Annotated in this window: 204 protein-coding genes, 2 pseudogenes, 3 riboswitches and 2 other annotated features (2 of these 211 cut by a window edge); of the genes and pseudogenes, 172 read left to right on the top strand and 34 right to left on the bottom strand. The window is 49.2% G+C overall.

Annotated features, from left to right (window positions below; genetic code table 11):
* Positions 1–1,540: the 3' portion of a [Fe-Fe] hydrogenase large subunit C-terminal domain-containing protein gene (locus SATMO3_RS24515; protein ID WP_371372600.1), read on the top strand. 368 nt of this gene lie to the left of the window's left edge; the window shows 1,540 of its 1,908 coding nt (coding positions 369–1,908); its start codon lies off the left edge, out of view; it ends in the stop codon at positions 1,538–1,540.
* A 110-nt stretch (positions 1,541–1,650) separates the two neighbouring features.
* Complete coding sequence (locus SATMO3_RS24510; protein ID WP_371372598.1) at positions 1,651–2,943, top strand: uracil-xanthine permease family protein; 1,293 nt, start codon at positions 1,651–1,653, stop codon at positions 2,941–2,943.
* 150 nt (positions 2,944–3,093) lie between these two features.
* Here SATMO3_RS24510 and SATMO3_RS24505 read toward each other — a convergent pair whose 3' ends face one another.
* Positions 3,094–4,260, bottom strand: coding sequence for an aminotransferase class I/II-fold pyridoxal phosphate-dependent enzyme (locus SATMO3_RS24505; RefSeq protein ID WP_371372596.1), 1,167 nt, complete (start codon positions 4,258–4,260; stop codon positions 3,094–3,096).
* Positions 4,257–4,736 (bottom strand): Lrp/AsnC family transcriptional regulator, encoded by a 480-nt coding sequence (locus tag SATMO3_RS24500; protein ID WP_371372594.1) that lies wholly within the window; start codon positions 4,734–4,736, stop codon positions 4,257–4,259. Before SATMO3_RS24500 ends, SATMO3_RS24505 begins: the two co-directional genes overlap by 4 nt.
* Positions 4,737–4,876: 140 nt before the next feature.
* Positions 4,877–5,088 (bottom strand) — a binding site (T-box leader).
* 193 nt (positions 5,089–5,281) lie between these two features.
* Between SATMO3_RS24500 and SATMO3_RS24495 the strand changes: the two genes are divergently transcribed.
* On the top strand, positions 5,282–6,649 hold the full coding sequence (locus tag SATMO3_RS24495; RefSeq protein ID WP_371372592.1) for a sodium-dependent transporter: 1,368 nt from the start codon (positions 5,282–5,284) through the stop codon (positions 6,647–6,649).
* Positions 6,650–6,901: 252 nt separating this feature from the next.
* Positions 6,902–7,534 (top strand): TetR/AcrR family transcriptional regulator, encoded by a 633-nt coding sequence (locus tag SATMO3_RS24490; protein ID WP_371372590.1) that lies wholly within the window; start codon positions 6,902–6,904, stop codon positions 7,532–7,534.
* On the opposite strand, the gene SATMO3_RS24485 is transcribed toward SATMO3_RS24490, so the two are convergent.
* Together SATMO3_RS24485 and SATMO3_RS24480 are read right to left on the bottom strand one after the other, a co-directional pair.
* Positions 7,518–8,396: an IS3 family transposase gene (locus SATMO3_RS24485; protein ID WP_371381789.1), complete on the bottom strand. Its 879-nt coding sequence runs from the start codon at positions 8,394–8,396 to the stop codon at positions 7,518–7,520. The two genes, SATMO3_RS24490 and SATMO3_RS24485, sit on opposite strands and share 17 nt — an antisense overlap.
* Complete coding sequence (locus tag SATMO3_RS24480) at positions 8,393–8,683, bottom strand: transposase (RefSeq protein WP_371372588.1); 291 nt, start codon at positions 8,681–8,683, stop codon at positions 8,393–8,395. The genes SATMO3_RS24485 and SATMO3_RS24480 overlap by 4 nt, the downstream gene beginning before the upstream one ends.
* A gap of 235 nt (positions 8,684–8,918) precedes the next feature.
* On the opposite strand from SATMO3_RS24480, the gene SATMO3_RS24475 reads away from it, so the two are divergent.
* The 9 genes from SATMO3_RS24475 to SATMO3_RS24435 all read left to right on the top strand — a co-directional run bounded on the left by SATMO3_RS24475 (position 8,919) and on the right by SATMO3_RS24435 (position 19,095).
* A complete protein-coding gene (locus tag SATMO3_RS24475) occupies positions 8,919–9,272 on the top strand; it encodes a response regulator (RefSeq protein ID WP_371372586.1) in 354 nt (117 codons plus the stop codon).
* 26 nt (positions 9,273–9,298) lie between these two features.
* A complete protein-coding gene (locus SATMO3_RS24470) occupies positions 9,299–11,371 on the top strand; it encodes a chemotaxis protein CheA (RefSeq protein ID WP_371372584.1) in 2,073 nt (690 codons plus the stop codon).
* A 36-nt stretch (positions 11,372–11,407) separates the two neighbouring features.
* Positions 11,408–11,896: a chemotaxis protein CheW gene (locus SATMO3_RS24465; RefSeq protein ID WP_371372582.1), complete on the top strand. Its 489-nt coding sequence runs from the start codon at positions 11,408–11,410 to the stop codon at positions 11,894–11,896.
* Positions 11,897–11,950: 54 nt separating this feature from the next.
* Positions 11,951–13,648, top strand: a complete 1,698-nt coding sequence (locus SATMO3_RS24460) for a methyl-accepting chemotaxis protein (RefSeq protein ID WP_371372580.1) — start codon at positions 11,951–11,953, stop codon at positions 13,646–13,648.
* Between the two features lie 4 nt (positions 13,649–13,652).
* Complete coding sequence (locus tag SATMO3_RS24455) at positions 13,653–14,486, top strand: protein-glutamate O-methyltransferase CheR (RefSeq protein ID WP_371372578.1); 834 nt, start codon at positions 13,653–13,655, stop codon at positions 14,484–14,486.
* Complete coding sequence (locus SATMO3_RS24450) at positions 14,483–15,517, top strand: chemotaxis response regulator protein-glutamate methylesterase (protein WP_371372576.1); 1,035 nt, start codon at positions 14,483–14,485, stop codon at positions 15,515–15,517. Before SATMO3_RS24455 ends, SATMO3_RS24450 begins: the two co-directional genes overlap by 4 nt.
* A gap of 23 nt (positions 15,518–15,540) precedes the next feature.
* Entirely contained in the window at positions 15,541–17,829 is a 2,289-nt protein-coding gene (locus SATMO3_RS24445) for an ATP-binding protein (RefSeq protein WP_371372574.1), read from the top strand.
* A 12-nt stretch (positions 17,830–17,841) separates the two neighbouring features.
* Entirely contained in the window at positions 17,842–18,234 is a 393-nt protein-coding gene (locus SATMO3_RS24440; protein WP_371372572.1) for a response regulator, read from the top strand.
* A gap of 132 nt (positions 18,235–18,366) precedes the next feature.
* On the top strand, positions 18,367–19,095 hold the full coding sequence (locus tag SATMO3_RS24435) for an HD domain-containing protein (RefSeq protein WP_371372570.1): 729 nt from the start codon (positions 18,367–18,369) through the stop codon (positions 19,093–19,095).
* A gap of 251 nt (positions 19,096–19,346) precedes the next feature.
* Here the strand turns inward: SATMO3_RS24435 and SATMO3_RS24430 are convergent, their stop codons facing one another.
* Positions 19,347–21,515, bottom strand: coding sequence for a UvrD-helicase domain-containing protein (locus SATMO3_RS24430; protein ID WP_371372568.1), 2,169 nt, complete (start codon positions 21,513–21,515; stop codon positions 19,347–19,349).
* Between the two features lie 227 nt (positions 21,516–21,742).
* On the opposite strand from SATMO3_RS24430, the gene SATMO3_RS24425 reads away from it, so the two are divergent.
* Positions 21,743–23,056 carry an ammonium transporter gene (locus SATMO3_RS24425; RefSeq protein WP_371372566.1) on the top strand — a complete coding sequence of 438 codons (1,314 nt, stop codon included), beginning with the start codon at positions 21,743–21,745 and terminating at the stop codon, positions 23,054–23,056.
* 158 nt (positions 23,057–23,214) lie between these two features.
* Here the strand turns inward: SATMO3_RS24425 and SATMO3_RS24420 are convergent, their stop codons facing one another.
* The 3 genes from SATMO3_RS24420 to SATMO3_RS24410 all read right to left on the bottom strand — a co-directional run bounded on the left by SATMO3_RS24420 (position 23,215) and on the right by SATMO3_RS24410 (position 25,870).
* Entirely contained in the window at positions 23,215–23,373 is a 159-nt protein-coding gene (locus SATMO3_RS24420) for a hypothetical protein (RefSeq protein WP_371372564.1), read from the bottom strand.
* 45 nt (positions 23,374–23,418) lie between these two features.
* Positions 23,419–24,651, bottom strand: coding sequence for an EAL and HDOD domain-containing protein (locus SATMO3_RS24415; protein WP_371372562.1), 1,233 nt, complete (start codon positions 24,649–24,651; stop codon positions 23,419–23,421).
* 226 nt (positions 24,652–24,877) lie between these two features.
* Complete coding sequence (locus tag SATMO3_RS24410) at positions 24,878–25,870, bottom strand: diguanylate cyclase domain-containing protein (protein ID WP_371372560.1); 993 nt, start codon at positions 25,868–25,870, stop codon at positions 24,878–24,880.
* Between the two features lie 507 nt (positions 25,871–26,377).
* Between SATMO3_RS24410 and SATMO3_RS24405 the strand changes: the two genes are divergently transcribed.
* From SATMO3_RS24405 to SATMO3_RS24310, 20 genes and pseudogenes are all read left to right on the top strand, one after another.
* On the top strand, positions 26,378–26,905 hold the full coding sequence (locus tag SATMO3_RS24405; RefSeq protein ID WP_371372558.1) for a V4R domain-containing protein: 528 nt from the start codon (positions 26,378–26,380) through the stop codon (positions 26,903–26,905).
* A gap of 41 nt (positions 26,906–26,946) precedes the next feature.
* Positions 26,947–28,560 (top strand): PAS domain S-box protein, encoded by a 1,614-nt coding sequence (locus tag SATMO3_RS24400; protein ID WP_371372557.1) that lies wholly within the window; start codon positions 26,947–26,949, stop codon positions 28,558–28,560.
* Positions 28,561–28,802: 242 nt separating this feature from the next.
* Positions 28,803–30,230, top strand: a complete 1,428-nt coding sequence (locus SATMO3_RS24395) for an MFS transporter (RefSeq protein WP_371372555.1) — start codon at positions 28,803–28,805, stop codon at positions 30,228–30,230.
* A gap of 125 nt (positions 30,231–30,355) precedes the next feature.
* A riboswitch (TPP riboswitch) is annotated at positions 30,356–30,466 on the top strand.
* 161 nt (positions 30,467–30,627) lie between these two features.
* Positions 30,628–31,854: a putative hydroxymethylpyrimidine transporter CytX gene (gene cytX / locus SATMO3_RS24390; protein WP_371372553.1), complete on the top strand. Its 1,227-nt coding sequence runs from the start codon at positions 30,628–30,630 to the stop codon at positions 31,852–31,854.
* On the top strand, positions 31,818–32,630 hold the full coding sequence (gene thiM, locus SATMO3_RS24385) for a hydroxyethylthiazole kinase (RefSeq protein WP_371372551.1): 813 nt from the start codon (positions 31,818–31,820) through the stop codon (positions 32,628–32,630). Before cytX ends, thiM begins: the two co-directional genes overlap by 37 nt.
* Positions 32,623–33,264 (top strand): thiamine phosphate synthase, encoded by a 642-nt coding sequence (gene thiE, locus SATMO3_RS24380; RefSeq protein WP_371372549.1) that lies wholly within the window; start codon positions 32,623–32,625, stop codon positions 33,262–33,264. The genes thiM and thiE overlap by 8 nt, the downstream gene beginning before the upstream one ends.
* Positions 33,265–33,355: 91 nt before the next feature.
* Positions 33,356–33,745, top strand: coding sequence for a YkvA family protein (locus SATMO3_RS24375; protein ID WP_371372547.1), 390 nt, complete (start codon positions 33,356–33,358; stop codon positions 33,743–33,745).
* 30 nt (positions 33,746–33,775) lie between these two features.
* Positions 33,776–34,687 carry a flagellin lysine-N-methylase gene (fliB, locus tag SATMO3_RS24370; RefSeq protein ID WP_371372545.1) on the top strand — a complete coding sequence of 304 codons (912 nt, stop codon included), beginning with the start codon at positions 33,776–33,778 and terminating at the stop codon, positions 34,685–34,687.
* 136 nt (positions 34,688–34,823) lie between these two features.
* On the top strand, positions 34,824–35,675 hold the full coding sequence (locus SATMO3_RS24365) for a transposase (protein WP_371372543.1): 852 nt from the start codon (positions 34,824–34,826) through the stop codon (positions 35,673–35,675).
* Between the two features lie 276 nt (positions 35,676–35,951).
* Positions 35,952–36,371: a nuclear transport factor 2 family protein gene (locus SATMO3_RS24360; protein ID WP_371372541.1), complete on the top strand. Its 420-nt coding sequence runs from the start codon at positions 35,952–35,954 to the stop codon at positions 36,369–36,371.
* Positions 36,372–37,113: 742 nt separating this feature from the next.
* Positions 37,114–38,283 carry a hypothetical protein gene (locus SATMO3_RS24355; RefSeq protein WP_371372539.1) on the top strand — a complete coding sequence of 390 codons (1,170 nt, stop codon included), beginning with the start codon at positions 37,114–37,116 and terminating at the stop codon, positions 38,281–38,283.
* A 1,516-nt stretch (positions 38,284–39,799) separates the two neighbouring features.
* A complete protein-coding gene (locus SATMO3_RS24350; protein WP_371372537.1) occupies positions 39,800–41,491 on the top strand; it encodes a ShlB/FhaC/HecB family hemolysin secretion/activation protein in 1,692 nt (563 codons plus the stop codon).
* Positions 41,492–41,504: 13 nt separating this feature from the next.
* The gene (locus SATMO3_RS24345) at positions 41,505–45,194 is read left to right on the top strand and encodes a beta strand repeat-containing protein (RefSeq protein WP_371372534.1); all 3,690 of its coding nucleotides are present in this window, start codon (positions 41,505–41,507) and stop codon (positions 45,192–45,194) included.
* The gene (locus tag SATMO3_RS24340) at positions 45,148–45,378 is read left to right on the top strand and encodes a hypothetical protein (RefSeq protein ID WP_371372532.1); all 231 of its coding nucleotides are present in this window, start codon (positions 45,148–45,150) and stop codon (positions 45,376–45,378) included. Before SATMO3_RS24345 ends, SATMO3_RS24340 begins: the two co-directional genes overlap by 47 nt.
* Positions 45,379–45,495: 117 nt before the next feature.
* A pseudogene (locus SATMO3_RS24335) lies at positions 45,496–45,585 on the top strand (GLUG motif-containing protein); the annotation flags it as partial.
* A gap of 112 nt (positions 45,586–45,697) precedes the next feature.
* The gene (locus SATMO3_RS24330) at positions 45,698–45,961 is read left to right on the top strand and encodes a hypothetical protein (protein WP_371372530.1); all 264 of its coding nucleotides are present in this window, start codon (positions 45,698–45,700) and stop codon (positions 45,959–45,961) included.
* 94 nt (positions 45,962–46,055) lie between these two features.
* Positions 46,056–46,496 carry a TonB-system energizer ExbB gene (gene exbB, locus SATMO3_RS24325; RefSeq protein ID WP_371372528.1) on the top strand — a complete coding sequence of 147 codons (441 nt, stop codon included), beginning with the start codon at positions 46,056–46,058 and terminating at the stop codon, positions 46,494–46,496.
* The gene (locus tag SATMO3_RS24320; RefSeq protein WP_371372525.1) at positions 46,477–46,857 is read left to right on the top strand and encodes an ExbD/TolR family protein; all 381 of its coding nucleotides are present in this window, start codon (positions 46,477–46,479) and stop codon (positions 46,855–46,857) included. Before exbB ends, SATMO3_RS24320 begins: the two co-directional genes overlap by 20 nt.
* 25 nt (positions 46,858–46,882) lie before the next feature.
* Positions 46,883–47,545 carry an energy transducer TonB gene (locus SATMO3_RS24315; RefSeq protein ID WP_371381788.1) on the top strand — a complete coding sequence of 221 codons (663 nt, stop codon included), beginning with the start codon at positions 46,883–46,885 and terminating at the stop codon, positions 47,543–47,545.
* Between the two features lie 92 nt (positions 47,546–47,637).
* Positions 47,638–47,892 carry a hypothetical protein gene (locus tag SATMO3_RS24310; RefSeq protein WP_371372523.1) on the top strand — a complete coding sequence of 85 codons (255 nt, stop codon included), beginning with the start codon at positions 47,638–47,640 and terminating at the stop codon, positions 47,890–47,892.
* Between the two features lie 295 nt (positions 47,893–48,187).
* On the opposite strand, the gene SATMO3_RS24305 is transcribed toward SATMO3_RS24310, so the two are convergent.
* Positions 48,188–49,081, bottom strand: a complete 894-nt coding sequence (locus tag SATMO3_RS24305) for a radical SAM/SPASM domain-containing protein (protein ID WP_371372521.1) — start codon at positions 49,079–49,081, stop codon at positions 48,188–48,190.
* A 527-nt stretch (positions 49,082–49,608) separates the two neighbouring features.
* On the opposite strand from SATMO3_RS24305, the gene nadD reads away from it, so the two are divergent.
* From nadD to SATMO3_RS24265, 8 genes are all read left to right on the top strand, one after another.
* Positions 49,609–50,211, top strand: coding sequence for a nicotinate (nicotinamide) nucleotide adenylyltransferase (nadD, locus tag SATMO3_RS24300; RefSeq protein WP_371372519.1), 603 nt, complete (start codon positions 49,609–49,611; stop codon positions 50,209–50,211).
* Between the two features lie 25 nt (positions 50,212–50,236).
* Positions 50,237–51,040 carry an ammonia-dependent NAD(+) synthetase gene (gene nadE / locus SATMO3_RS24295; protein WP_371372517.1) on the top strand — a complete coding sequence of 268 codons (804 nt, stop codon included), beginning with the start codon at positions 50,237–50,239 and terminating at the stop codon, positions 51,038–51,040.
* Positions 51,041–51,058: 18 nt separating this feature from the next.
* Entirely contained in the window at positions 51,059–51,949 is an 891-nt protein-coding gene (locus SATMO3_RS24290) for an NUDIX domain-containing protein (RefSeq protein WP_371372515.1), read from the top strand.
* A gap of 5 nt (positions 51,950–51,954) precedes the next feature.
* A complete protein-coding gene (locus SATMO3_RS24285; RefSeq protein ID WP_371372512.1) occupies positions 51,955–52,785 on the top strand; it encodes an NAD(+)/NADH kinase in 831 nt (276 codons plus the stop codon).
* A gap of 19 nt (positions 52,786–52,804) precedes the next feature.
* Positions 52,805–53,767: a hypothetical protein gene (locus SATMO3_RS24280; protein ID WP_371372510.1), complete on the top strand. Its 963-nt coding sequence runs from the start codon at positions 52,805–52,807 to the stop codon at positions 53,765–53,767.
* 215 nt (positions 53,768–53,982) lie between these two features.
* Positions 53,983–54,423 (top strand): CBS domain-containing protein, encoded by a 441-nt coding sequence (locus SATMO3_RS24275; RefSeq protein ID WP_371372508.1) that lies wholly within the window; start codon positions 53,983–53,985, stop codon positions 54,421–54,423.
* 341 nt (positions 54,424–54,764) lie between these two features.
* Positions 54,765–56,675 carry a TonB-dependent receptor plug domain-containing protein gene (locus SATMO3_RS24270; RefSeq protein ID WP_371372506.1) on the top strand — a complete coding sequence of 637 codons (1,911 nt, stop codon included), beginning with the start codon at positions 54,765–54,767 and terminating at the stop codon, positions 56,673–56,675.
* Between the two features lie 179 nt (positions 56,676–56,854).
* Positions 56,855–58,180, top strand: a complete 1,326-nt coding sequence (locus SATMO3_RS24265; protein WP_371372504.1) for a PepSY-associated TM helix domain-containing protein — start codon at positions 56,855–56,857, stop codon at positions 58,178–58,180.
* Between the two features lie 402 nt (positions 58,181–58,582).
* Here the strand turns inward: SATMO3_RS24265 and SATMO3_RS24260 are convergent, their stop codons facing one another.
* From SATMO3_RS24260 to SATMO3_RS24240, 5 genes are all read right to left on the bottom strand, one after another.
* On the bottom strand, positions 58,583–58,981 hold the full coding sequence (locus SATMO3_RS24260) for a thioesterase family protein (RefSeq protein WP_371372502.1): 399 nt from the start codon (positions 58,979–58,981) through the stop codon (positions 58,583–58,585).
* A gap of 275 nt (positions 58,982–59,256) precedes the next feature.
* Positions 59,257–60,621, bottom strand: a complete 1,365-nt coding sequence (dcuC, locus tag SATMO3_RS24255) for a C4-dicarboxylate transporter DcuC (protein ID WP_371372500.1) — start codon at positions 60,619–60,621, stop codon at positions 59,257–59,259.
* A 93-nt stretch (positions 60,622–60,714) separates the two neighbouring features.
* The gene (locus SATMO3_RS24250; RefSeq protein ID WP_371372498.1) at positions 60,715–61,806 is read right to left on the bottom strand and encodes a dipeptide epimerase; all 1,092 of its coding nucleotides are present in this window, start codon (positions 61,804–61,806) and stop codon (positions 60,715–60,717) included.
* Positions 61,807–61,971: 165 nt separating this feature from the next.
* A complete protein-coding gene (locus SATMO3_RS24245; RefSeq protein WP_371372496.1) occupies positions 61,972–62,316 on the bottom strand; it encodes a DUF3870 domain-containing protein in 345 nt (114 codons plus the stop codon).
* 249 nt (positions 62,317–62,565) lie between these two features.
* Complete coding sequence (locus SATMO3_RS24240) at positions 62,566–63,843, bottom strand: hypothetical protein (protein WP_371372494.1); 1,278 nt, start codon at positions 63,841–63,843, stop codon at positions 62,566–62,568.
* Between the two features lie 220 nt (positions 63,844–64,063).
* On the opposite strand from SATMO3_RS24240, the gene SATMO3_RS24235 reads away from it, so the two are divergent.
* Complete coding sequence (locus SATMO3_RS24235; RefSeq protein WP_371372492.1) at positions 64,064–64,648, top strand: peptide deformylase; 585 nt, start codon at positions 64,064–64,066, stop codon at positions 64,646–64,648.
* A gap of 44 nt (positions 64,649–64,692) precedes the next feature.
* On the opposite strand, the gene SATMO3_RS24230 is transcribed toward SATMO3_RS24235, so the two are convergent.
* The gene (locus SATMO3_RS24230; RefSeq protein WP_371372490.1) at positions 64,693–65,445 is read right to left on the bottom strand and encodes an AraC family transcriptional regulator; all 753 of its coding nucleotides are present in this window, start codon (positions 65,443–65,445) and stop codon (positions 64,693–64,695) included.
* Positions 65,446–65,914: 469 nt separating this feature from the next.
* Between SATMO3_RS24230 and SATMO3_RS24225 the strand changes: the two genes are divergently transcribed.
* From SATMO3_RS24225 to SATMO3_RS24175, 11 genes are all read left to right on the top strand, one after another.
* On the top strand, positions 65,915–67,675 hold the full coding sequence (locus SATMO3_RS24225; RefSeq protein ID WP_371372488.1) for a sigma 54-interacting transcriptional regulator: 1,761 nt from the start codon (positions 65,915–65,917) through the stop codon (positions 67,673–67,675).
* A 540-nt stretch (positions 67,676–68,215) separates the two neighbouring features.
* Positions 68,216–69,436 carry a diaminopropionate ammonia-lyase gene (gene dpaL / locus SATMO3_RS24220; RefSeq protein WP_371372486.1) on the top strand — a complete coding sequence of 407 codons (1,221 nt, stop codon included), beginning with the start codon at positions 68,216–68,218 and terminating at the stop codon, positions 69,434–69,436.
* Positions 69,437–69,594: 158 nt separating this feature from the next.
* The gene (locus SATMO3_RS24215) at positions 69,595–70,836 is read left to right on the top strand and encodes a YgeY family selenium metabolism-linked hydrolase (protein WP_371372484.1); all 1,242 of its coding nucleotides are present in this window, start codon (positions 69,595–69,597) and stop codon (positions 70,834–70,836) included.
* An 81-nt stretch (positions 70,837–70,917) separates the two neighbouring features.
* The gene (locus SATMO3_RS24210; RefSeq protein ID WP_371372482.1) at positions 70,918–71,922 is read left to right on the top strand and encodes an ornithine carbamoyltransferase; all 1,005 of its coding nucleotides are present in this window, start codon (positions 70,918–70,920) and stop codon (positions 71,920–71,922) included.
* 2 nt (positions 71,923–71,924) lie between these two features.
* Positions 71,925–72,875 carry a carbamate kinase gene (arcC, locus tag SATMO3_RS24205; protein ID WP_371372480.1) on the top strand — a complete coding sequence of 317 codons (951 nt, stop codon included), beginning with the start codon at positions 71,925–71,927 and terminating at the stop codon, positions 72,873–72,875.
* A gap of 246 nt (positions 72,876–73,121) precedes the next feature.
* Complete coding sequence (locus SATMO3_RS24200) at positions 73,122–74,435, top strand: nucleobase:cation symporter-2 family protein (protein WP_371381787.1); 1,314 nt, start codon at positions 73,122–73,124, stop codon at positions 74,433–74,435.
* 60 nt (positions 74,436–74,495) lie between these two features.
* The gene (xdh, locus tag SATMO3_RS24195) at positions 74,496–77,051 is read left to right on the top strand and encodes a selenium-dependent xanthine dehydrogenase (RefSeq protein ID WP_371372478.1); all 2,556 of its coding nucleotides are present in this window, start codon (positions 74,496–74,498) and stop codon (positions 77,049–77,051) included.
* Between the two features lie 55 nt (positions 77,052–77,106).
* A complete protein-coding gene (ygfK, locus tag SATMO3_RS24190) occupies positions 77,107–80,217 on the top strand; it encodes a putative selenate reductase subunit YgfK (protein ID WP_371372476.1) in 3,111 nt (1,036 codons plus the stop codon).
* A gap of 13 nt (positions 80,218–80,230) precedes the next feature.
* Complete coding sequence (gene ssnA, locus SATMO3_RS24185; protein ID WP_371372474.1) at positions 80,231–81,559, top strand: putative aminohydrolase SsnA; 1,329 nt, start codon at positions 80,231–80,233, stop codon at positions 81,557–81,559.
* 631 nt (positions 81,560–82,190) lie between these two features.
* Positions 82,191–82,508 (top strand): hypothetical protein, encoded by a 318-nt coding sequence (locus tag SATMO3_RS24180; protein ID WP_371372472.1) that lies wholly within the window; start codon positions 82,191–82,193, stop codon positions 82,506–82,508.
* 899 nt (positions 82,509–83,407) lie between these two features.
* Complete coding sequence (locus SATMO3_RS24175; RefSeq protein ID WP_371372470.1) at positions 83,408–85,072, top strand: methyl-accepting chemotaxis protein; 1,665 nt, start codon at positions 83,408–83,410, stop codon at positions 85,070–85,072.
* A gap of 157 nt (positions 85,073–85,229) precedes the next feature.
* Here the strand turns inward: SATMO3_RS24175 and SATMO3_RS24170 are convergent, their stop codons facing one another.
* Positions 85,230–85,817: a TIGR00730 family Rossman fold protein gene (locus tag SATMO3_RS24170; protein WP_371372467.1), complete on the bottom strand. Its 588-nt coding sequence runs from the start codon at positions 85,815–85,817 to the stop codon at positions 85,230–85,232.
* Positions 85,818–86,251: 434 nt separating this feature from the next.
* On the opposite strand from SATMO3_RS24170, the gene SATMO3_RS24165 reads away from it, so the two are divergent.
* From SATMO3_RS24165 to SATMO3_RS24145, 5 genes are all read left to right on the top strand, one after another.
* On the top strand, positions 86,252–87,064 hold the full coding sequence (locus tag SATMO3_RS24165; RefSeq protein ID WP_371372465.1) for a transporter substrate-binding domain-containing protein: 813 nt from the start codon (positions 86,252–86,254) through the stop codon (positions 87,062–87,064).
* Positions 87,051–87,728 (top strand): amino acid ABC transporter permease, encoded by a 678-nt coding sequence (locus tag SATMO3_RS24160; protein ID WP_371372463.1) that lies wholly within the window; start codon positions 87,051–87,053, stop codon positions 87,726–87,728. The genes SATMO3_RS24165 and SATMO3_RS24160 overlap by 14 nt, the downstream gene beginning before the upstream one ends.
* Entirely contained in the window at positions 87,725–88,474 is a 750-nt protein-coding gene (locus SATMO3_RS24155; RefSeq protein ID WP_371372461.1) for an amino acid ABC transporter ATP-binding protein, read from the top strand. The genes SATMO3_RS24160 and SATMO3_RS24155 overlap by 4 nt, the downstream gene beginning before the upstream one ends.
* A gap of 171 nt (positions 88,475–88,645) precedes the next feature.
* Positions 88,646–89,071, top strand: a complete 426-nt coding sequence (locus tag SATMO3_RS24150; RefSeq protein WP_371372459.1) for a hypothetical protein — start codon at positions 88,646–88,648, stop codon at positions 89,069–89,071.
* A gap of 133 nt (positions 89,072–89,204) precedes the next feature.
* Entirely contained in the window at positions 89,205–89,765 is a 561-nt protein-coding gene (locus SATMO3_RS24145) for a nitroreductase family protein (RefSeq protein ID WP_371372457.1), read from the top strand.
* Positions 89,766–90,111: 346 nt separating this feature from the next.
* On the opposite strand, the gene SATMO3_RS24140 is transcribed toward SATMO3_RS24145, so the two are convergent.
* From SATMO3_RS24140 to SATMO3_RS24125, 4 genes and pseudogenes are all read right to left on the bottom strand, one after another.
* Complete coding sequence (locus tag SATMO3_RS24140) at positions 90,112–91,461, bottom strand: nitrogenase component 1 (RefSeq protein ID WP_371372455.1); 1,350 nt, start codon at positions 91,459–91,461, stop codon at positions 90,112–90,114.
* A 2-nt stretch (positions 91,462–91,463) separates the two neighbouring features.
* On the bottom strand, positions 91,464–92,993 hold the full coding sequence (locus SATMO3_RS24135; RefSeq protein ID WP_371372453.1) for a nitrogenase component 1: 1,530 nt from the start codon (positions 92,991–92,993) through the stop codon (positions 91,464–91,466).
* A gap of 398 nt (positions 92,994–93,391) precedes the next feature.
* On the bottom strand, positions 93,392–93,688 hold the full coding sequence (locus tag SATMO3_RS24130; RefSeq protein WP_371381786.1) for a helix-turn-helix domain-containing protein: 297 nt from the start codon (positions 93,686–93,688) through the stop codon (positions 93,392–93,394).
* 48 nt (positions 93,689–93,736) lie between these two features.
* Positions 93,737–95,386 (bottom strand): annotated as a pseudogene (locus tag SATMO3_RS24125) (2-isopropylmalate synthase); the annotation flags it as partial.
* A 66-nt stretch (positions 95,387–95,452) separates the two neighbouring features.
* Positions 95,453–95,681 (bottom strand) — a binding site (T-box leader).
* A 918-nt stretch (positions 95,682–96,599) separates the two neighbouring features.
* Between SATMO3_RS24125 and SATMO3_RS24120 the strand changes: the two are divergent.
* The 11 genes from SATMO3_RS24120 to SATMO3_RS24070 all read left to right on the top strand — a co-directional run bounded on the left by SATMO3_RS24120 (position 96,600) and on the right by SATMO3_RS24070 (position 111,934).
* A complete protein-coding gene (locus tag SATMO3_RS24120; protein WP_371372451.1) occupies positions 96,600–97,922 on the top strand; it encodes an NCS2 family permease in 1,323 nt (440 codons plus the stop codon).
* Between the two features lie 21 nt (positions 97,923–97,943).
* A complete protein-coding gene (gene ade / locus SATMO3_RS24115) occupies positions 97,944–99,659 on the top strand; it encodes an adenine deaminase (protein WP_371372449.1) in 1,716 nt (571 codons plus the stop codon).
* A 132-nt stretch (positions 99,660–99,791) separates the two neighbouring features.
* Positions 99,792–101,111, top strand: coding sequence for a nucleobase:cation symporter-2 family protein (locus tag SATMO3_RS24110; protein ID WP_371381785.1), 1,320 nt, complete (start codon positions 99,792–99,794; stop codon positions 101,109–101,111).
* A 194-nt stretch (positions 101,112–101,305) separates the two neighbouring features.
* Positions 101,306–102,694 carry a dihydropyrimidinase gene (gene hydA, locus SATMO3_RS24105; RefSeq protein ID WP_371372447.1) on the top strand — a complete coding sequence of 463 codons (1,389 nt, stop codon included), beginning with the start codon at positions 101,306–101,308 and terminating at the stop codon, positions 102,692–102,694.
* 34 nt (positions 102,695–102,728) lie between these two features.
* Positions 102,729–103,670 (top strand): NTP transferase domain-containing protein, encoded by a 942-nt coding sequence (locus tag SATMO3_RS24100; RefSeq protein WP_371372445.1) that lies wholly within the window; start codon positions 102,729–102,731, stop codon positions 103,668–103,670.
* A 287-nt stretch (positions 103,671–103,957) separates the two neighbouring features.
* Entirely contained in the window at positions 103,958–105,364 is a 1,407-nt protein-coding gene (locus SATMO3_RS24095; protein ID WP_371372443.1) for an amino acid permease, read from the top strand.
* A gap of 286 nt (positions 105,365–105,650) precedes the next feature.
* Entirely contained in the window at positions 105,651–107,768 is a 2,118-nt protein-coding gene (locus SATMO3_RS24090; protein ID WP_371372441.1) for a xanthine dehydrogenase family protein molybdopterin-binding subunit, read from the top strand.
* A complete protein-coding gene (locus tag SATMO3_RS24085) occupies positions 107,765–108,232 on the top strand; it encodes a (2Fe-2S)-binding protein (protein ID WP_371372440.1) in 468 nt (155 codons plus the stop codon). Before SATMO3_RS24090 ends, SATMO3_RS24085 begins: the two co-directional genes overlap by 4 nt.
* Positions 108,226–109,047 (top strand): xanthine dehydrogenase family protein subunit M, encoded by an 822-nt coding sequence (locus SATMO3_RS24080; RefSeq protein WP_371372438.1) that lies wholly within the window; start codon positions 108,226–108,228, stop codon positions 109,045–109,047. Before SATMO3_RS24085 ends, SATMO3_RS24080 begins: the two co-directional genes overlap by 7 nt.
* Positions 109,048–109,102: 55 nt before the next feature.
* Positions 109,103–109,204: riboswitch (purine riboswitch) on the top strand.
* A gap of 233 nt (positions 109,205–109,437) precedes the next feature.
* Entirely contained in the window at positions 109,438–110,757 is a 1,320-nt protein-coding gene (locus SATMO3_RS24075; protein ID WP_371372436.1) for an amidohydrolase family protein, read from the top strand.
* A gap of 77 nt (positions 110,758–110,834) precedes the next feature.
* Positions 110,835–110,918: riboswitch (cyclic di-GMP riboswitch) on the top strand.
* 110 nt (positions 110,919–111,028) lie between these two features.
* Positions 111,029–111,934 carry a diguanylate cyclase gene (locus SATMO3_RS24070; RefSeq protein ID WP_371372434.1) on the top strand — a complete coding sequence of 302 codons (906 nt, stop codon included), beginning with the start codon at positions 111,029–111,031 and terminating at the stop codon, positions 111,932–111,934.
* A gap of 149 nt (positions 111,935–112,083) precedes the next feature.
* Here the strand turns inward: SATMO3_RS24070 and SATMO3_RS24065 are convergent, their stop codons facing one another.
* The 3 genes from SATMO3_RS24065 to SATMO3_RS24055 are packed head-to-tail and all read right to left on the bottom strand — an operon-like array spanning position 112,084 to position 116,216.
* Positions 112,084–113,625 carry a PepSY-associated TM helix domain-containing protein gene (locus SATMO3_RS24065; protein ID WP_371372432.1) on the bottom strand — a complete coding sequence of 514 codons (1,542 nt, stop codon included), beginning with the start codon at positions 113,623–113,625 and terminating at the stop codon, positions 112,084–112,086.
* A gap of 11 nt (positions 113,626–113,636) precedes the next feature.
* Positions 113,637–113,996 (bottom strand): hypothetical protein, encoded by a 360-nt coding sequence (locus SATMO3_RS24060; RefSeq protein ID WP_371372430.1) that lies wholly within the window; start codon positions 113,994–113,996, stop codon positions 113,637–113,639.
* Between the two features lie 15 nt (positions 113,997–114,011).
* On the bottom strand, positions 114,012–116,216 hold the full coding sequence (locus SATMO3_RS24055) for a TonB-dependent receptor (RefSeq protein ID WP_371372428.1): 2,205 nt from the start codon (positions 116,214–116,216) through the stop codon (positions 114,012–114,014).
* Between the two features lie 461 nt (positions 116,217–116,677).
* On the opposite strand from SATMO3_RS24055, the gene SATMO3_RS24050 reads away from it, so the two are divergent.
* Positions 116,678–117,505 (top strand): helix-turn-helix domain-containing protein, encoded by an 828-nt coding sequence (locus tag SATMO3_RS24050; protein ID WP_371372426.1) that lies wholly within the window; start codon positions 116,678–116,680, stop codon positions 117,503–117,505.
* Positions 117,506–117,553: 48 nt separating this feature from the next.
* Here SATMO3_RS24050 and SATMO3_RS24045 read toward each other — a convergent pair whose 3' ends face one another.
* Positions 117,554–118,321, bottom strand: a complete 768-nt coding sequence (locus SATMO3_RS24045) for a serine hydrolase (RefSeq protein ID WP_371372424.1) — start codon at positions 118,319–118,321, stop codon at positions 117,554–117,556.
* 127 nt (positions 118,322–118,448) lie between these two features.
* On the opposite strand from SATMO3_RS24045, the gene SATMO3_RS24040 reads away from it, so the two are divergent.
* The 15 genes from SATMO3_RS24040 (at position 118,449) to SATMO3_RS23970 (ending at position 130,801) form a co-directional block, all read left to right on the top strand.
* Positions 118,449–119,447, top strand: coding sequence for an aldo/keto reductase (locus SATMO3_RS24040; protein WP_371372422.1), 999 nt, complete (start codon positions 118,449–118,451; stop codon positions 119,445–119,447).
* 24 nt (positions 119,448–119,471) lie between these two features.
* Positions 119,472–120,554 (top strand): tRNA (N6-threonylcarbamoyladenosine(37)-N6)-methyltransferase TrmO, encoded by a 1,083-nt coding sequence (gene tsaA / locus SATMO3_RS24035; RefSeq protein ID WP_371372420.1) that lies wholly within the window; start codon positions 119,472–119,474, stop codon positions 120,552–120,554.
* A gap of 60 nt (positions 120,555–120,614) precedes the next feature.
* Entirely contained in the window at positions 120,615–120,977 is a 363-nt protein-coding gene (locus tag SATMO3_RS24030; protein WP_371372418.1) for an arsenate reductase family protein, read from the top strand.
* Between the two features lie 186 nt (positions 120,978–121,163).
* Positions 121,164–122,030 carry an MBL fold metallo-hydrolase gene (locus SATMO3_RS24025; RefSeq protein ID WP_371372416.1) on the top strand — a complete coding sequence of 289 codons (867 nt, stop codon included), beginning with the start codon at positions 121,164–121,166 and terminating at the stop codon, positions 122,028–122,030.
* Positions 122,031–122,054: 24 nt separating this feature from the next.
* Positions 122,055–122,894: a site-2 protease family protein gene (locus SATMO3_RS24020; protein ID WP_371372414.1), complete on the top strand. Its 840-nt coding sequence runs from the start codon at positions 122,055–122,057 to the stop codon at positions 122,892–122,894.
* Positions 122,895–122,995: 101 nt separating this feature from the next.
* Positions 122,996–123,427, top strand: a complete 432-nt coding sequence (locus tag SATMO3_RS24015; protein WP_371372412.1) for a hypothetical protein — start codon at positions 122,996–122,998, stop codon at positions 123,425–123,427.
* Between the two features lie 358 nt (positions 123,428–123,785).
* On the top strand, positions 123,786–124,175 hold the full coding sequence (locus tag SATMO3_RS24010) for a secondary thiamine-phosphate synthase enzyme YjbQ (RefSeq protein ID WP_371372410.1): 390 nt from the start codon (positions 123,786–123,788) through the stop codon (positions 124,173–124,175).
* Between the two features lies 1 nt (position 124,176).
* Entirely contained in the window at positions 124,177–124,458 is a 282-nt protein-coding gene (locus tag SATMO3_RS24005; RefSeq protein WP_371372408.1) for a DUF503 domain-containing protein, read from the top strand.
* 50 nt (positions 124,459–124,508) lie between these two features.
* On the top strand, positions 124,509–125,876 hold the full coding sequence (locus SATMO3_RS24000; RefSeq protein ID WP_371372406.1) for an amidohydrolase family protein: 1,368 nt from the start codon (positions 124,509–124,511) through the stop codon (positions 125,874–125,876).
* A gap of 124 nt (positions 125,877–126,000) precedes the next feature.
* A complete protein-coding gene (gene wrbA, locus SATMO3_RS23995) occupies positions 126,001–126,612 on the top strand; it encodes an NAD(P)H:quinone oxidoreductase (protein ID WP_371372404.1) in 612 nt (203 codons plus the stop codon).
* Positions 126,613–126,779: 167 nt separating this feature from the next.
* Positions 126,780–126,989 carry a hypothetical protein gene (locus SATMO3_RS23990; RefSeq protein ID WP_371372402.1) on the top strand — a complete coding sequence of 70 codons (210 nt, stop codon included), beginning with the start codon at positions 126,780–126,782 and terminating at the stop codon, positions 126,987–126,989.
* A 254-nt stretch (positions 126,990–127,243) separates the two neighbouring features.
* Positions 127,244–127,609, top strand: a complete 366-nt coding sequence (locus SATMO3_RS23985; RefSeq protein WP_371372400.1) for a PadR family transcriptional regulator — start codon at positions 127,244–127,246, stop codon at positions 127,607–127,609.
* 74 nt (positions 127,610–127,683) lie between these two features.
* The gene (locus SATMO3_RS23980) at positions 127,684–128,709 is read left to right on the top strand and encodes an HlyD family secretion protein (protein ID WP_371372398.1); all 1,026 of its coding nucleotides are present in this window, start codon (positions 127,684–127,686) and stop codon (positions 128,707–128,709) included.
* A gap of 49 nt (positions 128,710–128,758) precedes the next feature.
* A complete protein-coding gene (locus SATMO3_RS23975) occupies positions 128,759–130,342 on the top strand; it encodes a DHA2 family efflux MFS transporter permease subunit (protein ID WP_371372396.1) in 1,584 nt (527 codons plus the stop codon).
* 15 nt (positions 130,343–130,357) lie between these two features.
* Entirely contained in the window at positions 130,358–130,801 is a 444-nt protein-coding gene (locus SATMO3_RS23970) for a universal stress protein (protein ID WP_371372394.1), read from the top strand.
* 123 nt (positions 130,802–130,924) lie between these two features.
* On the opposite strand, the gene SATMO3_RS23965 is transcribed toward SATMO3_RS23970, so the two are convergent.
* Entirely contained in the window at positions 130,925–131,506 is a 582-nt protein-coding gene (locus tag SATMO3_RS23965) for a cyclase family protein (protein WP_371372392.1), read from the bottom strand.
* A gap of 290 nt (positions 131,507–131,796) precedes the next feature.
* On the opposite strand from SATMO3_RS23965, the gene SATMO3_RS23960 reads away from it, so the two are divergent.
* The 11 genes from SATMO3_RS23960 to SATMO3_RS23910 all read left to right on the top strand — a co-directional run bounded on the left by SATMO3_RS23960 (position 131,797) and on the right by SATMO3_RS23910 (position 144,361).
* Positions 131,797–132,309: a MarR family transcriptional regulator gene (locus SATMO3_RS23960; protein WP_371372390.1), complete on the top strand. Its 513-nt coding sequence runs from the start codon at positions 131,797–131,799 to the stop codon at positions 132,307–132,309.
* A gap of 107 nt (positions 132,310–132,416) precedes the next feature.
* The gene (locus SATMO3_RS23955) at positions 132,417–133,037 is read left to right on the top strand and encodes a glucosaminidase domain-containing protein (protein ID WP_371372388.1); all 621 of its coding nucleotides are present in this window, start codon (positions 132,417–132,419) and stop codon (positions 133,035–133,037) included.
* 99 nt (positions 133,038–133,136) lie between these two features.
* Entirely contained in the window at positions 133,137–134,402 is a 1,266-nt protein-coding gene (gene uraA, locus SATMO3_RS23950; RefSeq protein ID WP_371372386.1) for a uracil permease, read from the top strand.
* A 447-nt stretch (positions 134,403–134,849) separates the two neighbouring features.
* On the top strand, positions 134,850–135,707 hold the full coding sequence (locus SATMO3_RS23945) for a YitT family protein (RefSeq protein ID WP_371372384.1): 858 nt from the start codon (positions 134,850–134,852) through the stop codon (positions 135,705–135,707).
* 309 nt (positions 135,708–136,016) lie between these two features.
* Positions 136,017–138,011 carry an LTA synthase family protein gene (locus SATMO3_RS23940; protein WP_371372382.1) on the top strand — a complete coding sequence of 665 codons (1,995 nt, stop codon included), beginning with the start codon at positions 136,017–136,019 and terminating at the stop codon, positions 138,009–138,011.
* 117 nt (positions 138,012–138,128) lie between these two features.
* Positions 138,129–138,752 carry a peptidylprolyl isomerase gene (locus SATMO3_RS23935; RefSeq protein ID WP_371372380.1) on the top strand — a complete coding sequence of 208 codons (624 nt, stop codon included), beginning with the start codon at positions 138,129–138,131 and terminating at the stop codon, positions 138,750–138,752.
* 281 nt (positions 138,753–139,033) lie between these two features.
* On the top strand, positions 139,034–139,798 hold the full coding sequence (locus SATMO3_RS23930; protein WP_371372378.1) for an epoxyqueuosine reductase: 765 nt from the start codon (positions 139,034–139,036) through the stop codon (positions 139,796–139,798).
* 184 nt (positions 139,799–139,982) lie between these two features.
* A complete protein-coding gene (locus SATMO3_RS23925) occupies positions 139,983–140,747 on the top strand; it encodes an amino acid ABC transporter substrate-binding protein (RefSeq protein ID WP_371372376.1) in 765 nt (254 codons plus the stop codon).
* A gap of 11 nt (positions 140,748–140,758) precedes the next feature.
* Positions 140,759–141,412: an amino acid ABC transporter permease gene (locus tag SATMO3_RS23920; RefSeq protein ID WP_371372374.1), complete on the top strand. Its 654-nt coding sequence runs from the start codon at positions 140,759–140,761 to the stop codon at positions 141,410–141,412.
* Between the two features lie 16 nt (positions 141,413–141,428).
* A complete protein-coding gene (locus SATMO3_RS23915; protein WP_371381784.1) occupies positions 141,429–142,178 on the top strand; it encodes an amino acid ABC transporter ATP-binding protein in 750 nt (249 codons plus the stop codon).
* Between the two features lie 626 nt (positions 142,179–142,804).
* Positions 142,805–144,361 (top strand): ABC-F family ATP-binding cassette domain-containing protein, encoded by a 1,557-nt coding sequence (locus tag SATMO3_RS23910; protein ID WP_371372372.1) that lies wholly within the window; start codon positions 142,805–142,807, stop codon positions 144,359–144,361.
* A gap of 267 nt (positions 144,362–144,628) precedes the next feature.
* Here SATMO3_RS23910 and SATMO3_RS23905 read toward each other — a convergent pair whose 3' ends face one another.
* Both SATMO3_RS23905 and SATMO3_RS23900 read right to left on the bottom strand, forming a co-directional pair.
* Positions 144,629–144,808, bottom strand: a complete 180-nt coding sequence (locus tag SATMO3_RS23905) for a hypothetical protein (RefSeq protein ID WP_371372370.1) — start codon at positions 144,806–144,808, stop codon at positions 144,629–144,631.
* Between the two features lie 215 nt (positions 144,809–145,023).
* Complete coding sequence (locus tag SATMO3_RS23900; RefSeq protein ID WP_371372368.1) at positions 145,024–145,920, bottom strand: LysR family transcriptional regulator; 897 nt, start codon at positions 145,918–145,920, stop codon at positions 145,024–145,026.
* A gap of 373 nt (positions 145,921–146,293) precedes the next feature.
* On the opposite strand from SATMO3_RS23900, the gene ddlA reads away from it, so the two are divergent.
* The 30 genes from ddlA to ccsA all read left to right on the top strand — a co-directional run bounded on the left by ddlA (position 146,294) and on the right by ccsA (position 181,144).
* Entirely contained in the window at positions 146,294–147,388 is a 1,095-nt protein-coding gene (gene ddlA / locus SATMO3_RS23895; protein ID WP_371372366.1) for a D-alanine--D-alanine ligase, read from the top strand.
* A 369-nt stretch (positions 147,389–147,757) separates the two neighbouring features.
* Positions 147,758–148,531, top strand: coding sequence for a polysaccharide deacetylase family protein (locus SATMO3_RS23890; RefSeq protein ID WP_371372364.1), 774 nt, complete (start codon positions 147,758–147,760; stop codon positions 148,529–148,531).
* A 319-nt stretch (positions 148,532–148,850) separates the two neighbouring features.
* On the top strand, positions 148,851–149,648 hold the full coding sequence (locus SATMO3_RS23885) for a xanthine dehydrogenase family protein subunit M (protein WP_371372362.1): 798 nt from the start codon (positions 148,851–148,853) through the stop codon (positions 149,646–149,648).
* Positions 149,639–150,091 carry a (2Fe-2S)-binding protein gene (locus SATMO3_RS23880; protein ID WP_371372360.1) on the top strand — a complete coding sequence of 151 codons (453 nt, stop codon included), beginning with the start codon at positions 149,639–149,641 and terminating at the stop codon, positions 150,089–150,091. The genes SATMO3_RS23885 and SATMO3_RS23880 overlap by 10 nt, the downstream gene beginning before the upstream one ends.
* Positions 150,091–152,367 carry a xanthine dehydrogenase family protein molybdopterin-binding subunit gene (locus SATMO3_RS23875; protein ID WP_371372358.1) on the top strand — a complete coding sequence of 759 codons (2,277 nt, stop codon included), beginning with the start codon at positions 150,091–150,093 and terminating at the stop codon, positions 152,365–152,367. The genes SATMO3_RS23880 and SATMO3_RS23875 overlap by 1 nt, the downstream gene beginning before the upstream one ends.
* Positions 152,368–152,587: 220 nt before the next feature.
* Positions 152,588–153,892 carry a nucleobase:cation symporter-2 family protein gene (locus SATMO3_RS23870; protein WP_371381783.1) on the top strand — a complete coding sequence of 435 codons (1,305 nt, stop codon included), beginning with the start codon at positions 152,588–152,590 and terminating at the stop codon, positions 153,890–153,892.
* A gap of 686 nt (positions 153,893–154,578) precedes the next feature.
* Positions 154,579–155,370 carry a selenium-dependent molybdenum cofactor biosynthesis protein YqeB gene (gene yqeB, locus SATMO3_RS23865; protein ID WP_371372356.1) on the top strand — a complete coding sequence of 264 codons (792 nt, stop codon included), beginning with the start codon at positions 154,579–154,581 and terminating at the stop codon, positions 155,368–155,370.
* Complete coding sequence (locus tag SATMO3_RS23860; protein WP_371372354.1) at positions 155,367–156,140, top strand: XdhC family protein; 774 nt, start codon at positions 155,367–155,369, stop codon at positions 156,138–156,140. The genes yqeB and SATMO3_RS23860 overlap by 4 nt, the downstream gene beginning before the upstream one ends.
* Before the next feature lie 4 nt (positions 156,141–156,144).
* Positions 156,145–156,456 carry an XdhC family protein gene (locus SATMO3_RS23855; RefSeq protein WP_371372352.1) on the top strand — a complete coding sequence of 104 codons (312 nt, stop codon included), beginning with the start codon at positions 156,145–156,147 and terminating at the stop codon, positions 156,454–156,456.
* Positions 156,457–156,460: 4 nt separating this feature from the next.
* Positions 156,461–157,216, top strand: coding sequence for a selenium cofactor biosynthesis protein YqeC (gene yqeC, locus SATMO3_RS23850; protein WP_371372350.1), 756 nt, complete (start codon positions 156,461–156,463; stop codon positions 157,214–157,216).
* Positions 157,213–157,818 carry an NTP transferase domain-containing protein gene (locus SATMO3_RS23845; RefSeq protein WP_371372348.1) on the top strand — a complete coding sequence of 202 codons (606 nt, stop codon included), beginning with the start codon at positions 157,213–157,215 and terminating at the stop codon, positions 157,816–157,818. The genes yqeC and SATMO3_RS23845 overlap by 4 nt, the downstream gene beginning before the upstream one ends.
* Before the next feature lie 55 nt (positions 157,819–157,873).
* Complete coding sequence (gene asrA / locus SATMO3_RS23840; protein WP_371381782.1) at positions 157,874–158,953, top strand: anaerobic sulfite reductase subunit AsrA; 1,080 nt, start codon at positions 157,874–157,876, stop codon at positions 158,951–158,953.
* Positions 158,950–159,744, top strand: a complete 795-nt coding sequence (asrB, locus tag SATMO3_RS23835; RefSeq protein WP_371372346.1) for an anaerobic sulfite reductase subunit AsrB — start codon at positions 158,950–158,952, stop codon at positions 159,742–159,744. The genes asrA and asrB overlap by 4 nt, the downstream gene beginning before the upstream one ends.
* A gap of 13 nt (positions 159,745–159,757) precedes the next feature.
* Positions 159,758–160,711, top strand: a complete 954-nt coding sequence (gene asrC, locus SATMO3_RS23830; RefSeq protein WP_371372344.1) for a sulfite reductase subunit C — start codon at positions 159,758–159,760, stop codon at positions 160,709–160,711.
* 219 nt (positions 160,712–160,930) lie between these two features.
* Positions 160,931–162,214, top strand: coding sequence for an ATP-binding protein (locus SATMO3_RS23825; RefSeq protein WP_371372342.1), 1,284 nt, complete (start codon positions 160,931–160,933; stop codon positions 162,212–162,214).
* A 137-nt stretch (positions 162,215–162,351) separates the two neighbouring features.
* Positions 162,352–163,251, top strand: a complete 900-nt coding sequence (locus SATMO3_RS23820; RefSeq protein ID WP_371372340.1) for a radical SAM protein — start codon at positions 162,352–162,354, stop codon at positions 163,249–163,251.
* A gap of 566 nt (positions 163,252–163,817) precedes the next feature.
* A complete protein-coding gene (gene pflB, locus SATMO3_RS23815; protein WP_371372338.1) occupies positions 163,818–166,046 on the top strand; it encodes a formate C-acetyltransferase in 2,229 nt (742 codons plus the stop codon).
* Between the two features lie 24 nt (positions 166,047–166,070).
* Positions 166,071–166,817: a pyruvate formate-lyase-activating protein gene (gene pflA / locus SATMO3_RS23810; protein WP_371372336.1), complete on the top strand. Its 747-nt coding sequence runs from the start codon at positions 166,071–166,073 to the stop codon at positions 166,815–166,817.
* Between the two features lie 147 nt (positions 166,818–166,964).
* Positions 166,965–168,131 carry a beta-aspartyl-peptidase gene (iadA, locus tag SATMO3_RS23805; protein ID WP_371372334.1) on the top strand — a complete coding sequence of 389 codons (1,167 nt, stop codon included), beginning with the start codon at positions 166,965–166,967 and terminating at the stop codon, positions 168,129–168,131.
* Positions 168,132–168,242: 111 nt separating this feature from the next.
* Positions 168,243–169,184 (top strand): DMT family transporter, encoded by a 942-nt coding sequence (locus SATMO3_RS23800; protein ID WP_371372332.1) that lies wholly within the window; start codon positions 168,243–168,245, stop codon positions 169,182–169,184.
* Entirely contained in the window at positions 169,175–170,116 is a 942-nt protein-coding gene (gene gluQRS, locus SATMO3_RS23795; protein ID WP_371372330.1) for a tRNA glutamyl-Q(34) synthetase GluQRS, read from the top strand. The genes SATMO3_RS23800 and gluQRS overlap by 10 nt, the downstream gene beginning before the upstream one ends.
* Before the next feature lie 122 nt (positions 170,117–170,238).
* Positions 170,239–171,090, top strand: a complete 852-nt coding sequence (locus tag SATMO3_RS23790) for a methyl-accepting chemotaxis protein (protein WP_371372328.1) — start codon at positions 170,239–170,241, stop codon at positions 171,088–171,090.
* 266 nt (positions 171,091–171,356) lie between these two features.
* Positions 171,357–174,050 carry an ATP-binding protein gene (locus SATMO3_RS23785; protein WP_371372326.1) on the top strand — a complete coding sequence of 898 codons (2,694 nt, stop codon included), beginning with the start codon at positions 171,357–171,359 and terminating at the stop codon, positions 174,048–174,050.
* Positions 174,047–174,880: a protein-glutamate O-methyltransferase CheR gene (locus tag SATMO3_RS23780; RefSeq protein WP_371372325.1), complete on the top strand. Its 834-nt coding sequence runs from the start codon at positions 174,047–174,049 to the stop codon at positions 174,878–174,880. The genes SATMO3_RS23785 and SATMO3_RS23780 overlap by 4 nt, the downstream gene beginning before the upstream one ends.
* Positions 174,881–174,908: 28 nt before the next feature.
* Positions 174,909–176,420, top strand: a complete 1,512-nt coding sequence (locus SATMO3_RS23775; RefSeq protein WP_371372324.1) for a response regulator — start codon at positions 174,909–174,911, stop codon at positions 176,418–176,420.
* 189 nt (positions 176,421–176,609) lie between these two features.
* Positions 176,610–177,236, top strand: a complete 627-nt coding sequence (locus tag SATMO3_RS23770; protein WP_371372322.1) for an ATP-binding cassette domain-containing protein — start codon at positions 176,610–176,612, stop codon at positions 177,234–177,236.
* On the top strand, positions 177,211–177,888 hold the full coding sequence (locus SATMO3_RS23765; protein ID WP_371372320.1) for a heme exporter protein CcmB: 678 nt from the start codon (positions 177,211–177,213) through the stop codon (positions 177,886–177,888). The genes SATMO3_RS23770 and SATMO3_RS23765 overlap by 26 nt, the downstream gene beginning before the upstream one ends.
* A 30-nt stretch (positions 177,889–177,918) precedes the next feature.
* Positions 177,919–178,578 carry a cytochrome c biogenesis protein gene (locus tag SATMO3_RS23760; RefSeq protein ID WP_371372318.1) on the top strand — a complete coding sequence of 220 codons (660 nt, stop codon included), beginning with the start codon at positions 177,919–177,921 and terminating at the stop codon, positions 178,576–178,578.
* The gene (locus tag SATMO3_RS23755) at positions 178,575–178,946 is read left to right on the top strand and encodes a cytochrome c maturation protein CcmE (RefSeq protein WP_371372316.1); all 372 of its coding nucleotides are present in this window, start codon (positions 178,575–178,577) and stop codon (positions 178,944–178,946) included. The genes SATMO3_RS23760 and SATMO3_RS23755 overlap by 4 nt, the downstream gene beginning before the upstream one ends.
* Positions 178,943–181,144: a cytochrome c biogenesis protein CcsA gene (gene ccsA / locus SATMO3_RS23750; protein WP_371372314.1), complete on the top strand. Its 2,202-nt coding sequence runs from the start codon at positions 178,943–178,945 to the stop codon at positions 181,142–181,144. Before SATMO3_RS23755 ends, ccsA begins: the two co-directional genes overlap by 4 nt.
* Before the next feature lie 104 nt (positions 181,145–181,248).
* Here ccsA and SATMO3_RS23745 read toward each other — a convergent pair whose 3' ends face one another.
* Both SATMO3_RS23745 and glgA read right to left on the bottom strand, forming a co-directional pair.
* Positions 181,249–183,753 (bottom strand): glycogen/starch/alpha-glucan phosphorylase, encoded by a 2,505-nt coding sequence (locus tag SATMO3_RS23745; protein ID WP_371372313.1) that lies wholly within the window; start codon positions 183,751–183,753, stop codon positions 181,249–181,251.
* Positions 183,743–185,290 carry a glycogen synthase GlgA gene (glgA, locus tag SATMO3_RS23740; RefSeq protein WP_371372311.1) on the bottom strand — a complete coding sequence of 516 codons (1,548 nt, stop codon included), beginning with the start codon at positions 185,288–185,290 and terminating at the stop codon, positions 183,743–183,745. The genes SATMO3_RS23745 and glgA overlap by 11 nt, the downstream gene beginning before the upstream one ends.
* A gap of 340 nt (positions 185,291–185,630) precedes the next feature.
* Here glgA and SATMO3_RS23735 point away from each other — a divergent pair, with 340 nt between their 5' ends.
* Entirely contained in the window at positions 185,631–186,401 is a 771-nt protein-coding gene (locus SATMO3_RS23735) for a histidinol phosphate phosphatase (protein WP_371372309.1), read from the top strand.
* 5 nt (positions 186,402–186,406) lie between these two features.
* Entirely contained in the window at positions 186,407–186,814 is a 408-nt protein-coding gene (locus SATMO3_RS23730) for a VOC family protein (RefSeq protein WP_371372307.1), read from the top strand.
* A 176-nt stretch (positions 186,815–186,990) separates the two neighbouring features.
* Here the strand turns inward: SATMO3_RS23730 and SATMO3_RS23725 are convergent, their stop codons facing one another.
* Together SATMO3_RS23725 and SATMO3_RS23720 are read right to left on the bottom strand one after the other, a co-directional pair.
* On the bottom strand, positions 186,991–187,242 hold the full coding sequence (locus SATMO3_RS23725) for a hypothetical protein (protein ID WP_371372305.1): 252 nt from the start codon (positions 187,240–187,242) through the stop codon (positions 186,991–186,993).
* Between the two features lie 210 nt (positions 187,243–187,452).
* Positions 187,453–188,046: a UbiX family flavin prenyltransferase gene (locus SATMO3_RS23720; protein WP_371372303.1), complete on the bottom strand. Its 594-nt coding sequence runs from the start codon at positions 188,044–188,046 to the stop codon at positions 187,453–187,455.
* Between the two features lie 411 nt (positions 188,047–188,457).
* On the opposite strand from SATMO3_RS23720, the gene SATMO3_RS23715 reads away from it, so the two are divergent.
* Positions 188,458–191,391: an insulinase family protein gene (locus tag SATMO3_RS23715; RefSeq protein ID WP_371372301.1), complete on the top strand. Its 2,934-nt coding sequence runs from the start codon at positions 188,458–188,460 to the stop codon at positions 191,389–191,391.
* Positions 191,392–191,502: 111 nt separating this feature from the next.
* On the opposite strand, the gene SATMO3_RS23710 is transcribed toward SATMO3_RS23715, so the two are convergent.
* On the bottom strand, positions 191,503–191,796 hold the full coding sequence (locus SATMO3_RS23710) for a hypothetical protein (RefSeq protein WP_371372300.1): 294 nt from the start codon (positions 191,794–191,796) through the stop codon (positions 191,503–191,505).
* A 176-nt stretch (positions 191,797–191,972) separates the two neighbouring features.
* Between SATMO3_RS23710 and SATMO3_RS23705 the strand changes: the two genes are divergently transcribed.
* The 5 genes from SATMO3_RS23705 (at position 191,973) to SATMO3_RS23685 (ending at position 196,812) form a co-directional block, all read left to right on the top strand.
* Positions 191,973–193,169, top strand: a complete 1,197-nt coding sequence (locus SATMO3_RS23705) for a hypothetical protein (RefSeq protein ID WP_371372298.1) — start codon at positions 191,973–191,975, stop codon at positions 193,167–193,169.
* A complete protein-coding gene (locus SATMO3_RS23700) occupies positions 193,100–193,825 on the top strand; it encodes a hypothetical protein (protein ID WP_371372296.1) in 726 nt (241 codons plus the stop codon). The genes SATMO3_RS23705 and SATMO3_RS23700 overlap by 70 nt, the downstream gene beginning before the upstream one ends.
* Before the next feature lie 127 nt (positions 193,826–193,952).
* Positions 193,953–194,537, top strand: a complete 585-nt coding sequence (locus SATMO3_RS23695) for an RNA polymerase sigma factor (protein ID WP_371372294.1) — start codon at positions 193,953–193,955, stop codon at positions 194,535–194,537.
* A 150-nt stretch (positions 194,538–194,687) separates the two neighbouring features.
* A complete protein-coding gene (locus SATMO3_RS23690; protein WP_371372292.1) occupies positions 194,688–195,602 on the top strand; it encodes a hypothetical protein in 915 nt (304 codons plus the stop codon).
* Between the two features lie 157 nt (positions 195,603–195,759).
* A complete protein-coding gene (locus SATMO3_RS23685) occupies positions 195,760–196,812 on the top strand; it encodes a protease complex subunit PrcB family protein (protein ID WP_371372290.1) in 1,053 nt (350 codons plus the stop codon).
* A 193-nt stretch (positions 196,813–197,005) separates the two neighbouring features.
* Here SATMO3_RS23685 and SATMO3_RS23680 read toward each other — a convergent pair whose 3' ends face one another.
* Positions 197,006–198,220, bottom strand: coding sequence for a DHHA1 domain-containing protein (locus SATMO3_RS23680; protein ID WP_371372288.1), 1,215 nt, complete (start codon positions 198,218–198,220; stop codon positions 197,006–197,008).
* Between the two features lie 85 nt (positions 198,221–198,305).
* Positions 198,306–199,490: an HD-GYP domain-containing protein gene (locus SATMO3_RS23675; RefSeq protein WP_371372286.1), complete on the bottom strand. Its 1,185-nt coding sequence runs from the start codon at positions 199,488–199,490 to the stop codon at positions 198,306–198,308.
* 71 nt (positions 199,491–199,561) lie between these two features.
* Here SATMO3_RS23675 and SATMO3_RS23670 point away from each other — a divergent pair, with 71 nt between their 5' ends.
* The 37 genes from SATMO3_RS23670 to SATMO3_RS23490 all read left to right on the top strand — a co-directional run.
* Positions 199,562–200,383, top strand: a complete 822-nt coding sequence (locus SATMO3_RS23670; RefSeq protein ID WP_371372284.1) for a carbon-nitrogen hydrolase family protein — start codon at positions 199,562–199,564, stop codon at positions 200,381–200,383.
* Between the two features lie 113 nt (positions 200,384–200,496).
* Entirely contained in the window at positions 200,497–200,706 is a 210-nt protein-coding gene (rpmE, locus tag SATMO3_RS23665; RefSeq protein WP_371372282.1) for a 50S ribosomal protein L31, read from the top strand.
* 157 nt (positions 200,707–200,863) lie between these two features.
* Entirely contained in the window at positions 200,864–201,703 is an 840-nt protein-coding gene (locus SATMO3_RS23660) for a DUF1385 domain-containing protein (RefSeq protein ID WP_371381781.1), read from the top strand.
* Positions 201,693–202,760 (top strand): peptide chain release factor 1, encoded by a 1,068-nt coding sequence (gene prfA / locus SATMO3_RS23655; RefSeq protein WP_371372280.1) that lies wholly within the window; start codon positions 201,693–201,695, stop codon positions 202,758–202,760. The genes SATMO3_RS23660 and prfA overlap by 11 nt, the downstream gene beginning before the upstream one ends.
* Positions 202,761–203,621: a peptide chain release factor N(5)-glutamine methyltransferase gene (gene prmC, locus SATMO3_RS23650; protein ID WP_371372278.1), complete on the top strand. Its 861-nt coding sequence runs from the start codon at positions 202,761–202,763 to the stop codon at positions 203,619–203,621.
* Between the two features lie 5 nt (positions 203,622–203,626).
* Positions 203,627–204,676 carry an L-threonylcarbamoyladenylate synthase gene (locus tag SATMO3_RS23645; RefSeq protein WP_371372276.1) on the top strand — a complete coding sequence of 350 codons (1,050 nt, stop codon included), beginning with the start codon at positions 203,627–203,629 and terminating at the stop codon, positions 204,674–204,676.
* A 56-nt stretch (positions 204,677–204,732) separates the two neighbouring features.
* The gene (locus SATMO3_RS23640; protein WP_371372274.1) at positions 204,733–205,329 is read left to right on the top strand and encodes a manganese efflux pump MntP family protein; all 597 of its coding nucleotides are present in this window, start codon (positions 204,733–204,735) and stop codon (positions 205,327–205,329) included.
* Positions 205,330–205,385: 56 nt separating this feature from the next.
* Positions 205,386–205,850 carry a low molecular weight protein arginine phosphatase gene (locus SATMO3_RS23635; protein ID WP_371372272.1) on the top strand — a complete coding sequence of 155 codons (465 nt, stop codon included), beginning with the start codon at positions 205,386–205,388 and terminating at the stop codon, positions 205,848–205,850.
* A 53-nt stretch (positions 205,851–205,903) separates the two neighbouring features.
* Positions 205,904–206,344, top strand: a complete 441-nt coding sequence (rpiB, locus tag SATMO3_RS23630; protein WP_371372270.1) for a ribose 5-phosphate isomerase B — start codon at positions 205,904–205,906, stop codon at positions 206,342–206,344.
* Positions 206,345–206,358: 14 nt separating this feature from the next.
* Positions 206,359–206,913, top strand: a complete 555-nt coding sequence (locus SATMO3_RS23625; RefSeq protein WP_371372268.1) for a TIGR01440 family protein — start codon at positions 206,359–206,361, stop codon at positions 206,911–206,913.
* A 105-nt stretch (positions 206,914–207,018) separates the two neighbouring features.
* Positions 207,019–208,257, top strand: a complete 1,239-nt coding sequence (gene glyA, locus SATMO3_RS23620; protein WP_371372266.1) for a serine hydroxymethyltransferase — start codon at positions 207,019–207,021, stop codon at positions 208,255–208,257.
* A 37-nt stretch (positions 208,258–208,294) separates the two neighbouring features.
* Complete coding sequence (gene upp / locus SATMO3_RS23615; protein ID WP_371372264.1) at positions 208,295–208,921, top strand: uracil phosphoribosyltransferase; 627 nt, start codon at positions 208,295–208,297, stop codon at positions 208,919–208,921.
* 443 nt (positions 208,922–209,364) lie between these two features.
* Positions 209,365–209,829: a cytidine/deoxycytidylate deaminase family protein gene (locus tag SATMO3_RS23610; protein ID WP_371372262.1), complete on the top strand. Its 465-nt coding sequence runs from the start codon at positions 209,365–209,367 to the stop codon at positions 209,827–209,829.
* Positions 209,830–209,910: 81 nt separating this feature from the next.
* Complete coding sequence (locus tag SATMO3_RS23605; RefSeq protein WP_371372260.1) at positions 209,911–210,582, top strand: nucleotide pyrophosphohydrolase; 672 nt, start codon at positions 209,911–209,913, stop codon at positions 210,580–210,582.
* A 177-nt stretch (positions 210,583–210,759) separates the two neighbouring features.
* Positions 210,760–211,809 (top strand): glycosyltransferase family 4 protein, encoded by a 1,050-nt coding sequence (locus tag SATMO3_RS23600; RefSeq protein ID WP_371372258.1) that lies wholly within the window; start codon positions 210,760–210,762, stop codon positions 211,807–211,809.
* A 122-nt stretch (positions 211,810–211,931) separates the two neighbouring features.
* Positions 211,932–213,095, top strand: coding sequence for a non-hydrolyzing UDP-N-acetylglucosamine 2-epimerase (gene wecB, locus SATMO3_RS23595; protein ID WP_371372256.1), 1,164 nt, complete (start codon positions 211,932–211,934; stop codon positions 213,093–213,095).
* Between the two features lie 249 nt (positions 213,096–213,344).
* On the top strand, positions 213,345–213,554 hold the full coding sequence (locus SATMO3_RS23590) for an AtpZ/AtpI family protein (protein WP_371372254.1): 210 nt from the start codon (positions 213,345–213,347) through the stop codon (positions 213,552–213,554).
* A gap of 11 nt (positions 213,555–213,565) precedes the next feature.
* On the top strand, positions 213,566–213,982 hold the full coding sequence (locus tag SATMO3_RS23585; protein WP_371372253.1) for an ATP synthase subunit I: 417 nt from the start codon (positions 213,566–213,568) through the stop codon (positions 213,980–213,982).
* A gap of 25 nt (positions 213,983–214,007) precedes the next feature.
* Positions 214,008–214,691: a F0F1 ATP synthase subunit A gene (gene atpB, locus SATMO3_RS23580; RefSeq protein ID WP_371372251.1), complete on the top strand. Its 684-nt coding sequence runs from the start codon at positions 214,008–214,010 to the stop codon at positions 214,689–214,691.
* 61 nt (positions 214,692–214,752) lie between these two features.
* Complete coding sequence (gene atpE, locus SATMO3_RS23575; RefSeq protein WP_371372249.1) at positions 214,753–215,004, top strand: F0F1 ATP synthase subunit C; 252 nt, start codon at positions 214,753–214,755, stop codon at positions 215,002–215,004.
* 86 nt (positions 215,005–215,090) lie between these two features.
* Positions 215,091–215,594, top strand: coding sequence for a F0F1 ATP synthase subunit B (atpF, locus tag SATMO3_RS23570; protein WP_371372247.1), 504 nt, complete (start codon positions 215,091–215,093; stop codon positions 215,592–215,594).
* Positions 215,588–216,142: an ATP synthase F1 subunit delta gene (gene atpH / locus SATMO3_RS23565; protein WP_371372245.1), complete on the top strand. Its 555-nt coding sequence runs from the start codon at positions 215,588–215,590 to the stop codon at positions 216,140–216,142. The genes atpF and atpH overlap by 7 nt, the downstream gene beginning before the upstream one ends.
* 203 nt (positions 216,143–216,345) lie before the next feature.
* Positions 216,346–217,869: a F0F1 ATP synthase subunit alpha gene (gene atpA / locus SATMO3_RS23560; protein WP_371372243.1), complete on the top strand. Its 1,524-nt coding sequence runs from the start codon at positions 216,346–216,348 to the stop codon at positions 217,867–217,869.
* Between the two features lie 6 nt (positions 217,870–217,875).
* The gene (atpG, locus tag SATMO3_RS23555) at positions 217,876–218,727 is read left to right on the top strand and encodes an ATP synthase F1 subunit gamma (RefSeq protein ID WP_371372241.1); all 852 of its coding nucleotides are present in this window, start codon (positions 217,876–217,878) and stop codon (positions 218,725–218,727) included.
* A gap of 32 nt (positions 218,728–218,759) precedes the next feature.
* Entirely contained in the window at positions 218,760–220,169 is a 1,410-nt protein-coding gene (gene atpD / locus SATMO3_RS23550) for a F0F1 ATP synthase subunit beta (protein ID WP_371372239.1), read from the top strand.
* A gap of 3 nt (positions 220,170–220,172) precedes the next feature.
* The gene (locus tag SATMO3_RS23545; RefSeq protein ID WP_371372237.1) at positions 220,173–220,574 is read left to right on the top strand and encodes a F0F1 ATP synthase subunit epsilon; all 402 of its coding nucleotides are present in this window, start codon (positions 220,173–220,175) and stop codon (positions 220,572–220,574) included.
* 512 nt (positions 220,575–221,086) lie between these two features.
* Entirely contained in the window at positions 221,087–222,340 is a 1,254-nt protein-coding gene (gene murA, locus SATMO3_RS23540) for a UDP-N-acetylglucosamine 1-carboxyvinyltransferase (protein WP_371372235.1), read from the top strand.
* 268 nt (positions 222,341–222,608) lie between these two features.
* Positions 222,609–223,610: a stage II sporulation protein D gene (gene spoIID, locus SATMO3_RS23535; RefSeq protein ID WP_371372233.1), complete on the top strand. Its 1,002-nt coding sequence runs from the start codon at positions 222,609–222,611 to the stop codon at positions 223,608–223,610.
* A gap of 51 nt (positions 223,611–223,661) precedes the next feature.
* Positions 223,662–224,378, top strand: a complete 717-nt coding sequence (locus SATMO3_RS23530; protein WP_371372231.1) for a peptidoglycan DD-metalloendopeptidase family protein — start codon at positions 223,662–223,664, stop codon at positions 224,376–224,378.
* Positions 224,379–224,491: 113 nt separating this feature from the next.
* Positions 224,492–224,752: a sporulation transcriptional regulator SpoIIID gene (gene spoIIID, locus SATMO3_RS23525; protein ID WP_371372229.1), complete on the top strand. Its 261-nt coding sequence runs from the start codon at positions 224,492–224,494 to the stop codon at positions 224,750–224,752.
* Positions 224,753–224,934: 182 nt separating this feature from the next.
* Complete coding sequence (locus tag SATMO3_RS23520; protein WP_371372227.1) at positions 224,935–225,963, top strand: rod shape-determining protein; 1,029 nt, start codon at positions 224,935–224,937, stop codon at positions 225,961–225,963.
* A 62-nt stretch (positions 225,964–226,025) separates the two neighbouring features.
* A complete protein-coding gene (gene flgF / locus SATMO3_RS23515; RefSeq protein ID WP_371372225.1) occupies positions 226,026–226,763 on the top strand; it encodes a flagellar basal-body rod protein FlgF in 738 nt (245 codons plus the stop codon).
* Between the two features lie 142 nt (positions 226,764–226,905).
* Positions 226,906–227,688, top strand: a complete 783-nt coding sequence (flgG, locus tag SATMO3_RS23510; protein WP_371372223.1) for a flagellar basal-body rod protein FlgG — start codon at positions 226,906–226,908, stop codon at positions 227,686–227,688.
* 14 nt (positions 227,689–227,702) lie between these two features.
* Positions 227,703–228,677, top strand: a complete 975-nt coding sequence (gene flgA / locus SATMO3_RS23505) for a flagellar basal body P-ring formation chaperone FlgA (RefSeq protein ID WP_371372221.1) — start codon at positions 227,703–227,705, stop codon at positions 228,675–228,677.
* 20 nt (positions 228,678–228,697) lie between these two features.
* On the top strand, positions 228,698–229,282 hold the full coding sequence (locus tag SATMO3_RS23500) for a flagellar basal body L-ring protein FlgH (protein WP_371372219.1): 585 nt from the start codon (positions 228,698–228,700) through the stop codon (positions 229,280–229,282).
* Between the two features lie 57 nt (positions 229,283–229,339).
* Complete coding sequence (locus SATMO3_RS23495) at positions 229,340–230,461, top strand: flagellar basal body P-ring protein FlgI (RefSeq protein ID WP_371372217.1); 1,122 nt, start codon at positions 229,340–229,342, stop codon at positions 230,459–230,461.
* Positions 230,462–230,517: 56 nt separating this feature from the next.
* Positions 230,518–230,686, top strand: the start of a protein-coding gene (locus SATMO3_RS23490) for a rod-binding protein (protein WP_371372215.1). It continues 251 nt past the right edge of the window; only the first 169 of its 420 coding nucleotides appear in the window; the start codon lies at positions 230,518–230,520; its stop codon lies beyond the right edge, outside the window.

The raw sequence follows: 230,686 nt of genomic DNA, 5'->3' as shown, positions 1-230,686 counted from the left end.
ATATCTTAAAGCCATACAGGAACAGCAGCTTAACTCAGTCATTGCCCAACCCTGCCCGGCCATTGTCAACTATGTGCAAAAATTCCGGCCGGAACTCATAAATAACCTGGCGCCTATCCATAGTCCCCTGATGTGTACTGCCGTTTATCTGAGAAAATACGAGAATGTAAATGACAAACTGGCATTTTTATCACCCTGTATTGGTAAAATTGATGAAATCAACGAGCAGGATACTGCCGGGCTGGTGCATTATAATATTACCTACGCCAAACTGGCGCAATACCTACAGTCAAATGGGGTAAGTCTTGCCGGTTTCCCGGAGACCGACTTTGATGACGCCGGCTGCGGCTTGGGTTTGACCTTCAGCCGTCCGGGCGGCCTTAGGGAAAATGTTGAATTTCACACACAGAATGCCTGGATCCGTCAAATAGAGGGACCCGGACATGTGTATCACTATTTGGATGAGTATGCCAAACGGGTCCGGGCTGGCAAACCAATCCCGCTGCTAGTGGATATTCTAAACTGTCTGTGTGGCTGTAATATCGGCACAGGAACGAGCAAGGATGTAGCTATCGATGACATCGATTATCGAATGAATTCTTTAAAACAGGAGAAAATAAAAAAGCAGAGCAAGAAAAAGTTGTTTAAGCAAACCTATGCCTTATTCGAGCAGTTCGACAAGGAATTACGTCTTGATGACTTTGTGCGTCGCTATGAGGACAAGTCGGTAGCGGTGCAGAACACTTCCCAGCTTGAATTGGAATCGATTTTCGCCAAGTTACATAAGACCAGTGAAGCTTCCCGCAGTGTCAACTGTTTCGCCTGCGGGTTTGGCAACTGCCGGGACTTTGCCGCTGCGGTGGCGCAAGGCATTAATCATGTCGAAAACTGTATCGACTATAACCGTAAAGAGGTGGAGGCCGAAAAATCACTGCTGGCCAAATCCAATAACGAAGTGCAGGACATGCTTACCCAGGTTAGAACGCTTGCGGATGAACGGGAACAGACGGCTGAGATGTTGCATGCCCGGGTCAAGGATATTACCGAGGCCATCACTGAAGTATCGCTTGGCAGCGGTGAGAACGCCAAGAGTATTGAGAAAATAAGTGAGGAAGTTCATTATATATTAAAGACAGCTATTGAACTCAGGGAAAGTGTAGGGGAGGTCGAAGCAAAGCTGCGGGATTTCTCGCAAGCTTCCGACGAAATTGTCGGCATTGCCGGTCAAACTAATCTGTTGTCGCTCAACGCGACCATTGAAGCGGCCCGTGCCGGTGAACTGGGTAGAGGTTTTGCCGTAGTGGCCAACGAAGTGAGAATACTGGCGGACAGATCGAAAACGGCAGTGACGTCAACTAAAAATAGTGAGGCCGATATCAGAGGCCAGATCGCGAAAATTATTACTATTTCCGATGACCTGGAAACTAAAATGGATACTGTGAATAACGAAATTACCAGCATCTCCGCGACTGTCCAGGAGGTCACAGCCAAGTGCCAGGAAATTGCGGCGACGGCAGCCATGCTGGAGCAGCGGAAGTAATGTAAAGAACAGAAGGCGGAATGGGTTTTGCACTTATTTATATCTGATTAATTTTCAAGCGGCTGCCGGAATTACCGGCGGCCGCTTGTGCTCAAAGGAAGCGATGACACATGGAGAAGCTGCATTTTAAGTACTCACCCGAGCAAAAAGTGCCGATAACGGCTTTAGTGACTTATGGTCTCCAATGGCTTCTGGTCATAGTCCCCTTTGTCGTTATTCTCGGTACTGTGGTTGGCGTTCACGAGTATGCCGACTCGCCGGCCTTACAGTTAATGTATTTGCGAAAAGTATTTCTGGCCACAGGGCTGACGTTGGCAGTCCAGGTTGTCTGGGGGCACCGTTTGCCGATTATTGTTGGCCCGGCCGCTGTACTCCTGAGCGCTATCACGGCTAACCAGGGGGAGGCCGCCATTGGTTCAGCCTATTTTTCCATTGCCTTATGCGGGCTGCTGCTTGCCGGTTTGAGCGCATTAAAACTGCTCAGGCGGGTCAGTCTGCTTTTCACCACCCGGATTGTCGGTATCGTGTTACTACTCATTCCTTTTACCATGATACCTACCATTCTTAATCTGATTACGCGTGGAGCGGACCACCCGTTTACTCACCTGGTATTTGCATTCATTATGATTGCCTTATTGCTGTTAGGCCAGCGTGTACTGCCTGGAACTGCAAAATCCACCATGATTGTATGGGCCCTTGCTTTAGGCAGTCTGGCATACCATGGCCTGGTTGCGGGTGTGTGGCCGCAGACGGTTCAGCCTGTGCAGACGGCCGGCGAATGGCAATTGGCTGTTAGCGCGTTTCATTTTGACCCGGTTGTATTTATTTCTTTTTTATTATGCTTCCTGGCCCTGACCGCCAATGACTTAGGCTCCATCCAGAGTACCGGCGAACTGCTGCAGGTGGAAGACACCGAAAAACGCAGCAGCGCCGGATTGCTGCTTACCGGTTTGGGTAATGTCCTGGCTGGATGTCTGGGAGTTATCGGTCCGGTAAATTATTCCTTCAGCAGTGGAATTATTATTGCTACAGGCTGCGCCTCCCGCCTGCCGCTGGCCGTGGCGGCAGGCGGCATGCTGATTGTGGCGTTTATTCCGGGAATCATTGTCTTGTTTGCTTATATGCCGTCTGTTGTAACAGGCAGTCTTCTTTTCTATACAATGTGTTTACAGGCGGCCACCGGCCTGATGCTGTTAGGCAAATCACTGGATACCGGCGCTGCGTTTGAAACAGGGTTAATAGTCGGAGTAGCCCTGATGTTCGGCATCCTGGCCGCTTTTCTGCCAGGCAATCTGGCCGCCTCCCTGCCGCCGTTTTTGAAGCCTTTATTGACTAATGGTTTTGTTGTCGGTATCTCATCAGCCCTTATCCTGGAACACCTGGTGTACGCCAAGTCACGATAATCCAATAAAGTAGACTTAGCTTCAGGTGGGGTAACTTCATCTAAGCTAAGTCGTCGGCTAAAATATATAAAACAGGCTGCATTATACAGCCTGTTTTATATATTGAAAGATAAGGATAAGTTTTTTTAGTAGCAGGGCGAAAACACGGCTTTACAGGCGCTGTCTGACAAATTTCCCGATTCGTTCCAGTGCTTCGGTCAGATTGCTGATTGAGGACGCATAGGAACAGCGGATGAAGCCTTCGCCGCTCAGGCCGAACGCGTCACCTGGCACTACTGCCACTTTCTCAGCTTTTAAGAGTTCCTCGGCAAATTGGAGGGATGTCATGCCGGTTTCTTTAATGGACGGGAAGATGTAAAAAGCGCCTTTGGGTTCAAAACAGCTTACGCCGATGCTGCGCAGCCCGTCAAGCATGAGTTGGCGGCGGCAGTTATATTCGGCGACCATTTTTTCCATTTTGTCTTTGCCATGGCGCAGGGCTTCAATGGCTCCCAGTTGAGCGGTAATCGGCGCGCATAACATGGTGTACTGGTGGATTTTATTCATGGCGGCAATAAACTCAGGATTGGACAGGGCATAACCGATCCGCCAGCCGGTCATGGCATAGGCCTTGGAAAAGCCGTTGAGCAAAATGGTACGGTCCCGCATGCCGGGCAGACCGGCAAAACAGGTATGAGTGCCCTGGTAGGTCAAATCGGCGTAGATTTCATCAGAAATGACAATGAGGTCATGACGTTCGGCAAAGGCGGCTATTTCCGCCAGTTCTTTTTCGGGCATGATGGCCCCTGTTGGATTATTGGGATAACCGATCAGGAGGGCCTTGGTGCGGGGTGTCACTAATTTCTCCAGTTGCTCGACCGTCACGCGGAACTCATGCTCCATGGCAGTCAGGACAGGCACCGGCTTGCCGCCGGCCAGCATAACACATGCTTTATATGATACATAACATGGTTCGGGAATGAGAACTTCGTCGCCGGGACTTAAAATAGACCGTACCGCCAGATCAAGGGCTTCGCTGACGCCGACCGTAACAAGTACTTCTTTGCGGGGGTCATAGCTGACACTGTAGTTATTTAAAATATTCCGGGCAATTTCTTCTCTGAGTTCCAGCAACCCATAATTTGAGGTGTAAGCGGTATAGCCTTTGTGCAGGCCGTGAACACAACTTTCGCGGATATGCCAGGGTGTGATAAAGTCAGGCTCACCCACACCCAGGGATATTACCCCTTTCATCTCGGCGGCAATGTCGAAGAAGCGCCGGATGCCGGAAGGTGGGACAGCATTAACGGCCGGTGAGATACGCTCAGCCCAGTTCATGGTGATACCACCAGCCGGTGATCTTCTTCGCGGTCCTGGATAATGACGCCGGCATACTTGTAGCGTTTGAGCATGAAATGAGTTGTTGTGCTGATAACCCCGTCAATGGTGGATAGCTTGGTGGCAACAAACTGGGATACTTCTTTAAGTGTGTGGCCTTCGACCATGACGCTTAAATCATAAGCGCCTGACATCAGATACAGGCTGACAACTTCAGGAAAGCGGCAAATGCGTTCGGCAATGGCGTCAAAGCCTACTTCACGCTGGGGTGTGATTCTCACGTCAATAATGGCAGTCACTTTGTCTTCGCCTGCCTGCTCCCAGTCAATAATGGGCTGATACTTGACAATTATTTTGTCGTTCTCCAGACATTTAATCTGGGCTCTGACTTCTTCTTTAGTCTGTTTTAATATGGCAGCCAATTGCTCAACAGGCTGGGTGCAGTCCTTTTCCAACAACTCTAATAGTTCTTTCACGACGTGGTGTCCTCCCTTAGATTAATGAATTGGTCATATGAAAACATGGCTTGCGCCGGGCCCTGGCGCAAGCGGAAGTTAAAATGGCTGAGTCTGACAGCAAGTTATCTGGTCAACCAAATAAAAAATCCCGTCCTTAATAAAAGGACGAGATTATTGTTCCCGCGGTACCACCTAAATTAGCCGAAAATGGCTCACTTGATCCTGTTAACGCCAGGTACGGGTAAGGCCTACTGGTTTCAGCCCCCAGCTCCAGGGTGGCTTTCGCGAAATATCTTTCCGCCGGCTTTCACCATATGCCGGCTCTCTGCAGAAAATCATATTCCGGTACTTTCCCTGTCATCGCAGTATACAATATATTTTGTTACTTATCGTATCATAAAATTTGCCCAATGACAATTACATAGTTACAGAAATTTAACAAAAAAATAAATGTACTTAGCCGGCAGCCGACAGGCAGGCTACTGGCAAGGAATTTCATTGACAGTAGCTTTTGTCTTACTGTAAACTACATTATGTATTAATGTATACTGGAGGAGCATATCATGCAAGATCTGCAGCAAAAACGGGAAGGGTTTTCGTCCGGCCTGGCAGTATTTTTTGCGACCCTGGGCAGCGCGGTTGGTTTAGGGAATATTTGGAAATTTCCTTATCTTACCGGCCAATTTGGCGGCGGCGCCTTTCTGCTGATTTATTTTTTATGTATTATTTTGGTTGGTTTGCCGATTATGCTGGGCGAATTCTACCTGGGGCGAAGCACGCGCAAAAATGTTGTCGGCGCTTATGAACAGATAAAGCCGGGGCAGGGCTGGGGTTATACAGGAATTATGGCTGTCCTGGGCGTGTACTTTATCATGTTTTTTTACAGCTGTGTAGCCGGTTGGGTATATCTTTACCTGTTTAAAGCCATTTCCGGCGATTTTGCCGGCATTACCGCCGCCGTTGCCAAGGCGCAGTTTGGCGGTGTGGTAGTCGGACCCTGGAGCCCGATAATCTGGCAGGTTATTGTTATGGCAACCGTTTCAGCTATTCTCATCATGGGCGTTAAACAAGGCATTGAACGCATCACAAAAACACTAATGCCGCTATTATTTATTCTTATTATATTGTGTGATATTCGAGCTTTAACCCTGCCGGGAGCTGGCGCCGGCGTAGATTTTATGTTTAACGTCGATTTCAGCAAAATTACCGCGCCGGTTATTCTGACAGCTCTGGGATTGTCGTTTTTTAAACTGTCGCTGGGTATTGGCACAATGGTGACCTACAGCAGCTATTTTACTCATGACAATAACTTATTCGGCACGGCGGCCAAAGTGGCGGTGTCTGATACGCTGGTGTCCATGCTGGCCGGCTTGGCTATATTTCCGGCCGTGTTCTCTTTCGGGATGGAGCCCGGCGCCGGTCCGGGGCTCTTATTTATGACCATTCCTTTAGTTTTTTCGCAAATGCCGTTAGGCAGCATCCTGCTTATTGCTTTCTTCTTTTTGTCTTCCATTGCTGCAACCACTGCCATGCTTTCGCTGGTAGAGGTGCCTGTCGCTTATTTCGTTGAGGAAAAAGGCTATGGCCGGAAAAAGGCGGTAATGGTTAATGCTCTCATAATTTTAGGCTTTGGCGTACTGGCCGCCCTTTCGGCCGACAGTTCCGCCTTGCTGGGACAAGTCACGGTTTTCGGCAAAAGCTTTTTTGACCTGTTTGACTATTTATCATCTAATGTAATCCTGCCGCTCGGCGGGCTGATCGTCGCCATATTTGTCGGCTATGTGGTGAAACCGGCCGAGCTGCGCCGGGAACTGACCAATGACGGCGCCATACCGGTAGTGCTGTTCGATGCTTTTGTTTTCATCCTCCGGTATATTACGCCGGTGCTTTTAGTGCTGGTTTTCTTAAGTTCCATTGGCGTGATAAAGTAGACTTAGCTTAAGGTGGGGTTTTAACCTCATCTGAAGGTTAGTAGTCGAATAAAATTGTAAATCTTATTGGCTGTTATCTGAGCCAGGTAATAAAACCGGGGAGTATCTCCCGGTTTTATTTTTTTACATGAATTTAATAATATTTTAAGCAGAAAACTGTCAACAGTAAATATATGACATTGACGCTAATGTTTACCTAAAATATAATAAAAATAATAAGTTAGTGTGCGTTCACTAACGTGGGAGGAAATAATGAAGAAATTGGTATTACCGCGCAAAGATGCAATTATTCTTACTGCTATTGAGATTATTGATGAACTGGGCTTGCAGGCCTTATCCACCAAGGAGCTGGCAGCACGTCAAAACATTGCTGAATCGGCGTTATACCGGCATTTTAAAAGCAAAGATGCCATAATTATTGCTATGTTGCACTATTTTGCCAAATTTGACAAAGCGATTATTAACTCGGCCAGAAAGCTGGATGTTTCAGCCAAAGACCGTATTTTGTTCTGTGTTACAGGTTTCGTTGAGTACTACGAGAATTTTCCGTCGATTACGGCACTGCTGTTCTTTTATGAAGTGCTGCGTCGATACAATAAAGAAATTCAGGCAGAAGTGGAAGGGATATTTTATGATCGATTCCAGTCCATTGCCGATATTGTGGCGACAGGGCAAAAGAACGGCGAATTAAGCACTGATTACGCGCCTGACGAGTATGCAGACATTATTCTGGGGACCTGCCGGGAGACTATTTTGCGGTGGCGACTGGGCGGCTATAATTTTGCCTTAAAGAACAAAGTTCTCAGTGTTTTGGAGCGATGGCTTACTGCTGTTGAGCTAGATAAAGTAGACTTTGAACCATATTGGCTTACGCGGACAGATTAAATGGCGAGTTTCTTCTGATCTCGTAGCATAGCGGCGAAATGCCCCCTAAGGAACTATGCCTTCTGCGGGTATTGTAATAGCTGATCCAGGCCTCGATACTGGCCGCAGCCTGTCCAATCGTAGCAAAGGACCGTTTTTTTACATGCTCCACTTTTAAAAGCCGGAAGAAGGATTCCATCGGGGCGTTATCATAGGGATTGCCTTTCCGGCTCATGCTGCCAAGGATGTTATGTTCTTTCAGCAAGTCTTTATGCTTATTCGATGTGTATTGACTGCCCCTGTCGGAGTGATGGATGAGACCTTCAGCAGGTTTTTCTTTTACAATGGCCATCCTAAGCGCTTTACAAGCAAGGTCTGCTGTAGGGCGACTGCCCAGAGCCCAGCCAACTATTTTGCGTCTGGCTAAATCTAAGACACAAGCTAAATAACACCACTGGCCGCCCACCCGGATATAGGTGATGTCAGCCAGCCACACTCTGTTTATTTCTTGCACCTCAAAGTTTTGCTTTAACAGGTTGTCAAAGGCTTGTTCATTCGGGTTTGCTTTGGTGGTTTGCGGTTTGTATTTGCTTTTGATCTGGGCTTTGATGCCATGAACATGCATGATTCGCTGTACTTTGCTGCGCCCGATGATAATCCCTTTGTCGTTTAGTTCTTCATAGACCTTTTGAACGCCGTAATTGTGATCATGCTCTCGTTCAATCTGACGAATATGAGCCACTACTACATCATCCCGGTCACCGGCTTTCGGGCAACCGGCTTTTACCCAGGCGTAATATCCGCTTCTGGATACCTTTAAAATGCGGCATAAATCGCTAACAGCATAGTGGGTGCGGTAATGGTAGATAAACGGATATCTTATTTGCTGTTTTTGGCGAAGTATACCGCTGCTTGCTTTAAAATAGCGACTTCGCTCTCTAGTTCCTTAATGCGTCGTTGTGCTTTACGGATTTCATCCTCATCGGGCTTGAGATTTCCTGATCCGGGAAAAGCATGTTCTGGATCACTTTTATATTGTTGAATCCATTTATAGACCGTATTTTCGTGAATTCCTAGTTCCGCTGCCAAACTGGGGCAGGTTCGAGTTCCACTTAGATAGAGTTTCACGATATCTTTTTTGAACTCTGCATCAAATCGCTGACCTTTCATGTTGGACACCTCCTGGCTTTATTGTACCAGCCATTCTTGATGTCCGCAAAAGGCATTACGGTTCACTTAGCTTCAGATGGGGTTTCCACCCCATCTGAAGGCTAGTCGCTTTTATCCAGAGACTTAGCCGCTCGCCTGTGCCCGTAAGGGTAACTCCCACTTGTAGAAGCGGGAGTCTTAAAGCAGGTCAGCCGTCGGATAAAAAATTTAGAGAGAGCAATGAGGAGAGGGAATTATGAAAAAAGTACTAATTGTTGATGACGCAGCTTTTATTAGGCTGACACTGAAGATGATGCTGGAAAAAAACGGCTATACAGTAATTGGTGTCGCCGAAGATGGCAGCGATGCCATAAAAAAGTACACTGAATTGCGGCCTGATATTGTAACCATGGATATTACCATGCCGGAGATGGATGGTATAACCGCAGTAAAAGAAATTATGAAAATTGATCCCGAGGCTACTATTGTTATGGTTTCTGCTATGGGGCAGGAGGAAATGGTTAAAGACGCCATTATGGCCGGCGCCAGGAATTTTATAGTCAAACCGTTTTCGCAAGAACGTGTATTAAGAGCATTAAGCGCCTTTTAGCATGTTCCTTACAGGAGGGTATACTGTTGGCAGAGAATGAACGTGAACCTATGCTCGAGATGTATGTCTTTGAGACATTGCAGCAAGTTGAGCAATTGGAGCAGGCGGTGCTTAATAGTGAGAAGGCCGGATCTTTCGGCATTGATGATGTAAACAGGATTTTTCGCATTATGCATACTATTAAAAGCTCTGCAGCCATGATGCTGTTTAATGATGTTTCCACGTTAGCCCATTCACTGGAAGACCTCTTTTATTTTATCCGGGAAAAAGGTGTTCAGAGCGTGGATTACTCACGGCTGACAGATATTATCCTTGCGGGCATGGATTTTATTAAGACCGAAACCGGCAAAGCAGACAAAGGCTTGCCCTGTGACGGTAATGCCAGCCGGATTACCGTCAGGATCGGGGAGTACCTGGCCGAATTAAAAATAGCCGCCGGCGCCGGGCGGGCAACTGCGGAGGCTCTGCAACCAGATCCTAAACCGCAGAAATATTATATCAGCAGCGCCGGTAAAACAGGCGCCGACGCTGCAGGGGCATATCAGGCCGTTTTGTTTTTTGAAGAAGGCTGCGAAATGGAAAACATCCGCGCCTTTGCCATTATACATAACCTGAAGGGGCTGGCTGACGAGATTATTTATGAGCCGGCCGATATTATCGAAAATAATCAAAGTGCCGAGATGATCAGACAACACGGCTTTGTTATTTATTTTAAGTCGGAACAGCCGCTAAAAGTAATTGAGGACTTTTTCGCCGGCGTCGCCTTTGTAAAGTCACTGGCAGTACGCCAGGCTATGCCGGAGAAATCCCTGACCAAGCCTGTCCGGCCTAAGCAAATCATTCTGGAAGATGTTTTGCCGCAAATGCCGGAAAAATATACGGCTAGATCCGGTTGTGAGGATAAAAACTGGCAGGAAGCCGCAGGCGCGGGTGTGCGGCAATCCATGATCAGCGTTCAGGTGAACAAGCTGGATAAACTTATGGATATTGTCGGCGAACTGGTTATTGCCGAGGCTATGGTTACACAAAACCCGGATCTTGCCGGTCTTAAACTGGATAACTTTTTTAAAGCGGCCCGGCAGTTCAGGAAGATTACCGGCGAACTGCAGGATGTGGTCATGTCCATCCGGATGATGCCGCTTACGGCAACCTTTCAAAAGATGAACAGAATCGTGCGTGATGCCGGGAAGAAGCTGGACAAGCAACTGACCCTCAACCTAATCGGAGAAGATACCGAAGTAGATAAAAACGTAATTGAAAAAATATCCGATCCGCTGATGCACCTGATCCGCAATGCAGCCGATCACGGTATTGAATCTGTAGCCGAACGCCGGCAGGCCGGGAAGAGTGAAACCGGAACCATCACTTTGGAAGCCTTAAATTCCGGTAATGACGTCTGGATTACCGTTCGTGATGACGGGCGCGGCTTAAACCGGGAAAAAATTTTGGCTAAGGCCTGTTCCTCAGGACTGGTGCAGGCAGCCGAGCGCGAACTGACCGACAAGGAAGTATTTTCCTTCATATTTCTACCGGGCTTCTCGACAAAGGACGGCGTTACCGAGCTATCCGGGCGGGGCGTCGGTATGGATGTTGTTACCAAAAATATCGAAGAAATTGGCGGTTCTATCCTTATAGACAGCAGTCCGGGTAAAGGCACGGCCGTTTCGCTTAAAATTCCGCTGACGCTGGCCATTATTGACGGTATGACGGTTAAGGTGGGGCAAGCCCGGTATACCATCCCGACAATCGCTATTAGAGAATCCTTCCGTCCGAAAGCGGGCAATATTATTTATGACCCGGACGGTCGCGAAATGCTCTGGCTGCGGGGAGAATGCCTGCCGGTTATAAAACTGAATGAGCAATATAACTGCCCGACGGAGATTGTTTCCCTGGAAGCCGGTATTATTGTTGTGGTTGAAAGTGACGGACGCAGTTTGTGCTTATTTGCCGATGAACTGCTGGGTCAACAGCAGGTGGTAGTTAAGCCGCTGCCGGTCTACATAAAGAAAAGCAAAGAATTAGCAGGTTGCACCTTGCTGGGGGATGGCAGCATCAGTCTGATTCTGGATGTTCCGGCTGTATTCGCCGGCCTCCGGTAGTTTTGGTTTGCAAGATAAGAACTGAGGAGGAAGAACATGGCAGAGGCTTTTGCAGAAACGGAAATGGAAGAGACACAGCAGGACAAATATTTGACATTTGCGCTGGATGGAGAGTTTTACGGTATTGAAATTACCTATGTTACAGAAATTATTGGCGGGATTCAGGCTATTACCCCGGTTCCGGAATTACCCGGTTATGTGAAGGGTATCATCAATTTGCGCGGCAGGATTATTCCTGTAATGGATGTGCGCCTGCGCTTTAGGAAAGAGGCCAGGGAATATACCGACCGGACGTGTATTATTGTAATAGAGCTGCAGCAAGTGACGGTTGGTTTAATTGTAGATACCGTGGCCGAAGTAACGGTTATTCCGTCCGTAGATATAGTTCCACCGCCGGAAGGCGCTAAAGGCGGCAATAACCGGTATATTAAAGGAATTGGCAAGGTCGGCGACGAGGTTCGCCTGCTATTGGACTGTTACCGGCTCATCAGTCAGGACGATATGGAGAAGTTGGCGTTGGATTAAGTTAAGGATAACCGCAGGTTCTGAGCGGAGAGATATTTTGAGGGGGACGATTGAATGCAATGGTTCTACAATCTTAAGATTAAAAATAAGCTGCTTGCCGCTTTTATTACGGTCTCGCTGCTGGCAGGAGTTGTCGGTATTGTTGGCATTGTCAATATCAAAGAAGTCAAGGAACAGTATGTGATATTGTATGAGGACTATGGCGTAGCCGCTGCAAATATTGGCCAGATGCAAGTGGCGCTGGAACAATCCCGCAGTCTGCTGAGAAATGCGCTGATTGAAAGAGGCTCCGGCGACAGAGGGAAATATGCAGTTGCTATCAAGGAGCGGGATAAAGAAGTTGACGAATTGATGGCGGATTTTGAAAAATCCATCAAAGGTGCCCAGGTACGGGATGAATATAAACGGTTAAAAGAAAATATTGAGCAGTTCAAGGTCGTCCGGGATAAGGTATTGACGATGGCGTTAGCCAATCAGGAGGATCAGGCGGCTATGGTCATGCGCAACGAAGGGGCTGCCATTGTCGCTGCCATTGATGCTTCCGTAAATAAACTGTATGAAGATAAAGTTTCTTTAGGCCGTCAGGTCAGCAACGATCTCATCGCCCAGACCGAACGGACTGTTATTTCCATGATCGTTATTATTGCTGTTGCGGTTGCGCTGGCGGTGGGGCTGGGTTTGACCATTGCGCTTACCGTCAGCCGGCCGCTGCAGAAACTGGCTGGGGAAATGCACAAAATGGCGGAAGGCGATCTGAATGTGGCTGTTAATATTACCACCAGGGATGAAGCCGGTATGGTGGCCCGGTCCTTTATGACCATGGCTGCCAGTATGAATGAGGTCATTAATAATATTAACATGTCGTCTACCCAGGTTTCCGCCGGCTCAAAGCAGGTATCGGCGTCCAGCCTGGCCTTATCGCAGGGGGCGACTGAGCAGGCCAGCTCCATTGAAGAAGTAACTGCTTCCATGGAACAGATAGCCGCTCAAACCACACAGAACGCGGGGAATGCCAACCAGGCCAACGAATTGGCCATTACCGCCCAGGATAGCGCTATGACAGGCAACAATGAAATGCAAAATATGTTAAAAGCTATGGAGGACATTAATCAGGCCTCGTCAAACATTTATAAGATTATTAAGGTAATCGACGAAATTGCTTTCCAAACAAATATTTTAGCGCTAAATGCTGCGGTTGAGGCCGCCCGCGCCGGCCAGCACGGCAAGGGATTCGCCGTAGTCGCTGAGGAAGTGCGCAATCTGGCGGCCCGCAGCGCCAATGCCGCCAAAGAGACCACTGCCATGATTGAAGGGTCTATGCAAAAAGTGAATTTCGGGACCAAGATTGCCCAGGAAACAGCCGTATCATTAGAAAAAATGGTTAATGACATTGCCCAGGTAGCTACTTTAGTCGGTCAGATCGCGGCGGCTTCCAATGAGCAGGCCAGCGGCATAGCCCAGGTGAATCAGGCTATTAACCAGGTATCCCTGGTGGTGCAGAGTAATTCGGCTACTGCCGAGGAAAGCGCGGCGGCCAGTGAGGAATTGTCGGCGCAGGCCAGCATTTTAAAAGACTTGGTGGGAAAGTTTAAGGTGAAAAAGACTGCTGTAACCGGTACGGGAACTGTAGACCCGGCCATGCTTAAAATGCTGGAAGATATGCTGGAAAAGAATAAGACTGCCGGCGAGGCTGATATGCCGAAAAATAAAATTAAGATTGCGTTAAGCGATAGCGAATTCGGCAAATATTGAATGTATGCTGGGAATAGATGAGGCGGAATTCAGACAGCTGGCGGAATTCATTCATAGTAATTACGGAATTAAGTTAGGCAAGGAAAAAAAACAACTGGTGCTGGGCCGTTTGCACGGTGTTTTAATGCAAAAAAACATCGGGAGCTTTGCGGAATATTATCACCGGTTGGTTGCCGACAAAACAGGTTCTGAAGTTAGCACGCTGCTTGACCGTATTACCACTAATCATACCTTCTTTATGAGAGAAAGCCAGCATTTTCAATACTTCCGTGAACAAGTGCTGCCCTACCTGGCCTTAACAGTGCAGGATAAGGATCTTAGGATATGGAGCGCCGGCTGCGCCAGCGGACAGGAGGCATATACCCTGGCCATGATTCTGGCCGACGTCTTTGGCGGCAAAACGGAGTGGAACAGAGCTGTTCTGGCGACAGACATAGCAAGTAATGTACTTAACAAAGCGGTCTGCGGTATCTATCAGGACAGTGAACTGGCCGGGCTGCCGGCAGTCTGGCGGCGGGATTACTTTCAAAAGGTAAATAATTCCGAATGGGCAGTGCGGGATAACCTCAAAAAAGAAGTTATCTTCCGCCGGTTTAATTTGATGGAACCGGTGTTTCCATTTAAAAAGCAGTTTCAGGTTATTTTTTGCCGCAATGTCATGATATATTTTGACGGACCGACCAAGCGTAAACTAATTAATAAATTCTACAATAAGACCGTACCGGGCGGGTATCTGTTTATTGGTCATGCTGAGTCCCTGCCACGGGAGGAAAGCGGCTACCGGTATATAGCGCCCGGCGTATACCGTAAGCCGGGTGCAGGCTGTGAGCAGAGGTGACTGTCATCATTCGCAAAAAAATAAAAGTCCTGGTAGTTGACGATTCTTTGGTTTTCCGGGAGTTTTTGGCCCGCGGTCTTGCTGATGATCCGCTGATTGAAGTAGTGGCTACTGCGGTTGATCCTTTTGATGCCAGAGACAAAATCATTAAATATGAACCGGATGTCATGACTTTGGATGTTGAGATGCCACGCATGAGCGGCATTGAGTTTTTGCGGCGGCTCATGCCGCAGTATCCATTGCCGGTCGTAATTATTAGCGCCGTTAGTGACACGGTCTTTGAGGCAATGGCAGCCGGGGCCGTAGAGTTTGTTGTGAAGCCCGATCCCAAAAATGGCCGTAGTCTGAATACCGTTATTAATGAATTGAAGACTAAGGTCAAAGTTGCTGCTATGGCCAATGTTTCTCAGTATAAAAAGACGGGAGCAACTATGCAATCTGTTAAAAATTCATGCCGTTCCGGCAGTCATGGCAAAGTGATCGCCATCGGCGCTTCGACCGGCGGTACGGAAGCTGTGCTAAGTATTCTGAAGGGACTGTCCGCCGATGCGCCGGGAATTGTTATTGTCCAGCATATGCCCCCGGTGTTCACCCGGATGTTCGCCGAACGTATGAATGATGTGACAGCGCTAACCGTTAAGGAAGCCCAGAGCGGTGACCGGGTGGAATGCGGGCACGTGTTCATTGCCCCTGGTGATAAACATATGCGCCTTGTTAGAACCGGGAGTGGCTTTACGGTGGAATGTTATGCCGGCGAAAAAGTGAGCGGACATTGTCCGTCGGTCGACGTGCTGTTTGAATCGGTCGCCCGTGAAGCCGGAGCCAAGGCCATTGGGGTGTTGTTAACAGGCATGGGCCAGGATGGCGCTAAAGGGCTTTTGAGTATGCGCCAGGCGGGGGCCAGAACTATAGGCCAGGACGAGCAGTCTTCGGTGGTATACGGAATGCCCAAAGTGGCCTGGCAGCTGGGGGCTGTGGAAAAACAGGCGGCCCTGCCGGCAATCTCTCAACTGATCTACTCTATGCTGTAGCAGGCTAAAGCAAGGGAGAATTTATGAACAATTTTACAGCTGCCTTGGCCAGTATTGGCGATGGTGTTATTGTTACAGCGCTGGATGGTTCAATAACCTTCATAAATCATGCCGCCGAGCGTCTTACCGGCTGGAAATCCGAACAGGCTGTCGGCCGTTCGCTGGCTACGGTTTTTCGGCTTATTGACATTGAAACACGCAGACCTTTTGCAGACCCGTTTGTCAGTGCGCTTGCGGCCGGCATGCCGGTCGGCTTACGGAAAAATACCGTACTGGTAGCCAGCGACGGCAGTGAATGGTACGTATCGGCCAATACGTCCCCGGTTAAAAACAGCCAGGGTGACCTGGAAGGCGTCGTTGTAGTATTCCGGGATATTACCCAGTTAAAGCAGGTTGAGCAGAACCTTACCGACGAACGGAAAAAGCTCGAAACAATCTTTGACGCCGTTCCGTCAGGCATACTGATAATAGACGAAGAGGGACGCATTGAAGAGGTAAACCCGGCGTTTGCCCGGCGGTTTAACGTCTTTCAGACCGGTGGGCATATCGGCAGAAGTCTGCAGTGTAACAACAGTTATCTTGATGAACGTGGCTGCGGCTATAGCGAAGCTTGTACAGCATGTCCGATCAGCCAGGCCTTGCATGAAGTGTTTACAAATGGCATGGCGGTTTGTGATTTCGATGCTGAGCTGACGTTGGCTAAAAGCAACAGAGAAAAGCTATGGTTTCGGATTAATATTATTCCTGTTGAAATCGATAAGGCCGGCAAAGCGGTTGTAGTTATTGAGGATATCAGCAGATTTAAAGAACTGGAACAGATTTTAAAAGAGGTGGCGGAAGCGGCGTATAATGCCAACCAGGCCAAAAGCGAATTTCTCGCCAATATGAGTCATGAAATCAGGACCCCGCTGAATGGAATTGTGGGCATGATTGACCTGACGCTTATGAGTGCTCTCACCCCAGTTCAGCAGGAGAATTTGCAGATCGCCAAAGCCTGCGCCGCCTCCCTGCTGGATATTATCAATGATATTCTGGATTTTTCCAAGATTGAGGCCGGCAAAGTCCTGCTGCAGAAGGTTGGTTTTGACCTCACGGAGACGGTCGGGCAGACTCTCAAACTGCATACCGCCCGGGCGGCGGAAAAGGGGCTGAAGCTAGAATGTCAGTTTGGTGAGAATGTGCCGCAGTTTATTGTCGGCGATCCCTTAAGGCTGCAGCAGGTGTTGAATAACCTGGTGAGTAATGCCATTAAATTTACCAGTAAGGGACATGTTGCTGTCACCATTGCCAATGTGTCCCATGACGGAATAGTTAGATTATTATTCACTGTCGCCGACACCGGTATTGGTATAGCAGTAAAAGAGCAACAACTGTTATTTAAGAGCTTCAGCCAGGTGGATAGTTCCCCTACCCGCCAATATAACGGTACTGGTCTGGGGCTGGCAATCTCCAGGCAGCTGGTAACCATGATGGGAGGCAACATCTGGGTTGATAGCGTGAAAGGGCAGGGCAGCAGTTTTCATTTTACCGTCCAGTTTGAAAACTGCCATCCTTTGGGCAGCAAAGCGCTAACAAACAGCCTGCCCCAGAAGCTTAAGACCCAAAGACCGCGAAAAATACTGCTGGCGGAAGACCATAAACTCAATCAGGCCGTAACCGGGTCAATGCTGAAGGAAATGGGGCATGCCGTTACTGTTGCCGGGACCGGTGTAACGGCCGTAGATTTATATAAGCAACGCGATTTTGATTTAATACTGATGGATATTCAAATGCCGGAGATGGATGGCTTGGAGGCCGCTGCTATTATCCGTGGGCTGGAGAGAGGTACAGGCCGGCATATCCCTATTATTGCCATTACGGCTCATGCACTCTATGGCGACCGGGAGCGTTTCCTGGAATTGGGAATGGATGACTATATCGCCAAACCGGTGCAGTTTGAAAACCTGTTCGCTATTATCGAAAATATCGGTATTGCCAAGGCCTCGCTTTCCCAGGAGCTGGAATGGCCGTTTGCCAAAACCGAATTTGTGCATTTGGCGCCAGACTGCTTTGAGAGCCTGGCGCAACAAGTGAGTCAGCTTGAGGAGGCTGTTGTGGCCGGCAACTCGGTCGTTATTGAACATATTGCCCTGGAAATAAAGTCGCTGGCAGGTAAGTACAGCCTGGATGTTTTAAAAAATCTGGCCTTTCGTATAGCCCTGGATATTAGACGCGGCAGCACGGAACAAGCCGGAACGGTGGCTGCGCAAATGGTGCAGGAGATAAACTCGTTACGGAAACTAAGCGGATGTTCACGGGAGCAAGAGGAATGAGGAGGGGTGTCAATGCGTATACTGATAGCCGAAGATGATTTGGCCAGCAGAACTTTTATGCTCAAATTTCTGTCTGAGTATGGCGAGTGCGATGTGACAGTGGATGGCATGGAGGCGGTGGAAGCTTTTATGATGGCGCACAGTATGAAACAGCCGTACGACCTGATCTGTCTGGATATCATGATGCCTAAGGTGGATGGTCTTAAGGCGCTTCAAGTTATCAGGCAGCTGGAAACGCAGCAGAATGTACCTGAGGACAAGCGAGCGAAGGTTATTATGACAACAGCCTTGAACGATACCGAGATCGTTCGGGATTCCTTTGACAACGGCTGTGAAGCCTTTGCGGCCAAACCTATTGATACCGCCAAATTCATCAAAGTAATGCAAAACCTCAAAGTCATTTAAAAGACAAATCCCGGTGTATACCGGGATTTTTTCTGGCTAATGTGCTAAAATTAGAATGCTTTGTTATACTACAGGCTGGTGTTGGCGTTACCGCAGTCATGCCGGAACCTGTCTTTTTAGGAGGCGATTCGTTTGGCCGAGCTTGCCTACTTGTATGAATGGTTCAGACAGTATGCCCGCTCTTATTATACCGAGGATGCCCTCGTTATGGAGGGGGTGCGGATTAAGGAGATACACAGCCAGCGCGTGGCTGCCAGCGCCCTTAAGCTTGCAGAACATTTGCAGCTTACCGGGCGGCAAAAAACAATTGCCGAGGTCATTGGTTTATTTCATGACATCGCCCGTTTTCGCCAGATTACCGAATACCGAACTTTTGTTGATGCTCAGTCCTTTGATCATGGGGATAGGGGTGTGACGGAATTGGCGAAAACCAATATTCTGACAAACTTCACCCGGGAGGAGCAGGAAACAATCAACTTTGCCGTAACTGCTCATAATAAGATGATAATTCCGCCTGCCAACGCAAACAAGGAATTGTTTGCTCAGATTATCAGGGATACCGATAAGCTTGATATCTTCCGGGTGCTGCCGCCGATACAGGCCGGGCATGATTATTCGCCCAAGCTGGTAAAACAACTACAGCAAGGTAAGTTATTATCGTATAACGATGTAAACACCCTGGCCGACAAGCGGCTAATCCGTCTAAGCTGGTACTATAATATTTATTTTGACTGGACCCTGCGCCAGCTAGTTGATGAAGGCCATCACCTGCGACTACTGGCCGCTTTGCCGGCGACTGAGGAATTTCAGATCATTGCCGGAACGCTGGAACGTTATCTTGCGACAAGACTGCAAAAGTAATTTGACTCGGAAATTTTTATATAAAAACTCCCGCTTCGGCAAGCGGGAGTTTTTTGTTCTCCTGATAGAAAGTATAACTTTCGCCTGGATAAGGCAACAGCGGCTTCCTCTTTTGCCAAAGGCTCGGCGCAAGCCGTGTTTTCTTTATCGTTCTCCTGTAAGAAAGTATAACTGTTCTCCGGGATAGAGCAGCCGCGACTTTAAGTTTTGCCAAGGACCGGCGCAGACTGCTTTTTCACTGGCGTTGAGCATTAGCCAAGCAGCGGTGTCAGCCGTCCCTGGTGGAAAATATGCAGATAATACATGGCCCGTGATACCGCGACATACAACAGCTTGGCATCCTGATAAGCTGCTGTAAATTTTTGCTCAGAGGCGTTCCAGATGATGACACCGTCAAATTCAAGGCCTTTAGCCAGTGAGATGGGGGCAACTGTAATACCGCCATGGTAGCTTAAGGCGCTGCCGGTGATAAGATTGAGCTGGGTGAGTTCCGGCGCGGCAGCCTGCAGGCCTTGGTAAAGTTTCAGGCTGTCTGCTTCCTGTTTGGTCAGAATACCGATCGATTTGCAGCCTAGCTGCCGGAATTCATCAATAACCGCAAGCGTGCGGCGTAAGGCATCCAGGGCGGAGGGCGCCGGCTCTATGACCGGCTGCCGGCCGATTTCATAGACGGGAATGGCTTTGGAGCGGCTGGCCGGGAGAATTTTATTAAACAGCCCGACAATTTCCTTGGCAGAGCGATAACTGTAGTTTACTTCATAATAGCGGTATTTGGCGTTGGCAAATACATCTTTTAAAAGTGCCTGCCAGCTGGTGAGCCCCCGGTCGGTATGAATGGCCTGGGACATATCGCCCATAATGGTAAAGGAACTGTTGCGGGACAGGCGGGTCAGGACAATGTATTCCAGCGGGTTTAAGTCCTGGCCTTCGTCAACGGCAATATGATCAAACTGTTCGACATGCGTAAGACCGTCCAGAAGATATTTAAAATAACAAAGCGGCGCCAGGTCCTGGGATTCAATGCAACCACTGCCCAGGGTGGTTAGGGTGTGGGATTGCAGCAGTTCCATATCCACACCGTGGAGCTTGGCTTTACGCCAGGCCTGCTTGTCCTGAAACAGTTCAGTATAACCGTCTAATAGTTCGAGAAAAGGCCATTTAACGCAATGCTTTTCCACAAATGCTTCGCCTTCGGCGCTATACCTTTTGGCTGTCTTCTCATCGGCCCGCGCCTCACCGCGTTTGTACCTGGCCTCATACACTTCAATAAAGTTTCTTACCCGGAAGCGGATATACCGCTGTAGTGAGCGCAGCCGTTCGTTATAAGGTATACTGGCGCCTTCGACTACCTTTTCCAACTGCTGTTCCCGGCTGATAATGAGGTTTCCGTCAAACAGGCTGATCTCCTTAAGCTTAAGACAAAACTTTTCCAGTTGCCTGTCCAGGAAGATTTCCATAACCTTGATAAAGTCCGGTGTTCCTTTCCATCTGACGGCAGTCGCCAGCGGCTCGGCGGTTGCTGCCGGCCCGCAGATGGCTGGTTCCATTTGCATAATGGCCGCCGCCAGGTCCTGGAAAGTGGTTTGTCTAACATCCTGGGCGTCAATTTCCGGCAGCAGGTCGGAGATATAATCGAGAAAAATTTTACTGGGAGCGACAATGACCAGTCTGGCCGGATTGAGTTTTTCGTTGTAAAGCAGATAGGACAAACGGTGCAGGCCGATGGTGGTTTTACCGGAACCGGCTACCCCCTGGATGATGGTGACCTGGTTTAGGGGTTCACGGATAATCTGATTTTGTTCAGAGCGGATCGAGGTAACAATGTCTTTAAGCCGGTCGCCGGCTCCTTTGAGCAACCGCTCTAGGAGAAAAGGGTCGGCAATCAGCGACTCTTGCTGGCGGGACATGAGCTTGCTTAAAATGTTGTCTTCAGACATCGAGATAAGCTGACCGTCCTCAATTTTGTACTGCCGTTTCAGACTAACATCGCCGGTATAGGTATAGCGGCCCAGGACTTCATAACTGGCGCGTCCGTCCTGCGCCTCATAGAAGATGGTAGAGACCGGATCACGCCAGTCAAACACCAGGATATCTTTGACGCTTTCAATGTCCAGTCTGGCTACTTTAGTCCGGCCGATATAGTACTGGTCAAATTCGGCGGCGCCGTCTTCGCGAAAATCGACCCGGCCAAAATACGGGTTGTCCAGCGCCTTGGCAATGTCGGCTGCTTTATAGGCATGATCGCTTTTCATCAGTGAATGGACGTAGGCGCTGACCTCATCCTTTTTCGACAGGGACTGGTTAATTTTATGTACGCGATCATCCATATCATGCTCTAAATCCTTAATGATCTGCTGCATGGCCTGGATGGTTGCAGCCAAATGCTGTTCTTCGGCGGGGAAGTCCGGATGGTTTTTCATAGTTACCTCACGTTATCATGAAAATAGGCGCTGATTAAATACAATGCGGTTGATAGTATGTTATTATACTATAAAACGAAATTTAATTCTTAAAAAGTATTGTAGAAAAAGTATTGTATGCTATAATATAACTTAATTTCATACTCATTTGGCAAAGAAGCCGGTGACACTAATGCGTATATAGCATTAGTGTTGCTGGTTTTTTATTTTTTACCGAGGAAGGTGACATGATGGAATTATCGCTTGGTTCTCTGGCAGCCGGTATTGATACCGTGTGGGTATTGTTGTGCGCTGCCCTGGTGTTTTTGATGGAAGGCGGTTTTGCCGCTCTGGAAGCCGGCTTTGTTCGCAGTAAGAACTCATTGAATATTATTATGAAGGTTATTATGGACTGTACCGTTGGTATATTGGGGTATTTTGCAATCGGGTTTGCTTTGATGTATGGCCTGGATAAAGCCGGCGTCATCGGCTGGTCGGGCTTTTTTCTGAAAGGCGATATGGAGTATTTAGGATTAAAAATACCTGTATACGCTTATTGGCTGTTTCAGGCAACCTTCGCTATCGCCATGGCCACCATTGTGTCCGGTGCGGTGGCTGAGCGCATGAAGTTTATGCCGTATTTAGTATTTTCCTTAGTTGCGACTGCTTTTATTTATCCTATCGCCGGGCATTGGGTATGGAGCAGCGGCGGCTGGCTGAATAAACTGGGCATGCTGGATTTTGCCGGCTCGGCCGTAGTGCATGCGCTCGGCGGCTGGGCATCTCTGGCGGCTGTCATGGTGCTGGGGCCGCGGACGGGCAAGTTTGGCAAAGACGGTGCTGTGCATGTATTGCCAGGCCATAATTTGCCGCTGGCTGCCCTGGGAGCCTTTCTACTGTGGTTTGGCTGGTTCGGGTTCAATCCTGGCAGCACCTTGTCCGGCTTAGACATGAATATTGCCCGCATCGCCGTAAATACAAACCTGTCGGCGGCGGCCGGCGGCACCATTGCTGCTATTTATACAGCCGTTAAGTGGGGCAAAGCCGATCCCAGCATGGCCATTAACGGGGCGTTAGGCGGCCTTGTGGCCATAACGGCCGGTTGTGCTTATGTTGAGCCAATCAGTGCAATTGTAATCGGCAGTATAGCCGGGATGCTGGTGGTCTTTGCCGTACCGTTCTTCGACCGTGTGCGGGCCGACGATCCGGTGGGCGCTATTGCCGTACATGGGGTTTGCGGCACGTTTGGAGCCATCGCCGTCGGAATTTTTGCCGAAAACGGCGGTCTCCTGTATGGCGGCGGCTGGGGTTTGCTAGGTATTCAGATTCTAGGTGTAGCCGCTATATCCTTGTGGGGGTTTGCTGCGACCTATGCCCTGTTTAGCGCTCTTAAGGCGACTGTCGGTATCCGGGTATCTGTGGAAGAGGAAACCGAAGGCCTGGATATGAGCGAGCATGGCATTACAGCCTACAGTGACTTGGAATGCAATCCACTTACCGCTTTGGGGCCGGTGGCAGTTGCCAAGCCGCTGCCTGTGGTACAGCATCAGCTTGCGGAGTAGAAATTCGTAAGAATATTTTTTATCCTGATAGAAAGTATAACTTTCTATCAGGATAAGGGCAACATCGCTTCCACTTTCGCCAAAGGCTCGGCTGAGGCCGTGTTTTCTTTATAATTAACACGAAAGAGGCTGTCATTGAGGCAGCCTCTTCTGTGTAGTCAGGAGTACGGCCGAATTAAAGGATTATCCATGGTTTCTTTATATTCGGCGACTTTGCTCTGGTTGGGGGATAATTTAGTCAGTTTATTAAGTTCCGCCTGGGTAGCCTGACTTACGACTGAGCTCATTAACAGAGTTGCTAACTTTTGTGCTGACATTTGGTACCGGTTTCATCCCGGATATTTTGGCAAAAGTGCAGTAGCTTATCCATTGCATATAATGACATCGTGTGCCCATAACAGTGATTCACGGTATGATTTTAAAACATCATGATCATTTACTCCCATTTGCTTTGCGAAACTGGAATATGTCTCCCAATCCCCTTTTTCATAAGTCTGAATTACTTTGTATAGCATCGAAAACTCACTAGGGTCTTTGCCAAGGAGAGTATTTTTAACCTCATCATCAAGGGGGATTTCATCAAGTATTTCGGATAGTGGACGGTCCAGCAGAACATCAATATAGGAAAACATACCCATCAGGAAGGCATTAGACATCCGGGATTTCGGCATTTTATTTGCGGCGAGATTTTCTGCAAATCGTGCGCGGATCAGGGATTGCAGTGTTAGTTCCCCGGGTTTATTACTGCTGACACCTTTTAACGCCAGCAAAGACACCCATTTTTTCAGTTCTTTTTGGCCTAGCAGTGTCAGGGCCTGCCGTAATGAACTGATTTTGTTGGCGAAACCGAATAAGGGTGAGTTGATAAACTTCAAAAGCTTGTAAGATAGAGAGACATCCTTTCTGATAATGTCTTCAATTTGACCGAACTCTAATTCGGGACGGCTAATTTCCCGCAAGATATGGAAATAGTTCGCTTGGTATCCTGAAAGATTTCTGCCAGACATAACTACTGGCTTAGAAAAAAAATAGCCCTGAAAATAAGAATATCCCATCTGGAGCGCCTCTTTGAATTCTTCCTGCGTTTCCACTTTTTCAGCCAAAAATTTGACAGAATAACCTTGCAAGCGCTGAATAAGCTGCCTTTTTTCTTCTGATGATGTGGCGCGAAAATCCACTTTGATGATATCGGCTAGCTCCACAAGGGGGATATATTCCGGAGAAAAAACAAAATCATCCAGAACTAGTAAATATCCTTCCTTTTTCAATTTCCGGCACGCACGGACAATCTCCTCAGTAGGGACAATATCTTCCAGGATCTCTACGGCAACCAGTTTGGGGGGGAGGATAGCGGGAAGCTGTTCTTTAAGTGAGTTGGCCGTAAAATTAATAAAGGCTTTTTTGCCATTGGTCAGAGTTTCTATACCAATTAGTAAAAAGCTATTCACAATAACATCATGAGTGGCTTGCTCACCATCTGTTTCCCGGTAGATATTATGAATTTTATTGCGAAACAGCAGTTCATAGCCAAATACTTTTAAATGAGCATCAAAAATAGGCTGGCGGGCCACATGCACATCTGTTGCCTGTGCCATAATAATCTCCTTTTCGATTCAAAATATACATTTCAAAGGATCGTTCAATCTCCTGGTTGTACATAAGCTGGAGCTAAGTACTAATGAGCACTATCTCCAGGCGATAGTGCTTCAGGAGAAGGGGGGCATAATATGCTGCGCATAACTGGCAGCCATAACCAGATCATGCCGCCATAATGTATCTATTACGGGTTTAAAATACTGTCTGTCAGTAGTCCTGGAAAACTCACTCTGTTCTTGCCGGACGCTTTGCCTTATACATGGCGGTATCGGCGTATCTGAGCAACTCGGCGGGACTGTTGCCGTGCTGTGGATATATAGCAATTCCGAAACTGGCACTGATCATAAATTCTGTGCCTTCAACGGCAAAGGGAGAACGGACGGCCGTATTCACCTGTTCTACATAGTCAAAAATATCGGCGGCCTGGAGCTGACGATGAATAATCAGAGCGAATTCGTCGCCGCCAAAACGACCCAGTATATCGTCCGGGTGAATCGCTGTCTTTAATTTCCGGGCAGCATACTGTAAGGCCAAATCGCCGGCATGATGTCCCAGGGAATCATTAATGTTCTTGAAATTATCCAGATCAATGAACGCAATGGCAAAGCCGGCGTTTTTGTTCTGGGATCGACTGATTAAAAGCTGCAGGCGGTCGATAATCATCCGGCGGTTCGGCAATTCTGTCAATACATCAAAAAAGGCCAGATAGCTAAGTTTTCTGGCCTTTTTGTTTATGGACCGGTTAGCTTCCTGTAACTGTTTATTGTGTTTAGTTATTACTTCTTCAGTAATGGCCTGCTTATTGATCTGCTTTCTGAGTTCATTCAGCCTGCGCTCCTGCCGGTCGTTCCAGCGAGCAATGATGGTGATGGTGATAATTGTACCCAGGGGAACTGCTATGACCGGCACTATAGGGATTGTCCCGGTCAGCCAAAGGCTGGCAGCTGTCAGGCCTGGTATTATACTGAAAACAACTGAAATTATATATCCTTTTTTTTTCAGACTAATAACCAGATAAAGGGCAAGTATGATCTGCAATTGAATAATAATCACGACAAATGCCGGGAACAAGGTGCTTATCTGAAAATACACTGTTATTGCATACAAAAACAAGCCGGTGGCTCTTTTTATCCAGGCAGCGGCCTGTTTTTCACAGGGCGGTTTAATGTTGGTCTGATAGCAGCCAGGACAGCCGCTGTCAGTTTTGTCTGGGGTCATACAGCCTCCTTTCTTTTGACGCGGGGTGAGGACGACTGCTTAAAATGTAGGACAAAGAACTAAAGAATACGCACAGATCAAAATATGAGCATGAATAGTCTGAATTATTTTCTGCAGGCCAGTCCGATTTGAATTTGAATAGCGATGGTTACCAAATATAATTCAAACTTTAGAGCCTGAACAGAATTGGGCTCTGCGGATATTTTACGAAAAATGAGAAAATGATGTATAGTATTCTTACCAATTATCCTAATACGACAATGATCAGTCTGCAAAAAAATCGCTTACCTATAATTATGACGGCCGCTAAACCTCTCTTCAATCTCTCGGCTATGCAGTCATACGGGTAAAATACTACAGAACACTATCCTTCAAGGATAGTGTTCTGTAGTATTACGGAGACAGTCTCTTTTATTTTAAATGGTAATTGCAGGATTCACGCAATTAATGTCAAAACAGTATTTAGTTCAATGAGTCAAGATCGTTAGGAAAGAAGGTAAGATGGTAATGCAAAAATATAAATTTAATTGGGAACTGTTGGGCGATGTTGAAGGAGGCCGGCCGAATCTGGGACCGATGGTCAGGACCGAGGTTTACCGGCTAATGCAGTTTTGCTTTCGTGATGTTATTGAGCAAGCTTATGGTTCTGAAAATACAGATACATTATTTTATAAAGCCGGACTGCTAGCCGGCCAGCAATATTACCGGAATGTTTTTGCGCCCTATGGGGATTTTGCTGATTTCAGCGATTTTATTAAAGCGCTGCAGGCCAGTCTTGCTGAAAAACATATCGGGATTCTACGCGTCGAAGAGGCGGATCATGTTCAGGGAAAATATGTGCTTAGTATTGCTGAGGATTTGGACTGCTCCGGTTTACCGGAACTTGATTATGAAATATGTGTGTATGACGAGGGCTTTATTGCCGGTCTTTTTGAGGGCTTCACCGGTAAAGCATTCACAGTGAAAGAGGTTGATTGCTGGTGCACAGGCGATCGGACCTGTCGGTTCGTGGCTGAAATTGCCAATGACCAATAAGGCGCTCCTGGAATCGAGACTTATCCGAGGAGGCTGTGTCAGTGAATCAGGAACTGAATACCGAATTAAATGAGATAATAACGCTGATCAATCATGTTTTACAAAGGAGAGGTATTCCTGCAGAACTTACCGGACATTTTCAGCAATATCCGTCCCTGGAGAAATTGGTTAAGGAGCTTGAGGCACTTTGCGAGTTTGCTGTGGCCTTGTCCGCAGGGGATTTATCGCAGACTTTGCAGATGCGCGGCTATTTTCCCGGGGCACTGAAAGCTCTGCAGTCAAATCTCAGACATTTGGCATGGCAGACCAGCATGGTGGCTGCGGGCGATTATAGCCAGCGTGTTGATTTCATGGGGGATTTTTCCCAGTCTTTTAATACAATGATTGTGCGTTTGCAGACAGTGACTGAAAATGAGCAGCGATACATCGCTGAGCTGGAAAAAAGTCAGGCGGCTACTGCGGAGAGTGAGCGGAAATACAGGCTGATAGCCGAGAATACCGGTGACGTAATTTGGTTGATGGACGAGGCAATGGAGATCCGGTATATGAGCCCTTCCATTGAAAAATTATTGGGTTATACTCCCGAAGAGTTTCTAGGAAAAGCAGTAAACGCAACGCCACTGCCCTTTTTGCAAGATGTTTTTCAGAAAGCCGGTGCACTGCTGACAGGGACTGACGCCAGCAATCAATCGCTGGTTTTGGAAAGTGAACAAGCCCGCAAAAACAAGAAAATAATCTGGACCGAATCTCTGGTAACAGTTGTTAGAAATAATGCGGGCGCTTTTATTGGCTTTCTGGGCGTCACTCGTGATATTAGTGAACGCAAGAATAGTGAAAACCTGTTGCAGCAGGCTTATGAACGCAGGCGAAAATCTGAATTTTTTAATCAGCTTGCATCTTCTGTACAAAGTAATGATGCCGGAATTTTTGATTTAGCCTGGCAGAACAAGATTAGTATTCCCAAGGACTTTTCTCTCTTTCTACTCGCCATTTCTAATCTGGACACGCAGGCTGACGCTGACGGCAACCTGCACCGAAAGCAGCAAATGCTTGATGTTGTGGTGGATTTCCTCAGCCGGAAGGAACATACTGTCGCCTGGGAGAACGTAAAAGGCATTGGTGTTATTAATTCCGCTTTAGCCGGTGCCGGCCGGAAGGATAAAGAACTGGGTTTGGCCCGGGAGTATCTTAAAGATATATCTTTATACTTTCCGAATCTACAGGTTCGTATTGGTATTGCCAATTATGCCGCGGGCTGGTCGTTTTTTTCCAACCGCCTTGATAATGCCGAAGCTTCACTGCGAATTTCAGAAAAGGTCTGGCCGGCGCAGATGATATGTCATTATGAGGATTGTGGCCTTTATCGGGTGCTTGCTCCGTTTGCCGGGAGCAGGGATGCCGGTGATTATGTCGGCAAGCTACTGGGTCCGTTGATTGAACATGACCAAACGGACGGAACGGATTTGCTTGCAACACTGGAAAAAATCCTGACAGGTCTGAGTTTTAAGGAAATAGGCGCGCAAATGTATTTGCACCATAAGACTATTCAACTCAGAAAGCAGCGGATTGAGCAAATATTAAACCTGTCGCTTGATTCGCACGAAACACGCATGGCTCTGGCCACGGCTATTCAACTACAGAAGATAATAGGCTGATCCGGCCGTCTTTTTAATGCTTTTGATTTCCTATCATAGATTATGGATTCAAAAGTATTTTTGTCCGCTGTTGGGCTGGGGAATTCACTGGGCCGATTTTCCAGATAATCTGGCCGCCGACGATGGAATTTCTCAAAAGAATAGCTGGCAAACTAAGCCGGAGGAGATACAGCGTTGCATTACATGGCGGGTATTAAGCTGCCGGATGCTGCTATTAATATGCAAATGAAAGGGGTTTCCGGGTGCAAGAAAAACTGCAACAGCTTAGTTTTTATAAATGGCTGATCTTTGGAGTTGTTGGCACAGGCAGTTTTATGGCGACGATGACATCATCCATTGTTAATGTAGGTTTGCCGCCGATTACGGCGGCGCTTCACACCGATATTCCCACTGCGCAATGGGTGGTTACCGCTTACCTCTTGGTAATTACCAGCCTGCTGCCGTTAATGGGGCGTCTGGGCGACGTACTGGGGCGGCGCAAGGTATATGGCTACGGATTTATCGGTTTTACGGCCGGCTCGCTGCTCTGCGGCCTGGCCAACTCCATCGGCCTGCTCATTGGGTTCAGGGTGTTGCAGGCTGTAGGCGCTTCCGCCTTAATGGCCAATGCCATGGCCATTGTCACAAGCAATTTTCCACCGCAGGAGCGGGGCAAGGTATTGGGCATGATCGGCACAATTGTGGCCCTGGGCAGTCTGAGCGGTCCGGGACTGGGGGGAGTGCTTGTCGAACATGTCGGCTGGCACGCCATATTCTTTGTTAATCTGCCTGTCGGTTTATTAGGTTTTATCGGGGTGTATCTGGTTTTGCCGTTTGACCGGGATATGCGCCGGGAAACTATCGACTATTCAGGGGCCGCCTTATTTACCGCAGCGATGGTCGGTTTTTTACTGGCTTTGAGCTACGGTACCGAGTGGGGCTGGCTGTCGGTGAACACCTTAGGCTGTATCGGTTTTGCCGTGGCTTCGTTCCTTGTCTTTGTTGCCCAGGAACGAAAAGTGGAGCACCCCATGCTGGAATTGTCTATATTTCGCAATTGGGCCTTTACAGCCGGTAATTTGGCCGGGGCGCTCTCTTTTACCGCCATGTTTACCAGTACCATGCTGCTGCCTTATTTTTTGCATGACGTACTTAGCTATTCGCCGGCCAAAACCGGGCTTATTATGTCGGCCTTTCCATTAATGATGGCGATTACCGCGCCTCTCAGCGGCTCTCTGTCCGACAAGGTCGGTCCCGGCATTCTGACAACAGCCGGCCTGGGGCTAATGGCGTCCGGGCTGCTAATTACGGCCAAACTTAGCAGCGGATCATCGCTGCTTGCGATTATGGCCGGGCAGGCGTTGATGGGGCTGGGGAACGGCATGTTTCAGTCACCCAATAACAGCAGTGTAATGAGCGCTGTTGCACCCCGGTATTTGGGGGTGGCAAGCGGGGTAAACGCGCTTGCCCGGAATTTTGGCATGGTATGCGGTACCGCGCTTTCCGTCTCAATTCTGGAATACCGGCGCGCCGCGAGCTTAAGCGGCATCAGTCAGCCGACACCGGCAGAGCAGACGCTGGCGTTCATGACCGGCTATCACGATGCCCTGCTTGTGGGTGTTTTCCTGGCAGTTATCGGGTCCCTGGTTTCCTTCAACCGCCCGCGCAAGGCAGTTCCCGGCAGAACATAAAAAAGCGCAAGCCGGATAGAACTTGAAATTGAAAAAAATAATTATTTTGAAATTTTTTCCATAATATATTGCGCAATTATTGAAACCAGTGGAAAGATATGCTACTATAATACTAAAAAGAATACCCGTGTTTCATGGGGAGCTGGAGAGGCCGGCTGAGATATAGATCTGATGAAATCTATGACCCTTAACCTGATCTGGGTAATGCCAGCGTAGGGATGTAACAGAGCAACAACATACTCTGAAAGCGCATCTTTACGGATGCGTTTTTTTATATTTTAATTTATATGAAATCCAATAAAGAGTTCTTTTATGCGGACAGGGATTAGCTTTACCTACTCCGCGCATGTAAATCTTTATTGGATACTATTATATTTAGAAAGCAGAGGGGATTTATGTGGCGAAAAAGAGTACATTGGGGTTCAATCATTATTTGTTTCTCTGGTTTGGCGCGGCGATATCCATTGCCGAAATACTGACAGGCGGGCTCCTGGCTCCTCTCGGTTTCCAGAGCGGTGTGGCGGCGATTGTCCTTGGCCATCTGGCGGGGACAGGCATTTTAGTGCTGGCCGGGCTGATTGGGACGCAGGAACGGATACCGGCACTGGTGTCTACCCGGATTTCTTTCGGTAAATACGGCTCTTATTTGTTTTCGGTGTTAAATGTCCTGCAACTGGTCGGCTGGACGGCGGTTATGATTATTACTGCCGCCCGCTCGGCCAATGAAGTCAGTAAAATATTGTGGGGATTGGATCAGCTTACGCTTTGGAGTGTTGGAATCGGCGGGCTGGTTATGCTCTGGATCGCGCTTGGCCGGGAAGGCGGCATGAAGAAAGCCAATATGGTGGCGGTATTACTCCTCTTAGGCATTACCATGGTGCTAAGCAGTGTTGTGTTTAAGGACAGCTCCGCGCTATTTGCGCCGGCGGCCGGCGGCATGTCTTTCGGGCAGGCCGTGGAATTAAGCGTCATTATGCCGCTGTCCTGGCTGCCCTTGATTGCCGATTATACGCGCTTTGCCAAGAGTAAAAAAAGTGCGGCCTGGGGCAGCGGCCTTGGCTACTTTATCGGCAGCTGCTGGATGTATATCATTGGCCTGGGAGCAGCTATTATTGCCGGCAATTCCGAGCCTTCCGCCATGCTGCTGGCAGCTAATCTGGGGCTATCGGCCATGGGAATTATTATATTGGCAACCGTTACGACCACTTTTTTGGACGCTTACTCGGCAGGGGTCAGTTTTGCCAATGTATATCCCCAATTCAATGAGAAGAAGGTAGCCCTGGTTATGACGGTAATTGGCACTATGCTGGCTCTGTGGTTTAACATTGAACAGTACGAGCATTTCCTTATCGCAATCGGTTCGGTGTTTGCACCGCTGTTTGCCATTTTGCTAACCGAGTATTTTATTGTTAAAAATCGCAAAGTGCAGGATGCCGTATTGGTCAACTGGGGTGCGCTGCTCGTCTGGGGCGCCGGGGTCGGCTTGTATTACCAGTTTATCGAGCTGGATTTTGCCCTGGGCGCTACCATCCCGGTAATGCTTATTACCGCATTACTGCATAAAATCTTATGGGGGTATACGAAACAATGGACTTACTGCAAAAGATATCCGATAGCCTCGTAACGCTAAAAGAAAAGAAACCCTTAGTGCATCATATTACCAACTATGTGACGGTAAATGACTGTGCAAATATAACCTTGGCAATTGGCGCTTCGCCGGTGATGGCCGACGATATTGGCGAAGTGGAAGAGATGGTTTCGTTTGCGTCCGCTCTGGTCCTGAATATTGGTACTTTGAATTCGCGGAGTATCGAATCCATGGTGGCTGTTGGCAAAAAAGCCAGGGCAAAGGGCATTCCTGTTGTCTTTGATCCTGTCGGTGTGGGGGCCACAGCGCTGCGGACGGCTACCGCCAAGCGGATCATCCGGGAGGTGGGCCCGACCGTGATCCGCGGCAATATGTCGGAGATAAAAATAATAGCCGGTCTGGATGCCGATATTAAAGGCGTCGATTCGGTTGCCGACGAGGCCGATGGGGCTCAGGTGGCCGGAAATCTTGCGCAAAGAGTGGACTGTGTCGTTGCCATTACCGGCCAGCAGGATATTATTGCCCAGGGTGAGCGGCTATGCCGCATCGACAATGGTCATGCCATCATGTCACAGGTAACCGGGACAGGCTGTATGGCTACTTCCCTGATTGCCTGCTACTGTGGCGCGACCGACGATTGGTTTTCCGGCGCGGCGGCCGGGGTAATGACCATGGGACTGGCCGGGGAACTGGCCCGGCAATCGCTGAAGCCGGGAGAGGGAATTGGCACTTTCCGGATGCGGCTGTTTGATGCGGTGTGGGCCATGACGCCTGAAGCGGTAAGGAAAGGTGGGCGGATTATCCATGAATAGAGCGGCTGTTGACTATTCGTTATACCTAGTAACCGACCGGGATCTGCTTGGCGCCAAGGAGCTTGTCGCAACAGTGGAACAAGCTATCCGGGGTGGTGTTACGGTGGTACAGATTCGGGAAAAAAATCTGCCAACTTTGGATTTTTTCCGGACGGCGCAGGCCATAAAAGACGTCACCCTAAAATACGGTGTGCCCCTCATTGTTAATGACCGGGCCGACATTGCCCTGGCGGTAGATGCGGATGGACTGCACATCGGCCAGTCTGACCTGCCCTTAACCGTGGCCCGGCGCCTGCTGGGACCCGATAAGATTATCGGCGTATCTGCGGCAACTTTAGAAGAAGCCCTGGCGGCGCAAAACGAGGGGGCCGATTATCTGGGCATTGGCGCTATCTATCCCACCAATACCAAATACGATGCCGACCAGGTGAGTTTAACTGAACTGGCAGCAATAAACAATAAGGTAACCATCCCGGTTGTTGCTATTGGCGGGATTAATGGGAATAATATCTGTGATGTTATAACGGCAGGTGCCGCCGGGGCAGCTGTAGTTTCGGCCATTGTCGCAGCTGAAGATCCCTGTAAGGCCGCCGCTGCCCTTGACCAAATGATAAAGGCGGCCCGGCGAATTTAAATAACCGCCGCGAATAGTAGGTATATATGTTACAATTAAAGTACAAGGTTATGCACAACTATGACACTAGGGGAATTAGGCAGGTGATACTGTGATCAAGGCAGGGAGGTTGTTCCGTTTCTGGGCCTGGCTTAAGATTTTTCGGGATAATGCCGTAATCTTATTTTATGCCTGGCGGCATCCGCTGACCCCTAATTATGTTAAAGGCTTGCTCACGGCTCTATTGCTTTATGTTGTCAGCCCGATTGACTTATTGCCGGACTACTTGCCTTTGCTGGGGATTGCCGATGATGCCGGCCTCATTGCCGGCGCCGTGCTGTATTTGACCAAGTTGCTGCCGGCCAGTGTAATAGACGAGAGCAGGCGCAAAAGTGAAAAGTGGGCCCGGCGCATGCCGTATATTCTGGCGATACTGGCCGTGGCGGCCGTAGCCTGGATTGCACTGGTTGTTGCCCTGTTCCATAAGGTTTTTTTCTCCTGATGTAAGAAACAATTGCTGGGTAGGGAAGTTATGTATATATACACCGATATTGTTAAGCAGTTTGCCTGTGAGATGTGCGGACTGTGCTGCCGCAATCCCTGGCAGGTGACAGTTGGCGAACAAAGCTATTATCGGAATGAACGGTTATTTGCCAGTAGCGGACGGGAAGCGGAATTCTCCCGGGCGTTTGTCAGACTGGACAGTGAGGCCGGTTTCGGAGAATATGCTTATATTGCCAAACAGCCGGGCGGCGGTTGCTGGTTTTTGGACGCGGACAACCACTGCCGGCTGCATAAAGAAGCCGGCCACAGCCACCTTGATGCTGTCTGCCAGACTTTTCCCCGTTACCCGATGAGTACCGCCCGGGGCATTGAGCTGACGCTGAGTTTCAGCTGTCCGGCCGTGCTGAAACTGGCCGACCGGGAAACGGCGCTGACTATTGTTAAAGACGATGCGCAGCCGATAGAATTCCCGGCAGACAGCTTTGCCGCGGAGGTTTATCCGCAGCAACAGCCGGCCAGAAAGCCCTTATACTACTACTTTGAATTGGAAACACACTTTATCGATATTCTGCAGTGCCGGTCGCTGCCGCTTGGCGAGCGTTTGGACTTTCTGGCCCAGACGGTACAGGCAGTAAATGGTTTGCGTCAGGATGAAACAACAGGCCGCGAGCTTAACATCCTGTTTAACCGCAATTACGACTGGCTGGAAGGACTTGCCGCTGCATCGCCCTCGCCGGCGGCCGCCGGCGGTAGCTGGCTGTTGGAAAATTATTTGGTAAGCTTTATATTTAAAAAGCCTTTTTATATTTTCGGTCTGGAAAAAGCCCTCATGTTACTTGGACATATCTGGAAGCATATCGCGGCTGCCGACGATATAACCAAGACCATTATACAGCTTGAGATTCAATACGGTCATGACAGACAGGCGTTGTGGCGTTGATAGAAGACGGGATTGCCCTGCAGTGTTGCAGTGGCAATCCCGTTTTTGGATACGTAGGGTCAGGCTTGAGTTATTTCAAATTGACTTATAATAGATGGTCTGTTAAGCTGAGAGAAAGTAAGATTGGCAGGTGAGAATGGTGGCAAGAAAACTAAGAGTACACTACGAAGATGCAATCTATCACGTAATAGCTAGAGGAAATAATAGGGAGCGGATATTTGAAAGAGATGAAGAAAAAGCAAAATATTTAGAGATCTTAGCAGACTATAAAGAACGATATGATTTTCGATTGTACGCTTATGTAATTATGGACAATCATGTGCACTTACTGCTCCAAGTAGGAAAAACTCCATTGGCAAAAATTATGCAAGGCATTCAACAGAGATATACACAGTATTACAATTGGCATCACAAACATAGTGGCCATGTATTTGAACAACGCTACAAGGCTTTTCTATGTGAACAAGAGAGTTATTTAATGGCTCTTATATGTTATATTCATCAGAATCCAGTACGGGCAAATATACTGGAGGGAATAGACTATAGATGGAGCAGCCATCGATCATATGTTAGAAGAGCGCAGGGGTTAGTAAATGTGGAATTTATATTGGATACATTGAGTTCCAATCCTGATAAGGCAATGGAGCAATACCTGAAACTGGTGGGGATAGTCATTGAAAACACAGAATATAAAAATGAAAGCGAACAAGGGGAAGAAGAACGGAAACCCCTTCTAAAAACAGAAGTGAAAAAGATACGGACGGTTTTAACATGGGACCAGCTAGTAGCGAAAATTACTGTAGAGGAAAAAGTGAATCAAGAGCAATTGATAGGAAAGTGTCGAATACGGCAGGTGGTAGCAGCCAGAAAACGACTTATTTATGAAGCAATAGAGAGAGAGCTAATGACAAGGACGCAGTTAGCCAAAGTATTACAAATTGATCCAGCCAATATTACAAGGATGTGGCAAGAGATAATTAACAATTGAGGGTGAAGAGAAATAAGTCAATTTTATACATAACTCAAGCCTGACCCTATATCTGCCTGACCCTATATCTGCCCGGCACCAGTGCCGCCGGTGCGTAGCACCGGGCAGAATGGTAAAATGGTGGACAAATATGATTTGAAGGAAACAATAAAAAAGATAATAATAAGAATGTGGCAAAAATTTATCATAAATAATTGTTTTTTTGCTGCCAATCAATATATAAATGATGGTGTGAATACGTAATAAAAATATGCTTGATGGCGAGGGAGGATAATAATGGAGACTTGTATCTTTTTAGAACATGGTGAAAAAGACACGCAAATTGTTAAACAAGTAAAAAATCTTTATCAGGCTTTAAAAGCGAATGATAAAGAGGCTATTGCTAAAATACTTGCGGACGATCCGGTCTGGGATGTATCCCCAGGGTTTCCCTATGGTGGAGTTTATACCGGAATGGCTGAAATATTTGGATCTTTTTATTCAAAACTTCGCAGCCAATTTAGCGGTTTTGGGGCTACACCTGAAACTTTCATTGATGGAGGGGATGTTGTTACTGTACTGGGATTCTACAATTTTGATAGTAATCAAGATAATTCAACCAAGTTTGTGCGTTTTTCTCACACCTGGAAGATTAATGATGATGGGCGAATAAAGGGCGTATGGCAAGTAGCTGATACCGCACAGTTTATTTTCTAATATTAAAAGAGCGTAATAACACTGTTTATGGCAAGCTTTTAGGAAATACATAAGTTAGCAAAACGTGGCATAATGTTGGTGGTTGCATCATTTTGCTATACGAATGTGATCAATAAAAAGTCGGAAATCCCCTTTTTTTGAGGATTACCAAAACCTAGTCAAAATGGCCAGCGCCCAGGGCGCGACAGTTGGCCGGAAGTAGCCAACTGTCAAATATCTCTCAGATCGAGAAGGGAGAGTTATGATTGAAAAAATGCCTACAATGTGGCTCTGATAACATAGCTGAAAATGTGGATATAAATATCAAGAACGTAGATGGTGGAGTCGCCCGGATCGATGCACTGTATAAACGCACGGGGATTTTGTCCTTTATAAACAAGAAAGAAACAATAAAGTTTAATATCTGTAGATGTTGCGGTAATGTACAATTATCAGTCGATACACCGGAACGGGACTGGATAATTGTACCGAACAATAAACAAAGTAAGTCTGAGTAGCCCAACTGTCTAATGACTGCGTTTCAAATTAGGAGGAACTATCGAGATGGGACAATCGGAGCTCAGCAATCCGCTTGCAAGTGCGCTTGCCAAAGCACAACCTGCGATAGGCAAGACACTCGGATAGTAAACGCAAAGGCTAGGTTTACTTGTCTCTAATTGACAATGATATAAATGGGCCAATATTAATAATTCAAAGGCAAACGTTATGCTGTAGGCTTTAAGACAATATAGGAGTGTGCATTATGAGGAAAATAGATTGGCATGCCGATCTAAATCAACTCGCCGACGAGTTGCCGAAGTTACATAAAAACCTATTTTTCAATCAGGAAGCAGACCAGTTTTATACCAGAATAAGAAAACTAAAAGACCGTGTAGATCATATGAATATCTACACGATCGTTATGGAGATTGCCCAAATAGTTGCCGCTATCGGGGATGCGCATACCGTGGTAGCACTGCCACGCCACAACCGGCTGCCTTTTGAATGCTATTGGTTTCAAGAGGGAATTTATATTACACTTACCACGCCAGAATTCGAAGATTTGCTTTTTCATAAAGTAGTTAATGTTGATGGAAATCCCATTGAAGATGTGATTAAACGCTTATCCAGAATCGTATCTTATGAGAACCAAAGTTTCTTAAAGTCTCAAATTCCTGATCATCTTATCTGTGCAGATATGCTTTTCGGTTTGAATATAATAAGCAAGATCGAAACTGTTCGGATCACAGTAGAAAACCAGTACCATGAGCAACGGGATGTCATCCTACCAGTAGTAAAATACGATGAATGGAAACCCGACGCTTTGTATGAAAAGGCAATGGCGTATGAGGAACTACCGCGCTATAGAAAAAACAAAGGTAAATATTTCTGGAGTGAATTCGATCGCGAGAAAAAGGTGTTATACATCAACTACAATAAGTGTCAGGATATGCCAACGCTTACGGTCAGAGACTTTTCAACCCAACTCACAAATGATATTGAAAGCAATGCCGATATACAAAAGTTAGTCATCGATCTTAGGAATAATGGCGGGGGAAATTCCGAGCTTTTTAAAGACTTTATGAAATGGCTCAGCATCTATAGCAGGCTAAATCGCCGGGACAAGCTATTTGTAATTGTTGGAAGAGATACGTTCTCTTCCGCTTTACTAAATACCTATTATTTGAAAAGAAATACACATGCGTTGTTTTTGGGTGAGCCAACTGGTGGCATGCCCAATCATTATGGTGAGGTGAAGTATTTATCCCTTAGCAGCTCCGGACTTTATATAAGATATTCTACTAAATATTATGAACTTGATGATGATAAACGTCTCCCTTCGTTTATGCCGGATGTGGAATTTCCCGTAAGGTTTAAGGATTATATCCAAAATGTAGATCCCTGTTTTGCTTGGATCACTGAGGAAGATTAATGACCAAGTAATAATGAATGCGGACATATGTTTAATAAAAGATACCACCTTATAAATATAAAAACACAGCCTGTCCAACAGTGCTGTGTTTTTTGGTAAATAAGCTTATTGACTTATCACAGCCGCTGAATTATCCTGAACAACTACATCGTCGACAAAGCAGGTGTTATCAGTTTTCCCAGCGTTTTACCTGACAATAGGCCCAGAGAACATACAGGCCAAAAGTTATAAAGGTTAAGATCATAATTAGAATCCAGTGACATAAGAAACCAATCCCGGTGCCGGTGAAAGCAAGCTGTCGGCTGCATACATATGTATTTGAGGCAATCCATCTTTGTTGTGCCGAATATGCCCAGGGGAAGAATAATCCTCTGACTTGTGTTCCGGATTCACCATATAAATTTATTGAAACTTCTTTCCAGAGGGAGTTTGAAGACGTTATTCAGAGTGGGTTTATGGATACTTAAAAGAAAAGTATAAGGGTGGAGTTTGGCATTGCGGGGATAAGGGACGCGATGTAGTTTTAAAAAGCTATTTTATATTTACGGTCTGGAAAAAAACTTATGTTACTTGGACATATCTGGCAGCATATCGCGGCTGCCGACAATATAACCAAGATTATTATGCAGCTTGAGATTCAATACGGTCATGACAGACAGGCTTTGTGGCGTTGCTAGAAGACGGGATTGCCCTGCAGTGTTGCAGTGGCAATCCCGTCTTTAGGCTATTTATAATCTGTTTGGCTTGTACCTGTATTTTACTAAGTAGCCCACTACACAATAAGTGGATCGCTCCCTGCTTTTGTAGTCATTAGTAGATTGAAATGAGCTTGGTTTAATTTTGCGACTGAAATATAATCGCAGAAACTCGCTTTACAGATTCAGACGGATAGACGCTAGAAAAGCCAGAAGTGGAGTAGAACAGATCATAGAAAAATAAGAAAAGAAGTATTGCTGTCTGATTTTGGGAACTTTGTCTTAAAATGAGACATAGTCTTTGCAGGATTTATATTATAAATAGCGAAACATAGCAAAAATAAACAAAAATAACATAATTTATAAATATAAATATAATGTTTTTGTTAGTTTATCTTAGTTGTAGATGGTATAACTCTTGCGAGTGAATATGTAAGAGTTGATAAATATAACAATCCTCGCTGTTAGGCATTGGGTTTCGAATGACTGAGAAATAATTGTAGCTGATTGATTAAAAGGTACGTTGGTGACACCGAAGTCCCGGCTTTAGGTTGTCGTCAACGTGCCTTTTTTGTTTTACCTGAACATATGCTAATCTCCGGCCGCCAACTGATAACTGAACGTATCTGTTTGGATATGGCAGCAATATGGATGATCAATGGGGGGGAGGAATTAGTAGGACACATTAACACAATAAACAAGGAGGTGTAAGAAATTGAGTTGCGCCGCCCAGCAAGCCGCAACGCCGGTTGTTGAGGCAGGTATGTATCAGAACTCATTATCCAAGGCGTATCTATGCGGAATGAAGAAAGGATGATTCTGTGAAAAAATTTGCATATCCCCAAAGCATAAAAGTTATCTGTTTTTTTACGCTGGTTTGTCAGGCGGCGGGCATCCCCGTCCTGGCTGCTCCTCCCGACAGCGGCAGCGCCTTGGAGAGCGTTAAACCGCCGGCGGTTCAGATGCCGGCCATCAAACCGCCTGAAATCATTGTTGAGGACCAGCAACTGCCGTCCGATACCGACAGTCAGCAGAAATTCCTGGTCAAAGCTTTCCGTATCACCGGCGAGTCACCCCTGCCGGCCGAAGAATTGACAAACCTCATTGACAGTGAAGCCGGTAAGGAAATCACCCTGGGCGATCTCAACAAACTGGCCAACCGCATTACCCAGCACCTTCGCCAGCAAGGCTATCTTGTTGCTTTTGCCTACATACCGCCGCAGGAAATCAAGGACGGCATCCTTGAGATGCGCGTCGTCCCCGGGAAATACGGCCAGGTTAAGGTAACCGGTACGGCCCGTTTTAACCAGGAACATCTGAAAGACATGCTGTTTTGTGCTAAACCGGGCCTGCTGATCACCAAAGGACCACTGGAAAGAGCGCTTTTACTGATCAACGACTTGTCCGGCGTCAGCTTCAAAGCAACCCTCACACCGGGTGAAACCGCCGGCACTGCGGACTTAGTCATCGCCGCGGCCGACACAGCCCCAATAAGCGCGATCTTGTTTGCCGATAACTGGGGCAACCGTTACACCGGCCGGACCCGTTACGGTACGCAGATCAGCGTAAACAATTTCGCCGGCAACGGCGACGCCTTTATTCTGGGTGGACTGTCCACCTTCGACGGCATTAATGATTACAATTTCGGCTACAGCGCCCCTCTCGGCCACAACGGGGCCAAACTGGACGTCAAATACTCCCATGTAGGCTATACTCTGGGTGAAGACTTCGCCGATATGGGGGCGACCGGCCGGGCCGCCATCATGAGCTACTCTGTGAGCTACCCCCTTGTCCGCAGCCGTACCTTTAGTCTCTATGGAACCCTGGGCTATGACAAGAAACATCTGCAGGACGACCTTGACACCTTCAGCACCCACTCGCCCCGCAGTAGCAGTCTCTGGAATCTCGGCCTGACCGGAAATTTCGCCGACAACTGGCTGGGGGGCGGCGCGAACGCTTTCGGTTTGACTCACTACCGGGGTAATCTCAGCTTTAAGGATGACATAGCCTTGGCAATTGATGACGCCACTGCCCAAACAGACGGGAACTTCAGCAAAACAGTGCTTACCTACCAGCGGCAGCAATACATAGCGAACAACCTCAACTTCAACGTTAATTTCACTGGCCAGTTGGCGGATAAAAATCTGGACTCCTCGGAGAAACTGTTTCTTGGCGGGGCTGACGGCGTCCGGGCTTACCCGCAGGGAGAGGCCTCCGGTGACCAGGGCTACAAATTTACCGGCGAATTCCGCTGGCGGCTGCCTGGTCTGTCAGGCGAGACAAGTAATCTTTATTTAAATACTTTCTATGATTATGGCAATGTAATGATTAATAAGCGCCCCTACAGCACGGGCGATAACCGGCGAAGTCTGATGGCGACAGGCCTGGGACTCATGTGGGCGAGGGACCGCGATTTAGCCGTCCGTATGGACTACGCGTGGAAGCTTCACAAAGAAGCGACGGATACCGACAATAACGGACGATTCTGGCTGCAAGGCGTGAAATATTTTTAAGGAGGTTTAAAGTATGCAAAGAACATGGAAACGGCGCTGGCTGCGCGTAACGAAAACACTTCTGTCACCGGTGGCAGCCGGCCTGCTTATCTTTAGCAGCTACAGCATGGCGTTGGCCAACCCGACCGGCGCTGCGGTAACGAGCGGCGCGGCTGCCATCAGCACGAGCGGCAGCACCCTGACTGTCAATCAAACCACCAATAAAGCCGTCATCAACTGGCAGAGTTTCTCGATCGGCAACGGTGAGACCGTGAATTTCATCCAGCCGGGAGCGACTTCCATTGCATTAAACCGGGTTATTGGCAATGACGCCTCAGCTATATACGGTACTTTGAACGCCAACGGCAAGGTGTACCTCATCAACCCCAACGGTATTCTGTTTGCCAAAGGGGCGCAGGTCAACGTGGGCGGGCTGGTGGCTTCGACCCTGAACCTGTCGGACAGCGACTTCTTAAGCGGCAGCTACACCTGGCAAAAAGGCGGCAGCGGCGGTGCGGTTATTAACCAGGGCACGATCAGTGCTGCCAATGAGGCAGTGCTCATTGGTCCTAAAGTAGCAAACGAAGGCGTAATTGCCGCGAAAGTGACCGGCCTGGCGGCGGGGAACAAAGTCAGCCTGGACTTTAGCGGCGACCAGCTTTTAAGCGTCACAGTCGACACCGGCGCAGCCGGCGGCAGCGCGGTGAACAGCGGCGCCATCACGGCCACGGGTGGCCTGGCGGTTATGAGCGCCGGCACAGCGGACGCGCTGCTGGGGACAGTAGTCAACAACAGCGGCGTGATCCGGGCGCAAAGCGTAACGAACGCGGGCGGCGTCATCCGGCTGGAAGGCGGCACGGTGACGAATAGCGGCGTATTGGACGCCAGTGGCAAAGCCAGCGGTCAGACAGGCGGCACAGTCAAAATGCTGGGCGATACCATTACCCTAGCCTCCGGCTCAATAATTGACGTATCAGGCGATGCTGGCGGCGGCACGGCTCTCATTGGCGGAGCCTATCAGGGCGGCGACAGCGAATATACCGCCACCACAACCACTGTGGAAAATGGGGCAACCATTAACGCTGACGCCATTACTACCGGCAACGGCGGCCAGGTAGTGGTCTGGGCTAATGATACAACAAACTATGCCGGGATCATCACGGCCCGCGGCGGCAGTGTGAGCGGCGACGGCGGCAATGTGGAGACCAGCGGCAAACAGACATTAAAGATTGACGACAGCGCCGTGGTGAATACCTTGGCAGCTAACGGCAAGACCGGCAACTGGCTGCTTGACCCGACGAACTTCACTATCGCCTCCACCGGCGGTGATATGACCGGGGCGGCACTGAGCGCCAAGCTCAATACGACAAATGTTGAAATCAAGAGCAGCGAAGGCAAAAGCGGTACCAACGGCAATATTAATGTCAATGATTCCGTTAGCTGGTCAGCGGATACCACGCTGACGCTAACAGCTGACAATAACATCAACATCAACAAAGCTGTTACGGCCACAGGCGGCAATGCCGGGCTGACTCTGACCGCGACCGGCGGCGACATCAATATCAATGCGCCGGTCACCCTGAGCGGAGTCAATGCGGCGCTGAATATGACCTACGACGGCGATTATAACATTCTCACCAAGGCCAGCTATAGCGGCGCAGTGCTGGACAGTAAGGGCAATCCGATAGCCAATACTGACACCAGCGGCGGCGTGTACGGTAGTATTACTCTCGCCGGGAGTAATGCCAGCCTGAATATCAATGGCAATGCCTATACGCTGATTCATAGTATGAGCCAACTAGATGCGCTCGACGGCTATAATTCGGTCATTGGTAGCGGGACAGCAAGCACACTCACCGGCTACTATGCCTTGGCGCAGGATTTGGATATCAGCGACACAATCTATACCAGTGCCCCAATATCCACCTTTAACGGGACATTAACTGGACTGGGACATTCCATCAGCAATCTTACCATTACTTCTACAAAGGGCTACTTGGGTCTGATAGGAACGACAAATAGCAGCAGCCTACTTCGCGACATAGGATTACTGAATGTGAAAATATCTGCCGGAGGCAGCTACGCCGGGGCATTAGTGGGTTATAATCAGGGAAATGTGAGTAATGCCTATAGTACGGGGAGTGTAACCGGAAGCAATGTTGGAGGACTGATTGGCTACAACATCGGAACTGATAGTAATCCTTTGATAGTCAGGGACTGCTACTCTAATGCAACGGTGTATGGTAGAACTTCGGGGGGCTTGATTGGAAAGGCCGCCTACACGAATGTGTATAATTCTCATGCAACTGGAGCAGTAAGCAGCGATGCCGGATATTCTGGCGGCTTGATTGCACAAACTGACAATGTAAGTGTTTACAATTCATATGCTACAGGCAACGTTACCGGCGCTGTAAACGCGGATGGCACAGCGAATAGCTATCTTTCATATGCAACCTATCTAGGGGGGCTTATCGGATACGCTAAAGGAGCAACCAATAATATTTATATTGATAGCTGCTTTGCTACCGGCAAAGTAACCGGCTTTACTGCTCTTGGAGGCCTTTTAGGTTATATCTCAATTACGGACACTAACGATAAAAACTACGTTATTACTAACAGCTATCATACAACCGGTGATGTAATCGGTAATATGCCATCATCCACTTCCGGTACTCTCTATGACGGTATCGGCGGTTTAGTAGGCTATTATACCGGATACTACAAGGGCACTAATTCACTGATAATATCCGATTGCTATGCTACTGGCGCTGTTAAGTATTCCGGGTATTATGGCAATTATGCCGGCGGTCTTGTTGGCAACATTGTTTATAAAGCCTCTATCACCGATTCTTATGCAGTGGTGGACGTAAGTGGTGGAAGCTATCTAAATTCGGGAGGATTTGGCGGCTTAGTAGGTGCCGCTAGCTCCCTAACTACGATCACTAATTGCTACGCTGGCGGCAAAGTCTCAGGTGCCCGATCGGTTGGCGGCTTAGTGGGTGCCAATAGTGGAGTAATTACTAACAGTTATGCTAGCGGGAATGTAAGTGGTTTTGGCAACAATCTTGCTGGAGTTGGTGGCCTAGTCGGAACAAACACCTTTGTAGGATCTATAATTGGTTCTTATGCCACCGGTGATGTCAGCGGTGCAGGCGGTAGTGCCAGCGGCGGTCTGGTAGGCTCCAATGCAGGCAGAATTGATAGGTCTTATTCCTCCGGTGGTGTAAATGCTCCTAACAGCTATACCGGTGGCATAGCCGGGATTAATTTTGGTGGCGGCATCATTACTGACAGTTACTATAATGCAAGCCTTAATAGCAGTTTGGATCAGACAAGCGACTATATTCCTCCGGGACAAACCGCAGGTATGGTGGACGGAGGCGGTGGCCTGACGGAGTTGCAAATGCGTGATGTCCAATATTACGCCAACGGCACCATCGACCAGGTAACGGCCACCCGGGCCGCGGCACAGGTGGCGGCCGGCGATCAGCAGGCCTCACTGCAGCAAATCAACGCGCAGGCCGTGCAGACAGCCGGTCAAATGAGCGCGCCCGCCACCGACCCGCTGCAGAATCTGACGGCCGGGCTTACTCCGAAGGACCTGTTGCAACTGCCGGGAATGCGGCCTGAAACTCTGCTGGATACCGGCTCGGCCCGCATTCAGTCGGTGGAAGTCAATGGTATCGGGTATCAATTGGAAGAAGACGATAATCAAAACAGTTAAGGTAGGAAATGTTGAAGCAAATCCAAGTTCGTATTTTCTTGGCGGCTTAGTCGGACAAGTTTCTGAAGGTGCAACAGTATCCGATTCCTGGGCGGACGTAAACGTATCCGATGGTGACTATATCGGCGGTTTGGTTGGCAGAAATTACGGACGATTATCCGGGGAGCCGCCTATAGCAATGTGACCAGCCAGACTAGAGACCATTTGGGCACGATCGTTTATGGTACAGATGCCGGGGGATTAGTCGGGCAAAATATTGGCATAATTTAGAGACTCAACGGCCAGCGGCTCTGTAACTGTCAATAATGTGGGCGGAATAGTCGGGAATGTTTATGGAGGTTCAGTGACCAATTCTTATCGGAATGTCGACTCCACCCGGTCAAAGCGATGATTTTGGAACAATCAAGGATGGCGTATCGCCGATATTATCAAACAATCAAGGCCTGACCAATTTACAGTTCCGCGACATTCAATATTACCTCGACGGTACCATTGGCTAGGTAATGGCCACCCGTGCCGGTGCGCAGGTGGCGGCGGGTGATCAGCATGCCTTGCGGCAGCAAATCAGTGCGCAGGCCGCTCAGAATATCAGCCAAATGAGCGCTCCTGCCGCCGATCCCCTGCAGGAGTTTACTGCCGGGCTTACGCCGGACGAGCTGTTGAAAGCGCCGGGACTGAGATCTGAAACTCCGCTGAATGCCGGTTCGGCCCGTATCCAGTCAGTGGAAGTCAACGGCGTCGATTATCAACTGGAAGAAGAGGAGTAAGCCTGAGGTCAGGCTGCTCCGCCGGTTGGTAGAGGTACTTAGCAGGTACGGATATAACAAAATAAAAGCTTATTACTCGTTGAGGAGGACTAACATGCTTACCAATTTTTTACCACATGCAATTGACTACGGTATTATCGGCATTTTGGTGGCAATGAGTGTACTCGTTGTCGCGATCGCGGTGGAACGCTACTCTTTTTACCGGCGTATCCGTATTGCCGATTTTGAAGATATTAAATCGTTAGAACTCACCCTGACTGAAAAGCTGTTTGTCATCGCCTCGGTGGGGAGCAATGCTCCCTACCTGGGGCTTTTAGGCACTGTGCTGGGGATTATGCTGACCTTTTACAATATGGGCACCGATGCAGCCATGGATACCGGCAAGATTATGACCGGTCTGGCACTGGCTCTCAAGGCGACCGCCGTGGGATTGGTAGTGGCGCTGGTGGCGGTTGTGCTGTACAATGCCCTGCTGAGAAAAGTAAAAGTATTAATGCTGGAATGGGAGATTGCCAATGGACGAAAAACCGTTTGAAACTATGAATGTGATTCCCTTCGTGGACATCATGCTGGTGCTGCTCACAATTGTTTTGGTTACGTCCAGTTTTATTGCCAACGGGACCATTCCGGTCAATCTGCCGCAGGCTACCCAAACCGTTATAGAAGCCGACAAGGCCTCGGTGATCGAACTTGGTAAAGCCGGCGATCTTTACTTTAAAGGTAAAGCAGTTACGCTGGACAATCTTAAGGCCGAACTCCAGCCACTGGGGCGGGACACCAGTCTTATCATCCGGGCGGACAGGGATATCACACTGCAGCATTTCATTGACGTGGCCGACATCTTAAAGCAAATGAACTTCAAAAAAGTCGCGGTGCAGACCAAGACTGGAACGTGACCAGGAAAGGAGGCAGTAAGGTTTGATGCTAGGAAAAATCAACTTTTATCACGGGCTTGCAATTTCTTTGCTTTTACATGCAAGCCTTGCCTTGCCTTTTCTTTTTTCTCTCTGGCACATACCCGAACCGGATAGAAGTGAAAAGCTGAATATTGAGCTTTTCGGCATGGTTTCCACCCGGCAAATGCAGGAAATGCGTGCGGGCAACGAAGTTCCCCGGCCAACGCCGCAGGCTGCGCAGGCTGAGAACAAGCCGGTCGTCAAAAATGATGATCAATATCGGACGGTAACGACAGAGAGTCCGGTGAAGGTGGGGAAAGAGGAAGAGGCGGTTCCCGTATTAGCTCCCGCCAATGAGGGGGACAGAATGGAGCGAAAGCAGCAAAGGATACAAACGTATTCGATGGCTGATCTTCTTAGAAGCTATGTGGCCAAGGTAACCAGGCAAATTCAGGGAAATCTCGTGTTTCCCAAAGAAGTCAGGGAAAATGATGTGGAAGCCGTTTCGGTCATCGCGTTTACCATTACTCCCAGCGGCAATATAAGGGAGGATTCACTGCGAATAAAAAAGAGCAGCGGCTATAGTGCCCTGGATGCCAGTGCGTTGCAATCGGCGCGAGCCAGTGCACCGTTTGAAAAGCCGCCGATGGAAATTGACATAGCGATCGGCGTATCTTTTGAACGTTGACAAGTTTTAGAGGCGAGCTAAACGGATATGCCGACAAAGCTTACGGATAAGAAGAATGACAATAAAAAAGGAAAAGGAGTAGGATTACTGCTATGAATAAGGAAATTTTCGCCGACGGCGTTAGTGCCGTCCATGTTACCGGCAATCTTGTACGCATTGACCTGCTGACAGTGCAGCCGCACCTTAAAAGTGACAATGGTCAGCCTGTAATTGAAGTCAATCAGCGAATCATCATGCCGTTGGAAGGGTTCGTCCAGTCGCTGGCGGTGCAGCAGAACATTGTCAAGCAGCTTGTCGCGGCTGGGGTGCTGAAACAAAATGCGCCGGAGGCGGAAATGGGAATGTAAATGTAAATAATAGGCGTTTCATCCCTAGCAGACTTCGAAGAGAAGCCAGTCTTGGCTATCTACAAGTGCTGGTTCGGATTTCCCATCTCTCTGTCTGATCAGATGGAGCAGACGATCATATTGGTTATTTAGATAAAAAAGCAAAAGGGACGGTTCTCTTGCTACCTGCCAAACGGTAGTATAAGAACCGCCCCGATGCTTACGTCCAAGTGACAACGAAGAATTATTGTATCTCAGAGTCACTATTTCTCGCCATGGGAACATTTAAATTATACAAAAGTGTCTGCAGTCCCTCCTACAGCATCGAATCACAACCACGGCACAAATCAATATCATACCTGCCTCTGGCAATCTTTTCACGAATAGCTCGGTACTTCTCCCCATGCCAAACATCGCCGACTGTCTCGGTTGTTAAATCACCTAAAGTCATAGTTCCTAAAGCATCATTGCAGCACAAGCTGACTTTACCGTCAGGACGGACAACCATTTGGCGGAAAGGTAAGAAGCAACCATAATTCAAAGTTGCAATATTTTCCTGCTTTCGGTTAGGCGCCTGGCCGCCCCGGGTACTGAGAACGTCATTGAGCTTTCTTAGACGTATTCTTACTTTATCAAGATATAGTTTGTTATTACGGCAATAGTTGTGGATGGCTTTTACAGGAGTAATTAATCTTAAACGGTCATTGTAATTATCAATATACATTCTATCCAGATGTTTCATAATACCCAGGAATTTTTCCAGTGTAAGTAACGTTCCGTTGGTATACAAATACAGATGATTATTGGGAAGCTGTTCTTTGGCAATTCGGGCCAGGTCGACTATCCGCTCATCCAGAAAAGGTTCATTATTAGAATATAGCCCTACAGAGCCGGAGTAATTTAAGTCTTTGAGCTGCTGTAAAATGGAAATAAACAGATCCTGGTCCATTAGCCTGAACTCCCGGGTATCGGCGTTCTTGTTTACCGGACAGAAAGAGCAAGTGCTGTTACAGCGGTTGAGGGTTTCGATCTCAATTGTATGGAATAGCGGGTAATAGCCCGTATCTTTATAAATATTGTGATAGTCAGTCACTGCCTGAGTAATTCTTTTTTCATATTTTCTCCGTTTTAAGTTCTCCCGCCAAGAATGTATCTTTGGGAAATGACTTTTAAAATAATATTTGAAGATGTTTTCGTAATTAATGAGCATATTAGAAATCTCCTTCTGTAGCCACGCGTGATGTTAAATCAATATATTTATTGTAACATACTAGATATAAATGGAAAGCCTGTTTAACTTTAAATCTTTAAAAATTGCAGTCTGGCGGAAACACTGACGGGTTCTGCTATCGTGTTTTCCTGTTGTATCTTGATACTGTAGCAACGCACGAATGTGATCGCATGTGTAGGGGAGATTAATCCTGCACACGCGGTCCTTTTTAATTTCTCCTGTAAAATTCCCTTCACGGGAACTTGCAGGAGGGCATAGAGAACCTCCGACTGTAAAAAAAGAGGGTAACTTGATGTGGGATTTTAGCGAATCGGCCGGCGCATTTCCCGCCGGTTGCGTATTAACTTTGAGAATCTCAATTCGCGTAAAAAACGCTTGACATCCATTCTTCTGTTCGGTATGATAGGAACAATGGATGATATATTCAATATGAATATATCAAAGAATAAAAGAAATACTTAAAGAGTAAAGCGAAATTTTCATTACAAACATAAGGAGGATGGAACATGAAAGTTGGCATCTATGGTTCGTCGTTCAATCCAATCACTAACGGTCATCTTTGGACAGCAAATACGGTAGCTGACAGGCAAAAACTGGCTAAGGTTATTTTCCTGCCTTCCTCCAGTAAACGAATGGATAAAAGCATAACCACTCAGGATTTTCACCGTCTCGAAATGTTAAAATTAGCGATTGCCGGCAATGAAAAATTCGAATACAGCGATTATGAAATGAAGGCAAATGTAGGAACATATTATACTTACTACACCATGGAATATTTTAAAAAACTGTACCCCTCTGCCGAAGTGTTTTTTATCATGGGCGCCGATTTATTAAAAGAAATTCCTGACTGGAAATACAGCGAGGAATTAATTAAAAATAATCGTTTCATAGTAATGGAACGAAATGACATCAATATGTACAGAGTAATAGCCGGGAGTGTGCTTTTGCGGCGGTATGAACAACAATTTATTCTGATGGGGAAGGGAATTGTCAATGAAATAAGCTCCAGTTATATCCGGGAAGAATTTGAATTCGGCGGTGACCCCAGATACCTGCTGCCGGAAGCCGTTTATCAATACATACGGGAAAACCAGGTATATACAATATAAGATTAAGGCCAGGGGAGGAGAACAAATGATAAATAAAAAAATCCAAAAGCAAATTATTACGGAGTTACAGGTAAAACCGGAAATTGAGCCGGCGGAGGAAGTTGGCAGGAGAATCGATTTCCTCTGCAGCTTTCTTAACACCAGCGGCTTAAAAGGCTTTGTCTTAGGTATTTCAGGCGGTCAGGACTCCACCCTTGCGGGTAAATTAGCGCAAGGAGCAGTCCAAAAAGCCGGGGGCGCATTTATTGCCATGAGATTACCCTATGGCACCCAGGTAGACGCCGATGATGTGGAGCTTGCCCTAAATTTTATCAAACCGGATGAAGTTATCCATTTTGATATCAAACCCACGGTTGACGCCCTCTGTTCTACTTATGAAATGGCAGCAGGCAAAGCGTTAACCGATTACCATAAAGGGAATGTTAAAGCAAGGGTCCGCATGGCGGTGCAGTATGCCGTCGCCGGTCAACGCAATATGGCGGTTATCGGCACAGACCACGCCTCAGAAAACGTAACCCGTTTCTTTACCAAATTCGGCGACGGAGCGGCCGATATTTTACCCCTGTTTGGTATAACTAAATTTCAGGGAAGAGCAATGCTGAGAACATTCCCGGGTCATCCGGAGAAAATTTGCGCTAAAAGCCCTACGCCTGATTTGCTTGATGATATCCCGGCCAGACCGGATGAAGAGGAACTGGGCATCACCTATCAGGCGATTGAAGACTTCCTGACCGGGAAGGAGGTAGACGATAAAACCTTCAACCGTATTTATGAGCTGTATGTAAAAGGCAGCCATAAGGCAAGAACGCCGATAACCCCGTATGCTTAAGGAGTGTGATAAGTATAAATGGAACAATTGACAAAAGAGGAGTTTAACGCTCGCCATAATATGAAAGTTGCTACCGATATAGTACTGTTTACAGTACGGGACGAGAGTATTGACAATCCCCGTAAAACCCCGGAACTCAAATTACAGGTGTTGTTAATAAAACGAAAATCGTCAGCCGAAAAAGGCAAGTGGGCCTTGCCCGGCGGAGCGGTGGAAAACAACGAAGATGTCCATACGGCGGCCTACCGCGAACTCAAAGAAGAAACCAATATTGACAATGTCTATATCGAGCAATTGTATACCTGGGGCAAGCATGACCGCGATCCACGGGCTCAGGCAGACCCGCAGAACCGGGCGGTAAGTGTGTCGTATATGGCGCTGGTGGACAGTGAAAAGCTCAATATTCAAGCCGGGGATGACGCCGAGGATGCCCAATGGTTCACAATTGAAGCCAAACTGATCAGCAAGACAGAAAAGCCCCGGATAAGCGGGTTTGATATGGAATATCTTTATGAACTGCATTTAGCCAACACCGCTCATGCTTTTACCAGTCAGGTGATTGTAAAAAGAATGATTGACGGCTCGATAGTGAAGACCGAATTGGCATTCCGGGAATCGCCGATTGCTTTCGATCATGCGCAAATTCTGTACTATGCGCTGGAGAGACTGCGTAACAAAACAGAATATACGAATATTGCCTTCAACCTGATGCCGGAACTGTTTACTCTGGGCGAAATACAAAAGGCGTACGAAGTTATTCTCGGTAAAAAGCTGAATGATTCCAATTTTCGTACCCGCACAATTAAAAACATGGTCATCGAGACAAATCAAAAACGCAAAGAAGGGCAATATCGTCACGGGAAACTCTATCGGTATAATCCCGCATGGTCCCGGGATAACATTTGGTGATTGCTATGCGATTCGGAATTGTACGGAATCCTTATAAACCTCTTGCCGAAGCCTTCCTGGCAAAAATGAGTGCCTGCATAAATTCAGTTGGGGCGGCGGCTGTTCCGTTCTATCCTGACAACGCCATTCCGGAAGTGGATATGGTTATTTCTGTCGGCGGCGACGGCACCATGCTGGCTACTGCCAGACAGGTTAAGGAAATTCCCATTTTGGGAATTAATCTTGGCCATCTGGGATTTTTAACGAATATTGAATTTGATTGCTTAAATGAGAAAGAAAGCTTCGTAAAGCTGAGGCAGACTTTCCTTAAAATCACACAGGGTCGATACAGTATCGACAAGCGGTGCCGCATCGAACCTGTCATTAAAAGAAATAATGAAGAATTTGCCTGTTATACAGCGCTGAACGATGTCGTCGTTAAAGGCGCGATCGCGAAACTAATCAGGCTACGGGTAGCTATCGGGGGAGAAGCTGTGGGCAATTTCCCGGCCGACGGCATCATTATCTCTACGGCAACCGGTTCTACCGGTTACTCGCTTTCCTGTGGCGGGCCCATTATACCACCTGATACCGCTGTCAACATTATTACCCCGATTTCCAGCCATCTGCTTACCGCCCGTCCCCTGGTCGCCGGCAATGATAAAGAAATAAAAATAGTAGCGGAAGCTTATCATAAAAAAGTGCTAGTATCGGTAGACGGGCAAGTGGATAGGGAATTGGCAGCAGGCGATGAAGTAATTGTAAGAAAGGCCAAGTTTACTACCAATTTAGTGCGCATACAAGAAGAAGCCTTTTATCCGCTGTTAGCCAGAAAGCTGAATTGGTCTAATTGTTAAATAGAAGGGAGAATTATATATGACTTTGCCGAAGTTTTATGACCCTTCGTTGGTGGGAACCTTGTATATGCCGCGTAAAGCGGCAATCCGGGCAGCGGTAAACGAAAATAAACATGAATTTAAAGGCGATACTGCCGGCAATCAAACCTCCATTCTGATTATTGATGCGCAAGGCGACTTTTGTTTACCGGGAGGAAGTCTGTTTGTTCCGGGGGCGGTCGAGGATAATACCCGGCTAATTGAATTTTTGTACAGGAATATCGAGCAAATCAAATACCTGGACTTCACCCTCGATACCCACCGGTATGTACAGGTTTTTTTTCCTTTGTTCTGGCGGGACAGTCAGGGAAATCATCCCGAACCATATACCGTAATATCCTATGCCGATGTTGTTGCCGGCAGGTGGATTCCGGCTTTGGCGGCTGAGATAGTACGCGAATATCTGCGTCAGCTTGAAAGTACCGGAAAATACAAATTAACGATATGGGAGTATCATACCGACGAGGGCTCGGTGGGCGGGGCTTTAGCGCCGGCGCTTACCGAGCTGGCTGTTTATCATTCCTTGTTATGGGAGACCGATCCTACGTTTCACCGCAAAGGGTTAAGGGAGTTTTCCGAGTGCTACAGTGTCTTCGGTGAAGAAGTAAGAGCGGTAACCGTTGCCGGCAAACAAGTTTCGCTGGGACAGTATAATGACAAATTGCTGGCGAGTCTGTTAAACAGAGAAAGGATATATGTAGCGGGGCAGGCAGCCAGTCACTGCGTAAAGGCAACGCTGGAAGACATTATCTTTTATGCACAAAATAATCTGTCTAACCCCGTGGAATTCCTTTCTAAATTCTACATCCTTGAAGATTGTATGAGTCCTGTCCCAGCTATTCCCGGTGTTGTGGATTTCCCCCAAATCGCCCGGGCGGCTTTACACAGCTTTGCAGCAGCCGGAATGCAGGTGGTAAAATCCACCGAAGACACGGGCTGTTAACAGAAGAACTGTCTAAAGTCAGGAGGCGTGATGTCGGTAACTCTGTCTCATTGAGCGTTTTATTGGCACCATAAAATATCGGTAGCGAGTTCAATGCTTTCAATAACTTACCTCTTTATATAATTCTTCAGCAGTAGTATACTGGAAGTGCGGTTCATGAGAATTTTCCTGTACAGGCGAATTTAGATAGCTTTTCGCTGCTATTGGAGGAGCGTATGAATATTGCATTTTTCCTGATCCCCAAAAACGAAGTAGTCTACATGCCTCTGAATTCCACGATGCGCCAAGCGCTCGAAAGAATGGAGTACCATCGTTATACTGCTGTTCCGCTTATCGACGAATTGGGTAAATATGCTGGGACTATTACTGAAGGGGATTTCCTGTGGAAGGTGAAAAATACACCTGGATTAACCTTCTTTGATACCGAGCGAATCCTTATAAAGGATATTCCCCGGAGAATGACCAATAATCCGGTGCATATCAATTCTCAAATACAAGATCTGCTCTCATTGGCTATTGCGCAAAACTTCGTTCCGGTAGTTGATGACAGTGGCATATTTATCGGAATCGTTCGTCGTAGGGAAATTATCGAATACTATGCGCAGCTTATCAAAAATTCATCTTCGCATGAATTATTAACAGATTCCCACGATTAAATCTTAAGTGTGATACATAAGTATTTTAAAAAACCCCTGATAAGGACTTTTTATAATGTCCATTATCAGGGGTTATGTTTATTCTAAGGGATTTTGCTTATAATTTAGAACTCTTCTTACTTTCGTCCTTTGCAGGAATTTGCCAAGATCAATAATATATCGCTCGTGCATACCTTCGCCGATTAACTCTTTGTCATCAAAGTCTGATTCTAATAGTAACAGCTTTATAATTAAATTCTTGACAATAATAAAATTATTCTATAATATAACAAAAGAAATGATAATGATAATTGATATCAAGTGTCTAAAAAAATGAAGCGCTTAATAAAGGAGAGATATTAATGAACAGAAGGACAAAGGGACTACTGTTCGGCTTAATCTGCGGAGCAATATCATTGGGAGTAACAAATGATATATATGCAGAAGAACAGGAATTTGATTTTGATGAATATGTTGTGACCGCAAGCCGTATCCCAGTAAAAAAGAATGAAGTGGCAGCCAATGTTACCGTTATCGGAAAAGAAGAAATCGAAAAGGGTGCTTATAGTAAAATATCTGATATTTTGACCAGAAATAATGTAACGATGGGAACAAGTAGTGTTGCTTCTTACCCGATTATTAATGGCGATGATCGTGTTCTTATCATGGTGGATGGTCGAAAAATGAATTGGTCGCATTATGTCACCAATGGAAGCTTTAATGGCCTGAACATTGATAATATAGCCGTAAAGAATATTGAACGTATTGAAATTGTGCGCGGTCCCAATTCTTCCCTATACGGCAGTGCTGCTGTCGGGGGCGTTATTAACATCATTACAAAACAGGCAAAAGAAAACAATACTATACTAACAACCGAATTTGGTACATGGAATTCGCAGCGATATGCCTTAACAACAGAAGGCGTCGAGAAGGATATCAGCTATATATTTACATATGATAAACAAAAGCGAGATAATTTTGATTATAAAAATCCAAAAACAGGACAAAATAGAGAATTTAATTCCAGTGAGATTGATAAAGAGTATACAAACTTACGTATAGATAAACAACTTGGTAATGACGATGAACTTTCTTTGACAGTAGAAAGTATGGAAAGTAATGGTGGCTTTGGTCTTTGTTTGAGGGATGTGGATACTGGTGTTGTCTATAATCCGGATACGCGCAGAAAACTTTCCGATTTTAATGTCGCGTTGACCTATTCATGGAATAAAGACAAGGGTGCAGCAAATAGTTTTCGTATTTATCAAAATAATAGTGAAGCAACTACCCATTACTCTACTAGTCTTTATAAATATGATGTTAAAGCAACTGGGGCGGAATGGCAGCAAAGCTGGATGGTAAATGAGAAATCTTCCTTGGTTGGTGGCGCCGAGCTTCGCAAGGACCAATCTAAAGAACTAACCAGCGGTACAAATTTAAAAGGTGAGATTACAACGAGTGCGTTATTTGTAGAAAACCGTTTGAAGTTAAAGAATGATTTGGCTTTAACATTGGGCAGCCGCTATGATCACCATAGTACGTTTGGGGGTGATGTTACTTCCCATATATCTCTAAATAAAGCGTTATCGCCAGAGACAAATGTGTATGTATCCTGGGGGCAGGCTGTTAAAAACCCGAGAATACTAGATTTATATGCCAATACACCATCCTGGCTGGGAAATAAAGATTTAAAACCGGAAACGGCTGATACCATTACAATCGGGATGGATACAAAACTAGATGGGAAAACAACGTTGCAGTCCAGTATCTATAAAAGCGATTTGAAAAATGCAATAGCATGGCAGAGTAATGTAGTTGGAAGCCAAGGGATGTACGTCAATATTAACCGTGAAAAAAGGCAAGGATTAGAATTAAATATAAAGAGACAATTGTCTGATCAGTGGAATGTGAATGCAGGGTACTCTTATTCAAAAGTGGAGAAACAAAATGGTACAGATGCCTATGCTTTAGATCTCTTAAATACTCGTCCTAACGGTTATTCTCTAGGCGTTCAGTATAAGCAGGATAAATGGGATGCCGGCTTAATGATGCTGGCAGCAACCGGGCGCAGTGAGAAAGCATATACCTCAGATTCGTATCTAACCTTGGATATGAACCTGCGTTATCAGGCTGCAAAGGATACAATGGTGTACTTGAAAGGCTATAACCTGACTAATGAAGCTTATGAAATGGTTAGCTATTCTACTACTGCGCCGGGAAAATATCCAATGGCAGGGAGAAGCTTTGTCATTGGAGTGGAGCAACGTTTATAAGTTTTATATCAGGGATACTTATCAAAGGGGAACTTATATATAAATTAAATAGGTACTGTCCACAGTAGAGTGAGCAGTACCTATTTAATTTTAAGAGCATTTCTATAATCATTAAAAAAGTTCTTACTTAAAGATGTCATATAAAATGCTTTTATGTACGGTAAGGAGAATTAAGCATAATGGTGAGTAACCTAAATAGGTGGTATGCATTTCATAAATGGACTAGCTTAATATGTTCAATTTTCTTATTGATTATGTGTATTACGGGGTTGCCTTTGATTTTTCTTGAGGAAATCAATGATTTATCTAGTGTATATAATCAGCCGGTGCCTAGGATGTCGAGCAATAATTATCCTTTCCATGTTGAACAGATGGTAACATCTATTCAAAAAAACTATCCACGTGAGAAGTTCTATTATATACATTTTGAAGATGAAAAAAATCATATTATTGTTGGTTTAACCCCTTCTCAAATGTCGTACAGCAATGTATCTCATAGACTTGTATTTAATACTAGTACTGCTCGAGTAACAGAAGAAATTACATCCGTTACCCGATCCAATTTTTTAGGTTTGATAAAGGGACTGCACCATAATCTAATGGCTGGGACAAGAGGAGAAGTAGCTCTTGCTGCCATTGGTCTTTTATTCCTAATAGCCTTACTATCAGGTATGGTACTATATGGTCCTTTTTCTAAAAGGTCGTCTTTTGGCACTATTCGCCAATTAGGGGCTCCACGTCTTATGTGGATGGATTTACACAAAATGTTAGGTGTCAGTGTTTTAATATGGATCTTCGTGGTTAGCCTTACGGGTGTTCTTCTAACTATGCGTGGACCAATTTATCATGCATGGGCAAAACCCGTGATAGATGGAGCATTGATATCTTACCAAGGAAAGCCTCTGTCCGAAAAGCTAATTCCCCTTCAACAGGTGATAAATACAATTCATAGAAACATGCCGGGAGAAAAGATTGATCTCATTACCTACCCAGGTCAACGGGGAAACCCTAGTCCTTATCATTACTTCGTGTGGACACAAGGTATGACTCCTTTGACTGAACATTTATATACACCAGTCTTAGTGGATGCTGAAACCGGGGAGATAACTACCGTAGTGAAGCGTCCTTGGTATGCTGCTATCGTAGGTTTTGCATATCCATTACATGTGGGTAACTACGGTGGTTTACCCCTTAAAATTCTTTGGGCCTTATTTGATCTTCTTACTATTGGTATGCTAACAAGTGGGATATACGGATGGTTTATTAGAGATAAGAAAAATACGCCTTGCCCAGTACACGAGAAGCATACCGAAATTCCTCAATATACTCGTTCTTCTCGCCAAATTTGGGGATTTCCCATAGGTATTGGTATTATGACAATTATTGGACTAATAAGCTCTTTAATGGGGATAGGTGCCTGGCGGTGGATATCGTGGATAAACCTTACTCTGCCAATAGTCATTGCTGTCTGGTTCGGATTTACCAATTGGAAGAGCAGGCGATGAAGAATATCAATATAACGCTAAAGCATTCCCGCATTGAACTTCGATGTATTTGATTCATGTTGAGTTATTAGATACTAGGGTTAGCAGATATTCTTTAGTGTGCTTTTTTGACTCCGTTCATACTGAAACCGTAGAATTTATCCTGTAACTAACCCGCACTAAGACTCCTGCCTCTAGAAGCGGGGGATAAGTGCGGGTTAATTCCTGGATAAGGGCGACTAAACTTCAGGTGGGGGTAAAACCCCACCTGAAGCTAAGTCTACTTTATAAAATTTCAGCAGCGCCGGGAGGCCTTGTTTAAGGAAAAAAACGGCCGGTTTGAACCGGGAGGACCGGCGCAGTCTGCGGTTGTACCTGACATTATCAGGGGCTATGTTTATTCTAAGTGGTTTTGCTTATAATTTAGGAACTCTTCTTTGCTTCCGTCCTTTGCAGGAATTTGCTAAGGTCAATAATATATCGCTCATGCGTACCTTCGCCGATTAGCTCTTTGTCATCAAAAGCTTTGACAGCGAAAGTCAGCTTTTTGCCGGTAATCCCGGTAAGTTCGGCAGTGGCCCGAACCTGCATGCCCACAGGAGTTGCCGCCAGATGCTTGACTTTTAGGTCAGTTCCTACTGTTGCCATACCTGCGGGTAAGTGCGGGTCGACGGCTGACAGGCAGGTGCCTTCCATAAGGCCTATCATAGCAGGTGTCGCATATACTGCTACGCCGCCGCTGCCGTATTTTATTGCTGTGTTGTCGCTCATAACCTGTTCTGTTTTTTCGGCTTTCATACCGATATGTAGATTGTACTCCATGTTGACTCTCCTTTACTATTGATTAGTACTCAAATAGTATTTGTCCGCCACCTCTCATTATTCCTGCTAAATAGGACAGTCAGCTATAGCGAAAGCTAAACCAGCCTGAATCGAATAGATCAGTAAGATGGAAGGACTAGAGCAGGTTTTCTTGCTTCTTTGTTAACAAATAGCTAGGGAATCGAATGGTCAGAATCTCTTGACACCCCGCCAACATAAACTAAAAGGACGGCTGAGTAAGAACGCCGTCCTTTTGGTTTAACTATTGAAATTATTTATTGATAAAAGAACAGGAAGTTAGCCACTACAATGACCAGTAGGGCGCCTGCCATGGGAATGGCGGTGCGTTTTACGACATCAAACGGCGATACACCGCCCATACTGGAGGATACCACGATAACGGCCGTTATCGGGGAAATGGCTCTGGCGGCGCTGGCGGCAAAATGCATCGGCAGCAGCATAACTACCGGAGCAACCGACATCTTTGCGGCGACCGTAGGAGTTAACGCCGCAAAGGCAAAAAACGGTGCGTTGCCGGAGCCCATGACTACCGAGGCTATAGCTATAATGCCTACCATAACGATAATCATACCGGCTGCGCCGAAACCGGAGGCTTGCGCCGTAGAGATAATGGAATCAATGGTGCCAATTGTGACAAGGCCTTTGGCAAAGGTTTCACCGGCTACAATCAGGGTGATAACATTGGCCATCTGCATTCCTAACCCGTCAAAAAAAGACTGGATGTCATTAAGTACCTTTTTGCCATCACGCAAGCGGATATATTCAAAAATCATACCGATGGCCACGCCAATAAACATGGCCTTGATAATGTCCATTTTGATCCAGGTAATCCACAGGCTGCTGAAAATTAGTATTAATGCTAAGGGCAAAGCCGGCAGTATGGCGTAAATCATCGGCGGGATGGTTTCGTCTGTTTCCGCTTTCGCTAATTCGGAAGGCTGCACAATATGGCCATCGCGTTTATCAAACCATTTCTGGACGACATAATGCAAGATGGCCACTATCGGTATGACAACGGCGGCAATCGGAATTTGATAGTTGGTCCAATAGAGTACCGGATCAATGCCGGCAGTATTAGCTGATAAAATAGTGCCGGTATCGCTGGGGCTCCAGTCCAGACAGAGGGTTGTGGCGATAACGGCAGTGGCTGACAGACGGCTGACTCCCAGACTGACAAGTACCGGGAATACGGTAACCATCAACAGCATGGCTAAGCCGGAGGCGCTGTTAATGCATAAACCCAGCAGCATGCCGAGCACCCAGGCGCCAGCCATAACGAGATAAGGGGAACGAAACGCCAGTAATGGTCTAATGGTCAGTTTCACCAAGGCTTTGCTGGCGCCGATATGGTCCATATAACGGGCGAAGCCTCCCACGGCCATGATATTTAGACCCAGACCGGCCGCACGCGAACTCATAGTCTGTTTAATAAACTCAAATGCGTCAAAGAGAACGGAGCCAGTGCTGTCTTTGACCGGCAGGATTTTACCCAGGCCTAAAGCAACCCCGGCAAACATAAGAATCATTCCAGCCATAAACAGCACCGGTTGCGGCTTATATTTTTTTACGATTAAATAACCTACCCAAAACGTTACAACTAACGAAAGGATAATACCCATTTCATTACCTCCTTATTTTATTGTGATAACTTAGGAAAACCAATCTGGAAACAATCGCCTGATTTCGCATCACTCCTTTGGCAAAATTGCTTTTTACATAACTTCCTGCCAGCCTTTTACATCGGTAATGCCCAGCCCCGGCTGGTCCGAAAGCAGAATCTGATCCTGGGCAAATGTTACTCCGCCGATAACCGGGTCTTCGGCCAGCAATACGGCCGCATCCAAATCAGCTTTTGTTACAATCTTTTTGCCGGCTGCCAGGCTGGCAGCGGCTGTAATCCCTACCTTGCTTTCCAGCATACAGCCCATCATGCACTCAATACCCATGGTTTCGGCAAAATGGGCGATTTTTATCGCGTTATGCAGGCCGCCGGCCTTCATTAGCTTAATATTTACAAGATTACAGGCCTCCATGGCCAGTAATTGGAACACTTCATAAGTGCCAAAGGCGGCTTCGTCGGCCATAATGTCTGTAAGCACGTTTTGGGTGACATACTTTAAACCCTGAAAGTCGTGGGCTTTGACCGGTTGTTCAATCAACTCAATATCCAGTCCTAAATCCTCGAATTTTCGGATTGTTCTGACCGCCTCTTTCGGACTCCAGCCCTGATTGGCGTCCAGGCGGATTTTAACGTCATAGCCGACTGCGGCGCGGATGGCTTTCACACGCTTAATATCAAGGGCAGCGTCGGTGCCGACTTTGATTTTAATGGCCTTATAGCCTTCTTTCACCGCTGAGAGTGAATCCTGCACCATTTCCTCCGGCTCGTTGACACTAATGGTCAAATCAGTGGCAATGCTCTTGTGGAATCCGCCGAATAATTTGTACAATGGGATACCGTGCAATTTGCCGAACAAATCATAAACGGCAATATCCAGCGCAGCTTTGGCTGAACTATTGTGCAGCATGGCGGCATCAATTGTCGTCATGATTCCTTCCAGATTATCTACATTCATTCCGGTTATTTTCGGACCGATGGTATCACGGATGGCTGCGATTATCGAATCCTGACTATCCCCGGTGATGACGGCCGTGGGCGGGGCATTGCCAAAACCGACCTCGCCGGTATCGGCGATTACCTTTACAATAATATCTTCGGCTGAACTAACCTGCCGTAAGGCTGTTTTGAAAGTTTTTTTCAGCGGAATGCTGACTTTGCCAATTCTGATGGACGCTATTTTCACTCTGATTTGCCTCCCGGTACTGTATTATTAAATAATTATATTAAAAAATCCAGCACAATAAGACCTTCTCGCCAAGAAGGTTTATCGTGCTGGATTTTGTTTACGTTTGCACAGGCTTCTAATACTTGCCGGCGCCTTATAAACAAAGCAGCTTTATTCTACTAGTCAGTCATTTACATCAAAGGGCTGCCCGCTGATTATTCGGAAAAACTTTTTTTGAGCATCCTTGAAGGCCACTACAATGGCTTTTTGTGAGGAACCGAAATACCGGCTTTCAATCTGCTGCTTAATGACCTCAAAGTCTTCCCGCATGCTTCTGCCGCTAAACAAACTGGTGATGAATTCACCGGTAAGCGGCAGTATAACCGAACTGGCACACGTCACAATTTTGCCTGTATCCTTTTCTACAACAAACCCGATGAACAACTGGGTATAGTGGTGCGTAATCGGGTTATTCTGCTGCGTTTTGGCATTGCCGACAATATAAACTGTATTATCCGCAAACATCATTGATCTCCATGATTCTTCCTACCAGACTCCTTTTCCACAATATATTCGCGGCCAATGAATTAATCCCTTTTCCGCAGTGGAAATTTCCAGCGTACTATCCCTGCACCCCAATCCATTTGAAGGCAATCTAAGGTGAAGTCATTTCATTAGGTTAAGAACAGAGAGCTAGGAGGCAAAAGGCCTTGTGACAGTAAAAAAAACGGGATTGGTCTGTAGCGTTGCCAGGGCAATCCCGTTTTTATTATTTTGCTATCGGTTGTGTATTGTATAGGTGCTTAAGGCAGTGCCATTTTGATCAACAAAGTAGATATGAATAGGATCAGCAAAGTTTAAGGATAAACGGTCAATGGGAATAACGTCGCTGGTTTGGGTGGAGGACCAGCGGTGATTAGCCAGCGGGCTCTTGGTTCGTATCGTAACCGTCAAGTCGTTGCCGGCCTGAGTGACCTTTTCGATGCCAATACCGTAGCCCTGCTCTGTTACTGAGCCGATATGGGCATAGAGGGCTAGCTGACGGCCAAAATCAATGGCGTCCACTTTTTCAACAATGATATTGGGAATATCTATAGGATTCGCAGGGTCTGGTTTGAACAGCAGGATACCCATTTTCATATCGGCGGGGTAAGTAGGCTCAAGCCAGGCCCAGTTTTTGAAACTGTCGTTACGATAAATCGTCCGCTCATTGGTGACAACAACCGGCCCGGTAGACGCTCCCAGTGTGGGATACCCATACATGCTGGCCGGGCGGTAGGTGGCAGGGTATTGTCCGTTGCCGATGCCGCGGATGGTGGTAATTACCCATTTGCCACCCTTTCTTTCCAAATCAACTTTGAAGGTCTGTCCGCTGGTTTTTACCTGAACGATGGCCTTGTCGGCGGCAACAGACAGCAGGCTGAAGCGGTCATTGGCCGCATCAAAGCCAAATGTGCCGGCATTGGCTTTAACCACATCAACAGGATCGCCCGACCGGATAACGCCGCCGCTGCCGCCGGTAATGACTTCCTTGACACTGTCAATTCTCCAGGTATCTTTATCTTTGCTTAAGCGAACTTTATAAGTTTCGCCGCTATCGTTGCGCACAAGCACTACCGCTTCTGTCTCACTTTGCGACTGCAGGGAAAAGCTGTCGTGGCGGGCGTCGAAGCCATAGGCGGCCGCTGCTGCCTTAACGGCTGCGACAGGTGAGCCGACAGTATTAGGGCGTTCTTCCTTCGGGCGATCCGGCTTGCGTTCCTGCGTATTTTGCCGGTTCTGTTCTGTGTCTGGCTTAGGTGTTGCCGGAGTTGGGTCAGCAGGTGTCTCAGCGGTGGTATTTTTGACTGGCGGCGTTTCGACCGCCGGAGGGAGCGGTTTGGAGGCAGTTTCTGCTGCTGCCGGGATAGCAGTTACTGTATTTTCTGCAGCATGAGCCTTGGAAATGGGGAGGCCAGGCAGCATGGCCGAAGTGACAACGGCGGCGCCGGCAAGAGCGGCCACCAGGCGTTTGTACTTACGTCTGGCATTTTTTCTATGGCTGATGTGCTTCATGGTGAACTCCTTTCGCTACCAATGCTTAATACTTATTTTTTTGTTATTGTCTGCAATAGTTGTGGCTAGCAGTCCAAGCATTTTATGGGGCGTGTTCCAGAAAATAATTTTTGGTGCCAAGCCGCTTCCGGCCAGGGATGGTGCGCCGGGTAACAGGAATTTTGGCTTGTCTGTGTAATATATAAGGTAAGGCTTTGAAACTATGAGCAGGAGGGCTGTATTGAAAAACAGGCTAAAGAAATGCAAGCAGCTAACTTGTTTCATTATATTTTTGCTTATCTCTTGTTTATGGCTAAGTGAGAGCCTGTCCGGTTCCGCGATTAAGGAGAGAATAGTTACTGCGCCCCATCCTGTTTTACGGCAGAGGGCGACCGATATTGAGCGTGGCGACCATGAAACAATCCAATTACTGATTGAAATGGCAGACTATATTGAGGAAAGCGTCCGGCCAATTGCCGGGATTTCATTACCCCAACTGGCCGTTTCCAAACGGGGTTTCGTCGCTATGATTGAAGAAGAAGCCGTTATTATGATTAATCCCAAACTGATGAAATATGGTCAGGAGGAGCCCAGTCTGGAAGGCTGTTTAAGCCTGCCCGGCCAGTTCGGTTATGTCAGCCGGCATTCCTCCGTTACTGTTGAATACCATGATGAAGACTGGCAAAAGCAGGTCTTGCATCTCAAAGATATTGATTCCTTTGTAGTGCAGCATGAGAACGATCACCTGGATGGAATATTGATTGCCGACAAAATGCTGGCAGCACCGGCTCAATCCCTGCGCAACAGCGATATTCCCCTGGAATAGGAAAAAAATAAACTGGAAAATATTGGATGAAGTGATTTGGTTTCTTAACTTGCACTATATTGGGCATATTTTTTCGGAGATATGCCAACTGCTTTTGTAAAAGCTTTTAAAAAGTTACTATAATCATTAAAGCCACATTTCTCACAAACTTCGCTGACTCCCAAATCCATAGACAATAAAGATTTGGCTATGGTAATACGGCGGGCATTAATGTACTTGTTAATAGTAGTGCCTGTAGTTGCCTTGAAGATTCTGCATATATAAGAGGTGCTGAGGTAGAATCGCTCTGCCAGCTGCTCTACAGTAATAGCCTCGGTGATATGCTGATTGATGTAAGATAGGATTTCTTTCACCTGTTGATTGTACTGAAAGTTGGAATCCGCTACTCCTGCGCTATGGTTATTTAGGAACAAACTATTGACCATAACCATCATTTCCATAAAAGCTACCTGCTCAATTATGTCACTGCCAAATTTATTTGATGTAGTTATTTTGCCAATAAAATAAAGAAAGCGATGCTGCTGTTCTTTGTTTAGTGAAATACGATGGTTGAATACCTGATTACGCTCAGTAAAACAATAGCTAAGGTCTGTCTTTGCAGTTGAAATTTCCTTTAAATAATCAGAATGGATACAAATAATAATACGTTCATGAACCATATTATTAATTTGCGTTAAACAATGACTCTCAAATTGATTAATAATAAACAAATCTCCTGGATTAATATCATAAAAGCGATTATCTATAAGAAACTGCTTCCCACCGGAAATGGAAATAATACATTTCGAAACAATCATGGATATGCATATTCATGATTGTTTCTTCTTTGTGCAAATGGGCAATTGCATAATATTTGTTTTTCAGGCATTCTGCAATGGCCGCTTTACATGCTGTGAATGCTTCGATATTTCATACCTCCTGTTCTATGATAAGGGCGACTCGACTAACCTTCAGGTGGGGCTTTGAACCCCATCTGAAAGTTGGTCGCCCTTATCCAGGGACTTAACTGCCCGCCTGTGCTCGTAGGGGTATAACTCCCACTTGTAGAAGATGGGAGTCTTAGAGTGGGTTAGTCACAGGTGCAATATTTTGTTCTCAGAACATAGCAAAGAGGCTGTCTCTTAGGCAGTCTCTTTGCTATGTTCTGTTGCTTCTCGAAAATTTGCTGAAGAAGAAGGGGAAAGACGGGCACAAGCGAATTTTAAAATCATGGAACGGTACTGGATCAGGTTATTTATAAATCAGTAAAGGCACGGGACAGCAAATATGAAAAGTTCAGTTTTACAGGAAATTCAGGACGCTGTTATTCAATATGCGAAAATTATTGCGCATGTCATCCGGGTAGATGTGGAAATTGTCGATGACGGTTTAGTGCGTATTGCCGGTACCGGCATCTATAGCAAGGGCATTAATGAGGACATGTCCGGCGAGGGCTTTGTCTACAAGCATGTGTTGGCAACAGGCAAATCCCAGTATATTGAAGAGCCGGGCAAGCATGAACTCTGTGATAGCTGCCCCCAGCAGGGATGCTGTGCCGAAAAACTGGAGCTATGCACGCCGGTTGTTTTGGGCGAGGAAATAATCGGTGTAATTGGTCTGATCTGCTTTGAAGAGGAACAAAAGAAGCAGCTGCTGCAGGACGTAACCTTTTATCAGCTGTTTCTGGAGCAGATAGCCGACTTTATCAGCGCCAAAGCTTATGAACGGCAGGAAAGCAAACGCAATGAACGCATGATGGGAATGCTGCTGCAGGTCATAGACAATGTGGATAAAGGTGTATTGGTGCTGGATGGGGACGGAAAAATAGTCCAGATTAATGAGAGCGCCTGCAAGCAGTTGCAGCTGGCCGCCGATTGTATCGGTAAGCCGGTTGCTATGGCGGCTACCAGCGACTCTTTGCTGGGCGTGGAAGAATACAAAGTAGTTATTGATCATACCACCTATTTTCTTATCGGCAATTTATTATCTGTGTCCTCCGGGCTGCCTGCCTATGACCGGATTTTTATTTTTAATGAAATGAAAAATGTTAAATCCGGTATCTATGATTTAACCAAGGTAGCCATGCCGGTCACTATGGATAATCTTGTCGGCTGCTCGCCGGAAACGCAGCAGCTAAAGGCTAAGCTGACCAAGCTGGCCGACTCCAACTCTACCGTTCTGATCATCGGTGAAAGCGGCACTGGCAAAGAGGTTGTGGCCAGGGCCATTCATGCCGTCAGCAATCGTAGTGACAAGCCTTTCATTGGCATCAATTGCGCCGCCATTCCTGATATGCTCTTAGAGAGCGAATTATTCGGTTACGTAAAAGGGGCATTTTCCGGGGCCGATCCCCGGGGAAAAATCGGAAAATTTGAACTTGCTAACAAAGGTGTCCTATTTCTGGACGAAATCGGCGACATGCCGCTGTATCTGCAGGTCAAGCTCTTGCGGGTGCTGCAGGAACGTAAACTGGTCCGCATTGGCTCTAACCAACTGATATCTTTGGATATCCGGGTTATCGCCGCTACCAACAAGGACTTAAAAGAGCTGATCAGGGAGAAAAAATTCCGGGAAGACTTATATTACCGTTTAAACGTAATCCCTATCGAAGTGCCGCCGCTCAGGGAACGGGTGGACGATATTGAGCCGCTGGTAAATTCCCTGATGGCAAAGTACAGCGGACTGTTTAACAAAAAGGTTCGCGGCATCGACCGGGAGACCATGGGAATTCTTATGCAGTACAGCTGGCCGGGAAATATCCGGGAATTGGAAAATACTATTGAGTTCATGATTAATATGGCCGACGAGAGCGGCTGGCTGACCAAATGCACCCTGCCGCGGAGTTTTCAGGAAAGTCAGGCTGCACACACGCCGCCGGCCGGGATGGGCGAATTTAAGACCTTGCGCCAGCTGGAACACGAACATATCAGTAGCGCTGTCCGGCGATTTGGCGATACAACCCAGGGAAAACTGGCTGCGGCCAAACAGCTGGGCATTGGCATTGCCACTTTGTACAGAAAATTACGCGAAATCGAAGAAACACAGTAACCGGAACAGCAAATTAGCCGGTTTTCTTTGCATCGTAATATGCTTTCTACCTTATAACTTATTCTTTTTAGGTAGAAAGCATATATTTTTTTATCTGCTCAACACGATGTCCTTTCCGGCTAAAAGCCGCACCCGGCTTTCGACTTCGCCATGGTTCGGCGTGAGCGCTTTCGCCAGAGGCTCGGCGCAAGCCGTGTTTTCTTTATCAATCTGATAAAAAATTGCTGCTAAGAACATGCTTTATGGCCAAAGAGAGTTCGTGTTAGCCGCTCTCCGGGATGTAAAAGGGGTACATTCACTAATGTTTATCAGATTGATAAAATTATTATTTTGATAAATGAAACTAAAGAAATTACAGGCCGCAGCCAGCAGCGGCAGTGGGGAACGGGGATTGTAACACCGTGGCGCCGCCCCGGTTTAATGGGCTGATATACTGCCTTTCGGTGTCAAACAGAAAAAGATACAACGCATTGATAATATTGGCACGGACTTTGCAATGGTATTTAACTGTGGCAGACATAAAGGAAAAGAGGTACAAGAATGAACCAGAAAATTAAATGGGTTAAAAATCAGATGATGGACAAAGCGGAGAAGTCATCGATCGATTTTTTGAGCTGTCAGGAAATTGGCAAGGTCAGAGAATTTCACAAAAGTTTCCCTGAATATAGTCAGACACCGCTGCGCAGTTTGTCGGAGCTGGCTGGTTATCTGGGCGTCGGCGGTGTATATCTGAAAGACGAATCCTACCGCTTTGGCCTGAATGCCTTTAAAGTCCTGGGCGGCTCGTATGCGATGGGCAAATACCTGGCGCAGCGCCTGGGAGTGGACATCAGCAAGCTGGATTACCGGCAGTTAACCTCGGAGGCGGTTCGCAAGCAACTGGGCGAAATCACCTTTACGACCGCAACCGACGGCAATCATGGCCGGGGTGTCGCCTGGACGGCCAACCGTCTTAAGCAAAAATCAGTGATCTACATGCCGAAAGGCTCGTCCCTTACCCGCCTGGAGAATATCCGGGCCGAAGGCGCCGAAGCATCCATTACCGACCTGAATTATGACGACGCCGTCCGGTTGGCTACGGAAAATGCCGGAAAATATGGCTGGGTGGTGGTACAGGATACTGCCTGGGAAGGGTATGAAGAAATTCCGGCCTGGATTATGCAAGGGTACGGAAGCATGGCGCTGGAGGCGCTGGAACAACTCCAGGCCGCCGGGGTCGACAAGCCGACGCACGTGCTCGCGCAGGCCGGGGTAGGCTCGTTAGCCGGCGCCGTGCAGGGTTTCTTTGCCTCGGCCTGTCAGGGCGATGTTCCTAAAACGGTGATCGTGGAGTCCGATCAGGCCGACTGCCTGTATCAATCGGCAGTGGCCAATGACGGCGAGCCCCGCATTGTCACCGGTGAGCTGGCCACCATCATGGCCGGTCTGGCCTGCGGCGAACCCAATACCATCGGCTGGAATGTACTGAGGGACTATAGCTATATGTTTGCGTCCTGCCCGGACTGGGTGGCGGCTAAAGGCATGCGGCTCCTGGGCAATCCGCTGGGCAATGACGCCAGAGTAATTTCCGGCGAGTCGGGCGCCGTCCCGGCCGGACTCTTAGCCGAACTGATGACAAACCCGGAGCTGGCGACGGCAAAAGAGAAACTCGGCTTAAATGAAAAGTCCAAAATTCTGCTGTTTAGTACCGAGGGTGATACCGATCCGGTGAAATACCGCGATATTGTCTGGAACGGCGAATATCCTGTTCCTAAAGAATAGTACTTGTCATTGCAAGCGTTAGCGTGGCAGTCTTATCTGCAAACCGGAGTTTTCCGCAATATACAATGAAGATTGCTTCGTCATACCTCCTCGCCATGACGGTCGGGTCTTGTGTGCGTTCTATTTCGACTTAAGCAAAAACGAAAGGGGTTATCAGCTTGAAACTGGAATTTGAAAAAATCTTGGAACTGGCGAAAAAGTATGAAGCGGACATCAGTAAATTCCTGCGCGATATGATTGCCATCCCCAGCGAAAGCTGTCAGGAGGAAAAGGTCATCCTGCGGATCAAGGAAGAAATGGAAAAAGTCGGCTTTGACAAAGTGGAAATTGATCCTATGGGCAACATTCTGGGCTATATCGGTCATGGCCAACATATTATCGCCATGGATGCCCATATCGACACCGTGGGTGTCGGCAATCCGGAAAATTGGCAATACGATCCGTACCAGGGCTATGAGGATGCTGAAATCATTATCGGCCGGGGAGCCAGCGATCAGGAAGGCGGCATGGCCTCCATGGTGTATGCCGGCAAAATTATTAAAGAGCTTGGCTTGGAAGACGACTACACCCTGGTCATGGTCGGCTCGGTTCAGGAAGAGGACTGTGACGGCCTGTGCTGGCAGTACATTATTCAGGAAGATAAGCTTAAACCCGAATTCGTGGTCAGTACGGAGCCGACCGACGGCAAGATTTACCGGGGCCAGCGGGGCCGGATGGAGATCAAGGTGAAAACCACCGGCATCAGCTGCCACGGCTCAGCGCCGGAACGGGGCGATAACGCCATCTATAAAATGGGCCCCATCTTAAGCGATTTAAAAGCCCTGCATGAAAACCTTACGGATCACGACTTTCTGGGCAAAGGCAGTCTGACGGTATCGGAAATCTTCCATACCTCGCCCTCCCGCTGCGCCGTAGCCGACAGCTGCTGGATTTCCATCGACCGGCGCTTAACGGCCGGCGAAACCGGCCAGTATGCCATTCAACAAATTAAGAATCTGCCGTCGGTAAAAGCCGCCAATGCCGAAGTCAGCATGTATACCTATGAGCGGCCGGCCTATACCGGCCTGGTATACCCAACCGAATGCTACTTCCCGACCTGGCTGATTGAAAACGGGCATCCGGTCTGCCATACCCTGGTGGATGCCTACCAAGGCCTGTTTAAAGAAGCGCCCAAAGTAGACAAATGGACCTTCTCGACCAACGGCGTTTCCATTATGGGGCGCTTCGGCATCCCCTGCATCGGTTTCGGCCCCGGCCATGAAGATCAGGCCCATGCGCCCAACGAACGCACCTGGAAGCAGGAACTGGTGGACTGCGCCGCCATGTACGCCGCTATTCCGCTCATCTACACACAAAAATATGCGGACAAAATGACCAGGGAAACGAAAAATCTGGTGTAAGACCTCAAGGCTAAACCAAGTTACTTTATGGTAATAACACCATAATAGATAAATTATGAAAAATCAGGGAGGAATCTGCAAATGCAATCCATTTTCAGAGGAAGACATTTTATCAACCTGGAAGATTTCACTAAAGAAGAAGTAGATACCATGCTCGAGGTCTCTTTGGACCTGAAGAAAAAGTTTGCCATGGGTGTGCCCACTCCCTATTTACTGCATCAATCCATGTTTTTAATGTTCTTCGAGCAATCCACCCGCACCAGAAATTCCATGGAGGCCGGGTTTGCTCAATTAGGCGGTCACGCCGGCTTTTTAGATTCCAGCAGCATGCAGATCGCCCACGGCGAAAGCGCCAAAGACACCGCCATTATTTTGTCCCGTTTCGGCCATGCCATTGCCTGCCGGTATTGCAACTGGGGCTATGGCAACAAATACCTTACCGAAATGGCCAAATGGTCGTCAAAGCCCATCATGAACCTGCAATGCGATCTGTATCACCCGTTCCAGGCTTTAGCCGACCTCATGACAATGAAAGAGAAAATCGGCGATTTAAAACGAGTCAAAGTCTCCATTATCTGGGCTTATGCCGAAAGCCACAAAAAGCCGATTTCCGTGCCTGTCTCCCAGGTGCTGCTGTTCCCCCGCTACGGTATGGACGTCGTCCTGGCTCACCCGAAAGGCTGGGAACTGCCTGACTGGGTGATTGCCCAGGCTAAAGCCAACGCCGAAAAATACGGCGGTTCTGTTACTGTTACCGACAATGAGGCCGAAGCTTACGCCGGCGCTCATATCGTAATTCCGAAAAACTGGGGCAACTGGGTAACCGACCAGACCGGCGTAGCTGCCGCCGGCGCCGTGGCTGTAGTGGACGACAAACTCAAAGCTCAAAGATCCTGGAAATGCACTGAGGCCAAAATGGCTACCGCCGACAAAAACGTTATGTACATGCATGCCCTGCCGGCCGACCGGAACAACGAAGTCGAAGATTCGGTCATCGACGGACCGCACTCCATCGTGTATGACGAAGCCGAAAACCGGCTGCATACCGCCAAAGCGGTGATGACCCTGTTAATGGGTGGCAGATAAGCATGGCTAAATTAGCTGTTATCGCTATTGGGGGCAATTCCTTAATCCGGGATAACACGCGCCAGACAGTGGAAGACCAGTATGACGCCGTCTGCGAGACGGCCAAACATATTGCCGGCATGATCGCAGCGGGGTATGAGGTTATCATTACCCATGGCAATGGCCCGCAGGTCGGCTTTATTCTCCGGCGCTCGGAAATTGCCAACGAAGTGGCCGGCATGCATTTTGTGCCGCTGGTCGCCTGCGGCGCCGATACGCAGGGCGCCATCGGCTACCAGATCCAGCAGGCTATGGATAACGAATTTAAGAAACGGGGTCTGGGCAAGTCGGCCATCACCCTGGTTACGCAGGTAGTGGTGGACGGTAACGACCCGGCTTTTCAAAGACCGACCAAGCCCATCGGCTCCTTTTATACCCGGGAGCAGGCGGAAAAGATTCAAAAAGAGCATCCGGACTGGGTCATGGTCAGTGACGCCGGCCGGGGCTTCCGCCGGGTAGTGGCTTCGCCGCTGCCGCTTGAGATTGTCGAAAAAGAGGTCATTCATAAACTGGCGCTGGACGGCTACTGCATGATCGCCGTCGGCGGCGGCGGTATTCCGGTTATCCGCCGGGAAGACGGCACCTTCGCCGGTGTCGACGCCGTTATTGACAAAGATTTTGCCGCCAGTCTGCTGGCCGCTGAGGTTAAGGCCGATGAACTCATCATTTCCACCGGTGTGCCGAAAGTGTATTTAAACTACGGCCAGCCGGACGAGAAAGCCCTGGATAGAGTCACGCTGGCGGAATTGCAGGAATATGTCCGGGAAAACCATTTCGCGCCCGGCAGCATGCTGCCCAAGATCCAGGCTGTCATCCGCTTCCTGGAGAATGGCGGCAAGAAAGCCATTATCACCAATCCGGAGTCACTGGAAGAAGCGGTGGCCGGAAAAACGGGAACTCACGTAATTTTGTAAAGGCAAGGCAGAGATACTGCCCTTTAAGGAGTATCTCTGCAATACTATCCTGTATGGTTCAAAAAACTGATTGATATTAGAAAAATCCGCGGTTAAGACAGGTGACAAAAAGTCTGTCAGCCGCTTTACGATGTATAAGCAGTGCAACCATTTCACAAGCAAGGATCACACAGTTAAAATTGCGAATATTTGCAAAAAAAGAGGTGCGGCTCACCAGTGAAAACCAAAGTAGCTCCTGTTGATGAAATGCTGCCCAAAGGACAGTTATTTACGTACGGACTGCAGCACGTGCTGGCCATGTACGCCGGCGCAGTGGCAGTGCCGCTCATTATTGCCAATGCATTAGGCTTGCCGCCGGCACAGTTGATTTATCTCATTCAGTGCGACCTGGTGGTGGGCGGGATCGCCACGCTCATCCAGTCCCTGGGCGTCTTAAATATGGGGATTCAGAGCCCCATTATGCAGGGCGTATCCTTTGCCGCAGTAGCGCCGATGATCCTGGTAGGCAAAGTGCACGGGCTGCCGGGGATTTTCGGCGGCACTATCGCCGCCGGTATCATCGGCTATTTCTTAAGCCCTTATTTCAGTAAGCTGATCCGCTTTTTTCCCAAGGTTGTCACCGGCACCATCATTACCCTGATTGGCGTGTCGCTGCTGCCGGTAGCCGTGCGCTGGGCCGGGGGCGGGAATCCGGCAGCGGCGGACTTTGCCGATTTTCCCAATATCGCACTGGCCTTTACGGTACTGACCATTGTTATTGTTCTGTACCGCCTGCTGGCCGGTTTCTGGAGCAATATCGCCGTCCTGCTGGGGCTGGTGGCCGGCACCCTGCTGGCTATTCCCCTGGACATGGCCGACTTCTCGCAGGTAGCTGCCGCCGCCTGGTTTTCGGCAGTTACGCCCCTGGCTTTCGGCATGCCGGTATTTGATATAACTTCCATTATTTCCATGACCCTGGCCTTTCTGGTCATTATGACCGAGACCACCGGCGATATTATTGCGGTTGGCGAAATTGTCGGCAAACCGGTAACCAGTGACGATTTGGCCCGCGGTTTGCGCGCCGATTCGTTTTCCACCTTGCTGGGCGGTATCATGAATACCTTTCCGCATTCGGCCTTTGCCCAAAATGTCGGTCTGCTGGCCTTATCCGGCATTAAAAGCCGCTATGTGGTCGTAGCCGCCGGGCTTATCCTGGCAGCGCTCGGCCTATTTCCCAAAGCGGCCGCCGTAGTTGCCGCTATTCCCAGCCCGGTACTTGGCGGTGCAGGTATTGCCATGTTTGGCATGGTGGCGACCAGCGGCATCCGGGCCCTGGCCAAAGTGCCGTTTGACGGCAATCATAATGCCATGATTGTGGCTGTAAGCCTGGGCGTTGGTCTTATTCCGCTGGCATCGCCCGGGTTTTATCACAAACTGCCGCAATTTGCCCAATTAATTCTGCACAGCGGCATTACCGCCGGCAGTGTCAGTGCGCTGGTCCTCAATTATTTCTTTAATGAATGCGGCAGGAAAGCGGCGGACGACGCCGGACTGACGGAAACGGCCGGCCATCATTGCTGAAAGGGCGTTTTCCTTAGATATCTGTCATAGTAAAACCTGTCCTGAACAGGAGGATTACGTATGTATAGCTTTATGCTAAACGGTCAGCCGGCCGCCTGTGACACGGATATAAGCCTGCTGGCGTACCTCAGGGATTTTGCCCGGCTTACCTCAGTAAAAAACGGTTGCGCCGAAGGCGCCTGCGGCGCATGTATGGTGCTGCTGGACGGAAAGGCCGTGCGGGCTTGCGTACTGACAACGGCCAAAATCGCCGGAAAAACCCTGCTCACAGTCGAAGGCTTGCCTGCGCGGGAAAAAGATATCTACAGCTGGGCTTTTGCCGCCGCCGGGGCCGTACAGTGCGGTTTCTGCATTCCCGGCATGGTAATCAGCGCCAAAGCTTTGCTGGATAAAACCGCTTGCCCGACCGCCGCCGAAGTGAAAAAAGCGCTGCACGGCAATGTTTGCCGCTGTACCGGCTATGTCAAAATCGAGCAAGCCGTGCTGCTGGCCGCCCAAGCCCTGCGGGCAGGCTTTACGCCGCCGGCGGAGAGTGACTATAAAGTGGGCGACAGAATGCCGCGCATTGATGCCCGCGACAAAGTCCTGGGACTGGCTGAATACGTGGACGACATGTATGTGGCCGGCATGCTGCACGCCGCCATTTTACGCTCTCCGAGCCCGCGGGCGCTGATCAAACGCATTGATACTTCACCCGCCCGGCTGCTTGCCGGCGTCGAAGCCGTTATCACCGCCGGGGATATTCCCGGACGGCGCCACCAGGGCCATATTATTCCCGACTGGCCGGCCTTTATCGCGGAGGGGGAGGAAACCCGCTATATCGGCGATGCCCTGGCGGCCGTGGCCGCCGTCAGCAAAGAAATAGCCCGGGCGGCTGTCAAACTAATTCAAGTGGAGTACGAAGAACTGCCGCCGCTTGTCTCGCCCCGGCAGGCGCTGGCTGAGGGTGCGCCGCCGCTTCATCCCAAAGGAAACCTGCTGGCCAAAACCGTGCTTAAACGCGGTGACGCTGATGCCGCTATCGCCGCTGCCAGGCATGTTGTCCGCCAGCGTTACACCACGCCGTTTACCGAGCATGCTTTTCTTGAACCGGAAAGCGCCCTGGCCGTTCCCCATCCGGACGGCACTCTGACGGTGTATACGGCCGGGCAGAATGTCTACGATGACCATCATGGTATTGTTTCTCTGCTGGGAGTGGAGGAAAACGACGTACGCATTGTCAGCAAAATGGTGGGCGGCGGTTTTGGCGGCAAAGAAGATTTATCCGTGCAGCATCACGCCGCGCTGTTGGCCTGGCATGCCAAAAAGCCGGTGAAACATACGCTGAGCCGACAGGAGAGCATTTTTGTCCATCCCAAGCGCCATGCCATGGAAATGGAGTTTGTTACGGCCTGTGACGAAAATGGCGTCATTACGGCCATGAAAGCCGAAATTCTGGCCGATACCGGCGCGTATGCCTCACTGGGCGGGCCGGTGCTGCAGCGGGCCTGCACCCATGCCGCCGGGCCGTACCGGATCGCCAATGTGGATATTACCGGCCTGGGTGTCTATACCAATAACCCGCCCGCCGGCGCCTACCGGGGTTTCGGCGTTACCCAGTCCTGTTTTGCCATGGAGACCAATATCAGTCTGCTGGCCGAACAGGCAGGCCTGTCCCAGTGGGAAATGCGCTGGCGCAATGCCATCGAACCCGGCCAGGTACTGCCTAACGGGCAAATTACCGATCAGGGCACCGCGCTGAAAGAAACGCTGCTGGCTGTAAAAGCGGCTTTTGATTCCAGCCCGTACGCCGGTCTGGCCTGTGCCATGAAAAACGCCGGTATCGGCGTCGGCCTGCCGGATATTGGCCGGGTCAAGCTGAAAATCGCTAACGGCCAGGTTGTCATTCTTACCGGGGCGGCCTGTATCGGCCAGGGCCTGGTCACGGTTATGACCCAGATTTTAGCGGAAACAACAGGCCTGGATGTTTCCCGGCTAGCGGCCGCTGCGCCGGATACCTATCTCACCCCCGATTCCGGCACCACCACCGCTTCACGGCAGACGGTATTTACCGGCGAGGCCACCCGCCAGGCGGGACTGAAACTTAAGGCAGCGTTGGCGGCAGCCTCGCTGCCTGAACTGGAAGGCCATGAATTTTACGGTGAATACTCGGGGCTCACCGACCCCATGGGTTCTGACAAACCTAACCCGGTCAGCCATGTCGCCTATGGCTATGCCAGCCAGGTGGTCATTGTCGATGAGGACGGCAAGCTGGTTAAAGTGGTCGCCGCCCATGATGTCGGCAAAGCCATTAACCCGCTGGGCGTGGAAGGCCAGATTGAAGGCGGTGTGGTTATGAGCCTGGGTTATGCGCTGACCGAAGACTTTCCGCTTAAGGCCGGCATTCCGCAGGCCAAATTCGGCACACTGGGCCTGTTTCGGGCCGGCAACATCCCGGCCATTGAAAGTATTATCGTGGAAAAGAACCAGGCCGAACTGGCCTATGGGGCCAAAGGCGTCGGCGAAATCACCTCGGTTCCCACCGCCCCGGCCGTAGCCGCCGCGTATCTCAGGCTGGACGGCAAAGTCCGCACTGATTTACCGCTTAAGGAGACGCCCTACAGCCGGAAAAAATGATAGTAAAGCACCGTTGCCCTCTGCAAATAACGAACATAACCGGGAGGAATGACAAATGGGAGACTTAATGAGACCGGTTCCCCTGCCTCAGCTTATTGTGCGGATTTTTGAAGAATATACAGCAGATCGCTCTGTTTTTGGCTATCCTTCCTGCCATTTTTTCCATAAGAAGAACCGGCAGACTTTTGCCCTGTTTGGCGAAACTATTGAGACGGCCGTAGGCCCCGCCGCCGGGCCGCATACCCAGTTAGCCCAGAATATTGTGGTGGCGTACCTGGCCGGCGCCCGTTTCATCGAGCTGAAAACCGTGCAGGAACAGGAGCCGCCTGTCGCCAAACCCTGCATCGACGCCGACGATGAAGGCTTCAACACCGAATGGTCCAGCGAGTTCACGGTGGAAAAAGCGTACGAGGAGTACATTAAAGCCTGGGTGCTGTTGCACCTGGTCGAGGAGGTCTTCGGTCTCAGTCAAAGCGGCCGGCGCTCCTTTATCTTTAATATGAGCGCCGGCTATAACCTGGCCGGCATTCAGTCGCCGCGCATGGATGCCTACTTAAACGATCTGCGGGACGCTTCGCAGCACCCGTATTTTACACAGTGCCTGGCGAAACTGGCGGCGCTGATTGAGGATGGCGGTTTCCTCCGGGGTACCGGCCTGGAGGAGCGGCTGCCGCGGCTGGCCGGTATAACGGGACGCATTTCCGGCCAGGTCTGCCAGTCGATTACCCTGTCGACCATGCACGGCTGTCCGCCGGCCGAAATCGAGCGAATCTGCGGCTATTTGCTGACCGAGAAAAAGCTTGATATGTATGTAAAACTGAATCCTACCCTGCTGACCTACCTGGGGGTGCGCACCATACTCGATAAAACCGGTTTTGACTATGTCGAACTGGCGCCGGAATCTTTTCACCATGACCTGCAATATACTGACGCCGTTCCCATGCTGACCAGGCTCAGGCAACTGGCGGCCGCCCACGGGCGTTTCTTTGGCGTTAAGCTGACAAACACCTTAGGTTCGGTCAATTTTAAAGGCAAGCTGCCAGGCAGCGAAATGTACATGTCCGGGCGGGCCCTGTTCCCGCTGTCCATTACCCTGGCGGCCAGACTGTCCGCCGAGTTTCAGGGGGAAATGCCGATTTCCTTCTCCGGCGGAATTACCGAACACAATATAACCGACGTATTCGCCACCGGCATTAAACCGGTCACACTGGCTACCGATCTCTTAAAGCCCGGCGGTTATGCCCGCCTGGCGGCCATGGCCGCCAAACTGGAGACGGCGCCGGGCTGGGACATTGCCAAGATTGACGTCGCCAGGCTGCAAGCGTTAGCTGAAAAAGCCCTGACTGCCGGCTATTCGCAAAAACATTTCCGGGGTTCCCGTAAAGCAGCAGTCCAAGGTCTGCTGCCGCTCCTCGACTGTGCGGCAGCACCCTGTAAGACGGCCTGTCCCATCAGCCAGGATATTCCCGAGTACATCCGGCTTGCCGGGCACAAGCGCTATGCCGAGGCCCTGGCGCTTATTTATAAAAAAAATGCCCTGCCGGGGATTACCGGGGCAATCTGCGATCATGCCTGTCAGCATAATTGCACCCGGCTGGATTATGAAGGCTGTGTACAAATCCGTGAGGTCAAGCGTCTGGCGGTGGAACAGGGCTGGGAGGAATACCGCCGGCAATACGTATTGCCTAAACACCAAGATGGCCTAAGAGTGGCCGTAATGGGGGGCGGTCCGGCCGGTCTGGCTGCAGCCTTCTTTTTAGTCCGTCAGGGTGTCGGCGTGACCGTGTACGAAACCCGCGAGAGCGCCGGCGGCACTGTGAAGCACGTAATTCCTAATTTCCGGATTAGCCGGGAGACCATTGACAATGACATTCAATTTATCCGGGAGCAGGGTGTCGAGTTTGTCTTTAATTCGAGTTCTGAGCTCACACCGGCCGAGCTTAAGCAACAAGGGTACAAGTATGTCGTCGTCGCTGTCGGCGCCGGCGCGGAGAAACCCTTTACCCTTACCGCCGCCGGCGGTAAAAAACCGCAAATCATTCCGGCCTTGGAGTTTCTGGCCCAATTCAATAAAAATGCGTCAGCCCTCCAATTAGGCCAACAGGTTATTACCATCGGCGCCGGCAACACCGCCATGGACGCCAGCCGCACCGCGCTCCGGGTACCGGGGGTCGAAACAAGTTCCGTTGTCTACCGCCGCACGCCTCAAGAAATGCCGGCCGATCGCGCCGAATACGAGCTGGCCCTGGCAGATAACGTGGCTTTTCATTTCCTGGTCAATCCGGAAAAAATTGACGCCGAAGGCAGGCTGGTCTGCCAGGTTATGCGGCCCGGCCAGCCTGACGCCGGCGGCCGCCGCAGCAGCGAGCCCACCGGTGAGTATAAAACCTTTGCCGCCGATACCATCATCCTCGCAATCGGCGAGGATATCAATACGGCTTTGCTGGCCAGACTGGGCATTACCACCGCGGGCCGGCAAGTTACCAATATCGACAATGTGTATGTAGCCGGCGATGCCCGGCAAGGGGCTTCCTCCATTGTAAAGTGCATAGCCGATGGCCGGAGCGCCGCTGACGCTATTTGTGAGCGGGAATTTCCCGGCTTTTTGCGCACCGCCGACACGCCTGCCCGGGCCCAGCGTGAGCAGGCTCAGGAAATCACGGCCAAAAAATGTGGCCTGCGGGGCGCAGCTGTCCTGACGGCCGAAGGCCCGGGCCAAGTCGACGTGGCAACCGGCGACAGGGAATACAGCCGCTGCCTGGAGTGCAACTATGTCTGCAATAAATGCGTGGAAGTCTGCCCTAACCGTGCCAATCTGCCAATTCAGGTGGAGGCTGGCGTCGCCAATTATAATCAGATCATTCACCTCGACGCGTTCTGCAACGAATGCGGCAACTGTGCAGGCTTCTGCCCGTGGGAGGGCCGCCCCTTCACCGATAAGCTTACGCTATTCAGCCGCCGCGACGACTTTGACCATAGTCAAAACAGCGGCTTCCTGGTGGCAGGCGATATTGTAATGGTACGGGCCGGGGGTGTGGTGACGGCCCATAGCTTGCAGGACGGACAGCTGGGCGCAACCGGCGAGCCTGCCTTCGACCAGCTGGCAGCGATATTTAATTACCTGTACAGTAAGCGGCCGGCCTTATTTGGTCCGGTAGCGGAATAGGGGAGGGACCATTGTGCTGGTACTGAAAAACGCCACCGTTGTGGAATTTTACCCGGCTTCGATCCGGTATGGCGTGGATATTGTCATCGACGGCAGCAACATCATCGCCGCCGGTGCAGGTGCTGCCGCCGGTATTGAAGCCGACCGCGTGCTTGACCTTAAGGGAAAAATTGTGACGCCAGGCATTGTCTGCAGCCACAACCACTTTTATTCCGGTTTGGCCAGAGGTATTACCGCCCGTATTGCTCCCAGTCCCGACTTCGTGTCGGTGCTGAAAAACCTATGGTGGCGGCTGGACCTGGCCATTGACGAAGAAATCCTCTATTACAGCGGTCTGGTGTGCTCCCTGGAAGCCATCCGCTGCGGCACGACGGCGGTTCTTGACCACCATGCCTCGCCGGCCTTCATTAAAGGCTCGCTCAAGACCCTGAAGCAGGCGTTTGAGGAAACCGGCCTGCGCGGCATTACCTGCTATGAAACCACCGACCGCAATGCGGGACTCAGGGAAGTCGAGGCCGGCGTACAGGAGAATGTTGATTTTGCCAACCTGTGTGAAGGCGATAGAGCGGCCACCGGCGGCAATCATTTGGTAGAAGCCATGATTGGCGGCCACGCCCCGGTTACTATGCCTGACGCCGCCCTGGAACTGATGCGCGACGCCGTGCAGGCGACAGGGCGGGGCATCCATGTGCATGTGGCCGAGGACCGCTATGATGTGTCGCACAGCCATCATCTGTACGGCAAAGACGTAATTGTCCGTCTGCAGGAATTTGGCTTAATTAATGACAAGGCGCTGTTGGTGCACGGTGTATACCTGTCCGACCAGGATATTGCAATCATCAATGACGAGAACGCCTTTCTGGCGCATAACGCCCGCTCCAATATGAATAATAACGTTGGCTACAGCCCGAAACTGCCCCTGTACAAGAACCTTGTGCTGGGGACGGACGGCATGGGCAGCGACATGTGGGAAGAAATGAAGTTTGCCTACTTCAAGCATAAAGACGCCGGCGGTCCCCTGTGGCCTGACAGCTATTTACAATTTTTGTATAACGGCAACGAGATATTGCGGCGGTACTTCGCCGCTGAATTCGGGCGAGTGGCTCCCGGCTGCAAAGCCGACCTGACCGTGCTCGATTACCAGGCGCCCACGCCGCTTATACCCGGCAATATCGGCGGTCATATTGCGTTCGGCCTGGATTCCCGGGATGTGACCGACGTTATCATCAACGGCAAAATCGTGCTGGAAAGCCGAGAATTTCCGTTTGCTGTCGGACCAATTTATGAGCAGGCCCGCAAGGCCGCGCAGCGTCTGTGGGATAATATGGATAAGCTGCCGTGAGGCAATACTGTACCGCCGCCGATTCTAAAGCGGGGTAAAAACAACAGTGGCAGTGGGCCGGATATGTCCGGTTCACTGCCACTGTTGTATATTTTGCCCATGTAAATTATGCAACCGGCCAGGAAAAAATCCGGTCTGCCTGTCTCACTTTACTTGCAATTCACTCAGAAAAAGCTATAATTAGAAATAGGTGGAAATTAAAAAGTCGCCGTGACCCGGAAGTGTTAGAGCACTCCCGCGGCACGCGCAAGGTGTTAACGCACCTACACGTAACAGTCAAGCTGTCCACGACGACATTTCTATTATACAATGCCGCCCGCTTAAGCACAAGCGAGGCGCGGGTGTAATGGGATGTTGCCATGAAAGCAGGCTGTGCGACTTCCTGCAGCAGATGATACAGCCTGTTCCTGATACAATCAACGGAAAGGCAACTGTTCGCGTATATAGTCTACTGACTGCCTTTTTGTTGACAGCCGGTTCTTACCGGTTTATTAGGTTTGGGATTTAGCAAACGACGAAGCAAAGCGCATGTGTAGGGTTAAAAACCTCGCATGCGCTTTTTAATTTCCCCCTGTAAAAAAAGCTGCAGCGCCAACGGGTATGCCGCAGCCTAAGTATAGGGGGCATTGTTGTGTTTAACAGTATTTTAAACCAGGCGTTTGAGCAGTACGTCTTTGACAGAGTGGACAATATCCTTAACATAGCCGGTGTTACTGATGCAAAATACAGGAAAGTAGTGAAAGAGGCCGATTCAGTACTAACGCAGCTTATGGCAATTGCCCGCGAACTGGAAGCGCAGCAGCCGGAATTGCTGCGTCTGGTTATGGAGTATGAGGCCGCCACTACCATTGAATCCGGACTTACGGCTGAAATTGTTTACCGGGAAGGTATTCGGGACAGCTTAAGCATACGTCAGGAATTTACCGCTTTTATGCAGAAGCAAATTTAAGGTTATCATTATCCCTCCGCTTATTAGCGTTGCCACAGCTTATTGTGTAGGTTTTCTGGCTGGTGGCCTTTGGGACGGATTGTATAGTTTTGCAAGGAGGCTGCCGGTGATGCCGACAGCTTTTTTTGCTATCAGAAATTAAAAGTATTGCGAGACAGCAATCCCTTATAAAACAAGGAGTGCCAAGGTCAAAGCCCAGCGCAGGCGACCATCATACACCGCTACGCCGCTGGCGCTTAACCTCCGCCTGCGCCTCAGTACTGTTTTATGCCCGACTTGAACAGGAGACGGTGGTTTTGTCTTGTTAACTCAACCTAAGATAGTACCGCCACCCCGTGCCTTAAACAAGTTATGCCCCGGCAACTCTCGTAACCCCCGTAACCCTCACGGCCTTTGCCGGAAAAAGCGTTCCGCAGGAGAAAAGCCGGGCGGTATTCCGTTAAGAAATCCGTACTGTTTGAGCGTAGCGAGTTTACGGATTTTAGGAATACTGTCCGGCTTTTCAGCTTTTGGAGGCTCTGGGCCTAGATTTTTTGCTTACTTTTGTAGCGATGACAAAAGTAAGACCCTGACTCTTGCATTCCAGAATCAACTGACGTGTGCAAAGCAAAGGACCGCGTTAGCGTTTTTTTTATCCTGATAGAAAGTATAACTTTCGCATGGATTAGGGCAACATCGGCTTCCGCTTTCGCCAAAGGCTCGGCACAAGCCGTGTTTTCTTTACCTCAGCATCATCCGGAGTGGAAAACGGGGATTTTAGGGGGCGTTTGGTGCGCAGTGATTTATATCATAGCCGCCGGGAAATAGCAGCGCTACAATGAATACGAGTACTTCCAGGTTTTTCATAACCGCCGCCGGGAAGTCGGACGTAAGACAACTATTCGAAGGAGTGAAGCGCTGTGACAATAAAAACTAAATTACTTACGGTCATTTCCCTGTTATTCGTGTTTATCATAGGTCTGCTCGGCATCAATTTTTATACGTTTAGCGTCCTGGCGGGTGATGCACCGGCGATAAACCTGGCAGGCAATTTGCGCTTCCGGGCCTACCGGCTGGCCGTGCTGAGCAATCAGTACGCAACCGCCCGGTCTGACCAACAGGCGGTTTGGCAAGGGCAAATCGAGCAGGAAATCGGTGTGTATGATAAAATTGTAAACGGCTTAGGCAACGGCGATGCGTCTTTGCAACTGGTACCGCTGACCAATGCTGCCAGCCGCAGCCAGTATGCCCTGGTCCAGAGTCAATGGAGTGAATACCGGCAGGCCGTTTCTGCCGTGACTGCTTCTTCCAGCCAGGCGGATTCAGTAGCAAAGGCCGGTCAGGTCAGCAGCATGGTCCCCGGCTATGTTGCCGAGGTGGATAAACTTGTAAACCTGCTGGCAGAAGGTTCGCAAAACAAAATTGCTTTTTCCAAAACCGTTCAGATCGCTATTTCCTTATTGGGGTTTGCCGTCGCTGCCCTGGCCTTGTATGTTATCCTCTTTACCGTAATAAGGCCGGTAAACGCTTTGGCGGCTTCTTTTGCCAATGTTGCCTCCGGTGAAGGCGATTTGACCGTCCGCCTTGATTCCTCCCGGCGGGATGAAATCGGTGAGGTGACAAAATATTTTAATCTTTTTATCGAAAAGGTTCAGAAGATTATCCGGGTTTCCCAGGAAACGGCCCGGCAGGTCTCGCTTTCGGCGGATACTCTCTCGAAGGCAAGCAATGAGAGTAGTAAAGCGGTGGAGTATGTTGCTGTTTCTGTCCAGGAAGTGGCGGCGGGAGCATACCGGCAAAATACCAATATGACCGGGTTGGCAGCTAACATCGAAGAAGTGGCGGCCGGTATGCGTAAAATGGTCGAGCACGCCCAAGAAGCGTCCTATTTGTCGGAAGAGTCCCGGAACCAGGCGAATAAGGGGGGCGAAAATGCCGGAATCGTTACTGCCCGTACCGAACAGTTAAAACGGACACTCGCGGAAGTCACAGAAAATATCAATCTGTTGTCCGGGCATTCCGGGGATATCAGCCAAATTATTGATCTGATAAAAGCGATTTCCGGGCAGACCAATCTGCTGGCCCTTAACGCCGCCATAGAGGCGGCTCGGGCCGGCGAGCAGGGCCGCGGTTTTGCCGTAGTGGCCGAAGAGGTGCGCAAGCTGGCGGAGCAGACCAGTCAGGCCGCCAATAGTGTGACCGTAAAAGTATTGCAGGTTCAGCAGCAGGTGGATACGGTGCAAACGGCCAACAACCTGCTTGGGGAAGAACTGAGGCATATTGAAACTGCCGTCGCCAACCTTGCCGCCGCGTTACGGGAGATCATGTCCTGGTCAACGAACAGTAAAAAGGCGGTGGAAGAAATTACCCTGCTCAATGAGCAGACGGCCACAAGCTTTACCGGTATTGCCGCTTCCTCCCAGGCAATAGCGGGAACTGCCAGACAAATAGCCGCGCAGTCGGAAACTGCGGCTGCCGCCATTGAAGAGCAAACCGCCGCTATCCAGGAATTCACTGCGACAGCGCAACAACTGTCACAAATGGCGGAAACAACGGATAATTTGGTTGCCAGGTTTAAGGTTTAGTAGCCGGCCAGTTTGGGGCACGGGCGCTGCCTGAAAATTTTTACACGCAGGCGAGCGGGCAATATAAGAAAACCACCCTCCCGACACTCACAGAATAGATAGTAATATCCTGGGCAATCGGAGAATTTATACCTGCACTATAAAAATGTAATGCCGGCTAAGCCTCCACGGCTGTAAGCCACCGGTTTTGCAATACGGGTGGCTTATAGGAATCAATATAAGCCAGAGCCGAAGCAATTTCCTGTGTTACGAAGTATAGTTCACGGCATTCTGTTTTGGCAAACTGCTGGCGGATGACGGTCTCAAACTGTTCCAGCAATTTGTCGTAAAAATTGTTGATATTCAAAATGACGATGGGCTTATTATGATACTGTAACTGTTTTAATGTTATAATTTCCAGAATTTCTTCCATGGTACCGTAGCCGCCAGGCAAGGCAATAAACGCATCGGAACGTTCATCCATGGTTGCCTTTCTCTCGCGCATGCCTTTGGTGACAACAAGCTCATCACACTTGTCATAGACAATGCCCGCCAGATTTAACGCTTCCGGAATGACCCCGATAACATGCCCGTTGTGCTGGTGCACTGATTGCGCACAGGCTCCCATCAGGCCGGTAAGCCCGCCGCCGAAAAGGAACAGATCCCCGCTTACCGCGATTTCACGCCCGAGGGCGGAGGCTGCCTCAAAATAAACCGGATCGATAGCCCGGCTGGAGGAACTATACACGCAAATAACCTTATTCATCGATACCCTTCTCCCGTTTCCTGTCAAAGTAAAAGTTCAAAATCTATATTACCATTGTCTGTTTTAACTGTCCACAGCCGCCCTGGATCTCAATACCAAAGACAGGTAAGATGAAACAGGGCTGCTGAAATGCCCTACATTAAGATAGCCTATGCCGTCAGCAATGTTGCAGGTGACGGAAAAACAGAATGTTGGCAGAATATTTATAAAAAACAATTGCTTTATTTAGTTTTCAATGTTATTATTTAGATAAAATTGACGGGTATATTCTCCGGCTGATCAGAAGACTGAAGGTCGAAACGCTTATGTGCAATAAGTGTTTCGGCTTTTTTGTTTTACAAGGACTTATTTAATACAGCAGAGAGGATGTGAGGACAGCCAAGTCCGGGATGGTCGCAGTTTTTGCTAAAAGTACAGTAAAGGGAGCTGGAACAATGCGTAAAATTAGTTTGTTATTAGTATTCATTTTAAGTTTATCTGTGGCGCTGCTGGCCGTTGGCTGCGGTTCGCAAAAAACGGAAAAAGCGGCGGAGACTAAAAAGCAGACGCTGTTGGAAACCGTCAAACAGCGGGGAACTATTAAAGTAGGCACTGAGGGAACCTATCCGCCGTTTACCTTTAAGAATGAAAAAGGCGAACTGGAAGGCTTCGATGTTGATATTATTAATGAAGTAGCCAAACGGCTGGGGGTAAAAGCAGAGTTCGTGCCTACAGAATGGAAAGCCATGTTTGCCGGCCTTGACGCGGAACGCTTTGACGTGATTGCGAATCAGGTAACCATCAATCAGGAACGGCTGGCTAAATACGACTTTTCCGATCCGTATACCGTTTCCGGCGGACAAGTGGTTGTAAATAAAAATACGGCAGATATCAAGGGCCAGGAAGATCTCAAAGGCCGTAAAGTCGGTGTGACGCAAGGCAGTAACTGGGATGAAATAGCCAAGAAAGCCGGCGCCAATATCCAATATTATAAAGGGGCCAATGAGATTTTCGCCGATTTGGCGGCCAACCGGATTGAAGCAACGGTAAATGACCGGTTATTTGTTGCCGAGTATTTATTAAAAAACCCCAATCAGCAGCTGAAAGTAGCGGGACCGTCTTTTGACCAGGCCAAGATGGGCTTTGCTTTCCGCAAAGGCTCGCCGGAACTTGTGGAAGCGGTTAATAAAGCGTTAAAAGAGATTTATGCGGATGGGACCTACTTGAAAATATCCCAAAAGTGGTTTGGTGAAGATGTTAGTAAATAGAGAATGGTCGATAGTGCTTAACTCCCTGCCTATTTTAGCGCAGGGAGCTCTGGTTACTATCGAGATCAGTCTGATTGCCATGGCCGGCGCGGTCTTTCTGGGTTTAATCGTGGCATTGATGAGAATATCCAAAGTTAAGATCCTGCAGTATATTGCCAAGGTGTATATATCCTTTTTCCGTGGCACACCGCTATTGGTGCAGCTGTTGATCCTGTATTTCGGCTTAACTTCTTTTCATATTGTGCTTGACCCTTATCCTGCTGCTGTAACCGGCCTTATTTTGCATTTTGGCGCATATATTTCGGAAATTTTCCGGGCGACAATTCTTTCCATCAGCCGGGGGCAGTGGGAAGCGGCGCTAGCTTTGGGGATGACCAACTCGCAGATATTACGCCGGATTATATTGCCGCAGGCGGTGCGGATTGCTGTACCGCCTTTATGGAACTGCCTGATTGATACCTTAAAATCCTCATCGTTGGCCTCGGTGGTTACTGTGCCGGAACTGACCCGGCAGGTAGAGGAGCAAAGTTCGGCCCAGTTCGTGTTTATGCCCTATTTCGTTACCTTAGCTGTGTTTTATTGGGTAATGGTTATCGCTATGGGCTGGGTGCAGGAATGGCTGGAGAAAAAGCTTGAAATACCAGGAGGATCATCAGCGTCATGATTGAGGTTACCGGCTTGTATAAGAGTTTTGGCAATGTGCCAATATTAAAAGGTGTCAATCTGCGGGTAAAGCAAGGCGAGGTTTGTGCTATTATCGGATCGAGCGGTTCAGGTAAGACCACGCTGTTACGCTGCCTTAATTATTTGGAAACCCCGGACAGTGGCCAAATCCGTATTGGTGATCTTATTCTGGACAGGCAAAAATCGGCTCCGAACGGTGAATTGGTTCGTCAATTACGGCAAAGAACCGGCATGGTGTTTCAGCAGTTTAATCTTTTTCCTCACAAAACGGCGCTGGAAAATGTTATCGAAGGGTTGCTGGTCGTAAAAAAGCTTTCTAAACAGCAGGCCATCGAAGTAGGGACGCTGTGGCTCACTAAAGTCGGCCTGGAAGAAAAGCTGGCCGCGTATCCCGGTCAGCTTTCCGGCGGCCAAAAACAGCGGGTGGCTATTGCCCGGGCTATGGTTATGGAACCGGAGGTAATTCTGCTTGATGAACCAACCTCGGCTTTGGATCCGGAATTAGTGAGCGAGGTATTGGCGGTTTTAAAAAAACTGGCGCAAGAAGGTATAACGATGGTAATTGTGACCCATGAAATGAAGTTTGCCCGGGAAGTGGCCGGCCAAGTGGTTTTTATGAGCGAGGGCTCTATTCTGGCAGAAGGCTCACCCCAACAAATATTTTCATCGGCTAATGAACGGATAAAATCATTTACCGCTCAGTTTAATGATCAAGACAGAACTTGACTTTAGTAGCTGGTATCCTTCCAGGAAAACTGCTGGCTTTTGAGGATAACACCGAAAAACCGTTAAAAAACCCATTCACTCCAGATAAAAAGTAAGGTATAAATTCGTTTAATAAATGTATTACATAGTGAAATCATTCTAGCCATTGTTTCCGGCAAAGGAGCCGGCACGATGGCTATCTCCCTGCGGCATTCGGGCTTGGACAAGCTTTTCGCTGGCGAACAATTGCGAGGAATGGTTATGTTGAAATTAGTTAAACCCTCTGCGGAGTACACAAAGCAGATTGCAGAATATAGAGAGGAATTTTCTGTTGAACGCGAAAGGGTCACATATGACCCGAGCAGAATACCCGGTACAGATTATCTTGAAAATTACGACAATGTGCTTGACTGGCTCGCATTTTGCGAAAGTATGGCTGACAAATTAACTTGGTATATGACCATCCGCGAAAGCGACAGCAGACTTGTCGGCTTTGTTGTGTTTCGTCACAAGCTCGAATACGATGGCGGTATCATCTGCAACAGCCGTAAGGCTGACAATGAATACGCTCTGCTGGAAGCGTTCGCGCAAGAGCTCGGCCATAATAAAACCGGGTGATATTCGCCGGCTATAAAAATATTCCGGTCAGCAAACAGGTACATGCAGTCTTGCCTTAAATGATTGTCTTTTTGTTATACTACAGGAAAGTACCTGTGCCTTTATATAAATAAAAATTTAGGAGGACGGCGAAATGAGTGAAGTTTTAAAAGCCTTAGTGGAGCGCAGAAGTGTGAGAACGTTCAAACCCGAGCAGATCAAGGACAGTGAGCTGCAAACCATCCTGCAGGCCGGACAGTTTGCTCCCAGTGCCAGAAATCAGCAGTCCTGGCATTTTACCGTGGTCCAGAAGCAAGAGATTCTCAGTAAAATCAATAGCCTCATTCAGCAGCACTTTTTGAATTCCGGTGTGGAAGCCTTTGTCGAAAGAGCGAAAGCCGAGAATTTCAGTCCTTTTTACCATGCCCCGACATTAATCATTGTTTCCGGGGATGAGACTGCCGTTGCTCCGCACCAGGACGGCGCTCTGGCCCTGGGCAATTTGTTTTTGGCAGCCCATGCCCTGAACATCGGTTCTGTTTGGATTCATTCGCTGCGTACCCTGTTCGATTCGGCAGAAGGCAGAGCACTAAATAAGGAGCTGGGCATTCCGGCAGGCTATGTTATTATCGGCTCCGGAGCCTTTGGTTACAATGCTGGTCCAACGCCGCAGGCCGCCCCGCGGAAAGAGGGAACGGTGACCATTATCAAGTGAGACTGACTAATATTGGTGGCTAATCTCAGCTGGAGTTTTAACAGACCAGACGGGATGAGGACTTTTACAAATAGTCCCCATCCCGCCTGATTTTTGCAACTGATTCTTTTCTGTAATTTTCTGGATATCGGCGATCAGTACCACCACTCTTTGATTTCGTCTTGTTTACGATCGGCGCAATTACATGATTTCAGGACTTAAAGCCACTGTCTCAGGAAAGGATCGGAATACTTGCTTGCGGCTCAAGAATTCTATAAATAGCGACATAGCAATCTAAGAAGCCAATAACCCCACCATGGTGGGGCTATTGGCTTCTTAGATTGCTATTGGGATAATGAGCCAGATATCATAATGGGCCACAATATTTGCTTATAATATCTTCCATGAGGGACAGGCCCCCGCGATAACCGGCATAAGTTCGTTCGACGATCAAACGGTCAAAAGTGGGAAAGGCCACACTGACATGCATAGCGTTTAACTCCTCGCCGGCAATATGTTTTTCCAGCGAACTGGCCAGTAGAATCATAAAGTTGCGATTCTTTAGTTTTTCCCGGATAAGATGGGAATCCACTTCAAAAATTATATCCGGTTTAACAGCGCAATCCAGTTGCTGGCTTAGTTCATCAATAATATTTGCCCTGTACTCTGCCGGCGGATCATCAGTAATAATAACGACTTCAGGAATATAGCTGATTTCATTGGTAAGATAGCGGGTAATGCCGATCGCATTGGCACTATCGGCGACAACGGCAATGAAGGGGTGAGGCAGGGCCAGAATCAGTACATCGCCAAGGTATTCAGTAAAACGATAGGCAAGGCGTTCTTCATTTTGTATCAGAGTTTCCACTTGACCGGGATCAAGCTGCAAAGCATCACCTACAGCACGAATTAATTGTGTGGTTGCTTTTGGTCCAACAGGTACACTGGGAAAAGTCAAGTACGGGGTATGGAACTTTTCGCGTAATTTGTTTGCAATGGAATGACCGTTCCAGGGTGATAGTACGACATTCAGCTCTGCAGCAGGTATTTTCTTTAAGTTCTCCAAGCCTTGAAATTCAGTAAAGATAATATTTACCTGCAGACCTAATTTTTCCAGGATTTGCTTAATGGCCGCCAAATCACCCTTCCAAAAAATATGCTGATAAGGTACTACACCGAAAATATTAATTAACCCTTTTTGTACCGGTACTGCTGCTAACAGTTGCTCGATAATGGCGTCAAAAAAAAGTTCATAACCTAAGTAAGAATTACCGGAGAATCCAGCAGTCTTTACATGAATAACCGGAGCCTCATCGCGAAATTCCTTCACCACCGCCTCTGTATCATCACCAATCAGTGATGGTACGCAGCCGGTAATAACCGGAAAGAACTCACCTTGCATTAATTCAAGAGTAGATTGAATTAATTGGCGTAGCTTGTCTTCGCCGCCAAATACTACATGTTCCTCTGCAAGCGATGAACAAGGAGTTGAAGTAGTTCCCTGCGGTCCGCCGCCATTTTGCCCGCCGGCATAATGTTGGCCAAATAACTGGCCGATGCCGCAACCGGCGCCGGAATGCAAAATAGGTACAGCGCCAAATAAAGCTAAGGCAGCCGAATAAGCTCCGCCCAGAGCGCAGGAGTAGCGTGGCGCTTCTATGGCTCCCGGTGCGTTTTCTTCAGCCTGTACGTCCTGTACTTCTGTTATTGCCGCCATAGTTATTCCTCCCTGTTCTTGGCATAATACAGCGGGTTAGGCTGTTGATACCACCAGTCGTGGTAAGTATCGCCCGTTTTTGCCAGCATCGTCTGCTGGAAGGAACGGTTCTTGGTGGCCTGCAGAAAAAAGTGACCGCAGGCAACTGCGCCGGCATAACCGCTTTGGCTGCTGTAGCCGGAAGGATCGCCACGCAGAGCATGAATGCGTGTTACGTCTTTTTTCCGTTTAAAGGCGTTCCCTTGGAACGGGCAAGTTAAAGTTAGATCCGGATCCTTAAGATTAGTAACATGAGCCTGCTCTGCCGCTTGGAACGTATTAATCAAAATATCAAAATCACCTATTTTTTTAATTAAATCCTCTACCTCTTCTAATACCAGGTTGTCAAAATCCTGGCAAATGGCAGCTGCAGATTCCAAGCCCAGCTCATCGAAAAACGGCATTTGGGCTAAAAGCCGGCCTTGTCCTAAGGCACCCAAAACAGTAGGTTTTTGCCCATTGCCCTTTAATTTGCTAAATTCATCTTTGATAGCCTGCAGCTTCGGCTTCCAGACTTTGTGCTCCTCGGCGATTACCTGCTCTACAATGTCTTCTTTGCCGGTATGACGGGCCACTTGTCTTAACCAATTATCCGTATTTTCAATTCCCATGGGCGAAGGATAGAGGAAAAAGGGTACGCCATACTCCTGTTGTAAGCCACGGGACAGATAATCGGTATACGTGGGGCAAAGCGGCGCAGTAACGGCAGCCTCGGACAACTGTTCAAATTGTTCGGCAGTAGCGAATTCCGGCACAAAATTAGGACGTAAATCCAGCTTGTTTAACAACCGGGTGAGTTCCCGGCGGTCTTGCCAGGTATAAGACAGCATACTGGCAACATTGACTAAATCGGGCTGTTTTTTCACCGGCTTCTTTACTAAGTACTTCAGCACACCATGCCAAAAAGCATCATAACCGGTTTGGACCAGGCGGGAACGTACTCCTTCACAATGTATCGGCACAATTCTCGCCTTAATTTCCGGCTGTACCTCGCCGACAGTTCCTTCAATGTCTTCACCGATAATTCCAGACGTGCAGGAAGTCAGGATAAATATAGCCCGGGGTGAGTAGCGGCGTTCGGCCTCAAGAATAGCCTTGCGCAATTTGTCGCCAGCCCCGTATATGACATCTTTTTCTGTAATATTTGTAGTCAACCAATGTAAATCATATTTAGCCGGTCGCCCCAACTCTACCGGAATACCCCGAAATAGTTCCCGGTATCCTAGAGCCGAAGAGGAACATCCTACCGGAGCATGGAATATGGTTACCGCATCACGGATGGTACTTACTCTAACGGCCAGATAAAAATTTAACATACAACCGGAAGTTTGCTGGAATTTTCTTTCGCAATTCTGTAAGGTTCCTTCTCTGGCTTCTTTTGATAATTGGGTGGCTTTGCCATAAAACAGATTAATCCCGTTAGCCCTTTGTTCACGGTTTAGGCAAGTTTTTTCACTTAAATCAATTTTTTCTTGCGTAAGCAGGTCTGCCACGAGTATCCCTCCTTTATTTTTATCTTGTAACTAACCCGCACTAAGACTCCTGCTTCTATAAGCGCGAGATAAGTGCGGCTAAGTTCCTGGATAAGGGCTATATTGCTGATGCTTGTCAAAACTTACAGCGTAACCACATAAAATAAAGGCTAAGTCCATATCCAAGTACGGATACGGCTTAGCCTTCAGCAATTAGCTAATCAGCAATAGCATATTTAAATTATATATAAATTACCACAAGAAACATATTTTGTCAATTGTGTTGCGGATCATTGTTTCCTGCGCCTTTGGTTACAATGCAGGTCCAACGCCGCAGGCTGCCCCGCGGCAAGAGGAAATTAAGCTTTATTTCTTCGGCTTGGGTATCGTTTCCCGCACGCCAACCAAAATAGATGTAATCACACCAGCTTCTTATTGCGGAACTGAACCGGGGACATGCCGTATTTCTTCTTAAACAGTCTGTTGAAATGCTCCACATTGGGATAACCGACGCTGTCGGCAATAGTCTCAACGGTCATGCTGCCGTTTTTGAGCAGTGTACAGGCTTTTTTCATGCGGACATTCCTAACAATTTCACCAAAAGTTCCGCCGGATTTTTCTTTAATATATTTGGACAGATAGGGGGGCGACAGGTGCACATGACGGGAAAGATCCTGCAAAGTGACGGTTAAGTAATTGGTTTGGACATAGTTCATGATTTCATCGATTCTTTCATCACGGCACTTGCCTTCGTCCAGTATTTCCTCCAGACGATTGACGGCTACCACCAGGGCGTTAATTGAGGATTTAATTATGTCGTCGTCGATGCCGACACCCCAGTATAAATTGTTTTGATAACTAACGCCAACATAGGACACTGCCTTGGAAGAGGAACCACGGGAAAGGGCATGTTCTTCATAGACAGTCAATTCATAATGAATGTCAAAGTATTGCTTAAGCGCATTGCTAACGGCGTCCAAACGTCCGTTGCCGTGGCCGATAATGGTTTTGACCCGGCCGTTATGCTGGATACCGACCTGGGCTAAAATACCGTCAAGCTGCTTGAAGTGACATTCGGCAGCAGAAAAATAGGGCGTGTTAGTTATGTATTTATCCTCGAATATCTGATAGACCCACTGCGGTGATAATTCCTTGTGCTCACGGTCAGAAACTTCCTTGACGGCATAGCCGATTTCTTCCTTCATCTGCGCGGGGAGGGTCATGCCGTAATGCTGCTTAAGTATGTAACCGACACCGCCTTTGCCTGACTGGCTGTTAATCCGGATAACATCCGAATCGTACTGCCGCCCGACATCCTGTGGATCGACGGGAAGATAAGGCACCGACCAAACGGCGCAGTCTGTTTCTTCGCGGTGCTGCATGCCCTTGGCAATGGCATCCTGGTGAGAGCCGGAAAAAGCGGTGAATACCAGTTCGCCGGCATACGGCTGGCGGGCAGGTACCGGCATTCTGGTCAAATTTTCATACTTTTGGCATATCGCCGGCATATTGCTGAAGTCCAGACGGGGGTCAACGCCATGAGAAAAGAGATTCATCGCCAGAGTGATAATATCCACATTGCCTGTGCGCTCGCCATTGCCAAACAGGGTTCCCTCAATTCTTTCGGCGCCGGCCAGTATGCCGAACTCGGCGTCGCAGACGCCGGAGCCCCTGTCATTGTGAGGATGGAGGCACAAAACAACCGAATCCCGGTACTTCAGGTGCTTGTTGATGAATTCCACCTGGCAGGCAAATACGTGCGGCATGGCATTCTCCACCGTGGTGGGCAGATTAATGATAGCCTTGCTGGCAGGCGTCGGTTGCCATACATCCAGTACGGCATTGCATATCTCGAGGGCATAGTCCACCTCGGTTCCGGGAAAACTCTCCGGGCTGTACTGAAAGGAAAAATTGCCGGTTGTTTCAGCAGCCAGCTGCTTTAATAATTTTGCGCCTTCGACCGCAATCTGCTTGATTTCTTCCTTGCTTTTGCCGAATACCTGTTCCCGCTGCGCGACAGAAGTGGAGTTATACAGGTGAATGACCGCGTGCGGCGCGCCCTTAACCGCTTCAAAGGTCTTGCGGATGATATGCTCTCGCGCCTGGGTCAGTACCTGGATGGTCACATCGGCAGGAATCATTTTTTTCTCGATCAATGTCCTGATAAAGTTGTATTCGGTATCAGAGGCCGCCGGGAAGCCTACCTCTATTTCCTTGAAGCCGATCTTTACCAGCAGGGCAAAAAACTCTAATTTCTCTTCTAAGCTCATGGGTTCGATCAGCGCCTGGTTGCCATCCCGCAAATCGACGCTGCACCAACTGGGCGGCTTATCGATATAATCTTTTTTTACCCAGTCATAAGATAACACCGGCGGCATAAAGTAGGTCCGTTCATACTTTTGAAAATTTTTCATTATCTATCCTCCATTCTGCTGCGGTATAAGCAGAAAAGCTTCCGTCTCCTAATCGAAATAAACGATTATAGAGACGAAAGCTCAATACTTCCGCGGTACCACTCTATTTCATGCTTGACACACGCTCATCGGCACAGTTCATGCCTATCCTGGTAACGGTGGACGCCGTCTTGACCTACTTTGTTTTCAGCCAGAAGCTCCCAGGCGAGTTCACCGCATTGCTCATACTGTTTCGCATCAGCCAACAGCTTTCTGAAATCACGTTGCGGCTACTGTTCCCTTTCATAGCTTTTCCTGAGGTACTATGTATTTTTTAGGATACCTGAATTATAATTCAATAATATCATATCGCACCAAGTTTGCGCAGTGATAAATTTAATCAGATTTATTGATTTTATTTAATGTAATCTTAATATTGAAAGCCGGAAAGACACACCCAATTCTGCCCGGACGTGTCTTTCCGGCGACTAACCTTTTTAACCGGCAGAGTGGTGAAAAATAGGCTGCAATAACGAGGTGGCATGAAACTTGCAAATTTAGGCAGTTACAAGTGGTGAGCGCCGTTAATTTAACTGAAACAGGGGAAAGCTGAAGGTCGGTAGCCTTTGCCAAGGTTCGGTGCAGGCCGTGTTTTTAAGGGATTTATCACTTTGATAAGCAGGGAGATATGCAGCAAGTTGCTAATAGCGTGAAGCTAGTTTGCGCAGGTTAATAGAGTTCATAAGATAGTCTGTACCGTGTCAACCCTAATCCTGTGGATACTGACGGGATATTTTCCGTAATACTGCGTTGTCGTCAATTGTCATACGGCCGGTATGACTCATTCCGCCGCCTTGTTTTACGAAAAATCTCCTCGCCTTTATCCTGCAGTTTTAAGGTTGTTATGGTACTAGGCTTGTGTCTTATCAAAATGATAGAATTTATCGATTTGATAAGACCTTTTTCTGTCGTTTAAGTAATATTAGACTGATTTTTTGGAATATTGCATCTCGAAAAAGTTGGCATCTACTGCTCAAAAGCCTATATAGAGCTAAGTTAAGACTGGCCAGCTTGTCCGCAATGAGATTGTTTAGCGGCGCATAGCTGCTTTATTGGCATAGTTTTTGCAAGATATTGGTAATAGTATATCGGTTTTTTAATATATATGGAAAGGGGCTGAGAAGTCCGGAGCCAATGAGCTGGGGACAACAAGGCGATTTTAAGGAGGGATACAATGGATCAAGGTTTACTTGAGCGGATGTTTAAACTCAGTCAAAAACAAACTGATGTCAAGACAGAAATGCTGGCAGGCTTAACTACCTTTGTGGCTTTAGCTTATATTATTTTCGTCAATCCCAACATTCTGGCCGATGCCGGCATACCTAAGGAAGCGGCCATCGCTTCGACCATCTGGGCAACCGCGCTGGCGACAACGCTTATGGCCGTATGGGCCAATTTCCCGATTGCTGTGGCGCCGGGCATGGGGCTTAACGCCTTTTTTGCGTATTATGTAGTGGGCGTATTAAACCTTTCCTGGCAGGTTGCGCTCGGAGCCGTATTCTTTTCCGGTATCTTGTTTCTGATTTTAACCCTTGGCGGAATCCGGCAGGCCATTATCAAGTCTGTGCCCTTGAATTTAAAATGTGCTATCGGCGTGGGGATTGGTTTGTTTATTGCCTTTATCGGGTTAAAAAATGCTGGCATTATTATTGCGGATAAGGCGACCTTTGTGACAGTGGGGCATTTGACTGCTAAAGAACCGTTATTGGCTTGCTTCGGGCTGATCTTTACAGCCGTGCTTATGGCCAGAAATGTCAAAGGCTCTATGCTCATCGGGATTATTACCACCACCATTCTGGGCATGCTTGTCGGTGCAGTGCCGGTGCCCAAAGGAATTAACGACATTATCAGCTTTAATATTCCCAGTATGACGCCCACCTTTATGCAGCTGGACCTGGTGGGAGCCTGGCAGTTCGGTATTTTCTCGATCATTTTTACCTTTACCATTGTAGAATTGTTCGACAATATGGGGACATTGATCGGTCTGACCCGCAAGGCCAAACTTATGAACGAGAAGGGTGAGATCGAGAATTTGGACAAAGCCCTGACTACCGATGCGGTAGGCACGCTTAGCAGCGCTGTATTTGGCACTTCTACGGTAACCTCCTATGTTGAAAGCGCGGCCGGAATCGCCGAAGGCGGCAAAACCGGTCTGACGGCCCTGACCGTTGCCGGCTTGTTCATTGTCTCACTCTTATTTGCGCCGCTTATCGGCCTGGTGCCCGGCTTTGCAACAGCGCCGGCTCTGATTTTGGTAGGGGCGTTGATGATGGCCGAAATCACGCACGTAAGTTTCACCGATTTTACCGATGGGTTTCCGGCCTTTATGACCATTATTATGATGCCTTTGACCTTCAGTATTGCCAATGGCTTTGCGTTTGGGTTTGTAAGTTATACATTTGTAAAAGTATTGTCCGGCAGAGCCAAGGAAGTCAGCCTGATCATGTGGCTTGTCAGCCTGGCCTTCCTGGCTAACTTTTATATGCGGCTGCACTAAGGCCGTAAAGGGGGATGCAGTTTGAAGCGGCTACACGAATTGGTGGATACAGCGTTAGGGAACACCGACGCCGATCTGGTGTTGAAAAACGGACAGGTGTTTAATGTATTTACAGGTACTTTTGTCAAAGGCGACGTAGCCATAGTCAACGGCTGCATCGCCGGTGTCGGTGTATACAATGGCCGCAAGGAGATTGACATGGCAGGCAAGTACCTAACTCCGGGCTTCATTGACGGCCATGTGCATATTGAAAGCGGCATGGTTAATCCTGCCCAATTCGCGTGCGCGGTAGTGCCGAACGGTACGACCACTGTCATCGCCGATCCTCACGAAATTGCCAATGTAGCAGGACTGGAAGGTATCCGCTATATGCTCAAGGCGACTGAGCAACTGCCGCTCAACGTATATATCATGCTGCCTTCCTGTGTGCCGGCAACTCCCCTGGAAACCTCGGGAGCTACTCTGACGGCCGAGGAGTTAGCCGAATTCATTCAGCATCCCCGCGTGCTCGGTTTGGGAGAAATGATGGATTATCCCGGCGTACTTGGCAAGTCCGACACGGTGTTTGCCAAAATCGGCCTGGCCCGGGGCAAGGTGATTGACGGGCATGCCCCCGGTTTAACCGGCAAAGCATTGACTGGCTATATTGCGGCCGGTATTTGTTCTGACCATGAGTGCGTTACACCGGAGGAAGCAACCGAGCGTCTGGCCCAGGGGATGCATGTCATGCTGCGGGAAGGATCGGCAGCCAGGAACCTCTTACAACTGCTGCCGGCGGTTAATCAGTATACGGTAAGCCGCTGCCTGTTAGCCACGGATGACCGTCATCCGGCCGACCTACTAGAGCAGGGGCATATCAACCATATGGTGAAGGTGGCCGCAAGGGCAGGCACCCATTTAGCCTGGGTGCTGCAGATGGCTACTATTAATGCCGCCAAATATTTTGGCCTTACTGAGCTCGGTGCTATAGCTCCCGGCTACCGGGCGGACCTGCTGGTATTTGACAATTTAACAGAATGGCTGCCGGCGATGGTGTTTAAAGACGGGCAACTGGCGGCTGAGAATGGTAAATCCCTATTTAAAAATTTTTTTGTCGAAGATAAAGCAGTACGCAATACTCTTTCCCTGGGAGACATAGGCGGTGAGAAGCTCCGTATTCCTGCCCGTTCCGCCCGGGCCAGGGTGATAGGCCTGGTACCCCGGCAGTTGGTGACCGCTATGTTAGAACTGGCTGTGCCGGTGAGGCAGGGGGAATTTGTTCCCGATCCCAGCCAGGATATTCTAAAGCTGGCAGTTTGGGAACGGCATAAAGGTTCCGGCAATGTGGGGGTGGGACTCTTGCAGGGCTTAGGGCTCAAACAGGGGGCCATTGCTTCGACCATTGCACATGATTCGCATAATCTGGTGGCGGTAGGGACCAACGACGCCGCGATATTGCGGGCGGTAAAAGCCATTGAGCATATTCAGGGCGGCTTGGCGATTGTCGGTGAAAAGGAAGTTCTCGGTATTCTGCCTTTGCCTTTAGCCGGGCTTATGACCGATCAGGATATCGGTACTGTGCAGCGAGAACTGGTCCGTCTGCACAAGATTGCCCGCAGCCTGGGTGTGAAGGAGGAATACGACCCTTTTATGACCTTGGCCTTTTTAAGTCTGCCGGTTATTCCTGCTTTAAAACTGACAGACAAAGGTTTGGTTGATGTTTCGGCCTTTCAGCATGTACCGGTGTCTTTATCCTAACTAACCCGCACTAAGACTCCTGCTTCTATAAGCGGGAGATAAGTGCGGCTAAGTTCCTGGGTAAGGGCGACTAAACGACTAACGCGAGGGGATGTTAAAGTGACGGATAATACACGTCATCCGGTTGATGAAATGCTACCTGCAGGGCAGTTGTTTATTTACGGTCTGCAACATGTGCTGGCTATGTACGCCGGTGCGGTTGCCGTCCCTCTCATCATTGCCAATGCGATTGGCTTGACTAAAGATCAGCTCATTTTTCTCATTAATGCCGATTTATTTACCTGCGGGATCGCCACATTGATTCAGACACTGGGCTTTGGCAATATGGGCATTAAGATTCCTATGATTCAGGGCGTTACCTTTGCAGCCGTTACTCCCATGATAATCATCGGTAAGACCCATGGCATGACCGCCATTTACGGAGCCATTATTGTCGCCGGGATTGTCACCTACCTGGTAGCTCCCTATTTTAGCAAACTAATCCGGTTCTTCCCGCCGGTCGTTACCGGTACCATTATCACAATAATTGGAGTTACCCTGATGCCTGTCGCCGTCATGTGGGCGGCCGGCGGCAATCCTGCAGCTCCTAATTTTGCCAGCCCGGAAAACATTGTCCTGGCCTTTGTGGTCATGATCCTGGTACTGTTTTTTTATAAATATTTTACCGGTTTCTTAAGTAACATTGCCGTACTCTTAGGCTTAATCAGCGGTACGATTATCGCCATCCCCCTGGGTATGGTCAATTTTAGCCCGGTGGGTACGGCAAGCTGGCTTGGTGTTACCACTCCCTTCTGGTTTGGACTGCCCACGTTTGACGCCGCCTCCATTGCGGCCATGGTGCTGGTTATGCTTGTAGTTATGACTGAGACAACGGGTGATTGTATCGCTATTGGCGAGATTATTGAAAAACCCATTCATAAAGAAGATTTGGCCAGATGCCTGCGCGCCGACGGCTTCTCGACCATGCTTGGCGGTATTCTAAACAGTTTCCCGTATACTGCTTTCGCGCAAAACGTGGGTTTGGTCGGTTTGACCCGTGTGAAAAGCCGGTTTGTCGTGGCGGCGGCCGGCGCCATATTAATTGCGCTGGGGCTCGTCCCCAAACTGGCGGCTGTAATCGCTGCCATACCGCACCCGGTGCTGGGCGGAGCCGGCATTGTCATGTTTGGTATGGTGGCGGCCAGCGGTATTAAGACTTTGTCTAAGGTCAGCTTTGACGGCACACACAATATTATGGTGGTTGGCATCAGTATCGGTATCGGTATGATTACCCTGGCAGTTCCCAAATTCTATCACGGGTTCCCCAACTGGCTGCAGGTAATTTTGCACAGCGGGATTACCGCCGGCAGCCTGGCGGCCATTCTCCTTAACCTTCTCCTGAACGGCAACGCGGCTGCTCATGATGTGACCGCGCAGGTGACCGGCAAGAAAGGAGTTTCAGCCAACGAGTAGAAGAAAATCATAACTGCTTAGCGTCGCCTGGTGTCTTATGACACCAGGTTGCGACGGTTATAGAGCGTGTGCTCCAATAAAGATGCGGACGGGTAGTGAGAGAGCGGCGGTTAAGTTCAGGCGGTGCGAAGCGTTGCTCACTACCCGCCTGAAGAGAAGCTTTAGTGAATTTCCTATAGCAAGGAGAGGTTTTTATGGGGATTGTTTTGCGCGGCGGCGCCATTGTCACCAGCACGGACTGCTATCAGGCCGATATCCGTATTGAAGGGGAAAAGATTGCCGCTATCGGCAGCCAGCTGGCGCAGGCCGGCGATAACGTAGTGCCGGCTGAGGGCTATTATATATTTCCGGGCGGCATTGACGCCCATACCCATTTTGACCTGCCGGTAAGCACTATATCTACAGCCGACGATTTCGCCAGCGGCACCCGGGCTGCTATCCTGGGCGGCACGACGACGGTTATTGATTATGCCACACAGTTTAAGGGGGAGACCCTCAGGCAGGGTTTGGACAACTGGCATCGGCGGGCCGGCGGCAATTGTTACACCGACTACAGTTTCCATATGGCGATTACCGACTGGAATGAACAGGTTGCCCGGGAGCTGCCGTGGCTCAGCCAGGAGGCCGGTGTAACTTCCGTTAAGCTCTATATGGCTTACAAGCATAGTATGCAGCTTGACGACAGTGCGCTTTTTCAGGTATTGGAGGGCAGTCTGGGCTGCGGTATTCTCACCTGTGTCCACTGCGAGAACGGCGATATTGTTGACAACCTGACAAGACAGTTGCGCCAGCAGGGGAAAACGGCCCCTGCCTTCCATCCTTTATCGCGTCCGCCGCGGGTAGAGCAGGAAGCCGTTAACCGTTTAATGATATTGGCCGAGATGACCGGTGCGCCGGTATTTGTTGTCCATTTAAGCTGCCGTGAGGCCATGGAGACCGTAGCTGAGGCCAGATTACGCGGTGTAAGGGTGTTTGCTGAAACATGCCCGCAGTATTTGGTGCTGGACGACAGTGTCTATCAGGATACTACGTTCGCCTGCGCCGGGTACGTTATGTCGCCGCCGCTGCGGGCCAGGGAAAATCAAGCCTATTTGTGGAACGGACTGAGAATCGGTATTTTGGATACCGTTGCGACCGACCATTGTTCCTTTAACCTTCTGGGGCAGAAAGACCTGGGGCGTGAGGATTTCAGTAAAATTCCCAATGGCGCTCCGGGGGTGGAGCACCGGCTGGGTCTTTTATACACCTACGGTGTCAAGGCCGGCAAGCTGAGTCTAACCCAGTTTGTCGATAAGGTAGCGACAACGCCGGCCAAACTCTTTGGCCTCTATCCCCGTAAAGGAACTATCGCACCGGGCAGTGACGCCGATTTAGTGCTGTGGGATGAAAATAGCCGCTTTATCATTGGGGCTGCTTCCCACGCCCACAATGTCGACTACAGTGCTTATGAAGGAATTGCGCAGCAAGGCAAAGCTGTCCATGTTTTCCTGCGAGGCCGGCAGGTGGTAAAGAACGGGATAGCAACCGGCGATCCTTTGGGGAAATATCTATTTCGCAAGCCATTCCTCCGGAGTGAGGTTTAACTGACGATATCCGTACGGCGTAAGAGGTAGCGATATGAGAGAAAAGAAGGCCACAGGCGGCATAATTGTTGCAGCAGGAAAAACAGCAGATGCCAGGGATCCCAAACCACTGTTAAAAATCGGTTCGATTTCAGTTGTTAAGAGGATTGTTTTAACCTTCCAGCAGGCTGGCATTTCGCCGATCGTGGTCATTACCGGTGATAAAGCCGAAGAAATTGAACATGACTTGGCCGATTATGGGGTTATCTTTTTGCGCAATGAACAATTTGCGACTTCTCATATGTTCGATTCCGCCAGGATCGGGCTGTGCTTTCTCCAGAACAAATGCGAGCAGGTAATCTTTAACCCGGTTACTGTTTCGCTGTTCACCCCCGAAACTATTCAGCAGATGATGGCATACGGCAGAGAAGTGGTCGCGCCGTCTTTTCAGGGACAAACCGGACATCCGCTCTTAATCTCGTGTGAGCTGATTCCGCAGCTTTTGGAATACCATGGGGATATGGGCATGCGGGGAGCTATCGAGGCGTTGGGGGTAAAGAGATACCGGCTGGCAACAGAGGATGAGGGGATTTTTCCTGACCAGGGTCATGGCGACAGGGTGAATCAGCTTATCAGAAAACACAATAAGCAAATTCTTCATCCTTTCTTAAGAATCAGTATTGAGAATGAGATGCTTTTCTTTAATTCGCGCACCAAGCTGCTGCTGATTTTAATTCAGGATACGCATTCTGTGCGCAGCGCCTGCCGGCATATTGCCCTGTCATACAGCAAGGCCTGGAATATGATCAATCAGCTGGAACAGGAGTTAGGCTATGCCGTTGTTGAACGAAAACACGGCGGCAGTAAAGGCGGAAAGACGTATTTAACGGCGGCAGGCGCTCAATTTCTGGCGAGTTTCCAGCAGTTTGAGCAGAACGTGCGGCAATATGCAAAAGCTGAGTTTGACAGATGGTTTATTAACCGCACTTTGCTATAGGGCGGTGCATGGGTGACTATTTAGCAATAAAAAATTTTTATACGGCGGGTACACTACGGACAGGGATTTTATTTTGCAATATATCCCTGTCTCTTTTACGTTTAGTTTAAGTGTTTTATATTTTGGGCTGGACCTAACAAAATAATTGCCTTATAGTAGGAATTGAGCGCAACTTTGTCCACGATAAACCGACTTATCTTTCTAATGGTGACTGTAGGAGGATAAACTGACTATACTGTAGATAGTTTGCTGCACTCGTTGGAGAATTTTGAGGGGAGATAGTAACCATGAGTATTTTTCGTACGAAAAGTATCGACTTACTGAAAGAGGAGGCAAGCATCCGTTCGCTGCGCAAATCCTTGACAGCCATTGATATTGTCATGCTGGGTATTGGTGTTATTATCGGCACCGGCATTTTTGTTCTTACCGGTGTAGCAGCAGCCAAATATGCCGGTCCGGGTCTGATGCTTTCCTTTGTACTGGCCGGTATTACGGTTGCATTTGTCTGCCTGGCCTATTCAGAGCTGGCAGCCATGATACCCATTGCCGGCAGTGCTTATACCTATACTTATACGGCGCTGGGGGAATTTGTCGCCTGGCTGGTAGGTTGGAACCTGATACTGGAATACTCCGTAGGCGCCAGCGCGGTAGCCGGCGGCTGGTCAGCCTACACGGTGGGGCTTTTAAAATCCGCCGGCATTGAAGTTCCCAAGGCCTTAACCACTGTTCCGGCCGATGGCGGCCTTGTAAACTTGCCCGCGGTACTTATTACGCTGTTTTTGACCTTTCTTTTAGTCAAGGGAGTCAAGGAAAGCGCCAACGTTAACCGGCTTTTGGTTGCCGTTAAATTAGCCGCCATCTTCCTGTTTCTCTTTCTAGCGGGACCGAAAGTCAATGTTGCCAACTGGGAGCCGTTTTTACCTTACGGTTGGGCCGGTGTATCGGCGGGCGCTGCAGTTATCTTTTTTGCTTACCTGGGAGTGGATTCCATTGCGACCGCGGCTGAGGAAACCTGCAACCCAAGCCGGAATATGCCTTTCGGCATTATCGGTTCTTTAGCCGTATGCACCGTTCTATACATCGCCGTTTCGGCTGTTATGACGGGTGTTGTCCCTTATAGCCAGCTCGATACGGCGGAGCCTGTTTCCTTCGTATTAAGACAAATTGGCTACAACTTCGGTTCGGCCCTGGTAGGTACAGGCGCTATCGCCGGTTTAACCACCGTGCTTATGGTTATGATGTACGCGCAGACCCGCGCTTTTTTTGCCATGTCCCGGGATGGTCTGATTCCGGCGGCAATTTGCAAAGTTCATCCCAAGTACGGTACGCCGCATATCATTACCTTAATAGTCGGACTTGGCGTGGCTCTGATTTCCGGCGTCACTCCCATTCATCTGGTGGCGGAAATGTGCAGTGCAGGCACGTTGTTTGCATTCATTGCCGCCATGATTGGCGTTATGGTGCTGCGAAAGACAAAGCCTGACGTACAGCGGCCTTTCCGTTGTCCCGCCCTTAGCGTTGTTGCCACCGTTGCAATATTGTTTTGCTTCTATATCATGTATAACCTGCAAACCGGTACGTGGATCCGGTTTGTCGTTTGGAGTATTATCGGTATCGCTGTTTATTTTTGGTATGGCCGTTCCCACAGTAAACTGAATGCCGTGAGCCAACCGAATAATAGCAATACTCTGTAGCAGAACACCCTTTGTAAGTCCCGCCGGGCTAATCCCGGCGGACTGTTATTTTTCCGGATAATTTCCCGTAGCCTTAAAGAAAATGGGTGACAATACTGCTATAATAAATTAATGCCGTAGTAGCATTTGACCAACAGGCAAGTTCTTTTGATAAAGAATTTGCCGAAAATTCAGCCTCCATTCTATAATGGTTTTAACACAGAATTGTTGAAATATTATGGAATAGGAGGCTGCTCTGTTTTACATAAAGACCGACCTTTATTGCTTGATGTGTGGGAGGTGCGATATGGAGAAGATTAGTGAATCAATCAAGAAAAAAGATCATGATGCCAAGATCAGCGGCCGTGCTTTGTATGTGGATGATCATGTAACAGATGGCATGTTTTGCGGTAAGCTATTACACTCTGCCCGGGCTAAAGCCCGCATCGCAGCTATTCACCTGCCTCAACTGCCTGAAGAGTATTTTATTGTGGACAGAAACGACGTAGCCGGCATCAACCGTGTGCATATTGTGCTTGATGATACCCCGGTGTTTGCTGAGGATACGGTGGAGTATGTCGGTGAGCCGATCTTAATGGTTGTCGGGCCTGAAGGCAAAGAAGTAGAGAGAATCCTGCGCGAGATTGTTGTAGTATATGAAGAGCAGGAACCCCTCTTTGATATGCGCAAATCAGATGTCGCCTTTTTTAATTATAACTATGCCAAAGGCGATATCGACAAGGCGTTGGCTGAGGCAGACCGGGTTTTAATTGAGACCTTTCAGACCGGCTATCAGGAACAGGCGTATCTGGAAACCCAGGGGATCATTGCCTACCCGCAGGACGGACGGATGACAGTCCGCGGGTCAATGCAATGTCCCTACTATGTGCATGGCGCGGTTGCCAAGGCCATTGGCTGTGACGCCAAGGCTGTCCGGGTTATTCAGGATGTCACCGGCGGCGGGTTTGGCGGTAAGGAAGCCTTTCCTTCCATTCTTGCCTGCCAGACGGCGGTGGCGGCCATGAAGGCCAACAAGCCGGTTAAAGTGATCTATGACCGCCGGGAGGATATGGAGTTTACTTCCAAGCGGCACCCTTCCATCTGCACCTATAAAGTAGCCATTAAAAACGGTGAAATTACCGGCATGGATATTGATGTATTATACAATAGCGGCGCCTATACCACTCTGTCGCCCGTAGTCTTGCAACGGGGCCTGATTTGCGCCAGCGGCGTATACCGGGTCGATAATCTGCGTGTTGCCGGGCGGGCCGTCAAGACCAATACTGTGCCGTCAGGCGCCTACCGCGGCTTTGGCGCACCGCAGACGTTTTTTGCAGCCGAAATGATGATGGCGCACGTTGCCCGTGAACTGAGAGTAGATTCGTTGGAACTGAGAGAAAAATATATGGTGAAACAGGGCGACGCTACTTCCACAAGCGGCAAATATCATTTCCCTGTACCGCTGCCGGCAATGATTGCGCGAATGGATGCAATCACCGGTTACCGAAAAAAACGCCGGCTGTACAAAAAGCAGACAGGACGTTATCGCAAGGGAATTGGCCTGTCGCTGTTTTTCCATGGCTGTGGCTTTACCGGCAGCGGCGAGCGGGATTACATAAAAGCGGTGGTGCAACTGCGGAAAAACGCCGACGATACGGTGGAGGTGCTTGCCAGCAATACCGATATCGGGCAGGGCTTAAAGACAACCTTCAGCAAAATTGTCGCCGATACGCTGGGGATTGCATTTGACCGGGTGCATATTGACAACCCGGATACCGACCTGGTGCCTGACTCCGGTCCGACTGTCGCCAGCCGGTCGCTGATGATAGTCGGCGGTTTGCTGGAGCGGGCGGCTGCCAGGCTTAAAGCCGGCTGGCGTGCCGGTGAGGAGCAGCTTATTGAGGAACGTTACGTGCAGCCTGAGTTTCTCATTCCGTTTGACCTGGAAAAGTTCAAAGGGGATGCTTATCCAACCTACTCCTGGTCTGTTAACATTATCGAATTGGAGATCGATACCCTTACCGCCACCCACAAAGTTATCGGCGCCTGGGGGATCTATGATGTTGGCGTGCCCATTGACCTGAATATTCTTCATGGTCAGATGCAGGGCGGCCTGATGCAGGGAATAGGCTACGCCTCGATGGAGCAAATGGACTATAATGATAAAGGCCTAATTCGCAATAACAGTTACAGCGATTATATCGTGCCTACGGCAGTAGATGTTCCCAGGCTGGTTACTGAGTTTATCAATAATCCGTATCCGTATGGTCCTTACGGGGCAAAAGGCGCCGGCGAATTACCGGTTGTCGGGGTTGCTCCGGCCTATATCGCAGCCATGGAGAATGCTCTGGGGATCAGTATAAATAAGATACCGTTTACACCGGAGGATACCATGAAGGTTTTGCAGGAGGCGAACAAAGCATGATAAAATTCGTTCTTAACGGTCATGAGGTTACATCTACTGCAAAAGCCAATGAACGGCTGCTCGACGTACTCAGAAATGAGTTTACCCTTACCGGTGTGAAATGCGGCTGTAAAGAGGGAGAATGCGGCGCATGTTCGGTTATTCTGGATGGGAGATTGGCTAATTCCTGCATGGTGGCCATGGGGCATGTCGCCGGCAGTACGGTTATGACCATCGAGGGGTATCGCGAAACAGACCGCTTTGCGGTGCTGGATAAGGCCTATGCTTTGGTCAGCGCGGTACAGTGCGGTTTTTGCATTCCCGGTATGATGCTGGCATCCGAATGTATACTTGCCCGGAATCCCAACCCTACCGAGGATGAGATCCGGATAGGGATTTCCGGCAATCTTTGCCGCTGCACCGGCTATCATGCCATTGTGGAAGCTATCGGCATTGCCGCCAAGGAGGGAAAAGGGTTATGGTAAATGGTTATCAGGCAGCCTCTCTAGAGGAAGCTTTGGCTATCCTGGGACGGGAGAGCACGGTAATTCCTTATGGCGGCGGGACCGATTTAATGATTGAAGCGGATGATAGTGCCACTTATCTGTTCCTCAGCAAAGTTCCTGAGTTAAAAACGATTACGGAAGACCGCGGCTGCATCCGTCTTGGCGCGGCCTGCACTTTTACAGAAATTATCGAGAGTGGACTGGTTCCCTCACTTTTAAAAGAAGCCGTTTCCCAGATTGCCGCGCCGGCTATCCGCAACCTGGGGACGATTGGCGGCAATATTTGCAATGGCTCACCCAAAGCAGACAGCGCGCTGATTTTTATGGCCGCAGATGCCAAACTGCGTCTTGGCAGCACCCGGGGCGAACGGGTAATGCCTATCAGCGAGTTTTACCTGGGCAGGAAGAAAACAGCGCTGGCGGCCGATGAACTGCTGGTCGAAATTCTTATGAACAAAAACGGACTTGACAATTATTATTACAAAAAAGTCGGGGCCAGGGATGCGTTGGCCATTTCCCGGGTGTCTTTCGCCGGCATCCTTAATGTATTCGCAGGTAAAATCGCCAGCTGCAGGACGGCCTTCGGGGCAGTCAGCGATGTCATCATCAGGCGGGCCAATATTGATGCCATGCTGGCAGGTAAGACACTGGCCGAGGCAAGGGCACTGAAGCCTGCGTATCTAGCCGCTTACGACCAGGCTATCGTCCCGATCCGGGGCAGGATTTCAGCCGAGTACAGAAAAGCTGTATGTATGAACTTACTGCAGGATTTTCTTGCCAGCAAAGGCGTCTGACAAGGGCGAAGAAGGCGCTGGCCTTCCGCGAAGGCTGGCAATAAGCCAAAACTAATTGCATAATCCTAAAAATTCTTGTATATTTTTGACGATATGGGTCAAGAGTCTCTACCAGGTTGCCGTAAATAACCTGACTATAAGAATAGGTCTTTGTGCACCTATTTTTATAGCCAGGTTTTTGCTTGCGGGGACAAGCAGCCGAAACATAACAAGAATTAATTCTCCAAATTCGAATTCACGGGAGAGGGTTTATCTTGCTGGAAACAGAAATGAAACAGACGGTCTTAGTCATAACCAGTCTCTTGATGGCAAAAAATAATGTATGTGTTATCAACAATTTTCGCGGTTCATCTATATATGAAATAAGCAGCGGGTTGGATTGGAGTTTCATTGTATTGGACGAAAGGATTGAAGATGGTGCTGGGAAAAGACATTGCAATCATAAAAGGTAATATAGCGTTTACGCCTAGTTTCGGCCAACTGAATATTGCCGAGAACAGCTTTGTGGTTATTCAGGGGAAAAAAGTTAAGGGGATTTATCGCGCACTGCCGGCTGAATACCGGAATATACCTGTAACAGATTATCAAGACGCCTTGATCATTCCCGGCTTTGTCGATTTGCATTTCCATGCGCCGCAGTTTGCCAACAGAGGGCTGGGTTTTGATCTGGAACTCTTGCCCTGGCTGGAGAACTATACGTTTCCCGAAGAAGCAAAATTTCAGGATGTAACGTATGCGCAAGCCGTGTATAAAAAGGTAGTCTCGGCGCTATGGCAATGGGGCACGACCCGGGTAGTGTTTTTCGGCACTATTCACAAAGCAGCCACCGCCAAGCTTATGGAACTGCTGGCAACGGCCGGTCTGGGCGGCTATGTAGGCAAAGTAAACATGGATAGGAATTCTCCCGGGATTCTCATGGAAACAACCGGACAATCGTTACTCGATACCGAAATGTTTATTAAAGAAACAATTGGCAGGTATGAACTGGTAAAACCAATTATAACGCCAAGATTTGTACCTACCTGCTCGCCGGAATTAATGAGTGGCATTGCCAGACTGGCAATGCAGTACAACTTGCCGGTTCAGTCACATTTATCGGAAAACACAGGCGAGATCGCCTGGGTTAGAGAACTGCATCCCGAATGTCAGAATTATGCCAGTGTCTATGATCAATTCGGCCTGTTTGGCAAGCAGCCGACCGTTATGGCTCACTGTATTTACAATGATGATGCCGAGCTGGCGTTAATGGCCAAAAATAGAGTTTATGTGGCCCACTGTCCCTATTCGAACAGCAACTTGGCTAGCGGGATAGCACCTGTCAGGAAATGTATTGAGCAGGGAATTCCCGTAGGTCTGGGCTCTGACGTCGCCGGCGGCCATGAGGTAGCGATGAGCAGGGTCATGTCCATGGCTATAGAGGTTTCCAAACTGAAGTGGCTGGCAAGCGGTAAAAAGGAGAAATTCCTCACTATACCGGAAGCCTTGTATCTGGCGACCAAAGGCGGGGGAAGCTTTTTCGGCAAAGTAGGCAGCTTCGAGGCAGGCTACGATTTTGATGCCCTGGTTATTGACGACAGCAGCCTGGAGGTGGCGGCAAGCAACCGGTATTCGGTAGAGGACCGGTTGAGCAGGTTTATTTATATAGGCGATCATCACAATATTATCGCCCGTTATGTTGCCGGTAAAAAAATAGAGAAACCTCAATTCTAAACAATAATTATCGTACAACACGACTTATTTCGACATTTTTCTTATCTGCTAGTGATTAAAATAGTAGCAGATAATTTAAAATGGACAGGCAAACCTTCCGAAAGGATGGGACGCAAAGCCATGGGTCTACAGATGTTTTCTAAGATTGCCAGGTTGCATCATGTAAGTAAATGATGAACCGGGCATTTTTATTTTGCTAACCATATATATGAAATTCCAATAAAGATCTCTCGTAGCTGGCAATAATAAGGAATTAAGGAAGGAAAAAGACATGGATCCGGAAAAACAAACCGTCCTGATTGTTGATGACATGAAATTCAGCAGGCATTTGTTAAAGTCTTTATTGGAAGATGACTATTATGTGCTATGCGCCAGCTCAGGGCGGCAGGCCCTGGAGTTGATCATGGCGCAGCCGGTCGATCTGGTTCTATTGGACATTATCATGCCTGATATGGACGGTCGTGAACTATGCCGGCAACTAAAAAGCGATCCTGTCACCCAGGATGTTGCGGTTATTTTTATTTCTGTTAAAGATGAAACGGAAGATCAAATGCAGGGATTCGCCCTGGGGGCGATTGATTATATTACCAAAAATACCGCACCCGCAGTTGTACAGGCGCGGGTACGGTGTCATCTTGAGTTGAAAAAACAGCGTGACAGACTGGCTAAATGGTCTTTCACCGACGCGCTTACCGGTATTCCCAACCGGCGGTATTTTGACGAAACGCTGGGAAAGTTATGGTGTTATGCGTTGCGCAACCAGGATCTTTTATCATGTCTGTTAATCGATATTGATTTTTTTAAGAACTATAACGACAGCTACGGTCATATGGAAGGCGACCATTGCCTGAAAAAGGTGGCCGGGGCCGTACAGGCGGCTCTGCTACGGCCCATTGACACAGCGGCCCGGTACGGCGGTGAGGAATTTATCGTGCTGATGCCTTCAACTCCTTGCGCCGGCGCAGTCCGGGTAGCTGAGAGAATTCAGGCCAATATCCGTGAACTGCGCATAGAGCATCGCCTCTCGGGGGTTAGTAACCTGGTTACAGTCAGTATCGGTATTGCCACCCTTAAACCGGATAGGCGTTATGATCCTGCGGTCTTGATAAAACGGGCGGATTTTGGACTCTATAAGGCCAAAAACGAAGGACGAAACAGGTTTGTTATTATCGAATAGGGAGCGGGTTAAGCCGTAGGTTGGTTTCCTCTCGTATCTATTAAGGGCAGTGCGGGTTTGGTCGGCCAGAAGTAAATAAGCTACGGCAAAGGGCTGTGCTGAAACAAGTGTTTCAGCACAGCCCTTACAAGTTATTGCCTGTACGAGCGTTAGCGTGGCAGGCTTATTTCAATTTGCCGGTCGGTTTTCGCCGGCGGTCTTGCTGCAAGCCGGCGGGCAGTGACAGCCAATACGACTCCCAACAGTAAGGCTGTTAAATCGATGCCGGCGGTCATCCAGTCGCGCGCTGCGATTGCCGGCGCCAGCCCAACCTTGGTTGTGAGGGCATTGATCAGCGGCAACCCCAGGCAAAGCAATGCGGCGAAGCCTGTTTGCTCCGACCAGGCGCGCTCTGGCGGGCGCAGCAGGGCGTGCAGCAGCATAATGAGCCAGACACTGAAAAATACCGTAATTTCTCCTTCAGACCGGTTGGTCATTGCCTGCGGCAATAACCGGTTGGCCCATAAATAGGTAATGCAGGCAATAACACTGCCCATGATGACTGTGATGTTCAGGGCTTCGGCGGTACGGTACATAACATAGGTCAACTGGTTGCTGCGGGCGTAGCGGCGGCGCCGCTTCACCGTAAAGAAAATGAGGCCGGTGGCAATCATAGCGGAGCTGATCAACCCGGCGGCAAAATACAGCCAGCAGACAGGATAGCCGCCGAATCTGCCAATATGCAGCCCGACCAGGGTGCGGTAGGCTGTAACATATTTATTCCAGGTGGCCTGACTGCCAAGCAGTTCGCCGGTAACACCGTCAAACGACGCCTTGGCGCTCATGGCCACAACTTCACCGTCAACAGTGCGGAAAAAAGTGACCACGGCCTGTCTGTCGCCAGGATTGGTAACGCGGACGTAGGCTATGCTGTTTTTGCCCAGTTCGGCTTCCGCTTTTGGCAACAGTTCTGTCAGCGGCAGCAGTTTTCCCGGCTGATTGCTGCGGGGACGCTCAAAGTTTGTCGACGCTACCGCCGCCGGTCCTTTCCAGGCGCTGCCGTATAATATCTGCGGAACGGCTGTGCTGAGCAGAAAGAAGGTGATTGTCAGGCCGGTATAGGTGATAAGTATTACAAAAGGCAGGGTCAGCACACCTGTCATGCTATGGACATCAAGCCAATTGCGCCGCCAGCGCAGGCGGAAAAAATCCTTAAACACCTGACGTCGAATGGCGACTCCCGAGACCAGGGCGGCCAGCATGACAACCGAGGCTAAGCTGACAAGCCACATGCCGCTTTTGCCGCTGTGCAAGTCATAATGGAAACGCGCAAAGAACTCCCCGCCTTCGGTTTCCGGCGCTTTTATTACCCTGCCGGTCTGCGGATTTATCTGCTTCTCCAGGGTTACAGTATCTTTTTTCCAGATGATGGTCAAATCAGGATGGCGGTTTTGCGGCATGGCTATCATCCAGAGGTCGGCCCGGGGCGCAAACAGGCGCAGGCTTTTATCGGCAGCGGCTGCGGCCTGCAGCGGCTCTGCCTGGCTGCTGCGGACATTGGGCTGCATCCAGTGTGTTATTTCCGGCTCAAATACCGCCAGGGTACCGGTGAGAAAGATAATAAATAACAGCCAGCCAAATACTAAACCGCCCCAGGTATGCAGTTCACTCATCGCCAGGGTAAAACTTCTGTTTGGTTTTGCTTTGTCCATACGACTCTCCTTTATCTTGACAAGACTGCGGCCAGCGCCGGCAGGCTGCAAAATAATGTGGCAATCAGTATATCACGCCAGGCACGCTGCGCGCTCGGAGCGGCAAATGACCAGAGCAGCGCAGCCAGGGAAATGAAAGCCGGCAGCAGTGCTAAGAAAAACAGGGTATCGACTTTAGGCCAGGGCAAGCAGAGCGCCAAAGTCGCCAATATACCGCTAGTCAGCGCATAGCCGCCGAAAACGGCGGCTAGAATGCGAAGGCAGATTTGCGTTTGTTTATACTGTAAGAACATATTAGCTTCATTCAGTATAGGGGCGAAACCGGCATGCTGCAGCAGCCGGCTGAGGTAATTCTGCAAAATTCTATTCATGACTATACGCTCGCCTTATAGATTCCAGGTTGCCGATAATTTGTAGGTGCGGGGCCCGCCCAGCGTGGCATAATACTCGCTGCTGAAACAACCTGCCCAGTAGTGTTTGTCAAACACGTTTTCCACACCAAGCCGGAAGGTAACCGGTGTATCATTAATGACGGTTTTGTAGCGCGCACCGATATCATAACGCACCCAGCTTGGAAGTTTTAGCTTGTTCGCATTATCGATATACTGGGAACCGGTATATACCGCCAGGAGAGAAAGCGTTAAATCCTTATTCCACGGCGTGTCCCACTCGACGCCGGCATTCATTGTCCATTTAGGTACGCCAAACGGGGTATTACCGTTGTTGGCGCTGATATTAGAACGGGCCAGTTCGCCGCGGGTATAGGCAATTCCGCCTAACAGACGGAGGTTTTTCGCTATACTGCCGAAGGTGTTCCATTCAACGCCGCGATTTTTCTGTTCGCCGTCATAGGAGTAGATATTGTCAGTAGTCATATAACTGGGCATGTTGATTTGAAAAAAGGCCAGCGTATTGGCGAAATTTCCCTTGTCCCATTTAATACCGATTTCCTGCTGCTTGGTTTTATACGGCGACAGTACTTCATTGGCGTTATCATACGTTACACCCACCACGGCTCCGGGTGAAAGCGCTTCAATATAGTTGGCGTAGAGTGACACCGAATCTCCCCATGGTTTGACTACGAGGCCAACCATCGGCAGAGTCGCGTTGGCGTCCTTAGTAGGAGTTGACGTGGGTGCGCCGGTGGCAAGGGTATTGGCATATTTATAGCTGGTCTGGTTCACATTTTGCCGCCGAGCCCCTAAGGTTAACTGCACTTTGTCTTCATCAAAGGTAAGTGTGTCGGCCAGAAGATAGCTGGAAAGCTCGGTAACAAGGGTCTTGTTGCCTTTTGCCGGCGATGCCAGGCTATTATAGTAATCGGCAAGCGAGACAGGGTTATAAAGGTTCGTTACATAATTACCGGTGCCGGAAGTATATGCATTGGAATAATCGGTATCCTGGAAGCTTGCCCCTAAAACGAGCTGATGTTTTACCGCACCGGTCTGATACGTGCCGCGCAGTCCAAAATCGGCGGAAGTAGTGTCAGTCCAGAAGTATTGCTTAAAAACATTCCGGGCCTTTACTGTTCCATCCGGGGAGAGATTCACATGATTGCCGTTGATGAGGCCGGTGGCTCTGGACGATAGTTTGCCGATGCCGGCATACGCGGTTAAATTATCCCGGATGTCATATTCGCCCTTAAACAGGACACCATTATTCCGTGTTGTAGCTGACGTTCCTTTATACACATTGGTTGAACCGTCCGGAGCGTCTGGTGCTGCCGCAAACGTTTTGGGTATGTTATACATGGAAGTGGCTCCATTGTCATAACTTTCCTGTGAACCGTAGGCATCCAGGGATAGCCGCCATTTGTCTTTTCGATAATCCACTCCCAGAGTGCCCAGCAGCCGGTCTTTGGACTGGCCGTTGACTTCGGTGTCACCGTCTGCATAGACGCCGTTGAAACGAATGCCCCATTCTTTGTTTTCGCCATAGCGGCGGCCAATATCAATATGACCGCCCAGGTGGGACGAGGAGGTATAGCTGGTGGTAAAGTTCGTGATGTCCTCCTCGCCGGCGCGTTTGGGCACCAGGTTGACGGCGCCGCCCACCGAAGTGTTTACACCGCCGTAAAGAAAGGAACTGGGACCCTTAAGCACTTCCACCCGTTCCAGAAATTCAACCGGAACATGGTACTGCGGCGCCAATCCCGACATACCGTTAAAGTAGAGATGCTGATAATTTACTTCCAGCCCGCGGATCATATAGTTCTCATTGTTATGGCCGGTGGAGGTGGTAAAGCGGACAGAGGGATCATTAATGAGGACATCATACAGCGTACTGGCCTGCTTATCTTCCATGGTCTGGGCCGTATAGCTGGTAACATTAAACGGTGTATCCATAAAGTCCTTATTGCCCAGGACGCCAAGATTTGCCCCGCGGGCCACCTGTCCGCCGGCATATACCGGCGGCAGAGAATGGTCACGGCTGGCGGTGACTTCAATTCCCTCCAAAGTGAATTCATGCTGCCCGGCCGTTTCCGCCGCATTCTCGGCATATGCAATTGCCGTTGTGTGCCAGAACAGGCTGCTGCCGATCAGGGCATACAACAGCCTTTTTCGGGCTAGCGATTTTTTTTGTTTCTTCATGCCATTCGACTCCTTTGTTACAGCTTGTAAAAGATAACCGCTCCCGTATGAATTATAAGTACAGATTTTACAACAGTGAGAATAGTTATCAATAATATCTAATAGAATAGCAAGAGTAAGCAGCGGAGTAAATGGAGAAATTTCTAAATTGGCCTAGATTTTTTTCTAATAATACCGGCGCCGGCTAGGTTATACGCCAGATTTTATTGACAAGAACTGGGCATAAATTTATAATAAACTAGAAATGATAATCAATATCAAAGGGCGGCTGACTGCCGTAATCCGTTTATTTATCCTCTGACTAACCCTCTCTAAGACTCCCCCTTCTGTAAGTGGGAGTAAGAGCGGATAAGTCCCGGGATAAGGGCAACTAACCTTCAGATGGGGTTAAAACCCCACCTGAAGCTTAGTTTACTTTATAGATATTTACAACGGGAAAAGAAAGGAGGCTAAGATAAACTATGAACGTCAATCTTAATCAATTGGCCCGGTATTATGCTAATATGAACGTTACGATCATTGATCTGATCAGAGCCATTGTGCCTCCTGGCAGGAAATATGCCGGTGGTAATACGCCTCCTTTTTCCGCCTGGATTTTTCCTTTACGCGGGCAGGCCCGGATGTTTTTTAACGGTGTTCCCTATGAAATGGAGTATGGTAAGATTTTTCATGCCGGGCCGAATCTGCCGCTGGAGAAAGAAGTATTGGGACAGTCGGAGTGGGATTATATGGTCTTGCATTATCAGGCCGTTGGCGCCGGCAGCGGGACAGTGCCATATGAACTGTCCCATTTTGAACTCGAGACCGGTTATAATACACGGATCAGCGATTTATTGCAACGGCTGCAGACCTGCTGCTCATTGCCTGGCAGCTTGCTTGAACTGCGGGTTAAGTCACTTTTTTTCAGTATTCTGGATGAAATTCTGACCAGCGCCGTCAACCGGCGCAGCGAGAGTGGACGGCTACTTGTCGAGAAGGCTATGGAGTATATCGGCAGACATTATATGGAGCCGATTACCATACCAAAACTTGCCGATCAATATGGCTTGAAGAGTAAACAGTTTGCTTACTTGTTTCAGAAATATACCGGTATGGGGCCCAATGAATATTTGATTGAGCACCGCGTTCTCCGCGCGAAGGAGCTCTTAAGCACCACCGAAAGTTCTGTCGCCGATATTTCAGCCTGTGTCGGTTATTCTGACCCGTATTATTTTAGCAAGCTGTTTAAAAAACGCACCGGCTTTTCGCCCAGCATGCTGCAAAGCTGCTCAGAACAAAGTAAAGACTGATATTATAAAGGGGGCCGCCTCATTTTACTTGAGGCAGCCCCCTGATTGTTAACGGCGCAGCGCATTATATAATTTTGCCGATACATTGGCAATAAAATTGCTGGAATAGCTATGATCGGCTGTACGGGTGTAGAAACTAATCAATATCGGGTCGTGGCCGTCCTGAACGACACCGACATCGCACAACACATCATCCAGTTCGCCAACCTTGTGATATACCGGTACTTGCATATGGCGGGGAATTTCATCATAAAAAATGGTATTGGCCAGATTGTTTTTTAACCGCTTGACTTGGGATTTATCTATGTATTTCTCGTTATAGATTGTTTCAATAACCTTGGACATTTCAAAAGGTGTTGTCACACTGTGATAACCGTACTTTTTATAGGCCTGCTCATCATGGATCTCGGTTTTTCTCAGGCGTAAATCTTTTTCAACTTTATCAAAGGTATTTTTGCTGCTGGCATCAAACTCATTAAGTAGTGCCTGAAAAGAAGTATTGTCACTGACTTTGATCATAACGTCTATGTTCTGATCGTATTGAGATTTCTTGTAGGCAGGCGCTTTCGGATAAAGGTATTTGTAGGTTGCCAGCGCTACAATCAACTTACTGGTGGAAGCAGTGGGAAAAATATTATCCTGGTTATACTGAATTGTTTTGCCTGTTTTCAGGTTCTTGGCGTAGACGCCGACTTGTCCGTTAAATTGTTTTAAATCGTTATTGATTTCTTTTTCCAAAGCCGGCGCTGCAGCCACTGTTGCCGCTGAAAACAAAAAAGCGATAGTGGTGCAGGTTGTGATAAGTTTTTTTAGCATAGTATTCCTCATTTCGGGTTTGATAGATCTATTTTATCACAAATATACCACTATTAGGGTAAAATAGTGGTATAAATTAGGCTGGAGAGTTATTCCAGAAATGCTGTAGTAAGATTGGAGGGACAATATGAAGTACAAAATTTTAGGGAAGACAGGCGTCCTGGTTTCTAATCTTTGCCTGGGAACTATGACTTTTGGCAGTGAGACGGACGAAAGGGAAGCCGCCCGCATGTTTGGCAAGTGCCGGGATGCCGGTGTCAATTTCTTTGACTGCTCGAATAATTATAGTGAAGGCCGCGCCGAAGAGATTCTAGGCAAACTTATTGCCGATTGCCGGGATGAGGTCATAGTAACGACCAAAGTGGCGCAACGGGTGGGCAAGGATGTCAATGCCCTGGGGACATCCCGCCGTCATATCCTGCGTTCGGTTGAACAAAGTCTTGGCCGTTTAAAAACAGACCGGATAGATCTTTATTTTGTTCACTACTTTGATCCCTTCACGGCCATGGAAGATACGCTGAGAGCCCTGGATGATTTAGTTAGTCAGGGCAAGGTGCTGTATCTGGGCGCCAGCAACTGGGCTGCCTGGCAGGTTGCCAAAGCCCTGGGGATTTCCGCCAAAGACGCACTGGCCCGGTTTGAATGTATTGAACCCATGTATAACCTGGTGAAGCGGCAGGCCGAGGTTGAACTGCTGCCGCTGGCAGCCTCGGAACAACTGGGGGTTATTGCCTATAACCCGTTAGGCGCCGGTTTACTAAGCGGCAAGTATTCAGGCGGCAATCAGCCGCCGGGCGGCAGAATTGTTGAGAAAGAGCAATACAGCAAACGCTACGGTGAGCCCCTGTACTACGAGATTGCCGAACGCTTTGTCAAATTTGCCGGACAGTTAGGGGTAAGCCCGGTAACGCTGGCTGTAAGCTGGGTTGAATCCCACCCGGCCATTACCGCTCCTATCATCGGCGCCAGGAATGCCGAACAACTGGAAGCTTCACTGGCTGCCGCCGATTATCTGATGAGTGATACATTGCGCGGGGAAATTGCCGCTTTGTCGGTCGCGCCGGGAAATGCCACAGACCGTTTGGAAGAGCAACTGGAAACCAAGTATTTGCTGCGTAACAGGTAATAACTGTTTTATAGAGGTGAGCGTATGATAAGTTACAAGCCGATCGGCATTATCCGGTCTCCCTTTAAGGAACCGAAAGGAACACCCATACAGGCAGCCGCGGCCGCAGATGTGGCCGGCATCATTGAAGTCGGTCCCGAGTATGCCGCAGGCCTGAAAGATATTGCAGGCTTCTCGCATCTTATTTTGCTGTACCACTTCCATTTGGTCAGGGAGCCGTCATTAGTAGTGAAACCTTTTCTGGACAATGAACCGCATGGTATTTTTGCCACGCGGTCTCCTGCCCGGCCCAACGCTATTGGTTTTTCGATAGTGCGGCTGGCGAAAGTTGAAGGCAACAAGCTTCACATCAGGGATGTTGATATTATCGACGGAACCCCTCTTATAGATATAAAACCGTATGTAGCCGAATTTGATGTTCGTGCAGACGTTAAGTCCGGGTGGTTTGAAAGCAATGTTCACAAACTTTCCTCGACCAAGGATGACGGCAGGTTTGTCGGCAGTTATGAAGTGGAAACGCGGGTTTATTTTGCTGATCAAAAAGAGGCCTATGCTGCCGTACCGTTTTTAAAGCAAAGTTTGCACGAGAGGTTTGAGTGGGAAACGGCGACATATGGCTTAGATTTGTTTAAAGCGGGAAAACTGCTCAGGGTATCGGTAATTAACCGGGGCAATCAGCAAAAAGTATTCTGGGGCTGCAAAGGACCTGATATCGGCAAACTTTACAATATCCGGCTTGAACAGGATGAAGAGATTACCGGCGGGGTACAGGCCAGTTCGATATTGGCATCGCTAAAAGGGCCGGATGTACCGGTTGCTCCTGACAATATCGAGCAGGTATTGGCATCCCTGGGATACGAAAAATTTATGTCCTTCGCCGGGACGAACTGGACAGGCAGTTATGAGGGTGTGGCGTTAAAACTCATGGTGTGCCCGGCGCTGCCCTATCCGGTCCTGGTAGAGTTCGAAAAGACAGCTTGTACACCGGCAGAGGCGTTCGAACAGGAACAGGAATTGCAGGCCTTTGTCGCCAGGTTTGGTCTTGAAAAGCGGGTTATAAAAAAAGAACCTCCTACCCTCCTGTATGAGAGTTGGCCGCCAGTGTAGAAGCTAGAAAATAGTACAGATGGACTAGATAACAATCCAAACCGGAGGAGATAATGAATTATGAGCAAAAAGAATTTATTTATATGTTACCCCAAATGCACCACTTGTCAAAAAGCGCAGAAGTGGCTTGATGCCCAAGGGATCGACTATGAGTTAAGAAATATTAAGGAGGACAAGCCGACCCTGGCCGAACTAACCGCATGGCATCAAAAAAGTAATTTGCCTAGCCGTAAGCTATTTAATACAAGCGGACTTTTATACAAATCACTGGCGCTAAAGGACAAGCTGCCAACCATGCCGGAAGCAGAGCAGCTTGTTTTGCTGGCGACTGACGGCATGCTTGTTAAACGGCCTTTGTTGCTTACCGCCGACAAAGTGCTGGTTGGCTTTAAGGAAGCCGAGTGGCAGGATTCCCTTGCCTGATATAAATCTCCGAACAAAACATGGGGACAGGGATAGTGTTTTTGCCTGTGGGGGAATACCTTACAGGCAAAAGCGGAAGTCGGGTGCCGGCGGTGGAGCGTTGCAATGCACGCCCGCCTGTGCCGGCGAATTCTTTGCGACGGATTATAGATGCAGTATATGCAGCAATAAAGGGTGATTAATTATATGGAGCGAATTATCGATGTTACAGGCGGACAGGGCGGAAAAGCATTTTTACTTGTGGGCAAGGAAAAAACAGCATTAATGGATTGCGGTATGGCTTATTGCGCGTCCAGTCTTATCCAGAACATTAAAGAGGCCATACCTGCAAGACCGCTGGATTATATTATTATCAGCCATTCTCACTACGATCACATTGGCGCCATTCCCTATTTAAAGGATGAGTGGCCTGCTGTTAATGTACTTGGTGCAGCTTATGCCCAGCAAGTACTACATAAGCCGAATGCCTTAAAAACCATCCGGCAGCTTAGTATTCAGGCTGCCGAATTTTACGGAGCAGCCCAACCTCTCCCCTACGATGATGCCAAGCTGAAAGTGGATCGGATTATTAAAGACGGCGATACACTCAGTTTGGGCGATATGCACATAACTGTGGTTAAAACAACCGGGCACACCCAATGTTCATTAGCGTTTTTCATTAATAACGAAATACTGTTTGCAAGTGAAACAACCGGGTGTTTGAGCAGTTCCGGGCGGATTTACCCCGCCTTTATCATTAGTTGGGCTGATGCCATTAACTCGATTACTATATGCCGGGAGCTTAATCCCCGATTTATCTACTCGCCTCATTACGGGCTGGTGAGCCAAGCGGATACGGCTGATTACTGGGATAAATGCCTTATGGCTGTGTGTGAGACCCGGGATTTTATTCTGCGTCTAGCCGCTCAGGGGTATGATCAGGAACAAATCTTAGCCGAGTATGAACGGGTATTCCGTAATGAGGAAAGCAGACGGGAGCAGCCAATAAACGCATTCCGCCTGAACACGCAAAATATGATCAAAACAGTCTTGCGCGAAGCACAGACAGGTTAAATTACAGCGAATTGAGGGAATGTCTTGAATAGAGAAGATGAGTTATATGAGCGCGCGGATAATCCTCCAGTTGCCCCCAAGCGACCCTGGTATAAACGGATGGGCTTAGGCGGACTGGTGGCCGCTTTACTGGCGCTGACGAAGTGGAAGACCATCCTGAGTTTTCTGCAGGGAATATTTGTGTTGTTTAAATTCAGTAAGTTCGGGGTTACCACCTTATCTATGCTGGCAACCATCGGTATTTATGCCTGGTTTTACGGTATTTGGTGGGCGGTGGGCTTTGTCTTGCTTATTGCTGTGCATGAGAGCGGGCATATGATTGCCGCAAGACAACAGAACATACCTGTTACCGCACCTGTTTTTATTCCTTTCCTGGGGGCGTTGATTGGCCTGAAGGAACCGCCTAAGGATGCGGCGACAGAAAGTATTATTGCCTATGGCGGTCCGCTGTTTGGTCTGCTGGCTGCCGCTGCCGTCCATACAGCCGCTGTTGCGTTCAATTCCCCGCTTCTTTTTTCTTTAGCCTTCACCGGATACTTCCTTACACTTTTTAACCTTATACCGGCCTCGCCGCTGGATGGCGGGCGAATTGCCGGAGCCGTATCTCCCTATATATGGTTTTTAGGTGTGCCGTTGATTGGTTTACTGCTGTGGTTTAGTTTTAGCCCGATTTTAATTCTGATATTATTCGGCGCCGTCCACCGGGCCTGGGAGTTTTGGCAGCATCGCAGTGATGAATATTATACTGTCGACCCGGTATTTCGCCTGAAAATGGGGATTGCCTACCTAGCCCTGCTGACAGTAAGCGGTTTATTAACTTATGAGGCGCATAATATGGCCGAGGCGCTGCGCCCGCGGTTATAAGCTGGCCGCAGGAAACCGGCTGCCAATTATGTTGACTGCACAGTCAAATGGTGTATAATCAAATATAGTAGAAATACTAAATTTGTTATGGGGGAAATTACATGAAGAAAAAGCTTATTGTTGGATTGATGCTTGTTTCCTTGCTGTCGGTTTCCGCTGTTCCTTTGTCGCAGGCCTTTAGCCTTGGTGATGTTTTAAAAGTCGGCGGTATCGGTTTTCTTATCGATAAATTTTCAACACCGCTGAATAATTTCATAAACCAACTGACCTTTAAACACGGTGCGGGAACCGAATATACCACAAAGGTGGTTCCTATCGTTTCTGTAGGCAATAAGGGCTACATAGGTGCGGCTCAGGTTACCGGGCCGGAGGAATTAGTCGATAAAACGAAAGCCGTCATCCAGCTGGAAGGCAACTTTAACGGCAGTACCTTCCGCGTTAAAGCACTGCTGCCTATTGACAGTACTAATCCTGTCAACTTTTCCCGTGTGCAGGGCGTAGGTGTATCAGCCATAATTGATATAAAAATATAATAAGCTGACAGATTCTTCGGCCCGGCCATAACCGCCGGCAGGGCTAAACAGCGCAACCAATACCTGTTTTTAAAGACTGACGCTATTTTTCTGGCGTCAGTCTTATTTTATCCTGATAGAAAGTATAACTTTCGCCTGGATAAGGGCAATATCGGCTTCCGCTTTCGCCAAAGGCTCGGCGCAAGCCGTGTTTTCTTTAACAGGAAATATATATGCTCTTAACCCAAGGGCCTAGCAGGGGCTTGACTTTTTTCTTGAAGGCGGCAGGTATAGCTGCCTGCCGGCAAGAAAGCATATAGATAACAGTCAGCTTAAAAAACTTAACGGACTCTATACGAAGCGCAGAGGGGTGAAAGCGATGGAGCAGTTTTCTCTGAATACGCCGGCGGAGGGATTTATTGATATAACTGCCCGGATACGGGAATATGTCCGGAGCAGCCGGATTCAGCAGGGAATTTGCCAAGTATTTGTTCCGCACACTACGGCGGGTATAACCGTCAATGAAAATGCCGATCCGGATGTGGTAACAGATATGCTGGCAGCACTCGGCCGCATGGTTCCGGATTTGCCATATCGCCACTGTGAAGGAAATTCGCCGGCCCATATAAAAAGTTCGCTGGTAGGTTGCTCGGTTACGTTGCCGGTTGTGGCGAGTAATTTGGTCCTGGGCACCTGGCAGGGAGTTTACTTCTGTGAGTTTGACGGGCCGCGCCGGCGTGATATCTGGGTTCAGGTTGTGGGTGGCTGACATGCATGTTATGGTAGGCTCCATTGAACTATTATTGCCGGGAGCGGGATCCTTAAAAGAAAAACGGCATGTTGTAAAAAGTATTGTGGGCAGAATCCGGTCACGGGTCAATGCTTCGGTGGCGGAAACCGAATTTCAGGATGTCTGGCAGCGGTCTGTAATTGGCGTGGCCATGGTAAGCAGTGACAGGCAGCTGCTTGACAAGCAGGTTAGTATCATCCGTACTATTGTTGACGACAATGCAGCCGCCGAAACTGTGGAGTTTCTGTTTGAATATGTGTAATACGGCTGGTTGGGCGTGTTTCTACATTAAATAACAGGGTGGAGAAAAATATGTATGACCTGGTGATTAAGAACGGAATTTTAATTGACCCGGAAAAACTTACCCGGCGTAAAGGCAATGTAGGCATCCGGAACGGAAAAATTGCGGCGGTAACCCAGTCTGAAATTCATGGCAAGCAGGAACTGGCGGCAGACGACAAGATTGTTTGCCCGGGATTTATCGATATCCACGGCCATGTAGACTGGAATACCTATTGCGGCGAACTGTCGCTGCGCCAGGGTATCACCACAACGGTCGGCGGGAATTGCGGACTCAGTCCGCTGGATATAGAAGCTTTCTTCGCCGTCCAGGAACAGGAAGGCTTTATTGTTAACCAGGCGGAAATGATCGGACATTCCATGAGTCTCAGGCAGGCAGTCGGGGCTATCGATCCTTTGCAGCCGGCTACCCCGGAACAATTGGCGCTTATGGAATATGCGGTGGAAAAAGCTTTTGAGGAGGGGGCCTGCGGCCTTTCCCTGGGGTTGGCTTACGCTCCCGGCAGCTCGGATGAAGAAGTATTTAATCTAAGCCGTCTGGCAGCCAGGTATGGCCGGGTGGTGGCCGTTGATACGCGAATGCGCACCGAGATTGATATGTATTCGCTGGTAGAAGCCATAAACATTGCCCGCAAAACAGGAGCACGCGTACAAATTTCGCATTTGGTGTACCAGTATGGCACCGGTGTCGTGGGCGAGGCCCTGGCGGTTATTGATAAGGCCAGAGCTGAGGGGTTGGATATCCGCTTTGACAGTGGCATGTATACCCAGTGGGCGACGCATATTGGCGCCGTGTTGTTTAGCGAAGAGTCGATTGCTCTCAATAACTGGAGCCTGGAGGATATTTTAGTTATTACCGGCAAGTATAACGGCAAGCGCCTGAATCCGGAAATATACCGGGATTTGCGTGAGAACCATCCGCAAACTTCTGTCGTGGTGTTCACCGGCATCGAGGAGGAGATTTATATGGCCTTGAATCATCCTTTTGCAATGCCTTCCACAGATACCGGCGCCTATGCACCGGGGGAAGGACATCCCCAAATCGCCGGCAGCTTTCCTCGTTACTTTCGGAGGATGGTTGGCGAGCGCCATGAACTGACCATCATGGACGCCGTAAGGAAAGCCACTCTGCTGCCGGCCGAGACGCTCGGCTTTCACTCCAAGGGACGTCTCCGGGAAGGCCTGGATGCCGACTTGGTCGTGTTTGATATTAAAGGCATAATGGATAAGGCTGATTTTGGTTTGCCGGATGCTACACCGGAAGGTATTGACTTTGTCGTAATCGGTGGAGAGATAGCCCTCGCCCAAGGTAAACTTGTTAATACCCGTGCCGGCAAAGCCGTGCGGTGCACCAAGCCGGTCTATGATTATAATATCTAAAGCATAAAATGACTTACAAGACCTATCAGGTAAAAATTTGAAATAAATTGATATTTATGCAGGATTTCGTTAATTAAAGGATAATATTATAAAAGAACAAATATTGCTTAGAGGAGTGAAGACAATGAAAGTTCTTGTGGTGTATTATTCTTTATACGGTCATGTACACCGTATGGCAGAGGCCATTGCCGCCGGTATCGGTGAAGTGGCGGGAGCAGAGGCCGTTTTGCGGCGGGTTCCGGAAACATTGTCTGCAGATATTTTAGAAAAAATGGGGGCAACAGCCGCCCAAAAAGCTCTTGCGCATATACCTGTTTGTACGCTGGATGAATTGGCTACGGCGGATGCTATTATTTTCGGCACGCCAACCCGTTTCGGCAATATGTGCGGGCAGATGCGCCAGTTCCTCGATGCTACAGGCCAGTTATGGCAGCAGGGGAAATTAGTTGGCAAAGTCGGCAGTGTCTTTACCAGTACGGCAACTCAGCATGGCGGGCAGGAATCGACAATCCTGAGCTTTCATACCACGCTGCTGCACCATGGCATGATAATTGCCGGCTTACCGTACACCTTTGCCGGCCAGACGACCATTGACGAAATGGCTGGCGGATCGCCTTACGGAGCCTCCACCATTGCCGGCGGCCGGGGCGAAAGAATGCCGAGTGAAATTGAGCTTGCCGGGGCAAAATTCCAAGGTAAGTATGTGGCTGAAATAGCGGCAAAGCTGTCCAGCTAAAAAGCAATAATCAAGTCAAAGGAATTTGGCGGAGCCCGGTAACGGGCTCTTTTCTTTTTGCGGACAAAACAGGACCTTTTGCCTATAAAAAATAGTTCTTAAATCTTAAGGAAGTTTTGCGAACAATGACGAATTAAGCCAAAAATAATTTTTAGCAGGGTGATTGGATGATTGAAAAGATTTATTCATTACGGGAGCAAATGGTAAAATTAGGTTATGCCATCGGGGAAATAGATGCATGGATTCGCCATGTAATGGGGGATATACCCATTGATCAGCTCGATAATCAGGACTGCCTGGAACTGATTGATAATCTCAACAGCTACATCCTGTTTGCCAAAAAAGCCAGGCAATTGCCCATAGAGAATACTTTCTGAGCCCGGTGCCGGGCTCAGTTTTTTATCCTGATAGATAACTTTCGCCAAAGCCTCGGCGCAAGCCGTGTTTTCTTTAGCCGGCAGGATCTTTTTTCCCGGATAAAAGCAATATCGTCAAGGGGCGAGCGGCGTAAAAAAAATATATGCTGATTTTACTCATGGCGGGATAAAGTGTTGGGTATATATTGACCTGCCAACAAATAGTTGATATTATTAATAATAATAAAAATAATCAAGATTGTGAGGTAACTTATTTGTCTACTAAGAATAATGATTTTTTAAGTTTTATGCGATTGGTGCTCGGCTTATACATATTGAAAATTTTGCAGCAAGAGCCTGCGCACGGCAATAAAATGGCGGAAGAAATCAAAAGGCGCACCGAAAACGCGTATACGCCCAACACCAACGCACTGTATCCGTTACTACGGATTATGGAAGAAAAGGGATATATAATCGGCGAATGGGATAGCCCGGTTACCCGGAATAAGCGGATCTACACCATTACGGAAAGCGGGCTGGCCCGTATACCGGCATTGGAATTAATGCTGGAAGAACGGCTAAAACAACTGGAGTGGAAGGTCGCTGTCCTGCGCCAGGATTTACTGCAGCACGACAAGTAGGAGTGTTCTGACAATCCCGGTTTACCACACTAAGTTAAGCAAAATATATGCATAAAAAAAGGCGAGGGAATTATGTGAGTACAGGGACTTCAAGGTTGAGTAACCGGCAGATGGCGATGATCTGTGGCGTCCTGATTGCAATTTTGGTTGCCGGGGGCTTGTGGTGGTGGATTCGCGCCAGCCGGATGGTCACGACAGATGACGCCAGGGTAAAAGGTACCATTGTGGCGGTAAGTGCCAAGATCAATGGCCGCATCGAGAAAGTACTGGTAAAAGAAGGGGACAACGTGCAGGCCGGTCAGGTAATAGCTGTGCTTGAGCGCCAGGAATTTGAGGCTCAGGTGGAGCAGGCCAAGGCAAATTTAGCTATGGCCCAGGCGAAACTGGCAGCGACACTGGCCGGCAACCGGCCGCAGGAGGTTGCTCAAGTCAATGCCGCAGCCCTGCAAGCAAAAGCTAATCTGGAGAATGCCCGCAAAAACAGTGAAAGGGATGAAGCCCTTTACCGGCAGGGAGCCATATCTGTACAACAGCGGGATGCAGGCAAAACGGCTTATGATGTTGCGCAAGCGCAATATGTCGCGGCTTCTGAGCATTACAATATGAGTGTTGAGGGTTCACGCCAGGAGGATATTGCAATGGTCCAGGCTCAGGTTCAGCAGGCGCAGGCTGCGTTAAAGAATGTTGAAATTCTCCTGGCTGATACCGCGATTAAAGCCCCTGTTGCCGGCGTAATTGCCGTAAAGTCTGTTGAAGACGGGGAAGTTGTGGCCTTTGGCCAGCAGCTGTTCAACATTAGTAATCTTGCCGATGTCTGGATCGGCGCCAATATCGAGGAAACCTATATTGGGAGGGTAAAGGTCGGTCAACCGGTGGAATTTACGATTGATGCCTACCCTGACAAAAAATTTACCGGCGAGGTAATTGAAGTGGGTCCTGCGTCCGGCTCCCAGTTTGCGTTATTGCCAACTGAGAATACCTCCGCTAATTTTACCAAGGTTACGCAGCGGCTGCCGATTAAGATTAAGGCCGGCGAGTCTGAATATGTATTGAAACCAGGTATGTCGGCGGAAATTCGTATTTTTACGAAGCAGCTGTAGCTAGGCTGGCGGCTAAAAACTGATATTCCCGTTGTGAAAGGTTTTTATTATGTTTAAGAAATATGCCATTCTCTGCGCTGTTTGCCTGGGAACCGTGCTGAGCGCCTATGTCAGCAGCTGTGTTAATATAGCTCTTCCCAATATTATGGCGGCATTGAACTTTAATATGGATTCGATTGTCTGGGTTTCTTTAGGGTATATGCTGCCATATGGCTCGACCTTGCCTTTGACAGGCAAACTGGGCGATCAGTTTGGCGCCAAAAATGTATATGTGCTGGGATTAATTCTGTTTACCGTGTCTTCCCTGCTCTGCGGAATTGCCACAAATTCTACGGCCATGATTGTTTTTCGGATTTTGCAGGGGATTGGCGCCGGTATGTTGTTGCCGAATGCCATGACAATTGTTGCGGAAACCTTTGCCGCCAACGAGCGCGGCCAGGCCCTGGGCGTGTGGAGCGCGATGGCGGCGGCCGGCAGTGCGATGGGGCCGACAGTCGGGGGTTATATCATAGAGAGTTTTGACTGGCGCTGGATTTTCTTTTCTGTCGGGCCATTCTGTATTTTAAGCATTATTTTTGCCTTGGCCGTTATTCCCAAATCCAGCCGCAATTCGGCTGCCACCGTCGATTTCCTGGGAGCCGCCCTGCTGATTGCCAGCATTAGCTCGCTCTTGGTAGCGCTGAATCAGGGGCAAAAAGAAGGCTGGGATTCTCTTTATATTCTTTCGTTGTTTTACCTGGCATTTGCCGCTTTTGTATTGTTCATGGCAGTAGAATTCAAAGTGGAAAAACCCATGATTGACATGCGTTTGTTTGCCAATCCCACCTTCACAGTTGCCAATTTGATCGGTTTCATATCCTTTGTTGCATTTTACGGCGGAAATTTCCTGTTGCCGTTTTTTCTCAAATCAATTCTTGGTTATAGCTCTACGACCTCAGGTTTAATGCTGCTGCCGCTGACTGCGGCCATGGTCGTATTTTCACCGCTTGGCGGCCGTCTGGCCGACCGCTTCGGCTCGCGCCTGCCGGCGTTTACCGGTATTATGATGATTGCCGGCGCTTTATATTCCCTGGACACTATCAGTGCTGAATATTCGAGTCGTGATTTCTTTGTACGTCTTTCCTTATTCGGGATGGGCCTGGGGCTTACCATGTCGCCGCTGACAAATTGCGCCGTCTCATCACTTCCGAAAGATAAAATCGGTGTCGGCTCAGGAATTTTTAACCTGGCCAAAATCATTGGCGGCAGCATGGGCGTAGTTCTCGCCGAGACATTGCTGACGCGGCGGGAAATATATCATACTGCAGTGCTCAAGGAATATCTGAATCCGGCAACCCATTCGTCGCCGGACATATACCGTCTGTTGCAGGAACTATGGGGTAACCAGGGCATGGACAGCTCCATGCTGCTGACAGCCACTCATGGCTGGCTGACCGGACAGGGTCTCTTACCACAGCAGTATGTAATGCTTAAAGCCCTGCTTGGCCAGATGGTTGCCCGCCAGGCGGCCATATTATCATTTCAGGATGTGTTTTTTACGGTGGCGATTGTGTGTTTTGCCGGCGGCTTGCTGGCTTTATTGATAAGGCGGAAAACGGCTGCTCCGGACCCGGTAGTCCGGGAAAGTAACTAACAGGGAGGAATGGAAATGTACTCATTTCAACATATTCTGGTTCCGGTCGATGGTTCGGCCAACTCACAGCGGGCCATGCACTATGCGAGCTATCTGGCGGAACATTGCCAGGCAAAGATCGGCGTTTTGCATGTGGTCAACCTTTCCCTGGCTATGTCGCCAATGGGGCAAATCAATACCGGCGGGTATATTCCTGAACGGGTTGTGGAAGATCTCCAGGAATCAGGGCGTTTGATTATCGATAAAGCCTTGCAGCAAGTTCCGCCAGCGGTAACGGCCCAAGGCTTTCTGGAAATGGGTGTACCCTCTGAAGTGATTGTGGCATTTTGCCGTGAGAATGCCTATGACCTGATTGTAATGGGCAGCAGGGGCTTAGGCACCATCAAAGAGTTTTTCTTAGGCAGTGTCAGTAACTATGTCCTGCACCATGCCGCCTGTCCGGTTATGGTGGCTAAATAGTTTAGCCGTCGACTTAGCTTCAGGTGAGGTTAAAACCCCACCTGAAGCTAAGTCGACTTTTATATTCATTATGAAGTAGAGAATCCGCCGATGCAGGCGGGTGGTGCCTGCCAAACTCGTAGCCTATAATTCGGCAACAACCCGGCAGGGCAGGCCTGTAAGTCCTTCATAGTTGACCGGATAAGTGTGCACAACGAAAGGCTGGCCGTTAGCCGCTGCCAGCAATTTCTCGAGGTTAGCAAGATTTTCAATAACAAAAACTCCGTTATCGGCGCAATACTGGTCAGCCCGGTGATGTTCGGCCGGCTTACGGATGCCGGCGAAGTCAATACCGATCATGCTCACCTTTTTATTTACAAGTTCGGTTATTAGCGCATCTGATAATTCGGGATGACTTTGGCAATATTCAGGAGTTCCGTATTTTTTTTCTTTTAGATACCCAGTGTGAAATATAACAAAATCGTATTCAGTGACTTCGTCTATATTGATATCGGCTGCCTCAATATCTCTTCCTTTTACATGGCTGAGATTAAAAAGGATTCCTCTTCTTTCGGTATTTTCCAACGGGAATTTTTTGTCCATAACATCAAAGTGAGTGCCGATATGGCCAAATTTAACAACAGGGGGAATCTGGCCGGAGGTAGTCTGCTTCAACACTAAGTTTAGAATTTCATCGGTAACGACAACTGATAAATCAATTTTCATTATACATTTCTCCTTAATTATAAAGTAAACTTAGCTTCAGGTGGGGTTTTAGCCCCATCTGAAGCTAAGTTGCCCTTATCCCGGGACTTATCCGCTCTTACTCCCACTTACAGAAGGGGAGTCTTAGAGCGGGTTAGTCACAGGATAAACATATTGTTTCCTGGGAAACAATTTTAGTATAACAGAATATTGTTTCCGTGTAAACTATTAATGGTTGGCTTTAGGCAATTTTATACTGTATAATGATATTGCTTCTGAAATAATCATTTACGAAAAGTTAGGTTGATAGCATGCAAAGTAAAGAACAGGAAGTTCAGAGTTTAATCGGCAAAATTGAAGGTTTAGTGTATGAGTTTAACAATCTGGAAGATCATAAACGGCAAAAACTAGAGACTGTTTTATTGGTACAAGGGTATGAGGAACTGCGCAATGTAAGTATTACTTTGGCGGAATGTCATGTAATTGACTGTATTGAGCGGAACGAAACGCTCAATACCACTGCTATTGCCCAAAAATTAAATATAACCAAAGGCGGAATTTCCAAGATAACAGCTAAATTGGTGAAGAAGAATATGCTAGAGGTTCATCGCCTGGCAAATAATCAAAAAGAAACGTACTATCGCTTAAAACCGCTTGGCAAAAAGGTCTTTAAGCTTCACGAAACTTTGCACAAGCAGGCCGAAGAAGTGTTTAAAACTTATTTTCGTACCTACAGCCGGGAAGAAGTGGCGTTTGCCGGCAGATTTTTAAACGATTTGACTGCGGCGATCCAAGCCACAACAAACGGGAATTCTGAAAGCTAAGGAGAAATTTTGCTAGCTCTCATTGGCCGGCGGCAAATGTCGAATTGCCAAAAGATACAAGCTTAAGAGGGAGGATACCGGCTAAATGGTCAGTGGAGGAAAGAGAAATGCGCATTATTATATTAGCTATTGTCTGGCTGCTTGTTGCTATGCCAGGGGTGTTTGCCGGTCCGCAGGTAATCGGGGATGATCTTAGAACTGACACGGTATTGGACTTATCCATTATGGGTCCACCGCTGGCAACCAAAGAGCAGTGCCTGCAGCACTTGCTTGGTAGAAATCCCTTGCCGGCGCTTACCGTACCAGCCGAGGAATTAGTTAATTACTATTATGAGGAAGCTATGACGGAGGGTGTCCGGCCGGACGTTGCCTTTGCCCAGGCGTTGCACGAAACAGGTTATTTTCGCTATGGCGGCGATGTAATACCACTGCAGAATAATTTTAGCGGCTTGGGAACAGTGGGCAATGGTGCACGCGGCGTGTGGTTCAGTTCGGCCCAAATCGGAGTGCGCGCACAAATCCAGCACCTGCTGGGATATGCTTCCGCCGCTGCCCCGAAGCAAGCCATTGTTGATCCCCGCTATAGTTTATTAAAAACAAGCAAGTACTTCGGCAGCGCCAGAACCTGGACAGAACTCAACGGCAAATGGGCTATACCGGGTAAAACCTACGGACAGAAGATTCTGAGGATCCATGAACAGATTATGCGAGAAAAGCCCGTGGCATAAAAATTGGACAAGCATTTACCGTAAGTAAATTGGTAAAAAGATTCGCTGATTTGTTATAATACATAAAGATATGAAAAAAGCGAGAAAGATGGTGGAAAAATGTCCGGAAGAATGATTGATGTCGATGAACGCCCATCCCTGCTGGAAACAATTCCTCTTAGTCTCCAGCATTTGTTTGCCATGTTTGGTGCTACAGTTCTGGTGCCTATTCTTTTTAAAGTAAATCCGGCGACAATCCTCTTGTTTAATGGGATTGGCACACTGCTTTATATTTTTATCTGTAAGGGCAGGATTCCGGGGTATCTTGGTTCGAGCTTCGCCTTCCTGTCACCGGTGTTTGTTGTCTTGCCGCAATACGGCTACGAAGCGGCGCTGGGCGGTTTTATAGTGGCCGGGCTGATCTTCAGCCTGGTGGCCTTGTCCATCGGTGCCCTTGGCATGAAATGGATTGATGTGATTTTTCCACCGGCGGCTATGGGGGCCATTGTGGCCGTAATCGGCCTGGAGCTGGCGCCGGTTGCAGCTGAAATGGCCGGTCTGACTGCCAAAACACTGGATCCCAAGGTCATCACGGTTTCACTGTTCACCTTGGCCGTGACAATTCTTGGCTCTGTAGTTTTCCGCGGATTTTTATCGATCATTCCTATTCTGGTAGGGGTACTTGCCGGTTACCTGCTGGCCTTTTTTATGGGACTGGTTGATACGGCCGGCATAGCCGGGGCGGCCTGGTTTGAAGCGCCTGCTTTTTACACACCGCGCTTTGAAATGAACGCCATTGCTATTATTGCTCCGGCCGCGCTGGTAGTTATTGCCGAGCATGTGGGACACTTGCTGGTAACCGGTAATATTGTCGGGCGTGATCTGATCAAAGACCCGGGACTGCACCGCTCGCTCTTAGGCAACGGTTTGTCTACCATGCTGTCCGGCTTCTTCGGTTCTACTCCCAATACAACCTATGGTGAAAATATTGGCGTTATGGCCATTACCAAAGTCTACAGTGTCTGGGTTATCGGCGGCGCCGCTGTTATCGCCATCGTTTTATCCTTCGTGGGCAAACTGGCAGCGGCCATTCAAAGCATCCCCACGCCGGTCATGGGCGGTATTTCTCTGTTATTGTTCGGCGTTATCGCCGCATCAGGTATCCGCATGCTGCTGGAATCCAAAGTAGATTACAGCAAAGCCAGGAATCTGATCCTGACGTCTATTGTGCTCATTGTTGGTATCAGTGGCGCTCATATCAGCATTGGCACAGTGGATATGAAGGGTATGGCTTTAGCCACTGTCGTATCAATTTTTGTCAGCCTGGTATTCAAGCTGCTGGATATGTTGTCGCTAATGAATGACGGTTCTGACGAACCCGGTTGATTCGACGACTTAGCAACAGATGGGGTAAAGCACCACCTGATGCTAAGTCGGCCTTATAATGGAACTTCCCAAGGACTGTGTTTGTGCACAGTCCTTTTTTAATGTATTAAAATTATAAGTTTGCAAGGCGGCAAGCCCTTATAAAACAAGGAGTGCCAAGGTCAATGCCCGGTGACGGCGCCTCAGTACCGTTGATGGCTGTAAGGACCGCGTCAGCGTTTTTTTATCCTGATAGAGAGTATAACTTTCGCTGGATAAGGGCAACATCGGCTTCCACTTTCGCCAAAGGCTCGGCGCAAGCCGTGTTTTCTTTATTTTAAAGAACAGGCGAACGGGATTTGCGCTATTGATCAGGACTGTCAGGAGCGGTGCTGGTCTACGCTGTTTTAAAAATGGCCTTGGATAAACATAATAGGAGATAGAGACTATCGGAAAAGGGGTTTTTGCATGCCGAAAAAGAATAAGACACTTACCCAAATAAAGCGGTATATAATTTTGTTTATTGGTTCGATAATTTATGCGGCAGGATTGGAAATCTTCCTAGTGCCTAATAACGTTATCGACGGCGGTGTGGTCGGCCTGGCTATTATGGCCAGTCACCTGACAGGGCTGCCGCTGGGCTTGTTTCTAATTGTTATCAATATTCCCTTTATATATCTGGGGTATAAACAAATCGGCAAGACATTTACCCTGTCAACCATCTTTGCCATCATATCGCTGTCCTATTGGAGCAATATTTTTCTGCCTATCCCTGGGCTGACCAACGATTTGTTTTTGGCATCGGTATTTGGGGGGATTATCCTGGGAGTCGGGGTAGGCCTCATTGTCCGTTACGGTGGTTCATTGGACGGATCGGAAATTATCGCCATCCTGATGGACCGGCAAACCAGCTTTTCAGTAGGTGAAATTGTACTGGTAATCAACCTGTTCATCTTGTCTGCCGCCGGCCTCGTTTTTGGCTGGGACCGGGCCATGTACTCACTGGTTGCTTACTTTATTGCTTCAAAAATAATTGATATCACAATCGAAGGGTTGGATGAGTCAAAAGCAGTCTTTGTAGTGTCCGACCAGGCGGACGATATCGCTAGTGCGCTTATGGCCCGTCTGGGGCGGGGGGTAACTTTCCTGCAGGGGAAAGGTGGCTACAGCGGCGAGGAAAAGAGTATCCTGTACGCAGTAATCACCCGCCTGGAAATTTCTAAGTTCAAGTCTATAGTTATGGATATTGATGAAAGCGCATTTGTTACGATTAACGACGTGCATGATGTTATGGGCGGTTCGTTTAAAAAGAAAGCCATTCATTGAAACTCTCCCCGTGCGGCAGCAGAAACTGGTCATTGCACTGGCTTGCAGGAATATTACCGCTTTAGCGAAATGTGACAGGATAGGCAATAACAATATGAAAAGATGTAAAACGGTTCGACAATTGTCGAGCCGTTTTTATTTTTTACATTAAATTTTTTATCAGCAACGGCAGGATTTTAGCAAAAAAAATAGAAAACTACGGAGTTTTGACTTATAAGCAACGCTACGGTGGCTTTTGGTACAAGGCTGCAATGTGTGAGATGGCGCCGGGTAGCGGAGTTTTTTATATTGAGCGGGGGAAGAGAAGCTATGATTAAACTGGCTGATTGGGATGAGCTTTGGGGAGAGTTTCAGCAGGACTGCAAATTATTTGTGTTTATCCTGCTGGTTTTCTGCCTGTTTCGCATGGGATTTATCGCCGTGATGCATTCATATCTGGGTGAAGCCGTAACAATGGCTGATATTGCCTCAGCCCTTTATTACGGTTTACGAATCAGTTTGAAAAGCGCCGGCCTACTGGTATTATTGCCGCTTGTCTGTTGTACAGGCCTTAGGATGTTCCTGGCCTGGCGAAAGGTGAGTCAGCTTCGCTATTATTGGGGAGTAGTTTATGTTATTATATTAAGCTTTTTGTTCCATGCGCGAATTCCTTATTATCAGGAGTTTCACATGGCATTCAATCAACTGCTGTTTAATACCTTGAACGATGATGTTACCGCCATTGTTCATACCGTGACAGACCAGTACAATCTACCGGCCCGAATTCTTTTGGCCGCCGCTACGGCGCTGGTTCTCTGTAAGCTGCTGAAACGCTGGCTGACTATCAGACCTTTTGCCTTTCCCCGTTATGCCAAATGGTATCAAAACGCTGCCTTACGTGTTATGCTGCTGATTGTCCTGTACCACCTGGCAATCTTTATCCGGTTTGGCGGAACCATGACCTACGCCTATAACATCGACTGGGAAAATTCAGGCATAACCAAGGATCAACTCTTAAATGAGGCCATTTTAGATGATGTACAGGCCTTATACCGGGCCTATGAATTGCATGAACGGGTTATTGCCTCAACCGGTCTGAACATGGACCCGGACAGGCTGGCCGATTATGGCCGTTATCTTGCAGGCAGCCAGGTAAACTCCAATAACCTGGATGATTACTTGCGTAAAAAGGTGGTTGCCGGGGCCGAGGCGCCGCCGCGGCAGGTATTTCTCATCATTGCTGAAAGCTACGCTAACTGGCCGCTGCTGCCTGCCTATAAAGACCTCAATATAGCCAACGGTCTAAAAGAAATTATCGCCCAGGAGAATGCCGCTTATGTTGCCAGCTTTCTTCCGAACGGCATGAGTACCATTTCCGGTGTCATGGGGGTACTCACTGGTTTGGCCGAAGCTAATCTGTATCTCAATTACTTGCCTGAGTCCTATAAAGAGCCTTATGCTACGGCTCTGGCGCCTCAGATGAAGCGACTGGGTTATACGGCCGATTTCTGGTACGCCGGCCCGGCATCCTGGGAGAAAGTCAGGGACTTTACCTTAGCGCAGGGATTTGACGAGTTTCATGGCATGGGCGACTACGACGGGGCAGGCGGCAATGTCTGGGGTTGTGACGACTATTATCTTTATAAAGCCGTGTTGGGGCGTGTAAAAGACGATAAGCCGGGCTTCCATGTTGTGCTGTCGGTGTCCAACCATTCCCCGTATACCGTTGATCTGGCCAAAGAAGGCTTTGATCCTGCCGTGGTTGCCGCCGGACTATCCGAAAAGATGCGACAGGATCAGGAATTGATCAAAAAACTGGGGCACTTTTGGTATGCCGATAAGATGCTCTCTCAGTTCATTAAGGACGCCCGCCGCCAGTATCCTGACAGTTTGTTCATCATTGTCGGCGATCATGCCGACAGAGTGAATATTGAACCCAGCCCGCCCATGTATGAACGTTATGCCATTCCGTTTGTGGTATACGGCAAAGGCATCACCAAAGAGTCTTTGCCTGAGAGCGCAGCCGGCAGCCACATTAATGTAGCGCCCACACTATTGGAATTGGTTGCCCCGACAGGGTTTGAATACTATTCGGTGGGGCGCAGTCTGACCCGGGGTAACGACTTTGGCATGAACTACGGTTTCTGGATTACGCCCGGCTATATCGGCAAGGCCGATACCGAAGGCGGCGAAGGCTTCCTGTTCAGACAGGGACAATTGCCGCCCAGCCAGGAAAAAATACGTCAGGAGATTGATGCCGCCCGGGCTGTTTCCTGGTGGCGGATAAAGTTTGGGAAAATGCTGCACACTGTGAAGGCGATCTAAGTTTTCCCGATAGACTATATTACTGATATCCTATTTGTAAATCTTTATTGGAAGCTATATATAGCTTGCTTTAATATGCTATACTAGTAGCTGGATACTAAGGGAACGGAGTGAGAAATGATGAAAAAAGTGTTTACCGCTTTGGCTGTAATGGCCACTCTCTTAATCATGCTTACTGCCGGTTGCGCCGGCAATAGCACTGGGCAGTCAAGTCCGCAGGCCGAGCAGCCCCAGCAGCAAACAGAACAAAAACAACAAGCGCAAACAACGGCAAAAAACAGCGTGGCTCTTTTTGAAACCTCCAAAGGCAACTTCCGGGTGGAACTGTTTGAGGACAAAGCGCCCCAGACTGCCAAGAACTTTATCACCCTGGTCAATAAAGGGTTCTATAACGGTCTGATCTTCCACCGGGTTATCGATGACTTCATGATCCAGGGCGGCGACCCCAAAGGCAATGGCACCGGCGGGCCCGGCTATACCATACCTGACGAATTTCACCGTGATCTCAAACATACCGAAGGGGTTATTTCCATGGCTAACGCCGGCCCTAATACCGGTGGCTCACAATTTTTCATAACCCTTAAGGCCACACCGTGGCTGGACAACAAGCATGCCGTCTTCGGCAAAGTAGTTGAAGGCATGGATGTCGTCCACGCCATCGGCAAAGTAAAAACAGGCGCGCAGGATAAACCGGTAGAAGACGTAGTTATTAAGAAAATTACCATCGAACCGGCAAAATAAATAAAAACAGCGGCCGTACCGGGAGCAAACCAGCCCGGTACGGCCTTTTTACATGAAACACGGGGACAGGGACCGTGTTTTATATGATGGCAGGGCAATCCTGGGTTCAACTGGCGCAACCTGTGGTTTCCTTTGTAATTTAATAAAGGAATTTAAATGTAAATAAAGAATAACAACAGGAATTACCTTGGCGCAACACTACCAGGAATGAGGATAAGCATCAGTTAGAAGGATAGTTTAACCGTTCTGAAGTGACATACTAAAACACTGGGGGGAAAATCATGAAAGTTGGGGTAGTTGAGCAAGCTGTGGCGGAATTCATTGCCGGAACGCCGCTCAATACGGTAAACGAAATAGGCCTGGACAGAATCTATGACAGACCGCTCGTAGGAGTGGCAAGAGCTGATGACGCGCTGTTTACCGCATTAAAATCCGCGGATGTTGTAGGCCCCCATCACTTATCGCCAGGGGAATGGCTCGCCGGGGCGCATACGGTGCTTTCTTACTTTTTGCCATTCTCTAAGACAGTGCGGGTAGCCAACCGGCAGGGTGACTTGCCGGCGGTGGAATGGCTGTACGCCCGGATTGAGGGCGAGGCCGTTAATAATGCGCTGCGCGAATTTTTGGTTGAGTGGTTCCAGCAGGCAGGCAGCCAGGTCGTATCGCCGGGGCTTGATACACGCTTGCGGGTGGTTGACCGTAGAAGCAACTGGTCAGAGCGGCATGTGGCCTATATTGCCGGCCTGGGTACATTCAGTCTGAACCGGTCGCTAATTACCAAAGCCGGGGCAGCTGGCCGGCTGGGCAGTGTAATTGTATCAGCCGAAATGGAGCCAACAGAACGCAGCTACCAAGCTTACGACGAATATTGCAGCAAATGCGGTGTTTGCATTAAACGCTGTCCGCCCCGGGCCATTGATGAAAATGGTAAGAATAACGATATTTGCGCCAAGTTTCTGGACAGCACGCTAGAACGGTATAAACCCCGCTACGGCTGCGGCAAATGTCAGACAGCCGTTCCCTGTGAAGCGGCGGCACCTGTGTAGCAAGACCGTTCCTTATAATTTGTCTCTGTAAAAAGAACAAAATAATGCGATTAAGTATGTAAATACAAGATTGGCAGTACATAAAGCAAGCCGTTTGCAAAAAACGGCTCTTTTTATCGCTTCCCAACTTTAATACGTTAAAGTAAAATAGAAATAGATTTTGGGGAGAGTGGAGGAGTCGTAAGTGAAAAAGTTAATTGCCTTTTTGATGATGTTGGTTCTCGCCGGTCTGCTGGTGGCCGGGTGCGGCGGGGCGGAAAAGAAGAAAATTGTTGTCGGCCTTGATGATAATTTTCCTCCGATGGGTTTCCGCGATGATAAGAATAATATTGTAGGCTTTGACGTGGATATGGCCAAGGAGGCTGGCAAGCGACTGGGCATGGAAGTAGAATTCAAACCCATCGACTGGAACAGTAAAGAGGCGGAGCTTAACGGTAAACGTGTGGACGTACTGTGGAATGGTTTGACAATTACCGAGAAACGCAAAGAAAATATCCTGTTTACCAATGCCTATATGGAGAACAGGCAGATTATTGTTGTGGCGGCAAACTCGCCGATCAAGCAGAAAACCGATTTGGCCGGCAAGGTGGTAGGCGCGCAGGAAGGCAGCAGCAGCATTGAAGCCATTGAAAAAGATGCCGCAACTATGAAGTCTTTTAAGGAATTGAAAAAGTTCAGCGATAATGTGGCCGCACTGATGGACTTAAAAACAGGACGGCTTGATGCTGTTGTTGTTGACGAAATCGTCGGGCGCTATTATATAGCTAAAAAACCGGGCGAATACAGCATACTCACCGAAAACTTCGGCTCGGAGGAATATGGTGTAGGTCTGCGCAAAGACGACAAAGAATTGTTAGCCAAACTGCAAAAAGCCATGGACGAAATGAAAAAGGATGGTACGGCAGCTAAGATTTCCAAGCAATGGTTTGGCGATGATATTGTAAAATAAGGAAGTAATTCATGGATTATATTCTGGGTATTTTACCGCCCATGCTGGAAGGCACGGGGGTAACACTGCAAATGTTTTTTACCACCATTGTTCTCTCTTTGCCCCTCGGATTGTTTTTAGCCTTGGCCCGCATTTCCCGGTTTAAGGCCCTGAGCGGTGCGGTCGGCGTATATATCTGGCTGTTCAGGGGTACACCCTTAATGCTGCAGCTGTTATTTATCTACTATGGCCTGCCTTTTGTGCCTTATATCGGCGTGCGCCTGCCGGATTTTTCCGCCGCTTTGCTGGCTTTTGTGCTTAATTATGCCGCCTATTTTGCCGAGATTTTTCGGGCTGGCATTCAGTCGATTGACCGGGGGCAGTATGAAGGCGCCAAAGTGCTGGGTATGACCTATGCGCAGACCATGCGGCGCATTGTTCTGCCGCAGGTAATCAAGCGGGTACTGCCGCCGGTGAGCAATGAAACCATTACGCTGGTAAAGGATACATCACTCATCTATGTATTGGCTATGAACGATTTACTCAGGACAACCCGGGCGATCGTCCAACGGGATTTTGATACAGCGCCGTTTATTGTGGCTGCCGTTTTTTACCTCCTGATGACACTGGTGCTTACCTGGGTATTCCAGAAACTTGAACAGCGGTATGCGGTTTATGACGAGTAGGGGTATAGATATGAGCATGATTAGTGCAAGCAATATTCATAAACGGTTTAATAATCTGGAAGTCTTAAAGGGCATCTCACTGGCCGTGAATAAAGGCGAGGTAATTGCCATTATCGGCCCCTCCGGCTCGGGTAAAAGTACTTTTCTGCGCTGTCTCAACCGCTTGGAGACCATTGACGAGGGCAGCATTGAGATTGAAGGTGAAATACTGGCAGATACCGATGCCGCCGGCAAAGTCCATTATGCTCCGGAACCGGCAGCCCGCCGGATTTGCCGCAAAATGGGCATGGTGTTTCAGCAGTTTAATCTCTTTCCCCACCTTACCGTACTGGAAAACCTGATCGAGGCGCCGCTAACCGTAAAAGGCGTCAAGCGTGAAGACATCGTACCGCAGGCCGAGGAACTGCTCTTAAAGGTAGGTCTGGCAGAAAAACGGGATGTTTATCCCTCGCGGCTGTCCGGCGGACAAAAACAACGGGTGGCTATCGCCAGAGCGCTTGCTATGAATCCGGATATCATGCTGTTTGATGAACCTACCTCGGCGCTGGACCCGGAACTTACCGGCGAGGTGCTAAAGGCCATGCGCCGGCTGGCGGAAGAGCATATGACCATGATTGTTGTTACGCATGAGATGGCGTTTGCCAGAGAAGTGGCCAACCGCGTCATCTTTATGGACGCCGGTGAAATTGTTGAGCAAGGAACACCGGCCGATGTATTCGGTTCACCGGTGCACGCCCGCACCAAAGCTTTTTTGAACAGGGTTTAGAATCATTAATAAAGCGAGATTGCCTGGTTGTCCGCGACGGCAGAAAGCAGAGTATCGTCTGCGTTCTGGGGCGGACCAACCGGCATCTCGCTTTTTTTATCCTGATAGAAAGTATAACTTTCGCCTGGATAAGGGCAACATCGGCTTCCGCTTCCGCCAAGGCTCGGCGCAAGCCGTGTTTTCTTTACTGGAATGTATAAGCTTTGTGTGTCGCTGAGGCCTTATAAAACCAAGGGTACCGGGTACAAGGCCCGGTGCGGGCGGCCGTCATACAACGCTGCGCCGCTGGCGCTTAACCTCCGCTTATGCATAACGGCCGCCCGCGCCTCAGTAATGTTGACAGTTGTAAGGAACGCGACAACGGTTTTTTAGCTAGTTGCTGCTATATACAACGCACAAAAGACTGAAACTGTCATTGCAAGGAGGTATGACGAAGCAATCTTCCTTATTGCTCCGTAAAAAGAAACAGGACGACTGGGGAAGATTGCTTCGTTAACGCTCGCAATGACAAATGCGATTCTTTATTGCGTTATAGAGCGAGTTTTATAAAAATGGGTTTTGACAGCAGGAACGGCTTACGCTAGAATAGAAGGGTATTTCTTAATTTAATTTTGTAGGAGTTTACTATGAGTGTTTTAACTGTTGACAAGGTGTCACATGGTTTTGGCGCCCGCACCATTCTTACCGATGCCTCCTTCCGTCTGCTAAAAGGTGAACATGTCGGCTTAATTGGCGCCAATGGCGAAGGAAAATCAACTTTTTTAAATATTATCACCGGCCAGCTTACCCCGGATGAAGGTAAGGTAGAGTGGTCCAACCGGGTTACTGTCGGCTATCTTGATCAGCATTCGGTGCTAACGAAAGGCAAGACCATCCGGGATGTGCTCCGGGAAGCCTTTCAAAACATGTTTGATCTGGAAGCCGAAATGCTTGGCTTGTATGACAAAATGGGCGAAGCTACACCGGAGCAGGTGGAAAAAATGATGGAAGAAGTCGGTGAACTGCAGGACATGCTGGAGCACGGCAGCTTCTATATGATTGATGCCAAGATCGAGGAAGTGGCCAACGGCCTGGGACTCGGCGATATTGGCCTGGACCGCGATGTAACTGACTTAAGCGGCGGCCAGCGCACTAAGGTACTTTTGACCAAGCTGCTGCTGCAGAACCCTACCATCCTGATTCTCGACGAGCCTACCAACTATCTTGACTTTGAACATATTGAGTGGCTCAAGAAGTATTTGAAGAACTACGAAAACAGCTTTATTCTGGTTTCCCATGACATTCCGTTCTTAAATGAAGTGGTAAACGTCATTTACCATGTGGAAAATGCCGTTCTTACCCGCTATACTGGCGATTATGAGCAGTTCCAGCAAATGTACGCCGTGAAAAAGAGCCAGGAGAACCGCGCCTACGAGCGCCAGCAGCAGGAAGTGGAGCGGATGGAAGATTTTATCGCCCGCAACAAGGCCCGGGTAGCTACCCGGGGTATGGCCAACAGCCGCCAGAAACGCCTGGACAAGATGGAGATACTGGAAAAACCCAGGGAAAAACCCAAGCCGACTTTTCAGTTCCGCGAAGCCCGCACACCCAGCCGGTTTATTGTGGAGGCCAAGAATCTGGTGCTCGGTTATGACGAACCGCTCACCAGGCCTGTTGATATTACCCTGGAGCGCGGCCAGAAAGTGGCTATCAGGGGCGTCAACGGTCTGGGTAAATCCACGCTGTTAAAAACACTGCTGGGTTATCTCCAGCCGGTCGACGGTAAGGTCAGCCTGGGCGATTATCTGTTCCCCGGCTATTTTGAGCAGGAATCCAGCCGCCATAACACCAAAACGGCTATGGAAGAAGTCTGGGATGAATATCCCGGCTTAACCAATTTTGAAGTCCGGGCGGCGCTGGCCCGCTGCGGTCTGACTAACGAGCACATTACCAGCCAGATGATGGTGCTGAGCGGTGGTGAGAACGCTAAAGTCCGTCTCTGCAAGCTTATGCTCAAGGACGTTAACTGGCTGGTACTGGACGAGCCTACCAACCACCTTGACGTCGACGCCAAGGATGAGTTAAAACGTGCGCTTATGGAGTATAAAGGCACCATCCTGCTGGTGTCCCACGAACCTGACTTCTATGAAGACTGGGTAACCGATGTCTGGAATGTGGAAAACTGGACAACGAAAATCGTATAGATAATATAAAAACCGGACTGTGCTAACACAGCCGGTTTTTATGTTGGGCCTAAAACATGGGGACAGGGACAGTGTTTTAGGTGGTTCGATTCGTTTGTGGTTTAGGCAGTAAGGAGTGGCGCCTGACACTGACGGGTTGTAGGAAAAATATCCTGAAAATAATAATTCCCGGGTAGACCTAAGTAAGTATTCACACTAAGGTATGTATACTTAACTCTACCCGGGAAGTCAGGTGTTGGAAGCGAGATGTTATTAAGACTGTCACGGTTAGGAGGGGACAGCCATATCCCAAAACCGCTGTTCTCTGGTTATATCAGTAGATCTTGCTTTTATATTCACTACGTTGGTCTGCGTTTGTGCTGCTTTCAGGGAGTTTTTGCTGCTGGTAAAATCATCTTGGCTGTTAAAATTCAGGACCTTTTTTATAGTATAGACTAATGCACTCATATTGGCATACTCCTTTTGTTTGAAATTCATTCTTTTAAAGAATTTAATTTGTGGTAATATATTATTTTAGTTGCAAGCGCTTGTTGTAGCTTTATTGTACTCTCTTCACAGGATTAAAGGAAATACTTATTACGTATCTGCTGTATGCAGATATTGCATAAAAAACTTACTGAAAAATAAGAAAGACCAGACAATCAGTCTGATCTTTAGAATAGTTACAGTGCTTCAGCGACGCCGTATTCTTTTTTTACAAACGTCAAAAATTCACGGAAGGCGTGGGATAGATAACGGTCTTTTTTCCATACCAATGCCAGCCGTAAACAAAATTTCGGATCAATAAACGGTTTGGAAACAATGGTTTTGGTGTCAAGGCTTTTACATATCTTACTGGGCAACAGGGCAATGCCATAGTTGGTTGCCACCATTTGCGTCATCATCTCGCGCTGGGATGTTTCCAAAGCAATTTTGGGAGTAAAGCCGGCCTGTTTGCAGCCGCTTACGATTATATCATATAATTTATAATCGCTATTGTATATTATAAATTCCTCATCCTTGAGATCCTGGTAGTTAATAATATCGCGCGCTGCCAGTCTATGAGCCGGGTGCACGATGACATTAAGCGGATCTTTCTCGAACCATATTTTTTCATATAGTTCGGTACTTTCATCCGGGGTAAATATACCCATGTCCAGCAGGCCGTCCTGAATAGAGGTTTCAATTTTCTTCGGACCGAACTCATACAATTGAATACGGATTTTAGGATAGGCTTTTCGGAATGCACTGAGTAAATGGGCGAAAGTAGTAACCGCGGTAATGGGCGGCAGGCCAATATGAAGTTTTCCTGCCTGCATTTTAGTGAGACCTTCCAACTTGGTACTTATGTTTTCAAATGAGGATACCACTTGCTGCGCCTGTTCCAGAATAAATTCACCCGCATCGGTTAATTCAACATATTTGGTATTACGATAAAATAAAGTTATTCCGAACTGTGTCTCCAATTCTTTAATGGCCCTGCTGATGGATGGCTGGGATATGTGTATTGCTTCCGCAGCCTGGCTAAAGCTTTTTCTACGAGCAACTTCGATAAAATATTCCAGATTTCGTATGTCCACAGATATTCTCTCCCTTGGCAAATCCTATTACTGCAATTGGCGCGTCAACATGTGTATTACTTGCGAGCTTTTCTTGCACATATAATACATTGCCTCATTAAAAGCCCATGTTTTTATTGTACCAGCATTTTATGTATTCGCAAAATGCAATAGTGAAAAACACGGGGACAGTGTTTTCCTTCAGGGCAAATGTTGCATTCCCCTGCCATACGATTGGCTGTTGCCGCATCATTGCCGATGGAGCAGCTTTTGGTATAATTTAAACAGTGCACAGAAAATCTTTTCAATTCAAATGAATTTATCCCAACTTTGCAGGGATAATTGGAAAAAGAGGAAATAAAATAAGTTATAAGGACTAACAGGAGATGGTATTTTGAAAAAGATTAATGTTGGGATTCTATTTGGGGGTAAATCAACAGAGCATGAAGTTTCTTTGCAATCAGCTAAAAATATTATAGATGCGATCGACAAAGAAAAATATGATGTTACGTTAATCGGGATAGATAAAACCGGTCAGTGGCACTTGCACGACAACTCGCAATTTCTGCTCAACAGCAATGATCCTAAGTATATTTCGCTCAACAAGGCAGACAAGGATGTTGTGCTGGTTCCCGGCAAGGAAACAGAGAAATTACTGTGCGTTTCCAATGCAGGAGCCAGCGGTAATGTTGATGTAGTTTTTCCGGTGTTGCACGGTCCTTACGGTGAAGACGGCACCGTGCAGGGCTTGTTAAAACTAGCCAATATCCCGTTTGTCGGTGCGGGGGTACTAGGTTCCGCTGTTGGCATGGACAAAGATGTCACGAAACGTCTCCTGCGGGATGCCGGCATTCCTATCGCCAAATTTCTGGTTTTACATAAATGGAATCAGGATAGTCTGAGTTTCGCAGAAGCTTCCCGGCATTTGGGATTGCCCTTATTCGTAAAACCCGCTAATGCAGGATCTTCGGTCGGCGTTAGCAAGGTAAAGGACGAGCAGCAATTTAAAACAGCCATTGAACAAGCCTTTGCGTTTGACAATAAAATTCTCATCGAAGAGTTTGTCGCGGGCCGCGAGGTGGAATGCGCTGTGTTAGGCAATGAAGCGACAATTGCTTCCAGGGTTGGTGAAATAGTCGCCCAGCAAGAGTTCTACTCGTATGAGGCGAAATATATCGATGAAAATGGTGCTGCTTTAGAAATACCAGCCAAGATATCTGATGAGACCGAACAAAAGATCCAGGAGATGGCAGTAAATGTTTTTCGGACGTTATGCTGTGAGGGCATGGCCAGGGTAGACTTTTTCCTGACCGGAGCCAATCAGATACTTGTCAATGAAATTAATACAATCCCGGGATTCACCAAAATCAGTATGTACCCTAAGCTTTGGGAAATCAGCGGAATAGCATACAGTGAATTAATTGACAGATTGATTCAGCTGGCGCTGGCTAAACACGCCCGGGAACAGCACATAAAGACCTCATTGTAATCAGCGAAAAGTAATCTTTATTTGAAATATAACAGGTGCTGACTTGCTATATACAGGCAGCTGCCAGCAGTTGTTATAAAGTAGACTTAGCCTCAGGTGGGGGCGCCCCATCTGAAGCTAAGTCGTCCTTATCCAGGGACTAGTCGCTCGCCTGTGCCCGTAGGGTATAACTCCTGCTTGTGCTTGTAGAAGGGTGAGTTAAGAAGCGGGCTAGTCGTCGGATAAATATTCAAAAGTGATAAACGGCAGGGCAATCGGCCAAAATAATGCCAAGTGACAGTTAAGTAATTTTGCAGTAAAATAGTTTTGTATGATCTAAATCCGCGCTCCATTGGGAACTATCTTATCATTTGGAAGAGAGATGCTTTTATGATTACCAGACGCAAATTTTTATCAGGCTGTATAGGCGCCACGGCAGCGCTATTTGGTTTGTCTTTGCTTCCCGAATATAAGGCTGTTGATCAACTGCTGAAAAGTATACCTGTTTTACTATATCACCGGGTTGGTTCAGAGACGGATGATTTAACGATCAGCACCAAACGGTTTGAAGAAGATTTGGCAAGTCTGTCACAGGAAGGCTATAATTCATTAACGCTCGCTCAAGTTAAGCAACGCCTGGCAGGAAATTATGAGCAGCTTCCGGATAAGCCGGTTATCATCACTTTTGATGACGGCTATTTGGATAACTATACAAATGCTTTTCCATTGCTGCAAAAATATGCTATGAAAGCCAGCTTTTACATCATAACAGGCATGATGGGGAACACGGACCGTCTAAATTCAGCTCAAATCCGTGAAATGGCAGCGGCGGGAATGGATTTTGGCTCACATACCGTTACACACCGGCAGCTTGCCGACTTGACTTCCCAAGAGGTAAACAACGAATTGAAACAGTCCAAAATTACTTTGGAGCAAACACTGGGCAAGCCGGTTGACTTTATCGCCTATCCTTGCGGCAGCTACCGTCCTGATACTATTCAGGCAGCCACTCATTCGGGCTATATTGGCGGCTTCTCCACGCAATATGGATTTGCGGCCTTTAACAATCACCTGGCTATAAGGAGGATTCCGGTTTTCCATAATGATCGCTCAATTGCGTATGTTATGTTGAGAAAAGGCTTGCTGCCAAGCATGATGGGTTAGGAATAGCCTTGGAGATTTAAAACAAATTAAAGAGATGATGTCGCCAATCTGCGGTGATGCCGTTTTTTACCGGGACAGGGATTATGTTTTCTGATGAGCAGAAAGAAAACATTGTCCCTGTCCCCGTGTTTCGCCCCTGTCCCCGTGTTTCCGCCTAAGACAATATCGCTGCCGGGGGAACAGCGATCTATTTCGACATAATTTCACATAAATCCGTCTGTTTACAAAAAAAACAGGTTTCCTCAATGCCGTTTCATATGCTATAATTCGAACTATATGAGATAAAATTAACCGAACGTTCGGCTTAGGAGGGTAATAATTGTTCACGTTGCTCAACGTCGCGCAACCGGATACGCTGCAAGAGGCCTATAAAATATTAACCGCAAAGCGCAGTAATACCATACTTGGCGGTTCTTCCTACCTGCGGATGGGGTCGCAATCCATCCATACCGGGGTGGATTTATCCAAGCTGGGTTTACAATATATACAAGAAACCGAATCTTTCATTGAAATAGGTGCCATGGCTACATTGCGCAATGTAGAAAAACACCCGGCGCTTGCAAAGTATTTCAACGGCATATTACCCCAGGCTGTCAGTAATATCATCGGCGTGCAGTTTCGTAATGTCGCCACTGTCGGTGCGTCAGTGTTTTCCCGTTATGGCTTTTCCGACTTAATTACGGCGCTGTTAGTGCTGGATACAGAAGTTGAACTGTTTCATGGCGGCCGGATGTCGCTGGCGGATTTTTTGGACACGCCCCGCACTAAAGATATATTGACCAAAGTCATCATTCCTGTTACCGGACGCCAGGCTGCTTACTACACCTTGCGCAATTCGGCCAGTGATTATCCGCTGTTGGCGGTAGCCGTTTCCTGTTATGACAACCAATGGCAAATTGCCGTGGGAGCCCGGCCGACCCGGGCTAAGCTGGCCGTTCACGCCGCCGGTTTATTGACGGCCGCCGCAGTAGCGCCTGAGGATATCGAGCAGGCGGCGCAGCAGGCGGCCGAAGAATTGCCTTTTGGCGATAATATGCGCGCTTCGGCGGAGTACCGGCGCGCCATGTGCAGGGTTCTGGTCAAACGGGCGGTAACGGAGGTTGCAGTATGCAAATAGAAGTAATTATAAACCATAAGCATGTTGTGCTGGATGTACAGCCTGATGATGTTCTTGTCGATACCTTGCGCAAACAAGGCTTATATAGTGTAAGACGCGGCTGTGATACATCCTGCTGCGGGTTATGCACCATCTGGCTTGACGGCAAGCCGGTGCTTTCCTGTTCAACTTTGTCTTTTCGGGCTCATGGCCGGCATATTACCACCATTGAGGGACTGCAGAACGAGGCCGAAGCATTTGCCGGGTTTATGGCTGGCGAGGGCGCTGATCAGTGCGGCTATTGCAGTCCGGGGTTTATTATGACAGTCCTTGCTATGAAACGGGAATTGGTAAATCCCACCGAGGCGGACATCATTCATTACCTGACAGGCAACCTGTGCCGCTGTACCGGCTATCAGGGGCAGCTTAGAGCAGTCAAGAAATACCTGGGGGTTATATCATAATGAAATTTGTAGGCAAAGGACTCCCGAAAACAGATGCTATCGCTATCAGCACCGGTAAACCGGTTTATACCGAAGATTTGGCGCCGGCTAATGCGCTGGTGGTTAAGATTTTACGCAGCCCGCATGCGTTTGCCCGCATTAAAGCCATTGACACCGTCAAAGCTTATGCTGTCAAAGGGGTAGAGTGCATATTAACCTATAAAGATGTCCCCAAGGTCAGGTTTACGCTGGCCGGACAGTCTTTCCCCGAGCCGTCGCCGTATGACCGGCTAATTCTTGATCCGCTTGTCAGGTATGTCGGCGATGAGGTGGCTATTGTGGCCGCTGTAGACGAAAGAGCTGCCAATGCCGCTCTTAAGAAGATTAAAGTAGACTATGAAATTTTCGAGCCGGTGCTTGATTTTGAACAGGCAATCGGCAATGCAGCAATTGTCCATCCCGAGGCTGATCTGACATGTAACTTCCCGATCGGTCTTGATAAAGAGCGTAATATCTGTTCGTCTCATACGCTGGCAGTAGGCGATGTTGAACAAGAACTCAAAAACTGTGATATTGTCATTGAGGAAACCTACTACACCCAGGCGCAGGCTCATGCCATGATGGAGACCTACCGCGCGTTTACGTACCTTGACCATACCGGCAGGCTGGTTGTCGTCAGCTCAACGCAGATACCGTTTCATGTTCGCCGGCAGGTAGCGAGGGCCTTGGGATTGCCGGCCAGCAAAGTCCGGGTGATAAAACCGCGTATTGGCGGCGGTTTTGGCGGCAAGCAAACCGGCTCGGGTGAGGTATTTACCGGTTTGGTAACTTTAAAAACAGGCAAGCCGGCGATGTTTATTTTTAACCGTACCGAAACCTTCAGCACAACGACAAGCCGCCATGCCATGCGGCTTACAGTCAGGCTGGGAGCCGATAAAGAAGGCTTCATCCGCGCCCTGGACATTGAAAACCTGTCCGATACCGGCGCTTACGGCGAACATGCTCCCACCACTTTTTCCGTATGCGGGGATAAGACCCTGCCGCTTTATAATAAAACAAGAGCGGTCCGGTATCATGGTCATGCCGTGTATACTAACAAAATGCCGGCCGGCGCGCTGCGCGGCTACGGCGCTACCCAGGGCACCTTTGCCCTGGAGTCGGCTGTGAACCAACTCGCGGCCAGGCTTAATATGGACCCGGCTGAGCTCAGGCTTAAGAATCTCATCAAAGAAGGCGAAACTTGTCTTGCCTATAAAGGGAAAGTTCTTAACAGTTCGGCTTTGGATCGCTGTATTGAGAAAGGCAAGCAACTGATCGGCTGGAACGAGAAATATCCCTGCCGTGAGTTGCCAAATGGCAAAGTGCGGTCAATCGGCATGGCGGTAACCATGCAGGGGTCCGGTATTGCCGGCATTGATACGGCTTCGGTTGAGATCCGGCTTAACGAGGCCGGCGAGTATACCCTGCTGACAGGCTCCACCGATATGGGGCAAGGCAGTGATACCATGCTGGTGCAAATCGCTGCCGAAGTGCTGCAGACTGCGCCGGAAGACATTGTTGTGAATGCCGCCGATACCGACACTTCACCTTATGATCCCGGTTCCTACGCTTCCAGCACCGCTTATGTTACCGGTATGGCCACACTGCAGGCGGCAGAGGACTTAAAGCAGAAGATACTGAGTCAAGGCGCCCGTTTGCTGGAAGTACCCGCTGAACAGATTGCATTTGACGGCCAGGTCATTGGTACAACCGACGGCAGCAAGTCCATGACGCTGGCCAAGCTGGCCGAGTTATTGGTGTTAGGCGCCGGCAAGCAGCAGTTAACGGGTGCGGCCACCTACGGTTCAGCGGTTTCGCCGCCGCCGTTTATTGCCGGTTTTGCCGAGATCGAGGTTGATCCGGAAACCGGCGTTGTCGAACTGATGGACTATGTTGCCGTGGTGGACTGCGGCACTGTCTTAAACGCCAATCTGGCTAAAATTCAGGTGGAAGGCGGCATTGCCCAGGGGATTGGCATGGCTCTTTATGAAGATGTCCGCTATAACCAGTACGGCAAAATGCAGACCAACAGCTTTATGCAGTATAAAATTCCCACCCGGAAAGATGTTGGCAAAATCAAAGTGGCTTTTGAAGCCAGCTATGAGCCAACAGGACCGTTCGGCGCCAAATCGGTCGGCGAGGTGGTCATTAATACGCCGCCGCCTGCCATTGCGCACGCTATCTATAATGCAGTGGGGGCCCGGATTACCCGGCTGCCCATTACCCCGGAAAAAGTATTTATGGGAATGCAAAGGTAAGATTGTCTGCTCAGGCCGGCAAGCCCGGCGTCTTTGCGAAAATAGATTTCAATAAGGATTTACTGGCAGGCGGTAAGTATTAGTGGAGGTTAAGCGCCAGCGTCTTACTTACTGTCAGCCTTTGCAACAATCTTTGTTGGAATTCTTATAGATGACAAGTACACTATTATAAGGAGGAAACTTTGTGCAAGACAAACAATTAAAGCATCCCGTGGACGAGATGCTGCCTTTCGGGCAACTGTTTACTTACGGCCTGCAGCATGTTTTGGCAATGTATGCCGGGGCTGTGGCTGTACCGCTCATTATTGCCAATGCTTTGGGACTAAGCAAAGAACAACTCATTTATCTGATTAACGCTGATTTATTTACCTGTGGTATTGCCACTCTGATTCAGACGCTTGGCTTCTGGAACATGGGGATTCGCATTCCTATCATCCAGGGTGTAACGTTTGCTGCTGTAACGCCGATGATTATTATTGGCAAAACCCATGGTTTAACGGGTATTTATGGTTCCATCATGGTGGCCGGTCTTGTAACATATCTTATGAGTCCTTATTTTAGCCGTCTTATCCGTTTCTTCCCGCCGGTAGTAACCGGTACCATCATAACCATTATCGGTGTTACCCTGATGCCGGTAGCAGTACGCTGGGCGGCCGGCGGCAACCCGGCAGCCAAAGACTTTGCGGCCTTCCCCTATATTTGTATGGCCCTTGTCACCTTGGTGCTCGTACTATTCTTCTACCGGTATTTTAAGGGTTTCTTAAGCAATATTGCTGTTTTACTGGGCCTGATCTGTGGAACGGCGATCGCCGCAATGCTTGGCATGGTTAACTTTTCGCAGGTATCAACAGCTGCCTGGATAGGCGTTACCACTCCCTTCGCCTTTGGCTTGCCGACGTTTGACTTGGCATCCATTGTGGCCATGATCCTGGTAATGCTGGTTGTTATGACCGAAACCACCGGTGATTGCATTGCCGTTGGTGAGATTATTGAAAAGCCCGTGACCAAGGAGGATTTGACCCGCGGGTTGCGCGCCGATGGCTTCTCAACCATCCTGGGCGGCATTTTGAACAGCTTCCCCTATACCGCTTTTGCCCAGAATGTTGGTTTGGTCGGTTTAACCCGGGTAAAAAGCCGGTTTGTGGTAGCTGCCGCCGGTGCAATTCTGGTCATCCTTGGTTTGTTCCCGAAAGTAGCTGCTGTTATTGCCGCTATCCCCAACCCCGTGCTGGGGGGCGCCGGTATTGCCATGTTTGGCATGGTAGCCGCCAGCGGTATCAAAACATTATCCAAGGTTCAGTTTGACGGCACTCACAATATCATGGTTGTAGCCATTAGTATGGGCATAGGTATGATTACCCTGGCTGTACCTAATTTTTATCACAATTTCCCCAACTGGGCCCAGGTTATACTTCACAGCGGCATTACTGCCGGCAGTGTGACGGCCATTATTCTCAACGCCATCTTAAACGGCACCGATAAGCCGGCTGAGGCGGCCATCGGCAAGCAGGAATACATTGGCTAAATAGCGAAAAACTAAAGGCGACAGTCACAAATGTGATTGCCGCCTTTAGTATCTTTTGCCTAAACGGCATCCCGTTTAAACCCGCTGCGTAGAGTGAAAAACAGGTTGGTAAAGCAAACCGCCATGGAGTATGAATAATACACAATTGCAATTCTGAAAGCTGCGTCGCAAAACTAAAACGTGCCAGGAGTTGTGTAGCAGCTTTAGATAGGGCAATATATAAAGATGCATTTCAAAAATGAAATGCATCTTTATATATCAGGGTATGCAAGGGTTTTTAATCAGGCGGAGAGTCCGGCGAAAGCCCTTGGTACTTTCCGGTTTCTCTGAGAATTGTACAGGTGACGGCGCAGATTTTGCCAAATGGCATGATACTTGCATAAATTATTGGTAAAACAAGTTTATTTTGCCTTATTATCAATACGATAGTATTAAGGCGATTGCATGTCAGCAGGCAATGAAAAGCTATATATCCGGCAGTAAAGAATTTGCCGGCGCAGGCGGGTGCCAAACTTTAATGCAATTTATAGAGAGACTTGGGAGCAATAAAAGGTGAGAGCAGGGTTTATCCGGCGACTAGCCTGAAGATGGGTTAAAACCCCATCTAAAGCTGAGTCTGCTTTATCAAAATGATAGGTTTTTATCAATCTGATAAACTACGAATTTGTAATTTTTGAAAGGTGACTATGAGCAATATAATCCTGATTAAAGGCGGTGGCGATCTTGCCACAGGTATTGCCCACCGCCTGCATGCAAGCCATTTTAAAATTGTAATAACCGAGTTGCCCAGACCTACAGTTGTCAGACGAACGGTTGCTTTTGCCCAGGCAGTGGTGGAAGACCAGGCGGTTGTTGAAGGCGTGACTGCCCGGCGGGTAACTGCGGCCGGCATAGAGTGCACTTTGGCCGACGGCTGTATTCCCGTCGTTATTGATGCCGGCGGCCAATGCGCTGCATTACTTAAACCGCAGGCTGTAGTGGATGCCATAATTGCCAAACGTAATACCGGCACCACATTGGCTGACGCTAACGTTGTTATTGGTATCGGGCCGGGCTTTACCGCAGCAGTCGACGTGCATGCCGTCATTGAAACTATGCGCGGTCATGATTTGGGACGGGTAATATACCAGGGAACGGCAGCTCCCAATACCGGTATTCCCGGACCAGTCGGCGGTTATACCCTGGAACGGCTGATAAAAGCGCCGGCTGACGGCGAGTTCACTGCCTGCCGGGAAATCGGAGATACTGTGGAAGCCGGCGAGATTGTCGGCTATGTCGGGGCTTGTCCGGTATATGTTGCTATTGCCGGCGTGCTGCGGGGAGTGATTCAAAGCGGCCTGTCTGTAACGCAAGGCTTGAAAATCGGTGACGTTGATCCGCGCTGCCGCCGGGAACACTGCTATACCATTTCGGATAAGGCCCGCGCTATTGGGGGCGGGGTGCTGGAAGCTTTGCTGCATCTGGGGGTAAAGCCATGAGTGTGGATGTCTTTGCGCAACTGCAAAAGCTGGCGGAAGAAGCACGGGCTGCTGATATTGTTACTCTTGTCGGCGCGCCGCCGGAGCAGGCTGAATTTGTCGGGCAAATGGTGCTGGTAGCCGACGGTCAGTCCTGGGGAGAAATTGTAAACGCCAGCTTTACCGCTGATATTGTTAATAGTTTAGCAGGCATGGCCTGGAAGAAACCGGCGGCTATTACCAGGGACTTTGCCGGCGGTACATATCGTCTGTTTTGGGATAAGCTATCCCGGCGGCAGTCTGCTTTGGTATTAGGGGCCGGTCACATCAGCCAGCCGCTCACCCTGCTGCTGGCCATGATTGGCTACACTGTCACTGTAGTGGATGACAGGCCGGATTTTGCGAATACAGTCAGATTTCCCCAGGCTCAGGCAGTTGTCTGCCAAAATTTTGACCGGGCTCTGGAAGAACTTAATTTAGCCAGCTTTGGCGCCATTATCGTTGTTACGCGGGGGCATCGTTCTGATGTGGAGTGCCTGCGGGCTGTTATTACTCAGCCGGCGGCTTATGTCGGCATGATTGGCAGTCAGGGAAGGGTGCGGGGAGTCATTAATTCTTTGCTGGAGGAAGGCTTTGCCCGGGAATCGCTGGACCGGCTGCGCGCTCCGATCGGCCTTGATATTGGCGCGCAGACACCGGAGGAGATCGCCCTGAGTATTGCGGCCGAGATTGTGGCCGTTGACCGGGGAGCCAATTGCCGGCCGTTATCAGACAAATGGAGGTGTAAATAAAACCATGGTGGATACTTTGGTTTACGCCATTAATGAGGCCCGGCAGACAGGGATAAAAACCGTCCTTGTCAGCATTATTGCCACACAGGGGTCCACGCCGCGGAAAGCCGGCGCCAGTATGCTGGTTTATCCGGATGGCCGTGTTCTTGGCACCATTGGCGGTGGCTGCGCCGAGGCCGAGGCCAGGCTGCAGGCGCTGACGGCCTTGGATGATAATGAATCATTTACTTGCAGGCTTTCGATGTCTGCCGCAGCGGCTGCTAACGAAGGCATGGCCTGCGGCGGTAATATGGAAGTGTTTATTCAGGTGGTGTAACAATATGCTGTGGGAAGCACTTGGAATAAGCGAGCCCGGTGTGATTGCCTGCGTCGGCGCAGGCGGCAAGACATCACTGGTGCAATCGCTGGCAGTCTCTGCCGGCCGGCGTGGGGTCACGGCCCTGGTTACGACAACCACCCGCATGTTTTACAGTCAGGTCGCCGGCTATGCGCTGACCTTGTCAGACGACTACGCTGCCGGTTCCGTGAAGGTTGCTGCAAGCCTCAAACAGAGAAAAACAGCGGCCTGGCTGACCGGCTTAGAGGGCGAGAAAGCCTGCGGACTGCCTGGCGCGTGGATTGACAGGCTGGCAAGCAGCCTGCCGTCCGCCTATATTTTGGTTGAGGCCGACGGCGCCCGCCGCGCACTGCTAAAGGCGCCGGCGGCGCATGAACCGGTCGTGCCAACAAGTACAATCATTACGGCCGGGGTCTTAAATTTGGGCGTGATCGGCCGGGCTTTATCCCCGGATAATGCGCACCGCTTGGATTTAGTAACAAACATAATTCATAAACGCCAGGGAGAGATTGTTAGTTGGCTGGATATAGCCAGGCTGGCTGTGCACCCAAACGGCATTTTTCAGCATGCGTGCGGCAGAAAAGTGTTGCTGCTAAGCGGCGGCGGCCAAGGGGATTACGGGGTGGCTGCTTCCCAGATTGCCGCCTATTGCCTGTTGGCCGGGACTAACATTGAACGCGTTGTTGTCAGCGCAGGCTATGGTGACTCCATGCAGCCGGCGGCGGTGTATAAGCTATGAAAGCAAAGGTAGGCGCAGTGATTCTGGCAGCAGGTTCAGCCCGCCGCATGGGCAGACAAAAACTGCTGCTGCCGCTGGCAGGAGTTCCGCTCCTGGCCCATGTGCTCAAAACCGTCCAGGAAATGCCGTGGGCAGCATGTCTTGCCGTTATCGGCCAGCCTCAGGCTGAACTGTCCCGTTTATGCCGAAACTATCAAATCCCTGCCGTCTTTAACGCCGCAAGGGAAACCGGTCAGGCTTCTTCCGTCAAACTTGCCGTTGAAACATTGCCGGAACCGTTAGATGGCATACTATTCTTTCCGGGGGACCAGCCACTGGTGTCAAAGGTGCTTATTGAAGCGATAGTAAGCCAATTTGAACAGGCGGACAATGACAAGGCTATCATTGTTCCCGGTTACCAGGGACGGCGTTATAGCCCGGTATTGTTTGGCAGCCACTGGCGTTCCCATTTTGCAGGACTAAAAGGAGATACCGGCGGACGCCAGATTATTAAATCCTGGCCGGAGTGGGTTAAAGAACTGGACTGGCCTGATCCGTCCCCCTTTTATGATGCGGATACATGGGAAGATTATTTGCGGTTGAAACAGCTGTTGGCTACATGATGGCGGGGCTAATTCCAATTCAGTTAAATAATGTAAAAAAGAGAGGCAGGCTGTGATGAAAATCACAGACTGCCTCTTTGGCTATGTTTACTATAAAGATAAAGGACTAAAAGGAAGGGGAGAAGACAGAAAAATGGCATATTTCATGACCCAAGAGCGCTTTAACCAGTATCTCCGGGATTGGCGGCAGGATTATAAAATTTATGCTCCGGTTGTACTTGCCGGAAAAGGCAGTTTTACCAACACTGACTCGGTCAGATACAAAGAGATTACCGGCGTGGAGGAGATTGCTTTCGCCCGGAAAGCCGATTATTCGGCCAAAGAGGTGGTATTGCCGATTACGCAGACGCTGTTCTACTTTACGGAAGACAACTGGACCGAACCTCAGGTAAGCGACAAAAAAATCCTGCTGTTTGTCCGGAGCTGTGATATTCACGCTATTAGGCGGCTTGATGATATTTATCTCAGAAACGGCTGTGAGGACCCTTATTACAAGGTTTTCCGTGACAAAGTACGGTTTGCCCTGCTGGAATGTCCAACCGGATTTGCCAACTGTTTTTGTGTAAGTATGGCGACAAATACAACCGGCGAGTATGATTTGTTTGTGCGTCTCGACGGGCAGCATGTGACGGTCGGCATACGCAATCCGGAGTTTCTTATGGCAAAGGAACAGGAAATAGAGACTGAACCGCAGTTTGTCCAGGAAAACAACGTCCAGGTGGCAATACCGGCAGAATTGCGGCTGGCTGAGGTGGCTGCCGCCCCGTTATGGCAGGAATATTCGGCACGCTGTCTGGGATGCGGCCGCTGCAGCTTCGTCTGTCCAACCTGCAGCTGTTTTTCCATGCAGGATATTTTTTATAAAGACAATGACAAGGCCGGTGAACGGCGGCGGGTTTGGGCTTCCTGCATGGTGGACGGCTATACGGACATGGCCGGCGGCCACGGGTTTCGTCAAGGCAAAGGCGACCGGATGCGGTTTCGCGTTATGCACAAGGTCGGCGACTATAAACGGCGTTTCGGGTATCCCATGTGTGTCGGTTGCGGCCGTTGCGATGACATCTGCCCGGAATATATTTCGTTTGCCAACTGCATTAACAGGCTGGCGGGACAGGTAAAGGAGGAAAAAGCATGAGCAATGCCTATACGCCGTTCAAATCCCGGATTCTTAAAATTCTGCCCCATACCGACATTGACTACACGTTTTTCCTGGAATATTCCGGGCCGGTCAAACCAGGACAGTTTTTCGAAGTTTCTCTTCCAAAATTCGGTGAGGCGCCGATTTCGGTAAGTGATGTCGGTGAGAACTATATCGGCTTAACTATCCGACGGGTGGGAGTAGTGACAAATACCATTCATGAAATGCGCCCGGGCGATGCCTTATTCCTGCGCGGCCCTTACGGGAACGGTTTTGATGTGGCTGCATTCAAAGGACAGGAGATTGTAGTTGCTGCCGGCGGCACCGGCCTGGCGCCTGTCAAAGGCATTGTTGATTATTATGCGGCCAATCCCTGCGACGCCAGGAGCTTTACCCTGCTTGCCGGCTTTAAATCGCCCCGGGATATTCTTTTTAGAGCTGACCTGAAAAGCTGGCAACAAACCATTCAGGTAGTCCTGACAGTTGATAATAGTGAAGATCAAGACTATCAAGGCAATACCGGTCTGGTCACAACTTATGTGGCCGGGCTGAAGGTCAGCGATCTTACTCAGGCGCAAATCATTGTGGTGGGGCCGCCGCTGATGATGAAGTTTACTGTGGCCGAATTTTTACGGCAGGGCGCGGCTGAAGACAAAATATGGGTCTCCTACGAGCGGAAGATGTGCTGCGGCATCGGCAAATGCGGCCATTGCAAAATGGATGATACCTATATCTGCCTGGAAGGCCCGGTGTTTAATTACGCCAGGGCCAAGACACTGCTGGACTAAGGGGGGACGCACAATGAGCATGGATATTAACACTAAGTATTTGAAAAAGAATGCTTTCCGGGTGACCAAAGAACGTTATAAAACAGCAGTCCGCATCCGGGTGCCGGGCGGGCATCTGGATGCTAAGTATTTGGATGTTATCAGGCAGATTGCCGAACTGCACGGCAACGGCACAGTACACCTGACGACAAGGCAGGGCTTTGAGATTCCCGGCATTCCTATAGACAAGGTACCGGAGATCAATGCTATGCTGCAGCCTGTTATCGAAGGACTTAATATCAGTCAGGTGAGTCCGGGCGGCGGCTATCCGGCTGCCGGCACGCGCAACGTATCGGCCTGCATCGGCAGCCGGGTATGTCCTTTTGGCAATTATGACACCAGCGCCCTGGCTGAGCGCATTGAACAGGTAATCTTCCCCAATGACTATCATGTCAAAATCGCGCTGACCGGCTGCCCCAATGACTGTATAAAATCCCGTATGCACGATTTTGGTATTATCGGCATGAATGAACCTCAGTATGATGCCTACCGGTGTGTGGGCTGTCAGGCCTGTGTTACCAACTGTAAAAAACGCTCGGCCGGTGCGCTGAAGATCGAAAACTTCAAAGTAGAGCGTGCTGCCGACAAATGTATTGGCTGCGGGGAATGTGTGCTTAAATGCCCCACCGGCGCCTGGACCCGCAGCGGTGTGAAGCTGTACCAGCTGGTCATTATGGGCCGGACCGGCAAAAAAAATCCGCGCCTTGCCCAGCCGTTTATCCGCTGGGTGGATGAAGCCAGTATCACCGGTATACTTAAAAATACGTATGCTTATATTGAACAATATATCGACAGGGAGGCCCCAGGCGGTAAGGAACATGTCGGCTATATTGTAGACAGAACCGGCTATCAGGTTTTCAGAGAGTGGGTTTTAAAAGATGTTGCCCTAAATCCGGAAGCCGAGGTAGCCGAGTACATTAACTGGTAATTTTCTGGTATAATATTGATATTAAGAACGGATCAGGACGTTGCAATTTATGCTGCTTATCCGGCTACTAACCTTCAGATGGGGTTAAATCCCCACCTGAAGGTAAATCTACTTTATGCTGTAATGGCCAAAGCCCTAATGACGGTTTTTACAGCCTGGCTATTTTTTGTGGCTGGGCCGGCAGGGTTTACCGGAGAGTAGTTGGCAGGAGGAGAGATTTTGGGGCACATCGTTAACACTGAACGGGAATACCGTTTGCTGCAGCAGCGGCTTGACAAGAATATTACCGGCGCTCCGTATTCGCCGGTTTTTATGCAAATCCTGAAATTGCTGTTTGCGCCGGCGGAAGCGGCTATTGCCAGGCAAATTTCGCTGCGCCCGGTACCTGTTGCCAAACTGGCCGGCAAGACCGGCATCGACAAAGCCGAACTACAAGAACATATTCATACTATGGCGATAAAAGGACTGGTATTTGACTGGCAGCACAAAGGAACGGACTATGTGGTGCTGGCGCCTGTTGTTATCGGCTTCTTTGAATTTGTCTTCATGCGGGCGCGTGAGGATTTGGATATGGCGGCCCTGGCCAAGCTGTTTGAGGAATATATGCTTAAAGATGACCGGTTTGCCCGCGATGTTTTCCGGGAGAGCACCCAGCTTGGCCGTGCCTTGGTACGTGAAGAGTCTTTGCCGGACGGCGACTATTCCGAAGTGCTGGACTGGGAAAAGGCGACACACATCATTACTGCGGCACCGGCCATCGGTTTGTCGCTCTGCGCCTGCCGCCACAAAGCCACTCACCTGAATAAAGCCTGTGCCGCGCCGCTCAGATCCTGTCTAACCTTTGGCCACGGCGCGCAAATGCTGATAAGCAAGGGGATGGCGGAACCGGTCGGTGCAGGTGAGGCTTTGCGGATTTTAGCAGACTGCAAACAAGCCGGCCTGATGCAAATTGCCGATAATGTGCAGAATTCCGTGGGGTTTATGTGCAACTGCTGCAGCTGTTGCTGCGGTATGCTTCAGGCTATCCGGACGTTTTCCATACAAACCGCCGTTATAACCTCCAGTTGGCTGGCGCATATTGATACGCAGCGCTGTAACGGCTGCGGCCTGTGCGTTAAGGCCTGTCCTGTCGAAGCCATCACCCTGGCGGCGAGTGATTCCCCCAACAGGTTGCAAGCAGTATGTGAACAAGAACTGTGCCTGGGGTGCGGCGTATGCCGCTTAGCCTGTAAGCGGGGCGGTATCCGTATGGTCAAACGGGCGCAGCAGGTCATGGTGCCGGAGACAACGTTTGACCGCATGGTATCCATGGCAATTGAACGGGGAAAACTGAGTAACTTTTTGTTTGACGACCCTTCCCGGCTGAGTCACCGGGCATTGGGCCGCGTGGCTTCTATTCTCGAAAGGTCGGCGCCGGTTAAAGCGCTTATGGCTACCAAGCCTATCCGGTCAACCTTTCTGGCAGCGGCAGCTGCCAAAGCCAGACAATACACCGACAGGTAATGCTAGAAAAAATCTCTGTAACCTAACCTGAATTTTCAACCCGGTCAAGGTACTGGGGAAATTGTCAGAGACTACGCGCTTTGACAATTTTTTTTGATTCTGTTACAGTGAACTTGGATTTATGTCAGTAAGGAGCGATGATTTTGTATTTTGATCATGCCGAAGGGCCGGTATTTCGTCCGCCCAGTGAGGCTGCCAGCTTCATCCTGCGGGTGACGATCGGCTGTTCACACAATGCCTGCACCTTTTGTAATATGTACCGTTCCGTAGCTTTTCGCGCCAGGCCAATGCATGAAATTATGGACCAGATTGCGGCTGCCAGGCCGTATGCTCAGCATATTCGCCGGATATTTCTGGCCGATGGCAACGCCCTGGTTCTGGCCACAGATAAGCTGTTAGCCATACTCAGGGAACTTGCCGGTAGTTTTCCCCGCCTGCAGAGAGTCTCCTGTTACGCCGGTCCCAAAGATATTCTGCGAAAAACCCCGGAAGAACTGGCGGCTTTGCGGGAAGCCGGCCTGAAACTGGTTTACTTTGGCTTGGAGTCCGGGGATGATCTGGTATTAAAAAATATCAATAAAGGCGTATCGGCTGCCGAGGCTGTTGCCGCCGGACAACGCATTGTTGCCGCCGGTATCAAACTGTCGGTTATGGTTATCCTGGGGCTGGGCGGTACTGCAAACAGTGAGCGCCACGCACAGAATACCGCCCTGGCGATAAATGCTATCAAACCTCATATGCTTGGCGCTTTGACGCTGATGCTGTACCGAGGCAGCGAGTTATTGGCAGAGTTTGAGCGCGGCAGTTTTGTGCCGCTGCCGCCAGCCGGGATTATGCACGAACTATATGCAATGATTCACGCTATCGACCTGCCGGCGACAAATCACTGTCTTTTTCGAAGCACCCATGCATCCAATCATATTGCCTTTGCCGCCACCTTACCCAAGGATAAGGAGCAGCTGCTGGCCGACATAAAGACGGCTGAGACTAAGCTTAGCCGCATAACCAACTGGGACCCCTATAATAATGTTGAATAATAGCACGGTCTGCCTAATGGGCAATTAACAAAGCTAAAGATTCAGAACCTTATTCAATACTTTGATAAGCCATAGCCTGGGATAACGCAGGTTATGGCTTATTTACCCACCCCCGGCAAAATTTCTAAACCCAAATTTCACAGCAGGTTCATATGATAAGAAAATATAAAGCTTCTGCCACGCCCTAAAGGCTGGTTCAGGCCAGGTCCTTCTAATCCTGGCGAAATGGTGTAGCTTTCTTGCTCAATAGGGCCCGGAGGCGTTTAACAACTGGCCATAGTGTGCGTATGTTGTGATTTGCGTAATATTTGCGAAAATATTTACTTTTTCCAAGCTACTGGACAATCATTGCCATAATGATGCATAATGTATACAAGCGAAATAAGTCGATTTATGACGAATATGGCAATTTTTTGTCTCAATAATTTAATGGTTGCCGAATGCAGGCCGGGCGGAGCAAGTGAGTGATAAACGGTTTGTACACGGTGAAGGCCGACCGCCTGGGCATTCAAGCCGAGGCGGTTTTATATTGTAATTGTTTGAATATTTAAAGAGGGGGATCTCAGATGAAAGCATGGGAAGATTTTAAAGGAAAAGCCTGGCAGGAAAGCACTAACGTCCGCGAGTTTATCCAACAGAACTATGTTCCTTACACAGGCGACAGCCAGTTTTTAGCCGGGCCTACTGCCAGAACCGCCAAGCTTTGGGAGAAGTGCAGCCAACTATTAAAGCTGGAACGCGAGAATAACGGTGTACTCGATGTTGACCCAGCCAAGGTTTCGACAATCACCTCCCACGGCGCAGGTTTCATAGATAAAGATTTGGAAGTAATCGTTGGCTTTCAGACCGATGGCCCGCTTAAGCGCGGTGTTATTGTTAACGGCGGCATCCGTATGGCGGAGCAGGCGTGCGAGGCCTATGGCTACAAGCTGGCCGAAAACATTAGTGATATCTACCACAACCATGCCACAACCCATAACGCCGGTGTATTTATGACTTATACCGAGGAAATGAAACTGGCGCGCGGCGCAGCCATTATTACCGGTTTGCCTGATGCCTATGGCCGCGGGCGGATTATTGGCGACTATCGCCGGGTTGCCCTCTATGGTATTAATAAATTGATGGAAGCCAAAGAGCAGGATTTAGCGCAACTGGCGACAAAACCCATGCTGGAGGATGTCATCCGCCAGCGGGAAGAAGTGGCCTGCCAGATCGGGGCCTTAAAAGACATGATTGCCATGGGCAAGGCCTATGGTTATGATCTTTCCCGCCCGGCCGAAACGGCGACTGAGGCTGTACAATGGCTGTATTTCGGTTACCTTGCCGCCATTAAGGAACAAAACGGTGCGGCGATGTCTCTCGGTCGGGTTTCTACGTTCCTGGATATTTATCTGGAACGCGATTTGACCGGAGGATTGATTAACGAAGAACAGGCCCAGGAGCTTATTGACCAGCTGGTAGTAAAGCTCAGACTGGCGCGTCAGCTCAGAACGCCTGACTATAATGAGCTTTTTGCCGGCGACCCGCTATGGGTAACCGAAGCCATCGGCGGTGTGGGCCTGGATGGGAGAGCGCTGGTTACCCGGACCTCGTTCCGCATCCTGCACACTCTTTATAATCTTGGGCCGGCGCCTGAACCGAACCTGACTGTGCTCTGGTCTACGTCGCTGCCGGAAAACTTCAAGAAATATTGTGCTCAGGTGTCTATCGATACAAGTGCCATTCAATATGAGAATGACGATGTCATGCGCCCCGAATACGGCGATGATTATGCTATCGCCTGCTGCGTTTCGGCTATGCGGATCGGCGAGCAGATGCAATTTTTCGGCGCCCGCGCCAATCTGGCCAAAGCATTGCTAATGGCCATCAACGGCGGACGGGATGAAGTCAGCGGCAAGCAGGTCGCACCGGTTATGCCGGTGCCGGCCGGCGAATATCTGGATTATGAAACTGTGCGGGCCAACTACTCGGCCGTTATGGAGTGGCTGGCCGGACTGTACGTAAATACCATGAATGTCATTCATTATATGCACGACAAATATGCTTACGAAAGAGCGCAATTGGCGTTGCATAATACCGAAGTCGGCCGGCTGATGGCTTTTGGTATTGCCGGGCTGTCAGTCGTCGCCGATTCCTTAAGCGCCATTAAATATGCCAAGGTAAAACCGGTGCGTGACGAACGCGGGATTGCCACAGATTTTGAAATTGTTGGCGAAGCTCCCTGCTACGGCAATGATGACGAACGCGTAGATCTCATAGCCAAGGAAGTGACTGCAGAGTTTTCGGCCAAGCTGAAAAAGCATCCGGCCTACCGTAATGCCGAACATACACTGTCAGTACTGACCATTACCTCGAATGTTATGTATGGTAAGAAAACCGGCTCGACACCGGATGGACGCAAAGCCGGTCAGGCCTTTGCCCCAGGTGCCAATCCCATGCACGGCCGTGATCAGCGTGGCGCCTTAGCGGCAGTAAATTCAGTAACACAACTCAGCTATGAAGACTGCCGTGACGGCATCTCCTATACGTTTTCCATTGTACCGGGGGCCCTGGGTAAATGCTGCCAGTCACGGGTCAATAACCTGACCGCCGTACTGGACGGATATTCTGCAAACAGCGGTCACCACATCAATGTTAACGTACTGGACCGCGTCATACTGGAGGATGCCATGCAGCATCCTGAGAACTATCCGCAGCTCACCATCCGTGTCTCGGGATATGCCGTAAACTTTATCAAATTAACGCCTGCCCAGCAGCGGGAAGTAATCAGCCGCACTTTTTACGAAGCAGTCTAAGCGGCTGACCTGGAGGGAACCACTATGTCGCAGCAATATGGTTATTATCACTCTGTAGAAACGTTTGGGACTGTTGACGGCCGGGGGATTCGCTATGTGCTTTTTTTGGCCGGCTGCTCCCTGGGGTGTAAATTTTGTCATAACCCGGACACCTGGGTGAGGGGCGAAAAAACCATCACTGCCGAACAGATAATGGCGGATATAAAGAAATACCGCCGTTATTACGAAGCTTCCGGCGGCGGCATTACCCTTTCCGGCGGCGAGCCCCTGCTGCAGCCGGAATTTGTTCGCAGCGTATTTAGTTCCTGCCGGGAAGCTGGTATCCATACAACACTGGATACGGCAGGCAACGTTCCTGAGGCGAATCTGACCGGTGCGCTGGCGCATACCGACGCAGTTCTGTTCAGTGTTAAGGCGGTCGATCCGGAAAAACACCGCTGGCTGACCGGCGCTGATAACCGTCGCATTCTTGCCAATCTTAACAAAGCTGCGATGTCAGTGCCGGTAATCGTGCGCTATGTCATTATTCCCGGCATTACCAATGACAGAGAAGATATGAAAGCTCTGGCTGAACTGGTTGCCACTCTGCCCGGGAAAGTCAGCGTGGAATTACTGCCCTATCATACTTTTGGCCGTAAAAAATGGGCGCAGCTCGGGCGGGCCTACCTGTTGGACGGTGTGCCGGACGCCGGTCCGCAGGATATGGTGAGGGCGCAAACCTTTTTAGAAGAATACGATGTCAAGGTTTTATACGAAACTAAGGCCGGTTAAACACAAAAGCCAGCGTCCTGACAGGATGCTGGCTTTTTATATGAGCGGCTGGCCGCGGTGCTAATTATGCCGGTAATTTGTTTCCTGTGTGGTTTGGACGGAAAAGCCGCATAATAACATGGGAAACAAATAGGCAGAGGTGATGAGATGTTTACAATTTTGAAAGGCGGCCATGTTTTTTCCCCGGAAAGCATGGGAGTCCAGGACGTATTGATCGCCGGGCCGGTTATCGCCCATATTGCAGCGGCTATCGACGCCAGTCCCCAGTACGGCTACACTCAGGTGGTGGATGTGACAGACCGGCTGGTTGTTCCGGGCTTTATTGACCAGCATGTGCATTTGCTGGGGGGCGGCGGTGAAGACGGTTTTGCCACCCGTACGCCGGAGGTGGTATTAAGTGATATTACTATGGGCGGGATAACAACAGTGGTAGGTTGCCTGGGAACGGACGGCATTACCCGGTCAATGCCCGGTTTGCTGGCTAAAGCCCGCAGCCTGGAAATTGAAGGGATAACAGCCTATATTTATACCGGCGCGTATGAGGTGCCGCCGCCGACGCTAACAGGCAGCGTCCGCTCAGATTTGGTGCTGATTGACAAAGTAATCGGCTGCGGCGAGGTGGCCATCAGTGACCATCGTTCGGCGCAGCCCTCTCAGGCCGAGCTGGCCAGACTGGCGGCTGAGGCGCGGGTAGGCGGGCTATTAAGCGGTAAGGCCGGGGTTCTGCACCTGCATGTCGGGGCCGGAAAAAGGCAGTTAGCGGCGCTGTTTGCCCTTGCCGACGAAACAGAAATTCCCGTCAGCCAGTATGTACCGACCCATATAAACCGGAGCTGGCCGCTTATTGAGGAAGGTATCCGCTGGACAAAGCAGGGCGGAGTAATCGATTTTACGGCGGCTGACAGTAGCGATAATCAAGCCGGCACAATTACCGCGGCCCAGGCTATAATCCATTGTATCGCCCAAGGTGTGTCTATCGACAGACTAACCGTCAGCTCGGACGGACATGGCAGTCTGCCGGTGTTTGACGGCCAGGGGGACGTAAGCGGCTTACGTGTGGGCAAGCTGACTTGGCTGTACGAGGAGATAAAAAGCCTGATAGGCGCCGGGATATCTGTTGCCGAGGCGTTGCGGCCGGTAACGGTAAATCCGGCTAAAATACTGAAGCTGTATCCGGCGAAAGGAGCGCTCAAGGCCGGCAGCCATGCCGATATTCTGGTGCTGGACCGGAATTTAAACATCGAACAGGTCTTTGCCAAAGGCCGGCGGCTGGTTAAAGACGGGCAGGCGGTTGTTAAGGGAACTTTTGAGTAGGCAGGTAATATCCCGCTTACAGACGGTACAAAATTACAGGAATATCGCCCGGACCGGCGAAATAAAATAAATAACTGTATTATTCATATCCGGAGAGAGGACAAGAATTTTATGCGCGTTAAGAAAGATACCGCAATATATTTGATTTTACTGTTGGTGCCTTTGTTTTGGGGTGGAGCTTTCGGGTCCACCAAGCACGTATTATCTGAACTGCCGCCGCTGACAACCTCAGCTGCACGTTTTTTACTGGCAGGAATACTGCTGGCCGCCTGGCTGACCATCCGCCGGGAGTGGAATTTCGCCGCCATTAAGGAAAATTGGCTTGGTCTGACTGGGTTAGGCCTGACCGGTGTGCTGGCCTACAATTATTTTTTTGCTGTCGGTCTGCAGTATACTTCGGCTATTACCGCAGCGTTGGTTATTGTAATTAACCCGGTGATAACCGCCATTGTGGCTGTAACCGTGCTAGGTGAGAAATGGAGCGCCCGCCTGGGGTTGGGTATCATTCTGTCACTTGCCGGCGTATTGACGGTTATTACCCAGGGGAATTGGGCCGCACTTGCCGGCTTATCTTTAAACTATGGCGAATGTTTGCTATTTGGAGCGGTTGCCGGCTGGTCAACGTACACCTTGCTGGGAAAGGTCGTAATGAAAAAGGTTGGGGCCTTGCTGGCAACAACCGTATCAACGCTCATTGGCGCGGTATTTCTAGTGATAATATCATTGCAGGAAGCAGCCTGGCAGCGGTTGCCGGGGCTGTCAGGACAGGTTATGGCTGAACTGGTTTACCTGGCCGTGTTTGCAACCGTGGTGGCTTTCATTTTGTTTAATGTCGGCATCAGCCGTATAGGCGCCAGCAAAGCCAGCGCCTATATCAATCTTATGCCTGTTAATGCCATGCTCATCGCCTGGGCTGTTTATGGGGAGACGGTTACAGCCATGCATTTGGCAGGTATGGTGCTGGTGGTTACGGGAGTAGCTTTGACTACACGGGCGCCTGGCGCAAAGGCGGATGAAAGCGGCAAGGAAGGGCCTGCTCTGTCATGCGAATAATGCGAGGCCGCTTTGCTCCCAGCCCGACTGGTGAGATTCACCTGGGTAATGTCTGGACAGCCCTGCTGGCCTGGTTGCAGGTGCGGGCAGCAGGGGGCGTAATGGTGCTCAGAATAGAAGACTTGGATCCTGGCCGGTCGCGCTCTGTTTATACGGATCAACTGATGAGCGATATGAAATGGCTGGGGCTTGACTGGGATGAAGGACCTGACCTGGGCGGGCAGTATGGCCCGTACCGTCAGAATGAGCGGCGCGAACTGTATCAGGCGGCACTGGAGCGCCTTGAGGCCTCAGGACTTATTTATCCCTGTTACTGCACCCGGGCGGCGTTAGCCGCTTCTGCACCTCATGCCGGTGACAACGAACGCATTTATAACGGCGCCTGCCGTCGGCAGCCGGTTGCTGCTGCTCGTCAGACATCCCGCCGGCCGGCGCTGCGTCTGGCAGTACCGCCGGGTCCCATTTCTTTTGAGGATTTACATGCCGGTTTGGTTTGCCAGGACATTGTCCGTGAGGCGGGTGATTTTGTCGTGCGGCGGTCAGACGGGGTACACGCTTACCAACTGGCTGTAGTTGTTGATGATGCCGCCATGAACATTACCCATGTACTCAGGGGCTTCGACCTCTTGAGTTCGACGCCGCGCCAGCTTTTGCTCTACCGGCTGCTGGAATTGCCAGCCCCGGCATTTACTCATGTACCGCTGCTTGTCGACACAAACGGTGTTCGTTTGTCAAAAAGGCAGCAGGCGTTGTCGATTGCCGCATTGCGGGCCAATGGCACCCGGGCGGAAACCATTGTCGGCTATCTGGCCTTTAAAGCCGGCTTGCTGGATAGATTTCTGGAAGTAAAGGCTTGTGAACTTATTTCCGGCTTTACTGTTGAGAAAATACCCCGGGATCAAATTGTAATCGAAGAACAACTTTCTGTGTGAACAGAGGTTGTTCTTTTCTATGTAGTTTGCTTTGTCGAAAAAAAGGTTTTTTTGCGAATTCAGAGAATGTTCTATGCATAAAGTAGATTCGCCGGCGATAGGCTGGCAGGAGGCGCAACCAGATGAAGCAACTAACCGGCTCTGAAATTTTGACTATGTTTACTGATTTAGCCCCGTACCTCAATGATATAGTGGCCGCTGATATTGGTGTAACCATTGTCCGCGACGGAAAGTATGTATTGTATCTGCCGGCCGATGAGCTTGACCTGAAAACCAAAGTTGGCGAACCGGTTTTGTCAGGAGCCAGTAAACAGGCTTTGGACACCGGCAAGCAAGTGGTGCGGGTTATTCCCCAGGAAAAATCACCCTATGGTGTCGCCTATATTGCCTGCGCGCTGCCTTTTAAGGACGGACAGACGGTTGTTGGCTGTGTTACGACCACCCAAAGCGTGGCCCAGCTTGAAAATATTAACAAGGCTACCTGCGAGCTTGCCGCCGCTTCCGAAAAATTAACAGCTGGTTTAGAGGAACTGGCCAGCCGGTCCACACAACTGGCCGGCACCAGTAACGAGCTTGAACTGCTAGGGAAAAGTTTGCGGACTACGGCCGATCAGACCAATGAAATTGTATCGTTTATCAAAAATGTTGCCGGGCAAACAAACCTGTTAGGCCTAAATGCCGCTATTGAGGCGGCGCGAGTCGGCGAAATGGGCCGGGGGTTTGCCGTGGTAGCCGCGGAAGTTCGCAAATTAGCCGTTTCCAGTGCCGAGTCGGTCACGCAGATATCGGCGTCCTTAACCGCTATTCAGCAGGTTATCAATGAATTAACTGCTAAGATTGATGCTATTGATCAGCATGTGGGCGGGCAGACTGAGGCCATCCATGAAATGGCTAATTCGAGCCAGTCGCTGGCCGAATTGGCCTGTAACCTGGCTGAATCGTCCCGCAGGATTTACCAGATCACGGACAATTAATGCCTACTATCCTAAAGGCTAAAAGACGGTTCCCGCAACAGGCAGCGGGAACCGTCTTTTATTCTTTGCGTACGGTTTGGCCTGTTCCTTATACTTTTGCCCGTATTGAAAAATCCATGCAAAGCATTCTGACAAATAGCAGTGGAATACTTTTTATTCATCAGGAATATATTGTAAAATTTTAAAATTTAAGGAAGAAAATGCAGGAAAAGCAAGATAAGATGTAGAACCACTAATAGCTTTACCGTAATTTGGAGGTTTAAAATATGGGCTTTAGAAGTAAGCTGTATCTTGCATTTAGTTCGATTCTAATACTGATGTCTCTTGTTTTGGGTATGGCCATGTTCACCATTCACCAGCTTAATGCCGATTTGGGCGAGGTCATAAAAGACAGGTACGAGAAAGTCAGACTGGCGTCCATCATCGAACAAAAGATATACGTTACAGATGGCGCTCTGAAAAATATTATACTTACCACAAACCGGGACCGGCTGCAGGTTGATCTGGCTGCAATCGCGGAAGCCAGGGCCGAAAGAGAAGTCGCCTATGCAGCTTACCTGCGAATGGCTGATAATCCCCGGGTGCAGGAGATTTTACCCAAACTGGAAAACTCATTGGATAACTTCGACCGGTTAATCCAGGAGACGATTAACCTGGTTAATGCCGGCGGAAACCCGGAAGCAACCGAGGTTTTGCTGGACGAAGGGCAGCGGGTGACCGCACAGGCTATGGCCTTTATTCGGGACCTTAGAATAACGCAGGAACTGGCAATGATTAATATTCTGGAACAGTCTGTAGCCAGCAGCAATCTGGCCTTTGCGACCTTGAGCTCTTGCATGGCTGCCGGCATTATTATCGGTCTGGGCATCGCCGGACGGGTTATTAGCAGTATTACCCGTGACCTGAAAGCTCTGGCAAAGGTTATCGGCAGTGTGCAGGATGCCAGCGCCGAGGCATTGCCGCGAATTGAAATTAGTTCCCGGGATGAAATTGGCAGTATCGCTTTGGCTTTTAACGAAATGGCCGCCGCTCTTGAGCACCATCGCCGCCAGGGAAAAGATTTTGTTGTTGCGTTGGAAGAAGAAAGCTGGATAAAGTCCCGGTCGGCGGAGCTATCCACTTTGTTACAGAGCGTAAATGATCAGGCGACACTTGGCAGAACTTTTATTACCAAGACTGCTCAGGCCGTAGGGGCCAGTTTTGGCGTATTTTATCTTGTGAATCATGCGGAACAGCGCTTGACCAAGCTGGCAAGCTATGCTGATACCGGTGATATGGCAGGAGAACGCAGTTTACGGATTGGTGAGGGGATTACCGGCCAGTGCGCCAGGCAGAATCAGGCTATTCTGGTAGAGCAGGTGCCGCCGGGATATATTAAAATAGCGTCAGGTCTAGGTCATTCTCAGCCAGATTATCTGGCTGTTTTTCCGGTTGACTTCGAAAATCAAGTGCTGGCGGTTGTTGAAGTAGCCGGCTTTGGCGGGTTGCCAGACAAATACCGGCATTATCTTAAGCAAAGCATGAAAGAAGTTGCGCTGGCCCTCGTCCGGGTAATCGGGCGAATGCAGGTTGAGCAGCTTTTGGCGGAAGCGCAGGCTTATGCGGAAGAACTGCAGAGTCAATCTGAGGAAATGCAGCAGCAGCAGGAAGAACTGAGAATTATTAATGAACGGCTGGAAGAACAGTACAAGAATTCTGAACAAAAAACACATGAGCTTGAGCAGGCTAAAAATATTCTGGAAGAGCAGACGCATCAGCTTGACTTGGCGGCTGGCTATAAATCCGAATTCCTGGCTAATATGTCGCATGAACTGAGGACGCCGCTAAACAGCTTGTTGATACTGGCGCAGATGCTTGAGTCCAATACTGAGAAGAATCTTACCCCCAAACAACTGGAATATGCCCGTGCCATTCATTCAGCCGGCGGTGATTTGCTGGTGCTGATTAACGATATCCTTGATTTGTCCAGGCTGGAGTCAGGAAAGCTGAGTATTAATATGGAAGCAATCAGTATCAACGATATTGCCGGCGAGCTGACAACCCAGTTTACCCCGGTTGCCGAGCGGGCAAACCTGAAATTTAAGGTCGATATTGACAGGGATGTTCCGGTTGTCGTAACAACTGACGTTTTTCGCCTGCAGCAGATTTTAAAAAACCTGTTGTCCAATGCTTTTAAATTTACCGAAAAAGGGTGGGTCAATTTTTGTATACGTAAGGCTGCTAATCCGGCCTGGCTGGTTTTTGAAGTCAGCGATACCGGTATAGGCATACCGGCTGATAAACAGACACTGATTTTCGAGGCGTTCCGCCAGGCGGACGGAACTACCAGCCGCAAATACGGCGGTACCGGCCTGGGACTGTCAATAAGCCGGGAGTTGTCCAGACTGCTAGGCGGCTCTATCAATCTGGAAAGCCGGGAGGGGTATGGCAGTACCTTTACGCTCTATCTGCCAATTAAGGAAAACCTGACCCCGGCGGCTGAGGCTGCAGCCGAAACTGCAGCGCTCCTGCCTGAGAAGAGCCGCTGCCCAGAACCGGCCGAGATGACGCCGTCTGTTCTGCAGGAGCATGACAGAGAGGTTGCGTTCCGGGGGAAAAAGGTGCTCATTGTGGATGATGATATGCGCAATGTATATGCCTTGGTGGCGGCCATGGAGGCCAAAGGTATTGTCGCTTTGTTTGCGCAAAATGGACGGGAAGGCTTGGAGATCCTTAAGGATAATCTGGATATCGCGCTTGTGATTATGGATATCATGATGCCCGAAATGGATGGCTATGAAGCTACCCGGGAAATCAGGAGGATGCCCGCTTTTTCAACCTTGCCTGTTATTGCGCTTACAGCCAAGGCTATGAAGCAGGACAGGGAAAAATGCCTGGATACCGGGGCTTCAGATTATATCAGCAAGCCGGTACAGCTGGAACAGCTGTTTTCATTGCTGAGGGTATGGTTATATAAATGAGCTGTATAAATGATGATCTGGATAAAATAGAAATTGAACTGTTGCTTGAGGGCATTTACCGGTATTACGGAATGGATTTCAGGAATTATTCCTATCCTTCCCTGCGGCGGCGCATCTGGCGGCGGGTGAGGGCTGAAGAGCTGCAAAACGTCAGCCAGCTCCTCAACAAGGTCCTGCACGATGCAAAGAGTATGGAACGGTTGCTTGATGATTTTTCCATGAGCGTGACCGAAATGTTCCGCGATCCCGGTTTTTTTAAGTCTTTCCGGACGCACATCGTTCCGCTGTTATGGGAGTATCCAACCGTCCGGCTATGGCATGCCGGCTGCGCCACCGGGGAAGAGGTATATTCCATGGCCATTATGTTGTACGAGACCGGGCTATACGAGAAAACCCGCATCTATGCAACAGACATAAGTGAAAAGTCTCTAAGTAAGGCCAAATCAGCTATGTTTCCGTTAGAAAAGATGCAGTACTACAGCCGGAATTACTTTAATGCCGGCGGGCAGGGTTCTTTATCTGAGTATTATACCGCCGGAGTGAGTTCGGTTACTTTTCACTCTTTTCTTACGAGAAATATAGTGTTTGCCCAGCATAATCTGGTTACCGACCACTCTTTTAATGAATTTAATGCGATTATTTGCCGTAATGTACTTATTTATTTTGACAGAGCTTTACAGAAACGGGTATGCCAACTGTTTTATGACAGTCTGGCCAGTCCTGGCTTTTTAGGTATTGGCAGCAAAGAGTCGTTGCAGCTTGTCGGATTAGCGGATAAATTTTGTATTATTGATAAAGCCAATAAACTCTATGGTAAGAAGCTAATGTGACAAGCGAATTCAGGGAGGTATAGTTTTTGTGAAAGATAGTTTCAGGATCCTGATGGTGGATGATCGTCCGGAAAACCTGATGGCGTTAGAGGCTGTACTGGCAAGTCCGGATTATGAGCTGGTTAGTGTAACATCAGGCGAGGAAGCTTTAAAATGTCTATTGACAGAGGAGTTCGGCCTCATTCTCCTGGATGTGCAAATGCCGGGACTTAACGGTTTTGAGACTGCTAAAATTATACGGACCAGGCGTAAATGTCAGGACATACCCATTATATTTGTGACTGCCATCAGTCAAACGGAAGAAAATGTACTTGAAGGTTATGCTGCGGGTGCTATCGACTATATTTTCAAGCCGATCAGTCCTCAAGTCCTGCGGGCCAAAGTGGATGCATTCCTGCGAATGCACAAGTATCGCCGGGAACTGGCCAGGCAAAGTGAATTGCTTAAGCGCCAGGTAAGAGAGCTCGACCTGCTCAATGATCAGCTTACTACCACCGCAATGGAACTTACCCGCAATGAAATATTACTGGAGAGTATGGTCGAAGAACGAACCCAGCGTATCAGCAATATCCTGGAAAGTATTAAAGACGGCTTTTTTGCAGTCGATACGAAGTATATCTTAACTTATGTGAACAGCGCGGCCGAGAAAATCTTTGCCAAACCGCGTAATGAGATTTTAGGCAAGTCAATTTACGAGGTCTTGGGTTATCATCCCGGCTTTATCAAACAACTTGTTGTTATTTCCAATAAGGAGCCGGTATATCTGGAAATAAACTGTCCGCGCAATGAACGCTGCTATGAGGTACGGGCCTTTCCGGGAGAGAATGGTCTGTCAGTGTACCTAAATGATATTACCGAACGAAAACTCATGGATAAGGAAATGGCCCGGCTTGACCGGCTTAATCTTATTGGTGAGATGGCGGCCGGGATTGCTCATGAAATCAGAAATCCCATGACAACTGTACGGGGGTTTCTGCAATATGCCAACAATGGTAAAGCGGTTTTGTCGCCCAGCAATATTGAGTTGATGGTAGAGGAACTTGACCGGGCGAACACAATAATTACCGAGTTTTTGAGTTTGGCGAAAAATAAGTCGACTGACAAGCGGCTCCAAAATCTGGGGGGGATTATTGATTCCCTCTTGCCGCTGATAAAGGCGGAAGCTGTTTTAAGCGGCAAAGCCGTTATTGCCAGTGGGGGCAAGTCACCTGACTTCTATTTTGACGCCAAAGAAATCCGGCAGATGATATTGAATTTGGCTATGAACGGACTGGAGGCCATGCGGCCTGGCGGAACCTTGACATTGAATGCCTATGATGAAGACGATCAGGCGGTACTGGCTGTTCAGGATGAGGGTGCAGGTATTCAGCCTGACATCCGGGAGAAGGTCGGCACACCGTTCTTCACTACCAAAGACAGCGGCACGGGGCTGGGACTGGCGATATGTTACAGTATTGCCGCCCGTCATCAGGCATCCATTGACATAAAAAGCGGCGACCGGGGCACTACAGTCTATGTAAGATTCAACCTGAACAGTTAGCAATGCGCTGAGACCTGCAGCAGGCAGGTTCATATTTTTATCCGGATAGAAGATATAGCCTTCGCCCGGATAAGTGCAACATCGGCTTACTCTTTCGCTGTAGGCTCGGCGCAAGCCGTGTTTTATATTATTTATTTGCAAATATTGGTATAATATAATTGATTTAGAAAAAGCTAAACGGAGTTACTTATGAAAACAAATATACGAATATTCTTAAAGAATATCAGCAAATCTTTTGGCGGACGGCTGCTGTTCAGCAATATTACGGCCGGGTGTGAGCCGGGGCAGTGTCTGGCCATTACCGGCCACAATGGCTCGGGTAAATCTACTTTGTTAAAAATAATTGCCGGACTGCTGCGGCCGAGCTCCGGACAGATAACTTTTTTTAATGCCAGCGGGCAGGAGCTTAGCGTTGGTGAACGACAGCATTGTATTGGCATGGTGGCGCCGGACCTGGCAATGTATTCTGCCTTGACAGGGATGGAAAATATTCTTTTCTGGACAAATATGCGGGGAACTATGCTCACTTTAGCTCAGGCTGAACGGCTGTGCAGCGAAGCCGGTTTGGGCGGAGCCGGACGCAAACAGGTACAGACGTACTCGACAGGCATGCGCCAGCGGCTTAAACTGGCTGTCACTAAGGCGCTGAAACCGGCGGTCTGGCTGCTGGACGAACCATACTCCAATCTTGATGCGGCAGGTAAGGCGTATGTGCGGGAACTTATTGCCGGTGCTATCAATAACGATGCGGTGGTACTGCTTGCTACCAATGAACCGGAGGAGGCCCGGTATGCCGGCGGTAAAATCGAACTTTAGCAGGGCTGTTTGGGCAGTTATGGCCAAAGATGCCATTTGTGAACTGCGGACAAGATACGCTGCCGGGGCGCTTAGCATGTTCGCGCTTACTACTTTGTCGAGTGTCAGTATGAGCCTGGCCGGCACGGCGTTGACACCGGCAGTGGCGGCAGCCCTGCTTTGGGTTGTATTGTTTTTTTGCGCTATGGCCGGTTTGTCCCGTGTCTTTCTTCAGGAACAGGAAGCCGGTACTTTACCGGGGCTTATGCTTTATGCGCCGGGGCTGAGTGTTTTTTTTGGCAAGCTTTTATTTAATTTGGTACTGTTAACCGGACTCGCCTTGCTGGTGGTGCCGTTATTTATCATCTTCTTCAATGCGCAGGTGGCAGGGTGGCCGTCGCTGGCACTTGTATTGGCGCTCGGCAATGCGGGTATTGCGGCGGTAGCCACGCTGACGGCGGCAATGATTATGTATGTCCAGGGAAAACATGCGATTTTTTCCGTTCTGACTTTTCCTGTGCTTTTGCCGCAGTTTTTAAATGCTATCGGTGCAACGGCCGGTATTTTGGGCGGCGGGGTACCTGATAGCAGTGCGCTCGTTTTCATGGCCGGTTATGATGCGGCTATGGTGGCAGCCGGGATACTCCTATTTGAATATTTATGGCAGGCTTAATTTTACTACTGATATTGCGATGGAGGATATATGGACCTTAAATTATTAGCCGCATGCGTTGCAATCTGGTTTGCAGGAGTTGGTTACGCCGTCTTTTATCTGGTGCCGCCGGCGGAGGGGCTTGGTGTTTTGGTTAGGTTAGCCTTTTTTCATATTCCGGTAGCCTGGGTGTCGGTGCTGGCCTTCTTGGTGGCGGCCACCGGTGCAGGCCTGTATCTTAAGACACGCCGCACCTGGTACGATTGTCTGAGTGCCTGTTCGGCCAGGCTGGGATTTGTTTTTTGCCTGTTAGCGACAGGCAGCGGCGCTCTGTTTGCTAAATTGACCTGGGGCGCCTACTGGAACTGGGACCCCAGAGAGACAACGGTCTTTGCCCTGTTGCTGATTTACGGCGCGTATCTGGCTTTAAGGACAGCGATTGAGGATGAGGAACGGCGGGCAGCCATTTCGGCGGTCTATTCCCTGCTGGCAGTTGCTACTGTGCCGTTTCTGGTCTTTGTCATGCCGCGAATGTATTCCTCGCTGCATCCTGAACCCGTGCTTAACAGTGCTGGTAAATTGGCAATCGAGCCAATAATGCTGTATGTACTGCTGGCCGCAGTCGGGGCCTTCACGGCGCTGTACGGGCTTTTATTAATGCGCAGTGTCACAAACAGCGCACTCGCCAGGGAGCGGGGAATCCCGTTATGAAAAGCCGCCGTCTGGTCTGTTTGGGCATCATCGCGGCTTTTATGGCCTACTGTGTGTATGCGTTTCAGGATTCGGTCACGCCCTATGTTACCTTTGCGCAGGCCAAAGAAAGGAAAACTACCGTCCAGGTAAAAGGTTTGCTGGCGACACCGCGAATTACGCCAACCGGTGATGGGAAAACCATTCGTTTTATCTTACGGGATGATGCCGGCGCCGAGGCTGCTGTATTGTATAAAGGCATACAACCGGAAGGCTTGGAGCAGGCGACAGGTATTGTCGCCATTGGCAGATACCTGGATGGTGAATTTCATGCCGACAAGCTGTTGGTAAAATGCCCGTCAAAGTACCAGGGGAGTGTGAAGAAATGATCGGCTATAGCGCAGTGGCCTTAGCGCTTATCAGTTCAATAAGCGCCATCGTTTATGCGGGAGCGGCCGCAGCCGGCCGGCCGGCTGTAAGAAAGAGCAGGGAAAAGAGCAGCCGGCTGTGCTTTCATGTGTCGGCCGGCTGTGTTGCTATTGCCGTCCTGTATTTATTGTACCTGATTTTTGGCAACCGCTTTGACTATGGTTATGTTTTTAGTTATTCAGCTAGTGATTTGCCGGCTGTTTACAAATTCTCGGCGTTCTGGGCCGGGCAGGAAGGGTCATTTCTTCTATGGCTGGTGTTTCAGACTATTTTTGGCTGGCTGCTGAACCGCAAACCGGAAGTTCCGGCCGCTGTTTTGGCAGTATTCAGCCTGCTGCAGGCAATATTGCTCTTGCTATTGCTGATCAAAAGCCCCTTCCTGCTGCTGGCCGAGCCCCGTTTGGAAGGGGCCGGACTAAACCCGCTGCTGCAGGACCCCTGGATGGTCCTTCACCCGCCTGTGCTCTTTCTCGGCTATGCCGCTTTGGCTGTGCCGTTTGCCTATGCGGTAGGCGGGCTGCTGACAGGCCGCCATCGGGACTGGCTGAGTCCGGCACTGCCCTGGATATTGTTTGCAGTGGCCAGTTTAGGCGCCGGCATATTCATCGGCGGCTTTTGGGCGTACAAAGTCCTGGGCTGGGGTGGCTACTGGGCGTGGGATCCTGTCGAGAATTCCTCCCTGGTACCGTGGCTGGCGGCTGCCGCAGCCGTGCATCTTATAGTATTGGCCAAGCGCCGGACAGGCGCTGTTAAGGCAGCCTATGCGGGTGTTCTTAGCTGTTATATCCTGGTGCTGTACGGGACTTTTCTCACCCGGAGCGGGGTGCTGAGCGATTTTTCCACCCACTCGTTTGCCGATGAGGGAGTGGGTGGCCTGTTAGGGATAATTGTACTGCTGACGGCAGTGGCAGCTTTTGCGTTGTTGATAGCCAAGCTGCCGGGTATGCCGCCCGGTGAACTCTATCAGGCAGTAGCCAGCCGGGAATTTATCCTGGCGCTTACCGCGTTACTGCTGGCATTTTTCGGTGCTCTGGTATTTGTGGGTATGTCGACGCCGCTTGTTACCCTGGCGCTGGGCAGTCCCCAAAGCGTTGGCGGCAATTTTTACAATTTAGCCGGCCTGCCGCTGGCGCTGGCTCTGGCAGCGGCCCTAACGGCCGGAGCGCTCTTAAAGATGCCGGCCGGTGACGGTAGGGTGCGATATTGGTTGCTGGGGCTGTTTCTCCTGGCCGGTTTGCTGTTAGCCGACCGGCTGGCGATAACCCGCTTGCCGGTTGCGGCTACGGTTTGTCTTGCCTGTATGGCGGCAATGGCCGGCGGCTACGCGGCTTTTTACCGGACAATGACTGCTGCTGCGGTCTTAAGTCATACCGGTGTCGCCGTTATGCTTATCGGGATTATGGCTTCCGGCGCCGCCGGGCAAACAGTTACCGCCAGTTTTACCCAAGGAGAAACTGTATTTTTTGGCGGTGAGCCGGTCAGTTATGCCGGTGTCGGAATTCAAGCGGGTGGAACGGGGTTTTACCATACCTTTCATGCCGGCGAGGAAAGAAGAGAGGTTACTGCGTTAACCAAGCTTAACAAGCAGGGAGACCCGGCCTCCCATGAACCGGGCATTTACCGGACTTGGCTGGCTGATATCTATATTGCACCCGTACACCAGGAGGAAAGTGGCCAATATCCTGAATTAACACTGGTCAAAGGCCAGCAGCTGGTGTACGAGGGTGTGGGCCTGATCTTTAAAAAGTTTACTATGGCAGGCATGGACGGCGCCGGTGAGGCGCGCGTACAGGCGCTTATTGAGGTGGTAAGCGGCGGTGCTGCCCAGGAAGTACAGCCGGAACTGGTTAGCCGCAATGGCCGGATTATTGGTACCACGGTACCGGCGTTGGAGCGCTATGAGCTGCATATTACCGGCATTAAGCCGGGAGAAGGCAAGATCAGCATTGAGCTTCGTGACACGGCGTCAGTACCGGGAGCCGGAAAGTTAACCGCCGATGTCAGTATTAAGCCGCTAATCAATCTGGTATGGCTGGGAGCTGCGCTGATAACGGCCGGTACCGGCTGGGCAGCTATAAACCGGGTGAATGAAGCTGCGGCTTTGTTGCAGCGGGGTCAGGGAGTCGTCGCCAAGACTGTTATTGCTAAGCAAAAGTAACCATAAAAAAGGCCTTTGTAAGCTGTGCTTACAAAGGCCTTTTTTGATGTAGCAGAATGTATACGCTATGATGCTTTTCTGTAACAATATGCGCAAAGCTGTGATTAAATCGGTGTACCCCAGAGCGGGACAGGCTTATCGAGTTCCCAGATTTCGGCGGCGTATTCGGCAAATGTACGGTCACTGGAGAACCAGCCGGAGTGGGCAATATTCATAAGGCACATTTTTTGCCAGTTATCCTGCTGGCGGTAGCTCCCGGCCAACCTTCGCTGGGCCTCCACATAGGCGGCAAAGTCCTTTAGCAGAAAATAGTGGTCGCCATGATAGAGAAAAGCGTCATAGTGAGTGCGGAATTCATCAGGGCCGACCGGGAAAAAGCCGTTGATCAGGTTATCCAGAATTGTGCGGACCCGCGCGTCACTATGATAAATATCCCAGGGATTATAACCGCCATGACGGTAATAGTTAAGCACTTCATCTGCAGTTAAGCCAAACATAAAAATATTATCCGGGCCGGCGGCGCCCTGAATTTCGATATTGGCGCCGTCCAGTGTGCCGAGGGTTATTGCGCCGTTAATCATGAATTTCATGTTGCCGGTGCCGGAGGCTTCAAAACTGGCGGTGGAAATCTGCTCGCTGACATCTGACGCCGGCACAATCAGTTCGGCATGGGACACATTATAATTTTCCAGAAACAGAACCTTGATTCTTTGGTTAATTCGCTTATCATTATTTATTTTGTCAGCCAGCATATTGATGAGTTTGATTGTCTTTTTGGCTTTGTAGTAGCCTGGGGCGGCTTTCCCGGCAAAGATAAAGGTCCGGGGCGGCATATCGGCTTGCGGGTCTTCCTGCAGCAGGTTATATAAGTGCATAATGTGCAGGACATTGAGGCACTGCCGTTTGTAAGCATGGATACGTTTGATATGCGAGTCGAAAATGGAGCTCACGTCGACGACGACGTTATACTTCGCTTTGATATAGTTTGCCAGCCTGAGTTTGTTGGTTGCCTTGACATCGCTTAACCGCGCAAGGAATCCGGCATCGTTTTTAAAGGCGGTTAACTCGGTTAAATGACACGGGTATTCAATCCACTCCGGCCCGATGGCGTCAGTGATCAGTCCGGCCAGCAGGGGGTTGGCGGTCAGCAGCCAGCGGCGATGGGTAACACCATTGGTGACGTTGGAAAATTTGTCAGGGGTGTAGGTATAGAATTTATTCATGACCGTTTTTCTGAGTATTTCGGTGTGAATGCTGGCAACGCCGTTGACGGAGTGGCTGCCGGCTATGGCCAGGTGGGCCATGTGCACCTGGTTGTCGGCAATTATGGCCATGCTGTGAATGCGGTCCCAGTCACCAGGGAACGCGTTCCAGAGTTCGCGGCAGTAGCGCTCGTTTATTTCGGCGATAATCATATAAATACGCGGCAAGAGCTGTTCCAGCATCGTTACAGGCCACTTCTCCAGCGCCTCCGGCAGTACGGTATGATTGGTATACGACAGCGTTTTTACCGTAAGCGTCCAGGCTTCATCCCAGCCAAGCCCGCAGTCGTCCATAAGGATGCGCATGAGTTCGGGCACCGCCAGGGCCGGATGGGTGTCGTTGATGTGAATGGCAACCTTGTCCGGCAGAATGCTCAGGTCGTAATGGTGCAGCCGAAAAGACTGGATAATGTTCTGGAGGCTGGCGGACACCAGAAAATACTGCTGTTTAAGACGAAGCATCTTCCCCTGTAAATGGGTATCGTCAGGGTACAAAATATCTGTCAGGGACTCAACACTGTGTTTATAGTCAATAACATTGTTGCAGTCTGATCCATAGAGGCCGCAGGTATGGTTTGCGGTTTCAATCTCAGCGCTCCACAGCCTGAGCGTGTTGACAGTCGCGTTGTTGTAACCGACAATGGGTACGTCATACGGCACGGCCAGAATACGCTCATAATTTTCGTGGATGAATCTGGTCTTGCCATTGGTCTGTATCCGGACATTGCCGCCAAAGCATACAAGCTGCTTTTCCTCCGGCCGGCGGTATTCCCAGACATAAAAGCGGTCTTTTAGCCAGTTATCCGGATATTCGTACTGGTTACCGTCAATAATTCGCTGTTCGAATAGACCGTAACGGTACCTGAGCCCGCAGCCATGGCCGGGCAAATCCATGGCTGCCATAGAATCCAGATAACAGGCAGCCAGACGGCCCAACCCGCCGTTACCCAGGCCGGCATCTTCCTCCTGGTCGATTAGCACGCCAAGTTCCAGACCCAGTTGTGACAATGCTTCGGCGCAAGTATCGCGTAACCCAAGGCTGACCAGGTTGTTTTCCAGGAGCCGCCCGAGCAGGAATTCGATTGAAAAATAGAAGACTTGTTTCGTATCCTCACTATTTTGGCGCTTGCGGGTTTCAATCAGATTTTGGCTGATGAACCGCCGCGTTAATACAGCCAGGGCTTCATATTTCTCACGGTTGCTGGCTTCGCTAAGGGGTTTGCCGTATAAAGTTTCTAAGGTTTGAATAAAAGTATCTCTGAACTCGGGAACCGTAATACTGGCCGGGTTAGGGCAGGAGACCGGCGGCAACCGTTTAGGCTGAAAAAAAGTTGTTTTAGTGAGCATAGAGAGCCTCCTTTGCAGGGAACTGATAGTCTGAATTTGTCAACGGAAAATCCATTTGGTGCTCTAAATTGGCTTTCACGGCTGAATGTTTATAGACATGGCCTTCAATGTACAGTCTGTTATAAAGCTCATGATATTTTTGCGCCGGCGTGCGCCAGCTATTATCGGCTCGCATGGCGCGAACCACCAGTTTGTTCCAGACTGTCTTGTCCTGGAAAAAGTTAGCCGCCCGCCTTAAGGTATACAGCATGTCATGGGCGTTGTAGTTGGTGAAGCTAAAGCCATTGCCTTCCCCGGTATATTCGTTATAGGAACGGACGGTGTCTTTGAGGCCGCCGGTTTCCCGGACAACAGGCAGGCTGCCGTAGCGCATGGCAATCAATTGCCCAATGCCGCAGGGCTCATAACGGGACGGCATTAAAAACAGATCCGATGCGGCAAAGAGTTTGCGGGCGATATCTTCATTGTAGGGAATAATGACTGCCATTTGTTCGGGGTGTAGCCAGGCTGCATGCCAGAGGATATGATGATAGTGTTCGTCGCCCTGGCCCAAAATAACCAGTTGCATATTACTTTCAAGTATTTCATCAAGTACCCTGACAACCAAGTCAAGGCCCTTGGCTTCTACCAAGCGGGTATTCATCGCCACAAGGGGAGTATCGGCCGACGGGGTCATTCCAAGCATTTTTTGCAGTTCCAGTTTGTTTTTAGCCTTTCGTTCTTTAGTCTGCCAGTTGTAATTGCTAAATAATTTGTTATCGGTGGACGGATTATGGGTCGTATAATCAATTCCATTGACAATACCGGTGAGATCACTCTGCCTGCTGGCTATGACGCCTTCCAGCTTCTCACCGAAGTAAGCATGCTGAATTTCACGGGCGTACGCCGGGCTTACCGTGCTGATTAAATCGGAAAAAATCAAACCGCCTTTCATGAAATTGACACTGTCGTAAAATTCAAGCCCATGCACCGTGAAGTATTCCCAGTCCAAATCCAAGAGGTTAATCATAATATCTTTGGGGAAAATTCCCTGGTATTTAAGATTGTGAATAGTAAACAGTGTCCTGATTTTTTCATAAAAAGGATTTTGCCGGTAATGGGCGTTCAGCAATACGCTGATTAGAGCGGTATGCCAGTCATGGCAGTGCAGGATTTGCGGCTGAAAGCCCAGGTGGGGCAGTGCCTCTAACACAGCCCGGCAGAAAAAGGTATAGCGTTCTGCATCATCGTAATGACCGTAAAGGCCAAAGCGTTTGAAATAATACTCATTGTCAACAAAGTAAAAAGGGACGCCGTCGTGGTCAAACTGTTCAATGCCGGCGTACTGCAGGCGCCAGGAAACCGGCACCCGGAAAACGGCCTTTGCCCAAAACTGATTTGTAAACTTGTCGGCTATCAGTCCGTATTTGGGGATTATTACCCGGGCATCAACGCCCTGGCGTCTAAGCTCTTTCGGCAAAGAGGCGATAACATCGCCCAGGCCGCCGGTCTTGACAAAGGGGGCGGCTTCGCTGGCTGCAAATAGTACTTTGATCATTAGGCTTAATCCTTTCCTGTGAGGTTTGTGCAAGGATGGCATTGTATTTTTGGCAGGCGGGATTAAATAAAGTAGACTTAGCTTCAGATGGGGTTTTAACCCCACCTGAAGTTTAGTCGCCCTTATCCAGGAACTTATCCGCGCTTATCTCCCGCTTGTAGAAGCAGGAGTCTTAGTGCGGGTTAGTTACAGGATAAATTTCGCTCCTAAGACTAAAGTATAGCCTTAGGACGGGCGTCTAATTCTATTAGCTAACAGACAATATTTGTAGTTTAGGTATTTTTGTATTAAAATGGTTATAGAGAGATTATATTTCTTGGTATAGTAGGAGGCTTTTTTCTTGTTATTTGACACGCATATTCATACCAGTTATTCCAACGACTCCGATATGCCGGCGCAAACAGCAATCGCTAAGGCGGCTGAGTTGGGACTGGGGATTATTTTCACAGAACATATTGATTTGGCTTATCCGGAGCCGGATACCGTTACTTTTGATGTTGGCCAGTATTTTAAGGATTATACGCCGCTCAAGAGCGACAAGGTGCTTTTAGGAATTGAGGTGGGTATGGGATCAGGCTGTGTGGAGGAAAACCGGCAAGTTATCGCCAGGTATCCGTTTGATTATGTTATTGGCTCGATCCATGCAGTCGACAATATGGATATTTACCGGGAAAGCCATTATCATTTACGCAGCAAACGGGAGGTGTATATCCAGTACTTTGAAGCCATGCTAACCTGTCTGAAGGCTTATGACTTTGTCGATAGCCTGGGGCACATTGATTATATAGCCCGCTATGCGCGATATAAAGACACTGAGGTATACTACCATGAATTTAGCGACTGGATTGATGAAATCTTAAAATTCCTCGCGCAAAATGATAAAGCGATGGAAATAAATACCCGGCGCCTGACCAGCCAGGCTGCGGTGGATATCCTCCGGCCGGTTTACCAGCGGTTTTATGAACTGGGGGGCAGGATGGTTACCATTGGTTCTGATGCACACCGGCCGGAGGATATTGGCAGAAGGGTGGCTGCCGGTTATGATTTAGCCGCAGACTGTAACCTCAAACCCGTCTATTTTAAACAGCGCAAACCTGAAATCGGGAGGTAATGTTTATGGAGATAAAACGGTTTGATACCACCATCAGTACCGACAAAATGGTGGAATGCAAGGAATTTTACATGAAATATTTTGGTTTTCAGTTGGTATACGAGAGTGACTGGTATATAGAACTCTTGGCGCCCGGTATGTCGGCAGGCATTAGCTTTAGCAAACCCCAGCGGGATGTTGGCGACTTTTTTCATGGCTCCGGCATTATTGTCTCGCTGGAAGTAGCGGATGTCGATGGCGAGTACCGCCGGCTGAAAGCGGCGGAGGTCGAGATTTACCAGGATCTGCAGGATAAGCCCTGGGGTGAGCGTAGCTTTGTCATTAATGACCCAAGCGGTGTTCATGTATACGTTTATAAATCCATTCCGCCAACGCTGGAGTATCAGGCAGTTTACGAGTCTTTTAAAAAATAGCGGCACGGCTCGCGCCGGCTTTTCTCTTCGCAGGACAAAGTAGACTAACCTTCAGTGGGGTTTTACCCCCAGCGGCAGGTTAGTCTTCGGATAAAAAATAATCAACAGGGGTTCGGTACTTGGCCGAATCCCTGTTGATTATTTTTCAGGCTTCTGATAGCTGCCGGCAACCGCCGTTACAGCGGCGGTATACCGGTCCGGATATAGCGGATAAATTTAGTTAACTTGCCTGTGTCAAGGCTGTCCGAGATATTCACAGCTTCGGAGGACTGCGGATGTAGCAAAGAGTCTGCCTCGCGTTCCTTGCTGACCGCTTTTCTGACAAACAGGTTATATAGTTCGTTAAGGAAGCTAAAACCGGGAGTTGACGGCGGCACAGGCGGAACTGGTTTAGCTTGCCGTACCGGAGGGGTTTTGCTCTCTTGCATAACAGACACCTCTTTAATCTTGGTCTTCCGGGAAGTCAAGGTTATGGTTATATGGTTTGCGGAGACCGGCATTTTATACCTTTGTTAGCTAATATATTGAAGTTTTTGTCTAATAGTACTGAAAATTCCTGACTGCCGGCGCAGGGTACAAAGCAAAGCTGCCAAAAATAAAAGGAAACGCCGGTTATAGCGCCGGCGTTTCCTCAGAAACTAGTTATCATCCCGGCAAGGCATGGGAGAGGAAAATGAAACTTCTCCCCAGCGTTTTACCAGGTTATGTTCAATACCCAGCAGGTCCAATATCCGGCCGGTGTGATGATCAACGATGTCGTCAATAGTAGCTGGTTTATGGTAAAAACTCGGCATGTAGGGCATAATTACGGCTCCCTTATAAGCCAGCTGCAGCATGATTTCAAGGTGTTCCGGCAGATAGACCGGCTCGCCGGGCACCAGGATTAATTTTTTTCCTGAACTTAGCATATGGCTGCCGGCGGCTTGCAGGAGATCAAGCGGCGAAGCGTTAATCATGGAGACAACCGATCTGACACTGCATGGAACAATGATCATGGCGTCGGCGTTTGTCAGCCAGCCAGTTTGGGGCAACAGCTCACTATCCTGGTAATGAAAATCGTGAACCAGGCTCTTTAGGTAAGAAAGCGGATAGGCTGTTTCGCCAGTCAGGGTTGCTTCTGCTTCGCGGCTCAGGATCAGACAAGTGTCAATAGCCAGGCGCTGGAAGGTTTCCAACAGGCGTATTGCGTAAATTATCCCGGTGGCCGCCGTTATTCCGATAATTGGTTTCATATGGTATGTCTATCCTCCACTGCGGATTCTGGTATCTTTCCTCACGTTATTATAGCAAATAAGCAGTAAGGTAGAAAAGATAATAGCTGCTGCCAACTGTACTTACGACAACTTTTAATAGCCGCCGGAATTTTGTCAGGCAGATACAGCTATAATTAATTGCAAGCGGGAGAATCTATTAGTAGGTTCTCCCGCTTGTATTTGCAGGAAAACTGTTCCATATTGCCGAAAATCAGAGTATAAGGTATTTTTAGCCTGCGAACAGGCATAACCTTATTATGGACAAAGAAAAACCATGTAGTCCCACTTTAGTTATGGGCGGCGCAAGCTGGTTTTTAAAACTGTCGTAAATTAACGTCTGAACAGGGCACTACATAGGATAGTAAAAATTACGTGAAGTGAGGTAAAGAGATGTCTTTTACAGTTGGTCAAACCTATCACGGGTTTAAACTGCAGGCTGCCGGGCATGTAACTGAAATTAATTCAGAGGCTAAACTTTTTTTGCACGAGCAAAGCGGCGCGCGGCTGCTTTACTTAGGTAACGATGATGATAACAAGGTATTCTCCGTTACCTTCCGTACCCCGCCGGCAGACTCCACCGGTGTACCGCATATTGTTGAGCATTCTGTATTATGCGGTTCGCGCAAATTTCCGATAAAAGAACCCTTTGTCGAATTGGTGAAGGGATCGCTCAATACCTTCCTCAATGCCATGACATTTCCTGATAAAACTATGTATCCTGTCGCCAGCCGCAATGAGAAAGATTTCCGTAATTTGATGGATGTATATCTGGATGCCGTCTTTTATCCTCTTATGCTCAATACTCCCGAAATTCTCATGCAGGAAGGCTGGCACTATGATTTGCCGGCAAAAGAGGGCGAACTTACGTATAAGGGTGTTGTCTATAATGAGATGAAAGGTGTTTTTTCCTCCCCGGATGCTATACTGGAACATCAAATTTATGCAACACTTTTCCCGGATACTACCTATGGGGTTGAATCAGGCGGTGATCCGGAATATATTCCGGACCTCACCCAAGAGCAGTTTGCTAATTTCCACAAACAATATTATCATCCTGCCAATAGCTACATTTTCCTGTATGGCGATCTTGACCTGGACGATAATCTGGCTTTCATCAATGATGCTTATCTCAAGGACTTTAAGGCTATTAAAGTGGATTCGGCTATTGGGCTGCAAAAACCATTCGCCGAAACCGTTGTCAAAGTGGTGGATTACCCTGTATCGCCACAAGAATCCACTACTGACAAAACCTTTATTACCCTGAATATTGCCGCCGGCAAAGCCACCGATCCCGAAAGTTATCTGGGGCTTATGATGCTCGAACATATTTTACTGGAGACGCCGGCTGCACCGCTGAAAAAAGCTCTTATTGACGCCGGTCTGGGCAAAGAAGTTTTCGGCAGCTACAGCAAGAGTATTCTGCAGCCCACAATGACGTTTGGCGTGAGTGGCGCCAACCCCGGACAGATTGACGCCTTTAGGGAGACGGTTGCGTCAGCTCTGCAAAAATTAGCCAAGGAAGGGCTTGATCCCAAACTGGTTGAGTCCTCCGTAAATATCTTTGAATTCCACCTGCGGGAAGCAAATTACGGCAATCGTCCCAAAGGACTTGTCTACAATATGAAATGCCTTGACAGCTGGCTGTATGACCAGGATCCCCTCATGCATCTGGCTTATGAACCGGCGCTTGATAAGATCAAGCGGGAAGCAAAAAATGGCTATTTTGAACAATTGATCAAAAGCTGCCTGCTGGATAACACCCATCAGGCTTTGGTGGCCTTAAAGCCCAACAGGGAAACCGGCGACCAGAAAGCAGCTGAGTTAAAAGCCAAACTGGCTGAATTCAAAGCCGGTCTGAGCGAAGCCGCGTTAGATAAAATTGTGCAACAAACCCATTCCTTAAAAGCACGGCAGGAAACGGCCGATTCGCCGGAAAAGCTGGAATTGATTCCGCTCCTGGAATTAAAGGATATTGATCCGCAGGCCGAAGCGCTGGTGACAGAAGAACATAAAGAGCAGGGAGTGCCTGTGCTTTTGCATCCCATGTTTACTAATCGCATTGCCTATGTAAATCTGTACTTTAACACGGCCGCAATAGTTGAAGACGACTGGCCGTACCTGTTTTTGCTTGCCGATATTTTAGGCAAGGTGGATACCAGGAAACATCCTTATACCGACCTTGCCAAAGAAATCAATATTCATACCGGCGGTTTTACTTATGACGTGCTCGCATACTCGGAAAATGGTGACGACGAGAGTTATTCCCCCATGTTTAGAGTGAAAGCCAAGGCGCTTGTCACCAAATTGCCGGAAATGTTTGGCCTGTTGGGAGATGTGACCGGCAGCAGTCTGTTTAGCGATACCAACCGTCTGAAAGAGCTCATCCGCGAGACCAAGGCTGCCTGGGATACGGCTGTATTCCGCCGTGGCCAGCAGGTTGTGGCCAGCAGGCTGTTGGCTTACGTTTCTCCTGTCGCCAAATTTAACGAGGCAGGTCAACTGACCTATTATAAATTTGTTGCCGCCCTGGAACAGGATCTCGAAGCCAAGGTTCAGGAAATCGGCAAGAAATTGTCGACTGTAGCTCAGACTGTTTTTAACCGTGACAATCTTTTAACAGGGATAACCTGTGATGCTGAAGACTACGCATTAATTCAGCAGGGCTTTCCTGTCTTGATTGAGAAACTGGGTACAAGGAAATATAAACCGGCTCATTTCAACTTTAAAGCAGAGGCCCGTAACGAAGCCCTGCTAACCTCCGGAAAAGTCCAGTATGTTGCCAAAGGCGCCAATTTCCGCCGACTTGGTTTTAACTATCATGGCAGTATGAAAGTGCTGGAAACCATTTTACGCTATGATTACCTTTGGAACCGCATCCGGGTACAGGGCGGGGCTTATGGCGCGTTTGCCCAGTTTGACCGGAGCGGTAATGCCGTGTTTGGTTCTTACCGTGATCCCAATCTGGCGGAAACACTCACAGTTTATGCTGAAACCGCCAACTACCTCAATGCCTTTACCGCCGAGAATGTCAGCCAACGGGAAATGATTAAATATATTATCGGCACCATGAGTACCATGGATACTCCCCTGACGCCGCAAATGAAGGGCGAACGGGCTGATGCCGCCTATATTCGCAACATCAGCCAGGCTGATCTGCAGCAGGAACGCGACGAAATACTGGCCACAAGGCAGCCGGATATTAAAAAGCTGGCCACCGTTGTGGACGCCATCATTGAGGCCAATTACCTGTGCGTTATGGGCGGAGAACAGAAGATAAAAGCCAATGAAGAACTGTTTGGAGAACTGGTTACCGTAATAGAATAAGAAAAGATATTGCCACACTAAACGGCTTAAGCAGGGAAAACTGCCCTGGCCGGCATAGTGTGGCAATTACACTTTCGCCGTTTGTTGCGTTTTGCTCTGAACGGGCAGTCTTTACTCAGCCGTTAATACCCCTTGAGCCAGCAGACTGTCATCGGATTCCCAGGCCTCGACAATTGCTTTTGCAGTAGGATAATCAAAACCCATGCCGAGAAAATAGCTGATAAGTGCCAGTTCAGTTATGGCATGACGCGGATTGCGGGTGTCCAGTTCTTTTAAACCATGTCTGACCGCAGGCTCAACCTGCAGTAAAAAATAACCGGCAGTAAGCGGTTGATCTGGAATAAGCTGAAATACCGGATTCTGCCTGGATGATCTTCTGGAAAACAACCGTTTAAACCGTGACATGATGTAGCCCCCTTACAGCTTTTACTATAGGTTATGTTGTAATAAGTTATTGTGTGTTATGTTAATATTTGAAAGGTAAATTAGCAAAGAAAAGTATGTGGCCGGCAGGAAAGGGCCGGGGTTATAGCTAACTAAATGCGATAGGAATTATTTTAACAGAATTAAGGTGGGAGACCATGAGCGTACAGAATATTAATAATACCGGAATTTCTGCGGGCACCCCGGCTACATCGCCAGCCCCGTTACCAGCGTCGCCAACAGCGCCGGCCGCTCCGGCCGGAGAGACGGCTCAGGAAGTAACCGGCGGCAATCAGCCTGTCAAACAAGAGGGTGCCCAGTCGTCCCCAAAAGCCGCCGGTCAGCCCAATACAGCTGCTCCTGCTGTGCTTGTAGATTTGGAAAGTTTTCTAACAACCGAATTGGCTGCACTGTCTAAGCTGCTGAGTAGCCGGGCTGCGGTTGTCAATAAATTACCGCCGGAAATTAAAGAACTGGTGCAAAATATCCTCAAACAGACCCAGCCAGCCCAAACGGCGTTGCCGGACGGGTTAGCGGCGTTGCTAAAGTCCTCCGGGACTTCAGCCGAGAAACTTGTGCTTCTCGCCAATGCCCTGGAAGAAGCGGCAGGCTTAACGGCAAAGCCGGGTGAACAGCCGGCTGCCGGGCTGGCAGCCGGTAAGCAGCAGGCGCTGCAGGTATTGGCCAAGGCGTTAAACAGCGGAAACCCTGATGAGTTAAAAGCGGCTGCCGCTATATTACGGGAACTAGCCAATACTGCTGAGTCTTCAGGCGACCAACCGGCTGTCAGGCAAAATACCGCTGCAGGTCGCCAGCAAATACCGGCAGCCGTGCTCCAAACCGGCGGCCTGCCTGTTGCCCAGCCGGGGGCGGTGGCAGTTCCGGCCGCCAGTGGAGACGTTAAAGGCCAGCAAGCTATGCCGGCAGCGGCTTCGACAGGTAGTACGCCGGCAGCAGAACCGCAGGATTTGCCGCCGGCGCTTTCCCTGCCGGCAAATCAGGCTCACGAACAGCAGGATATGAACGCCGGGGTGACAAGACCTGCCGCCGGACAGCAGCCGCCAGCCGGTCTGCCGCTACAACCAGGGCGCCTGCCGGTAGAGACGGAGGAGATGGTAAGAATGGCTCCGCAAACCGCCAGTCAGGCAGAGGGGGAACAGGAGCCGGCAGCTGCGCTGCCGCGACAACTATCAGACAGCAAACAGACGCTGTTGTGGCTAGGCAGCAGTACCTGTCTGTTAAGCAAAGCTACATTGCTTCCACCCAGCAGGACCCGACCGTCGCATTGCTGTCCAAAGCGCTGGCTGCCAGACCGGAATTGCTTAAAAAACTGCCAGCGGAAATTAAAGATTTAGTCCAGACCATATTGAGTAAGGCCGAGGTGCCGGAACAGGTGGCAAACGCGTTGCCGGCGTCTTTGTCGGCATTGCTTAAGTCGGCGCAGCCGGCTGCCGAAAAAATAATTATGTTAGCTGCTTTTCTGCAGGAAGCCGCCGAGGTGCTGCCCCAGGCGGGCCGGCAGGCTGCTCCTGCCACCGTCGGCGGCCAGCAGGTTTTGGCCGAAGTTATCGACTCCTGGCAAAAGAAAAGCCAGCAGGAGCAAAAGAACATTGCTGCGGCAATTCGCGAATTGGCTGAGAGTATAGCCAAACCAGGGAGTGTAATGGTCGAGCGTCAGGAACGGCACAATGTACTGAGTTTTACCGTGCCGCTTTACTTTGGTGACGGACAAACCGCCTATCCGGCCCATATTCACGTATACCAGCAAGAAGAGGAAGATCAAAAGAACCCTGGACAGAAAGCAATCGAAACCTGGCTGAGAATACACCTGGACACAGAAAATATCGGCACGGTGGAAACTGCGTTTCGCCTGTATGACGGGCAAAATCTGGACGTCAAGGTACGGTTTGATGATAAAGAGGCGGCGGAAGGATTTGCTGACAGTGTGCCGGCGGTTAGAGCGCAGCTGGAGCAACTTCCCTTGCAGCTTGGTGAGTTCCTGGTACGGTAATATTAACTAACCGGCGCGAAGTATTTTTTTTCCAGTTTGGCAAACACTATACGGTGCACAATTTGCGTTACTTATTAATAGCATGAAACGTTTAACTAAGTGTAAGGTAAAGTGTGGTGACAAAGGCTTGCCAGATAATGAAAACCTTATTATTGCCAGGGCGCAGCAAGGTGACCGGACGGCGCTCAATACGCTGGTTGCCAGCCACTGGCCTTCTATTTACCGCTTAGCTTTAGCCAAAACTGGCAGTCCCGAGGAGTCGCAGGAAATTGCGCAGGATACTTTTCTTAAGGCTTTGGCCGCACTTTCCCGTTACCAAGAGACGAATGCCGCCTTTAAGACCTATTTGACACGCATCGCGCTCAATCTGATAACTGACTACTATCGGAAACGCGGCCGGACGCCTCAGGTAGTGGATATTGCCGAGTACAGCAGGCCGATTATAGATACAGGCATGCGGCCGGAAGACGCCGCTGTAAGCGCCGAACGCCGGCAGGAAATCGTCCGGTTGCTAAAACTGCTGCCGGCGGAGCAGGAGCAGGTGATTGAGCTTAGGATTATTCAGGGACTGGCGGTCGCCGATACGGCCCGGATAATGGGAAAAAGCAGTGCTGCCGTAAAGATGCTGCAGCAGCGGGCCCTCAAAAAGCTAAAAGATATATTTCAAGAGAATGGGATAACTGAGGGTGTTTTACAAAACACACAACCATAAAAAAAGAGGTTGTTAGAAAAATGTTCAAAGACTAGGCACCGGAGCCGACGAAACCGGAAAGCGTACAGTTCACGTACGTTGAGGATTCCGGCGGCTTCGGTAACGACGCATATGGCATTTTATAACAGACTCTTACCGGAGGTGAAGTAGGTGCAGGACAATATGAATACCGAGAAGCGGCAGGCTGAAGCCTTATCTGCTGCTATTGACGCTCTGAACCGTGGTGAATTGCCGGCGGATATCCAGGATTCCGAACTGGCTGAACTTGTGTTTACGGCCGGTTTGATTAAAAACAGCAGTAAATTGCAAGCTGCGCCGCCACCCGAGGTGCTTGACCATATTGTCAATCAGGCGGCTGACACCATTGTCCGGGAAAAACAAAAGAAACGTTGGACCTGGGGCTTTGCCAGCCTGTCCGGCGCTGTTGCCGCCGTATTGCTAGTGGCTTTGTTAAATGCCATGCCGCCGGCTTCGCAGGATCGGGAATTGGCTAAGGCGCCGCCGTCTGTACCGTCGCCCGCTGAAGAGGTTAGGCCACCGGCCATTACTGTGCCGCCGCCTAACCTGACAGCGCCGCCGGTGCGGACGGAAACTCAGCCGCCAACTGCGGCTAAGCAGCCCGCCGCAACGCCCAAAGCAGTTTCGCCTGATACTGCGGCGCCTGCTGCACCACCCGAGGTTGCGCTTGTTCCGCCCCAAACCCCTGTTCCGGCCACCAGTGATACAATGCTGGCGCTGGCTGACCGCAAAGCCGACGTGGTGACAATTGATGCCGGCAGCAGAAGTATCCGCCAGGTTTACCGTAAAGGGGCACCTGACGAAATTATAATAACGCAAGCGCCCAAGCGTCAGAATACAATGAGTTCGACGCTGGCGCCGCAGGCCAAGGCCAGAAAGGCGGCTCCCGGGTCTAATGAATCAGTAGAGATTAAGCCGCCTGACAGAAACAAAGTCAGGGTTACAATTGATGATACCGAAGTAACCGTGGAAGGTGCGGCCAGCGAGGATGAATTGCTGAACCTTGCCAATTCGCTAACCAAGGTAAGCGTTGCCAACGAAAAATGAGTCAGGAGAAATTTCCTGACTCATTTTTTATCTTGATTAAAAGGATAATTTTACATGTGCCGCCGGCGTTACTTTTCCTCCTGTGCGGACGTTTAATCAGATGAGTTGACTACAGAGTCACATTCGATAGATTGAACAAACGGAAGGGGAAAGTATAATGAAACTTATTAATAAGCAAATAAAAAAAATCTCTGTTGTAACAGGATTAGCCGTGTTTACGGCAATGAGTTCCCTGGCGGTTCAGCCCGGACAGGCTGCTGAATGGTTAAGCCAGACAAACTTTACAACAACTGAGTTGCCCGTGCCGGAGGAAAGCCTGGCTCAGGAGCAGGCGGCCGTGGCCTTGAAGGATAATTTTGGCGTCAGAGAAACAGTTATTAAAATACCGGTCTCGATAATAAGCAGCGCATCAGGCTATAAAACAATTGACGTTGGGCCGGGAGTAGCCAATCTTGATTATGCAAAAGTAATTCAGTGGCAGAAGAATGTGGATGCCGGCCGTGAGCGCTGGCGCCTCGATCCCCTGCAGGTAGCGCGCATGGAAGGAAGAAATTACGGCTTTACTGATAAAGATACTTTCAAGATTGTCAAACGGCTGGACAGAAGCGAAATTGCCCGCCACGGCGAAATACACGTCAAAGTGACCCATAACAACAAAGACTATACCATGATTCTTGTTAAACCGTTTGGCGGTGGCGACGCCATCTGGACAACCTACAAAGTGTACGGCTATCAGCAGCCGGCGCCGCCGTCTCAGACTACCGGCAAGACCTTGTTTTCAACCGGCAAATATGATGGCTGGAAGTGGCAAAAAAACAGTTATCCCCGTGACATGGCTTTTGCCGCCATTGTAGATTATGCCGCGCAGCTTAAACAAGATCCGCGCATTCCTCAAAGTGTCCTAAAGAAAGTACAGGACGTTGACTATAATAATAAAGTTGTTTTATTTGCCTACCTGGGTACAGCACCCACTGGCGGGTATGGCATTGGCATCGAGAAAATCACCATGCAGGCCAATAAGATGACAGTTACCGTTCACACCAAAAGTCCAGAAGCAAATTCGATGGTTACCATGGCCGCAACACGGCCGGCGGATTATATCGCGCTTGACCGGGCTATCTTCGATATCTGGGGCGGTGTCGACATTAGCTTTGTCGATCAAACCGGCCGGGTGTTAAGTAAAAATAAAGTAACCATTTCCCACCGGTAAAAAAAGCACGGTTTGCACAAACGTGCAAGCCGTGTTTCATTTATCCGACGAACCCGCGCTAAGTCTCCCGGTTCTACAAGTGGAAGTTATACCCTACGGGCACATGCAAGTGGCTAAGTCCCTGGATAAGGGCGACTTAACTCAGGCGGGCTTAAAACTCTATATGAAGCTAATTTATACCATGCCTGGTGCATTACTTTCCGGTCAGTACCTTTTGGGCGGCTGTAAGTCCGGCAGGAATACCTGAAGGTTTGGCGCCGCCGCCCTGCGCTAACTGTGGACTGCCGCCGCCTTTGCCGTCCAGGAAGGGCAAAGCGGCTTTTAATGCAGTGTTCATATTGAATGCCGGAGTAAGCGCAGGGTTTGCGGCGAACACCAGATGCGTCTTAGTATTGTCAGGGCTGACGCCGGCTATAAGGGCAACCGTGTATTCATAAGTCGCCAACTGACGGGCCAGCTCGCCAACAGCGGCCGGGAGAACATTAGCGAGAGTATGGGTAATAATTTTTATACCGGCGGTTTCGGGCGCCTGGGCATATAAATCCTGCGCCAGCCGGCAGCATAATTCCTGCCGGGCAGTAGCCAGTTCTTTTGATACAGCAGCCAGGCGGTCGGCTTGTTTCTCATATGCGGCAGCTAGCTCGGCCGGGGGGACGGACAGGCGGGCAGCCAGATCTTTTACCGCTTCATTTTTTCCCTGATAATCGGTTAACGCACGATGGCCGCAGACAAAATCAAGACGAATGCCGTTTTTCTTGCGTTCCCACGACCTGATTTTGATAAGCCCTATCTCGCCGGTTGCGTTTACATGCGTACCGCCGCACGGGCAGCAGTCAAAATCAGGCACTTCAATCAGGCGCAGGCTGTCATAGTGTTTAGCCGGCTGCTTGCGCAGGGGAAAATTACTTAGTTCCTCAGCAGTAACCATATGAATCCGGAACGGTACATTGTTGAAGACCATAGTATTGGCAACCAATTCAATTTCAGCCAGTTGCCCATCTGTTATAACATCAATGTCCAGGTCAATCTGGCTGGAGACTTGTCCCAGGTGAAAGCCGGTATTACTGGCCTTCACTATCTGCCGGCAAGCCCCTGTCAGCACATGTTCCCCGCTATGCTGCTGCATATGATCAAAACGGCGCTGCCAGTTGATGCGGCCGGATACCGTCTGTTGCTGCGGGCATGACGGGGTGATATGGACAATATCACCACTTTGCTCCTGCACATCAAGTACGGGAATGGTATCAAGAAAACCTGTATCTGCCGGCTGGCCGCCGCTCTCGGGATAAAAAACCGTACGGTCTAAAATAATAGCGTAATTACCGGTTGGCAGCGGTGCGGCCGAAACCACCCGGGCCGAAAACTCTTTTACATAAGAATTAGCATAATACAGTCTTGCCGTGAGCATGTGTATCCTCCTTGTCTTCTCAAAAAAGGAAAATTTATCATGAAATAGAATTAACTTCATGGGGGAATTTTAGTCCCCCATGAAGTTAATCTGCCTGTTTAGGTTGAAGCATTTCAAGCTCCAGCACTTGAACCGGAGAAAAAATTTTATCAATAAAGACGGTAAGGTGTTTGGCTAGATCCACTTCCGGTCCGTCCTGCAGCCTGCAGCCCCTGGCATCAAAAAGAATTTTTACAGTCGGCCGGGTTTGCAGCCCGGGTGTTACTTTGACTACCAGGGCGATTTCGCCGGTATTGATTTTGACAATACTGTCAAGCGGGTAAACGGCAATTTGATCCAGGAATATTTTAAGAATGCGGGGATCAAAATGAGTATTGGACAAAGATAACATAAGCTCGTAGGCCTCGTGCGGCAACGTGCCTTCTTTATAAGGCCGGTCGGATGTAATGGCATCATAGACATCGGCAATAGCAACAATCCGGGCATACTCATGAATATTGGCGCCGCCAAGACTGCGGGCATAGCCGGTACCGTCAAATTTTTCATGGTGCTGAAACGCAATATGAGCCGACACCAAAGGGATTTCACTCTGGTGACGAAGTATATCAAACCCAAATTCAGCATGCTGTTCCATAATTTTGCGCTCATTAGCCGTAAGTGGCCCCGGTTTGTTCAGAATTTCGTTGGGAATAAGCATTTTGCCGGTATCATGCAATAAAGCTCCCAGGGAAAGTTCTTTTAGCTGCAGCAGGTTGTACCCCAGCTGCATGCCGGTAAAAGTAGCCAATACGCAGACATTGACTGAATGCCCGAAGGTATATCCGTCCCGGGCCCGGATATCGGTCAGATGAATCATGGCGCCCCGGTTTTTGATGACTTCATCAATAATGAAATCAGCGGTTTCTTTAAACGGCTGGGTATCAAGCTTCCGGTTGGCGGCAAAATTCTCAAAGGCGGAATGTACAATCTGGACGGCCTGTACGCGGGTTTCCTCGCGCACAATCTCGGGAATTGTCTCAATAATTTCGCTATAGTCAATACTATCAGTAAAAGGATTCTTTATATATACACTAGTCAGATTAAACTGCCGTAAGCGATCAATTTGCGGTGTGGTTAAAAGAGTACCGGCACTCAACAATAATACGCCGTCAATACTGAAAATATTGCGGGCAAGCACCATACCGGGTTGCAGATTTGTTGCGGCGATTTTTTGCATGGGTGTCCATTTTCCTCTCGTGGAGTAATATTTGTCCATTATTTCGACAGACAAGATAAAAAAATCCTTCTGTAATTTACCATTACCCAAAAAAACTACGAAATTATTGACTGGAGGAATATGAGATGTCAGTATTTACTGTAGGCATATGCCAGATGGGGGTTGTAGCTGACAAACAGGCCAATATGGCCAAAGCCAGCCACATGATTGCCGAGGCTGTAGCCGGTGGCAGCCGCCTTGTAATATTACCGGAGATGTTTAACTGTCCCTATCAGTCCGAACTGTTTCCCCAGTATGCCGAAACGGTTGCCGGGGGACCTACCGTCAGCATGCTGGCCGAATGTGCCGCCAAACACGGTATCATTCTGGTGGGCGGTTCTATTCCTGAAAAGGATGAAGCAGGTAATATTTATAATACCAGCTTCATATTTGACGAGCGAGGGCATTTGATCGGCCACCACCGGAAGGTCCACTTGTTTGATGTGAATATCAAGGGCGGGACTGTGTTTCAGGAATCCAAGACGTTAACGGCCGGCAACCGCATAACCCTTGTAAAAACATCGCTCGGGAATCTGGGAGTGGCCATCTGCTATGATGTGCGTTTCCCTGAGCTGGCCAGAACTATGGTGTTAGAAGGGGCCGAAATTTTGATCTATCCTGCTGCTTTCGGACCGGTTACCGGGCCGGCGCACTGGGAACTTTTATTGCGGGCACGGGCCGTGGACAACCAGGTCTATGTTATCGGTGCGGCGCCGGCGCTCAACGCGGCTGCCGAATATAAGGCCTATGGGCATTCCCTGATTGTCGACCCCTGGTCCCGGATACTGGCGGTTGCCGGTGTGGAAGAGACCGTGGTAATTGGAAAAATTGACCTGAGGATTGTAGGCAAGGTACGGGAAGAACTGCCCTTGCTGCAGCACCGCAAACCGGCGATTTACGAACGATAAAAAGGAGAAGGTTAATTACTAAAGTTAGTGTAAGATAACTTGCACAGCCTTGGGCTATATGCTATAATTATCACGCGTAATTTAAAGTGGCTTTATAAAGTGAGGTGCAAGACATGCAAGAAAAAATTCATCCCAAATTTGGTGAAGCCAAAGTAGTCTGCGGCTGTGGCAATACATTTATGACTGGTTCGGTTAAAAAAGAACTTCGTGTAGATGTGTGCTCCAAATGTCATCCTTTCTACACCGGTCAACAACGTCAGGTGGCTGCCGGCGGTCGTGTTGAAAGATTCAACAAACGCTTTGGCAATACGCAAGGCAAATAAAGAGGCAGCAGAGCAGCGATGCTCTGCTGTTAAACTATTTAATCAGATAACTGCAGCAGAGCAGGCATGCTCTGCTGTTATTATAATTGGGAAGGGGGCGGTAAGCGTGAGTGAAAAAAAGCCTTTTGTCGGTGGGCAGGCTGTTATTGAAGGCGTTATGATGCGTGGGCCGGAGTATATTGCCACGGCCGTTCGCGAACCGTCCGGACAAATTACTATCCAAAAAGAACGGCTGACGTCGCTTGGCGACCGTTATCCAATTTTAAAGAAACCCATGATCCGCGGGGTTGTAGCATTGGGTGAATCTTTGATCTATGGCTTGAAAGCGCTGTCGTTTTCGGCTCAGGCCGCCGGGGAGGAAGAAGAGGCTCTGTCAACCAAAGAGATTGCCATGACTATGATATTTTCCCTGGGATTGGCAATCCTGCTATTTGTAGTTATCCCGACCTATGCCGCCAAATATATTCACAGCGCTGTTACAGATCCGCGCCTGTTAAATACGTTTGAGGGCATCCTGCGGCTGACCATCTTCTTTTTGTATATTCTGGGAATATCGCTGATGAAAGATATTCAACGGGTGTTTCAGTACCACGGGGCCGAGCATAAGACCATTCATGCCTATGAGGCGGGACAGGAACTGACGGTGGAAAACATCCGTAGTCACAGCCGGTTGCATCCGCGCTGCGGCACAAATTTTTTACTGATTGTTATGGTGGTAAGTATTGTTATGTTTGCCTTTTTAGGCTGGCCTGACCTTTGGCTGCGGATTCTGTCCCGGGTAGTGCTGTTGCCGGTGGTGGCCGGTATAGCCTATGAAATTATCCGGTTTGCCGGCCGCAGCAAAGCCAAGTGGGTCGCCTGTGCTATTACCCCCGGTTTGTGGCTGCAGCAACTGACCACCCGCGAACCGAGCGATGATCAGATTGAAGTTGCTATTGCGGCATTAAACGCCGTGCGACCTGACCAAGATTTTGAGGTGAGAACAGATGCTGGATAAATTTCAGGCAATTGAAGATAAATTTCTGGAACTGGAAGGACGGATTAGTGATCCGTCAGTTATGGCTGATATGGGTGAATGGCAAAAGTTGACCAAGGCCCACAGCAAAATGGGACCGGTTGTCGAAAAATTCCGGGATTACAAAAAGACACTGCAGGCGATGGAAGATGCCCGTGAAATGCTTAAAGACAAACTGGACGATGAGTTCCGTGAGATGGTGGAAACCGAATACGCCGAAGCCAAGGCAAAGGCCGAAATACTGGCGAACGAACTGAGAATTCTCTTACTGCCCAAGGATCCAAATGACGACAAGAACGTAATTGTTGAGATACGCGGCGGTGCCGGCGGCGACGAGGCTGCGCTGTTTGCCGGTGATTTGTTCCGGATGTATACCCGCTATGCCGAGAATCAGGGCTGGCGAGTGGAAATGCTGGATGCCAACGCTCCTGATCTGGGTGGCTTTAAGGAAGTTGTATTTTCCATTGAGGGGGACGGTGCATACTCCAGACTCAAATATGAGAGTGGTGTACACCGAGTTCAACGGGTACCGACAACAGAGTCAAGCGGGCGGATTCATACTTCCACCGTAACTGTGGCGGTATTGCCGGAAGCCGAAGAAGTTGATATTGAAGTCAACCAGAATGATCTCAGAATTGATACCTATTGCGCCAGCGGGGCCGGCGGGCAGCACGTCAACAAAACCGAGTCGGCCGTGCGGATTACCCATTTGCCGACAGGGGTGGTTGTGCAATGTCAGGACGAAAAGTCGCAGCTTAAAAATCGCGATAAGGCCATGCGCGTTTTAAGAGCTAAGCTATTGGAACTGGCGCAGGCTGAGCAGGCGGCGGAAGTTGCCGAAAACCGTAAAAGCCAGGTTGGTACCGGGGACCGCAGTGAACGGATTCGCACCTATAATTTCCCGCAGGGGCGTGTTACCGACCATCGTATCGGTTTGACACTGCATAAACTTGACTTTGTTCTTAACGGCGATTTGGATGAGCTTGTTTCAGCCCTGATAACGGCCGGACAAAGTGAGAAATTAAAGGACGTAGAATAAATGACAGAACAGTGGACGATTGGTTCAATTCTAAATTGGACTAGGCAGTACTTCGGCTCCAAGGGGATTGAGAATCCCCGGCTGGATGCCGAGGTACTGCTTTCCCATATCCTGGGTAAAGATCGCTTGTATTTATATACAAACTTTGATCAGCCACTGGCTCCGGCGGAACTGGACAGTTACCGGGACGCCGTAAAACGCCGGGCCTTGCGGGCGCCGGTCGCCTATATCACCGGCTACCGGGAATTTATGGGACTGGAGTTTGCCGTCAATCCGGCAGTTCTTATTCCCCGGCCTGACACTGAGATTCTGGTGGAAGCGGCGCTCGGGAAACTGGCCGCTACAGCCTGTCCGGTCATTGCCGATCTGGGGACAGGCAGTGGTGCTATCGCCGTCAGTGTTCTGGCTAAACTGCCGGAAGCCACCGGCATTGCCGTCGACGTATCCCCGTCTGCCCTGGCCGTTGCCCGGGAAAATGCCGCCAGGCTGGGGGTTGCCGAACGGCTGGCGTTTTATCAGGGAGATATGCTGGGCCCCCTGGCCGATAAAAAATTCGATGCAATTCTGTCCAATCCGCCCTATATTCCTGATGGTGATATTGCCGGCTTGAGCGATGAAGTCCGGCAGGAGCCCCGCCTGGCCCTGGCTGGCGGGGCTGACGGTCTGATTTTTTACCGGCGCTTGGTGGCGCAAGGGGCCAATTATTTAAAACCTGGCGGCTTTATGGCGGTTGAGGTTGGCATTAACCAGGCCGCCCAGGTCGCGGATCTGGCCGGTCCTGAATGTAAGCTGAAGGCTGAGCGTGTAATTAAAGATTATGCCGGCATTGAGCGAGTTGTTGTATTTACTCTTTGGAGCTGATAATAATGCAAACAAAGTATTATAAACTGGATCCGGTAAAGCCGGATTTATCGATTCTGGCAGAAGCTGCCGAGCTATTGCGGCAGGGAGAATTGGTGGCCTTTCCGACTGAAACAGTCTATGGTCTGGGGGCCAACGGTCTGGATGGGCAGGCAGTAACCGGAATCTTCCGGGCTAAAGGGCGTCCTGCCGATAATCCTTTAATCTTGCATATTGCTGACGTAGAGAAGTTGCCGGAAATAGCGGCCGTTGTGCCGGCCAGCGCCGAGGCTTTGACTGAACGCTTCTGGCCGGGGCCGTTATCGGTAATCGTCGAACGCCGTTCTCACATTCCTGATATTGTAACAGGCGGTCTTACGACCGTGGCCGTTCGCCTGCCGGCGTCTTTGATAGCCAGGGAGTTAATCCGCCTGGCCGGTGTGCCGATTGCCGCGCCCAGCGCCAATACATCCGGCCGGCCCAGTCCGACAACGGCGGAGGATGTGCTGGCGGATCTTGGCGGAAAAATTGCGGCCGTGATTGACGCCGGGCCATGCGCCATTGGCGTGGAATCATCTGTTGTCGACTGCACCGGCGTAGTGCCGGCGTTGTTAAGACCGGGCGGCGTCACCTATGAAATGTTGCTCGAAGTCTTGGGTGAAATTGAGGTTGATCCGGCTCTGGCCGGAAGTCTGGCTATACCTAAATCGCCCGGCATGAAATATACTCATTATGCACCGATGGCTCCTATGTTCCTGATTGAAGGTGAACTGCCTGCTGCTACGGGCGAGCTTATCAAGCGGGAGATTCTCGCAGCCCAGGCCGGCGGCCAAAGAGTGGGGGCGGTCGTTTCCGTTGAACTGGCCGGCAGTCTGCCGCCTGCGACGATAACCGCCGTGTATGGTTCGCGCGCAGATACTAAGACTATTGCTGCGGGACTATATACCGCTCTGCGTAGTTTTGACGATAACCCCGTTGACATTATATACGCCGAAGGGATTGAGGAGCAGGGGCTGGGCCTCGCGGTCATGAACCGTCTGCGGAAGGCTGCCGGTTATCGTATTATCCGTAATTAGCAATGTTCATAATGCCCCCGGCTGTCACATATACATTACAGCGGGGGTGGGGGAATGTGAGCATCTTTGAATTGGTTATTCTGAGCGCAGCCTTAGGTACGGATTTATTTTCCGTAGCTGTGCCGATCGGCATGAATAAAGTGCAGCGGCTGGTTATTGTGCGGTCTGCTGTCGTGTTTGCCGTTTTTCATATTATTATGATCCTGGCCGGTTACCACATTGGCCACTGGCTGGGAACGGTTGTTGAGCATGTTGGCGCTTACCACATAGACTGGCCGGCAGCCAGTGTACAAAACATTGCCACTATAATCGGCGCATTGGTATTGGCCGGACTGGGCATCAACATGATTAAAGATAATGTCGGCGCCAATAACGAATCTGTGCCAGTGAACCCGTTACGCGGGACCGCGCTCTGCGTACTCGCCGCCAGTGTCAGTATTGATGCGCTTGCAGCCGGCTTTAGCCTGGGGATGATTGATGTTGACTTGCTGCGACTGAGCGCAATCTTAGGCGGCGTCATTTTTGTGATTGCTCTCTTAGGGCTGGGACTGGGGCGCAAACTGGGCCGTTATATTGGTGAACGGGCTGAACTGGTCGGCGGATTTGTCTTAGTGCTGCTAGGGATACATATATTGTGGACGACAATATACTAACCACAGGGTAGGGTATGAGATCTTTATATAAACGCAAAATAGAAGGAGTGGAACTTATGTTCAGGATTTTGCTAATCTGTACCGGCAATACCTGCCGAAGTCCCATGGCGGCCGCCCTGCTTGCCGGTATGGTGGAGAAAGCCGGCCTTTCAGGCCGGATAACTGTAGAATCGGCGGGTATTGCTGCCTGGGGGCAGCCGGCTTCGCCCCAGGCGCAGGCTGTTATGCGCCAGTCCGGCCTCAGTGTGGACAAGCATCGTTCACGCCAGGTGGCTCCGGAGGAACTGGCAACTGCCGACTTAATTCTGACGATGACAGCGTCGCATAAACGGGCTGCCTTAGGTATGGCGCCAGGTATGGCGGGCAAAATATACACACTGGCCGAATTTGCCGGTGAGACCGGTGATGTGCGTGATCCCTACGGCGGCAGTGAAACGGAATATCGCGAATGCGCCGTCCAGCTTGAGCGGCTGCTTGCCCAAAGTTGGCAAAATATTGTCAGTTTGGCAGGAAAAAAGTAATTAACGTGGAAAAAAGGAAAAGACGTTAAATATACATAGGAAGTGTTGCCTACATGAAAATAGCAATTGGCAGTGATCATGGCGGATTTCGCCTAAAAGCAGAAATTAAAGCTTTATTGGCTGAATTAGAGGTAGACAGTCACGATTTTGGCACTTACACTCAGGAGTCGGTCGACTACCCCGACATTTCCCGCCAAGTGGCCGAAGCGGTTGCCAAAGGCGAGTATGAGCGGGGCATTATTGTGTGCGGCACAGGTATTGGTGTCAGTATAGCCGCCAATAAAATAAACGGTATCCGGGCCGCGCTTTGCAATGATGTTTTTTCGGCCAAGATGTCACGCGAACACAACGACGCCAACATTCTGACTCTGGGCGAACGGGTGATTGGCCCGGGTCTTGCCAGGATGATTGTGGAAATGTGGCTTAAAACTGAGTTTGCCGGGGGGCGGCACGCCTGCCGGGTAGAGAAGATCATGGCTCTTGAAAAAGCGTAAGGAGTGAATAGACAGTGGATACAGACTTGGCAACTATTGGACGCCAGACGGTGCAGGCAGCGGAAGAACTGATAAAGACAGCCCAGTTAAAACCGGGAGACATTCTGGTTGTCGGCTGCAGTACCAGTGAAGTACAAGGAGCTCGTATCGGTTCCTACGGTTCCGAGGTAGTTGCGGCCCGGATTTTAGCCAGTCTTACCAAGGTTTGTTCCTGGTACCAGATTCACCTGGCCATCCAGTGCTGCGAGCATCTTAACAGGGCGCTTGTTGTTGAAAAGGCTGTAGCTGATAAGTATAATCTGGAAGAGGTAACTGTCATACCGGTTGCCAAAGCCGGCGGCTCACTAGCTGCCCAGGCAATGCGCGAATTTATGAATCCGGCGGTGGTAGAGGCCATTGCTGCTCATGCCGGTCTGGATATTGGCAGCACGCTCATTGGTATGCACCTGAAAAAAGTTGCCATCCCGGTGCGGCTGACGCAAAAATATATTGGCCAGGCGTATTTGACGGCCGCGCGCACCCGACCGAAGTTAATCGGCGGGGCAAGAGCTGTTTATGAACTTTGTTAAATAGAATTGCCAGCATTGTTTTCAGAGTCGCCGGCAGGTTTCTGCACCTTTAGCGGGCACTGCAGCAGATTTTTGTTGTTTCTTTAAAATGAGGAGGAGATACATATGACCATTCTTGCAGGAGTAGATCCGGAAGTAGCGCATGCCATTGGACTGGAGTGCAAGCGCCAGCAAAATAAACTTGAACTTATCGCGTCAGAGAACTTTGTCAGCAAGGCTGTTATGGAAGCCCAGGGTTCGGTACTGACCAACAAATATGCGGAAGGTTATCCCGGCCATCGTTATTATGGCGGCTGTGAATATGTTGATATTGTGGAGCAGCTGGCAATTGACCGGGCCAAAGAACTGTTTGGGGCCGAGCACGTCAACGTCCAGCCTCATTCCGGGGCTCAGGCCAATACTGCCGTATACTTTGCATTTTTAAAGCCGGGCGATACCATTCTGGGTATGAATCTGGCCCACGGCGGTCATTTGACTCATGGCAGTCCTGTCAACATTTCCGGGCAATATTTTAAAGTTGTGCCTTATGGTGTTGATGAAGTTAATCATCGCATTGACTACGATCAGGTAGCCGAACTGGCTATGAAACACAAGCCCAAGATGCTGGTGGCAGGCGCCAGCGCGTATTCCCGGATAATTGACTTTGACCGTCTGGGACAGATTGCCCGTGACGCCGGTGCTATGTTTATGGTTGATATGGCCCATATTGCCGGGCTGGTAGCCGCCGGTTTCCATCCCAGTCCTGTGCCGCATGCCGATATTGTTACTACAACTACCCATAAAACCCTGCGCGGTCCGCGGGGCGGCATGATCCTGTGCCGCGCCCAGTACGCCAAGGCGATCGATAAAGCCATATTCCCTGGTATCCAGGGCGGTCCGCTGATGCATGTTATCGCCGCCAAGGCGGTATCCTTTAAAGAAGCATTAAGTCAGGAATTCCGTCTGTATCAGGGACAGATCATCAAAAATGCACAGGCCCTGGCTGAACGGCTTAAGCAAAAAGGTTTTACGCTGGTATCCGGCGGCACGGACAACCATTTGATGCTTGTCGATTTGCGTGCTCAAAATCTTACTGGCAAGCAGGCCGAGCATCTTTTGGATGAAGTAGGCGTAACTGTGAATAAAAATGCCATTCCTAATGACCCGGCCAGCCCGCTGGTAACCAGCGGCATCCGCATTGGTGTTGCGGCTGTAACATCCCGTGGCATGGTTGAGCAAAATATGGTGGCAATTGGTGATATTATCGCCCTGACTCTAAGCAAGCCTGAGGATGCGTCCGCACAGGAGCAAGTCCGGTCAATGGTGGCTGAATTGTGCCGGCAGTATCCGTTATATGACTGCTGAGAAATTGTCCGGTTTATGAAGATAAGGGAGTGACTGTATGCAAGTAAAAATAATTGACCATCCGCTGATTCAACATAAATTATCGCTTATTCGCGACGTAAAAACCGGTACCAAGGAATTCCGCGAGCTTCTGGAGGAAGTCTCGATGCTGATGGCTTTTGAGATTACCCGTAATATGCCGCTGGAAGAGACTGTGGTGGAAACGCCCCTGACAACCTGCAAATGCCAGGTGCTGTCAGGCAAGAAAATCGGTGTGGTGCCTATCCTGCGCGCCGGACTGGGAATGGTTAACGGCATTGTAAAGCTTATTCCGGCAGCCAAAGTCGGCCACATTGGCGTGTATCGCGACCATGAAACATTGAAACCTGTGGAATATTATTGCAAGCTGCCTACCGATGTTGCCGAGCGGGAACTTATCGTTATTGATCCCATGCTGGCAACAGGCGGTTCATCGGCAGCGGCTATTGATATGCTGAAAGCCCGGGGCGCCAAACAGATTAAACTGATGTGTCTGGTCGCTGCGCCGGAAGGCATTAAAACTGTCAATGACAGCCATCCTGATGTCGAGGTATATGTTGCCGCAGTTGACAGCCATCTCAACGAGCAGGGGTATATTGTACCCGGTCTGGGTGACGCCGGTGATCGTATTTTCGGCACCAAGTAGTTAGTCTTTTTTGTTCTCCTGACAGAAAGCAACGCTTTCAGCCGGATAAGGGCAACATCGGCTTTTGCCTTCGCTACGCTCGTCAAAACCCGTGTTTTCTTTACACCGCTACGGGTATAAGGGCAACATCGAATTTTGTCTTCGCTGCGTTTGGCAAAACCCGTGTTTTCTTTACACCGCTATGGGTATAAGGGCAACATCGAATTTTGCCTTCGCTGCGCTTGGCAAAACCCGTGTTTTCTTTACACCGCTATGGGTATAAGGGCAACATCGAATTTTGCCTTCGCTGCGCTTGGCAAAACCCGTGTTTTCTTTACACCGCTACGGGTATAAGGGCAACATCGAATTTTGCCTTCGCTGCGCTTGGCAAAACCCGTGTTTTCTTTACCGGGCCATGAATACATTGTTAGTACACGTCATTTGGCTGAGGGGGGCGTACTAGTATGAGCGACAATGGAAAACTTAACCGTCCGTCCTGGGATGAATATTTTATGGAAATAACCAAAGTGATTGCAACCCGGTCAACCTGCATGCGCCGGCAAATTGGCGCTGTCATTGTGAAAGATCAGCGGCTGCTTTGTACCGGTTATAATGGCGCTCCCAGCGGCCTGCCGCATTGCGGCGACAAAGGCTGCATCCGTGCCGTGCAAAAGGTGCCTTCCGGCGAGCGTCAGGAACTGTGCCGGGGGCTGCATGCCGAGCAAAGCGCTGTTGTGCAGGCTGCCATGTACGGCGTGCCCATTCAGGGCGCGACCATATACTCTACCCATCAGCCATGCTCGGCCTGTACCAAGATACTGATCAATGCCGGTATTAAGAAAATTGTCTATCAATACGGTTATCCGGACAAACTGGCCGAGCAACTGATTGCCGAAGCCGGCATTGAATATGTTTGTTTCGGAGAATGACCAAATAAAGATTTAATATTATAAGGCTGGTTAGGTATCCGGGTCCGGTACTTAAACCAGCCTTTATACAGGAGATTTACCATGCTGGAAGCTATTTATCTGCCGAAACTCAATAATCTCGCACCTACACTTGACTCTACGCTGCTTAAAGCAATGGAAGAAGCCGGCGAATTAGCCCGCGCTGTGTTAAAATTTATGCCTTGGGAAAAGCTGTGCCCGGACGAACTTGCCAGTCAGCCTCAGGCTGTCGCCCTGCTTGCCGATGTCAAGGAAGAGCTTTTAGATGTCGCGCAAACCTGTGTTACGATGATTTTTGTTATGGAGGATAACTTCGGCATAGATGCCGACGCTTTAATTGGCGAGCATCTTGCCAAGTTAAACGATAAAGGGTATGCTTATGATGTCTGTCAGAGCTACCGTATAACTACCATCAGGAATCTGCATGGCGGCAACTACAAATACATCAGTCTGCCTCACCTGCAAATTGAAGATGTTACGCTTTTAACCACGGTGTGCAAAATACAGGAAGAACTGGGTGAACTCACCCAGTTTCTCGGCAAACATGCCGGCGCCTCCGGCGAACAGGCCCGCCTGACTGCTGCCGAGGTAAACCGGGGGGCGGCCCTGGAGTTATTGGATGTTGCCCAGTGTTGTTTCACCATGATGTACATACTTGCTGAACGGCATGCCGTGGATATTAAAACACTGGTTGCGGGACATGTGGACAAGCTGCGCCGCAAGGGATACTGTTGACCGGGGGCCCAAAGAGCGTGGCTGAGATAATCTCAGGTATACTGAATGTATCGGGTGCATATAGTTATTGGTAGGGAAATTTATAGCGATATAGGACGAATTGACTACCGCAAATGATTGACAACTTTTACACACCTGAGGTACAATGGATGTTGCGTAGAAATGAGGTGTAATGATATGCAGACATATGTTGTCGCTTTTACGGTTGCTTTAGCAGCAGCTTACTTTATCACCCCGCATATTAAGGAATTAGCCATAAAAGCAGGGGCGCTCGATGCTCCGGACGCTCGTAAAGTGCATACAATTCCAATCCCCCGCATGGGAGGACTGGCGATATATTTTGGTTTTGTACTGGCTGTTCTGTCCAGTATGCACATCAGCCATGAAATCCTTGGACTATTACTGGGCGGTACTGTCATCTTGGCTGTTGGTGTAATCGACGATCTGATGCAGTTGCCGGCCAAGGTTAAACTGCTGGGTCAGATTCTGGCCGCTATTGTACTTGTATTATTTGATATTCGCATTGAATGGCTGACAAACCCGTTCGGTGATATGATTTATGTTAATTATTTATCCATTCCGCTTACCATCTTCTGGGTGGTGAGCTTAACAAACACTGTCAATCTGATTGACGGTCTGGATGGACTCGCGGCCGGAGTTTCGACAATTGCGTCGGTGACCATCCTCTTAGTGGCGCTTGAACAAAACCTCTGGACAGTGGCCATTCTGACGGCGGCTCTGGCCGGCAGCGCCCTTGGCTTTTTGCAACATAATTTTAATCCGGCTAAAATCTTTATGGGTGATACCGGCAGTATGTTCTTAGGATATATGCTGGCTGCCGTCTCGATACTGGGAACGGTTAAAAGTGCAGCCACTATTGCGCTGGTTGTGCCCATTGTCGCTCTGGGACTGCCTATTATGGATACGGCATTTGCCATTATCCGCCGCTATATGAGCGGGAGGCCGATTTTTAAACCGGATAAGGGACATCTCCACCATCGCCTGCTAGCCATGGGTTTAAGTCAAAAACAGGCTGTTCTACTGATGTATGTGATCAGCGGCTTCCTGGGCGTAAGTGCCATTGCCCTGACGGAAGTTAGCAAAGCATATGCGGCTTTTATTTTGCTTGCCATCATTACGGCTGCCTTTTTTGGCGCCAAGAAAATTGGCGTGCTGAGTAATAACGACGGCGTGCTCAAGAGCAGCGATTCGGTTAAAAGTCATTAAACCGGATTATGTAATACAGTAATTCGCATACTATGCAGGGCGGGCAATTGTTGCCCGCCTTGTATTTATAAAATGGAAAGGTGAAATTTCCCACTTAATGCAACCGAAAGGAGCAGCTATTCATGTCGCGTATTAAAGTTATGACCGTCTTTGGCACTCGGCCGGAAGCTATCAAAATGGCGCCCGTTGTTTTAGAATTAGCAAAATATCCCCAGTACATAACGCCGGTAGTTGCCGTAACCGCCCAGCACCGGGAAATGCTTGACCAGGTCCTTAATTTATTTAAGATTACCCCTGATTATGATTTGGATATCATGTGTCAAGGGCAAACCCTGTTTGATATAAGTTGCCGGGCTATGCAGGGGCTCAATCAGGTGTTGGCCGATGAAAAGCCCGATATCGTTCTGGTTCATGGTGACACCACCACAACCTTTGCAGGGGCATTGGCAGCCTATTACCATCAGATACCTGTAGGCCACGTGGAAGCCGGCCTCAGAACCGGCGACAAGTATTCGCCGTTTCCGGAGGAGATGAACCGCAAGCTGACCGGGGCTTTAACCGATATGCACTTTGCACCGACTGCCACTGCCAAGGACAACCTGCGCCGGGAAAATATCAGTGCCGAGACTATTGTTGTAACAGGCAATACGGTAATTGATGCGCTTAAAGCCACTGTTGATCCGTCCTACCGGTTTACCGATCCGCTCTTAAAAAATGTCGATTTTACAAATCGCAAGGTTGTCCTTGTCACAACTCACCGGCGGGAGAATCTGGGCGAACCTATGCGTCATGTTTATCAGGCGCTTAAAAATATCGTAAGCGAATTTTCTGATGTCGAGATTGTCTTTCCTGTACATAAAAATCCGTTGGTGAGGCAGGTTGTGAATGAAGAGCTGGGCGGGCTGGAGCGGGTTCATTTAATTGATCCGCTGGATTATCAGCCCTTCGCCAATCTTATTGCCAGGTCGTATCTGGTGCTGACCGATTCCGGCGGTATTCAGGAAGAAGCGCCGGCCATTGGCAAACCGGTGCTCGTTTTGCGTGATACCACCGAACGCCCCGAAGCCGTAGCTGCCGGAACAGTGAAACTGATCGGCACCGACCGGGAACGGGTATATAGTGAGACTAAGGAATTGCTTCTCCGGGAAAGCGAGTATCAGCGTATGGCCAATGCGGTGAATCCCTATGGCGACGGCATGGCCGCCAGCAGGATTGTCCAGGCTATTCTGTTTAAATATGCACTTACTTCACAGCAGCCTGGTGAATTTAAAGTTAACAATATGTAACAGAGTATGGAGAAAATAGTATAAAATAGTCAATTTTTTAATGTTTTCTGTACTCACCGGCAGGATTTTTGCCTAACGGCAGAGAATAGTAGAACCTGGATACCGGCTTTTTTTGGTACTTTATTGCTGAATTTTAGCAATAAGTCAGCAGCCGGGCCGGGACAAGCAGGCACATAAAATCATAGCAAAGTCCTATGCTGGTTATAATATGGAAGGATAACTGCTTGGCCAAATAAGAGGTGACAGGGATTGCCGGAAAAACGGAATGGAGTATGGTCGGCCTTGAGTCTGGCTGGAACAATCGGCCTGAATATGGCTGCAACTGTGGCCGTTGGCCTCTTTCTGGGGCGGTGGACCGATAATTACTTTGCCACTTCGCCCTGGTTTACGGTATCCGGTATTATAGCCGGTATGATTGCCGGACTATGGTCTACCTATAAGAAAATTGTCAAACTGTAGAGGATGTTATAGTGTTTAATGTAGGTTTTGCTGAAGATTATTCCGGCCAAGTACGGCGAACGTTGTTGCATTTGCTGGCCTGGGGGTTATTTATAACCCTCAGTGCTTTATTGTCAAGCAAGATTTCGCTGTTACCCGGCCTAGTAATAGGATGGACAAGCAGTGTAATCTACTTTTTGCTAATGTGCCGCCGGGTAAAAAAAAGCGTTGAGCTGCCACCGGAGAAAGCGCTGGCATCCATGCGCGCCGGCTGGTTATTGCGGTTTGTCTTTATGATTTCTATGCTTATCTTGTCAAGCAATGTGCCGGGTATTGATTTCTGGGCGGCAGTAGTGGGATTATTCTCACTTCATATAGTATTAATGGTAAATGCCGTATGTATCGTGGTCTTAGGACTTATAGCAAATTTAGGCAAGACCAAAATCTGATAAGGAAAGGAGTGAAAATGAAAATATGGGACATGGTGGAGGAGGCCATGAAATTGGTGGACACAAACTGGCTCATTTTGCCGGACTGACCTTTAATCTCGATACCCTGTACATGACATGGCTTTCTATGGCGATTGTCATTATATTCGCGATTATTGCCACGCGCCGGGTAGAAATTGTTCCGCGCGGCTGGCAGAACTTTTTAGAAATGGCAGTTACCGCTCTTTTAGACCAAATTGACAACACCATGGGGCCAAAAGGAAGAAAACTGGCACCGCTGATTATTACCTTGTTTTTATTCCTTGTTGTTGGCAACGAGTTGGGTCTGATACCGGGCTTTACTTCGCCAACAAATGATATTAACACTACACTCGGTCTGGCATTGATGGTTGTTATCCTAGTACATATTCTAGGCATTATGAACCGGGGTGCGGGCAGGTATTTCAAACATTTCTTTGAACCTTTCGTTCCCTTTGTCATTATTAACATCATCGAAGAAGTGGCAAAACCGATTACATTATCCTTCCGTCTATTTGGCAACATTCTGGCCGGTGAGATTCTGCTCATTATTTTGGGTATGCTGGTACCGTATGTTGTTCCTACGGCGTGGTTAGCCTTTAGCGTGTTTGTCGGCATTGTACAGGCATTTATTTTTACCATGCTGTCTATGTCATATCTTTCCAACTCATTGAAAGACGAACATCACTAACAGTAATCTGGGATAACCCGGATTGTTCAACATTGAGCATAAGAAAAAGGAGGAGTTTTTTGTGGAACAAGCTATCATTATTGCTGCCTCTGCCATCGGAGCCGGTTTGGCTATCGGTTTGGCTGCCATTGGTGCCGGTGTCGGTGACGGCGCGGTAACCGCCAAGGCTATTGAGGGTATGGCAAGACAACCTGAGGCCAAAGGTACTATTCTTGTAAACATGCTGATTTCGGTAGGTTTGATCGAGTCGATTCCCATTATCGCCGCGGTTATAGCTATCGTACTGGTATTTGCTAATCCGTTTATTAAGTAACAAACGCGTTAACGGGCGACTGGCAGGATGCACCATGCTTTCTGTCAGCGCTCCCCTTATACGCCGGAAAGAGGAGGGGCCCTCAGTTGGTTGATTTGAATGCGACGCTTATAGCGCAAATTATAAATTTTCTTATACTTGTTGCTATCCTAACCAAAGTGGCATACAAACCGCTCATGCAGGCGCTGGCTGACCGGCAGGCCAAAATAGCCGATAGTCTGGAGACGGCTGAGAAAGAAAAGCAAGCTGCTGAAAAACTCAAGCAGGAATACCTTGCAGAGCTGTCCGAAGCCCGCACCCAGGCACAGGCTATTGTGGAAAAGGCTGCCAAGCTGGCTGAACAGACCAAGGAAGAAATGCTCAAAGAAGCCCGCGAAGAAAGTGCGCGGCTGTTAAAGGCTACCCAGGAAGAAATTGCCCGTGAGCGTGAGCGCGCTATCGCCGAACTTAAAGGCGAAGTCGTTACGCTGGCCGTTGCTGCTGCGTCCAAAATCATTGCGCAGAATATGGATGAAACCGCCAATGCCAAAATTGTGGATGACTTCATCAATAATCTTGACGGTAAGAAAATAGGTGGTTTGCCATGCTAACAAGCCAGTTAGCGCTCAAGTACGCCCAGGCCATTTATGAAATTGCCACTGAAAAAGCAATGCTGGATAAAGTGGAACAAGAGCTCAAGCTAGTGGAAGACACCATAGCCGGGCATGAAGAACTGGCCACTCTGATTTATCATCCGCTAGTGCCGGCCGAGGCGAAAAAAGAAACCATCAGCCAGATATTTGCCGAAGAACTGGATGTCTTTGTTCGCAATTTTATATTGCTTTTAATTGACAAAAGACGTGAGCCGGCGTTGCCGGCTATTATCCGCGAGTACATACGTCTGGCCAATGAGGCCAGAAACATTGCCGAAGCCGAAATATTTACCGCCAAGGAGCTTAGTCAGGAACAACTGACGGCGCTGGCGGCAAAACTAAGCGAAGTTACCGGCAAAAATATCGTGCTCAAAGCAACAATTGACCAAGAACTGCTTGGCGGCGTTGTTGTCAAAATCGGCGATAAATTGATTGATGGCAGTGTGGCCCGCCAGCTAAAAGCGCTTAAGGCGGCCCTGTTAAATAACCAGGCCACTGCTGTGTAGTCTCAGTTTTATACGTAATAAGACGGCTCAGGCTCTGAGCGTCTTGCTGTAGACTTTATCCTGTAGCGAACCTGTTCTAAGACTCCCGCTCTGGAAGCGGGCATAAGAACGGCTAAGCTCCTGGATAAGGGCGACTAACCTTCAGGTGGTTAAATCCCCACCTGAAACTAAGTCTACTTTATGATTGGGGTGACATACAAGGTATGAAAATGAGGCCAGAAGAAATAACGGCCATCATCAAACAACAGATAGAGCATTATCAGGTCGACCTAAGCGTCGATGATGTTGGCACAGTAATCGAAGTAGGCGACGGCATCGCCCGGATCCACGGCCTGGAAAAGGCCATGGCCGGGGAGCTGTTGGAATTTCCACACGAAGTATACGGCATGGTCTTAAACCTGGAAGAAGACAATGTCGGCGCCGTACTCTTGGGCGGCGAAATCGAAATTAAAGAAGGCGACACCGTACGGCGGACAGGCCGCATCATGCAGGTTCCCGTCGGCGAAGCCATAGTCGGCCGTGTCGTTAACGCCATCGGCCAGCCCATCGACGGCAAAGGGCCCATAGCTACCAGCGAATTCCGGCCGGTAGAATACCGTGCTCCCGGCATAGCCGACCGCCAGTCGGTAAAAGAACCGCTGCAAACCGGCATCAAAGCCATTGACTCCATGGTCCCCATCGGCCGTGGCCAGCGCGAACTCATCATCGGCGACCGCGGCACCGGTAAAACCGCCATCGCCGTCGACACCATCATCAACCAAAAAGGCCAGGGCGTCACCTGCATCTACGTCGCTATCGGCCAAAAAGCCTCCACCGTGGCCCGGGTCGTAAAAACCCTCGAAGAAGCCGGCGCCATGGAATACACCATCGTCGTAGCCGCCACCGCCTCCGACAGCGCGCCGCTCCAGTACCTGGCTCCCTACGCCGGCGTAACCATGGGCGAATACTTCATGTATAAAGGCGGCGCCGTCCTCTGCGTCTATGACGACCTCTCCAAACACGCCGTGGCCTATCGCGCCATGTCCCTTCTATTACGCCGTCCTCCCGGCCGCGAAGCCTATCCGGGCGACGTATTCTATTTACACTCCCGCCTCTTAGAGCGGGCCGCCAAACTCTCGGCCGAACTCGGCGGCGGTTCCATTACCGCCCTGCCCGTCATCGAAACCCTGGCCGGCGACGTATCGGCTTACATCCCGACCAACGTCATCTCCATCACCGACGGCCAGATCTTCTTAGAAAGCGAACTCTTCTACTCCGGCATCCGTCCGGCCATCAACGCCGGCCTCTCGGTATCCCGCGTCGGCGGCTCGGCCCAGATCAAAGCCATGAAACAGGTAGCCGGCCGGCTGCGTCTTGATCTCGCGCAATACCGCGAACTGGCCGCATTCGCCCAATTCGGCTCCGACCTCGACAAAGCCACCAAAGCCCAGCTTGACCGTGGCCAGCGCATGATGGAAATCTTAAAACAGCCGCAATACGTCCCCATGTCTGTCGAAGAGCAAGTCATGGTTATCTACGCCGGCATCAACGGCTACTTAGACGACGTCGCCATCGAAGACGTCACCAAATTCGAGCAGGACCTCTTAAAATTCATGCGCGGCAACTACGCCGAAGTAGCCAAAACCATCCGCGAAAAGAAAACCATCGATGCCGAAACCGAGGCGGCTCTCAAAAAAGCCATCAAAGAATTTAAAGACACTTTTGTCAAAGTAGAAGCAGCGAGGTGATAACACATGGCTAGCGCCAGAGACATCCGCCGCCGCATCAAAAGTGTAAAAAACATACAGCAAATCACCAAAGCCATGAAAATGGTAGCCGCCGCCCGCTTAAGACGGGCCCAGGAACGCGCCATTGCCAGCCGTCCCTACACCGACAAAATCCGGGAAGTACTCGCCAGCGTAGCGCCTAATGCCAAAGAAGCCTCCCATCCGCTTTTAGAAGTGAGGGAAGTCAGGCAAACCGGCTACCTCGTCCTGAGCGCCGACAAAGGCCTCGCCGGCGCCTACTCCTCCAACCTGATAAAAGAAGTCCTGCCGCACGTGCGCGGCAACAACAGCGCCCGTTTAATCACCGTCGGCCGCAAGGCGCGGGACTACTTCAAACGGCGTGGCTACACAATCGACCACGAATTTTTCGGTTTCTCCGAAAAACCCTCGTACCAGGATGCCGTAGACCTCGCCAAACTCCTGGCCGAAAAATTTGCCAGCGGCGAATACGACGAAATTTATCTCACCTACACCCACTTCTATTCCCCCATCAACCAGAATCCGACCACCGTCAAACTGTTGCCGGTAGCCGGGATCGGGGATGGGGAAGAAACGCCTCAGACCGAATACATCTTCGAGCCGTCAGCCGGTGAAGTCCTCGGACTCTTGCTGCCCAGATACCTGGAGACCGTCATCTACGGAGCCCTCCTGCAATCGGCGGCCAGCGAACTCGGCGCCCGCATGACAGCCATGGGCTCCGCCACCGACAACGCGCAAGAACTCATATCCAAACTGACCTTAAACTACAACAAAGTGCGCCAGGCCTCCATCACCAGTGAAATCTCCGAAATCGTCGGCGGCGCTGAAGCACTCAAGTAAAAGGTCTCAAGAAGTTAAGGAGGGGAAACCCCGTGAATATCGGTAGAATCATACAGGTAATCGGTCCTGTTATTGACGTAGAGTTTCCCCCGGAAAAACTGCCTGCCATCTATAACGCCGTAACCGTAGACGAAACCGTCGGCGAAGTCCGTGTAAAACTGACCGCCGAAGTCATGCAGCACCTGGGAGACAACACCGTCCGCTGCGTGGCCATGTCCTCCACCGACGGCCTAACCCGTGGCATGAAAGCAGTCGATACCGGGGCACCCATTAAAATCCCAGTAGGCAAAGGCACCTTGGGGCGCGTCTTTAACGTCCTCGGCGAAGCCGTCGACAACAACCCGGACGCCGTCAGCGCTGAAGAATACTGGCCAATCCACCGGCCGGCACCGGCCTTTGAAGACCAGGCCACCACAACCCAGATCTTAGAAACCGGCATCAAAGTCGTCGACCTCATCGCCCCCTATGCCTTGGGCGGCAAAATCGGTCTCTTCGGCGGCGCCGGCGTAGGCAAAACCGTCCTCATCATGGAACTCATAAGAAACATAGCCACCGAGCATGGCGGCTATTCCGTCTTCGCCGGCGTAGGCGAGCGGACCCGTGAAGGCAACGACCTCTGGAACGAAATGATCGAGTCCGGCGTAATCGACAAAACCGCCCTCGTCTACGGCCAGATGAACGAGCCGCCCGGAGCGCGTATGCGCGTCGGCCTCACCGGCCTCACCATGGCCGAATACTTCCGTGACGTCGGCGGCCAGGACGTACTCCTCTTCGTCGACAACATCTTCCGGTTCATTCAGGCCGGTTCCGAAGTATCCGCCCTTTTAGGCCGCATGCCGTCGGCCGTAGGCTACCAGCCTACCCTGAGCACCGACGTCGGCGCCCTGCAGGAGCGCATCACCTCCACCAAAAAAGGCTCCATCACCTCGGTACAGGCCGTATACGTGCCGGCCGACGACCTCACCGACCCGGCGCCGGCGGCCACCTTTGCGCATCTTGACGCCACCACCGTACTGTCCCGGCAGATCGCCGAGCTCGGTATTTATCCGGCCGTGGACCCCTTGGACTCCACCTCGCGGATCATGGACCCCCACGTCCTGGGCGAAGACCACTACCAGGTCGCCCGCGGCGTACAGGAAGTACTGCAGCGGTATAAAGAACTGCAAGACATCATCGCCATCTTGGGTATGGAAGAGTTGTCCGATGAAGACAAGCTCACCGTATCGCGGGCGCGTAAAATCCAAAGATTCTTAAGCCAGCCGTTCTTCGTAGCCGAAGCCTTTACCGGCACCCCCGGCAAATACGTATCCTTAAAAGAAACCATCCGCGGCTTTAAAGAAATCTTAAACGGCAAGCACGACGACCTGCCGGAAACGGCATTCTACATGGTCGGCACCATCGACGAAGCAGTGGAAAAGGCTCAGAAGATGAAGGGGGAATAATATATGGCCAATACAATTCGGCTGGATATTGTTACTCCTGATCGGATGGTCTATTCCGCAGACGTCAATATGGTCATAGCCAGAGCCACCGACGGGGACCTGGGTATCCTGCCCGGTCACGCGCCGCTGATTGCCGGGCTCGATATTTGGCCCCTCAGGATCTTAAAAGACGAAGGCGAGGAAATGCTATCGCTCTGCGGCGGCTTTATCGAAGTCCGCCCGCAGAAGGTAACTATTCTGGCAAGCTGCGCCGAACTGCCGGCAGAAATTGATGTAAAACGGGCCGAATCTGCCAAAGAAAGAGCAGAGACCCGGTTGAAAAGCACTCCGGATATTGATGTCCATCGGGCTGAAGTAGCGTTGAAGCGCGCTATGATGCGCCTTAGAGTTGCTGAAGGCAAGTAGTAAAGAAAAAAATATTATATGAGATTGCTGCCTCATACCGCCGAAATGTCCTGACCGTTTTATTTCAGGATTATTGTACGGTGTGAAAGCAATCTCATTTTTTTTTATTTTATAAACAGAAAGTTACGACGGAAAAGGATGTTGGTTTGCACTTTCTCTAAAAGCACGGCGTAAGCCGTGTATTCTTTATCTGCGAGAAATCATAAGTTTCCCGGTCATTGCGAGGAGGTACGACGAAGCAATCTGGCTAGCTTGCCAAATGCGCCTAAGTCCGGGAGATTGCTTCACTCCGCTCAGTTGCGTTCGCAATGACAGTAAAGGACGAGTTAGCGTTTTTCTTGTGCACCATAATTTACATTGCATAACGTGCCTAAATCTTGGCAAAAATGAAGATAACGGCTTTATTTTACGTAATATTAGGTCTTGGGGCTCTTGCTTAGCTACTACGGTAATGATAAACTATTCTAGGGTAAATATGCATCTAACTTACCGCTGTGGTGGGAGGAAATTTTGTGGAAAAATTAATTGTTCGGGGGGGCAACCGACTTTTTGGCACGGTAAAAGTGAGCGGTGCTAAAAATGCCGTATTGCCTGTCATTGCGGCAACACTTTTAGGTACAACCCCCAGCACCCTGGAAGAAATACCAGATCTGGAAGATGTCCGTACAATCGCCGAAGTGCTGACGCATTTGGGTGCAGCGGTAAAAATCGAACCAGGTACGCTATATATTGACAGTACAAATATAACGGCCTGTGAAGCTCCCTATGAGCTTGTCCGTAAAATGCGTGCATCTTTTCTGGTTATGGGACCGCTGTTGGCACGCGAGGGCTGTGCAAAAATTTCGCTGCCTGGCGGCTGTGCCATTGGAACAAGGCCTATTGATCTGCATCTAAAAGGCTTTGAGGCTTTAGGAGCGGAAATCATTATGGGCCATGGTTTTATTGAAGCCAAAGCGCCTCAGGGTTTACGGGGAGCCAGAATTTATCTGGATTTTCCCAGTGTTGGCGCAACTGAAAATATCATGATGGCTGCCAGCATGGCCAAAGGTCAGACCATAATAGAGAATCCGGCTGAAGAGCCGGAAATCGTTGATTTGGCTAATATCTTAAATCATATGGGGGCGAACATCCGCGGGGCCGGAACCAACCTCATCCGTATTGAAGGCGTGAATGAACTCAAAGGCGCTTGCCACTGTGTTATTCCCGACAGGATCGAGGCCGGTACTTACATGGTAGCAGCCGCTATGACCGGCGGCGATGTTTATGTGGAGAATGCGCTCACTGAGCATTTGAAGCCTGTTATTGCCAAACTAAAGGAAGCCGGCGTTACCATTGAAGAGGATGTCAATGGTGTGCGGGTTAAGAGTTCCGGTATTGTCCGGTCAGTGGATGTCAAAACTCTGCCTTACCCAGGTTTCCCTACCGATATGCAGGCTCAATTTATGGCTCTTATGACGGTAGCCCAGGGCACAAGTATTATTACCGAGACGGTTTTTGAGAACCGTTTTATGCATGTGGATGAACTTAAACGGATGGGCGCATCCATTAAAATCGACGGCCGCAGCGCGGTTGTTGAAGGTGTAACCAAGCTGACTGGTTGTCCTGTCAAGGCGACCGATCTGAGAGCGGGAGCTGCCTTGGTTTTGGCCGGTCTGGTTGCCGATGGAAAAACCGAAATCGGCTATATCCATCACATTGACCGCGGTTATGACCGCCTTGTGGAAAAATTCCGTGGACTTGGCGCTAATATTGAACGTGTAGGTTAAGGTTTACTATTGCCGTTGAACTAATAATTATTACCGCTGGCTTGATAAAAATGAGTTCGCCTTGTATTCTCTATACACAAAGAAAACATAGTGATGCAGCGAGAGATTGCCACGCTTGCGCCCGTAATGACGATAAAAGAACTTAGCGTCATTGCGAACGCAGGGGAAAGCAATCTTTTTTCTTTTACACATACTCTCCGGCTTGTTTGCATAGTATGAATCAAAAGACAGATCCTGTAAATAAGCTAAGCGCCGCAGAGGTGAGAATGTGAAGTATGTGACAATCTACGGTGTATTACTTGTAATCCTGACAGTAATTGCAATACCGGCAATCGTTGTACTGGGAACTAACTACAGGGGGGACAAGACAATTGTGACTGAACCTGCCCAGGGTTATCGCGGGGAGGACGTTACCATTAAGGTATATATGCATGAAATAAAGCAAACCGTCAGTATGAACCTGGAGGATTATATCAAGGGAGTAGTTGCGGCGGAAATGCCGGCTGAATTTGAAATAGAGGCCCTTAAGGCACAGGCGGTGGCAGCCCGCACGTATGCAGTTAAACATATGGCAATATTTGGCGGCACTGGTTCCACCGAGCATCCGGGAGCGGATGTCAGCACCGATTATAAAGACAGCCAGGCCTGGTTTGACGAGACCAGGCTAAAAGAAAAATGGGGCGCTAACTACGGCAAGTACTGGAATAAGGTCAGCCAGGCGGTTGATCAGACCAGGGGCCTAATACTAACCTATAATGGCGAGCCTATTAATGCTGTGTTTCATTCCACCAGCGGCGAGCGGACAGCCAGTGCCCAGGAGGTATGGGGCTTCGATTATCCCTATCTAAAAAGTGTGGCCTGCACCTGGGACCAACAGTCGCCGCGCTACCAGGAAAATAAAGAAATAACACTCGCTGAGCTGGAGGCAAAACTGGGAGCAGATGCCGGTATTATGGCTGCCGCGCAAAATGGCAGCGCCGGCATAGCCGCTATTATTGACAAAAGTGAATCCGGCCGGGTTAATAAAGTGCGGATCGGAGCCAAGACGCTGGCAGGCAATGAGGTGAGGGAAAAGCTGGAACTTAGATCCACAAACTTTACCATTGTTCAGGCCGGTGACAAACTGGTATTTTACACAATCGGTTACGGACACGGGGCTGGTCTATGCCAGTATGGGGCCAATGGCCAGGCTAAAGAGAGTCGCAATTTCCGCCAGATATTGACCTATTACTATACAGGCGTAGCCATAAAAAATATATTTGGCACATAAAAATGATTCTCGTCAACCACTTTCTGGGCATACTATCTTTGAGGTGATAGTATGCCTAAAGAGATTTGGTCGAAGATTACCGGTTTTGGTTATACCGGACAGGTTTTAACGGCCGGGATACTTCTGGCTGTGACATCATTACTTATGTTTACCGTTTTCAGTACATTAGCGCCTGCGGCGAAGCCGCATATGACCAAAACTACCCCGATTACAGAGGGGGTGGCGTCTGACGAACAGCACCAATCTGCAAATATGCCGAGGAATGGTGGAAATATGTCAGCCGGCGCTCAGGAGCCAACGGCGGCCACACAGCTAGAAAGCATAGCTGATGGGGCCGCTGTGTCACAAAAAGACACTGACAATCGTAATGCAGCCATGCGCGACCTTTGGCAGGGAGGCAGGATACAGGATTTTGGCTGGCAGCTGCAACCCGTATATAAAGACTGGCGCTACCATAACGGCATAGACATCAGCGGCGGTGAAGGACAGGTTGTGCCTGCCCTGTTAGATGGTGAAGTTCTGGATATATATACCGACAGGCAGTATGGTCTGAGTGTCGCCGTAAAAAGCGGCCAATATATCATATATTACGGCTCGCTGGCTACATCTGCCGTATCTAAGAATACCCTTGTTAAAACCGGCAGCCTGATCGGCTCTATGGGGATAAGCTTTGCAGAACCGGAACCGCACTTGCATTTAGCTGTCAGGAAAAGTTCCGGCCAGGAATATATAAACCCCCGCGAAATATTCCCGGAAATACCGGATTAAATTATTTATCACTTATAAGAATGACCCGTTTTCACGGGTCATTTTTTCTTTTTCTCCGCATATACATGTTAGCAAAGGGTTAAAAGGACGGGCGCGGAGGGGGAAGAGACTGGATGAAAGAATATATACGCAAACGGGTGCTGGATATATGCAATCATATCATGGAAACTAAGCATACCGTTCGTCAGACAGCAACAATTTTTGGGGTTAGCAAGAGTACTGTGCACAAGGATATGATTGAGAGGCTTCCAGAAATTAATAAGAGGCTGGCAGCCAAAGTCAAAAACATTTTGGAATTGAACAAAGCCGAGCGGCACATTCGTGGTGGGGAAGCGACCAGAAAAAAATACAAAGAGGAAAAGGAAGCTGAGTAAGTCAGGTTTAAAAAAATTGGCAAGCTGCCTAGATAAATAGCGAAAAATAGAGGACTTTTTACCTATATGTAGAATAAATAATACACTTGTGATTATCTATTGCTTGCTTCTCTTTCTTTTTTTTACAGTGGGACAAGCTTGGGATGGGCGGAAGATAGGTTGAAAGGGGATTGGATTTCTACATGTTTGGAACAATGGATATTGGCGTAGACTTAGGAACAGCCAACGTTTTAGTATACATAAAAGGAAAAGGTATTGTTTTACGTGAGCCTTCGGTCGTGGCAATCGACCGTGACAGCAACCGTATACTGGCTATTGGTGAAGAGGCCCGCCGTATGCTGGGACGTACACCGGGCAATATTATTGCGATCAGGCCGCTGCGTGAAGGCGTAATTGCTGATTATGACACCACCGAAAGCATGTTGAGACATTTTATTCAAAAAGTGGCCGGGAAAAATTTCTTTTTCAAGCCGCGGATAATGGTATGCATTCCTTCGGGAGTAACAACGGTTGAAAAAAGGGCTGTTTTGGAGGCTGCCATGCAGGCCGGGGCCCGCAAGACATATTTGATAGAAGAGCCACTGGCTGCGGCGCTGGGCGCAGGCCTCGAAATCTCCGAGCCGTGCGGTGCGATGGTCGTCGACATTGGCGGCGGTACGACCGATGTGGCTGTGCTCAGCCTTGGCGGCATTGTTGTCAGTGAGTCGCTGCGCATTGGCGGGGACAAGTTCGATGAAGCGCTAATCCGTCATGTTAAAAAAGAATATAACATTCTGATTGGTGAACGGACCGCAGAAGAGATCAAAGTGGCAATTGCCACCGCATATCCTAACGGACGCAACGAAACACTGGAAATCCGCGGACGTGATTTGGTATCCGGCTTGCCGAAAACAATCCGGATGAGTTCGACTGAAACCCGCGAGGCCCTGGCGGAACCTGTTTATTTAATTGTAGAATGTGTAAAATCGGTGTTGGAAAAAACACCGCCGGAACTGGCGGCAGATATTGTTGACCGCGGAATTGTCATGACTGGCGGCGGTTCGCTCATTCACGGCCTGGACAAGCTCATTAACCAGGAAACAGGCATACCAACCTATCTGGCGGAAGATCCTTTGTCCTGTGTTGCTTTAGGGACAGGTAAGGCGCTTGACGCCCTGGAGAGCCTGCAGGATACGCTGACAACACTGAAAAAAGGAAATTTGGCAGGCTAGGCTAAGAAATTAGGTTAAGAAATACGCATTTGTCTACGATAAAAACATAAAGGGGTGAAACCATGATTCGTGGAATATATACGTCGGCTTCAGGCATGCTGGCTGAAACAACCAGGGCCGATACTATTGCCAACAACCTGGCAAATGGCAATACTACCGGTTATAAAAAGGATATTGCCATATCCAAAGACTTTGCCAGCTTACTGATTCAGCGTATCAATGATGGCAAGAATGTACCGACAATCGGCACTTTAGGGCTAGGCTCCGAAATTGACGAGATTGCTACCATACATACGACAGGCCCCATGCGTACGACCGGAAACCCACTTGATTTTGCCGTTGACGGCAATGGCTATTTTGCCGTCGAAACTCAGACCGGGCTGCGTTATACCCGTAATGGTTCCTTCACCCGCAACGCGCAGGGAGAACTGGTTAACAGCGAGGGGCAGCGGGTGATGGGGCAAAACGGAGTCATTCGAATCCCTGACGGTAAACTATCTGTAAATGAAAGCGGCCAGATTTCGGTTGACGGCGTGGCTGCCGGACAGATCAGCTTAGTAGCGTTTGACAATGAACGTGAACTATTAAAAGAAGGAGCCAGCCTGTTTCTGGCACCTGATAATGGCCGGCAGGCAACCGGCAAAGTAATGCAAGGTATGCTGGAACAATCCAACGTTAATGTCATTTCCGAAATGGTAAACATGATATCCGCCTATCGTGCCTATGAAGTCAATTCCAAAACCGTGCAGGCGCATGATCAACTGTTGGACAAGGCTGTTAATGAAGTGGGCAAAGTATAATATTGGCCGTATATTGACCCGGAATTTTCAATGACAACAATTTCCTGCAAACTATGTAGCGGGCTGGACCAGGGACGGAAGCCCATACATCGCCGACTGATTGAGGCGGTGTGTCGAAAAAGTAAAACGGGGGTATAAACCAATGATTCGAGCATTATGGACTGCCGGGACCGGAATGGCTGCCCAGCAAACCAATCTTGATGTTATTTCCAATAACCTGGCAAACGTAAATACAAGCGGTTTCAAAAAAAGCCGGGCAGAATTCCAGGATCTTATGTATCAGACTCTTCGCCAGGCCGGCGCCGCCACTGGCCCTGATACGCAAGTGCCAACTCCTACTCAATTAGGGCATGGCGCGCGACTGGTTGCTACCCAGAAGCTCAACCTGCAGGGGAGCTTTCAAAACACAGGCAATGACTATGATGTTGCCATCGAAGGGGAAGGATTTTTCCAGATTACTATGTCTGACGGAACTCTCGCCTATACACGGGACGGCTCATTTAAAAAGGACTCGCAGGGCCGGGTGGTAACTTCGGAAGGATATGTGCTGGAGCCGGCTATTACTGTGCCGGACAATGCCACAGGAATCACTATTTCCTCTGATGGCAGGGTTACGGCTACGACAGCGGCCGGTGACCAGGATCTGGGGCAAATTACGCTGGCACGCTTTGTCAATCCGGCCGGTCTGGATAATTTTGGCCATAATCTGGCCCGGGAAACAGAAGCTTCCGGCGCACCGATTGTCAATAATCCGGGAACAGACGGTACCGGTACACTCATGCAGCAATATGTGGAAATGTCGAACGTTCAGGTTGTCGAGGAAATGGTTAATATGATTGTTGCCCAACGGGCTTATGAAGTAAACTCCAAGGCTATCCAGACGGCTGATGATATGCTGGAAAAAGCAGCTTCCCTGAAACGATAGGCAGGGAATAACCCATGAAAAGTAATTTATACCGGCTTACCATGGTAATCCTATGTGTTGCCGGTATATTCTTTACCGGCGACAAGGCAGCGGCCCAGGAACTGACAGTAGCTGTCGCCGCTGAATCCCAGGTTACCGGACAATATTACACGCTTGGCGATATTGCCAGTATTAGCGGCGGGGACGGCGGACGCATTGCGGCCTTACGGGAAGTCCGTATCGGACGGGTTCCGGCTCCCGGTCAGAGCTATGTACTAAACGCCGAAATTCTAGGTGCACGGCTTAATATGGCCCCGATTGACTTAACCGGGATTGCCTGGCAGATTCCTAGTCAGTTTAAAATTACAGCGCTTTCTCAGAGTATTGGTTCCGCACAGTTGATTGCAGAGGCGGAAAAGTATTTGCGAAACCGGCTAGCTGGGGCTGACGTTATAATTACACCAATGGAACAGCCAACTGACATAGTGCTTCCGCCTGGCAATGTTGTATATAACATGGAAATACCCTACGGGGTTAAGTATAACTCCCCTACGTATGTTACTACCGGAATACTTGTATCAGGGCAACCCTTTACCGTTGTTAAGTTTAGATTTGACGTGAAAAAATATGAGCAAGTTGCCGTTACCGGCAGAATGATCGCTGGCGGAGAAATATTGACTGCCGATAGTGTAATATTTGAACGACGGGATATTGGTAAGTTAAAACCGGGCTATTTTACCAATATTGACAAAATAGTAGGCCTGACCGTGAAACGCCAGCTGGCTCCCGGAATGCTGCTTACAGACACTTTGCTGGACCAGCCCACACTTGTTAGACGAGGAAATATTGTCAGTATCGTTGCAAAAAACGGGGGGGTTGTTATAACGACTCCTGGTGTAGCTATGGAGAATGGCAGTGAGAATGAATTCATCCGGGTACGAAATGCAAGTTCTAAAAAAATTATTACTGGTAGAGTTGTTGATGAAAACACCATCCAGATTCATTTTTAAAAAAAGTTAGGTGAAGTGCGATGCGTAAGCTTATTGCTTTTCTGTTAGTGCTTACAGGGATGATTTTGCCGGTACCCCATGTGCAGGCGGAATCGTTGTGGAGTGAGAACACTCCTGCTGCCAATCTGTTTATCGATCACCGCGCGCATGCTGTTGGTGATATAGTAACAATTATAATCAGTGAATCATCCAGTGCCACCCGTAAGGGAAACACCTCAAATTCGAAATCGGCCAGCACCAACGTGGATGCCGGTTCCGGTTTACTGACCTTTATCAACTCGGTAACTGCCGGCAGTGAGGACAGTTTTACTGCCAATGGTTCGATATCCAATACGAATAGTGTAACCGGGCGCCTGACAGTTAAAATTATTGAGGTAAAGCCCAACGGGCAGATGGTTGTCCAGGGAACACAGAGCATCAGGCAAAATTCTGATACCCAGAAGATTACTATTACCGGTATAATCAGGCCGGAAGACGTCTCAAGCGATAATACCATAGTATCAAACAAAGTGGCCGATGCCGAGCTTAAGATTGAAGGCAAAGGTCCGATATCCAGAAAGCAGCGCCAGGGTGTGATAACACAGCTTTTTGACCTGATTTTCTAGAAAAAATTATAATGAACACAAATATTTGCGACTTTTTTTGATAAAAGCGGAGGACATATGCGCAAAATAATAGCAACGCTACTGGTTGCCGCACTAACCGCCAGTGTTATGCTTCCGGCTGTTGCTGCACCAACTCAGGTTAGCACCCGGATCAAGGATGTGGCTAAAGTGCAGGGCGTGCGCGGCAACCAACTGGTCGGTTACGGCCTGATTGTCGGCCTGGCCGGCACCGGAGACTCGGACAAAAGCACGTTTACTGTCCAGTCAATCACCAATATGCTTAAATCCTTCGGGGTTATGATTAGTACCTCGCAGCTAAAACCCAAAAATGTGGCAGCCGTGATGGTTACTGCCAATCTGCCGCCTTTTGCGAAACCTGGCGATGCCATTGACATTACCGTTTCCTCTATGGGCGACGCTAAGAGTCTTGCCGGCGGAACCTTGCTACAGACTCCCTTGCGGGCTGCTAACGGCCAGGTTTATGCCGTTGGTCAGGGTCCTGTATCAACCGGCGGCTTTGTGGTCGGCGCGGGTGGTTCCAGCCAGCAAAAGAATTTTCCGACGGCCGGCAATGTTCCCAATGGCGCTCTGGTAGAGCGGGAAGTGCCCATGAACTTTACGGACAGGGATAAAGGCAGAATTACATTGTCGCTCAGTCAGCCTGACTTCACAACTGCCAACAGGATCAGTGAAGCTATTGATCAACGATTTGGTCAGATAACTGTTGCCAAAGATCCCGGTACTGTTGTCGTCAGTGTTCCCTATAATTATAATGACAATCTTGTCGGCTTTGTTGCATCCATTGAAGAGTTGGCTGTTACACCGGATACAATTGCCAAAGTGGTTATTAATGAACGAACCGGCACGGTAGTTATTGGCAGCAATGTGACAATCGATCAGGTTGCCGTTGCTCAAGGCGGTCTTACCGTAAAAATTGGCCAGACTACCGATGTTTCCCAGCCACCGCCATTCTCCCGCGGTAATACGGTTGTGACAACTAATACCACTGTGCAGGCTAAGGAAGAGCCTGCCGGTTTGATAACTCTGCCGGCATCGGCCAGTGTTGGTGATGTAGTTGCTGCGCTTAATGCCGTAGGTGCCACTCCGCGTGATGTCATCTCCATCCTGCAGGCAATAAAAGCCGCAGGCGCTCTCCACGCCGATCTGCAGATTATGTAATAATAAAAGGGTGAGATTGTTTTTTAGAGCAATCTCACCCGATAGCAGGTGATACGATGCGTATAAATCCTACTAATCTTATACCGGAAAATAGTGTCTCCCGAACTGGCGGTAAAGCTGTTCCCGATCAGGGCGCTTCATTTGCCGAAAAACTGGACAAAGCTACGACCGCCGCTAAACAGGCAACAACGTCCAAGGCTTCACAGGCGGCGCAAACCGCTGAAG

Source organism: Sporomusa aerivorans (assembly GCF_041428895.1).
Classification (GTDB): Bacteria; Bacillota; Negativicutes; order Sporomusales; family Sporomusaceae; genus Sporomusa; species Sporomusa aerivorans.
The sequence above is the reverse complement of the archived record's forward strand: the minus strand, read 5'-3'. Positions and strand labels throughout refer to the sequence as shown.

Excerpts from the sequence above, each read along its gene's own strand:
- SATMO3_RS24160 (WP_371372463.1), top strand. The coding sequence starts at position 87,051 with ATGTTAGTAAATAGAGAATGGTCGATAGTGCTTAACTCCCTGCCTATT.
- SATMO3_RS23785 (WP_371372326.1), top strand. The coding sequence starts at position 171,357 with ATGGGCTTTAGAAGTAAGCTGTATCTTGCATTTAGTTCGATTCTAATA.
- SATMO3_RS24145 (WP_371372457.1), top strand. The coding sequence starts at position 89,205 with ATGAGTGAAGTTTTAAAAGCCTTAGTGGAGCGCAGAAGTGTGAGAACG.
- SATMO3_RS23935 (WP_371372380.1), top strand. The coding sequence starts at position 138,129 with ATGATGAAAAAAGTGTTTACCGCTTTGGCTGTAATGGCCACTCTCTTA.
- SATMO3_RS23945 (WP_371372384.1), top strand. The coding sequence starts at position 134,850 with ATGCCGAAAAAGAATAAGACACTTACCCAAATAAAGCGGTATATAATT.
- SATMO3_RS23495 (WP_371372217.1), top strand. The coding sequence starts at position 229,340 with ATGCGCAAAATAATAGCAACGCTACTGGTTGCCGCACTAACCGCCAGT.
- arcC (WP_371372480.1), top strand. The coding sequence starts at position 71,925 with ATGGCTAAATTAGCTGTTATCGCTATTGGGGGCAATTCCTTAATCCGG.
- dcuC (WP_371372500.1), bottom strand. The coding sequence starts at position 60,621 with ATGGGTATTATCCTTTCGTTAGTTGTAACGTTTTGGGTAGGTTATTTA.
- uraA (WP_371372386.1), top strand. The coding sequence starts at position 133,137 with ATGTCCGGAAGAATGATTGATGTCGATGAACGCCCATCCCTGCTGGAA.
- nadD (WP_371372519.1), top strand. The coding sequence starts at position 49,609 with ATGAAAGTTGGCATCTATGGTTCGTCGTTCAATCCAATCACTAACGGT.
- SATMO3_RS24285 (WP_371372512.1), top strand. The coding sequence starts at position 51,955 with ATGCGATTCGGAATTGTACGGAATCCTTATAAACCTCTTGCCGAAGCC.
- SATMO3_RS24230 (WP_371372490.1), bottom strand. The coding sequence starts at position 65,445 with ATGATTGTTTCGAAATGTATTATTTCCATTTCCGGTGGGAAGCAGTTT.
- SATMO3_RS24495 (WP_371372592.1), top strand. The coding sequence starts at position 5,282 with ATGCAAGATCTGCAGCAAAAACGGGAAGGGTTTTCGTCCGGCCTGGCA.
- SATMO3_RS23880 (WP_371372360.1), top strand. The coding sequence starts at position 149,639 with ATGCAAATAGAAGTAATTATAAACCATAAGCATGTTGTGCTGGATGTA.
- SATMO3_RS24100 (WP_371372445.1), top strand. The coding sequence starts at position 102,729 with ATGAGAGAAAAGAAGGCCACAGGCGGCATAATTGTTGCAGCAGGAAAA.
- SATMO3_RS24110 (WP_371381785.1), top strand. The coding sequence starts at position 99,792 with ATGCTACCTGCAGGGCAGTTGTTTATTTACGGTCTGCAACATGTGCTG.
- fliB (WP_371372545.1), top strand. The coding sequence starts at position 33,776 with ATGTATATATACACCGATATTGTTAAGCAGTTTGCCTGTGAGATGTGC.
- atpB (WP_371372251.1), top strand. The coding sequence starts at position 214,008 with ATGGGACATGGTGGAGGAGGCCATGAAATTGGTGGACACAAACTGGCT.
- SATMO3_RS23960 (WP_371372390.1), top strand. The coding sequence starts at position 131,797 with ATGCAAAGTAAAGAACAGGAAGTTCAGAGTTTAATCGGCAAAATTGAA.
- SATMO3_RS24200 (WP_371381787.1), top strand. The coding sequence starts at position 73,122 with ATGCTGCCCAAAGGACAGTTATTTACGTACGGACTGCAGCACGTGCTG.
- iadA (WP_371372334.1), top strand. The coding sequence starts at position 166,965 with ATGTTTACAATTTTGAAAGGCGGCCATGTTTTTTCCCCGGAAAGCATG.
- SATMO3_RS24275 (WP_371372508.1), top strand. The coding sequence starts at position 53,983 with ATGAATATTGCATTTTTCCTGATCCCCAAAAACGAAGTAGTCTACATG.
- SATMO3_RS24455 (WP_371372578.1), top strand. The coding sequence starts at position 13,653 with ATGCTGGGAATAGATGAGGCGGAATTCAGACAGCTGGCGGAATTCATT.
- SATMO3_RS23860 (WP_371372354.1), top strand. The coding sequence starts at position 155,367 with ATGAGTGTGGATGTCTTTGCGCAACTGCAAAAGCTGGCGGAAGAAGCA.
- SATMO3_RS24130 (WP_371381786.1), bottom strand. The coding sequence starts at position 93,688 with ATGAACTATGTCCAAACCAATTACTTAACCGTCACTTTGCAGGATCTT.
- upp (WP_371372264.1), top strand. The coding sequence starts at position 208,295 with ATGCAAGTAAAAATAATTGACCATCCGCTGATTCAACATAAATTATCG.
- SATMO3_RS23820 (WP_371372340.1), top strand. The coding sequence starts at position 162,352 with ATGATTTTGTATTTTGATCATGCCGAAGGGCCGGTATTTCGTCCGCCC.
- SATMO3_RS23680 (WP_371372288.1), bottom strand. The coding sequence starts at position 198,220 with ATGCTCACGGCAAGACTGTATTATGCTAATTCTTATGTAAAAGAGTTT.
- yqeB (WP_371372356.1), top strand. The coding sequence starts at position 154,579 with ATGAGCAATATAATCCTGATTAAAGGCGGTGGCGATCTTGCCACAGGT.
- wrbA (WP_371372404.1), top strand. The coding sequence starts at position 126,001 with ATGAAAGTTCTTGTGGTGTATTATTCTTTATACGGTCATGTACACCGT.
- SATMO3_RS24340 (WP_371372532.1), top strand. The coding sequence starts at position 45,148 with ATGGTATCGGGTATCAATTGGAAGAAGACGATAATCAAAACAGTTAAG.
- SATMO3_RS24025 (WP_371372416.1), top strand. The coding sequence starts at position 121,164 with ATGGAGCGAATTATCGATGTTACAGGCGGACAGGGCGGAAAAGCATTT.
- SATMO3_RS24260 (WP_371372502.1), bottom strand. The coding sequence starts at position 58,981 with ATGGAGTACAATCTACATATCGGTATGAAAGCCGAAAAAACAGAACAG.
- SATMO3_RS24475 (WP_371372586.1), top strand. The coding sequence starts at position 8,919 with ATGAAAAAAGTACTAATTGTTGATGACGCAGCTTTTATTAGGCTGACA.
- SATMO3_RS23855 (WP_371372352.1), top strand. The coding sequence starts at position 156,145 with ATGGTGGATACTTTGGTTTACGCCATTAATGAGGCCCGGCAGACAGGG.
- prfA (WP_371372280.1), top strand. The coding sequence starts at position 201,693 with ATGCTGGATAAATTTCAGGCAATTGAAGATAAATTTCTGGAACTGGAA.
- SATMO3_RS23520 (WP_371372227.1), top strand. The coding sequence starts at position 224,935 with ATGTTTGGAACAATGGATATTGGCGTAGACTTAGGAACAGCCAACGTT.
- SATMO3_RS23940 (WP_371372382.1), top strand. The coding sequence starts at position 136,017 with ATGATTAAACTGGCTGATTGGGATGAGCTTTGGGGAGAGTTTCAGCAG.
- SATMO3_RS24165 (WP_371372465.1), top strand. The coding sequence starts at position 86,252 with ATGCGTAAAATTAGTTTGTTATTAGTATTCATTTTAAGTTTATCTGTG.
- SATMO3_RS24015 (WP_371372412.1), top strand. The coding sequence starts at position 122,996 with ATGAAGAAAAAGCTTATTGTTGGATTGATGCTTGTTTCCTTGCTGTCG.
- SATMO3_RS24410 (WP_371372560.1), bottom strand. The coding sequence starts at position 25,870 with ATGACCCCAGACAAAACTGACAGCGGCTGTCCTGGCTGCTATCAGACC.
- SATMO3_RS23920 (WP_371372374.1), top strand. The coding sequence starts at position 140,759 with ATGGATTATATTCTGGGTATTTTACCGCCCATGCTGGAAGGCACGGGG.
- SATMO3_RS24270 (WP_371372506.1), top strand. The coding sequence starts at position 54,765 with ATGAACAGAAGGACAAAGGGACTACTGTTCGGCTTAATCTGCGGAGCA.
- SATMO3_RS24315 (WP_371381788.1), top strand. The coding sequence starts at position 46,883 with ATGCTAGGAAAAATCAACTTTTATCACGGGCTTGCAATTTCTTTGCTT.
- SATMO3_RS23955 (WP_371372388.1), top strand. The coding sequence starts at position 132,417 with ATGCGCATTATTATATTAGCTATTGTCTGGCTGCTTGTTGCTATGCCA.
- SATMO3_RS23915 (WP_371381784.1), top strand. The coding sequence starts at position 141,429 with ATGATTAGTGCAAGCAATATTCATAAACGGTTTAATAATCTGGAAGTC.
- SATMO3_RS24445 (WP_371372574.1), top strand. The coding sequence starts at position 15,541 with ATGAACAATTTTACAGCTGCCTTGGCCAGTATTGGCGATGGTGTTATT.
- SATMO3_RS23890 (WP_371372364.1), top strand. The coding sequence starts at position 147,758 with ATGATTACCAGACGCAAATTTTTATCAGGCTGTATAGGCGCCACGGCA.
- SATMO3_RS24355 (WP_371372539.1), top strand. The coding sequence starts at position 37,114 with ATGAGGAAAATAGATTGGCATGCCGATCTAAATCAACTCGCCGACGAG.
- hydA (WP_371372447.1), top strand. The coding sequence starts at position 101,306 with ATGGGGATTGTTTTGCGCGGCGGCGCCATTGTCACCAGCACGGACTGC.
- tsaA (WP_371372420.1), top strand. The coding sequence starts at position 119,472 with ATGATAAGTTACAAGCCGATCGGCATTATCCGGTCTCCCTTTAAGGAA.
- SATMO3_RS23715 (WP_371372301.1), top strand. The coding sequence starts at position 188,458 with ATGTCTTTTACAGTTGGTCAAACCTATCACGGGTTTAAACTGCAGGCT.
- SATMO3_RS24080 (WP_371372438.1), top strand. The coding sequence starts at position 108,226 with ATGGTAAATGGTTATCAGGCAGCCTCTCTAGAGGAAGCTTTGGCTATC.
- asrC (WP_371372344.1), top strand. The coding sequence starts at position 159,758 with ATGAGCATGGATATTAACACTAAGTATTTGAAAAAGAATGCTTTCCGG.
- SATMO3_RS24050 (WP_371372426.1), top strand. The coding sequence starts at position 116,678 with ATGAACGTCAATCTTAATCAATTGGCCCGGTATTATGCTAATATGAAC.
- SATMO3_RS23720 (WP_371372303.1), bottom strand. The coding sequence starts at position 188,046 with ATGAAACCAATTATCGGAATAACGGCGGCCACCGGGATAATTTACGCA.
- SATMO3_RS24430 (WP_371372568.1), bottom strand. The coding sequence starts at position 21,515 with ATGAAAAACCATCCGGACTTCCCCGCCGAAGAACAGCATTTGGCTGCA.
- SATMO3_RS24095 (WP_371372443.1), top strand. The coding sequence starts at position 103,958 with ATGAGTATTTTTCGTACGAAAAGTATCGACTTACTGAAAGAGGAGGCA.
- SATMO3_RS23605 (WP_371372260.1), top strand. The coding sequence starts at position 209,911 with ATGCTGGAAGCTATTTATCTGCCGAAACTCAATAATCTCGCACCTACA.
- pflA (WP_371372336.1), top strand. The coding sequence starts at position 166,071 with ATGTCGCAGCAATATGGTTATTATCACTCTGTAGAAACGTTTGGGACT.
- rpmE (WP_371372282.1), top strand. The coding sequence starts at position 200,497 with ATGCAAGAAAAAATTCATCCCAAATTTGGTGAAGCCAAAGTAGTCTGC.
- pflB (WP_371372338.1), top strand. The coding sequence starts at position 163,818 with ATGAAAGCATGGGAAGATTTTAAAGGAAAAGCCTGGCAGGAAAGCACT.
- SATMO3_RS23545 (WP_371372237.1), top strand. The coding sequence starts at position 220,173 with ATGGCCAATACAATTCGGCTGGATATTGTTACTCCTGATCGGATGGTC.
- SATMO3_RS23930 (WP_371372378.1), top strand. The coding sequence starts at position 139,034 with ATGAAAGTTGGGGTAGTTGAGCAAGCTGTGGCGGAATTCATTGCCGGA.
- SATMO3_RS24210 (WP_371372482.1), top strand. The coding sequence starts at position 70,918 with ATGCAATCCATTTTCAGAGGAAGACATTTTATCAACCTGGAAGATTTC.
- ygfK (WP_371372476.1), top strand. The coding sequence starts at position 77,107 with ATGGGAGACTTAATGAGACCGGTTCCCCTGCCTCAGCTTATTGTGCGG.
- SATMO3_RS24360 (WP_371372541.1), top strand. The coding sequence starts at position 35,952 with ATGGAGACTTGTATCTTTTTAGAACATGGTGAAAAAGACACGCAAATT.
- SATMO3_RS24415 (WP_371372562.1), bottom strand. The coding sequence starts at position 24,651 with ATGGCACAGGCAACAGATGTGCATGTGGCCCGCCAGCCTATTTTTGAT.
- SATMO3_RS24150 (WP_371372459.1), top strand. The coding sequence starts at position 88,646 with ATGGCTATCTCCCTGCGGCATTCGGGCTTGGACAAGCTTTTCGCTGGC.
- SATMO3_RS24330 (WP_371372530.1), top strand. The coding sequence starts at position 45,698 with ATGGCCACCCGTGCCGGTGCGCAGGTGGCGGCGGGTGATCAGCATGCC.
- spoIIID (WP_371372229.1), top strand. The coding sequence starts at position 224,492 with ATGAAAGAATATATACGCAAACGGGTGCTGGATATATGCAATCATATC.
- SATMO3_RS23725 (WP_371372305.1), bottom strand. The coding sequence starts at position 187,242 with ATGCAAGAGAGCAAAACCCCTCCGGTACGGCAAGCTAAACCAGTTCCG.
- asrB (WP_371372346.1), top strand. The coding sequence starts at position 158,950 with ATGAGCAATGCCTATACGCCGTTCAAATCCCGGATTCTTAAAATTCTG.
- SATMO3_RS24425 (WP_371372566.1), top strand. The coding sequence starts at position 21,743 with ATGATGGAATTATCGCTTGGTTCTCTGGCAGCCGGTATTGATACCGTG.
- rpiB (WP_371372270.1), top strand. The coding sequence starts at position 205,904 with ATGAAAATAGCAATTGGCAGTGATCATGGCGGATTTCGCCTAAAAGCA.
- SATMO3_RS24280 (WP_371372510.1), top strand. The coding sequence starts at position 52,805 with ATGACTTTGCCGAAGTTTTATGACCCTTCGTTGGTGGGAACCTTGTAT.
- SATMO3_RS24055 (WP_371372428.1), bottom strand. The coding sequence starts at position 116,216 with ATGAAGAAACAAAAAAAATCGCTAGCCCGAAAAAGGCTGTTGTATGCC.
- SATMO3_RS24005 (WP_371372408.1), top strand. The coding sequence starts at position 124,177 with ATGCATGTTATGGTAGGCTCCATTGAACTATTATTGCCGGGAGCGGGA.
- SATMO3_RS24030 (WP_371372418.1), top strand. The coding sequence starts at position 120,615 with ATGAGCAAAAAGAATTTATTTATATGTTACCCCAAATGCACCACTTGT.
- yqeC (WP_371372350.1), top strand. The coding sequence starts at position 156,461 with ATGCTGTGGGAAGCACTTGGAATAAGCGAGCCCGGTGTGATTGCCTGC.
- SATMO3_RS23845 (WP_371372348.1), top strand. The coding sequence starts at position 157,213 with ATGAAAGCAAAGGTAGGCGCAGTGATTCTGGCAGCAGGTTCAGCCCGC.
- SATMO3_RS24010 (WP_371372410.1), top strand. The coding sequence starts at position 123,786 with ATGGAGCAGTTTTCTCTGAATACGCCGGCGGAGGGATTTATTGATATA.
- flgA (WP_371372221.1), top strand. The coding sequence starts at position 227,703 with ATGAAAAGTAATTTATACCGGCTTACCATGGTAATCCTATGTGTTGCC.
- SATMO3_RS23760 (WP_371372318.1), top strand. The coding sequence starts at position 177,919 with ATGGACCTTAAATTATTAGCCGCATGCGTTGCAATCTGGTTTGCAGGA.
- xdh (WP_371372478.1), top strand. The coding sequence starts at position 74,496 with ATGTATAGCTTTATGCTAAACGGTCAGCCGGCCGCCTGTGACACGGAT.
- SATMO3_RS23770 (WP_371372322.1), top strand. The coding sequence starts at position 176,610 with ATGAAAACAAATATACGAATATTCTTAAAGAATATCAGCAAATCTTTT.
- SATMO3_RS24170 (WP_371372467.1), bottom strand. The coding sequence starts at position 85,817 with ATGAATAAGGTTATTTGCGTGTATAGTTCCTCCAGCCGGGCTATCGAT.
- prmC (WP_371372278.1), top strand. The coding sequence starts at position 202,761 with ATGACAGAACAGTGGACGATTGGTTCAATTCTAAATTGGACTAGGCAG.
- SATMO3_RS24290 (WP_371372515.1), top strand. The coding sequence starts at position 51,059 with ATGGAACAATTGACAAAAGAGGAGTTTAACGCTCGCCATAATATGAAA.
- SATMO3_RS24310 (WP_371372523.1), top strand. The coding sequence starts at position 47,638 with ATGAATAAGGAAATTTTCGCCGACGGCGTTAGTGCCGTCCATGTTACC.
- SATMO3_RS24320 (WP_371372525.1), top strand. The coding sequence starts at position 46,477 with ATGGACGAAAAACCGTTTGAAACTATGAATGTGATTCCCTTCGTGGAC.
- SATMO3_RS23500 (WP_371372219.1), top strand. The coding sequence starts at position 228,698 with ATGCGTAAGCTTATTGCTTTTCTGTTAGTGCTTACAGGGATGATTTTG.
- SATMO3_RS23685 (WP_371372290.1), top strand. The coding sequence starts at position 195,760 with ATGAAACTTATTAATAAGCAAATAAAAAAAATCTCTGTTGTAACAGGA.
- SATMO3_RS24405 (WP_371372558.1), top strand. The coding sequence starts at position 26,378 with ATGCAAAAATATAAATTTAATTGGGAACTGTTGGGCGATGTTGAAGGA.
- SATMO3_RS24305 (WP_371372521.1), bottom strand. The coding sequence starts at position 49,081 with ATGCTCATTAATTACGAAAACATCTTCAAATATTATTTTAAAAGTCAT.
- dpaL (WP_371372486.1), top strand. The coding sequence starts at position 68,216 with ATGAACCAGAAAATTAAATGGGTTAAAAATCAGATGATGGACAAAGCG.
- SATMO3_RS24000 (WP_371372406.1), top strand. The coding sequence starts at position 124,509 with ATGTATGACCTGGTGATTAAGAACGGAATTTTAATTGACCCGGAAAAA.
- SATMO3_RS24240 (WP_371372494.1), bottom strand. The coding sequence starts at position 63,843 with ATGAAGCACATCAGCCATAGAAAAAATGCCAGACGTAAGTACAAACGC.
- SATMO3_RS23910 (WP_371372372.1), top strand. The coding sequence starts at position 142,805 with ATGAGTGTTTTAACTGTTGACAAGGTGTCACATGGTTTTGGCGCCCGC.
- SATMO3_RS24245 (WP_371372496.1), bottom strand. The coding sequence starts at position 62,316 with ATGATGTTTGCGGATAATACAGTTTATATTGTCGGCAATGCCAAAACG.
- SATMO3_RS24345 (WP_371372534.1), top strand. The coding sequence starts at position 41,505 with ATGCAAAGAACATGGAAACGGCGCTGGCTGCGCGTAACGAAAACACTT.
- SATMO3_RS24490 (WP_371372590.1), top strand. The coding sequence starts at position 6,902 with ATGAAGAAATTGGTATTACCGCGCAAAGATGCAATTATTCTTACTGCT.
- gluQRS (WP_371372330.1), top strand. The coding sequence starts at position 169,175 with ATGCGAATAATGCGAGGCCGCTTTGCTCCCAGCCCGACTGGTGAGATT.
- SATMO3_RS24465 (WP_371372582.1), top strand. The coding sequence starts at position 11,408 with ATGGCAGAGGCTTTTGCAGAAACGGAAATGGAAGAGACACAGCAGGAC.
- SATMO3_RS23670 (WP_371372284.1), top strand. The coding sequence starts at position 199,562 with ATGTCAGTATTTACTGTAGGCATATGCCAGATGGGGGTTGTAGCTGAC.
- SATMO3_RS23870 (WP_371381783.1), top strand. The coding sequence starts at position 152,588 with ATGCTGCCTTTCGGGCAACTGTTTACTTACGGCCTGCAGCATGTTTTG.
- SATMO3_RS24510 (WP_371372598.1), top strand. The coding sequence starts at position 1,651 with ATGGAGAAGCTGCATTTTAAGTACTCACCCGAGCAAAAAGTGCCGATA.
- SATMO3_RS23780 (WP_371372325.1), top strand. The coding sequence starts at position 174,047 with ATGAGCTGTATAAATGATGATCTGGATAAAATAGAAATTGAACTGTTG.
- SATMO3_RS23710 (WP_371372300.1), bottom strand. The coding sequence starts at position 191,796 with ATGTCACGGTTTAAACGGTTGTTTTCCAGAAGATCATCCAGGCAGAAT.
- SATMO3_RS24085 (WP_371372440.1), top strand. The coding sequence starts at position 107,765 with ATGATAAAATTCGTTCTTAACGGTCATGAGGTTACATCTACTGCAAAA.
- SATMO3_RS23610 (WP_371372262.1), top strand. The coding sequence starts at position 209,365 with ATGAGCGACAATGGAAAACTTAACCGTCCGTCCTGGGATGAATATTTT.
- SATMO3_RS24365 (WP_371372543.1), top strand. The coding sequence starts at position 34,824 with ATGGTGGCAAGAAAACTAAGAGTACACTACGAAGATGCAATCTATCAC.
- glgA (WP_371372311.1), bottom strand. The coding sequence starts at position 185,290 with ATGATCAAAGTACTATTTGCAGCCAGCGAAGCCGCCCCCTTTGTCAAG.
- SATMO3_RS23645 (WP_371372276.1), top strand. The coding sequence starts at position 203,627 with ATGCAAACAAAGTATTATAAACTGGATCCGGTAAAGCCGGATTTATCG.
- SATMO3_RS24140 (WP_371372455.1), bottom strand. The coding sequence starts at position 91,461 with ATGGCGGCAATAACAGAAGTACAGGACGTACAGGCTGAAGAAAACGCA.
- flgG (WP_371372223.1), top strand. The coding sequence starts at position 226,906 with ATGATTCGAGCATTATGGACTGCCGGGACCGGAATGGCTGCCCAGCAA.
- nadE (WP_371372517.1), top strand. The coding sequence starts at position 50,237 with ATGATAAATAAAAAAATCCAAAAGCAAATTATTACGGAGTTACAGGTA.
- SATMO3_RS23965 (WP_371372392.1), bottom strand. The coding sequence starts at position 131,506 with ATGAAAATTGATTTATCAGTTGTCGTTACCGATGAAATTCTAAACTTA.
- SATMO3_RS24040 (WP_371372422.1), top strand. The coding sequence starts at position 118,449 with ATGAAGTACAAAATTTTAGGGAAGACAGGCGTCCTGGTTTCTAATCTT.
- SATMO3_RS24440 (WP_371372572.1), top strand. The coding sequence starts at position 17,842 with ATGCGTATACTGATAGCCGAAGATGATTTGGCCAGCAGAACTTTTATG.
- SATMO3_RS23765 (WP_371372320.1), top strand. The coding sequence starts at position 177,211 with ATGCCGGCGGTAAAATCGAACTTTAGCAGGGCTGTTTGGGCAGTTATG.
- SATMO3_RS24480 (WP_371372588.1), bottom strand. The coding sequence starts at position 8,683 with ATGAAAGGTCAGCGATTTGATGCAGAGTTCAAAAAAGATATCGTGAAA.
- SATMO3_RS23975 (WP_371372396.1), top strand. The coding sequence starts at position 128,759 with ATGTTTAAGAAATATGCCATTCTCTGCGCTGTTTGCCTGGGAACCGTG.
- SATMO3_RS24065 (WP_371372432.1), bottom strand. The coding sequence starts at position 113,625 with ATGGACAAAGCAAAACCAAACAGAAGTTTTACCCTGGCGATGAGTGAA.
- SATMO3_RS23970 (WP_371372394.1), top strand. The coding sequence starts at position 130,358 with ATGTACTCATTTCAACATATTCTGGTTCCGGTCGATGGTTCGGCCAAC.
- asrA (WP_371381782.1), top strand. The coding sequence starts at position 157,874 with ATGAAAATCACAGACTGCCTCTTTGGCTATGTTTACTATAAAGATAAA.
- SATMO3_RS24225 (WP_371372488.1), top strand. The coding sequence starts at position 65,915 with ATGAAAAGTTCAGTTTTACAGGAAATTCAGGACGCTGTTATTCAATAT.
- SATMO3_RS23730 (WP_371372307.1), top strand. The coding sequence starts at position 186,407 with ATGGAGATAAAACGGTTTGATACCACCATCAGTACCGACAAAATGGTG.
- flgF (WP_371372225.1), top strand. The coding sequence starts at position 226,026 with ATGATTCGTGGAATATATACGTCGGCTTCAGGCATGCTGGCTGAAACA.
- ccsA (WP_371372314.1), top strand. The coding sequence starts at position 178,943 with ATGATCGGCTATAGCGCAGTGGCCTTAGCGCTTATCAGTTCAATAAGC.
- SATMO3_RS23635 (WP_371372272.1), top strand. The coding sequence starts at position 205,386 with ATGTTCAGGATTTTGCTAATCTGTACCGGCAATACCTGCCGAAGTCCC.
- atpA (WP_371372243.1), top strand. The coding sequence starts at position 216,346 with ATGAAAATGAGGCCAGAAGAAATAACGGCCATCATCAAACAACAGATA.
- SATMO3_RS23875 (WP_371372358.1), top strand. The coding sequence starts at position 150,091 with ATGAAATTTGTAGGCAAAGGACTCCCGAAAACAGATGCTATCGCTATC.
- SATMO3_RS23755 (WP_371372316.1), top strand. The coding sequence starts at position 178,575 with ATGAAAAGCCGCCGTCTGGTCTGTTTGGGCATCATCGCGGCTTTTATG.
- SATMO3_RS24265 (WP_371372504.1), top strand. The coding sequence starts at position 56,855 with ATGGTGAGTAACCTAAATAGGTGGTATGCATTTCATAAATGGACTAGC.
- SATMO3_RS24060 (WP_371372430.1), bottom strand. The coding sequence starts at position 113,996 with ATGAATAGAATTTTGCAGAATTACCTCAGCCGGCTGCTGCAGCATGCC.
- SATMO3_RS24120 (WP_371372451.1), top strand. The coding sequence starts at position 96,600 with ATGGATCAAGGTTTACTTGAGCGGATGTTTAAACTCAGTCAAAAACAA.
- SATMO3_RS24155 (WP_371372461.1), top strand. The coding sequence starts at position 87,725 with ATGATTGAGGTTACCGGCTTGTATAAGAGTTTTGGCAATGTGCCAATA.
- SATMO3_RS23905 (WP_371372370.1), bottom strand. The coding sequence starts at position 144,808 with ATGAGTGCATTAGTCTATACTATAAAAAAGGTCCTGAATTTTAACAGC.
- thiE (WP_371372549.1), top strand. The coding sequence starts at position 32,623 with ATGAATAGAGCGGCTGTTGACTATTCGTTATACCTAGTAACCGACCGG.
- SATMO3_RS24505 (WP_371372596.1), bottom strand. The coding sequence starts at position 4,260 with ATGAACTGGGCTGAGCGTATCTCACCGGCCGTTAATGCTGTCCCACCT.
- glyA (WP_371372266.1), top strand. The coding sequence starts at position 207,019 with ATGACCATTCTTGCAGGAGTAGATCCGGAAGTAGCGCATGCCATTGGA.
- SATMO3_RS24045 (WP_371372424.1), bottom strand. The coding sequence starts at position 118,321 with ATGCTAAAAAAACTTATCACAACCTGCACCACTATCGCTTTTTTGTTT.
- SATMO3_RS23990 (WP_371372402.1), top strand. The coding sequence starts at position 126,780 with ATGATTGAAAAGATTTATTCATTACGGGAGCAAATGGTAAAATTAGGT.
- SATMO3_RS24090 (WP_371372441.1), top strand. The coding sequence starts at position 105,651 with ATGGAGAAGATTAGTGAATCAATCAAGAAAAAAGATCATGATGCCAAG.
- SATMO3_RS23600 (WP_371372258.1), top strand. The coding sequence starts at position 210,760 with ATGCAGACATATGTTGTCGCTTTTACGGTTGCTTTAGCAGCAGCTTAC.
- SATMO3_RS23660 (WP_371381781.1), top strand. The coding sequence starts at position 200,864 with ATGATGCGTGGGCCGGAGTATATTGCCACGGCCGTTCGCGAACCGTCC.
- SATMO3_RS23800 (WP_371372332.1), top strand. The coding sequence starts at position 168,243 with ATGCGCGTTAAGAAAGATACCGCAATATATTTGATTTTACTGTTGGTG.
- SATMO3_RS24460 (WP_371372580.1), top strand. The coding sequence starts at position 11,951 with ATGCAATGGTTCTACAATCTTAAGATTAAAAATAAGCTGCTTGCCGCT.
- wecB (WP_371372256.1), top strand. The coding sequence starts at position 211,932 with ATGTCGCGTATTAAAGTTATGACCGTCTTTGGCACTCGGCCGGAAGCT.
- exbB (WP_371372528.1), top strand. The coding sequence starts at position 46,056 with ATGCTTACCAATTTTTTACCACATGCAATTGACTACGGTATTATCGGC.
- SATMO3_RS23705 (WP_371372298.1), top strand. The coding sequence starts at position 191,973 with ATGAGCGTACAGAATATTAATAATACCGGAATTTCTGCGGGCACCCCG.
- atpG (WP_371372241.1), top strand. The coding sequence starts at position 217,876 with ATGGCTAGCGCCAGAGACATCCGCCGCCGCATCAAAAGTGTAAAAAAC.
- atpH (WP_371372245.1), top strand. The coding sequence starts at position 215,588 with ATGCTAACAAGCCAGTTAGCGCTCAAGTACGCCCAGGCCATTTATGAA.
- SATMO3_RS23530 (WP_371372231.1), top strand. The coding sequence starts at position 223,662 with ATGCCTAAAGAGATTTGGTCGAAGATTACCGGTTTTGGTTATACCGGA.
- SATMO3_RS24420 (WP_371372564.1), bottom strand. The coding sequence starts at position 23,373 with ATGTCAGCACAAAAGTTAGCAACTCTGTTAATGAGCTCAGTCGTAAGT.
- SATMO3_RS23745 (WP_371372313.1), bottom strand. The coding sequence starts at position 183,753 with ATGCTCACTAAAACAACTTTTTTTCAGCCTAAACGGTTGCCGCCGGTC.
- SATMO3_RS24070 (WP_371372434.1), top strand. The coding sequence starts at position 111,029 with ATGGATCCGGAAAAACAAACCGTCCTGATTGTTGATGACATGAAATTC.
- SATMO3_RS23790 (WP_371372328.1), top strand. The coding sequence starts at position 170,239 with ATGAAGCAACTAACCGGCTCTGAAATTTTGACTATGTTTACTGATTTA.
- thiM (WP_371372551.1), top strand. The coding sequence starts at position 31,818 with ATGGACTTACTGCAAAAGATATCCGATAGCCTCGTAACGCTAAAAGAA.